Below are 230,686 nucleotides of genomic sequence, written 5' to 3'. Positions count from 1 at the left end.
AAGAATAGTCTGAATAACTGCAAAAGAGATGGGGAGGCAGCCGAATTGAATTCAGCCGCCTCCCCATCTCATTTCCAAGCGAACCCCATTCTAATACCCCGGGTTCTGCGTCAGCTTGCTATTCAGCAGGATTTCGACCTGCGGAATGGGAAACAGCTCTTTGTTGATGCTTGGAGCCATGGTGCCGTTGGCGGGGTCGAGGGTGGCGTACTTGGTTTTAAAGGCCAGCATAGTGCTGGTGGCCTTGCCCCAGCGGATGAGGTCGTGCCAGCGGTGGCCTTCGAAGCACAGTTCCACGCGGCGCTCCTGCTCGATGGCCAGCTGCGTATCGGCGGCGGTGAGGGTGAGGGGCTTGGCAGCCAGGCCGGCGCGGGTGCGCACGCGGTTAATTTGTGGGATGGCCAGGGCGGTTTTGCCGTTGTTGTTCAGCGCTTCGGCGTACATGAGCACCACGTCGGCCAGGCGCAGGACGGGCCAGTCGTTGTCACCCTCGTTCGCAGACAGCACGTTGTACACGAACTTCTTGGCGTAGTAGTCGGTGGCGTTGCCGGTGCCGGAGGCGATGAGAAAAGCCGGCTTGCGCAGGTCGCCGGCCTCGAAGGCGTCGTTCAAGTCCTTGGTGCCAAGGTTGGTGCTGCCGGCCACCACGGTGGTCACGTTGAACCCCGCCGGCGCGAAGTTGTAGGCGAACGAGTTGCCCTCGCCGTTGCCGGAGCTGAAGTACTGGCAGGCGAAGATGATTTCGGCGTTGTTGTCCTTGCCCACGCCGAACACGTTGTTCACGTCGGGCAGCAGTTGGTACTGCGTCAGCGCTACCACTTCGGCGAGCTTGGCTTCGGCCAGGGCCCACTTTTTCTCCTGCAGGTACACCTTGCCCAGCAGGGCCTTGGCGGCGCCGCTAGTGGCGCGGCCCACGTTGGCGCCGGTGTAGGAGAGGGGCAGGGCGGCTTCGGCGTCGCCCAGGTCTTTTTCAATTTGGGTGTATACGTCGGCCGCAGGCGTGCGCACCAGGGCCAGCGCTTCGGCCTGGCCTTTCAGCTCGGTGAGCACCAGCGGCACGTCGCCGAAGAAGCGCACCAGGTTGAAGTACATCAGGGCGCGCAGGAACTTGGCCTGGCCCACCAGCTGGGTTTTGGTCACCGGGTTGGCATAGCTCACCTCATCGGCGTGGCCCAGCGTCACGTTGGTGCCGGCAATGACGGTGTAGTGCTGGTTCCAGGCGCTGGAAATGTTGCCGTTGTTTACCAGCCAGGTCAGCTTGTCGAATTGCCCGTAGCCCACCTCGCTGGGGTTGATGGTGCGGGTGTTGTCGGAGGGCAGCTCGGTGAACTGGAAATAGCCGTTGTACACGCTGCGCATCGAGCCGTAGGCCCCGGTGAGGGCGCCCTGCAGGTCGGCTTCGGTCTTATAGAAGCCGGGCACCGGAATGATGTCCTGGGGCGTGAGGTTCACAAAATCTTTGCAGCCGTAGCTGCCCACCGTGAGGCCGGACAACAGCAAGGCACGGAGGATGAGGGTGGTTGGTTTCATGAAAGTCAAAAGTCAATAGATTAAAAACCAACCGTGAGGCCGCCCGTGAACACCCGGATGCCGGGGAAGGCGCTTTGGTCGAGGCCGGGCGTGGTGAGCGAGCCGCCGTTGATGCTCGTTTCGGGGTCGTAGCCGGGGTACTTCGTGAAGGTGAACAGGTTCTGGCCGGTCACGTACAGGCGCAGGGTCTGCAGCTTCACGCGCTTGAGCAGCGTAGCGGGCAGGGTGTAGCCGAAGGTCACGTTGCGCACCCGCAGAAACGAGGCGTCGTACACCTGCCGGTCGGTCAGCTGGGTGCCGGGGTTGTAGCCGCCAGCCGAGATGCGCGGCCAGGTCGTTTCCACCTCGGGCGCGTCGGGGCTCCAGGTATTTTTGTAGAAGTCGCGGGTGATGTTGGTGCCGTTGGCGGCCAGGGTGTAGAACTGGCGGATGTTGCCCATAATCACGTCGCGGCCCTGCACGCCCTGCAGGCTCAAGCTCAAATCAAACGCCTTGTAGGTGAAGGTCTGGTTCAGGCCGTAGAGGAAGTCGGGCACGCCCTTGCCGACTTTCACCCGGTCGCTTTCGTTGATGATGCCGTCGCCGTTCTCGTCCTTGATAATCCAGTTGCCGAGGCCCTTGGTAGCGGCGTAGGGGTAGGCGTCTAGGTCCGCCTGGTTCTTGTACACGCCGAGCACCTCAAAGCCGTACATGTTGCCCAGCGGCTGGCCCACAATCAGCTGGTAGGAGTTGTTCCAGCCAAATATCGACTGCTCGGGCGGCAGCGAGGTCACGCCGCCCAGGTCGAGCACCTTGGTGCGGTTGCCCGAAATGTTGCCGTTGATGGTCCAGCGCACCGGCCCCAGGTTGGTGCTCGTGCCGAGGGCCAGCTCCAGGCCACGGTTGCGCAGCCCGCCGATGTTGGTGCGGTAAGAGGTGGCAAAGCCAAACGCGCCGGGCAGGGTCTGGTTCAGCAGCATGCCGGTGGTTTCGCGGTTGTAGTAGTCCAGCGTCAGGGTCACTTTATCGCCAAAGAATCCGGCATCAATGCCCAAATCGGTCTGCTGGTTTTTTTCCCAGGTCAGGTTGGGGTTGCCCAGGCCGCGCTGGTTGTAGCCGTACGCCCGCGCCCCGCCGAAGCTGTAGTTGCTGTTGGCCTCGCTGTTTAAGTAGTTGAAGGAGCCGATGTTGGCATTGCCCGTCTGCCCGATGCTGGCCCGGAATTTCAGCTCGTTCATCACCGGCTTGATGCCCTGCCAGAACCCTTCCTCGCTCACGCGCCAGCCCAGCGAAGCCGACGGAAACACGGCGTAGCGGTTGTTGGGCCCGAAGCGCGACGAAGCATCCGTCCGCAACGCCGCCGAGAGCAAATACTTTTTGCGAAAATCGTAGGTCACGCGCCCGCCATAGCTTAGAAAGGCGTTTTGGTCGTAGGTCAGCTCGCCAATGCGGTCAGGTGAAGCCAGTGGATTATCGAGCAGGTTGGTGCTAATCGTGCCCGGCCGGGCCGTGGTGGCCGTATTGCGGGCCTGAAACTTCTGCAGCGAAAACAGCCCCAACAGCCCAAAATGGTGGTCGCCCACCTGCTTGTCGTAAGTAGCCGTGTTTTCCCATAGGAAATCAACCGCTTGGTTCGAGCTTTCGCGGGCGTACACCGAGCTTATCACCGGGGTGGAAATATTGGCACCCTGGGCCGATTCCGAGGCCATGGTGGCCGGAATGTAGGCCGACTGGTTGTCGGTGGTGAGGGTGCCGCCGCCGGCCGTTTTCAGCCGCAGCCCCGGCAGCGGCGACCATTCCAGGAACGTGTTGGCAAATACCCGGTAGCTGGTGAACGTGTTCTGATTCAGGTCCACCGTTTGGCGGGGGTTGAAGACGTTGGCCGTGTAGAAAGCGGTATTGTTGGCGCCGATGAGTTGGTTGACGGGCGTGCCGTAGTCGCCGTTGGCAATAAACACGGGCAGCGCGGGCGACTGAAACAGGGCCAGCGACGTGGCATTGGGCACGGCCCGCGTGCCGTTGTTGGCCGCCCCGCCCGATTGGTTGTAGGCCCCGTTGGCCGCCTGCCGGTCCTGAATGCCCAACGACGGTGCCACCGACACCCCAATTTTCAGCTTGGAGCTGAGGTTGGCGTCCAGGTTGAAGCGCATGTTGAACCGATTGTAAGACGAGCCCAGCAGCACGCCGTCCTGCTTGAAATATGCCCCGGAGACGTTGAAGCGGGCCTTCTCGGTGCCGCCCGAGGCCGAGAGCTGGACGTTGCGAATCACCGCATCGCGGTAAATCTCGTCCTGCCAGTCGGTATCGGGCAGGCTGCCGGGGTCGCTCAGGAACACGGGCGGCACCGGTTTCGCCGATGTGCCAAACTGGCCCGTGGTGGAGTTAAAGTTCTGCTGCCGCACCCGGTCTTTCTGCCAGTCGATGTATTCGTCCCGCTTCAGCACGTCCAGCTTTTTGGAGATGCGCTGAATGCCCGTGTAGCTCGACAGCGTAAACTGCGTCTGGCCCGATTTGCCACGCTTCGTCGTCACAATCACCACCCCATTAGCCGCCCGCGAGCCGTAGATGGCCGTCGAGGCGGCATCTTTCAACACCGAGATGTTGTCGATGTCGCTGGGGTTGATGAGGTTGAACTGCGCCGCATCCTGCAACGGGTAGCCGTCTACTACAAACAGCGGGTCGGAGGAAGTGCCCAGCGAGGTGCCGCCCCGAATAACGATGGTCGGCGGCGCGCCCGGCGCCCCGCCCTGGTCCGACTGCACCGCCACGCCCGGGGCCAGCGCCGCCAGGGCCTCGCCCGGCGTGGCCACCGTTTGCCGGCCAATGGCGTCGCCGTCAATCTGCGTCACGGACGAGGTCAGCGTTTTCTGCGACTGCTCGCCGTAGGCAATCACCACTATTTCGTTAAGCTTCTGCGCATCCTCACGCAGCGTCACGCTGATGTCGGAACGGCCGTCCACCGCCACGTCCTGCGCCGCGAAACCGATGTAGCTAATGCTCAGCACCGGGCTGGCCACCGTGCTGGGAATGGATAGCGCAAAGGCGCCGTCGGGCCCGGTGGAGGCCCCTATGGTGGTGCCCTTCACCACCACGGTCACGCCGGGCAGGCCACTGCCTTTGTCATCCACCACGCGGCCTTTCACGGTGATGTCGGCCAGCACGGCGGCGAGAGTGGGGCTGGCGGCGGCGGCTGGGCTGGCCGCCAGCGCTACGCCTGATACGGGCAATAGCGTCAGCGAAGCAGCGGCCCAGCGCAGGCGAGCAGAAGGTAAAAAACGAATCATATGGTAAATGGAAATGGGTGGGATTGCAAAAAAAAGACTGCAGAAATTGGTGCTAGCTCGACTAAAAAACCCAAGGTTTTTAGAACTGCTTCGGACTGCAAAAGCAGCTCTTGCAGAAGCTTGCTTTTTCATTTCCTCAACGGGCCTGATAGGGAGTTAGCGTGTCAAAGGTCCTTGTCGAAATCCCCATTCTCTTTCTCATTTTCAACAGATGTTGTTCATGTGAAAATTATTTACAAATACTCTGTCAATTAGCGATTTAAGTACCTTGGATTCGAAGCTGTGAGCGGCTGATTTTCATTTTTAGCACGCGTCTGTCACAATCCTTTTAGTGGGTGTGCCTACCCGTGGCATTGCTTATTCACCATCCAGGCGCAAGGAGGAGTGAGCAGAAAGCGACGCGATGCTGGAACTAGTGGCGGCAAAATCGGCAGAAAGGCATCACCCAAAAAGGCCCCGAAGCAGCGCTGCTCCGGAGCCTTCCACCTACTCAAAATGATGTTGGTCTACTCCTTCACGACCTGCTGGCACCTCTGTCCAGTGGGCTCGGTTGCGGTAAGTAGGTAGATATCTTTGGGCAGTCCTTGCAGGTTTAGTGCGGCTTAGAATTGGCCGCAAACGGAGCCGGCTAGTCAATGTTGGTCAGGGGGCGCGTCGGTTGCCTCAGCATCAAAACCGATGCTCCGAACATCCGCCGTGGGATTGGGGAACACGCTCAAGCCCTCATTGGTGGTTGATGTGCGCAACTGCTAACCAGGGTGGTGCGGAAGCGTGGCTTGTGGATACCTGGTTCGCTCCACATCAGCTTGTCCACAAACTTGCCGGTGGCATCGCACCGAAACAAGAAGGTGGTGTTGGCCGGCATGCTACCGGTGACGGTGTTATTGGCATGCCGACGAATGGCAAGAATCACCGCCAATGTTGTCGACATCTTATCCACACCATGAATTCACTTAAGCGACTTCAGCCTTCTTTCTAATTGGTCTAAATAAAGGGATTTTGGCAGCAGGTACTCGCCTTTGCCAATGCCTTCTTTGAAGTCTTCGGGAGCCGAATCGTAGTTGTATTCCTTTATCTTGCCAGCAGTTGGCGCGGTTTTAACATCGCTGGCTGGACCACTAGTGCCAATAATATATCCCCAACCGAACTGTTCTGAATCAATTACATAAGGAGATTTTGCCGGATAAGCCTCCCCTACCGTATTCCAATAAACGCTTTGCGTGGTTGGGTACCCATGCATTTCGGGCAATGTACCCCAAGGCCGGAATTTAGCTTCTAAAAAATCCTTGTTCAAGGTGGTATTATCAAACAAGTTAGCCATGCTCAGGTGCATGTGAAAATCACTGGCCAGCGTTGAGTTTTCTCCCCTGCATCGCAAAATAACATTTCCATTGCTCCTCATCGATTTAAAATCGTAATTGTGGCGGGCATGGGCTGCAAAGGAGTCTTTGATAAGACAATCATTTGAGGCTAAAATATACATGTACCCATTACCACCTTCCCCCAAATACTGGGTTCTCTGAAAAGAACAAGCCTCAACCGTTACAAATCTGGAATTCTGCAATAAAATACCACTGGAAACTAAATGAATATTGTCTTTATTTTCTTCTGGCTTGTAGGTGCTTACGTTTTTAATCCAGCAATTAATGGCACTGTTTATCATGATGATATTAGCGCTATGCACCTCATAAGCAGCAGTTCCTTTAACATTGAAATCCAAACCTCCTAAACCTGGCAACGTTGATTGTCGGTTTGCAATTGAAAGATGCTCGATTCCAACTTCGCTCAAGGCCGGCTTCACTTTATAAACCCTGGCATTGTCTCTCTTTTTAAGGAAATACCTGGTAGGTGCATCAATCTGCAGGGTATTTGCCTTTTTATCTATCGCAGTAATATATCGGTAAAATATAGTGCCCACCAGAGAGGTTTCCCACAGACCATCCATATCATGCTCTGTAATAAACCCTTTAGTAACATCGGTTCTTAATACGACCCAATCTCCCACCTTGAAATCTTGGACAGAGAAAACCGGAATTGTTTGAGTAGGCAGAAGCAAATCAGTTGTTATACTGACAGTTTTGCTTTCGGGGCTAAGCCAGTTTCCACCAGATGGTGGCTTTGCCTGGATAATGGAGACATTCCTCACATTGGCATTATCATTAAATATGAACGTTTTGCCAGTGCCCGCGCCCCTTAGCACCACATTGCTATAACTTATTCTTAGAGGGTTATCCTTAGTAGCAGAAACAGCTATCTTATATTTTCCTGCTGGCAAATAAACTACACCGCCTCCGCGTTGGCCTACATCATTTAACGCTTTCTGAATAGAGGCCGTCACATCCTCTTTTCCCGTATTATCCACTGCATAAGGTGCTTTGGTGACATCGAACACACTCTTTTTTATATCCGGAATTGCTTGCTCACCACGATGGTATCCGGCATATGAGAAATCTTGAAGAAATCTCCCAGCGCTATCCTGCATCCCTGGTTTCCAGTTTTGAGGATATAAGCTACTTCTCCATTCTTGGGAAAAAGCCGGAGAAGTAACAAGCAGTAAAACGGCTAGGAGAATGTGATTCTTGTTCATGAATTTTTGTTGTCTCAGAACTCATTTCATTTTTAAAAATTCGCTACCTGCTAGTAAAAATGCTCCTGTGCCATAGTTTTGCCAGCTTTCTGCAGTCGCAGGACGCGGGTCGAAGCCTATGTTTTGCACAAAGCCAACCATCCCGTCTGCTTTTTGCATTTTTAATAATGCCGGCCAGGCTTTAGCTACTACAGGCTTGAAATCGGAAGGATTCAGCAAGCCATTATTAATTCCCCATGCAATACCGAACGTAAAAAAACCACTTCCACTTGTTTCAGTATGGTCGTAAGACTCGGGGGAGAGTAGGCTAGTGGTCCACATACCGTCAGGTTGTTGCAGGCTTTTTACTTTGGTTGCCATCTCTTTAAAAAGCTGTTCAAAAAAAGAACGGTGAGCGTAGTTTTTTGGCATGTCTTCTAGGATTAAAGCCAGGCCGCCTAAAACCCATCCATTTCCTCTGGACCAGAATATCTTTTTGCCATTTTTTTCTTTTTTATCCGTACTAGTACCAGTCCATAAAAACCTGTCGTCTCTCGCAAAAAGGTGTTCCTCTTTATCATAGAGTAAGTCGTAGGTTTCTTTGTAATGTTTGTACATGTCGTCCAGCAAAGTGGAGTCATTATTTGTTTTGGCAAGTACGGTGAAAACCGGAGGTGCCATAAAAAGCGCATCGCACCACCACCATAAAGGCTTATTACGTTTTTGTTCCTGTTGATAAGCTAAATGCTTTTTTATGAAATCTTCGGTGGGTTTAAGATTCACATCTTTGTCGCCAATAGTTGCTAGATAGAGGTATGCGTAGCTAATTGCTACATCATCTGCACTATTTATACGGATATATGTTTGCCAATCATTCCTCTTTGCCATTCCTTGTAGGGCTTTCAAAAATTCAGCGTCGCTGGTGGCTTCATGAGCTTTGGCAACCCCGGTATAGTAGGCTCCATTAGTCCAGTCTTTGGGTGACTTTTCGACGATTGGATGCGCTTCCTGCCACTCCAACGCTTTAAGCATCGCCTTTTTCGTGCTGGAAGCAGCTCCGCTTCCGCTTGCTTTTTTAGCTGCAGTACATGCTTGCGTGAAAAATATTGCAGCGAACAAGGAACAGATTAAAAGAAATCTCATTTTGATTAGAATTGGCTTGTATGGACAAGTGTAGTTATTGATATTCTGCTAATTATTGCAGTTTGCCCGCAGCGTTTTCCAACACCACATTAGATAGTATGGCGGTATCTACTTTATCCGGGATATGTGAGCAAAAGCCGATGCCAACATAAAAAGGCTCTTTAAAAGTGAGTTTAATTGGGTCTCCTAATTGATGCATAGGTTCGCCATTTAGACTAATGAACATTAAACAGTTTTCGCCTCTTTTCTCTATCCCAATGCGCATCGCACTTTTCTCCGGGACTTTCATTTGAAGAATAGTTTTGTTCTTTTCTGGCCTCCAGGCTAAGTGCATCAGGCCAGCGCCGTGGCGCGCTACCATGGCTTCTTCCGCGTCATCATCAAGGCTTTGCCTAATAATTACCACTGCCTTTCTGTCAAAAAAGCCTTCTGCATTAGGGAATTTGACATCGGCAGCCAAGGATACATCATCAGACATCTTTTTCCACAGAAAGCGGAATTCATCTCTGGTGTACCAAATGTTATACCCTGCAGAATTAATGGTGTATTCTTTCGTAAGCGCTTCAAAGCTTGATGTGCCGGGCACAAGTGATGCTCCTATATCGCTTTGACCATCAAAAATGCCAATATGCTTGTTTGACGTTTTTGTGGCTCGATGGAAATCAATTGGCGGGGGGACTTGCTTATGGGTTGATGAGCCGGGTAATGCCCAATCTGGCACAATCGTTTTTGTTGATGCAGTTTGCGAATTACTGACCTTGCATGACGCAATACAGCACGTAGCCATCAAAGCCATGATGGCTAATGCAGTATTTCTATTGTCATAGAGATTTAAAGCACCATTGCTCTTTTCTCTCAGCACTTTTAACAGCTTTTCCATGCTATGTCTACTTTTATGTGCTGCTTTTATTAAATGTTGAATAACCCCGTTTGCTAAGGTGTATCATTCAATTATTTGAATAGCTAACGATGGGCATCGCCTGCCCAATTGCTATCGGCCGGGCGATGCTCGTCATTAGCTATTCGATAACCACGCGCTTGGTTAGCACTTGATTATCGGCCTGCAAGCGCAGGGTGTACACCCCCACGGCCAGGCCCGTGGTGTGAAATTCGGCGGTAGCCCCGGCCGCGTTCAGGCCGATGGTGCGGGTCTGCACTGCTTGCCCCAGGGCGTTCAACAAAGTGGCGCGCACCATATGCTGGCCCGCCAGTGGGGGCAGCAGCAGCGTGAATTGGGTGTGCGCCGGGTTGGGATAAAGGCTCACGGCTTCGGCGGTCAACTCCGCCCGCGTGGCCGTGACGGCTGCTGGCCGGAACACCACGCTGAAACGCCCGTTGCCGCCCGCCAGCGTGCCCAATGTAAACTGATAGCTACCGCCCGGCGCAAGCAGTAGCTGCGTTCCGGTCAGCGCATCGCGCAAATACACTTGTGCCGGGTTGAAACTGCTCAACTCCGCTACTGTGAAGGCAAACGTGCCGGTTTGCGGCACGCGCAGATTGAGCGGTACCACCACGTCGGTGGTGCCGAGCGGGGCCAGCGCGTTAATAGCGAGTGGCGTGGTGCCGGCCAGCGTGGCCAGGTCCAGGCCGGTGGCATTGGGCAGTTTGGTGGCGTCGAATTCGGCATCAACGCCAGCCGTGGCTCCTTGCTCGAAGTACACGTAGGCGTCGTCCTGCAAATTGATGCCGTTCAGCGCGAGGCGCAGCAGCGGCCGTGGGTCGTTAGTACCGCGCCCGAAAGCAGGCTGGGCGCCGAAGGTGGTGATGCGGTTAGCGTTAGTCAGGTTCACGGCACCGGGCGTGCCGGCGGTGCTCACGCGGGCAAAGTAGCCCGAGCCCGCCACAATCAGCGGAGACTCACCCACGCCGTTGGCATAGGTGCGGTAGGTGCCAGCATACTGGCCGGTGCTCTGGTACACATACATCGCGGCGTCCAGACCGGGGCGCTGGGCCTGTGCGACGGTGTTCCAATCCAAGGGGCTGGGGTAGGGGTTGCCCAGCAGCTGCCAGCCGGCGTCGGCATCGGTGCCCCGGTTCAGCGCGCCCGAGTTCTGGGTGGCGTTGTTGAAGGTGCCGGTGAAAGCCACGGGCGCGGCGGTGGCGGGCGCATTCACGGTGTAGCCGCGCGTGGGCTGCATGGTTTCGGTGGCGTCGGCGGGCGAAAACCAGCCTTTATCGAAAGCCGCGCTATTCGACGTTACCGTGGCAATTCGGCCTTCATCGTATCCAAACACTGTAGGAAACGGCCGGCTAGAGCCCGGCGTGGCGCTGGTGTTGTAGGCTGAATTGAGCGTTGGATTGAAGCCCGTCGTGGCCAAACTGCTGAACGTGGCCCCGGCCATCGGCGAACTGAAGTGGCGGTAGGCCGGCCCCGTCACGGCGCTGGTGATGGCGCGCTGCATGGTGCCGTTGCCGATGATAACGCCCCCGCTGTTGTCGACCAGCGCCGTGCCATCAACCGTGGAAAGTAGGGTGAACGCCTGGCCGCCGGTGGCCAGGTTGCCGCTTTGCAACCGGGCTACCTGGGCCACGCTCACGCCCTGGCTCAACGTGAGGCCGGCCGCGTTGTTCACCGTGAGGCTGCGCACCTGGGTGGGCAGGCCCGCGCCTGTGACTTGGGCGGCGGTGCCGTTGTAGATGTAGATGCCATCGGCCGAAAAGCTGCGCGTTCCCAGCAGTTGAATGGCCCCCGCGGCCCCGCTGGCCGCGATGCCGGCCGGGTCACAGATTTGCAACTCGGCCCCGGCTTGCAGCTCGAAGCTGCCCGCGCCGCCCATGACGGCGCAGTTGGTGACGAGCGTGCCACCCGTGAGCACCCGCACGGTGCTGGCCACGGCAGTATTGAGCTGCGGGATGAGGGTGCCGCCGCTCTGCACCGTGATGCTGTTGTAGGTGCCGCCGGCGGGCATGCGCTGGCCGTTAGTTACCACCAGGTCGGGGCCGGTGACGGCGTTGCGCAGGGACTGGATGTAGGTGATGTTGGGCGTGCCGAAGCCGTAGCCCCAGTTGGGGACCGGGCTCTGGGAAATGGCGGCTTTGCCGGCCCCGTTGTAGTCGGCCAGGGTCTGGGTGGGGTTCAGCGGGTAGTGAAACGAGCTGGGAGCGCCACCGGCTTCGGCATCGGGCGAGGTCATTTTGTAGCCCGGCACCGACTGGTAGAGCGGCGAGGTGCCCGCCGCCACCGAGCCGCCCAGCCCCAGGCGGGTGGCAAACGTGTGGATGGCCCCGACTACGCCCGCCGTGCCCGAACCGGCCTCTTTAATCATCACCATTTCGTACTGCGTGATGTTGAAGTTGGTGGAGGTGCTGGTAAGGTAGGTGGTGTTGCCGAGCAGCATATCCACGGTAAAATCTGAGGCGTCGTAGTCGGGCACGTAGCCGGCGGGGCCGGCCAGCTGGCGCAGCACCACGGTGGTGCCACTGCGCATATCGGCCCAAAACGGCGTGTTATTGAACAGGTACTTGCCGCCGGCGTCGGTGGTGCTGCTGGCGTCGAAGTCCTTCACAATCATGCCGCGCATATCGAGGTGGTCGCGCACCACCAGCAGCTCCACGGCGTCGTTGGTGCCCACCGCGTCGTTCGAGCCGTTATACACGCGGTTCACCACAATGGGCGGCGGCGGCATGGCCGCAAACGTTATTTTGGAGATGTTGAAGCTGCTCGTGACCAGGTCAAACTTCAGCGTCGCGTTCGGCGAAGCATCCAGGTACACGTTGTTGACGACGACGCTCTGGTAGGTGTTGTAGCTGCCCGTGGCGGGAATGGCTACCACGCCGGTTTTGTCCACATTGTCCACGCTCAGCCGCAGGGAGGCTGTCGAAGTAGCCGGCGTCGACACCCGAAACGCGATGCTGTAGTAGCCGCTGGTCTGGATGTTGACGGTGTATTTCAGCCATTCGCCGCTGGCTGAGTAGCCAATGTTGCCGTAGCCCCCGTCGCCGTTCTGGGTGTCGACGCCCTCGTTGGGCCGGGGGGCGGTGGGGTCGGCGGTGGCGCCGCGGTTTTCCGCTTCGTTGTCGTGGTAAGCCACGCCCTCGCCGCCGAAGTCGTATTCGATGGACTTCACCACGCCCGGAATCAGGGCCGGCGTGCCGTTGTAGGGCGTGCGCTGGCAGGGATTCACCTGCACGTAGGCCGGCTTGCTCACCACGATGGTCGTGTCGGGGTTCACCAGCGTCATGGTCACGTTTTTGGGGCCGGCCGAGGTGTAGGTGACGGCAAAGGGCCCCCGGCCGCTGGCCGTGGCCGGCGTGGCACCTGCCCCGAAAGCCCAAGTGAGCGAGGTGTAGCTGCCCACCACCGCGCCCGTGTACGTCACCGCATCGGGGGCTAAGCAGGTGACGGTTTTATCAGCCGAAAAATCCGCGAGCGTCAACGTTTGGCCTGGCCGAAGGTAGGTTGGGGGCAGCGCGCCCTGGGCGTGTTGCAGCGAGTACACAATCTTGCGGGTCAGCGCGCCCTGCGCATCAAACAGCAGCACTAGTGTCGACTGCGCGGGGATTCTGTCGTTGTAAGCGGCATTGATATTGGCGGGCACGTTGATTTTGAGCGACGCTACCCCTGGCACCGTGGCCGTGTTCAGCTGCAACGTGAAGTCGTAGTCCGTCACGTCACTCTCATTCAGTATCATCACCGCCGTGGTGCCGTTGTCGGTGCTGCAGAGCTCTTTCACCAGCGTCTGGTTGTCGGTGGCGTTGAGATTGGTGCCGTGCAGGTTTTCCGACACCAGCATCTCGTGCCAGTAGCAGGAGCGGGGCTTGATGGTGGCCACCGTGGCCCCGTCGAGGTAGCCCTTATCGCTCACGATGCGGGAGCCGTTGCTCTCGTGAATGCACCAGGGCTGCATCGATACGGCCTCGTACTTCATGCCCACGCCAAACACCTCGGCCCAAAACTGCCCGTTGATAAATGAGTGCGCGCCCAGCCCTTCCACTGTGTTCACGGCCGGGTTGGCGTAGTCCAGGTTGAATTCGGTGAGGGCCCAGCGCAGGGCGTTAGCACCGGTGCGGTTGTTTCGGGTGTTGGCCGCGGCCATCAGGCCCAGCAGGTTGGTCACGGTGTTGGCCACGTTTTGGCCGGCCGCGACCACCTGCGCCCGCGTCTGGTTGCCCGAGAAGGGGTAGGTGTGGAAGGAAATGATGTCGATGTAGTAGCGGCCGTTGGCATCTTGGCCGGTCACGTCGTTGGCACCCCCCAGCAGGGCGGGGTAGTAGGCGTTGTAGCCAGCGTTTTCGGGGCCCACAATCAGGATGGTTGGGTCCACGGCTTTCATGGCCGAGGCGAAGGCCTTGATGTACGTCTCCACGCCCGCGATGCTCACTGGGTTGGGCTGCGAGGCATTGTTCAAATCGGGCTCGTTGCCGATAATCCAGTACTTCACGTTGCGGCCCATCGTGATATTGACGTGCTGCACCACCTGCGCCGCCTGCGCGGCCGTGAACCGCCCGCGCCCTTCCGACACTTGCACCATGGGCTCGGCCCCGATGCGGCGAATCGAGTCAATCAGGGCAATGTATTGGGCGTTGGTTATCAGGTTGGTATTCGCCCCGTTGCCGCCGATGCGAATCATCTTCACCTTCGATTGCTTCACCACCGGCCACAGCCGGTCCAGCAAGCCGCCGTAGTTGGTCGTGCCCAGAGCTGTGGGCAGCCAGGCATTCTGGCCCGCGAGGTAGGGCGAAATGGCCTGGCCGTGTCCGGTACCGATAGCAAGCCAGCTCAACAGGAGAAGGGATAGTAGTCTTTTCATGCGTGGGAGTTTTGGGGTTGATTCGGAAGTGAAAAGCGGCGGCCGGGCGTTACTGGTAGAGTTGTGCCCGAACAGGACTGAGGGGTGTCGACATGCCGCCTCTGCGGAGTGACTTGTGTGCCGGGTTTGGGGTCGTCAGGGCTGCGGGTATTGGCGAAGGCCGTTGGCCAGTTGCTGCTGGCAACCCAGGGGCGGCGGCCAGCCTCGGAGCAGCCAACTGCTGCCGGCCTTCACAAATGTCTGCGGAGGCCTACTTATCCGCTTTCTCATTTCAAACCGGCGCTGTTCATTTTATAAAATACTATTTAACTCATTGTTATTCAAAATATTGAAAAAAATAAATAGGGATTACAATCAGCTGCTATTTCATTTTTAGCACGCGGTTGTCACAATAGTTTTAGTATAAAGCGCGGTGGACCTGGCCATCACCGCCACCGGTACAGCGGAGCCGGAAAGAGGCGAAAAGCCGAAAAGCCGACACCTGAAAACGGCGTGTATATTTCTGCCGCAACAGCAACATCTGTCCCACTGCGGGTCCGCAGGTGTGGTTGTGTAATCCTGCGGCCTAAGTAGCCGGCCCCCATTCTGCTGGTCGTTGCCCACGTCACGGTTTCGGCTGGATAACCCGCCAAGGGTGCGGGAATGCAGGATTTGCGCGGCTCGCCCGCCACAATCCACGAACGAAAACGCCCGACTGAGCCTGCGGTCGGAGCGTCTCCTCTTTTCACCGCATCACCAGCCCATCTTTAGTAATGGCCTACCACTCGCCACGTTTCACCAAAGCAATAGGGACTGCGCTGCTCCTGTCCCCGCTGGCACTGCACCCGGCGGGCGATAGCAGCGCCAAGCCCGCGCCCAAGCCCCTGACCGCGCTGGCTTTCACCGTCCGCAACCGGCTGGCGGTAGCCCGGCCTACCGAAACAATTAGCTTGCCGGTGGCCCGTCTATCGGGCGTTATAAAGGCCTATGGCACTGAAAACCTGCTGGTGCGCGATGCTGCCGGTACGGTGCTGGTAAGTCAGGCCCTCGACAACAACGCCGATGGCCAGGCCGATGAGTTGCTGTTCCAGACGGCGCTGGCCGCCAGTGAAACCCAGCGTTTCACCGTGTCTGGGGCCGCCGACGGGGCCGCCCAGCGCCCGAAAAGCCCCTACACTACCTTCTCGCGCTTCGTGCCCGAACGCATTGATGACTACGCCTGGGAAAACGAGCGGGTGGCCTTCCGCACTTACGGCCCCGTGGCCCAGCAAATGACCGAGGCCGGCCGCAAAGACGGCACCCTCACCAGCGGCATGGATTGCTGGCTCAAGCGGGTGTCATATCCTATCATCGACAAGTGGTATGCGGGCAACGTGCAAACCGCCGGCTACTACCACCACGACCGCGGCGAGGGCTACGACCCCTACCACGTGGGCGACAGTCGTGGCTGCGGCGGCACCGGCATCTGGGACGAGGGCCGGCTGTGGGTTTCCAAAAACTTCATCAGCTACAAAACGCTGGCTACCGGCCCCATTCGCACCGTGTTCGAGCTTGCGTATGCGCCCTGGCCGGCCAACGGCCGTCCCGTCACCGAGCGCAAGCGCATTTCCCTGGACCTGGGCAGCAACCTGAGCCGGTACGAAGACTACTGCAGCAGCCCGCAGGTACTGCCCAATTTCGTGGTCGGCATCACCCTGCACGAGAAGAAAGGCATGGTGCAGACCGACCGCAACGCCGGCTGGTTCCGGTACTGGGAGCCGGTGGACGATGCTGAAATTGGTACCGGCCTGGTGCTCGACCCCGCAGCCATAACGGAAGTGCGCGACCACCGCGTGGCGCAGCCCGACCAGAGCAACCTGCTGGTTTTCACCCGGCCGGCCCGTGGGCCACTCGTGTTCTACGCGGGCTTTGGCTGGACGAAGAGTGGCCAGTTCCGCACGGCGCAGGAATGGGATGCCTACCTGGCCCAATTTGCCCAGCGCCTGGCTTCACCGGTCGAAATAAGCTGGGCGAAAACCCCGTGAGCGCCGGCCGCAACATCAGTGGATTTTGCACACACCATTTTCTGAATCAACGCTATGCTTTTTGCTTCCCTACGCCTGGTGGCGCTTGTTGCATTCGTTACCTGCTGTTCCATTTCCAGCACTTGGGCCCAGCAGCCGGGGGCGCAGTCAGAGGCAGTAGACCTAGTGCGCAACCGGTGCGTGCGGCTCTTGCTTTCCGACACCGCTTACGCCAGCGAGCAGAGCTACCAGCTGAGCGGCGACATCCACTATGCCCAGGACGGCGCCGGCTACTACGCCTCCCTGACGCCGGAGGGCGTTTGGCCGGATATTGACTACCAATCGACGCTGAGCAATGCCTGGCCGCCCTCGTGGCACCTGTACCGCCTGCTGCTGGTGAGCCGGCAATACCACCGCAACCACGACCCGCAGTACCTGGCGGCGCTGCATCGCGGGCTGGCGTTTTGGATAAGCCACGATTTCCGCTGTCCGAACTGGTGGCAAAACCAAATCAACACGCCCTTTGCCTACGCCAGCTTGCTGCTGATGCTGGGTTCGGAGGCCACCGCCCCGGAGCGGGCGTTTCTCGATGACGTGCTGCGCCCGCGCATTGCACAGGCGCATCCCACCGGCCAGAACAAAATCTGGCAGCACGACATCGAGGCGCGCGTGGCGCTGCTGCACCACGATGCCGCCGGGCTGGCTCAGGCGCTGGCCAACATGGCCTCGGTCGTGGAAGTCACCACGGGCGAAGGCATTCAGCCAGATTATTCGTTTCAGCAGCACGGGGCCATGCTGCAGTTTGGTAATTACGGCCTGCACTTCGTCAACAGCCTGCTTTTTTGGCTGGCCGTCACGGAGGGCACAAGCTACGCCTTTACGCCGCAAAAGCAGCGCGTGCTGTTTGACTACTGCGCCAACGGCCTCCGCTGGACGGTGTTCCGAGGCGGGATGGACCTGACCACCATCGGCCGCCAATGGCGGAGCGGCGCCGCCGGCAAGCGGGGGCAGGTGCTCTACGACGATTTGCAGCTGGTGCGCGCCCTCAACCCGGCCCAGGCCTGCCGGTATTTTCTCGATGGCTTCGCCGGGCCGGCCGATGCCGCCTGCGAACTGCGGGGCAATCAAAGTTTCTGGCGCAGCGGCTACATGGTCCAGCTGGCCCGGAGCAAGTATTCCCTGAGCGTTAAAACGCACGGCCCCTTCGTGAAAAAACTGGAATCCATCAACGGGGAAAACCAGCTCGGGGCCTATTTGAACGACGGCGTCAGCTTGGTGCAGCGCACGGGCCGGGAATACCGCGACATCGGGGCCTACTGGAACTGGGCCATGCTGCCCGGCACCACCTGCGACACCACCCAGGCACCCGGCGACAAATTGGTGCTGCAATCCAGCAATGTAGCCGCCTTCGTGGGCCAGGTGTCGGACGGCCTCGCGGGCCTGAGCACTATGGCCTACGACCGGCTCGGCCTCCAGGCGCGCAAAAGCTATTTCCTGGTGGGCAATACGCTCGTGGCCCTGGGAGCGGGCATCGAGGCCAGTGAGGCCAAAAACGTGGTTACGACCGTCAACCAATGCTACTACAAGGCCCCGCTCGTGAGCGCTGAACCAACGCCGAACAGCCTGCGCTGGCTCTGGCACGACAGCATCGGCTATTTTTTCCTGGCCAACAGCAGCCAGCCGAAAACGTTGGTTCGCGCCAACAAAAGCGCCTGGCCGGCCGTTGATGTCGCCTCCCCGCCGGTGCCGGCCGGTGGGGTAGATGTGCGGAGTACCTGCACCATTTTGCTGCCCCACACCCAGACGTCGGATTACGCCTACGCCCTGCAAACCGGCCTGGGCCAGACCCAGGCCCGCGACGCGGCCCGCCATTTTCCGGTGCAAGTGCTGGCGAACACCCGTGCCGTGCAGGCCATTGCATTCAACGACCGGGTGTTGGCCGCTTTTTACCAACCTGAGAAGCTGCGTATGAGTGCCACCCTGAGCATCGCCGCCGACAGTCCGTGTCTGCTGATTTATAAGCGTACAACTCCCAAGCCTGAAGTATGGGTGGCTGACCCCACCCGTACGCTGCAATCCGTCCGGCTGAATATCAACGGCACCTACCGGACCATCGCCTTGCCCCAGGGCGACCTTTTGGGCAGCACGGTGAAAATGGGCCTCTGAACAGGGTGAAAACCGGCTGTTTTCTCATCGAAAAGCGCATTATGCGCCTTGCTGCTTATTCCTCATGGGCCTGCTGGAAAACCTGGTCAGCGACCGCTGCTTAGTGGAGCATTGCGCTCTGCGGCTGGATATCCTGCTATTTCTAGGCTACGGTGTGGACGAGGACTTGCCGTAGTATTCAACCGTGAGCCGGACCGGCAAAAGGCTGAACCCAAGTGGCTCCAAAAAAGCCGCTGCTATGTGATATGGGGTCGGTTTTTGATTTAAGCTCCCGCCGAAATCACTCTACCGGGTGCGGCTTGCCGGCGGGGAAGGATGCGTGATGCCGTGCCCGCGCCCGGTCCGGCCTGGGTTCACAAACGGAACTGACCCGCCAACAGGCGCTGCGGTGTCGCGCGCAGTCGCGCTATCAACCACCGGGGCCGGATGGTCGCCGGTAATGGGCTGGTTATTTGTGGAAATGGGTTGGTCGCAGGCACTGAGGGAACAGCCCGCGGCCAGCAGCAATGCAGCAAGATAAAGTTTCATGGCAGGGAACGGATTTATTGCTCGTTCAATGGGCCGGCAGGCTCAGCGTTGGAAACTGTGGGAAGGACAACTGGGAATCGGGCTGTGGGCGGCGCTTTTTGTGCGGCTTCTATCGGTTTGCAGTGTATCCAAAGCAGCTTCAGCGATGGCCGAGGCTCTGGAGATATACCGCTGTCTCATTGCCGGTCGGCACTTCATTGTGCTCACAGTGAATGCCAATGGCCGGATTCCCAGCCGCCTCATTGCCGGAGAAAGTGGCGCCCACAAAAAAGCCCTTCTGCTTTGCGGCAAAAGGGCTTTTGGTGGTTAGCAGTGGAATGCTTTAATTGAGCCACATGCGCTAATTGAGCCACATGCGCTCGAAAAACTCGAAGCGGTGCGGGGCAAAGGCGTTGAAGTAGGGCGCTTCGCCCTCGAAGCCCAATACATGCACCAGGTCCAGTCCTTCGGTGCGGCTCTCCACCACGCGCACGGCATAGGCCTGGCCTTGCACGGGCCAGTCGCCCACATGGTTGGCTGGCCGGTTGTCGGCATCTACGCAAATGGCATAATCCAGAAACGGAGCCGCCGAAGTAGCTTCGGCAAAAGTGTGGTTAGCTATTTCCATAAAATAAAGGTATAGAAAAACTCCAACCAAGCAGGCTTTGCTTTCGTGCAATTTCCCGGGCGTTTTCTGCCGATACCCTAGCATTTGGGCTGGGTTTCCCATCTTGGGATTACCTTAGCCGCGCTTATGGCCCTTGGTAAATTGCGCATCCACTTTCGAAACGGGGCTGGCCAACTGCTGGAACAGCCCACCGGCGAGTACGTCATTATCCGGTACACCACCGGTCCGCGCCGCTTTGCCGACCTGCAAACGCTGCTCGGCCACACCAAGCAGCTATTGACGCTCCGCCGCTGGCACAAAGTCATCGGGGACCACCGCCGCATGCTGCCCTTCACGCCCGAAGAGTCCACCTGGGTAAACGAGTACTGGCTAAGTATGCCCAGCACGCGGATGCACGATTTCTACGGGGCCGTGCTGTTGCCCGCCGAGGTGCTGGCCCGTCTCCCCCATGCCGAGGCCACCGGCGAAGCCACGGTCCGCGCCATGACCTACCGCCTGTTTGCGGAAGAAGCCGAAGCGGCGGTTTGGCTGGCTCAATTGGCGTAACAAGGCCACGCAACCACCATATTCATAGCCGCCTCGCCCGCTATATTCCCTCCATCACGGCGATGGCGCAGCCGCCGCCATGAGTGCCAGCCGCTGATTCAGCCAGTATCCTGGCATCATGGGGTTGCTCACCGCCAATGCGCCTGCCCGGCCACTTGTTCCCCAGCCTTCCCGCCATGATTGGCAGCCTTGGGTGAATCTGATAGCCAGCAAATTCCGCGTTGTTACGGGAGGGCCGAAGGAATTTAGTGTCGAAACAACTGGGTGACGAGCGGTTTATAGCCCGTTCGCATTATTGCGCGAACTAATACTAATTCAGATACAAATCAGGTATTACTACTTGGATTGTGGTCCCGGATGCTGTGTACGTTTGCAGGGTAATGTAGAAGGCTGCAAAACGCAGCCCAACCTAATCAGTTGCGGCCATCTTATATAAAACCAAGCGGCATGAATCTCTCCAGGCTTGATAAGCAAATTCCGGGCAGCGTTTTAGCGCAAATCCCAGCAGTTATTAAGCTTTTCAAAATAGATACACCGCTGAAACTGGCACATTTCTTAGCGCAGTGCGCCCATGAGAGCAACAATTTCACCGCAGTTGTCGAGAATCTGAATTACTCGTTTGATGCGCTTAAGCGCACATTCCCCAAGCATTTTCCTGCCACGAGCACCCTATGCGACTCCTATGCCCGCAAGCCCGAAGCCATTGCGTGCAGGGTTTATGCTTCCCGCATGGGCAACGGCGATGAGGTCTCAAAGGAAGGCTGGAAATACAGAGGTCGGGGCTACATTCAATTAACGGGAAGAGATAATTTCAAGGCCTTCAATAAGTTCGTTGAAGACGACGTGCTGGCCAACCCGGACCTTGTCGCCACCAAATATCCGTTGGTTTCGGCCGCTTGGTTCTTTTTCAGCCGAAAGGTGTTCTACCAAGGAAAATCTATATCGCTGATTGACTTGTGCAATCAGGGAGCAGAACCTCTGCTAACAATGGTAACCAAGGCCGTGAATGGAGGTGCCAATGGGCTGCTCGACCGTACTAAATATTTTAACCGCTTTTATCCCCTGCTGAAAGAGCCGCCGCCGGGATAAAAGAATAAATTAAACCTGAATTTAATCGCTCATTCCCTGAGTGCCCGATTTATCAGGCGCTCAGGGGGAATACTGATGCCCAATCCCAATCGTTGCCGCTTAGGAAAATCCGAAAGCAATATTTTAAACAACCATTTCAAACCCAAACACAATGGCCGACTCAACCAAAACAGTAGCCAAAACGACAACAAGCACGCTGGCTGTTACCAAGCTAGTGCCAACGACAACCACGGATTTTAACATTACCCTTCAACTCGGAGATAATGTCGAAAACGTGGTCACGCTTTATGCATCAGATTTAGCCAAAGTTGCTGAGCGGGGTATCACCTTTGAGCTTCCGGCTGGAACGTCAATCACCCTCGGCACTCTGAAGAGCTTGCTGGCGTGGTTCAATAACAAGATTGACCCGAATTCAGACACCATCCCAACCGAAGCCAGCGAATCATGGCCGGATGCAATCAAGGAGATATTTAATGGGGTTCTTAATGTTGAGACGGCAGTTACCCAGTTCCGGTTCCGGCAGGACCCCAAAGATGCTGCAGGCGTATATCCCGCCCCGGAGTTTAAGCTAGCTCTGACCGGAACGGCCATGGACCCCAAGAACCCGAAAGTGCGCAAGCCTATTCGTTTCGGTGAGATTTTCAGCGTCGTGGGTGGTGGTATCGGCATCGAACGCACAAATACCACGGTCGTAGTAGTGGAGTAATAAGGCTTGAAATTTGATTTCAAAAACCCACAGCATCTCCGGTCAAGGCACTACTAATGACGGGCGATACTGTGGGTTTTTTGTTTCTACACAACGAAAATTAATAGGATTACTAGTTGAATTGGGTATCATATCAGAATCAAAATTGAGTTTAAGAGAGTTGCGATGAATATTTGTGTTTTTTTGGTGCTTGCATATAATAATATAGGTTGATTATAAGTAAGATATAATAAGTGTGTCTGTTTCGAAATTGCTGATTGCCATTGTGTCATCGGTTGACTGGTATTCCATATATGGATATGCTTCATTGTACTTGGACTAAATATTTTCCTCATCCTGGATAGGATGGTGTGCCGGCCATCTTGCACCAATTCACATACGCTGCTTACCCTAATTCTTCGCCATGAATAAATCAGTAGTTATCCCTATGCATATCGATGGACTATATCTGTATGAGGAAAAGACTGTTGCCGAGCCAACGGCTGACTTTGCTGATTTGCCCTACAATAATGCTGCTACCGATTTTAATTACGAGAGACCTTACTTGAGTGAGAGCTTTATTTCCAGGCCTTTTCAAAATCAAAATTTACTGTTGCCCCCCGGAGTTCATTTGCATTGGGCACTTCCTTCTGCATTGGTAAATGGCATTTCAAATGAACCGGCTCCCAAAATTTTTACCTCCCAAAACGCTATTGGAGAGAACGGAGTAGTTTTTCCGGTAGTACCCGACCGGTGGTTAATTATCAGGAGAATTAAAGAAGATATTGATAAAGCTTGGGTAGTAGAAAGTGATTATATGCATACTGCTGGAAACCCCGATGATAACCCCTACAATGGCATTACTTACCCGCTTATTAATAGTGGTAATGAGCAGCCATATCGGTATATGGGAAGGCATTATTCCGTAGATAATCAAGGTAATGTAAAGCCGGAAGACCTGAAACAGCCTAAGGATAGTAGCTACTTTCAAAACCTGACTTCGGTAGGATACGGAAGTCCGGTTTTCTCAGCATTTTATCCCAACTGCCATAGCGTTTTTGGATTTTACGATGCCGATGTAAGCGCGGATATGCTTGCTGACCTTGAATATGATATTTGGGGATGGTATAGCGATGAATCAAAAGACCCGATTGGGTTATTGCATGCCTTTCAGAAAGAGAGTAAAGACTTATCGGCCAAAGGCTATGCCGAAATCATTTTGAACAAGCTTAACTGGAAAATTGCTGACCCAGATTTCGAGTGTGATGGCATGGTGTGCGGTGGAACGATAAATTATCGAGATTTCGTAGCAAGAAAGGATGAATTGAATGCCGAAGGACTGGCCGTAACAATAGGCAATACCGGCACAGAAGCCCTCTCGGCTTTATTGGGGAGTCGAATTAACCGGCAGTTCGGACTCGATAATCATCACACAATTATCGAAGACCAATTGGAAGCGTTGCAACTCTTCGCCAAAATGGCGGGTCAGGAATTAGACACCGATAAAAAAATGCTGCAGGCTATGCACGAACAAGGCTTTTCGCAAGTGGATGGGGGTATGTCCTGGAGTGTAAATATAGAAAATGCTTTGCCGGCTGATACAGGCCAACAGGCCGGTACTAGTTCCGCAATACAGCCAGACGGCGGGGTAGTATTTGACTTGCCAGCATTCATGGCAAGCAAAATTCAGGACCTTAATCGTATTCAGCAAAGTTATGACCGGGCGGGGGATGAGCTAGTTAGCCTGCAGCAACAACTATTCGCTGATTGGTATAAATATATGGTTGCCTGTTATCACGGGGACTTAATTGAGCATACCGCAGATGCTGACCGAATTAAATTCCTGATAGAAAACGACCATTTTAAATTAATTAACAACAAGAAACAAGAGTTGTCTGGCTATTCCATTCGCTTGTCAGAGGCAATGGTTGCTATCAATCAATATATAATCGACTTCGATGGTGGCGGGCAGGAATATGGCAATACACTGCTGTTTAGTGCCGCTACACTCGCTCCTTCTTTTACGCTTAGCCCAGAGCCCAGTCTTTCGGGGCAATACGTTGCGCTATTTCAAGGCCAAGATGGCGCAACATCAGCAGCAGCCGACTTTTTTAGTTACGTCATTGAGCCTGCTACAAAGGTGGCGGCATTGTCACTTCTTGTTAATATAAGTGCCAAGATACCGGCAACTGAGTCTTATCTGCTACGGATTGACAATGACCCGACCAGCACGGTGGGGCCGAGGGGGGCTGGCCTTTTGTGGACTTCCATTTTCGTAGATGGCGTAAAGCTGGACCCGTATAGACCCCGCCAATGGAGTGATATTCCGAAGGACCGATGGGTGCATATCTACCTCGTGGCCCGTGCCCCCATGGATGCCCGGGAAGTAACGCTATTTCAGGGGTTGAAGGGTAAAATGGCAGGCCTGAAAATCAGTGAAAGGCTGTTGAGTGAAGAAGAACTCTTCAATGACAGGAATATGCTGAAACTGAAAAGGGCACAGCTTAGAAGTGATAAAGCACCCCGTTTCTGGCTACCCAATGACCCTGTGGTACTAATTGCGGGTAGCGATGTAAAGGTTGGGAACAGGCACCTGATAAATCAGCAGCTCAATTGCGTATGCATCGATTTGAAGGGTGTTTTTGAGAGAAATCAATCGTTGTACTATAACCTGAAAAAAATTCCTGCGGTGAGCAAGCTCAACGGAATAACACAGAGCCTGGCAAATACGGAGGGCAACTGGAACCCTACGCTTTTACAGTGGGAAGTTATTGTAAAGGATAGTATTAAGTTGGACGGCCCTTACTCGAATGAGTTTGCCGAAGACTTTATCACGGCTAATTACAATATCAAAACTGGTGATTACGACCTTGCCGTTATAAATGCCAATGTTCTGCAGGGAGAAAGGATTAAATTTTATACTGGCTCAACCATATTGTCGGCCCATGCCAAAACAAAGCTGCAGAGCTTCATGAGTTCATATCTGCTGACTATGAATGCTGACGAATTAACGACAAGTTTAGGCCTTGAAAAGGACGATTTAGGATTGGTAATTTATTCTGGGTTAGTAAAAGAAATTGCGACACTTAAGGCGGCCGCTAAGAACCAGATTACGGAAGCAGAAACGTACAATTTTTATAATGCAGTTTTTGCAGCCTTTAATAACTTGCTGAAGGCCGTTACTTCACAAGAAGCCATCAGTCCCTTTTTGCGGCACGTAGTAGCGGCAGCAATGGAGCTGAGCACCAGCAACTATCTGTCGCAGTCGCTTGGGGGATTTAATGCGGCCTTACTGCAAATGCATGAAACAATGCAGCTGCCAGTGGATGACCCGGTTTCGTTCACGGAGTCGCAGGCAATTACTGCGCTGGCTGCTAAGCTGATAGGGCGTGAAAATAAGCGGGCACCCTTACCGCTCAATCAGTTTAATCCAATCAAAACGGGGACCATCCGAATTAATCAGCTGGGAGTTATAGATAATTTTGGGCAAGTGGTCAATATGCCGATACGAACTACCGATGTTCTGTTTTCCCATTCGTTTACGGCGGTTCCCCAGGGCAAGGAAGCCTTTCTGCCACCGCGCATCGTCCAACCAGCAAGACTGAATTTTCGATGGGTTTCGGCTGCTAACAGTGCTGCTAGCCAAGCCAATGCCGATGCCTGCCAGAATGCTGGCCCGGTGTGTGGATGGCTGGTGCCTAACAATTTGGATGTGAGCCTGCTGGTGTACGACGCTGATGGCTATATCCTTGGCCTCATTCGACAAAATAAGTTTGCCGGCGGCAGGCCGATGGCCGAGTGGGCATCGGCCCCAGGTAATCTAATCCTTGCTGATGCGAACCAGATACCCAATACCCATCTGCGAGTAATAGTCGGTAAGCTAATCGGTAAAAATAACTTTGCTGACTTTATCGAGCTGTTAGACAATACGCTGCAACAGATAGACCCCGAAAATTTTGCCCAGCATCTGGATTTGGCCATGCTGGTAGGCCGGCCAATCGCCGTCGTAAAGGCCTCGGTCAGCCTTGAGGTAAAAGGAATGCCGGCAATTAATCAGGGCTGGGACTATTTCAACGCTGATTTAGGCAGCAATAGCAGAGAAACCAATAGTTGGGAGAATGTTAAATTCCCGGTACTTATCGGCGAGCCGGGTATTTTGAATGACGGCGTTTTGGGATTTTGGGATGAAGATGAAAGTGCCAACGTATTTCAGTCGGTGTATCCTGAAAATATCAACAATGGCTATTTTGTGGCGCATCAGGATGGGGCCCACACGTTTTCACTCTCAATTACCGATAAGCCCAAAACCCTCACCCTACTAATGGACCCCCGGGGCGAGGCGCATGCCACCACCGGGATTTTGCCGGCCAAAAGCATATCTATCCCCGTTGGCCAGTTTAAGCCCGCCCTCGCCCGAATGAACGTGAGCTTTTTCACTAGGCCAATATTAATGGCCGCAGACGGCATCACTGTTTCGTTGCCTGAAGAGGCGGGCTATTCCTGGTCCTGGCTGGCAATGGAAGCCGGCAAGTGGACGGAAGTCTCCACCACTGGCATTGCCGATAAGGCATTGTTCTTAAAAGCTTTCGCTGCTAATGGGGAGGAGGTATGGCAGAGTATGCTGCAAGCCGGCTGGATAAAAGAAACAGCTGGCGGGAAGGCGCTTATTACTTCCAAAACGCAATGGGCTGCTCCTTCGCCGCTACTGTTATCGCATTTGCAGGACATTCAGTCATTGCTGGATGCCGGGCATATTGTATCCATGAATTCACAAGGTCATTTCTCCAAAGATATTCTCATTAGAGAGGGTTGGCTAAACTTAAGTGTAAACAAATAAATCACAAATTCTCCTTAATAACCGAATTTATGAGCTTCAGAACTAATTACCCGTTTGATTTTTGCCTGTTGAACAGCAAGGAAGAAGACGTTTTTTATCTTGAGGATAAGGTTGAAGGGGTGACCCTTAAAGTTACCAACCAATTAAAAGCGTCAATGCAGTTTAGTGCATCAGGAGAAAAAGCGGATGCGAATAATTATCATTTTGCCTTGAAATTCCGACCTGATGTGCTCAGCGATAGAAAAAAAGGAGAACAAGCGGTCGGAGAATGGAAAATTAGTGATGCCGTGCCTGATGCGCAGGGCTGCTCGGTGCTGTACATGCTATTTGCTGGGGCAGCACCGCTTATCTGCGAAAGCAAGAGCAGTATTGAAATCAAGTTTCTGGTCGATATAAACGGTAGCAAGGGCTCCAGAACTACTAATGTGGAGCTGTTGGGGAAAAATATTTCGGCAGGTGATATTCAGCTCGAGGATTCTAACCGGCAAATCAACTGGACCCTGATAAACCACCGGGGAAAATCGGGCTTGCCATTGCAGCTAAGCTTCAAAGATGCTGACACCATTTTGAATGATGGGGTGACGCGCAATAGCTTGAGCCTGAGAATCAGCAATACCAATAAATCAGATGCTGACGGGGATAAAGCCATCGAGTTTAATGAGAATTCCAGGATACTCTTTTTCTTTGACCCCAATCAGAATTCGACGGCCTCTGCGCTGGCGAATGCTGATGCCGTTCAGCGAATTGGCATTGAAGAAAAATCCCCTTCCGGCAGTGTTCATTTTAATGTAGTGCCCCCTTCTGGGCAGGAAGCACTGCCGGTGTGGCGCTTTATGGTGGCAGATAGCGCGGGCCTCAGGCTTTTGCCAATGATTAGTGGAGGTAGCGGTACAGGAGTGCTTACCCGGCCGATTCCTGCTCAAATAAAGGTCACTAACGCAAGGGCAGGTAAGTTGACTAGCAAGGCGGACAACTGTGTAAATGGCCGGCTGGTAACCGAAGGTGACTTGCTATTTACGGTTGACAACCAGAAAATATTTGTGCCTATAACCGGCAAGTTTATTCAGACAATTGATAAAGATAAATTTGCCGTTGATAAACTACTAGATGGGTATTGCCAGGTAGGCTATATTAAATCATTCTTGGGCGTTCAAAACGACAGAGCGGCGGATATGCCGGATAACATTACTTATGTTGACTTTTTGTTCACGAATATTATTACCAATTACATAACCGGTAAAACCAGGCTGAGCGTACGGCTGGAGAATATTCCCGGATATTGGGACGAAACGTTTGTGTTGCACATCGACAAGCAGCCGATGATTTTCCAAGACCAAAATGTGGGCATTGGAACCAATACACCCGCTCAGAAACTGCAGATAACCGTAAATAAAAGCGGATTAAACTTTCCCTTGCTGTTAAGTAATTTGAACGGTACGGAGGGCAACGGAAATGCCGTGGGCTTGGGTTTTATCAACGAGGCAAATGGCAATTGGGTCAAATCTGCGATTGTGCATGAACGGGTGGCTGGCTATGGGGTCGGCAGCCTGAAATTTTTGGTTAATAATGATGTTAATTCAAATTCAGTGACACTGGCTGATGCTCGCATGACGATTGCCAGCAACGGCAATGTTGGTGTGAATACTACATCGCCCCAAATTAATCTGGATGTAAAAGGTACACTAGGAGTTAAGAATGATGCGGCCTGGGACCACATGATGATACATCATGACGGTGCCACGGGGTATGTAGATGCTGGCGGTGCGGAAAACGGACTGGCTCTGAGGGTAGGAAACACCAATTCGGGAATTTATGGGCAGCAGCCATATCCTGAAATAATGCGCCTGCTGCCTAGTGGCAATGTTGGTATCGGCACAGCTAATCCTAGCCGTAAATTACAGGTGGAAGGCGACCTGCAAGCCAGCAACTTTTTTATCAAGGGCACTCACTTGGCGTACGACAGCCAGCACGCCGTTATTAACTGGGGCAGCCAAAGCACTGGGAATCTCTACTTCAGAACCCTGCGTAGTCAAGGCAATATTAATGATTATCGTGATTTGGCAGTCATAACCAGTGATGGCAGGATGGGGGTTAATACCAACTCTCCGCAGCAGACGTTGGATGTAATAGGTGGTATCGGCATTAGAAACGATGCGGCCTGGGACCATATGATGATGCATCATGACGGTGCCACAGGGTATATAGATGCTGGCGGCGCTGAAAACGGCTTAGCTTTTCGGGTAGGAGATACGAATTCGGGAAGCTATTGGCAGCAGGGTTATAACGAAGCCATGCGTCTCAAAGCAAACGGTCATGTCATAATCAATGGCAGACTGGGAATAGGGAATCCCAACCCGGAGTTTCCTATAGATGTCAACTCCTGGAACAACGTTACCATGCAAAAGGGGTTTTGGTTTCTAATGGATGGGGCTTGCCGGGATTCTCATAATACTTATTCAAATTCGGTTTCTATCAGGGCATCACAAGGAATGTATTGCAATGCATACTATTGCTTTAGCGATGAGCGAATTAAGGAAGAAATAGTAACAGTGGACAGTCAAGCTGCCTTGGAATTACTGAACAAACTTGTTGTTAAAAATTATTATTATAAAGATTATGTAGCCCAGGGCTCCGGCCTAAAGAGAGGATTTGTTGCGCAGGAAGTTGAAAAAAATATTCCTGAAGCGGTATCTATAACAAAAGACTTTACGCCCAATATTTATTCTCTGCCAGAAAAAGTAGTGCGGGTGAATGGCCTGCTGACCATATCCCTGAAAAAGGCGCACGAACTGAGCACCGGCGACCGGGTGAGAATTATTACGGAGGGGAATGGAGTCCAGGATGTACACGTAAATGTGGCGGATGAGTTGAATTTTACGGTCAACGACTGGACATTCTCCGAAGAGCGTCTGTTTATTTATGGGAAAGAGGTAGATGACTTCCGCACACTCGATTACGATTACATTTTTTGCACCGGCATCAGCGCTATTCAGGCGTTGAGCAAGCAGGTTGACACGCTCACTCAGCAGCTGCGGCAACAGGAAAACCGATTGGAACGGTTGGAGGCGCTGGTGGCGCGGCCGGATTAGTAAATGCAGTGTCATCATCGCCTTTCACTACACGCAGGCGATGAGGTCGGAAAGGATACCCGGGGCCAGGAGCCGAACGATAGTCAAACGTTCTGCCATCCTGCAGGCTAATCAGTCCTGTTTTTTGTGGGTGGAGACCAGCCTTCTGCGCGATAGTCTGCTTCTTAAATGCAACGCATATGTCTTATCACTTTCTTTCATTCGGCGCACCGCACGAATTTAGTCTGGTTGCCGCGTCGCAGGGCAGCTTCACCCTGATGACCGAGATTGTGTTGCAGCAGGCGGGCACTGGCGCAGCAGTTTTCGAAATGAACACGGTGGCTTTCGAATTTGGGAAGGACACGGTGGCGCTCAAGGGCAACATGACCATTGCGGGCGTTCAGGCCGAGCTTTCCTTGTCGGAAAGCAACACGCCGGGAGCCGGCTGGCTGATAGCGGGCGGCACGCAAGCCGGGCAGGTTGTGAGCGTAAGGTCCTTGATTGCCGATTTGAGCGAGAAGTTTGGGGTAACGGTGCCGGCCCCTTTCAAGACATTTGAGTTATCCGATATTGGCCTCAGCTACGAAACGGGCAGCGAAAGCTTTCATTTTTCGTGCCGGGGTGGTTTCAACGTTGCAGGCACGGCCGTGGCGGCGGTGGTTACCATCGGCATTGTTGCCAAAGCATCGGCGCTGGGCGAGATTCATTACGACTACGCTTTCGGCGGTACTATCACAATTGGCAGTTTGCAATTTGAGTTGGTTTTCGATGGTGAGCCCACATCCAATACGTTTATTGCCACCTATTCGCAACCAGATGGAGCCACTACCAGCATAAGGCTCAACAGCTTGATAAACACCATATCGGCTGATATGGCCCGGGAGGTGCCCGATGGCATCGAAATTGACCTGAAGGATGTCAAATTTGTGTACCATCAGGACAAGGGGGCGGGCAGCAAGCAATTTGCCTTGGCCATTGACCTGGGTACTGCCATTGACCTGGCCAACCTGCCAATGGTGGGCCAGCAGTTGCCGCCGGATTTGTCGTTGGGCCTCGACGACCTGCAAATTCTTTACAGTTCCGGCCCGTTCAGCGAAGCCCAACTGGTTGGTATTAATAATTTGATGCCCCAAAACGTCGCTGGTTTTGCAGCTTCGGGCCTTGAGAAAGGCCTGACCCTCTCCGGGCAACTCAACATTGCGGGGTATAGCCAGACGTTGACGGTGGGGAGTGGGGCAAGCACTGCTATGGTGCCCAAACCAACCCAAAAAGCACTGCCCAACTCTCCGAAAGCAGCCAATGCAATGGCAAGCCAACCGGCTATTCCGGCTGCCGCCAATACTTCGGTAAAGTGGTTCAACGTCGAAAAAACCATTGGCCCGGCTACCTTCAAACGCATCGGGATAGACTTTAAAAACAGCGAGCTGTGGTTGTACCTCGACGCCGGCATATCCGTGGGTGGGCTGTCCATTGCGCTCGATGAACTATCAGTCGGTTCTTCCATCAAACACTTCCGTCCGTCGTTTAATTTATCCGGCTTAAGTATCGATTTTAATAAAAACGGCTTAGAGATTGGAGCTGCTTTCTTGAGGCAGCAATTGGTAATCAATGGCCTAAGCACGGAGGTGTATAATGGGGCCGCTATTATAAGAACGACTGGCTTTGCCCTTTCCGCCATGGGGTCGTATTGTTATTACGATGGGCACCCCTCGCTATTTATTTATGCATATCTCGAAAAAGCGCTTGGCGGTCCCAGTTTTTTCTTTGTAGAGGGGTTGGCCGCAGGCTTTGGGTATAACAGGGCGTTGATAATGCCCGACATCAGCCAAGTGGCCAATTTTCCCCTGGTGGCCCAAGTGATGGGCGGGAGCTCGGTGCCGGCCGATGCGAATCCGGCGATGGCGCTCCAGGCCCAGCTAACCGCTTTGTCCGCTTATGTACCGCCATCGATAGGCGATATATTCCTGGCCGTAGGGGTAAAGTTCAGTTCATTCAAGCTGATAAATTCATTCGCCCTGCTCGTGGTTTCCTTTGGAAACCGGATGGAAATTGATTTGCTGGGGCAATCCAATATTGTAGTGCCACTGCAGGAATTGGGCAAAGAATTTACGCCGCTGGCCGAGGTTAAAATTCTGCTAATGGCCAAATACCTGCCCGACGAAGGGTTTCTGGCAGTGTTGGCGCAGTTGAGCAGTGATTCATACGTTTTTTCCAAGGATTGCCACCTAACTGGAGGGGCGGCGTTCTACAGCTGGTTTAAGGGGGAGCACGAGGGCGACTTTGTGGCCACGGTGGGCGGCTACCACCCGGCATTTAAAGTGCCGGCCCATTATCCGAGCGTTCCGCGCCTGGCGCTGAACTGGCAGGTAAGTGATAAGCTGAGTGTGAAGGGCGACATGTATTTTGCCTTGTGCGCCCACGCCTTTATGGCGGGCGGACACCTAGAGGCAGTGTATGAAGATGGGGATTTTAAGGCCTGGTTCAAGGCTGGGGCCGACTTTCTGGTTACCTGGCAGCCCTATCACTACGAGGCCCGCATTTATGTGAGCATGGGGGCCTCTTACACCATCCATTTTTTTGGCAGCCACACCATCTCGGTCGATTTGGGGGCCGACCTGGCGATATGGGGGCCGGAGTTTTCGGGCCGAGCTACGGTGCATATCTACGTGTGCGACATTACAATCCATTTTGGTGCGGATGACTCGACCGATTTGAAGCCGATTACCTGGGATGCTTTCAAAACAAAGTGCCTGCCCGATGCCAGCAAGGTGCTGGGAGCGGCTGTTACCAGCGGGCAGCACGATAAAGATGAATTTCAAAACCCCATCGTAAATCCCAAAGAGCTGGAATTAATAATTAATTCGGCTATTCCGGTCAAAAATATATCGGTTAATACAGAGGAGAAATATAATATAGCCAGTAGCCCGGACATCAGATTTGGGGTTTCGCCAATGGCGAAAAATAACGACGATGTTGAAAGCGCGCTAACGGTCGTTATCTCTCATAATCCAGATAAGCCGAATAATTCGCTGGACTATATGTTGATGGATTCGGACAGTTTGCGTAATCTTATTATTACGCCGCAGCAAAAAGCCGTTCCCTCCGCCATATGGGGAACAAGCTTTCAGCATGATTTAAATGCGGAAAACCGCACTGTAACAGTATCCAACGGCATTAAGGTACACACAGCAGAACCAATTGCGCTGCCTGCGGGCGGTGTGGCATTTCCGCAATTGACTGAACTTGTTTTCAAGGATGCGCCAATCATTCTTGCCCGGCAGCCAGCCAGCACACCACTGCCTTTCTCCGGGTACAATTCCACTTTTAACGTTTTGGGCAAGCAATTGGGTATTGCCGAATAAACGCACTGTCCCAACTACCCGAAAAACAGCATCATGGCCACTACTGACGAAAAGATATTGATTTATGATAGCCACCAGCCAGCCCTGACGGCGGGCTACTATAAGGTGGAGGCTACCCAGCGCTTTATGGTTGATAACCAGTTATTGGCATTACCTCCTGACACTTTACACTTTTCGGTGCAAGGCGAGCAGTTTACGTTGAATCCCAGTCAAATTGATTCGGTATTTCCTCCTATGTCCGCACTGGGTGATTTTTCGACTATTCTGCCCAACATTATTCTGAAAAGAAGCACTTTCCCCTGGGAAAGAAAAACCAACGAAAATGATGCAACTGTAAAGCCATGGCTGGCCTTGTTGCTGCTCACGGAAGACGAGGTGGCCGATACAAGCAAAGTCAGAAAAATAAATGCCGTAAAAGCCACTTGGGAAACTACTCCATTCGCCCCGGTTGAAAGCACGAATGAAACGGATATTGCCGTGCGGGGGCTATTGGTTGAGGCATCATTTCTGGCTAGCATTCTGCCTGGTTATGAGGAGTTGGGATATCTGGCCCACGTGCGGGGACAGGAGAAAGATGAAAAAGCGTCGGTGGTGGGGAGCCGGATGCCGGTAAAGGACAAAAAAAATATCGTTCATCTGGTGTCTCTTGAAGATATGTACAGCAAGAAGGGTGATTTTATTGGCAGGCTTAAAGACGGATTTCATGGCCTTGCTTCCTTATACAGTTGGGAGTTTTTTTGTAACGACCATTTTATCGTTACTCCCGAAGTGCTGGCTATTTACGTTTCGGCCGGCGGGGTCAGCACTGCGCTAGCGTCGGCACTATCTAAAATTGCCGGCCTTGAATTCTTTAATAAAGCAGATTTTTTAAAATTAATTGGCATTCCGGTCAGCGACGAGGAGCAGGCCAGCCTGTTTAAGGTATTTGAAATAGCGCATCTTACGTCGCTACTGAAGCATTTGAACCGTAGCCCGGCTAGTCTGCGCCTGCCGGATGCGGATGATTTGTCTTTAGAGGGCTATTCAAAACTCCCGTATGTATTGAAAACGGGCGACCGCATCAATGCCGTGTACCGGGGGCCGTTGGTGCCAAATCCGGTGGTCGGCACGGCGTCGGCGGCCGTGCAGGTTCCGGCATTGGGGGGCGATGAGCTGTTTCAGTTCCTGGCCTATGCTGGCGATAAGTGGGTGGACGCCTCTTATGCCTCCGCTTGGGAACTGGGCCGGATACTGGCCCTGAGCGATAAAAACTTCTCCACCGCTTTGTTTCGGTGGAAGCGGGAATGCTATCAATTCAAAAAAACATCCGTTGGCAACCGGCCCAATAGCCACCTCATTCTGAAATCATCGGCCAGCCAATGGCCTGAATTGCCGGTGTTTGTCAGGCTGTGGCTGACCGATTTGGTGTTGTTGAAGGGCGTTCCATTTAATTATTTAGTTCCCACGGAAGCATACCTGCCGTTTGAATCTTTGCGGTTCTTCAGCATCGATGATAAATGGATAAAATATCTGGTCGACGGGGCTTTTAGCATAGGGCGGATGTCTTCGGCCGATGCGGCCACTGATGCGGAGCTGTATAAAATGGGCGTAATTATTTCGGATGGTGATATTCCAAAATCGGGGGTTTTGCTTCGCTCCCGGGCGGTTGATGGCTGGCCGGACCTACTTATGCAAGCCGATGGGCGGGTGCGGCGGCGGGCCGAGTTGGCGGAGGACTTGTTGCTCTGTTTATATGATGAGCAAATTACTTCCCTGTCCATCAATCAAAAGCCGGAGTCTGTGCATTTTGGATTTATAGATAAGGACGGTGATTCAGCCCAATTGCAGGTAGAATATATGGATAAAAAAGGCAAGAATAAAGCAGCCGACGTAGAGTATAACCCTTTAAATAGAGTGGATATAGGAAAAATATATGCGAGCGTAGCGGCCGAAAATGTAGCGGGATTCACAAGGGCACTAATTCAAAAAATAGAGGAAGTAGTATTTGAAATTAACTAAGTAATTAAGAAACTGTGAATGAATGGGCGGGCTGCTACAGAATAAGACATTTGTTGCAGGCGTTCCCAGCGTACTTTCCAGGTTGGGGGAAAGCCGTCGTAGCCGGCGCACATGAGGGCTACGGCCGCGAGCAGGCCGGTTTCATGCGGGGGCTGCGAGCCGGCGTTGTGGATGCGCGTGAGGTACTGCAAACGCACGGTGCGGCGCGTCAGCTCGGCCCCAAGTTGCGCAGCCCCTGAATCTGCGTCCAGCGCATGTGCTTTTTCAGCATCAGAGCCATGAAAGTGGCGTGGCTCACCGCCGCATCATTAAAGGTGAGGCAGCTTATCCGGCACCGTGCGGCGCAGCAGAGTCATCAGCCAAGCCAGATGAAAGCTAGAAGGAAGTGCCACGGGCACTGGGTGGAAATACGTGAAAGATGCCGCAAGAACTTCGCGTTGTCGCGGCCAATCTTGCTGTACGCTTCGGTGGGGCGGTGTTGGAGTTGCCCTGCATTTTCCGAGCCCTGCAAGCGGCTCTTTCCGGGTAGAAAGAGCCGCTTGCAGGGCGCGGAAAATGCCGGAGAGCGAAAGCTATTCGATGCGCCGCAGTCCCAGCACCCCGATGATAATCAGGCTGGTATAAAACACACTCTGCCAGGAAAACGGCTGCTTGAGATACAGCACATCCACCAGTTTGATGCCAACCACGGCCAGCGCCATCCAAGCCGAATAGGCGGTGGCGGTGGGGATGGTTCGCATGGCCTGCGACAGGAACAGCACATTGGCCAGCCCGAAGGCTACGTAGGCCAGCAGTGGTAGCACCGGCATCAGCAGCGCCGGCTGCGTGAAAGTATGCAGCCAGGCTACTTCCTTAATGCGCTGCATGTTGAGCGCCTTGAGGCTATACGTCCAGCAAACCTCCATGAAGGAGGCCAAAAACAGCGAAAACCAGGGGTTAATCAACGGGACGAGGCAGCAGCGGTGGGTGTATGAGAAGGGGCGGCCGGGGCCGGCATTTCGCCAAAATTACCGCCCGGACGCTGCGCCGGAATGGTGCTGGTGTGCATTTCGGGCACGGGCCAGCCGTGGAGCGGGCGCAGGGCCGGCACCCGGTCGGTCAGCTTGGTCAGCAGCCGTCCCCGGATGCCGTGGTAGGCGCGGAAGAGCCGGGACCGTTTGGCCAGCTCTGCCTCATCGAAACGAGCCACGGAAAAGATGTGCTGGCTGAAATAGTCCTTCGGAAAAGCGTAGGGCAGGCCCCATTTCTCCGGCTTGCGGTCGGGGCGGTAGGCGGTGCCGAAAATCCAGTCCCAGAAGGCAAATTTGGTCGAAAAGTTGGCGTAGAATACTTCTTCGTGGTCGGCGTGGTGCCAGAGGTGCATCTCGGGGCCGTTGATGAAATATTGCAGCCGGCCCGAGCGCACGTCGATGTTGCAGTGAATCCAGATGCCCCACACCGCATCGATGCAGGCCTTGATAGGCACCACCATTGGGTCGGCTCCTAATAAAATAATAGGCGCAAACTCAATGGTTTGGTTAATGATGATTTCCAGGGCGTGCGAGCGGGAGCCGGCCAGCCAGTCTACCTGTTTGCCCGAGTGGTGCGCCTCGTGGGTGCGCCAGAACAGCGGGCTGCTGTGCTGAAACCGGTGAAACCAGTAGATGTAGAAGTCGTGGGTAATCACGAAAAACAGCACCTGCGCCCAAATGGGCCAGCCCGTCACAAAATGCAGCTTCGAAAATCCAAAATGCTGGTCGAGCGGCAGAATGATGTAGTCGAAGATGATGATTTTCAGGGCGAAACTCTGCACGAAGGTGTAGAGCACGAGGTCGGTCCAGAAGCCCTCGCGGAAAAACGGCAGCCCCTTGCGGTAAGGGATGATGCGCTCCAGCGTGATGACTACGGCCACCCAAATCAGCAAAATGGCCGTGGTGATGAGTTCGACGTTGTGCATAGTGTAGAGGCAGATGTTGGGATTAAAAGAACGTCATGCAGAGCGTAGCGAAGCATCTTTACCGTGCAACGCAATCAGTTTGATTACTGGTGGCGGGCAAGATGCTTCGCTGCGCTCTGCATGACGTTCTTTTTTTCGTTCAGCAGTTCAACCCAAACAGGCTACTCCTGGTTCGGCGTCAGCTCGCGGCGCAGGCGGGCGCGGGGCTCCAGCTCGGAGTCGTACACGCGCTTCACGCCATCGCCGAGGCCTTCCTCCACGTCGCGGATGTCGCGCACGAGCTTGGCCATGCCGCCGGGCTCCACCGAGGCGGCGTGGTCGGAGCCCCACATGGCGCGGTCCAGCGTGAAATGGCGCTCCACGAAGCTAGCCCCCAACGTCACGGCGGCCACGGTGGTGGCCAGGCCGGTTTCGTGGCCCGAGTAGCCGATGGGCGCAGTCGGGAACATGGCTTGCAGCACGGGCACCATGCGCAGGTTCAACTCAGCGGGCGGGCAGGGGTAGGAGGAGGTGGAATGCGCAATCATCAGCTTATCAAGGCCTACCCATTTCACGGCCTGGTTGATTTCGTCCACGGTACTCATGCCGGTGCTCAGCATCAGCGGGCGGCCGGTGGCGCGCACGCGGTCGAGCAAGGGCTTGTCGGTGAGCGAGGCGGAAGCCATCTTGTACATCACGGGCGCAAACTGCTCCATGAAATCCACCGACGGCTCGTCCCAGCACGAGGCAAACCAGTCGATGCCCAAGGCACGGCAGTAGTCGTCGATGGCCGTGTATTCGGCCTGGCCGAACTCGGTTTTGCGCTTGTAGTCGATGTAGCTCATGCGGCCCCAGGGGGTGTCGCGCTGCTTTTCCCACTGGTCTTTGGGCACGCACAGTTCGGGCGTGCGCTTCTGGAATTTCACGGCGTCGCAACCGGCCCTGACGGCTTCGGAAATGAGCTGCTTGGCCAGGTCGAGCGAGCCGTTGTGGTTGATGCCGATTTCGGCAATGATGTAGGCCGGGTGGCCCGCGCCAATGAATCGGTTTTTACGAATTTCAACAGCTTGCATGAGGCGAGGTTGAGAGGTGGGAATGTAGCACATGCTTTAGCTTGTGCCGGTTATCAAAAGCGCAAGCTGAAGCCTGCGCTACAAGAATCTAAATAGCCGTCCAGCCGCCGTCCACGACCAGGTTGGCCCCGGTCATGTAGGCCGACGCATCCGAAGCCAGAAAGACCACGGCCCCCTGGTAATCGGTCGCCGCAGCCATGCGGCCCAGCGGTGTTTTGGCGCTGTATTGCTTGATAAAAAACTCATCCTGGCTGTTTTCCACGCCGCCGGGCGAGAGCGTGTTTACCCGCACGCCGGCCGCGCCCCAGTAGGCCGCCAGGTAGCGCGTAAAATTCACCACCGCGCCCTTGGTCATGGGGTAGGAGGGTGATTTATAGAAGGTTTGCTCGCCGGCCTCGTTGCGGTAAATGCTCTGGTCGGGGCCGACGATGCCGTAGGTGCTGGCCACATTGATGATGCTGCCGTGGCCCTGCTGCGCCATGGGCGTGCCGAATACCTGCGCCGCCAGAAACACGCCCGTCACGTTCACTTCCAATACTTTCTGGAAGGTGGCGAGCGGGAAGTTCTCAAACTTGCTCAAATCGGCCGCCAGCGCAGGGTTCTCGAACATGTCGTTGATGGCAGCATTGTTCACCAGCACGTCGATGTGGCCAAAGCGGGCCAGAATCTGGTCGCGGGCGGCGGCCAGGGATTCCGGGCTTGTCACATCAACCGCCAACGCCAAATGCGGCCCACCACCCAGCCCGAAGGCTACGGCGGCGGCGGCTTCCGCATTGAGGTCGGCCACCACCACGTTGGCCCCGGCCTCGGCCAGTGCCGCGCAGTGCTTCTGGCCGATAAGCCCGCAGGCCCCGGTGACGATGGCGGTTTTATTGGTGAGATTGAAGAGGTTCAATTTGTCCACTAGGCGTTTAGCTAAATATTCAGAACGTTATACTGAGCGTAGCCGAAGTATCTCGCCTGCATCGTTGAACCGAAGGTCAGCGTAGCTAACGATTGAATCACTGCCACACGCGAGATGCTTCGGCCGCGCTCAGCATGACGTTCTTTTTGGTGTGGTTCTTATTTCGCCTTCACCGGCGCGGCATTGGTCACCTTGCGGAACACAGCTTCCACCGGCTCGCCCAGCAGGCGGGAGGCAATATCGCCGGCCTCAATGGCTTCCTTCAGCAGCGGCAGCACCTCGCGGTAGGCGGCCAGGGTATGGGCCACGTCGGCATCGGTGTGCGAGAAGCACATGTTGTGGAAACCGCCCCACATGATGCCGCGCTTGAACAGCTCCTGTTGCATGAAGGCTTTGATTTCCATGCCGTTGCCGGCCGAGGGGTCGAAGGTTACTATCGTGCGGCAATCGTAGCCGTAGCACTTCGTGTACTGTGTTAGGCCCAGCTCGGCGGCAATTTTGTTGTATCCATCCTTGAGCTTTTTGCCCTGCTCGGCAAGGCGGGCCGGCACGTTCTGCTCGCGCATTTCGGTGATGGTGGCCACGGCGGCGGCCAGGCTCAGCGCTTCGCCGCCGAAGGTGGTGAAGAAGAACACATCCTGCTCGAACAGCTCCATCACATCGCGCCGGCCAGTGAGCAGGGCGATGGGCATGCCGTTGGCAAACGCTTTGGAATACACCGCCAAATCGGGCGTGATGCCGAAATACTCCTGCGCGCCGCCCACGGCCACGCGGAAGCCGGTCCACATCTCATCGAAGATGAGCAGCGTGCCGTTTTCCTTGCACAGCCGGGCTACTTCATGCAGGAAATTGTCTTTGGGCGCGTCGAAAATAAACGGTTCCAGAATCACGCACGCCACGTTCTCATCCAGCAGCGCTTTCAGTGAATCAAGGTTATTATACTCAAACGAAGCGGTCAAGTCCTTGCTTTCCTGCGGAATACCTTTGTCGCGGCTGGTGGTGCCGATGTACCAGTCGTGCCAGCCGTGGTAGCCGCAGCACAGCACCTTGTCGCGTCCGGTGAAGGCGCGGGAAACCCGCACCGCCGCCGAGCACACATCCGCGCCGGTTTTGCTGATGCGGATGCTTTCGGCGTTGGGGATAATCTCGTGAATCAGTTCCGAAAGCTCCACTTCCAGCTCGTGCATCATCGAAAACGTAATGCCGTCTTCCAGTTGCTTTTTGATGGCTTCGTCAACCCGCTCGTAAGCGTAGCCCAACGAAATGGGGCCAATACCCATCTGAAAATCAAGGTATTCGTTGCCGTCCACGTCCCAGATGTGGGAGCCTTTGGCGCGCTTCACGTACTTCGGGCTCACGCCTTTGGTGTACTGGCCGGGGCCTTTGGCGAGCGTCTGCGTCACCGGTGTCATGATGCGCTGGGCGCGGGCGTACAGCTCGTCCGACTTCGTGATGTCGGGGTAATTCTCGTTGAAGGAAACGGTGTTGGGCATGGGGAAGGGATATTAGAACGTTTAGTTTAGAACGTCATGCAGAGCGCAGCGAAGCATCTTTACCTCGATACAAATTCTTTTTGATTGCATTGAGCGGTAAAGATGCTTCGCTGCGCTTTGTATGACGTTCGAAGAAAGTAGCCTACTCCGCAAACTGATTTTCGAGTACCGTCGGGCCGGCAGCGATGGCCGCGCCCGACTCGCCTAAGTGCTCCGCAATGCGCCGCGCAATGTGGTGGCCGGTGAATCCTTCGTACTCCAGCACGGCGCTCAGGCGGCCGGGGCGGTACCACCGCTCTTCCAGGGCCAGGGGCAACACGCGGGCGGTGAGCTGGTGGCGCAGCAGCACCTCGGCCAGAATGGAATAGAGGCCGCCGGTGATGAAATGGTCCTCCACCGTCACGATGAGGGAGCCGCGCCGCACCACGTCCAGCAACGCCGCTTCGTCAATCGGCTTGAGACTGCGCAGGTTGATGAGGCCCACGGATTTGCCCTGGGCTTGCAGCAGCTCGCGGGCCACCAGCGTCTGCTCGAAGAGCATGCCGTAGGTGAGGATGGTGATTTCGGTGCCTTCGGCCACGATTTCAGCCTTGCCCATCTCGAACGGGGCGTGCTCGTAAGTGGCGGGGCGGGTGTTAATGCGGACGTACGCCGGCGCGGGCGAGGCCCAGATGGCTGGTAGCATGGCCAGCATGTCCTGCTCATCGGCGGGCGCGAAAACGGTCATGCCGGGGATGCCGCGCATCAGGCTCACGTCCTCGATGGCTTGGTGGGTGGGGCCGTTTCCGTCGGATAGGAAGCCCGGTACGAAGCCGCTCAGCTTCACCGGCAGCTGGCCGATGCCCACGTCGGTGCGGATAAACTCAAACGCCCGCAACGTGAGGAAGGTAGCCAGCGCGTGTACCACCGGCACGCGCCCGCGCAGGGCCAGCCCAGCCGCCGCGCCGATGAGCGTTTGCTCCGTGATGCCGGTATCGATGAAGCGCGGGCCGAGTACGGCCGGCAGGTTGCGGATGAGAGCGCGGTTTTCGGCCGTCATCACCACAATGCGTTCATCGGCGAGGGCGGTTTCTTTGATAAGTTCTTCGTAGGTCATAAGATGTAGCGCGGACTTTGTAGTCTGCGGATGAATCGTTTACTCGCGGACTACAAAGTCCGCGCTACTGTTATCGTACCGTCAGCGTTTCACTGGTCAAGGTCGTAGCTACCTGGCTGTGCAGTTCGCGCAGCAATTCTTCCACTTCCTCCGCCGAGAAGTTGCAGAACCACCTATCGGCCCGGGCCTCGATGCTGGGCAGGCCGCGCCCGCGCACCGTGTCGCAGATAATGACTGAGGGCTTGGTTTCGGAGAAGGGCAGGGCTGAAAAGGCTTCTTCCAACTGCTTAAAATCGTGCCCGTCAATCCGGCGCACTTCGCAGCCGAAGGCTTCGAACTTAGGAGCCAGCGGCTCCAGCGGAATCAGGTCTTCGGTGGCCACGTTGGCTTGGAAGTGGTTGCGGTCGACCACCAGCGTGAGGTTGTTCACTTTGTGGGCACTGGCCACCAGCAGGCTCTCCCACACGGTGCCCTCGTTCAGCTCGCCGTCGCCGGTGATGACGATGACCTTGTTGTCCTGGCCGCGCATCCGGCAATCCATCGCCACGCCGAGGGCCACGCTGGGCAGGTGGCCGAGCGAGCCCGAATGAAATTCCACGCCCGGCACGTTCCGGTTGGGGTGCCAGTAAATGTGGTCGTCGGTGGTGAGGTGCTGGGCGAGGCGTTCCTTCGACATGAAGCCCAGTTCCACGAAAGTGCCGTAGAGAGCCGGCACGTCGTGGCCCTTGCTCAGGAACAGGTAGTCGCGGGTGGGGTCGGTGAGGTTGTCCGGCCGCACGTTCAGGAAATCGGCGTAGAGGTACACCAGCAGGTCGGCACAGCTCAGCGATGCGCCGGTGAAGCAGCCGCCGTCGGTGCTCAGGCGCACGATGTGTTCGCGTACGCGCAGGGCCAGGGCTTCGAGGTTTTGTTGTTTTTCGGGAGTCATGCAGTAGGGTGCGGGGTCCAACCCGGCAGGGCTTGCCCCCGCCCGTCGTTGAACGGAAAGCGGAAAGAGAAAAAGCGAATGGTGCGAGCGTCCGGGCGGGGACAAGCCTTGCCCTACATCGTTTTGGTTTGTGATGAATCGACTGTTTTTAACTCATCCAAATGGTTGCGATACCAGTTCACGCCCGCCAGGTGTGCGTTGAATTGGGCAATATCGGGCCGTTGCTTCAGCAGGTTAAGAATGTCATCCAGCCCAAAATCCGGCTTGGTCGGGTGCAGCGCGTCATAAACGGCGCTGATGAAATTATAGTCTTCGGGGTAGTCGATGGTCCAACGGTGGCTCATCGAAAAGTCCTGGCCAGCCTCCCATTCCACGTTGCCGAGGCGGAATTGGCCGGGATTTTCCCAGAAAAACGGCGTGGTGTGCTCGCGCTCCAACGGCCGCCGGGCTTCGCGCCAGGCCGTGGCCAGGGCTTCGATGGGCATTACTTCCACGTCGTTGCCATCGGGGAAGGTGGCGGGGTGCAGGTTGCTCACGAAGTCGTAGCGGTCGGCGAAGTGCAGGTAGAAACCCACCACTTCGTCAATCACGGCCGGGTCGATGAGCGGGCAGTCGGAGGGGATTTTCAGCACCACGTCGGCCCCATAGTGGCGGGCGGCCTGGTAGTGGCGGTCGAGCAAATCGAGGTCATCGCCCCGGAAACATTCCAGGCCGTGGGCGGCGCACAGCCCCGCGATGGCATCATCGGCGGCCTCGGTGGTGGTAGCCACTGCCACGGTGCCGGCCAGCTGCGCCCGCTGCACCCGCTGCACCATGCGCACCAGCAGGGGCTGGCCGGCCAGCGGCAGCAGCACCTTGCCCGGCAGGCGCGACGAGCCCATGCGGGCCTGCACAACGGTCAGAATCTTCGGGACGGGCATAAAGGAAGCAGTCGGTACCGCGTAGTCGGACGTGAAACGAAAATACGCTAAAATTTGCCGGGCAAAACGTTGGCTAATTGGTAAGCCGTTGGAAAATAAATGCTTAAAATAACTGTGCCGGCACCTAGCCCGCCACCGGAGAAGCTTTCGCCGGCGCTGCGGTGGCAAAAGCCTCGGTATCGAACTGGCGCAAAAATGTCGGCCCGCTGCCCGCAAACTGGCTAAATCCCCGGCAAATGGCCGCAATGCGCCGGGCCGAGGTGCCGTCGTTCTGCCAGGGCAACTTGCGGCGTAGGTCGTCCACGTCAAAATAGGAATGTACCGGCTTGCCCAGCGCCAGGCCCACATACACCACGGTCGAGTATTGGGTGATGAGCTCCACGCAGTTGGCAATCATGTGGTCGGTGTTGCCTTCGGTGAAAACCAGGGTACCGGGCGGGGCGTGCTCCCGGATTTCGTCCGTGGCGCGGGGCAGCGTCTCGTTGGGGTGCATCTTGAAAATGAGGGGCCGGCCGGCCGCGATGCGGGCGCACTCCCGGATGAATTTGGGCCGGTTTTCGGGGGTGTAGGTTTCGCGCAGGTCGGAGGTAGCCACCAGCACGTAGCCGTGGTGCGGGAAGTCATTATTCCGCACTTGCTCTATATTGTCGAAGTTGGGAATGCCCGTCACGATGAGCTTATCGCGGTCGACCCCCACGTAATTAAAGTGTTTGGCATAGCCTTCGGAGGCCACGCAGTAGATGTCGCAGCAGTTGGCCAAGCCGTTCAGGGCCGTGCCGATAGCCAGGATGGGCATCCAGTTGAGCTTGCGGACTAGGCGGCACCACCAGTTGAGCGGGTCGGTCATGCCTTCCTGCACGAAAATGGTTTTGGTGGTGCGCACCAGCGGCCAGGGCACGATGACATCGGAGCAGCACACGATGAGGTCGTACTGGTTGCCGAATTGCCGGGCCTCGAAGTCATTATGTAAGTGGTTTTCAGACAAATACTTATCGGCTTTCGCTTTTATTTTGCCCGTCACGATGGTGGGGTTCAGGCCGCCCGTCCGGAGCAGGAATTTGTAGAAGCCGCGCATCCAGCCATCGTAGTAGAGCTGGCTGAAATAGGGCTCAAACTCATCGGCCAGCAGCTGCGCAATCTGGTGCATCTGCGTGGTCTGGTTGGGCGAGCCGATAAGAAACAAAACCTTTTTTCGGGACATGCAGGAAGCGAAGTTGAAGCAACCGAACCGCCGGCGGGCTGCCCCACGGCAGGGCCGGCACGCTGCCAAGGTACAGTACGAGGGGCGAAATAACGCCCCCGCCCACGGCTCACGCTACCGCAACCATTACCAAATTGCGAAGGTTGGCCCCGGCCCGATTCGGAGTGATGCCCAGCGGCCAAAAATGCCGGCCCCACCGCCGGAAACGCAGCAGGCTCGCAGCTCCCGCCGAATCAGTCCCGATTGCTTTTTAATTGTTGACCTTCGCCGGTCCCGGACCGCAGGCTCGCCCCGGCCACAACGCATCAGGAACCCGAAAAAGCCGTATGCCGGTAAAACAAACCTGCATTCGGGGCATTTATTTTTGGGTTGGCTCACGAAACCTCCTATTGATTTCTACCATGATTCTTAGCTCCCTTCCCGATGCCGACGGCAGCCGCTGCACTCTTTCGCAGGAGCCCGGCGGCTGGCTGCGGGCCACCTGGCGCGGCTTCGTCGATATGCAGGAAGCCCTGCGCGGGGCCGATAATTACCTGCGCACCCTGCAAGAACTCCGCAGCCCCTGCCTGCTCAATGACAACGTGGAGCTGATGGGGCCGTGGTTCGACTCCATTGAGTGGCTGGAGCGCATCTGGGTGCCGGCCGCCACCGCCATGGGCCTGCGCTACGTAGCCCATGTGGTGCAGGCCGATTCCCTGTCCGATATCCTCACCGTGCATTTCAACCACGGGGCGGCCGGCGCGCTGGAGCTCCAGATTTTTCAGCAGGTGCCCGAGGCCGAAGCCTGGCTGCGTGCCTGCCAGCAGGAGTTGCAAGCCCGCGCCTAAGCCCGGTACCGGCAAGTCCCAAACGGATTGCTACTTGCGCAGCACCCGAATGCTGACGCGCCGGTTCAGGGCGCGGTTGGCGGGGGTGGTGTTGGGCCGCACGAAGTATTTGGGGCCGTAGCCCTTGGCTTGCAGGCGGTCGGCGCTCACGCCCATGCTGGCCAGCGTGAGCATGGCGGCGCGGGCGCGGTCCTCGCTGAGCTGGTAGTTCACCAGGGCCTCGCCGGTGCTGTCGGTGTAGCCCCCGATTTTCACCACGGACCGCGGAAACGTGTTGAGAATACTGGCAATGTTGCCCAATTGCAGCGCCGATTCGGGCGTGAGCTGGGCCTTGCCGGTTTCAAAGTTGATGCGGTCGAAATTAATCCAGCCCTTGGTCCGGTTCACCGAATCGACCTGGAAGGCGGGCGAAGACAGGAAGGTGTAAAGCCGGTTTTCGGTCGAATTGGCCCCTATTTTCTGGGTAGTGCCGTCGGCCAGGGTCAGCACGATGGGCTTACCGGTGTCGTAGATGTAGGTGTCCCGGTCCTGGTCGTAGCGGCCGTTGGGCTCGTTGCCGATGGCCACCGAGCGGGCCGGGACTGCGCGGGCGGCCCCGGAGGCCGGGGCGGCTGGGGTGCGGGCGGGCAGCACCTCTATGGGCCGGTTGGCAATGATTGGCGCGGGCCGGGCGGCGGGTACTGTCATCGCAGGGGCTGGCACGGCCGCCTCAGCCGGGACGGTTTCGGGGGCCACGTAGGCGGCCTTGGGCGCATTGGGTGGCGTGGCAGCCGGTGGCAGACTGGTTTCCTCCACCAGATTGGCTGTTGCGGGCTGGTCGTGGCTGGGCGTGCCGTGGCCGAAAAAATACCCCAGGCACACGGCCAGCAGCAGCAGCCCGCCCCATTGCCAGTACGGCGACAGCCCGCCGCCGCCGGCCTCCGGGGCTGGCTCGGCCCAGGCGGTGGCGGGCGTGGGAGCCAGCGCTGCCAGCTGCGGGGACTGGCGGCGCAGGCCCTGCTCGACGGGCGTGGGCGGGGCCGCCCCAAGGGCCGGAACCGGCAACATGGCCGCCGCAATGGCCTCTTTCTCGGCGTGCAGCCAATAAACGAAGTCGGTGGGGGAGAGGGATTTTTCGGTGGCGGCGTGGCCCAGCACGCCCAGCACGGCCGTGGCGGCCACTTGCAGCAGCGTATCGCCGGCCGAAGGCCGGATGGCCGCCCCGGCGGCAATGCGGCTCACGGTGCTGCGGTAGGAACCGTCCAGCAGGTCGAGGAGCAGGTTCACGCCCCGTTCGTAGCGGGCGGCCGGGTGCAGGTCGGCCAGCTGCTGGAGCACCTGCGCCGAGTCGGCTTCGCGCACCAGCTCAAGCAGGCCCTCGGGCGTGAGGCCGTGGCCCACCCGCTCCGATAACTCCGTCAGCACCAAGGGCACCGCCTGGCTGAGCGCATATTCAACGTTGGGCGCGGCTTCGTCCAGGCGGGTGCCGAGCCGGGCAATGGTTTCGCGGGTGAAGCAGTAGTTAACTGCTTCGGCTACAGAGTTTTTCATAATGCTATAATTATTCTGAAAGACTGATTAGACCACCTCATGCCCCGCCGTCGGGCCATTTTCCGCCGCGCCTTCCGGCACAGGCCGCAGAGTCTGGTGGTTGTTACTCCGATACAACTTCTTGCTCTAATACAACTTGTTCGCAGCTAAACAAAAATAACGAAATTTATTTATAATGAACATTATAAATATTAATTATAACAATGCATTTAATTTTTTGAGCTGCTGCGCGCCGGGAAGCTACTTTTGGGGTTGCCATGAACGACCCGGAAATCCGCGCCCTGCTCTATCCACTGCTGCTCGGCGGCGTCTGTATTGATGAGCTGCCCACCGGCACCACCCGGGCCGACGTGGTGCATATCACCGAGCACTTCATGCACGGCTACGAGGTGAAGGGTGACGGCGACACCCTGCAACGGGTGGCCAACCAACTGCGCTGCTACGGCGAGGTCTACGACTTTGTCACCTTCATCGTCACCGAAAAGCACTTGCCCAAGCTGCTGCCCCTGCTGCCCGAATGGGTAGGCGTATTGGTGGCCTCGGCCGAAGGGCTGCGCCCACACCGCGCCGCTGGCTACAACGCCACTGTGGAGCGCGCCCCGCTGGCCAAACTCCTGCTATTGGAGGAGGTGAAGCAGTTTTTGCTGGCGCGGGGCCTCACGGGCGTGAGCACGCTGCGGAGCCGCGAAGTGAGCAATTTCCTGCGCACCACGCAGCTGGTGCCACTGTCCAGCCTGGCGCAGTACGTGCGCGAGCGCCTCATTGCCCGCCTGCCCGAGCGCCTGCTGTGGCGGGCCGAGCGCAAAGCCGAGCGCGAGCGACTGCCACCCCGCCGCAAAAAGGCCCGGCCCAAGGCCAAAAAGAAGAAGCCCGCCGGGCGCAAAAAAGCCCGTGCCGCCTAGCCGCTGGGAGCGGCCGGGCGGCACGGGCGCAGTTATCGGAAAGGCGTTTATTTCTGCTTCAGCGCAGTAGCTACGGCTTGGTTGAGCAGAGGCTCCAGCACGCGGTAGCCGGTCAGGTTGGGATGTACGCCGTCTTCGCCATAGGCTTTTTTCAGGCCGTTCTGGTCGTCTTTCAGGGCGGTGTGCATGTCGTAGTACCCGAGGTGGCGCTGGGCGGCGTAGGTTTTTATTTGCTGGTTGAGGGCCAGGATTTTGGGGGCCGGCTCCAGGCCCTTGTGCCACCAGAAATCAGTACTTGGAGCCACCGCGCCCAGTACCACGCGGATGCCGTGGGCCTGGGCCAGCTCCGCCATCGTCATGATGTTGTTCAGCGTGGTTTGCGGGTTGTAGGGGCCGTTGTTTTCGGCCACATCGTTGGTGCCCACCAATATGACCACCACAGCCGGATGCAGGTCAATTACATCGGCCCGGAAGCGCACCACCGTCTGGCCCGTGGCCTGCCCGCTGATGCCCCGGCCCACGTAGTCGTAGGTTTTGCCCCGAAAAAAGGCCGAATCCTGCTTCACCCAACCCTCGGTGATGGAGTTGCCGATGATGACCACGCGGGGCCGGCCGGGCGTGGGGGCGGGCAGGCGCTGGTTGTCGGCGGCGTAGCGCTGGAGGTTGGGCCAGTCGTTGTGCAGCAGGTATTCCTGGCGCTGGTGGTAGGCCTCGTCGGCCGCTTTTTTGGCGGCGGCCGCGTCGGTGGGCTGCTGGGCGTGGGCGGCAGTGCTGGTGAGCAATGCGACGAGCAGCAGAAGGGATGCGAATTTCATTGCAGGAATTAATTGACCACCAGCGTCATAATGGAATGCGCAGCGGCCGTGGTTTTAGCGCCCTGGCCGCGCATCCAGAGCTGGAATTCCTCGGGCTTGTCGGTCTGGTTCATCACCACCACGGCCACGCTGCCGTCAGGGTTGCGGTAGGCGGTGGTTTGCAGGGCGTCGCGGTTGGCGGAGGCGCTGATGCGCTTCGCGCCGGGCCGGATGAACTTCGAGAAGTGGCCGATGTAGTAGTAAGCGCTGGTGTAAATAAGCTTCCCGGTGCGGGTATCGGCTATGACCGGGGCGAAGCAGAAGTTGCCGACGTGGTTGGGGCCGCCGGTTTCGTCGAGCAGCACGTTCCAGTCGGTCCAGCCCACGGTGCCGGCGTTGAAGTCGCCAATTATCGAGTTGCCGTATTTCTCGCCCAGCGCCCAGTCGTCGACTTTAGTTAGGTCGAATTTCTCCTTACAGCCTTCCGTGAAAATCAGGTTGGTGTTGGGGAAAGCCTCTTTCACGCGCTTCTCGTTCTCGAACAGCATGCTGCTGCCGGTCCAGGTTTCGTACCAGTGGTAGCCGATGCCCCAGACGTATTTAGCGGCCTCGGGGTCGTCGAGCACGGTGCTGGCGCGCTGGAACAGCAGGTCGCGGTTGTGGTCCCAGGCAATGAGTTTTTTCGAGCCCAAACCGCCTTTGGCCAGCGTGGGGCCGAGGTAGCCTTTGATAAAATCCCGCTCCTCTTCGCCCGAAAACACGCACGATTCCCACTTCTGGGTGGCCATGGGCTCGTTCTGCACCGTGAGGCCCCAGATGGGGATGCCCAGCTGCTCGTAGGTCTTGATGAACTTCACGTAGTAGTCGGCCCAGGCCTGGCGGTACTGGGGCAGCAGGTGACCGCCGTGCAGCATGTCGCCGTTGGTTTTCATCCAGCCGGGCGGGCTCCAGGGGCTCACGAAGAGGGTGAGCTTGCCGCCGGCCGTTGCCATTACCTGCTTGATGAAGGGAATGCGAAACTGCTCATCGTGCTGCACGCTGAAGGTTTTCAGCGCCTCGTCCTTGTCGGCCACATACGTATAGCTGCCACTCGAAAAGTCGGAGCTGTGGATGCTGGTGCGGCCCAGCGTGTAGCCGATGCCGCCCGTGGGGCTGTAGTAGGCCTTGAGAAACTCCTGCTGCTGCGGTTTCGGCAGCTTGGCGAAGGTTTCGGCCGAGGCATCAGTGAGCGCCCCGCCGATGCCGAGCATGGTCTGGAACGAGTGGCCGGGGTCGACAAACACGCAAACCTGGGTTTCCACGGGCTGCGCGGCGGGCGCGAATTTGAGGTCGCTGCCAGCGGCCAGGCGCTGACTGCTCCCTTGTACGGTAGCGAAAACGTGGGCCGTTTTGCCCGCCGCCGAGTAGGCGGCAGTTGCCGCTTTCTGCGCGGCGGCACTGCCAAGGCCCAGCGTGGAGAGGAATAAGAAGGACAGAAGTTGCTGGTTCATCATGATAGGGAGTGGTGAATTGTAGGGTGCGGGGCTTGCCCCCGCCCACCGTTGAACGGGGCAGTTGAAACGGTGCGAACGACGGGCGGGGACAAGCCCCGCACCCTACACATCAGATAGAAAGTTGTTCTAAAGGTGGTGGATATTTTAAAACCGCAGCTTGCCGTTAGCGAGCAATAACCACCCGCTGGCTCAGCGGGCCGGCGGCGGTATGCACTTTCAGCACGTACAAGCCCGCTGTGGCCGCGCCCGCATCAAGGCTGATGTGATTGAGCCCAGCCTTAGCCGCCACGGCGGGCGGGGCCAGGGCCACGCGGCCCAGCATGTCCACAAGCTGCACTTGCAGGATTTCAGCTTGTTCAGCGGTGTAGTCGAAGGTCAATTCCTTATTGATGGTGGTGGGGTACACTTGCAGGCGGGTGGGCGGGAAACCGGCGGCGGCGGCGAGGGCCGTGAGGGCGGCCGGGCCCTGGTCCGAGAACCACCAGCGCTGGTTATCGGCCCCGGTCCAGTCCCACTGCTGGGCGTTGGCCCCGTCGGCTTGCGACGCGCCGGCCACGTCAAGGGCCTTGTTGCTGTACTTGTTAATGAGGCGGTAGGTGCCGTCGCTCTGGTGCTGCACCAGCCAGGCCTGGCTGTCGGCGCTGCTCCAGTCCCACTGTTGGGCCAGGGCCCCGTTGGCGGCGCTGGGGCCGGGCACATCCAGCGACTTGTTGCTGAGGATGTTCACCAACCGCACGAAGCCGTTGCCAATGTCCACCGTTTTCCATTTCTGGTTGCTGCCGGTGGCCCAGGTGCGCTGCTGGGCCTGCCCGCCGTTGCTGGTCGAGGAGCCCACGATTTCGAGGGCCTTGCCGCTGTGCTTGGCGCTGATTTCATAGATGCGGTTCAGCGTGATGTCGCTGGTGCTCCACTTGTAGGTGGCCAGCGCGCCGGCTGGCAGCGTGTAGTTGAACGCCTGGCTATTCCAGCTCACCTTGAAGGTGTTGGAGGCATTGCTGTTGTTCAGGGCAATGAGGACTTTCGAGCCGTCGGGGTTGCGGAAGGCCACCGTTTCGATGCCGCCGGCCACCGAGTTGGAGCTCACGCGCACCGCGCCGGGGTCCACAAACTTGCTGGCGTGGGCCAGGGCGTAATATTCCACGTTGCGCGTCACGGCCCCGGTGCTGCTGTTGATGGTGACCACGCCCCGGCAGTTGGTGCAGCCGCCGTTGGTGGGACCGTTGTTCTGGTCGAGGGCCAGGTTCCATTCCAGGGCGCTTTTGGCCCAGTTGCGGGTGGTGCCGATGATGATATTGGAGGCGTGCCACTTCAAATCGCCGGCGAAACTGGAGCCCACCGAACCCGAAATCTCGGTGAACCAGATGTCCTTGGCCGGGTAGGCGTTGTGGGTGGTGCTCTGGCCGCTCACACTGCCCGCGTAGCCGTGAAAGGCCGAGCCGGCCGCGTACTGCGCCGCCGCGGCATCGGCAAAAATAGTGTTGGGGTAGCCGGGCTGGTCCCAGTTGTGGTCGTAGGCAATGAGCTTGGTGCTCAGGTTCGCCGCCTGAAACGCCGGCCCGATGTTGTTTTTCAAAAATGCCAGCTGGTTGCCCGCATCCATCCGCATCGACATGTAGGAAGCGGCAAAGAGCGGCTCGTTTTGCAGCGTCACGGCGTAAATGGGCACGCCCTGGGCGGCGTAGGCCTGCACGTACTTCACAAAATAATTGGCGTAGGCCTGGTAGTAAGCCGTGTTGAGGAAGTGGCCGTTGCGTAGCTCATTCACCCCGCCTGCGGTGGGCTCCTTCATCCAGGCGGGGGCGCTCCAGGGCGTGCCCAGGATTTTCAGACTGCTGTTTTTGGCCCGGGCGGCTTGCAGCATCGGCACCAAATCCACCAGGTCATTGGCAATGGAAAAGCTGCTCAGGCCCACATCGGTCTGGCCCTGTGGCCGGTCGTCGTAGGTGAAATCGCCTTGCGCCGAGAAGTCCGACCCGCCCATGGTATGCCGCAAAAAGCTCAGGTGAATACCGCCGGTACTGAACAAGTCGTTCAGCAGGGCGTCGCGCTGGGCGGTGCTCATTTTCTGGTTCAACAGGTAAGCCGATGCGCCGGTTAGCGAGGCCCCGAAACCGTCGATGGTCTGGTAGGTCTGGCTTTCATCCACGGTGATGGTGGTGCCGGTGGCGGGCGTGCTGGCGCTGAAGCTGATGCCGGCCTGGGCTTGTAGCAGCTTGGTCTGGTCGCCGGTGGTGAGCCACACGCTCACGGGCTCGGTGGCCTGCGTGTGGGCCGGCCGGAAGGCCATGATGGGCAGCAGCACACCGGCGGCTACGAGAGAGAGAACGGGTCGGTACAGCTTTTTCATGAATTGTGGGAGTTGAGAAGTGGAAAAAATTCAGGAGAAAAAAGCTGGCGGAAAGTGTCTGTTGCACGCGGCACGGGCCAGCCCGGAATCAAGCGGCTGGGCCGCATTAATCGTCTGCTCCGGTCCGACCACCTTAGGCGGTCGGAACGGTTGTCATGAGGGTGAAATCGGTGGTTCTTCAACCGGTCGGACCGCCTAGGGCGGTCGGACCGGCGCTAATGATTTTTTAATTATTTGAATATCAACTATTTGTATTTAATAAGAGATAAAAGAAACGGGCCTGGTCAAACTGCCCAGGCCCGCTCTTTAAGCTACCACACGTAGGTTCCCACGGAGCCGCCGGCCAGGGCCGAACTCACGACCTTGCCCTTGAACTGGATGTTGAATTGCTGCGGGTCGGTGCCGGAGTTCAGCACGACCAGCACTTTCTTGCCCGAAGGGGTTTTGTAGGCCACGTTGGGCAGATTGGCGGGCGCGTCGGTGTCGATGCGGACGGAGTTGGGGCGCACGAATTTGCTGGAGTGGGCCACGGCGTAGTAGGCCGGGTTGCGCGTCACGGTATTGCCCGAGATGGTGACGGCGCCCAGGCACTCGGAGCAGCCGCCGCTGGTGCGGGGGCCGTAGGTGGCGTCGTTAGCCAGGTTCCATTCTAGCACGTTTTTGGCCCAGTTGCGGGCGGCCCCGATTTCGAGGTCGCGGACGTGGCCGGGAAAATCGATGAGGAAATTGCCGGGTGCCTGGGTCCAAAACTCGGTGAAGTAGAGGCCCTTGGTCGGGTAGGCATTGTGCAGCTGCGTGAGCGCCGACGAAAGCGAACCGCCGTAATTGTGGAAGGCGGTACCCTCCACGTAGGGCCGGGCGGCCACGTCGTTCAGCACGGCCAGCGGGTAGTCGGGCCGGTCGGGGTTGTGGTCGTAGGCAATGATTTTGGTGGTGATGCCGGCGGCCGCGAAGGCCGGGCCGATGTTGTTCTTGATGAAGTTGGCCTGCTCGGTCGCGTCCATCAGCATGCTGGGCTCGTTGCCACCGTATAGGGGCTCGTTTTGCAGCGTAACGGCGTCGATGCGGATGCCCTCGGCGGCCATTTGCTGGATGTATTTCACGAAGTAGCGGGCGTAGGCATCGTAGTATTGCGGCTGCAGGTTGCCGCCCCGGCTCGCATTCACGGTCTTCATCCAGAGCGGGGCCGTCCAGGGCGAGCCCATGATTTTGATGCTGGGGTTGATGGCCAGAATCTGCTTGAGCACCGGAATCAGGTCGGGGCGGTCGGGGCCGAGGCTGAACTGCGCCAGGTTGACGTCGCCGGCCACGTCATCATAGGTGAAAACGTGGTCGCTAAGGTCAGATGCTCCGATGCTGACGCGCAGGTAGCTCACGCCCAGCCAGGTGCTGTCGGTGGCGAATAGCTCGCGCAGCAAATCGGCCCGGTTGGTGGTGCCCATCCGGTTGATAACCGTGGCGCTACCCCCGGTGAGGCTGTAGCCGAAGCCGTCCATGGTCTGGTAGGCTTTGGTGGTATCGACGGTAATTGTGGGATAGGAATTAGAGGACGCGGCGAAGTTCAGCACCGTTTTCTGGCGGGCAAACAGGGCCGTGCGGTTGGTATTGGTGAGCCAGAAGGCCACCTGCGACGGGCCGGTGGGCACGGTGGGCGGTACCACCACGGGCGGGGTAGGGTCGGGGGTATCTTCGGTTTTTTTGGTGCAGCCGGCTCCCGCCAGCAATAATGCCGATAAGCACACGCCTACTAATGGGGTACGATTCATAATGGGGGGGAGTAGCGGAGCGAAAAATAAAGCCGGTGGCACCTGCCGTTGCGGGCACCACCGGCGATAGGGAAAGCTATTCGACCACCACGCGGCGGCTGGTAAGCTGAGTGCCCACTTGCAGCTTTACGAGGTAGGAGCCGGCGGCTAGCTGCTGCAGCGGGGCCAGGGCAGTGGTGTGCGGCCCGGCGGCCTGGTCGGCGTTCAGCAGGCTGAGCACGCGCTGGCCGAGGGCGTTATACACTTCCACGCTCACGGGCTGGGTGCCGCTGGCCACGGTGTAGCTCAGGGCGCTGGCGCTGGTGAGGGGATTGGGGTAGGCGCTCAGGGCCAGGGCGTCGGCGGTGGCGGCGCGGCTGGCCAGCGGGCCGGCACCCACCTGGTAGCTGTAGAACTGGTTGCCGGGGATGGTGGCGAAGTTGGCGTCGAGGCCCAGTGCCGTAGTCCGGCCGGTAATCTGCGGCAACACGTCGGTCGTGAATTCGCCGCCGTCGAGTGCATAAACGGCCATCACCCGGATGATGCTATTGGTAGCGGCTCCGCCCAGCACCGACAAGGGGTATTCGAACTCCCAGCCGGTGGTGGTGTTGGTTGCCACGCTGCCTGTGGTGCTGCCTTTGAAGGAAACCTTGGCTCCCACTACGTTACTGACCGGGTCGGTTACGGTGAAAGAAGTGCCGGTTTTGTTGGTTGAGCCCAGGTAAATGTCAGACGCTTTGCCCGCCGAGTTGAGGGGTACTGTGAGGTCCAGCACGCTGTGGTAGGAGTTGAGGTCGGTGCCGTTCAATGGAGAAGCCGTGAGGCGGAAGCCGTAATCGGCGGGCATGTCCAACGTGGGCCGGGTCTTGCCGAACTGTGAAGACCCATCGGCACCGTAGGGCAGCTGCGTGTTGGCCGCCACACCGGTTTTATTGGGCATGTCGAGGTACAGCAGCACGGCGCTGTAGGCCGTCTGCTCGGGGGAGGCCACCACCATAAAGTTCACCGTAGTAGCCGTGGTGCCCATGTAAATGGCCTTCAGGCCGCGGTCGGTTACCGAGTGGGTATTGGTATAAGTGCCCAGCAGTTGGTATTTGCCGGCACCGGTGCCGATTTCGGTTGTCGACAGCGTGCCATCAACCGTGAACTGAGCCTGCGCGCTCAGGGAGCTAAGCGCGAGCGCGGCGAGAGCAGAAAGAGTAAAGTGCTTTTGCATGGGAATTTGGAAAAATGGGGAATGAAAAAAATGGGAAATGGGTAAAATGCTGGAAATCAAGAATATGAAAATCAGAAAAGCCTACCAGACGTAGGTGGCCACGGCCCCGGCGGGCAGCGTGGCCACCACCTGCCGCCCGCCCTGGCGGATGTTGAAGGCCTGGGCCGCCGCGCCGTCGTTCAGCACCACCAGCACACGCTGGCCGGTGGGCGTGCGGAAGGCCACGTTGGGCAGCTTATCGGGCAGGGTGGAAGCGATGCGGACCGAGCCGGGCCGGGCAAACTTGCTGGCGTGGGCCACGATGTAGTAGGCCGGGTTGCGGGTCACGGCATTGCCGGCCAGCGTGATGGCCCCCAGGCATTCGGTGCAGCCGCCGGGCGTGTGGGGGTTCTGCTGCGGGTCGGCGGCCAGGTTCCACTCCAGCACGGTACGGGCCCAGTTGCGCGTGCCCCCGATGATGAGCGTGCGGGTGTGCCAGGCCAGGTCGCCGGCAAACTTGCCGGGCGCGCCAATCCACTGCTCGGTGAAGTAGACGTTCTTCTCCGGGTGCGCGTCGTGTACCTTGCCCAGCGCCTCAATAGGGCCGGCGTAGAGGTGAAAGGCCGAGCCGTCCACATACTGCGCCGCCTCGGCATCGCCCAGGATGGTGAGCGGGTAGTCGGGCCGGTCGGCGTTGTGGTCGTATACGATGATTTTCGTGTCGAGCTTGGCTTCACGGAAGGTGGGGCCGAGGCTCTTTTTGACGAACTCGGCCTGTTGCTCGGCCAGCATCAGCAGGCTGGGGTTGTTGCCGGGGTGCAGCGGCTCGTTCTGAATCGTGATGGCATCAATGCGAATGCCCTGGGCCTTCATCCCGGCGATGTATTTCACGAAATACCGGGCGTAGGCGTCGTAAAACTCGGGCTTGAGGCTGCCGCCTTTCGAGGCGTCGTTGGTTTTCATCCACGTCGGCGGCGACCACGGCGAACCCAGGATTTTGATGCTGGGGTTGATGGCCAGAATTTCCTTCAGCACCGGGATGAGGTGCTTCTCATCGGGGGCAAGGCTAAATTTGGTTAGCTCCGGGTCGGTCTGACCGGCGGGCAGGTCGTCGTAGCTGAACACCTTCGCGTCGAGGTCCGACGCGCCGATGCTCACCCGCAGGTAGCTCACACCAATGTTGCTGCCTTCGGTGCCGAACAGCTCACGAAGCAGCCTGGCGCGCTCGGCCGGGCCCATTTGGTGCAGCAGCTCGGCGCTGCCGCCTGTGAGGCAGTAGCCAAAGCCGTCAATGGTCTGGTAGGTTTTGGCCTCGTCAACCTCGATGGTCGGGTTGGCATTCTTCGCCGTCGCAAACGTTAACGGGCCGGCCTGCGGCTGGAACAGCACCGACTTATCGGCGGTGGTGAGCCAGCTGGTTACGCCTGCGCTCGCGGCCGCGCCTTTGGGCTGGGGTGCGCGCTGGGCCTGCGCGCCTTGCGGCGCACCAGCAGCCAGTAGCGCCAGCAAGGCGACGGAGGCAACAAAAGGGTGGTGGGAATTGAGGAGCATGGAGTAGAGAAAGTTTGTATCAGCCAAGGCCTAAATGGCCCGGCGAACGTGGCCGCGCAGGCCGTACCACACGATGTAGGCGTAGCAGAGCACCGGCAGCGCCAGCGCTAGGCGCAGCGAGCTGGCATCGGCCACCAGCCCAAACAGCGGCGGAATGACCGCGCCGCCCACGATGGCCACGTTCAGCAGCCCGGAGGCTTCTTCGGTGTGGCGGCCCAGGCCGGCCACGGCCAGCGTGAAAATGGTGGCGAACATGATGGAGTTCATCAGGCCCACAGCCAGCAGGCTGTACATGGCGGTTTCGCCAGTGGTAGTGGCCGAAACCAAGACCAGCAGAATAGCGCCGACCGCCGCCACAGCCAGCAAATAGCCGGGCTTTATTTTATTCAGCAGGTAAGCGCCCAGAAAGCGGCCCACCATGGCTCCGCCCCAGTAGTACGACACCTTATAGCCCGCCAGCTTGGGGGCCATATTCAGCACGTCGGGCTGGCCGAGGTAGCTCACGATGTGCGAGCCAATGGCAACTTCGGCCCCCACGTAGGCGAAAATGCCCACCATGCCCAGCACGAGGTGCCGGTAGTGCCAGGGGCGGCGGCTGGCGTCGTCGCTGGGGTCGGGCGTGTGCGTGATGACGGGCAGCTTGAGGAAGCTCAGCAGCAGGCTGATGAAAATGAGCACGGACCCGATGCAGAGGTAGGGCACCTGCACGGCGCGCACGTCGATGGCATCGGCGGCGCGGGCGGCGTCGAGGTCAGGCAGGTGCGAGAGGATGAGGGCCGCGCCCAGCAGCGGGGCCACGTAGGTGCCCAGCGAGTTGAACGCCTGCGTGAGCGTGAGCCGGGCCGGAGCCGACTCGGCTGGCCCTAGCACGGCCACGTAGGGGTTGCCGGCCACTTGCAGGAGCACCACACCGGTGGCCAGCACAAACAGCGCCCCCAAAAACAGGCCGTAGGAATGGCTGTCGGCGGCGGGGTAAAACAGGAAGCAGCCCACGGCCGCCACCACGAAGCCCATCAGCATGCCGCCCTTGTAGCCGAGGCGGCTCACCACCTTGCCCGCCGGAATGCCCATCACGAAGTAGGCCCCGAAAAAGCACAGGTTAATCAGGTTGGCCTGGGCGTAGCTGAGCTGGAAAATGGCCTTCAGATAGGGAATCAGAATGTCATTGAGACAGGTGATGAAGCCGAACGAAAAAAACAGCACCGTGAGGGCCGACAGGGCCGGCGCATAGCGCGGCGCGGCGGTGCCGGCCGGCACGTCGGAGGAGGAAGCGGCAACTGGCGCGAAAACGGGGGCGGCCATTGGAGTTGTTTTAGAAAATTGAGCGTGGGGGCCGGTCTGACCGCCCTAGGTGGCCTGACCAGTTGTCGTTGTTTATCGAAACGTGCTTTCTTCAACCGGTCGGACCGCCTAGGGCGGTCGGACCGGCGGCCGATTCCTGGCAGCATTGCCAGTTAAAAAATGTCGTTCCAGGGCAGGTACTTATTATTCCCACCATTTTCCCTGCCCCGAAACGACGCTGGCACTACTAGTAGCCAGGGTTTTGTTGCAGCTGCGTGTTGGTGTTCAGCTCGGCCAGCGGGATGGGGAAGAGCAGGTAGTTGACATCGCGGGTGCCGCGCTTCTGTGCGATTATATCGAGGGCCGACACGGTGTGGCGGGCGCTGGCCGTGGCCTGCTCGTGGCGGGCGTAGCGGATGAGGTCGAACCACCGCTCGCCCTCGAAAGCCAGTTCCAGGCGGCGCTGCTTGTCGATTTCGGTGCGCAGGGTAGTCTGGCTGGCGGCCTCGGGACTGGCCGGCGTGAGGGCGGCCAGGCCGGCACGCAGCCGGATGGGGTTCAGGAAATCGAGCACGGCCTGGGCCGGGCTGGCGAGCTCGTTGCTGGCCTCGGCGGCGCTGAGGTACACTTCGGCCAGGCGCAGCACGTAGTAGTTATCACTCGAATTGAAGCCGCTGCCGTCGCTGCGCCATTTGTACACGAAGGGGCCGCGGTCGTCGGTCTTGGAGCCGCGCCCCTGCACGTAGCTGGCGTGGTTGCGGCCGGTATTCACGTTGCCCTGGTAGCTCCAGCGCTGGTCGTTGATAGTGTCTACCACCGAGGTCAGGTCGGTAGGCCGGGCCGCGCTGCCAGCCACGAACAGCGTGGGCAGGTTGAACTTGGCAAACGAATACGTGGCCGCCGGCAGGGGCAGCAGCAGGTCGGGCAGGGTGAAGGAGGTGCCCCCGTCGGCGCTGCCCGAAAACTGAATCTCAAAAATCGACTCGCCCTTGTTATCGGCCGGGAACAGGGAGTTGAAGCCTTGCAGCGAGTAGTTGCCCTTGCCGTTCAGCACCAGGTTGGCGGCGTCTTTGGCGGCGGCCCAGTTGCGTTGGGTGAGCTGCACGCGGGCCAGCAGGGCATTGGCCGCGCCCTTGGTGGCGCGGGCGGGGTTCACGTCGGCCATGAGGCCGGCGCCGGTGGTCAGGTCTTCCACGATGCGGGCGTACACCTGGTCGGTGGCCGCGCGGGGCAGGTTCAGCACGGCGGGGTCGCCGGTTTCGGTGGGCTCCAGGCGCAGGGGCACGGCCCCGTATAGGCGCACCAGGTTGAAGTAGGACAAGGCCCGCAGGAAGCGGGCTTCGCCCAGAATCTGGTCGCGGCGGGTGGCGTTCATGCCGGCCACACCGGGCACGTACTTTAGCACAGCGTTGGCCCGGTTGATGGTGCGGAAGTTGTCGCGATAGACATCGCCCACCTGGCCCGTGGCCGAGTTCCAGTTAATGTCGTCGAGCACCCGCACGTCGTTGTTGTTGCTGGTGCAGTCGTCGGAGGGCATGTTGCCCACCAGGTTCAGCACCTCGGCGTAGCAGCCCTTGCTTTGCAGGCCGTCGTAGGCCGCCGTGATGGAGGCTTCGGCATCGTTGGCCGATTTAAAAAAGTTGGAGGGCGCGATGGTCGTCAGCGGCTCCTTGTCCAGCACGTTGCAGCCGGACAGCAGCAGCATCGCAGAGGCAACAGGAATGAAATATTTTTTCATGGGAATATGAGGCTAGGCAAACAAGCGGCTTAAAACGAGGCGTTGAGACCCACGGTGTAGGTGCGCGTCTGGGGGTACACCCCGAAATCGCGGCCCTGGCCGGTGGTGGAGAAGGGGTCGGAGCTCACTTCCGGGTCGTAGCCCGAGTAGTGCGTCCAGGTTGCCAGGTTCTGGCCGGTCACGTACAGGCGCAGGTTGCTCAGGGCGGCGTGCTTGATGAGGCTCACCGGCAGGTTGTAGGCCAGGGTCAGGTTTTTGAGGCGCACGTAGGAGCCGTCCTCGATGAAACGGTCCGAGTAGCGGGCGTTGCCGTTGGGGTCTGCCGCAATGGCGCGGGGCACGTCAGTGTTGGTGTTGGTCGGCGTCCAGCGGTTGAGCACGCGGGTGGTCTGGTTGTTTGGGTTCGCCATGCTTTCCAGTGTTTCGCGGTTCTGGTTGTAGATGTCGTTGCCGAAGCTGCCCTGGAAGAAGATGCTCAGCTCCAGCCCTTTGAACGTGAAGGTGTTGGTCACGCCGGCAATCGATTTCGGATTGGGGTTGCCGATAATCGTGCGGTCCTTGTCGTTGATGATGCCGTCGTTGTTCAGGTCGCGGAAGCGGATGTCGCCGGGGGCTGTTTTGCCGGGGCTCTGCTTGGCGGCGGCGTCAACATCGGCCTGAGTCTGGAAGATGCCCTGCACCTGGTAGCCGTAGAATACGCCCAGCGGCTGGCCCGTGAGTACGAAGCCGTTGCCCGAACTCAGGCGGCGGTCGGCTATTTTTCCTTCGCTGTTCACGCTCTGGCCCAGGTCGAGCACCTTGTTGCGGTTCATCGTGAAGTTCAGGTTGGTGGTCCAGCCAAAGCCACTGATAGGCTGCACGTTGTTGGTTGTCAGGCCCAGTTCAATGCCTTGGTTCTGGATGCTGCCCACGTTCTGCAGAATCTGCGGGTTTTGGGCCCCGTTATTGATTTCGGCCCCGGTGCTGAGCGGAATATCGACCAGCAGGAGCAGGTCCTTGGTGTGCTTGCGGTACACGTCGGCCGTGAAGGTGAGGCGGTTATCCAGCAGGCCCAGGTCCAGGCCGCCGTTGTACTGGTAGGTGGTTTCCCACTTCAGGTCGTTGTTGCCGATGTCGCTCTGGGTGATGCCCGGGGCCACCGTTATGCCCGTACCGGGGTAGCCATAGGTCACGCCGTAGCGCGAGAAGCGCTGGTAGGTATAGAATTCCTGGTTGCCGTTGGCCCCGAAGCTGCCGCGCAGCTTCAGGTCCGACACCACTTTATTCTGGGGAAAGAAGGATTCCTTCGACACGCGCCAAGCGGCCGATGCCGCCGGGAAGTAGCCGTACTGCTTGCCGGGGCGGAAGCGGCTGCTGGCATCGGCCCGCAGGCTGATGGAGGCCAGGTAGCGCTGGTCGTAGTCGTAGGTGGCGCGGCCAAAGAAGCTGAGCAGGCCCCACTGGTCCTCGTAGCTGCTGGGCTTGTTGAACACCGACACGCCCGAGAGGTAAGGCACGGCGTTGGAGGCGTAGCCCTTGCCGCTGGCACCCGACGTGAAGCGGTCTGAGGCCTGCATCGACTCGCCGGCCAGCAGCGTCAGGTTGTGCTTGTCGCCCAGGCTGGGGCGGTAGGTCAGCGTGTTTTCCTGGAGCCAGATAACCTGCTGGTTGGTGCTGGTGCGCCCGGAGCCCTTGTTGGCTTCGGCCGTGCCGGGGGCCGAGGTGCCAGGGTAGTCGCGGGTGATGAACTCGTTCTCAATCTGCGAACGGAAGTCGATACCGGCCGTCGAGCGCAGGGTCAGGTTTTTCAGAATGTCCAGCTCCGCGTACACGTTGCCGATAACCTGATAAATCACGGCCTTATTGCTGGTTTCGAGCAAGTTGCCAATGGGGTTGTCGAAGTTGCGGGCGAAGGGGTTCACAGCATACGAACCGTCGGGGTTGCGCACCGGCATGGATGGAATCGAGGCCAGCGTGCCCAGCACCGTGCCCGAGCTGCCCGCGCCGTTCTCGCTGCGCGAGCTGTTGTTGTTATTCGTACGGCTCAGGTTGAGGCTGGTGCCGGCCCGGAAGCGGCTGCTCAGCTGCTGGTCGAGGTTGAGCTTGAAGGTGAAGCGGTCGAAGCCCGAGTTCAGGCTGATGCCGTCCTGCTTGAAGTAACCGCCGGCCAAGTAGTAGCGGGTTTTGTCGGTGCCGCCGCTCACGTTCAGCTGGTAGTTCTGAATGTTGGCCGGCCGGTACACCTCGTTCTGCCAGTCGGTATTGGTGCGCACCGTGTCCAGGTTGTAGGCCGGGGCAAAGCCGCCGTTCACCTGCTCGTCGTTATAGAGCGCGGCAAACTGCTTGCCGTTCAGCAGGTCCAGCTTTTTACGGATGACCTGGCGGCCGAAGTAAGTGCTGAAGCCCACCTGGGCCTTGCCCACCTTGCCGCGCTTGGTCGTAATCACCACCACGCCGTTGGAGGCGCGCAGGCCGTAGATGGCTGCCGCCGCGCCGTCTTTCAGCACGTCGATGCTCTCGATGTCGTTGGGGTTGATGGCGTTGAGCGGGTTGGGACGCTGGCCGCCTACGGTCAATTCCTGGTCGTAAGTAGGCAGCACCGGAATGCCGTCAATTACATACAGCGGTGAGGCGTTCAGGCCGATAGTCGCGTTGCCGCGAATCCGCACGGTGATGCCCGCGCCGGGCGCGCCGCTCGGGGCCGATACCTGCACGCCGGGCGCCTGGCCCTGCAGGGCCTGGTCGAAACCGGCCACCGGCTGGCGCTCAATGGCGGCCGAGTTCACCGAGGTGATGGCCGTGGTCAGCTCCTGGCGGCTCTGGGTGCCGTAGCCTACCACCACTACTTCGTTCAGGGCCTGCTGGTCGTCCTTCAGCACAATGGCCAGCGTGCTGGCCGCGCCGGTCACGGCCACTTCCTGCCGCCCGAAGCCCACCGAGCTGAACACCAGCGTGCTGCCCTCCGGCACGCTCAGCGAAAACGAGCCGTCGGTCCCCGTGGTAGTGCCAATGGTGGTGCCTTTCACCAGCACCGTCACGCCGGGCAGGCCTTCGCCGTTGGCCGAGGTCACGCGGCCCGATACGGGCACATCTGCGGCAGCTGCTCCGGCGACCATGGTGGTGCTGCCGGAGCTGGCCGCCACCTCGGGCTTGCTGACAATCAGGTAGTAGTCGTCGCGGATTTTCTTGAAGCGCAGGTCGGCCTGCGGCAGCACGGCGGCCAGCTTGTTGTCCAGCGTGGTCACGCCGGCCTGGGGCACCACGCGCTTGCTGCCCACCAGCGAGCTTTCGTAGAAAATGGTGACGTGGTGGTCCTTTTCCCACTGGTGGAGCAGGGTTTTCAGGGCCACGCTTTCACCCACCACCGGGGCAGGCATAGCGGGGGAGGTGGAAGCGGGTTGCTCCTGGTGAAAGGCCAGCAACTGGGCCGCCGCCGGCATAGCGGAGGCCTGAAACACCAGCATTCCCGCTGTCAGGCAAGCCGGCAATGCGTATTGCCGACGCAGATGCGTAATGGGTCGATTCATGGGTTTATGGGAATTTTGTGAAAAAGGTGGGATACAAAGAGGTTGGGGTAATCGGTTATTGGCCAGCGCTATTTCGCGGCGGCGTTATCGGAGAGCACAATGCGGCCCGCCTCGCGGGTGACCTTCAGGTGAAAGGTTTCCTGCAGGGCCTGGAGCAGCACTTCGAGGTCTCCCACGGGCACGGTGCCGGTCACGCGGCGCTCGCTGAGTTCGGGGCTGTTCACGACGACTTCCACGCCGTAGGTGTCCTGCAGGCGGGTGGCCAGCTCGGCAATGCTGGTTTCTTCCAGCACCAGCTTGGCGTCTTTCCAGGCGGCGTAGGGGGCGGTGCGCACCGCCTTATGCACGGCGGCCAGCGGCTGGGCATCGCGGGTTTCGAGCAGCTCGCCGGGCTTCAGAATCACGTCGGGCCGCTGCTGGTCGTCGAAGTCGACGCGCACCTTGCCCGAGAGCAGCACCACCCGCGCCTGGTCGCGGCGGCGGTACACGGTGAACTTGGTGCCCAGCACCTCCACCGCAAAGCCGGCCCGGGTATGCACCACAAAGCGCTGGTTGTTGGGCTGGTGCTTCACCGAGAAGTAGCCTTCGCCATCGAGCCACACCTCGCGCGGTTTGTTGGCGACCCACGCATTGGCGTAGCGCAGCGTGGAGTGGCCGTTCAGCGTAGCCTCCGAGCCGTCGGGCAGCTTGATGGTGTCGAGCTGGCCATAGGCCGTGGTCACTTCCAGGGGGGCGGGTACGCGCTGCGAATACAGCAGCCAGCCGCTACCGGCCACGGTGCCGGCTAGTGCGGCAGCGGCGGCCCAGCGCCGCCAGCGCGGCGCGGTCACGGTGGCCGGCACCGGCTCACCGAAGCCCAGTTTCAGGTGCAGGGAGTTCAGCAGGGCATCGTAGCTGGGCTCTTCGGCGGCTACGGGGATGCTGGCGGGCGCGGCGGCCAGGGCGTCCCAGTGCCGGCGCATCCAGGGCTCGGCCAGCGCTTGGTGGGCCGGCTCGGCCAGCCAGGCGGCTACGGCCTCGGTCTCGGCGGCCGTGGTGCGCCCGGCGAGGTATTGTTGAAAAAGTTCTTCGGTAACGAAAAGAGCCATGAGCTGCTGAGAAAGTCGGGGGTGCGAAATAGCTGGGAGGTAAAAGCCAGTATATCTGAGCGGTAGAGCGCCGGGTGAGTGTGGACTAACAAACGTTTGGGGCGTGGTTCCCCAATCGTTTGCAGTAATACACCGCTAGCGCCTATCACCCTTACTGGCTTCTGAAAAAAAATTAAGAATTGGCAATGGCCAGCCACAGCAGCAGGGCCACGATGCTTTCGCCGTGGGCCTGGAAGTAGCCGCGCAGGAACTTCAGCGCCTGCGTCATCTGGGCCTCCACGGTTTTTACCGACAGGTTGAGCTGCTGGGCAATCTCGGGGTAGGAGAGGCCCTGCTGCCGGCTCAGGATAAAAATCTCACGGCGCTTGGGCGGCAATTGCTCCAGCGCGGCTTGGTAGAGGGATTCAAGCTCCGTAAATTCCACCTCATTGCCCACCTGCCCGGGGGCCAGGCCGGCGCTGTAAGTCTGGAAGCGGGTGCGTTGCTGTTGCCGCCGCAGCTGGTTGAGGATGGCGTGGTGGGCCGTAGTGAAGAGGTAGGCCTTCAGGGGCACGTCGTCGCGCAATTGCTCGCGCTTTTCCCAGATTTTCAGAAAGCATTCCTGCACGATTTCCTCGGCGTCGGTCCGCGACTTGAGGTAGCCGTAGGCAAACCGGTACACCAGCGCGCTATAGTGCCGGAACAGGGCATCAAAGGCCCTTTCGTCGCCTTGGGTGAGGCGGCGTAGGTAGTCCAGTTCCGAAAATTCGCGCGCTATCTCCAAGCAGATTCAGGGTAAAGCAAAGCTAAAATTAACGATTAAGCAGTTAAGCAAAATCACCCGGCAATTGTCCTTCGGCGGCTAACCGGCGAGCAGCGCGGTCGCCCCAGAATCAACACTGCCAGCAGGACGTGGCGGCGGCGGCGGGAGCCGGCAGCCCGCTAATATTCCGCAAGATGCAAACCCGTCGGGCTTCGCCGGTCAATTAGCATTACCGGATGATGGGCCATTCCTCACAGAAACAGAAAAGCGGAGCTTCACTTGCCGCGCCCTTGTGCCGCAGTGGCAATGGCGGCATGAGGTCAAAAAAAGAGCGACTACTCAAACGCCAGCAGCCGCGGGCCGCAAGCGTTTGGGGAATTACGCCGAACCAGCCAAGTACCCCAATCAGCCCCCGCAATAATTTTAGCAAATCCCCTTCTGCGATGCGCCGCTGCCGTTAATTTATTTGGCTTCTTTTCGCTGCAACTACCTCGCCGGGTGTCCGGTGTGCCGCTCTGGCAACAGCTATATCAGCAGTTTATACACACTGGTAAAACCCTTGAACGCAAAAAATCCCGGCCGCTGCTGCGACCAGGATTCTAGCTGTAGAGAGAGGACTCGAACCTCTAATTTTACTAGCGAGATAGGCTAGCGCGTCTGCCAGTTCCGCCACCCCACAAGGTTTGATAAGTCAAAAGTACGTAAAAGAATTATTAATAAAAATATAATTTTTAAGATTATTTTATTGTTAAATTCTGATGCTGACGCAATTTCATGCGCTATGAATAATATTTCTGGAATCCTAAACCCGCCCTACACGCTGGAAACAAAGGTTCCGTTCGCTGCAGCCGTCCTTTTATCTTTGCCGGAATAAAAAGCAAAAATAGTGACTGCCAGCTCCATTCGCAAAATCATTCATTTGGATATGGATGCATTTTATGCTTCGGTGGAGCAGCGCGACCACCCGGAGTTGCGCGGCCGGCCCGTGGCGGTGGGCGGCGCACGGGAGCGCGGGGTGGTGGCGGCGGCCAGCTACGAGGCCCGGCAGTTTGGGGTGCGCTCGGCCATGCCGAGTGCCACGGCGCTGCGCAAATGCCCGGAGCTGGTGTTCGTGCCGCCGCGTTTTGTGGTGTACAAGGAGGTGTCGCGGCAGATTCGGGCCATCTTCGCCGAGTACACGCCGCTGATTGAGCCGGTATCGCTCGACGAGGCTTACCTCGATGTGACGCACAACCTCAAACAGCTGGAATCGGCCACCCAGATTGCGCGGGAAATCCGGGCCAAAATCCTGGCCGAAACCGGGCTCACGGCCTCGGCGGGCATTTCGTATAATAAGTTTCTGGCCAAGCTGGCTTCCGATTATCGCAAGCCCAACGGGCAGTTTGTGGTGCGGCCCGGGCAGGGGCTGGCCTTCGTGGAAGGGCTGGCGGTGGGCCAGTTCCACGGCGTGGGGCCGGTGACGGCGGCCCGCATGAACGAGCTGGGCATCTTCACTGGGGCCGATTTGCGGGCGCAGGCGGTGGAGTTTCTGCACCAGCATTTTGGTAAGGTGGGGCGCTACTACTTCGCCATTGCGCGGGGCGAGGACGAGCGGCCCGTGGTGGCCGACCGCCTGCGCAAGTCCATGGGCTCGGAAACCACCTTCGCGCAGGATTTGCGCGAGTTTGCCGACTTGGTGGAAGCCTTGCAGCCGCTGCTGGAAGACGTGTGGGAATACTGCCAGCGCAGCGGCATCCGGGGCCGGACGGTGACCCTGAAGGTAAAATTCGGCGACTTCCAACAAATCACGCGGAGCCGCAGCGGCGTGGGCCTGGTGCCGGGGCCGGAGGTGCTGGCCCGCATTTGCCGGGAACTGGTGGAAGGGCTGTTTCCGCTGGAAAAGGGTGTGCGGCTGCTGGGCGTCACGCTTTCCAATCTGAGCAACGAACAAGAAAGTGCGGGCCGACAGCTCACCCTGAGCTTTTGAGGACAGAATTCCGCAACCTTTGGCGGTTCTTTTTCGACTTTGGGAGCAATTACTGGTGCGATTCTGGTTATGGAAGCAGCATCTTTACCCTTTGGCCCGTCAGGGCGCGGGTGCCGGCCCCGGATGCCGCCATTTTCCTTGCTTCACTAGACCTCTCCGCATGCAATTCCCCCGCTTTAAATTGGGATTATATTCCACCTCCGTGCTGGCCCTGCTGGGGCTGGCTTCCTACTCCGTGTACCAGGGCACGCCGCCGCGCGACCAGGTGATGCTTGGGGTGATGATGCAGGGACTGAACCAGCTCCACTACCAGCCCGAGAAGATTGACGACCAGTTTTCGCAGCGCGTGTACGACCTGTACATCAAGCGCATTGATGTGAACAAGCAGCTGCTGCTGGCCCCGGAAGTGGCCCAGCTCAGTCCCTTCAAGACCCAGATTGACGACCAGATGCGCGGCGGCAGCCACGAGTTTCTGGACGCTACCAGCGCGCTGCTGGCCAAGCGCATGCCCGAAATCCAGGCCCTCTACCGCCAGATTCTGGCCAAGCCCTTCGACTTCTCGGTGCAGGAAAGCTGGGAAACCGACCCTGCCAAAGCCACCTACGCCGCCAATGCCGCCGAGCAGCGCGACCAGTGGCGCAAGATGCTGAAGTACCAGACCCTGGCCCGCCTTTCGGAAATGATGGACGACGAGGCCAAGAAGAAGGACAAGCCCCTGGCCGCCACCAAAGTCGGGGCCTCGCCGGCCACCACTTCCGACAAAATCCGCACGCCGGTTGAGATGGAGGCGGAAGCCCGCAAGCGCGTGCTGAAATATTACGACGACGTATTCGTCGACCAGCTGCAAACCGATGGCAACGACCGCTTGGCCGCCTTTGCCGAGGCCATTGCCAACAGCTACGACCCGCACACGGACTATTTCGCTCCCATTGCCCGCGAAAATTTCGACATCACCATGAGCGGCCGCCTGGAGGGTACGGGCGCGCAGTTGCAGGAAGACGGCGGCAAGCTGAAAGTAGTCGACATCGTGGCCGGCTCGGCCTCGTCGCGACAGGGCGAATTGAAGGTGGGCGACCTCATTCTGCGCGTGGCCCAAGGCGCTGCCGAGCCCGTGAGCGTGGAAGGCATGCGGTTTGACAAAGCCGTGAAGCTCATTCGCGGGCCGAAGGGCACGGAGGTGCGCCTCACGGTGCGCAAGCCCGACGGGGCCACGCAGGTCATTCCCATCATCCGCGACGTGGTGGTGATTGAGGATACGTACGCGCAGTCGGCCCTCATCAAGCAGGGTGGGCGCACGTATGGCTACCTCAACCTGCCCGGCTTCTACGCCGATTTCAGCGGCAAGGGTGGGCGTAGCAGCGCGGCCGATGTGAAGGCCGAGCTGGCCAAACTCAGCAAGGAAAACGTGGCCGGCGTGGTGCTCGACCTGCGCTACAACGGCGGCGGCTCGCTCCGCGACGCCGTGGACATGGGCGGCCTCTTTGTGCCCACCGGCCCCATGGTGCAGGTGAAAACCAGCCGTGGCCCGGCCCAGCCCGTGGCCGATACCGACCCCGCCGTGCAGTACAGTGGCCCGCTGGTGGTGCTGGTGAACAAGTACAGCGCTTCGGCTTCCGAGATTCTGGCCGCTGCCATGCAGGACTACCACCGCGCCATCATCATGGGCAGCACGACTTATGGCAAGGGCACCGTGCAGCAGGTGTTCGACCTGGACAACGCCGTGAACGCGCAGGCCAACGCCCTCAAGCCGCTGGGCTCGCTTAAGCTTACCATCCAGAAGTTTTACCGCGTGAGCGGGGGCTCGACCCAGTTTAAGGGCGTGACGCCGGACATTATGGTGCCCGATGCCTTGGCGGCCTATGCCAAGGGCGAGCAGGAATCGGAATACCCGCTGCCTTGGGATGAGATTGCGCCCGCCGCGTTTCAGCCCGCTAACACACTGCCGGCCCTGGCCCCGCTGAAGGCCAGCAGCGCTGCCCGCGTGGCTGCCAGCCCCGGCTTTAAGCTCATCACCGAAGCCTCGCAGCGCGCCACCGAGCGCCAGAAGCAAACCGTGCTGTCGCTGAACCTGGCCGCCTACCGCACCCAGCAGGTGGAGGCCCGCGCCATCAACAAGCAGCAAACCGCCGCCCAGAATGCCCTGGCCGTGCTCGACGTGGCCGCCCTCGCGGCTGACGCCCGCCCGGCGTCCGACTCCACGGCGGCCAAGCGCCTGGCCCGCTTCCTCAAGCCGTTGCGCAAAGACCCTGCTCTGGCCGAAGCCGTGGCCGTGATTGGCGACGAGCTGAAGTAAGTCGGAAAGTAAATTCCACCAAAAAGCCCCCGTTGCTGAGAAGCAGCGGGGGCTTTTTGTTTCAGGATAAGCCAGTGCCGGGCCGGGGTTTATTGCCCGAGCAGGCCGTATTTGAGGATGCAGTAGATGGCACGGAAGCCGTCGCGCCAGCCAATTTTCTTGCCCTCGGCGTAGGTGCGGCCGTAGTAGCTGATGCCTACTTCGTAGATGCGCACGTCCTTGACGCGGGCCACTTTGGCGGTTACTTCGGGCTCGAAGCCGAAGCGGTTCTCTTCCAGCCGCAGGCCCTGCACGATGTCGCGCCGGAAGAGCTTGTAGCAGGTTTCCATGTCGGTTAGGTTCAAATCGGTCACCATGTTCGAGAGGAAGGTGAGCACGTTGTTGCCGATGCTGTGCCAGAAAAACAGGATGCGGTGCGGGTTGCCACCCAAGAAGCGCGAGCCGAACACCACGTCGGCAAAGCCTTTCAGGATGGGCTTTATCATGAGGTTATACTCTTCGGGGTCGTACTCCAGGTCGGCATCCTGAATGATGACGTAGTCGCCGGTGGCCTCGCGGATGCCGGTGTGCAGGGCCGCGCCCTTGCCCTGGTTCACGGCGTGCTCCAGTAGGCGCAGGCCCATTTCGGGGTAGCGGGCGGCGTAGGCCCGGATGGTGTCGGCCGAGGAATCGGTGGAGCAGTCGTTGACGAGGATAATCTCCTTGCCGATGTTGTTCACCAGCTTCAGCTCGCGCAGCAAATCCAGAATCTGGTGGATGGTGCGGGCCTCGTTGTAGACGGGGATGATAATGGAAAGGGTGTCGAACTTTATCACGGGAAAAATACTGAGCGAGGCCGGCGGCCGGCCTCGGATACTAAATGACAGCTACCGGCCCGGGGCCGCGCCGGGAACCGCTGCCGGCCCCGCAAAATCGACCAGCAACACGTAGCCCCGCTCAAAATTGAAGCGGTCCAGGATGCGCCCCTGGGCGGCGGCAAGCGTGCTGATGGACTCATCGGCGCGGTCGTAGAGCAGCCACACCCGGCCCCGGCCCTGCCGGTGCATCTGCCCAATGGCGTCCTCAAAAATATCGGTCGGGCTGGGGCGGGGCGCTTGCAGCACCACCGAAGCCAGTTGCATGGGCGGGGTGTGCTGGTTGAGGTAATAATAGGCCACCGGCGACACGTTGTAGTTCATGAAGGCAATTTCGCCGGGGCGCTGGTGCCGGGCAATGTACTCCATTCCGGTCCGTACTTCGGCATAGTCGCTGTAGAAGGGCTTGAACAAGTGGCGCAACCGCTGCTGGTTGCCCAGCACCACCAGCGCCAGCGCCACCAGCACCCCAAACGCCACCCGCCGGGTAGCGAGCGTGGCCAGCCCCAGGAACACCACCACGATAACCAGCGGCAGAAAGAATAGCGTGAGGCGGTGAATGAGCGAGTAGTAGTGTAGCGCCGAGGCCGTGAGGCAGGCCAGCACCGGCACTAGCACCAGCCAGAACAGCTCGTCGCGCCGGCGTAGCAGCTGCCAGGTGCCCACCGCCGCGCCCACCGCCGCCAGCACCATGGCCAGCACCGTTTTGCCAATGGCCCGGTCGGCGATGCCCGCCAGTTGGCCGCTCAGCAGCTGCAAGTCCTCCCGCGAGCGGGGCGGGAAGGCCAGGAAATATTCGTGGTGAAACCGTTGCAGGTAGGTCGATTCCGCGTTGGCTTTCAGCAGCAGAATGAAGTAGGTGAGGAAGCTGACCCCCCAGGCGGCTCCCACCAGCCCTAGTCGCACAGCGGTGCGGTAGTCGCGGGCCCCCAGGCTGCGCGTGAGCCACCACAGCCCAATGCCCGCCAGCACAAACACGGCCGTCATCGAGAGCCACACGGCGGCCGCGCCCAGCGCCGCCAGGCCCAGTGCCAGGCGCGGCGTGAGCAGCCGGCGGCCCGCCCAGTGGGCCACTTCCAGCAGGCCCAGGGCCACCAGTCCTTCGGTGGCGTACTGCTTGCACTCGGTGGCGTAGTCGATAAAAAGGCCACCGAAGGCGACCGAGGCCAGCGCCAGACAGGCAAATGTGGGCGGCAGCCAGCGCTGCGTCAGCCGCCGAAACAGCACCAGCGTGGCCCCGCTGCACAGCAGCGGAAACAGCCGCACCGACAGCTCGTTGTTGCCAAACAGGCCGATGCAGGCCTTCACCACCACCGAAAACAGCGGCGGCGCGTACTGCGCGTAGTCCAGGTTCTGGAACAGCTGGCCGTAGCTCCGCTCCACGTAGTTGCGGATGAGGTTGGCCTCGTCCAGGGCAATGGAGCGCTGCTGCCACCACACCACTACCCGCAGCAGCAGTCCCAGGCCCACAATCAGGGCCGCGACCCTGGCCCACCACCGGCTGGCAGGGGCAGTGGTGCCGAAAGGGGGCGAAGCGGGGACGGCTAGCGAAACGGGCATAGGGCAGATAGCCGCCCCGCCACCAGGCCCTCGGGGTGGTTGCGGGGCATGGCCACGGTCGGTAAAAGGAATGAATGCGGCTTCAAAGTAAGCGCATGGCTGCACAAAAAAGCCCCGGCTGCTGGCGGCCGGGGCTTTGCGATGGCCGGGGAGGTGGGGGCTGGCCCGCCGGCTAGTAGCTAAGGGAGCGTTGTGCTCTTAAGGGCAAGACTTTAGTTGCTACTCAGCTATTAATGGCTGGTAGCTTTACTGAATGAAGCAGGGCTTAGGCCATCACTCGATTTATAAGCGGGATATCCAACTGATGTGGAGCACGAAGTACCGCAACCAAGTGCTGGTAGGCGAGGTGCAACTGCGCTGCCGGGACTTACTGCGGCAGTTCTGCAACGCCCTCGATGTGCAAATACTAAAAGGATTGGTGAGCAAAGACCCTATGCATTTGCACGTACTGTATCCGCCTTCGTTGGGCATAAGCGAGTTGGTGCGGCGGCTGAAAGGCCGTAGCGCCAAATTGTTGTTGCAGGAATTTCCCGAGTTCAAGCGTCGCTATTGGGGCGGCCATTTCTGGGGTATCGGCTACGAGGCATGGAGTGTGGCCAATGTCACAGACGACATCTTGCAAGCGTATTCGAATCATCACAAAGACCGGCCGAACGGGAAGAGAATTTCATTTTGGAGTAGCCCACTTGAGTGGCAGCCTTTCAGTCGGCTTTAGCTGAAACCGCCGAATTCTATTCGCCCTCAAACCTATGGAGTTACAGTCCACAGTCGTTTAGTGCAAAGAACCCCGGCTGCGCATCGTGGCCGGGGTGCTTTGCGGTAGGGCCAGGCGATAGGCGAGCCGTTACTCCGCCAGCCCGTCGTAGTCTTTGGGGTACACCAGTTGCACCTCGTCAAACTCGCGCCAGCCACTGCCCGGGGTGGTGGCTTCGGTGTGGGCTACCCCAAGTAGCACGGCATTAAAATAGGGCTGGCGCACCCGCTGCGACTCGTAGGCCGGAATATCGAGCCGGGCATAGTAGGGGGTGTAGCCAAAGCTGCGGCCCTTGCACATGGCCAGTTGCCCGCGCAGATGCACAGTGCTGTTGCCCTCTCTAATCAGGAAGCTAGCCAGGTCTGGCAGGACAAAATCAACGTCGCCCGGGTTGTAGCTCACGTCGTAGTTAAAGCTTCCCTTCTCGTTGTTATAGGGCCGCCAGCACAGGACACCGATAACGCTGGTGCCGGCCCCGGATGGCTGCCGGCTTACTTGCCGCCGGTACTGCTCCAGGAAGTCGTCCAGTAGCTGCTGGTGGTTCAGGTTGTCGGTGAGCATGGCCTGCTCGGCTACCCTGATTTTGGTGATGGTAGCCATCGGCCTGGCTAGGGTACCGGCCAGTTCCATCGCCTCGGGAATGCGCCCGACAAACGCCAGGGCGGTGGCCAAATCCGAGAGTACTACCTTCCAAGGCTCCTGGCTAAAAGCCGGCTGGTTGGGCAGGTTCTTTATAAACGAGCGCAGGGCCGGCGTGAGGGTGAATCGTTGCAGACGGATGGGGCTTTGCAGCGTGGCGGCCAGCGTCAGCAGCAGGGCGTTGCGCTGGCGGCGGGCGGGCGGGCCGGGCACCGTGTTCAGGGCCCCAATCCAAGTCAGGTTGGGCTGGTCCTGACGCAGACGCGACAGGGCCGCGGTGCGTAGCGAGTGATAGCGGGTGCTGGAGCAGCGGTCAGGAAAAGCGGCCTCGACGAAGGATACGCTATCGAGCAGCTGCACCACGCGCTGGTCGGGCACGGGCTGGGCGGCCTCGCGCCGCAGCTGGTACAGAAAAAACGAGTTGAAGGAGCAGGTATGATAGGTTTCAAACAGCAGCGTTTTGGGGCGGGTAGGCTCGCGCAGAAAGCGCCCGGCATCCTGCTCGTCACGGCTGGCATCGGTCAGGTTGATGGTCTCCGGCAGCCCCAGACTCCACTGCGAGGGCTTGAGCTGGCTGGTCCCAAGTGGCCCTGCCTGCTCAAGGGCTTGCAGGCCGGCGCTGAAGCGGGCAAACGCCTGAGCGGCCTCGGCGGGCCGGTGCTTCAGCTCGTGCAGGTATACACCGTGCATCTTGGCCAGAAACGCTTGCAGAAACAAGCCGTTGCGCCGACGCCGGGCGGCGGCAGCCGGCCCGGAGAAAGGCTGCCCTCCTTGCTCGGCAAACAGGGGCTCGGCGGCGGCTACCTGCGGGGCGGCCTGCCACAGGGCCTGCCAGGTGTGGTCGCGCACGGCTACGGGCACCGAGAAGCTTACCCGGTCGGAGTTGAGGTAGTCGGGGTTGACGGCTCCGGTGCGGCCCTCGTCCTGCGCAGGCTTGCGGCCGTAGGAGGGGCCCACGTCGTACACCGAGTTGGCCGGGCTCTCGCTGAGCAGGCAGCACACGGCCGCCGCGTAGGTCCGGTTAAACGAAAACTCCCCCACCCGGCTGCAGCGGCGCAGCAAGTCCAACGTGTTTTCGGGCGTGAACAGGCTGTACTTCACCAAGTATGGCAGCAGAGCGATGCCGCCGTCGCGGTAGTTGAGCTGGCTTACCTGCGTGCGCAGCGAGTCGAGGCACCGGGCTACCTGCGCCGGTTGCCGGCGGGCCGCAAACACGATGGCCCCGCTCAGGTAGCCGCCGCTGTGAGCGGTGCTGCCCCCAGCGGCGTAGAGCCTGAGCTCGGGCGGAAACAACCGCCGGAACTGTCGGCGCGACGCGGGCATACCAAACGGATTCAGGCTTTCCAAAAAAGCCAGCTCGGCCGGCTGAAAATTGCCCTGTCCCAGCAGCACCCGCAGGCAAAAGCCGAACTCGTTGGCGCTGGGGGCCGCGCCGGTAGTGTCCTGCACTTCTTGGCGCACGTAGTTGTATAGGCGGTGCAGCATCCGCTGCTTGTTGGCTTCGAGGCGGCGGTTGGCGGCTTGCTGCGCCGCCAGCGGCTCGGGAAGGGCCACCCGGTGCCGGCCGGCGTACAGCAGGTGGTAGGTGTGGGCCATTGCTGCTAGGGCGGAGTACACCGCCGTGGCTCGTTGGCGGGCAGTTACAGGCTGCCCTGGCACCAAGGGCGTGCGCTGGGCTGCCGCATCCAGACGGCGGCTTAGGTCGAAGAGCAGTTGCCGGGCGTAGGGGTTTTCGCGCTCCACCGAGTCGTAGTCCATGTTGTTGGCCCAGGCGTACATACTCAGCTCGATGCCCAAGGCCAGACTGTCGCTACCTAGTGCGTCGAGCATACGCGGGAAAGCGTAGGCCCCGGCCGGCTGCCCGTCCGGCCGGTACATCATGTTCTTCAGCCGGTCGGTGTGCAGCAGAAACAGGGCCTTGTCGTCCACCACCACGTAGGGCGATTTAAGGTAGGGCGTGCGCTCCTTTACGATGGTATAGGCGATGTAGTCGCTCTGTTGCTGACGGCCATACCACATCAGCCGGCCCAGCCCGAGCAGCAACAGCGGCACCAGCACGGCGGCCGCCAGCCGGCCGGCTCCAAAGCGAGCCACCAGCAGCGGCACCGTCAGGCGGCGGCGGCTGGCCGCCAGGAAGCGCGTGAGCACTGAGGCCGGGGCATTGGCCGGGACCGGAAACGAGGTGGGGGAGCGGGGCCGCCCTGCCCCGTTCCCGCTACTAACAGCCGCCCCATTCCCCGCTTCGGCCGAAGCTCCAGGGCGGCCGCCGGTGGTGTAGTGCGCCAGCCAAGCGGGCATATTGGGCTTGCGCTGGCTCCACTGCGCGAAGTAGCTGTAGGAACCGATGGGCAATAGGAAGTCGCGGCTCTTGCCGTTTTCCTGCCAGCGGCTGGCCTGCTGCATAAAGTCCTCGGCCACGCGCACGTCTTCGGCTTCCTGCACGGCCCATTGTGCCAGGTGGTCCCAGTTCCGAATCAGGCTCTCGTGGGTGAGGTCGAGCACGGCATCGAGCGGGAGCACTGCTTGGTCGTCCTCGTCTTCGTTCAGAAACGGCGAAAGAAACGTGGTGCCCGGCTGGCGAAACGGCCGCAGAATGCGGCACACCACCGGCCAGGGCAGGGCCGCATCGTTGATAATGGCTGTGATTTCGGCCCCTGTCAGGCGGTTGCGCACCACGCGCTGGCCGTCGGTGCGGGTGAGCACCCGGAAGGCCTGCTCGATGACTCGCTCGGCGGTGCCCGGCAGCAGGGGCGGGGCGAAGGTCTGGTTGTAGCGGTCGGTGGCCCCGTGGTACAGCTGGTTGGCGTGGGCATCGAGCACGTTGCGCAGCGACGCATCGGCCAGCAAAAACTCCCGCTGCTGGGCCGGCAGCGTGGCCTGCCACCGCACGAAGCGCGGCTGGTCGGCGGCCGGCAGCTCGTCGCTCAGCCCGCCCACCATGGCGTAGTGGAGCAGGTCCATTTCCTCGCGGCCTTGGTCGGCGGCCAGCCAAATGCGGCGCAACGCGTGCTGGAGCACCGGCAGTTGGTCCTGGCCCTGGCGGATGTCGTAGAGTAGGCGCTGCACCAGCCGCTCGCTGATGCGGTTGCCGCTGAGCAGGGCCGGCTCCCTGATGACTTCCACAAATTCGTGGCGCAGCAGTCGGGGTACGAAGTACTGGCTGGCTCCTACCTGCTCAATCAGCCCCCGAAATTCGGCGCACTGGCCCACGAAGTCGGAGCGCATAGTGCATGCGATGTAGATGGGCAGGCCCTCAGCTTGCGCTAACTGGGTAGTTTCCAGCAGCAGGTTCACCACGGTTTGGGCGGCGGCGTTGGGGCCGTCCCGGGTGTAGTTTTCTGGGTTGGTGAAGAACTCCTCGAACTGGTCGACGACAATCAGCAGGTTGCTGGCTTTGAGTTGGTAGCGGCGCTGCTCGGCGGGCGTGAGGCCGGCGGGTAGCTCAGCCGGCGGGCATAGAGGCGAGGTTTGGTAGAGTTGAACCAGGGCTGAAAAGCCTTGTTCCAACTCGGTTTCGATGGCGGCGGCGCTGCTTTCCAACTGCAGGGCCGTGGCCAAGGACTGAGCCAGGTTGCGCAGGGGGCTGCGCTCGGGCCGGAAGGTGGCCACGGCCCAACTGCTGTAGCGCGCCCGCAGAAAGCCCGCCCGCACCTCGGGCAGCAGCCCCGCAAACACCAGCGACGACTTGCCGTCGCCCGACGCGCCGGTTATCATCACAAAGCGCCGCTCGGCCAGCAGGTCCAGGCATTTGCCTACGTGGCTTTCGCGGCCCCGGAAGTAAATGGCCTCGTCTTCGGTGAAGGTGCGCAGCCCGGTGTAAGGACAAATCGGTTCTTCGGCCCCAAAAAGGGAGGGGAGGGAGTTGTAGAAATCGGCCATCTACGCGCGGGCGTTGATTTGCTGAAGCACGCGGCGCACTTCCTCGCTCACGCCCAGGTGCGGCTGAATGCAGGAAATAACGCGCGGCGCCTTGAAACCCCGCATGCGGTTTTGCACCGGGTCGTCTTCGCCCACAAACAGGATGGGCGTGTTGGAGCCCGCCCCGCCCACCAGCCGCCACACCTGCTTCACGAAGGGCAAGGCCCAGTCGGCGCTGTGCTTGAAATACACCACCGCCAGCTTGCTTTTGGGAATGTTGCGCACCGTTATTTCCTTGTACAAATCTTCGCTGTCGGGCTCAATGGTCAGCATTTCCAGCGGGAACTCCTCGCTCAGGCGGTCGGTAATCTGGTTGGCTTCTTCGCTGTCCAATTCATTGAAAACGAAGAAAATATCGGTTTCCTTCTCCACCTCGCCCGAGGGCGCTTCCACCCGCCCCAGCGTGTTGCGCACGTCTTCAACCAGCTGCATGGCGCTGGGGGCGTTGGTGAAGGTGCATCGGTCCGTGAGCTCGTTGCGGATGGTGTTCACGAATTCCTTTTGGGCGGGCTTCACGGCCAGGGCCTCATCGGGGCAGTACCACACAAACTGCCGGAACGTGGGCTGGTCGGCGGCCGCCCGGCGGGCTTCCTGGTAGGCAAACACGGGAAAGGAGCATTCCTCGTCGTCCTCGAAGCGGCGGCCAAACTCATTGCCCAGCAGGTGCAGCGCGCAGGTGGCAGCGGCCAGGGCCTCGCGGGTGCGGGTCCGGAATTCGTCCTCATCCAAGGGGCAGTCGGTGGTGGGCACCACTTGCAGGCCGGCTTTGGTACACATCAGGGCCAGTTCTTCGCGCCGGGCGGCCAGCTCTTTCGAGGCCCAGGCCAGGAATACCACCGGGCTGCTGCCCGCCGGCCCCACCGTGGCCGGAGCCAGCAGGGGCGCGGGCGCGGGATGCCGGCCGGCCAGCGGTTCCGCCGAGGCCGGCTGCTGCCTGCGGGCCGCCACCAGCTCCTTGACGGCATTGGCTACTTTATTAATTTGGTTGCGGTAGAGCAGGCCATCAGTGGGGCGGGGCAGCTCGTCGTCTTTGGGCCGCAGCGGGCGGTTCACGCCCAGGTCCTGGTACACGAAATCGATGGTGCGCAGCTGCCCGTTCAGGGTGCGTTCCAGCAGCTGCACGTCGGTGGCATCGAGGTTGTGGATGCGAACCGGCAGCACGCGGCACCCCACGTTGCCGCTGGGAAGGCGCAGCGACAGGCCCAGGCGGTCGGCGCTGGCTTGCTGAAGAAACGGCAGAAACTCGTGCTGCCACGAAAACCGCTCGGTGTCGCAGTAGGTCTGCGAAATGAGCGGAATCAGGATGAAGGAGCGCAGGCGGTGGGCCAGGCTGGGGCCTACCTGGTGCGTGTCGCCCAGGCCGTCGGCGCGGTCTTTGTCGAAATAGATGCTCAGCCGCTCCTTGATAGTGGCCGCCAGCTCCTCCTGCAGGCGGGCCACAAACTCGGTCACCCAACCATCGAACAGGTTGTCGTTGTGCCGGTAGCTGATGAAAATATCGTACTCAAATTCGGATGCGGGGGTAGACATGGCGAGGGCTCGAAGCCGGCGGTTTTTTAGGGCAAGCCGCCTCGTTCAAATATACAAGTGTTTCCGGCGGGTATGCTATTTGTGCCAGATTTTAGCGTAGTAATACCTGCCTGGTGCGGGCTGGGTAAGCCGCCGGGCTCGCGGGCCAGTGGGCTTTTCGGAGGGGGCGGGGCAACGGCGGCCGCCTCGAGGCAGAGCGCGAAGTGAGCGCGGGCACCTCGTTCCGGGTGTATTTGTAGGGTCAGGCAAGCAGAAGGAGAGCCCCTGCGAGCGTTGGTCCTGCCGAGCGCAATAGAGGCATCTCGCGTGCTATAACTAATTGAACCGTTGGATAAAAGGTTTGCTGCCCCGCGCGAGATGCCTCGGCTGCGCTCGGCATGACGTTCTTTGCGGCGCTCAAAAAACCCCGCTAATCTCCCATGAAAGCCTTTATCTTCGACCTTAACGGCACCATGGTGCATGACATGGAATACCACACCCGCGCCTGGCAGCAGCTCTTCAACGAGGACCTGGGCGGCAGTTTCGGTTGGGACGAGGTGAAGCCCCAGATGTACGGCAAAAACCGCGAGGTGCTGGTGCGCGTGTTTGGCCCCGACCGCTTCACGGACGAGGAAATGGACCGTGTTTCGCTCGAAAAAGAGCGGCGCTACCAGCGCGAGTTTTTGCCGCATCTGGCCCTGCTGCCGGGCTTGCCGGAACTGCTGGAGCAGGCCCACCAGCGGGGCATTCCTATGGCCATCGGTTCGGCCGCCATCCCGTTCAATATCGATTTCGTGCTCGATAACCTCCACATCCGGCACTACTTCCAGGCCATCGTGAGCGCCGATGACGTGACGGTGAGCAAGCCTAACCCCGAAGTTTTCCTGCGCTGCGCCGAGTTGCTGGGGGTGCCGCCCGCCGATTGCCTCGTGTTCGAGGACGTGCCCAAAGGGGCCGAAGCCGCCCGCAATGCCGGCATGCCGGCCGTGGTGCTCACCACCACTCACGCCGAGGCTGAGTTCGCGCACCTGCCCAACGTGCAGCACTTTGCCCCGGACTACACCGACGCCTTCATGCGCGGGCTGGTGGCGTAAGAACAAATAAAAAGGAACGTCATGCTGAGCGCAGCCGAAGCATCTCTACCGCCATACTAAATCCTATTGATTGGATTGGTTGAACAATAAAGATGCTTCGGCTGCGCTCAGCATGACGTTCCTTTTAACCCACCAGCTCCCTACGGCAGCACCGAAACCCGCACGGTCGACGGATGCCCGGCATCGTGGTACAGCCGGATGGTGGCTTTCTGAAAGTCCCTGGCATCGGCCGTGGCAATGGGCACGAAGGTTTGCGGGTTCCTGTCCACCAACGGGAACCAGGTGCTTTGCACCTGTACCGTCATCCGGTGGCCTTTGGCGAAGGTGTGGAGCACGTCGGGCAGCTCGTATTTCACCTCGGTGGGCTGGTTAGCCTTGAAGGCCTCTGGCTTGCTGAAGCTGTTGCGGAAACGGCCGCGCATCACCTCGGCGCGCACGAGGCGCTGGGTGCCGTCGGGCTGCTCGTCGATGACTTTCACGATGAAGTCGGCATCGGTGCCGGAGGTGCTCACCCATAGGTCGGCGGTGAGGGGGCCGGCCAGGGTGAGGGCATCGGGCAGGGTTTCGGTGCGAAAGGTGAGCACATCGGGGCGCTTGGCGGCGAAGCGTTGGTCCTCAATCATGTATTCGTTGTTGCGCTCGCCGTGAATGCCGTCGGTGTACGGCACGGGGTTGGCCGGGTCGCTGAGGTATTGATATGGAATATTGACAGAGTTATCTCCGCCAACTCTGCGGACATAAGGAGGAGTGGACTTAAGTCCCATCGAACCTTCCTTTTTAGATTGTGTGTCAACTATGTCCAGTCGATTAGACTCCTGAAAATATATAGTGCGGCTTTCCGTAGCGGCCGGCGGCCACGCCGGGTAGGTTTTCCACTCATTAGTGCCGGTGTTGAACACCGTAGCTTCGGCTGGGTTAAAGGTTCCTTTGTCTTTTAGGTAGAAGTTAAAAAACGGCGTTTCCAGCGTCTCACGGTATGTTTCGGCGGTGTTTGAGCCGAAGCTGAGAGGGCCGAATTTGCTCCAATCCGGCCGCGCCCAGGCCCCGTGGGTCCAGGGGCCCATCACGAGGCGGTTGGGGATGCCGGGGTTCTGCTTTTCGATGGCCTTGTAGGTGTTCAGCGCCCCGTACAGGTCCTCGGCATCGAACCAGCCGCCCACCACCAGCACAGCCGGTTTCACGCCCGTGAGAGCCGGGCGGATGTTGCGGGTTTGCCAGTAGGCATCGTAGGTTTCGTGCTGCTGGTACTCGTTCCAGATGCGGGCGCGGTTGTTGAAATACTTTGGGCCGTTGGCGTTTTTGATGGGGCCGAGGTCGAGGAAGAACTTGTAGGCATCCTTCGTCTCAAACTTGAACAGCGGCTCATAATCGGCCACCGGCTGGGGGCGCGGTACGTCGAAATAGTTGGTGAATTCGAAGTTGTCGAGCAGGTAAAACGCGCCCTTGTGCCGGGCATCATCGCCGATAAACTCATCCGTGACCGGCGCCTGGGGCGATACCGCTTTCAGGGCCGGGTGGGCGTTGGGCAGCGCCGCCGAGGCGTAGAAGCCGGGGTAGCTGATGCCCATCATGCCCACGCGGCCGTTGTTGCCGGGCACGTTTTTCAGCAGCCACTCAATGGTGTCATAGGTGTCGGTGCTTTCGTCGTGGGGCGCGGGGTTGTTGCCGCTGGCTTTCGTGCCCGGCGGCAGGGCCGGGGTCATTTCCTCAAACTGGCCCTCGCTCATATACCGCCCGCGCACGTCCTGATACACGAAAATATACTTCTCCTGCGACAGCTCCCGGCTGGGGCCGGGGCCGCGCGTGCGGTACTTCTGCTCGCCATACGGCCCGGCCGAATAAGGCGTGCGCGTCATCAAAAACGGGTAGGGCGTGGCCGGGGAAGTACCTTTCGGTACGTAGATAGTGGTGTAGAGCTTCACGCCGTCGCGCATGGTAATCCGGCGGTCGAGCTTGGTGTAGTTTGCTTTGACGAAAGCCGAATCCGGGGCGCGGGGCGGGGTTTGGGCCTGGGCGGCGGGCGCGGCGGCCAGGAGCAGGAAGGCGAGGAGCAGGCGGGGCATAAGGGGAAGCGTGAGGAGTTGAACGCGGAACAAAGAACGTTATGCAGAACGCAGCATCTTGCGCTCAATAAGTTCTGGTCCGACCGCCCTAAGCGGTCTGACCGGTTGAAGAAAGCACGTTTCGGCAAACAACGACAACCGGTCGGACCGCCTAGGGCGGTCCGACCGGCTTCTTAGCGCAGCATCCGCACCGTGGTGTCGAGGCGCTGGGTGCGCAGGTAGCCGCGGTACTGCTCCTGGAGGCGGGCCATCGCGTCGCGGTGCTCGTCGCGCTGAAACAGGCGGACCTTGTATTTCTCGCCGGGGGCCGTGCGGCGCAGGTTCACGTAGGTGAGCTTGCCGGTCGATTTGCTCACCGTGGCCCCGTTCTGGATGCGCTCGACGCGCTTGCCGTTGTTGCCGAACAGGGCTTGCAGGGGCTTGAGGCCGATGTAGAGGTTGGTGGCCCCGTCCAGCCCGTAGTGCCCGCTGATTTCCAGGTTGCTCAAATTACTGTTCAGGTGCAGGCCAGGGATGATGACCTGGCCCTGCGCCAGCACGAACTCGGCCCGCACGGGCTCGAAATACAAATGGCTGGTGCGCTCGGACTTCATGAATTTCAGCGCCTCCATCAGGGCTTCCACATTGATGAGCTCCAGGTCGCGGACATCGGTTTTGAGGTAGCCAGCGGTTTGGGCCAGGCCGGGCAGGAAGGCGGGGCCGAGGTCGGTGCGAATGTCGGCCACGCCCCGCAGGCTACCCCGAATGTTGTCGCCCCCGAGCACGCTCAGGCCCATGCTGGTGGCGGCGGCAAACAGGCCCGGTAGCTGAATATCTTCCAGGCGCACCTGCAGCTGCGTGGGGTGATGGGCGCGGTTGGCGGTGCTGCGCATGTAGCCGCTCAGGCTCAGGCGGCCCTGCAAGGCATCAAAAGAGCAGTTATCGAGCCGGGCCTCGCCATCGAGCAGGTGCGATACCAGCCGGAACCGGCTGCCGCGTAGCACACCATAATGCACCTCATCGGCCTCCACGCGCAGCACGGCGCTCAAAACGCCGTTGGAAAACAGGGAAGGGTTGCCGGGCAGGCGCAGCCGTTGGGCGCGGCGCTCGGCTCGGCGCTCGGCCCGGGCCAGGGTGCGGGCGGTGGGCACCGTGTCGGGGTGCGCGGTGAGGCTGGCGATGAGGCCGAGCAGGCGCTGCACGTCGAGGGTGGCGTAGCGCAGGGTCAGGTCGGCATCGGCGGCCGTCAGGTGCAGGCCCTCCACCTGGGCCGTGCCGGAGGCTTCGCCGTGGCCCCCCTCCGGCGTGAGGAAGCGCAGGTATGGCATCCGCAGGGTGGGGCCGCTTTTTTCAAGCTGCAAACTCACGCGGCGCATGGTTTCGTCCTCGGGCAGGTCCACGCGGTCGATTTCGAGGGTGAGCTGGCCGTTGGCCGACAGCAGCAGGTCGCGCAGGGCCGGGCTGGCCCCGCCAGCCTTTGGGCGGCGAGCGCGGGCGGTCCGGGTCGCCTCGGGGGCGGGGCGGTTCAGGCGGGCCAGAAATTCCAGGTAGTTGATGGAGGCGAAGTGTACGCCCACCCGGTACTGCACGGGGGCCACGCGGTTGTCGGGGTCGGTGGGCCATTCCACGTCGCCGCGCACGTCGCCGCCCCACACGCGGCCGGCCAGGTCCTGGAGCCGCACCCGCTGGCCATCATGCCGGATGGTTACGGCCAGGTTGCTCAGCGTGTCGGTGGACAGCAGCAGTCGCTGGCAGCGCAGGCTCACATCCAGCAGCAGGCCCGGCGGAATGAGGGCGCTGCCCAGGGTGGCGGCCAGCTGGGCCTTGTCGCGGGGGGCACGGTTGGGTTTGGGCAGGCTGGTGGGCGCAAAGCCTGCACCGGCGGTGCGGGGCACGGGCTGCATGAGCGCCCGCAGTTGGGGCACCCGCAGCTCGTCCACCGCAAACCGGCCGCTGATGCTGGCCGTGGGCTGCTGCCCGTTGAGGTAGCCCAGCAGGTTGACGGTGGTGGCCGAGGCCTGAAACCGCATCTCATTGAGCACCCCCGAAGCGTTGGCCAGGTGCCAGAGGCTGTCGCGCAGGCCCACCTGCACGTCTAAGTCCGAAATGTCGGCCCCGCGCGCCGGCAGCACCAGCGAGGCCCGGTGCAGCGTGATGCTGCCGCGTAACGACAGGGGCCGCTGGGGCTTTGGGGGGGCGGGGCGGTCGGGGCGGGGCGGGAGCAGGCCGCGCAGGCGCACATCGAGGTCGGCGGTGCCGCCGCGGGCCTGCCAGCGGTCGGAGGCAATGAGCGCACCCAGCTCGGTCAGCTCGGTGCGGCCCCGGAAATGGCCATCCAGAAAGGGGCGGCGGAAGTTGCGCAGGGTGAGGGCTACGTCGAGCTGGCCGGCAGCCGAATACACCCGGCAGTGGCGCAGCGTGAGCATCGTGGAGCGGATGTTGTGCTGCGGCCCGCTGTCGTAGCTGCCCTGCAAATCCCAGCGCCGGATATGGCGGGCGGGCTCGGGCCATTGCAGGCTGGCCCCGCGCAGGCCGAAGGTGAGCACGTTGCGCGGCGACACCGTCGGCCCGCTCAGGCCCGTGATGGTATAGTGAATGTGGGCCTTGCTGGGGCTGGTGGTGCCGGTCAGGTAGGGCTCCAGGCGGGGCGGCAGGGCGGCGTGCAGCACATCTACGAGGGGCTGGTTGCCCACGAAGCGCAGCGCCATCATGGTGCCGGCGGGCTGGTCGGCGGCCACGGTGTGGGTGCCGCTCACCCGAATGGTGTCGCCGTTGAGGGTGGCGCGGGTGCGATAAATCAGGCCCTGACGCTTCTCAAACGTGTATTTATAGTTCACCCAAGCCGTCACGGGCTCGCGCTCGAACAGGGTGCCGGCACGGGTGCGCAGGTAGCTCAGCTCGCCATCCAGGGTGCCGGCCACACGCAGCACGCCGCCTCGCAGCCGCGCCTTGAGCTGCGCCTGGCGCACCAGTACCCCGAAGGCCCCACGCGAGTACCCGTTGTGCGAGCTGAAGCGGAAGTTGTTCACCACCAGTTCGTCCAGCTTCAGGTTGAGCATGGGGGCTTTGCCGGTGCCCTTGCGGCGCTTGCCGCGCAGGCCCCAGGCGCGGCCCAAGGAATCGACCCGCTCCTGAAAATCCACGTCGCTGATTTCGACCCGCGCCACATCAACCCGGCCGCGCAGCAGGCTCAGCAGCTCCACCCGCAAATCGACGCGGCCAATACGGAGCACCGGCACTGACTTTTGAAACGAGGTATCCGTGAGGGCCAGGTGCTGGATGGAGGCCGTGAGGTGCGGAAAGTCGCGCCAGGGCGACATTTCGACCCGAAACGGAGCCAGCACCAGCTCGGAGTTTTGCGTCAGGCCCTGCCGCACTTTTTGGGCCACCAAGCGGCGGCCGTAGTCACTGCCCAACTGCCAGATTGCCACCCCCGCGCCCAGCACGGCCAGCAGCAGCACCAGTGCCAATACTCGTCGCAGGGTGGAAAATCTCATAAAATGCCGGGTGCGCGGCGGGGCCGCCGCGTGCTAAGGAGCCAATGTAGGCCAGCATACGCGAAAGTTGCTTGCGCGTATGCTGGCCCGGCCCAAAAGGAGAGGGGGCTTATTCTTCGGCCGGTACCATGGCGTCGGCGTGGGTAGCGGCTTCGTAGGTGTCGGCGTATTTGAAATCTTCCAGCCAGTAGGCCGAGCTCACCACATCGAAGGTGATGGAATCAGCCGTCTGTTCCTTCGTGGTCAGCTGCCACAGCATCGACTTGGCTTCCTCGAATTTGTCGCCTTCCACCTGCGACGAAAACAGGCGGTTAATCAGCGCATTATCGGGCAGGCCGGGCGCGAGCAGGCGCACCAGCGGCGCGGCCGGCGCATCGGCAAACACGGCTAAATCGGCGGGGTTTTCGGCCGTTACTTTCACCTGAAACTCCACGCCCTTGGTGGCCGGGAAAGTGCCGTTGTAGGCATCGTGCAGCAATTGGGTGGCTTGGTAGAAGCCCTTGTGCAGCGGCAGCTCAGGGTTTTCTTCCCAGAGCTTTTCGGTGAGCATCTGGTGGGACAGGTTTTCAATCTGGCCGGCATTCAACTCTTCGGGGTACAAATAGCCCAGCACCACCTCGGCCGCCTCGCGCGGCTCCAAATCGGTGAACGACATCAGGCACATTTCCTTCAATTCGGCTTCGCTGATGGCGTCCGGATTGTCGTAATTCATCTTGATCAATAAGGCCTTATAATCAGAGTTTTGCCAGGTGTTTGGCAGCTCCGTGAGCGTGGTAAAGGTGAGGCGCTCAACGGTGAATTTGGGGGCGGGGGTCAGCATGTTTTTAAAAGAAAAAGGCAGCGCGCGGCCGCTGGTACGGTTGGGTTTACGCACGGCGGCGGCAAACAACCGGAAATGCCGCCGCGCCCCTCAGCCCGCCACCGGCAGCGTAAACAGAAACCGGCTGCCCGCCGCCGGCTGGCTTTCTACCCACAGCTGCCCGCCCTGCGCCCCAATAAACTCGCGCGAAATGCTGAGTCCCAGCCCCGAGCTGCCGTGCCCGCCCTGGCCCGGCACCCCCGCGAAACGCTGAAAAATGCGCTTGTGAAACTCGGCCGGAATGCCGGGGCCGCAGTCTTCCACGCTCACGCGCACCATTTCGCCCCAGGGCAGCGCCCGAATAATGAGCGGGCACCCCGCCGGCGAGTACCGGATGGCGTTGGAAAGCAGGTTGATGAGCACCCAGGTGGTTTTTTCCACGTCGCCGTGTACTTCGGGCAGGGCTTCGGGCAGCTGGAGGTCGAGCTGGATTTGCTTGTCGTGCAGCTGCGGATGCACCGTCTGGGTGGCGTAGCGGATGACGTCGGCCAGGTGCATGGGCTGCACGTTGAGCTTGATGCCCGCGCCCGCGTCGAGGCGCGACACTTCGATGAGCTGGCCCACCATGTTGAGCAGGCGCTGGGTTTCCTCGCCAATGCCGGTGGCCAGGGTCTGCCGCTCGGCATCGGTGGTGCGCGGGTTCTGCAACAGCATCAGGCTGAGCTTGATGCTGGCCAATGGGGTCTTGAGCTCGTGCGAGATGGTGGCCAGGAAGGTGGACTTCACCTCGTCGAGCTTCTTAAAATCGGACACGTTGCGCAGGCAGAAAATATGGCCGCCGGACACGGCTTTGCCGCCCGGCCCGGCCACCAGTTCAATGGGGCTGATGCTGAGCTGGTAGTGCGGCGCGTCGCCCTTGTGCGGGAACGTGAACACGGGGTCGGGCACGGCGTCGCCGGCCAGGTTGGCCTCGGCCAGGGGGATGAGCAGGTCGCGCAGTAGCTCGCTGGTGGCGGCCACGGCGGCGGCGGGCTGGCCCAACAGCTGGGTTTGGGACAGGCCCAGCAGGTCGCAGGCCACGGGGTTGGCCAGCACAATGGTGCCGTGCTCATCGAGCAGCAGCAGGCCCTCGTCCAAACTTCTCACTAAGCTTTCCATGCGGTTGCGCTCCGTGAACAGCTCGGCCAGGGTGGCGCGGCGCTCGTCCTGGGCCTGGCTCAGCACCAGGTTCACGGTGGCGGCCACGGTGCCCACTTCGTCGCGCTTGCCCACGGCCACGCGGGTGGCGGGGCCGGGGCCGGCCACCCGCTCCATGTCGGCGGTGAGGCGGTGCAGCGGGCGCACCACAATGCGCGGCAGCCGCACCATCATGGTGATGCCCACCGCCGTGCCGGCCGCCAGAAACGCCAGCACCGCCACGCGCGCCGTGTTGAAATCGGCCTGCTCGATGCCGTGTGCGCCATTTTCGAGGTAGCGGATGGTGAGGAAGGCGTAGCCGCCCAGCCCCAGCAGGAGCACCAGCAGCAGGAAGACGCTAAGGCGGATTTTAAGTTTGAGGGACATTGCAGCGCAAATGAAGCGGTTTGGGGCTATAAAGCGGCTGTCAGCCTGAGCATTTCGCTTGATGCGCGAAATGCTCAGGCTGACAAACGATTAAAAACCGAATGGACGTGGCCCCGGCCGGGCGGGAATTGGGCAGCGGGCCTTGTTTGGCGAAAGCCCAGCCGTATCTTGGGATGCCGCCCCCGGAGCCGCTGCTACCGTTGGCGGCTCTGGCCTCATGCTACCTTTCCCCGTCCGGCCATGCCCGCTGCTCCCCGTTCCGATACTGATTGGGCCGCACTAGTGGCCACCGAACGCGCCCGCCGCGAACAGGCCGAAGCCGCTTTGGCGGCCGCCCAAGCCCAGGCCGCCACCCTCGAAGGGCAGCTGGCCAGCGCCGCAGTGAACGCCCAGCGCTATTATACCCAGCTCACGGCCCTGGTGCAGCACCTGCCGGCCGGCCTGATTTTGGTTGACCACGAAGGCCGGATTCAGTTCGTGAATCAGCGTTTCTGGGACCTGTTTGGCCTGCAGCCAGTGGCCGGGCCGTTGGAAGGCGGGCCACCGATTCCGCACGCGGCCGTTTTCATTGGGGATGCATTTGCCGACCCCGCTGCCTTCCGGCAGCGGGCACTGGCCCTGAACGCGGCGGCCCAAACCGCGTTGCAGGAGGAATTCCGGCTGGCCGACGGGCGGGTGGTGGAGCTTGATTACCTGGTGCTGGATACCGTGCGCGCCGGCCGCCTGATTTGCTACCGCGACGTGACTGAGCGCCACCAGCGCGACGCCGAGATTCGGATGCTGTCCTTTATTCCCCGGCAAAACCCCAACCCCATCCTGCGCCTGACGGCCACGGGCGCAGTGATTTATGCCAACCCCGCCGCCCACCTGCTGCTGCAAGCCCTGGCCGCCGACACGCCAGGACATTTCCAGCAGGAGCTGCACGCCCTGGTGCAGGCCGCGCGGCGCACCGCCGTGCTACAGCAGGCCCTGGCCGTGGCCGGGCAGCACTATTTATGCACGGCAGTGGCCGCGCCGGACCAGCAAACGGTTACCCTGTACCTCACCGATATTACGGCGCGGCAGCTGGCTGAGGAGCAGCTGGCCGAGCAGCGCGCCTTCTACGAAAGCATTCTGGAGCAGGTGCCCACGGCCGTGGCCGTGTTCGATGCCCAGCACCGCTACCTGTTTCTCAACCCAGTGGTGGAGCCCGACCCCGCCACCCGCGCCTGGATGCTGGGCCAGACCAGCGCGGCGGCCAGTGAGCACCGGGGGCATCCGGCCGCCATCATCGCGGTGCGTACGGCGGCCTTTGCCGAGGCCCTGCGTACCTGGGCCGAGGTGACCTGGGAAGAAGCCCACCCCGGGCCGCAGTACTCGCAGCAGAGCTACCGGCCCGTGCGGGGGCACGACGGCATGCCGCTGGTAATCGGCTCGGGCACCGACATCACGGCCAGCAAGGTGGCCGAGTTGGCAATAGCCCGCCAGCAGGAGTTCTACGAATCCATTCTGAACCTGCTGCCCGTGGATGTGGCCGTGTTCGATGCTGGCCACCGCTTCCTGTTCGTCAATCCGTCGTCGGTGGCGGACCCGGTGGTGCGCCAGCAAATCATCGGCCTCAGCAGCGACGAGTATTTCGCGCTCCGCTCCCAGCAGCACCCCACCGGCCTGGACCAGCAGCGCAACCAGTACTTCGACCTGGCCGTGCGCACCGGCCAGGACGTGACCTGGGAGGAAATGCGTACCGGCCGCAACCAGCGCCCGCAGCTGGTGCTGCGCCACCTGCGGCCCGTGTTCGGAGCCGATGGGGGCCTGCGCCTGGTGGTGGGCTCGGGCATCGACATTACGGCCCGCTACCAGGCCGAAAAGCTGCAGCACGAGGTGCAGGCCATGTTGCAGCAGCAGCAGGATTTCATCCGGCAGATTCTGGATGCCCTGCCCAACGTGGTGTACGTGGTGGAGCCCGATGGCCGCGTTTCCTTCTCCAATAATGCCTACACGGCCATGATTGCGCACAGCCGGCACTGGCAGCAAGTAGGCGCGAGCGCGGCCGTGCAGGAGGAGATGCGCCAGGTGCAGCAGCTAAATGAGCTGGTACTCGCTTCCCCGCAGGCGCTTACGCGGGAGCTGCCCTTCACGCTGATATCCGGCGAAACACTGTATTTCCAAGTGCATAAGCGGCCCTTGCTGCAAGCCAACGGGCAGGTGGGCATCCTCACGGTGAGCACCGACATCACGGCCGTGAAGCAGGCCCGCTCCGAGCTGGAGCGCCGCGAAAAGCAGTACCACGACCTAGTGTACTACTCGCAGGCCCTGATTTGCACCCACGACCTGGCGGGTAAGCTCCTCTCAGTGAACCCGGCCATTGAGCAGCTCATGGGCGTGCCGGCCGCGCAGCTGGTGGGCCGCGACCTGCGCGAAGTGCTGCCGCCCGAACACCGCGCCACCCTGCAGGCGTATCTGGGTGGCGACGAAGCCAGCTTGCCCCAGCCCCGCGTAATTAGCGTCCGTACCCGGGCCGGCGAGCTCCGCTACCTCAACTATTACACTTATAAAGTGACGGAGGAGGGCTACCCCGGCTACGTGGTGGCCTCGGGCTATGACGTGACGCCCGGCGTGCTGGCCCAGCGCGCGCTGCAGCACGCCAAGCAGGAAGCCGAAGAGAATGCCCGCGCCAAGGAAGCCTTCCTGGCCCGCATGAGCCACGAAATCCGCACGCCCCTCAACGGCATTCTGGGCATGGCTGCCCTGCTGGGCAAAACCGCCCTCACCGCGCCGCAGCTCGACTACCTGGGCACCATGCAGGAGGCCGGCCAGCACCTGCTGGCCCTCGTGAACGACGTGCTCGACATGGCCAAAATCACTACCCGCCACCTGGAGCTCAACCACGGCCCCTTCGATGTGGCCGTGGCCCTGCAAGGGGCCGGCCAGATGGTGGCCACCCTGGCCGCGCAAAAAGGCCTGACCCTGCACGTTGAGACACCGCGCCCGGCCGTGCCCCGCGTGGTGGGCGATGGCTACCGCCTGCACCAGGTGCTGCTCAACCTGCTGTCGAACGCCATCAAATTCACCGAGCGGGGCCACGTCCGGCTGGGGGCCGAGGTGCGCCGCGACACGCCGCAGGAGCTGGTGTTCCAGTTTTGGGTGGAGGACACCGGCATCGGCATTGCCCCCGAGGAACAGGCCCACATCTTCGACGCCTTCAGCCAGGCCAGCGCCGAAACCAGCCTGCGCTTTGGCGGCACGGGCCTGGGCCTGGCCATCAGCCAGCAGCTGGTGGAGCAGATGGGCGGCACCCTGCGCGTGGCCAGCGCGCCCGGCGCGGGCACCACGTTCGCGTTTCAGCTGGTGCTGCCCCGCGCCCCGGAGCCGGCCGTGCTGCTGGCCCCCGCGCCGCCCGATGCTTCCTATGAAGCCTTGCGCGGCTTGCGGGTGCTGCTGGCCGAAGACAACTTGGTGAGCCAGCGCATCGCCGTGGCCGTGCTCGAATACTGGGGCGTGCAGGTGCAGGCCGTCGACAACGGCCTCGACGCCCTGACCCAGCTGCAAACGCACCCGTTCGACGCGGCCCTGCTCGATATCCGGATGCCGGGCCTGAGCGGGGTCGAAGTCACCCAGGCCATCCGCCGTCACCCCGACGCGGCCCGCGCCAACCTGCCCATCATCGCCCTCACCGCCAATGCCTTCGCCGCCGACCGCGCCGCCTACCTGGCTGCCGGCATGAATGCCTGCCTCACTAAGCCCTACGAGGAAGCCGCCCTCTGCCAACTTCTGCTGGACCTGACCGATACAGGAGCCACCGGTCCGACCGCCCTAGGCGGTCCGACCGGTTGAAGCACTTCCGATTCCGTTCTGACGACAACCGGTCGGACCGCCTAGGGCGGTCGGACCGGAACCCGCCCATTCGCCCGGTAAAGGGCTGTTTTTACCCCAGTCCGTATTCTTCCAGCTTGCGGTATAGCGTAGTTAGCCCGATGCCCAGTCGCTTGGCTACTTCGGGCTTATTTCCTTCCAGCTCGCCCATTAATTTCCCAATGTGCCGCGCTTCCAGCGCCCGCAGGCTTTCATCGGCCGCATCCGCGCCGGGCTTCACCGGCCGGCCCAAGGCATGAAACTCATCGGGCAAATAATCGGCCGCCAACATTTCCCCGGCGGGGGCCAGAATGGCGGCGCGTTCCAGCACGTTTTTCAGCTCGCGCACATTGCCGGGCCAGGGGTAACGCTCCAGCAGGGCCAGCGCCTCCGCCGAGAGGCCGGGCAGGCGCTTGCTGAGGCGGGCGGCAAAGTGCTGGAGGAAGTAATTGGCCAGTGGTGGCACGTCGGTGGGCCGGTCTTTGAGGCTGGGGACGAGGATAGTGAAGACCGAGAGGCGGTAATAGAGGTCGGGGCGGAAGCGGCCTTCGGCGGCTTCCTGCTTGAGGTTGCGGTTGGTGGCGGCCACCAGGCGCACGTTCACGCTGGTGGGCTTGGTGTCGCCGAGCTTGGTGAAGCTCTGGCTTTCGAGCACGCGCAGGAACTTGGCCTGCACGTTGAGCTCCAGCTCACCGATTTCGTCCAGAAACAGGGTGCCGCCGTTGGCCTCTTCCAGCAGGCCCTTCTTGTCCGTGAGTGCGCCGGTGAATGCCCCTTTCTTATAGCCAAACAGCTCAGACTCCAGCAAATCCTTCGGGAAGGCGCTGCAATTGACGGCCACGAAAGCCTTGCCCTTGCGCCCGCTGGCCTGGTGGATGGCCTGGGCAAATAGCTCCTTGCCGCTGCCGGTGGGTCCTTCGAGCAGCACGGTGCTGTCGGTGGGGGCCACCTGGCGGGCCAGCTGCTGCACGCGCCGCAGCTCCATGGAGTCGCCAATCATGGACTCGAAGCGGTACTGCTGGCCCACGCGGCGCTCCAGCTCCGTCACGCGCTGGCGGAGGCGGGCTTTTTCGGCGGCGCGGTCAACCACCACCACCAGCTGCTGCTCAAAATCGCCCTTGGTGAGGTAGTCGAACGCGCCGAGCTTCATGGCCTTCACGCCGTCGGGGATGGTGCCGAAAGCGGTGAGCAGCACCACTTCGGCATCGGGGGCGGCGGCTTTGAAGCGGGGTAGCAAGTCGACGCCGTTGGCATCGGGCAGCTTCACATCGGAGAGCACGAGCAGGATGTCGGCCGCGTGTTGCTGGAGCAGCTCCAGGCCGCGGTGGGCGTCGGGGGCTTGCAGCACGGTGTAGCCTTCCAGCTCCAGCACCTGGGCCAGCAGCTGGCGCAAGCGCGCTTCGTCGTCGATGATGAGCAGGGTACCGGTGGGCATTTATCAGGAATTTAGATTCAATATGCTTTGAAGAATTTACGCTAATGAATTTCTTAGTTTCACTAGCTGCTCACGCCACGTTCTATAAATAGTGTTGTTAATTTCCTCTTCTATCCACTGGCGAGCTTCTTCCTGATATCCGCAAATGAATAGCGTTCGAATAGCTTTTTCTTCATTCGGTGTATGCTCACGAATAATCTGTTTTAAAATATCATCACGAGACTGAATCTTTTCTAGATACGGAAGAATGAATTGCGAAAAATCCTGACTGATTCTGCCTTCTAAATCATTAGGAGGCGCTTTTTCGTTCAAATCATACCAAAGGTCTTTTTGCAATCCATTCAATTTTCCAATGCGTTTTCGAACAAGACAATCTGGCTCTAGAAACTTTTCGCCTCTTGGAATTTCAAATATTGTATCCGCTTCTGGCAGGTATAGACCAGTATTAATGGTAAAGCTGATATTGTTTTTGTCACCGAATGCACTTTTCTGAATATTTACAATCTTTCCCCAACCATCAATATTGTAGAAGCGGAAATTATTTCCCGTTTTTCTATATCCTTTAGCTTTAAATTGAGGCCATATAATATTCGAAACTAAATTGTCGAACCTCTCTTGAATAAGTGTTTTAGGCATGGCAGAGCTACTATTTGAACAAGCAATAGTAATCCCAAACGGCCCTAACTCCCGCGAATCTCCTGCTTGATGTGTTCGACGAACTGGGCGAATTCGGGTTCGGCTTCGACGTTTTCGTGCCAGGCGAGGCCCATTTCGGCCAGGTTGTATTGGTGCTGGGGGCTGATGGGGACGCCCGGCACGAGGGCCCCGGCCGCGTCGTGCTCGTAGCCGAGCAGCCAGAGGCGGTGTGAAGTAATGATAGCACCGAGGAAAAGAAGCTGGGCCGTACTGTCGCCCAATATTCAGTGGTGGTACTGATGCGCCAAGGCTGCAGGCGATTTTACCTTTGCCGGGCTTGGGAGAAGCTTGAAAATGAGGGCCATGCCATCGCGCATGAGGCCAGGGGCGTGCGTTTATTCGGATTGTGGTGTCGCGGGGGCTTCCTCGGCAAGGGAGGGTGATTACCCCAATGAATGGGAGAGCTGCATCGAGGTTTTTGCAACGTAGAGCGGCCCTGGCCGTGCCGGGCGCAGCTACTCCAAAAACGACCAAGTCATGCCACCGTCTGCGCGCCGCGCAGCGACAGGCCCTGCGCGCGGGCACGCCAGAAAGTGCATTGGCCTGCGGAAATAAGCGGAAGTAAATCATTCACTTAAACCAACCCAGCCCATGCCAGTAGCCCAGTTTTTAGCAAATTTTCCCGTCGACCCCGCCGACCCCATCCTCAGCGACATGCAGGGGAACATCCTCAAAGGCCACGGCCGCCAGTTCACTTTCAATCTGTTCCTGAGCTTCAAAGCCGGTAAGAAGAAAGAAGTGGGCAACTGGATAGCCAGTTTCAGCAGCGTGTTCGTGACCACGGCCCGCAAGCAGCTGGACGAGACCCAGCTGTTTCACGACGAGCGCATTCCCGGTAGTGTTTTCGCTTCGTTTTTCCTCACCGCCGAAGGCTATAACTACCTTGGCGTGGCACCGGCCAAAAAGCCCACGGACGCCAAATTCGGCAGCGGTATGAAGGCCTCGAACGCGGCCCTCAAGGACCCCAACCCCTCCACCTGGAGCCCGGGCCTGAACGGGTCCGAGGGCGTCATTCACGCCATGGTGCTCGTGGCCGACGCCGACATTCACCAGGCGCGCTCGCTGACGCGGGCCATCAAGCTGTCATTGGCCACTAAGGCCACCGTGGTGGCCGCGGAGCGGGGCGTGGTGCTGCGCAACGCCGAGGGCGAAGGCATTGAGCACAACAACTACGTGGACGGCATCAGCCAGCCCGTGTTTTTTGCCGATGAGCTTCCGGCGCACACCGACAAATGGGACCCGCGGGCCACGCCCGGCCTGATGCTCGTGGCCGACCCCGGCGGCAAGGACGGCAACAGCATGGGCAGCTATTTCGTGTTTCGCAAGCTGGAACAGAACGTGCGGGGCTTCAAAACCCAGGAGAAAGAAACCGCCAAAACCGTGTTTAACCTGCCCGCCAACGAGGCCAGCTGGACGCCCGCCCAAGCGGCGCAAGCCGAACTGATTGGGGCCTGGGCCGTGGGCCGGTTCGAGGACGGCACGCCGGTAATGCTGCACGGCGCGGAGCAGCACCCCACCCTGGGCCACCAGGAAAACAACTTCAACTTCGCGGATGCCGGCAGTGCCTCCAAATGCCCGTTTCACGCCCACATCCGCAAATCCGGGCCGCGCACCGACCTGGCCGGCGCGGATTTCAACAAAACTAAACGACTGGTGCGCCGGGGCATTCCCTACGAGGACAAGCCCCGGATTCGGGACGCCGAGGGTAACCTGTCCGACAAGCCCGAGGACTTGCCCACGGGCGGCGTGGGGCTGTTGTTTATGTGCTACGTGGCCAATATCACCACCCAGTTCGAGTTTGTGCAGCAGTCGTGGGTGAATAACCCTGATTTCTCGCAGCCGGGTACCGGAAAGGACCCGCTCATTGGCCAGCCCACCGACCTCACCAACGCCCACCCCACCCAGTACCACTGGCCCACCGACTACGGGGCCGCCGGCCGGAAAGACGCCCGGTTTGGGGACTTCATCAACATGCGGGGCGGTGAATATTTCTTCGCCCCCAGCCTGAGCATGCTCAAGAGCCTGCGGACGAACACGCCGACGCTCACCAGGGTGCAGAAAACGCCTTCGCTGAGCACCGTGCCCAAACTAGGCGACCCGGTCAGTATTTTGCATGACCCGTCCTTGTTCCACTTCGACCCGAACCTGGTAAGCGGGGTAACCGTGCTCGACCCGTTGCTGCAACTCTTCGTGCCCGACAAAGCCGACGTAGGCGCGGGCGTGGTGAACACAGTGCATACCGAACACACCGTGAACGTCTGACCCTGACCCGGGCCAGGGCCCGGCCGTGGCGGCCCGTTTGCCGCGGCCGGGCTAACTCCCGCGAATCTCCTGCTTGATGTGTTCGACGAACTGGGCGAATTCGGGTTCGGCTTCGACGTTTTCGTGCCAGGCGAGGCCCATTTCGGCTAGGTTGTATTGGTGTTGGGGGCTGATGGTGGCGCCCGGCACGAGGGCCCCGGCCGCGTCGTGCTCGTAGCCGAGCAGCCAGAGGCGGTCGGCCAGGGCGGTGGTGGTCACGATGTCGTGCGAGACGATGATGACGGTGTTCAGCTCGTCCATGGTGGTGACTTCGACGATGATTTTCTTCACTTCGTCAATCATGGCCACGTCGAGGCCGGAGAAGGGCTCATCGAGCAGAATGAGGTGGTCGGAGCAGAGCAGCTGCTGGGCGATGGCCGCCCGCTGGCGCTGCCCGCCCGAGAGCAGGGCCGGGTACTTCCGCCGGTGCGGAGCCAGGCCGAAGCGTTCGAGGTAGGCGTCGACGTGCTGGCGGGCCTCGGCGGGGCCGTGCTTGCGCTGGGCGGCCACCAGCAGGTTGTCGTGCAGGGTGCGGTGGTCGAAGAGGGGGTAGCGCTGCTGCACGAAGCCCACGAGGCCGGGCGTCACGGGCTGCTGGGCCGCGCCCACTTCCACGGTGCCGGTGCCGGGAGCCATGAGGCCCGCCATGATGCGGCAAAGGACTGACTTGCCGATGCCGGAGCGGCCGTAGAAGCCCACGACCTGCCCCTGGCGCATATTGGGGCGCGTCACGTCGAGGACCTGGGCGTTGATGTCGCGCAGGATGGGCTCACCGTTGAAGGCGATGGAAACGCCGCTCAGGGTGAGGATGGGGTCGCGGTAGGCGTAGGTGTGGGCGGTCATGGGCTGTACCGTGGACTCTGCGAGTCCGCGCGTTGAGAGATTAAGGAAATTGATTTATTCGCGGACTCACAGAGTCCACGGTACTTGGTACATTGCGGCTGTGTCGAACCTGATTTATTATGAGCGGAACTTGCCGCATCGGCTGCCGCCAGGTGAGGCGGTGTTCATTACGTTTCGGCTGGCGGGCAGCCTGCCCCGTCAGGTAGTCGCCCAGCTCCAAGCCGACACAGAATTGGCGCTGAACCGCCTGGAACTCGACCCCGCTCATGCTTATGCCGAGCAGAAAAAGTATTTTGGGCGCTTCGATGCGCAGTTGGCGCGGGGTAAGTTTGGGCCGACGTGGCTGAGGCAACCCGAAATAGCGGCGTTGGTGGCGCAGTCACTGCATTATTTTCACGGCAAAAGCTTCGACCTGCTCTGCTACTGCCTCATGCCCAACCATGTGCATTTGGTGTTAGTGGTGCCCGATGAAGCCCCGCCGTTGCAGAAAACCCTGCAACGGCTGAAGAGCTACACCGCCACCCAGGCCAACAAGCTGCTGGGGCTAACCGGGGCTTTCTGGCAAGCCGAGAGCTACGACCATGTGGTTCGGAATGGTGAATTGGAACGGGTTATCAGCTATGTATTAGAGAATCCAGTGAAGGCGGGGTTGGTGGAGGATTGGGAGCAGTGGCCCTATACGTATCTGGCTCTGTGAATTGTACCGTGGACTCTGCGAGTCCGCAAATGAACGATGAGTAGCAACCGGCCCACTCACTCGCGGACTCGCAGAGTCCACGGTACATCAGGCGGCACCCAAACTTGAATAAGGGAAAAACACCCGCCGCAGCAGCACAAATACATAATCCTGCGCCGCCCCCGTCGCCAGAATTACCAACTGAATGGCTAGCACCCCATCCAGATGCAGGTACCGGTTCTGCTTATACAGCAGCAGCCCGATACCACCTTCGGACTGGTAAAGCGTTTCCACCAGCGTAATCATTGTCCAGATGATGGCGAAATTCTGGCGCACTACTTCGAGCATCTCATCGAGCTTACCCAGCACCACTACTTCGTAGAAGCTGCGCCACTCGCTCATGCCCAGGGTGCGGGCGTGGTCCATTTCCTCTTGGGTGGTGGTCAGAATCACGCTCGTCATGCCCGTGACCAGGTACACGGTGGCCCCGAAAATGAGGACCGAGAGCTTGACCTGGTGGCCGGAGCTTACCATCAGGGCCATGAAGAAGGTGAGGCCGGTGAGGGTGAGGTAGCGCATCTTGGAGGCCGCGTAGGCGATGGGCCGGAAGAAGGGCAGCGCCGTAAGGTAAGAAATCAGCAGCGCCAAAACCGTAGCCACCGCCAGGGCCTCAATGGCCGTGGTCATGCTGGCCCACAGCTCCTGAATCAGGCCCTGCGTGGTAACTAAGTCGCCGAGCGAGCGCACGACTTCGCCCAGGCTGGGGAAGAGCTGCATGGGGTAAAATAGCCACAGCAGCAGCAGCAGGGCCACTTGCGCTACCACCATCGTGGTGAACACGAGGCGGGCGGGCTGGGCGTTGGGAGCGAATAAGATTTTCATGTAGCGTGGACTCTGCGAGTCCGCGTCACGAGCGTAGCGAGTATCGTCGGCTGCGCTCGTGATTTGGGGAAATGTTGTGAAAAAATCCTAGCGACGATACTCGCTGCGCTCGTGACGCGGACTCACAGAGTCCACGCTACGTTGTTAATTTCCCAGCACTACCTCTACTCGGCGGTTTTTGGCTTTGCCATCGGGGGTGGCATTGCTGGCCAGCGGCTCGGTAGCACCGTGGGCGTACACCTGCACGCGGCCGTTGGGGAAGGCGCTGTGGCTTTTAGCTTCGAGCCAGTGCTCCACGGCCATGGCGCGGTCCTCGCTGAGCTGCTGGTTGCGGCTGGGGTCGCCGGCGTTGTCGGTGTGGCCGTGGACGGCTACTTTGAGGCGGCCGGCCACCACCAGGTCGTTGAAGAGCTGGTTTAAGTCGTGCTCAGCGGCGGGGGTGAAACTGCTCTGGCCGCTGTTGAATTCGATGTTCCAGGCGCGCTTGCTCACGCTCTGGCGAATTTCATCGCCGGTGGCAAACTGCTGGGTTTCGGCCGGGGCCACGGCTTTGCCTTTGTACTGCTGCTGCAGTTTCTTCAGCGGCGTCAGGTCCAGCATTTCATTCAGCGGCACGTAGCTGGGCAATTCTTTGGGGTAGAGCTTGGTCTGCACATCGCCGAAGGTTTTGTACACCGCCGCGTAGATGTTGGTGCCGCCTTCATCGAGGCCGAACAGATTCAGGTTGTCGCTGAAATTGAAGGCTTTGCTGCCGCCCAGCTCCACCACGTCGCCGTTGCGGTCGGCCTCGCTCACGCCTTTGTAATACTTCAGCCAGTACGCGCCGGGCTTGTCCTGGTCGCCGTACACGGTGGCCGAAATATCGGCGGCGCGGGTCAGGGCTTCGGGGTGGCTTTTCACCTGGTCGCCGGCCACGGCGAAGGCCGTCATCAGGCCCAGTACTTCCTTGGGGTGGGCGTCGTACCAGCGCTTGGTAGTCACCATGATGTTGGGCATTTGGTTGGAGTAGTCTTTGGTGCTCACGATGTTGACGAGGCCGCCGCGCTGCTTGGCGATGTTCACGTCGCCGGGCGTCCAGGTGGCCACGGCGTCGGCCACCACGTCGATTTTCACGCCGGTGTTCTTGCCATTCACCACTTTGGTGCGGGCTTCCGGCTTGCCGAGGATGTATTTCTCGGCAGCCACCAGAAAGTCGCTGGCGGCCATGAAGTTCACGGCTTCGGGGTCGTAGGTGGTTTCGTCGGCGTTCACTTTTAGGCCGTTGTCGGCGCACCATTTCAGGGCAATGTTCTGGTCGCCGTCGCGCAGGTAGCAGGCCACGGTTTTACCCAAGGCAGTTTTGGGGTTATCCAGCCATTCTTTCGGGCCCATCAGCTTGTCTTCGCCGAAGGATTTACCCACCGAATACGGGATAATTTGCAGCTGGGTGCCGGCCTTCTTCAACTCCGCCTGCATAGCCGAGAATCCGGGCAGGCCATCGCCCATGATGCTCACAATCAAGCCCGGCGTTTCGGGCTTGCTTTGCAGGTCGAGGGCGTTTTTCACCAGGTCAGCCTGCATCTTGCTCACGTCGTCCTGGCGCACAATCTGCATATCCAGGCCGTTGGCGGCGGCCGCCGAGCCCATCGTGGAGCGGGGCCCGCCGTTGGCCAGCATGCCGGCCATCTGGCTGTTCCAGGCCATTACTTCCCAGGTAATGGGTGTGCCTTTATCCGCCGGGGCGGTGCCGGGCAGCTGGGCCAGCGGCACCACGATGTTCGCCCGGCTGCCGCCGGTGGCCGTGGGCAGCTCAATCGAATTCAAAAGCACCGATTGCGTGTCGGCCTTTTTAAAGACGGCACCGCTGGAAACCAGCTTATTGATGCCGAAGTACAGGAGGCCGAAGAGGAGCAGGCCAACGATAAATTTACCGCGTGTGGTCATGTGAGTAGTGATGTAGCGCGGACTTTGTAGTCCGCGAATGATGGTAATGGGGAAGGTGGTTTTGGACGACGGCAGCTACCTGGCGGTGCGACACGCGGACTACAAAGTCCGCGCTACTAAGGCAGGCCCAGGCTAGCAAAAAGCTAATCAAGCAGGCTAGAATAGGCATCATCGGAGGCTTTTTTGGTGGTGAGGATGTTCTGGGGAGCTTGCGGCTTTTCGTTGAGCACGGCGTTGAATTCGCCTTTCTGGTACTGGTCGAGCAGGCGCTGGCCTTTCTCGCTCATCACCCCGTTCTGAATGTCCATCTCCTTCACGAACTCCTGCGAATAGCGCATGGCCTGCTTAATCTGACCCAACTGCTGGGCCATGTCCTCGGCCACGCGGTCGGTGGCCAGGTCGAAGAAGTACTTCTTGTCGGGGTCGCCGCGCAGGATGTTCATGGCGGCGCGCATGCCGGAGCTGGTGCGTTTCACCAGCGCGTATTCGTCCTTCAGCAGGTTGACTTTGAACTTGCTGCCGTCAATCTGGCGCAGGGCGGCCTTCAGAATCTGGCGCATTACCACCGTCACGTTGGCCGTGGTGGTGGCCATGGGCTGGAGGCGCTGGTTGTAGTCCTGCACCTGGGCGGCGCGCATGGCATACGATTCGGCGGCGTCCTTTTCGCCCTGGCGGGTGGCGGAGTCGGCCAGGGCCAGATATTCCTTAATCTGGGCGGAGTTGGCGGCCAGCTTGCGCTTCACCAGCTCGTGCGCGCCCTCGATGTTGGTGACTTCGGCGTCCATCTTGCGGGCCTCCTTCTCGGTGTTCGAGATGTAGGCTTCCATGATGCCGATGGGGTCGGTGTTGACGAAAATGCCCGCCATCGAGCGGAGAATGCGCTGTCCGGCGTACCACAGCCCGGCGTGAATCCGCTTGTTGGTGGCCAGCAGAAACAGCACGAACAGCGTGCCGAGCCCGATGCCCAACTTCACGGTGTCGAACACCATGTCGACGAGGAAGGGCAAAATCGAGCCCCAGAAGTATACCGCCGTGCCCACCAGCCCGAGGAGGACCACGCGGCCGGCGACTTTTTCCGGCTGCTGCCACTTGGGCAGGCCGGGGGCGGAATCGAAAGAGGGAAGTGCGTTCATGGCGTTGGTATTGGGGTGGAGGTGGTGGCCGGTGCGGCCGTTAGTTGGTTACCTCCACCATATGCCAATACCAATGCCGGATTGGTGATTCGGCGGGCGGGATTTGATTAACTATTGGTTTTTAGTGGGATAATAAAAAATCCCCGCCGGGCACGGGGCCCAACGGGGATGAATTTTTTCAAAATGGAAAGCGGATTTTTCCAAAGTAGCAAGCGGGAGGGGGCGGTTGCACCCTTCACGCTTGTCATGCTGAACGCAGTGAAGCACCTTATCACGCCTGAATAGTTCGTTCGAACGTGATAAGGTGTTTCACTGCGTTCAGCATGACAAGCGCGTTGCAGAAACGCCAAGCTTCCGCCTGTTCCTCAGCGCACCAGAATCAGGGCTGAATTCCCCGGCACCTGCACGCCGCTGGTTACTTCGAGCACGTCGAGGCCTTCTTCCTGGATTTGGTTGCCGCGCAGCACCACTTTGTAGGTTTCGCGGGGCAGGGGCACGCTCCAGGCCCCGCGGTTGCCGTTGAAAATAACGGTGATGGTGTTCCAGACGTCGCCGCCGGCGTGGTCTTTCAGCTGGTAGGCGATGATGCCGGGGGCCATGTTGGGCAGGAATTCGAGGTGCTGCTGGATGAGCTCGGTGGTGGGCAGGCGGAAGGCGGGGTGGTTGCGGCGCAGGGCCAGCAGCTTGCGATAGAACTCGTACACGCCCACGTACTTGGCCTTGCGGCCCCAGTCAATCTGGTTCACGCTGTCGGGCTGGTTGTAGGAATTGGAGGAGCCGCCCTTGGTGCGCAAAAACTCATCGCCGACCGGCAAAAACGGCACGCCCTGCGAGGTGAATACGATGGTGTTGCTCAGTAAATCCATCTTGATGAGCGTGTCTTCCGACGTGTTCGGGTTCGACACCCGGAGTTTGTCCCAGAGCACCCGGTCGTCGTGGCAGGCCACGTAGTTGATGGCCTGGGAGGGCGAGCCGGCCCAGGGGGCTTTCGAGTAATTGACCTTGGCATAGTCAATCTGCGGGTGTTGGGTGGCGGCCACTATGCCGAATTTCACGCTTTCCTCCAGGCCGGGCTGGCCGCTGGCGAAGCCGGGCTCGGTTTGGTGGGCGTAGTGGCCCTTCACGCCGTCGCGCAGCTCGTCGCCGAAGGCCGCGATGCGGTCCAGCTTCAGCATGTTGCCTTTGAGGGCGCGCCTGGCGTCGGGTAGGGGCGAGGGGCCGGCGGTCCAGCCCTCGCCGTAGATGAAAATGCTGTGGTCCTGCTGGTCCAGGGCCACGCGCACGGCGCGCATGGTTTCGATATCAAGCACGCCCATGAGGTCGAAGCGGAAGCCGTCGACGTGGTACTGCTGCGCCCAGTAGGCCACCGATTCCACGATGAGCTTGCGCACCATCGGGCGCTCGGATGCTACTTCGTTGCCGCAGGCGGTGGCGTTGCTCAGGGTGCCGTCGGGGTTGTGGCGGTAGTAGTAGCCGGGCACCAGCTGCTCGAAATTGCTGCGGCGGGCATCGGCGGTGTGGTTGTACACCACGTCGAGCACCACGCGCAGGCCGGCCCCGTGCAGGTTTTCGACCAGCTGCTTGAACTCGCGGATGCGGGCGGCCGGGTTAGTGGCGTCGGTGGAGTAGGTGCCTTCGGGCACGGTGTAGTTGAGCGGGTCGTAGCCCCAGTTGTAGCGATTGGCGCTGGCGGGCGCGGCTTCGTCGATGCTGGCGAAATCGTTGGTGGGCAGCAGGTGGACGTGGGTCAGGCCCAGCTCTACTAGGTGGTCGAGGCCGGTGCTCACGCCGTCCGGCCCCCGGGTGCCGGTTTGGGCCGCGCCCAGAAACTTGCCCTTGTGCCGCACGCCCGACTGCGGGTGCATGGTGAGGTCGCGGACGTGGACTTCGCCAATTACTATGTCGGTGGCTTGTTTCAGGGCGGGGCGCAGGTCGTCTTTCCAGCCCGGCGGCTGGGCAATGATGGGGTTGAACACGGCCCCGCGCAGGCCGTTCACGCCCACGGCGTGGGCGTAGGGGTCGGCTACTTCGGCCAGGGTTTTGCCGGCGATGGTGGCCTGCACCGTGTAGAAACCGGTGGTGCCGGCGGGCAGCATATAGGTCCAGGTGCCGCCTTCGGCCTTGGTCATCACAAAGTCGGCCTTGGCCGGACCGCCGCTGCCGGCGGCGTATAGGCGCAGGTGCAGGGCCGAGGCGGTGGGTGCCCACACGCGCAGGGTGGCCTGAAGGCCGCGCCAGGTCAGCCCCAGATCGGGGCCGAGGTAGGTGGGGTAGGTGGCATAGTCGGGGAGCGGCGGGGCCGAAATAGCGGGGGCAGGGGATAGCAGCACAAGCAGCAGCAGAAGCGGGCGAATCATGGGGCAAAGGTCGGGACTGGGGGCGGAAATGCAGTCGGCATTTCTCCCTGATAAGATGGTACCGGCAGGTGGGTCGGGGCTGGTAATAAGTGGTATACAAGGGCTGCCAGGTGGTGCGGCACCGGTCGGGGGTGGTGCGGCACCGGTCCAAGGTGGTGCGGCACCGGTTGGGTGGTGGTGTGGCACCGGTCCGAGGTGGTGCGGCGCCGGTCAGGAGTGGTGCGGACCCGGTCGTAAGTGGTGCGAAAATACCCCCACCCGTTCAACGCCCACAACCACCCCCGTCCGAGCCTTTGGCTCGAACATCCCCTCCTTGGTAAGGAGGGGAGTCTGGCTCCGACCTCCTTTCCCCGCCAAACCCCGCCTGCCCCAACGGTGAAACGCGGCCCGCCGTCGATACAATCGAGGGTACGGTCGGTTTGGCCCGGCTTTGGGATAGGGAGTCAGCTATGTTTGTTTCGATTTCTCCCTCGTCTATGGCCGTCCTCACGCCCCGTCGCTACCTCACGCCGCTCATTCATGTACTGGTGTGGGGGCTGTTCGGGCTCACGTTCTTGTTGTTTCAGCCGCTCACCGGGCGGCTCACCATGCCGCCGGAATTCTGGCTGAAGCAGGGGCTGATGTTTGCCGCCTGGATTGCCACGTTCTACCTTACGTCCAAGGTTACGGTGCCGCGCCTGCTGCTGCACGGGCGCACGGAGTGGTTTATTCTGGCCCTGGTGGTTACCACGGTGGTGGTGCTCAGTTTCAGCAAGTTTCTGGAGTTGTCGCTAAACCTGCCGGCCCTTATGGACAAGGCCTTTGAGGCGGCGGCCGGCCGGCCCCGGCTAAACCGGGGCGGCCCGCGCATCGATACCATGGGCCTGCTCACCACCATGTTTGTGCTGGGCATCAGCACGAGCATCACGGTGGTGCAGAAGTGGCAGAACGATGCCCGGATTCGGCAGACGCTTGAGCAGCAGCGCGTGACTTCCGAGCTCTCGGTGCTCAAGGCCCAGATTAACCCGCACTTCTTCTTTAATACGCTCAATAACATCTACGCCCTCACGCTGCTCGATGGCGAGCAGGCCCGCGTGGCCATTCACCGGCTCTCGCGCATGATGCGCTACGTGCTGTATGACACCGCCGGCGGCCTCACGCTGCTGAGCCAGGAAATCGCCTTCGTGCAGGACTATATCACCCTGATGCAACTGCGCCTCGATGAGCGCGTGACCGTCACCTTCGACCGCCCCGAGCCCGTGCGCGACGTGCCCGTGGCCCCTATGCTGCTGCTGCCCTTCCTCGAAAACGCCTTCAAGCATGGCGTGGCGGCCACTCAAAGCAGCCGCATTTTCATCGGCCTCACCCAGCCCTCGCCCAACGTGCTGGAGCTGGAAGTGCGCAACACCCTGCTCGCGCTGCCCAGCACCGACCTGGCCGGCAGCAATGGCATCGGCCTAGCCAACACCCGCCGTCGCCTCGACCTCCTGTACCCCGGCCGGTTCAACCTGCTGGTGGATGACCACACGCCCGCCAACGAATTCCGGGTTCACCTCACGTTGCAGGTTGGAAATGAGAAAAGTCTGTCATCCTGAGCATTCTCGTTCCCCATTCCCCTTCTTTCCTCCCATGACAACTGCCCTCCCGCCCCTCAAATCCATTGCCGTAGATGACGAGCCCCTGGCTCTGGGCCTGGTCGCGTCCTTCGTGCAGAAAACGCCGTTTCTGGAGCTGGTGGGCAAGTTCGGCAGCGCCGTGGAGGCCCTCAAGTACCTGCACGAGCACCCCGGCACCGTCGATTTGGCCTTCCTGGATATCCAGATGCAGGAGCTCAATGGCCTGGAACTGGCCCGCGTGCTGGGCCCCACCGGCCCGCGCGTCATCTTCACCACCGCCTTCAGTCAGTACGCCCTGGATGGCTACCGCGTCGATGCGCTGGATTACCTGGTGAAGCCCTTCAACTACGAGGAGTTTCTGCGCGCCGCCGGCAAAGCCCGCGCCTACGCCGAACTCACCTCGCAGCATACCACCGCTCCGGTTGCCACCGGCCCCGAGGAAGAAGAATACCTCTTTCTGAAAGCCGAGTACCAGTTGGTGCGCGTGGCCCTTAGCGACATTTTATATGTAGAAGGCCTGAAGGACTACGTGAAGGTCCACCTCAAAAGTACGCCCCGCGCCCTGCTGAGCCTCATGAGCCTCAAGGCGATGGAGGAAAAGTTGCCCGCCCGGCGCTTCATGCGCATCCACCGCTCGTTCATCGTGGCACTCGATAAGATTGAGGCCGTGCGCCGCCTCACCGTCCAGATTGGGGCCGTCACCATCCCCGTGGGCGACCAGTACAAAGAACAGTTTCTGCAGTTCCTCAGCCGCTGGAGCTGAGGAGATAGAACGTCATGCTCATCTGACGTTCGCGTTTCCGTTTTCCTCGCGCTAAACCTCTCCGCCTTCTACCGCTCCAATGCCCTGCACACTCCCTGTCTTTCTGAGCTATGAACCCATTCACCTTTTCCGGGAGCCCCATTCCCGGCCCGGCCCCCCGTGAGCGGGAGGCTGCCCTACCTGGTACGACCCCGCAGTTGGCCGTGCTCTGCCTCTCAAGTAGCCTCGGCGGGCTGGAGCTGAACAGCCTCAAATTCGCGGGCTGGATGCAGGAGCGCGGGTGGCGCGTCACGTTCTTTGCGCCACCCGCCACGCCGCTGGCCATGTGGGCCGAAGACTGGTTTGTGCCCCTCGAAACGCTGGCCGTGCGCCGGGGCCTGGCCATGCCCTTCATGGCCTGGTCCCTGAAAGAGCAGCTCGAACGCCTGAACATCGACGTGCTGGTGGTGACGCAGAACAAGGACCTGCCCGTGGCCACGCTGGCCAAAACCCTGCTCGGTGGCCGCCTGCGCATCATCTACCAGCAGCACATGCAGCTGGGGCGGCCCAAGCGCAGCCCCGTACACACCCTGCGCTTCGGCCTCGTTGATGCCTGGCTCACGCCGTTGCCTGGCCTGGCCCGCGAGGTGGCCCACCTCACCCGGTTCGACATGGCCAAACTGCACCTCGTGCCCCTGGGCCTGCCGCTGGAGCAGTTTGCACCGCCCACCCACACGCCCTTCGAGGCCCGCCGGGAGCTGGGCCTGCCCCAGGAGGTGCGCCTGCTGGGTATCCTGGGCCGGCTGGATGCCGGCAAGGGGCAGGATTTTGTCATTAATGCCCTGCACCACCTGCGCCAGCAGTACGGCTACGATGCCCACCTCGTCATTATGGGCGAGCCCACCCGTAACGAAGGCGACGAATACCTGCGCCAGATTCAGCGGCAGGTGGCCCGGCTGGGCCTGCAAAACCAGGTGCACTTCCGAGCTTTCCGGGCCAATCCGGCCGTGTTCTACCACGCCATCGATGTCTTTACGATGGCTTCCGAAAACGAAACCTACGGCATGGTAACCCTGGAAGCCCTGGCCTCGGGCGTGCCCGTGGTGGGCGCGGCCACCGGCGGCACCGCCGAGCTGGTAGAGCACAACCAGACCGGCCTGCTCTACCTGCCCGGCGACGTGACCGCCTGCGCCCGGGCCATCCGCCGCACCTTTGCCGAGCCCGCCGCCACCAACGCCCGGGTGGAACGCGCCCGCCTAGCCCGCTGGCACTACTCGCACCACCGCCAGTGCGCCCTCACCGAAGACGTGATTCGGGCGGTAGTGGCCGCGCCGGTGGTCCTGCCCCGGGCAGCCCGGCAGCCGCGCCTGTCCGTGAATGCGGCCTTTGCCCACGCCGTGGCCCGGTAGTGCGCAGCCCCGAAAAACCTCATCCGGTCGATGCCGTGCCGGATTTGGCCGATGACAGGGCTGGCCAGCTGCCCCGCACCGGTAGTTTCAGGTCATCAATTCAAATGGCCCCCGGCCCTGCCGGGTGGTTTATTCCTTCAGAATTATGAGCTCCGTCGTCAGGCTTCGTTTTTTGAGTGGGCTGCTGCTGAAACTGGCCGTGCCAGCCGCTGTGCTGGGTCAGCACGACTGCCCGGCCTTCAGCGCCCCGCGGCCCATGCCACGTACCGCGCGGCCCACGCCGGCTCCGGCCGGCCCGGCCGCGCTATCCCATAAGTCCTGTCATTCCTAAGCGGCCCGGCGAGCTGCGCGTGGCCACCCATTCGGCGGATTTGCCCCCGCCGGCAGCAGCGCCCAGCAAATGCCCCCGTCCCGGAATGGCAGGCACCACTAGCAACCGGCCGATAGCTGCGCCGCCGTGTGCGCCGCCCCTATCCGCGCCCGTTGCCCAATGCCTCAAAAAGCCCTTGCGTCCGCGAGGGCTTTTTTTGTGCTTTACGGGGTAGGGGCGGGCCGAGGGCCTTATGCTCCTCCGGTAGCTGGCAAAGCGGCTTTACCATCAGCTAATTGCCCCGGGCCCCGTCCGGGGCCAGCTGCCCGGGACGGGCTCGGCAAAATAAAAATGCTGATTGGATGCTGTTGGTCAGGTTAAAGAAGTAATATAAAGATTTGATAATGGAAGCATGCCTAAAATCCAAGTTCACGCAAATATCTTTACACTCAACGTGTCCACCCCATGGTAATTTGGTAAACCCCTTAATAACCCGTTTTTATGAGAAAACCATTACCCCGTTTTTCCGTCGGAATCGCCCGCAGCCTCGCGCTGCTCATGATGCTAATGTTACCACTGCTTGGGCGGGGGCAGACGACGATTGCAACCCAGGACTTTGAGACTACTCCAGCGACGCCTACCGCTACAGTTAATTTAGTGGGGGGAGGATATGAAACTCGTAGCTCGGGATTGTTTCCAGCAAGTACCCCACTGTATGCCTCGGGAGTAAGGGCTTACAGCTTATCGAATGGCACTGCTACAATCACGTCGGCAGCCAACATTGACGTTAGTAGTTACTCTAACGTATCAGTTGAATTCAAGCTGGCATCATTTGCAACTACCAGTGGCAACGGTGCTGATTCTCCGGATAACGTAATCTTATCACTGAGTACCGATGGTGGGGCGACATACGTTGACCAAGTCAAAGTCGTAGGCGGTGCTGCTACGGGCTCGAATAGCCGGTGGTCTTTTACAGGTGCCGCAGTCGCTACTCGTGCTTATAGTACTGGTGCAGCAACTGCCTTCACTGGAGGAGGCGGAGCAAGCACACCTAATTATGGGACGGTTAGTGTCACCGCTATAGGTGCCACATCACAGTTAAGGTTTAAAATCACCTTGCTGAATGATAATAGTGCTGAGATATGGGTCATAGATGACATCGTGGTAAAGGGGACACTTTCTGCCGCCGATACCACGCCGCCCACTTTCGGTACTACCCCGGCCTCGCCTTCGGCTTCGACTATCACGGCCACTAGCTTTCTGCTATCGTCTAACATTAATGAAGTAGGCAAAACCTATTATGTGGTCCTGCCCAGCGGTGCCACTGCCCCCACGGCTGCGCAGGTGAAAGCGGGCAAAAATGCTGCTGGCACGGTCGTTACGCTGTCCGGCAACTTCGCCAACCCAACCGCCAACACCGCTGCCACCTCGACGGTGAGCAGCCTCACGGCCAGCACTGACTACGATGTATATGTAGTGGCTGAAGATGCCGTGCCCAACCTGCAGGCCAGCCCCGTGCTGGTCACGGTGACCACGCCCGCCCCCGCGCCCACCATCACCACGGGCGGCATTGCGCCCGCCACCGTGCTGGCCGGCAACGACGTGACGGTATCCTACACTACCACCGGCACCTTCGACCCCGCCAACGTGTTCACGGCCGTGCTCTCCAACTCGTTGGGCACCTTTGGCAGCGGTACCACCGTCCTCACCACCACCGGCTCCACGGCCACCTCGCTCACGGTTACCATTCCGGGGGCCACCACGGCCAGCTCGGCCTACCTTATTCGCGTAGTGGCCAGCAACCCCGTCACCACGGGCTCAAACTCGACCAACACCCTCACCGTGAACGCGCCCTTGGTAGCGCCCAGCGTGAGCACCACGGCCGCGTCGGCCATCACGGGCACCACCGCCACCAGCGGCGGCAACGTGACCTCGAACGGCGGCGCTGCCATCACGGCGCGCGGCGTGGTATACGGCACCAGCCCCAACCCGCGGATTAGCGGCAGCGGCGTGACGCAGGTCGCCGATGGAACGCCCAGCACGGGCACTTTCACGAGCAGCCTCACGGCCCTCACGCCCAGTACTGCTTACTACGTAGCCGCCTATGCCACCAACAGCGTGGGTACCACCTACGCCACCGATATTACCTTCACTACGCTGTCGCCGCCCACGGCTACTACGGCCGCCACCACGGCCATCACGCCCACTACGGCTACCAGCGGCGGCACCGTGGCCGGCCCCGGTATCACGGTGCGCGGGGTCGTTTTCAGCCTCACGCCGACGCCCCGTCTGGGAGGCTCCGGCGTGACCACGGTAGCCGGCGCATCGGGCGCGGGCACCTACAGCAGCAGCCTCACGGGCCTCACGCCCAGCACTAACTACTACGTGGCCGCTTATGCCACCAACAGCGCCGGCACCGGCTACGGGGCCGATGTAATGTTTACCACCCCGGCCCCAACCCTCACGGCCACCCCGGGCAGCCTGAGCGGCTTTTCGAACTACGCCGGTACGGCCTCGGCCGAGCAGACCTACGTGCTTGCCGGCAATGGCCTCTCGGTTCCGATTACCGTCACGGCTCCTTCGGGGGTTGAGGTTTCGCTGACTACGGGCAGCGGCTTCGGTGGTACCGTATCAGTGCCCGCTGCCGGCGGCACGGTGTATGTGCGCGTTGCGGCTGCTACGCCGGTGGGTCCGGTTAGTGGCACCATCACCAACGTATCGGGTGCGACTTCGCAGGATGTGATGGTGAGCGGCACGGTGCTTTCGCCGCCGCTGCTGGCTTACTCCTTCCCGGCCACCAGCTCCACTTCGCCCACCACCCAGGCTGCCAACGTCACGGGCAGCGTCTTTTCGCGGGCCACGGGCCTGACCGGTACTTCTGATACCCCGGACTTCCGGTCTACGGGCTTCTCCACTTCCACGGCTTCGCCGGCCGCAGGTGCTACTACCGGCTATTATCAGTTCACGTTCACGGCCGCTGCCGGCAACACCGCCAACCTGACCACGCTCATTGTTTCGGACCGCAGCTCCGGCACCGGCCCCACCAAGTGGGAGGTCCGTACCAGCCTCGATGGCTATACCGCTACCGTGGGTGCCGTGCAAACCAACCCCACCACCACCTTCACGCCCCGCCCCGTGAGCCTGACCGGCACGGCCGCCTTGTCGACCGTGACGGGCGCGGTAACCTTCCGTATTTATGCTTATGGCGGCTCCAACAGCGGCAGCGGCACCTTTGCCGTGGATGACGTGAACCTGTTTGGCTCGCTCACGGCCGGCACCCCGCCCGCTACCGAGCCTACCGTGCAGCCCACCGTCACGGCTTCGGGGGCTACCACCACCACCGTGCTGCTCAGCCTGAGCGGCGGCGATGGCACCAAGCGCCTCGTGGTGGTGCGGCCCACCGCCGCCGCGGCAGTAGCCCCCGTTGATGGCACTACCTACACCGCCAATACCACCTACGGCACCACCACCGGCACCAACCCCACCACGGGCACCAGTAATTTCGTGGTGATTGCCGATGGCAGCACTACCAACCTCACTGTAACCGGGCTGGCCTCTGGCACGGCCTATAGCGTAGAGGCCTATGCTTACAACGATAACGCCACGGCTGGCCTCGAAAACTACCTGACCGCTACGCCCGGCACGGCTACCTTCACCACGCTCACGCCCCCGGCCATCACCTACACTTGGAACGGCACCGGCACCAGCTACAGCGCGGCTGCCAGCTGGACGCCCGCGCGGGCGGTGACTGCCGCCAGCGACGTCCTGTTGTTCGATGGCACGGTGACCGCCACGGCCAACGTTACCCTCGATTTCACCACCTCCGAAACCATTGCGGCCCTCAAACTGCAGGGCGGCGTTATCACCACGCTCAGCACCGATGCCAACCGCACCCTCACCCTAAGCGGCGCGGCCACCCCGGCCAACCTCGTAGTGGGTACTGCCGACTCCTTGCGCCTTTACAACACGGTAGCCAACGTGGGCCTCACCATCCAGCTCGCTACGGGAGCCACGGCCAGCATCGACGGCGGCATCGCGGCCGATGGCTCGGCCTTCAGCTCCGGCACTACGCACAAGATTCTGGGCACCACCGCTACCCCCAACGCCGTGGTGTTTCACACGGGCAGCGCCATCACGGCCACGGCCAACTTTGGCGGCAACCTGTTTGGCAGCGCCGTCGGCTTTGCCGGGACGGTGCTGTTTGAAGCCGGGGCAAGCTACTTCCAACAGGGAGGCGCTTCGCCGTTCGGCGCGGCCGGTACCAGTGCCTCGGTCACATTCCAAAGCGGTAGCTACTACCGTTTCGTACCCGCCATTCTGGCTACGCCTTCGTTTTCGGGCCGCACCTACGGCACCTTTGTTTATAACCCCGGCTTCACCACGGCACCCACCATTTCGGGGGGCAACCCGCTGGTGATTCAGAACGACCTGCGGGTGCTCACCGGCAACCTGCCTCTCAACCTCACCGGCAGCATTTCCATCAAGGGCGACATCAAGGTGGACGGTAGTGCCGTGCTGTCCTTCCTGCCGACTTCTGCGCCCACGGCACCCCTGCAGTTGAACGGCACCGCTGTGCAAACCATCGGGGGGACCAACACCAGCGCGGCCGGCTTGGCCCTGAATGCCAACGTAACGCTGCAAATCAACAACGCCCAGGGCGTATTGCTCCAGCGTCCGCTCGCGGTGCCGGGCACCTTGCAGCTCACCAGCGGCAACATCACCACCTCGGCCACCAACCTGCTCACCCTGTCTAACAACGCTACGGGTGGCAGCGCCAGCAGCTTCGTGAACGGCCCGCTGGCCCGCGTCACGGATGTGGGCGCGGCTGCCACGGTGTTCCCGGTTGGCAAAGGCAAGTTCTACCGCCCCATTACACTCACCAGCACGGCCCAGGCCGCTGCTTCGACCTACACCGCCGAGCAGTTTGAGGGCAACTCCAGCCGTTCCCTGGCCCCAGGCAATGGCCTGGGTACCGCGCCCCTGGCCCGGGTTTCCTCGAAGCGCTTCTACACCGTCACGTCGTCCAACACGGCTCCCGGCAATTTCACTGGCACCATCACCCTGACCTTTGGGGCCGAAGACTACGTGAACGTACCAAGCAGCACCGATTTCGTGATTGCCAAGCGCGACGCCACCGGCCCATTCGCCAACCAGTGGACCAACCTGGGCCGCACCACCAACACGGGTCCCGATTCCGGAGCTGGTGGGGCCTCGGTGGCAGGCACGCTCACCTCCGCTTCGTTCCAGGATTTCTCCGACTTCGTGCTCGGGGCTCAGAACGACCTGTCCACCACCAACGTGCTGGAAGCCATCAATCCGCTGCCCGTTCAGCTCACCGCCTTCAGCGCCCAGCGCCAGGCCGATAAAACGGTTGCGGTGAAATGGGCCACGGCCACCGAGAAAAACAGCGCCCGCTTCGAGGTGCAGCGCAGCTTCGATGGCCGTGAGTTCGCCACAGTAGCCACCGTAGCGGCCCAAGGCAACAGCATGAGCCCCACCACCTACGCCACTCTCGACAAAGCTGCCCCGGCCGCCAAGCTCTACTACCGCCTGGGTCAGGTTGACCTAGACGGCACCACCGCCTTCTCGCCCGTGGTCACGGTGGCTGGCTCCGGCGAAGCTGCCAAGGTGAAGCTCTACCCTAACCCGGCCCACAGCCGCATCAGCTTCATCGCCGAGGCGGCCATGCCTTACCGCGTGCTCAACCAGTTGGGCCAGGCCCTGCTGCGCGGCACCACCGAAGCTGGCACCACCAGCATCGGCCTCGAAAATCTGCCCACCGGCCTCTACTTCCTGGAGTTGCAAACGGCCGCCGGCCGCACCGTGCAGAAGTTTGAGAAGGACTAATATCTGAACCGCAGATTGTGCGGCTTTAGCGGATTGCGCAGATTCTAATGCTGTCCGTTTTACGCAACAAAAAGGCCACCCAATCGGGTGGCCTTTTTTATTATCCGTTGCTTTCTATAATAATCAAAATAATCAAATGCTAATCCAATCCTGCAGAAGCCAACAGGGGCAGCATTAGAATCTGCGCAATCCGTTAAATCCGCACAATCTGCGGTTCAGACCGAAAAGCTCTCGCCGCAGCCGCACTCGCGCGAGGCGTTGGGGTTGTTGAACTGGAAGCCCTTGCCATTGAGGCCATCGGAGAAATCCAGCTCGGTGCCGGCCAAGTAAAGGAAGCTTTTCATGTCGACCACCACGCGCACACCCTTGTCCTCAAACTCCTGGTCCATGGGCCGCACTTCGTTATCGAAGTCCAGCTTGTAGCTCAGGCCCGAGCAGCCGCCACCCGCCACCGAGGCGCGCAGGCGGTAGGTGTCGTCAAGGTGCGCGTCCTCAATCAGGCGCGCTACTTTTTCTTTGGCTTTATCCGATACGGTAATCATGGCAGTAGGAGCGGGGCCACCGGGGCTCAGAAGCAAGCCGAATGGATTCGCAATTTAGACACATTATAAACAAGCCGGCGAATTTCTTTGTTCGCTCGTCCGCCAACTATTTCATTCCGGCCCTTATGAGCTCGGATTCAGCACCACGCTGAACACGGTAATCGTGTTCAAATCGCGGTCAAAATAAAGCTTGTCCAGCGCCTCGTATACGTTGTGGGCGCGGAAGTAGGACGTTTGCAACTCCCGGTCGCCCCGGGCGCGCCATTGCAGCGTGTAGGAGCTTTCGGTGTCGCGGTAGCTGCGCACGTAGGCCAGCATCTTTTCCAGACAATCCACTTGGTCGCGGCCGGTTTCATAGCGAAACAGAAAGCTCTGCTGGTGGCGCGGGTTCACCGTAATCAGGTCCAGCCGCGTCTGGCCTTCCAACTCCCGAAACTCGAATTGGAGCTGCGCGGGCTCCAGGCCCAGGTACTGCCGAATCTCGCGCTCCAGGCGGGCAATGTCAAATTCGTCCATTGGTCGAGTCAAGCGTTAAAAGTGAAGAGTTAAGCGTTGGGAATTTTCGGACCCATAAGGACCAAAAATTCCCAACGCTTAACTCTTCACTTTTAACTCAGATAATTAGTGGTGCGACAGCTCCAGCGCGGGCAGGCCGTTTTTCACGCGGTAGTCCGAGATGGCCGACTTAATGGCATCTTCGGCCAGCACTGAGCAGTGAATTTTCACGGGCGGCAGGGCCAGCTCTTCCACAATCTCCATATTGTCGATGGCCAGGGCCTCGTCGATGGATTTGCCTTTCAGCCACTCCGTTGCAAGCGACGACGAGGCAATGGCCGAGCCGCAGCCGAACGTCTTGAATTTGGCGTCGATGATGGTATTGGTGGTTTCGTCTACCTCGATTTGCAGGCGCATTACGTCGCCGCACTCGGGAGCGCCCACGAGGCCGGTGCCTACGTTTTTCTTGCTTTTATCCAGCGTGCCCACGTTGCGGGGGTTGCTGTAGTGGTCGATTACCTTATCGGAGTAAGCCATGTCGCGTTGCTTAAATTATGAATTAAAAATTATGAATTATGAATCGAAACGTAGAATCAGAACGCGCTATGGGCAGCAATTCATGATTCGTAATTTTTAATTCATAATTGGCGCTTCGCGCCTAGTGTTCCGCCCACTCGATTTTGCTCAAATCGATGCCTTCCTGGAACATCTCCCACAGAGGCGACATTTCGCGGAGCTTGGTGACAGCCTCTTTTACGTGGCCGATGGCATAGTCGATTTGCTCGTCGGTGGTGAAGCGGCTCAGGCCGAAGCGCAGGCTACTGTGGGCCAGGTCGTCGCTCAGGCCCAGGGCTTTGAGGACATAGCTGGGTTCCAGCGAAGCCGAGGTGCAGGCCGAACCAGACGATACCGCCAGGTCCTTCACGCCCATCATCAGGCCTTCGCCTTCCACGTACTTGAAGCTGATGTTGGTAACGTGCGGGAGGCGGTGTTCCACCGAGCCATTGGTGTAGGTTTCCTCCATCGTCATCAACTCTTTTTCGAGGCGGTCGCGCATCACGCTCAAACGGGCGGTATCGGCGTCCATTTCGAGGCGGGCCAACTCGCATGCCTTGCCCAGGCCCACAATGCCGGGCACGTTGAGCGTGCCCGAGCGCATGCCGCGCTCGTGGCCGCCGCCGTCCATCTGGGCGGTCACCTTCACTCGGGGGTTCTTGCGACGCACATAGAGGGCACCCACGCCCTTGGGACCGTACATTTTGTGGGCCGTGAAGGCCATGATATCGATGCCATCGGCGATGACATCAACCGGGATTTTACCCACGGCCTGGGTACCGTCCGTCATGAACAGGGCCCCGTGGCTGTGGGCAATTTTGGCGATTTCGCGGATGGGATTGATGGTGCCCGTCTCGTTGTTGCCGTACATGATGGTCACGAGAATGGTCTCGGGGGTCATAGCGGCTTCGAGGTCGGCGAGGCTGATGAGGCCTTTCTCATCGACGGGCAGGTAGGTTACCTTGCCGCCCAGCTTCTCGATGTGCTTACACGTATCAAGCACGGCTTTGTGCTCGGTGGTGGCGGTGATGACGTGGTTGCCTTTCTGGCTATACATCTCGAACACGCCCTTGATGCCCAAGTTGTCCGACTCGGTAGCGCCCGAGGTGAAGATGATTTCCTTCGAGTCGCAGTTAATGAGCTTCGAAATCTGCTCGCGGGCGTAGTCCACGCCTTCCTCAGCGGCCCAGCCGAAGGGGTGGTTGCGGGAGGCCGCGTTGCCGAATACGTCGGTCAGATAGGGCATCATGGCCTCCAGCACGCGCGGGTCGAGCGGCGTGGTGGCGTTGTTGTCGAGGTAAATAGGGAGCTTCAGCATTGCGCGCAACGGTATAGCAAAAAGATAAACCAATGGATGACTGGTCGGCCCTTAGAACACGGTTCGGGGGCAATCAGTTTTCTTTGGTCTCACAAAAGTAGACACAATCTAAATAAGGAAATGCACCGACTTCCGGCAACGGTCTAAAATGCGCGGTCAAACCCGCTTTTTCGCCCGGTCAGCGGCATTTCTCTCTGAAATCCTCCTCCATGATTACCAACCTCGAACACCTCGGCCTGGCCGTACACGACCTGGAAGCCGCCACTGCGCTTTACACCACGCTGCTTGGTGCGGCACCCTATAAGAAGGAGCACGTAGCCAGCGAGGCGGTCGATACCGTTTTTTTTCAAGTCGGCGGCTCCAAGATTGAGCTGTTGGCCGGCACCTCGCCGGATAGCGCCATTACGAAATTTCTAGCCAAAAAGGCGGAGGGGATTCACCACGTCGCGTTCGAAGTGAATGATATTCGGGCCGAGATGGCGCGGCTAAAAGGGGAGGGCTTCGTACTGTTAAATGAGGAGCCCAAGCGCGGGGCCGATAACAAGCTGGTGTGCTTCGTGCATCCCAAAAGTGCAGCCGGCGTATTGGTGGAGCTCTGCCAGACCATCAGGTAGCGCGGTCGTACCCGGTAGGGAATTTTATTCCGCGAGCCTTATGCGGAGGCCGCATAAGCCATGTTTTTTTAACTGATAACTGCTTACTCGCGGACTAGAAAGTCTGCGCTACTACCATGAATCGTTTTCAACAAGAAGTAGACAACGCGGTGGATGCCCTGTTGCTTCAGCAGGTTATTCTGTACCCGACTGATACCGTGTGGGGCCTGGGCTGCGATGCCGAAGCGCCGCCCGCCGTGCAGGCACTGTATAAGCTGAAGGGCCGCGAGGCCGGCAAGCCCAGCATCGTGCTGGTGGCCGATTTGGCAATGCTGAAACGCTACGCCGCCGAAGTGCCGGCTGAGCTGGAAGCTCTGCTGGCCGCCGATACCCGGCCCACCACCTATATCCTGCCCGCCAGCCGGGCCGTGGCGAAGGAACTAGTGGCTCCCGACGGCACTGTGGGCCTGCGCGTGACGAAGGACGAATTATGCTTTAAAGTGGTGCGGCGGCTGGGCCACGGGCTGGTATCGACTTCGGCCAATAAGGCCGGTGAGCCCACGCCAGCAGTGTATTCGGAGGTGGATGAGGCTATTGTGCGCGGGGCCGACCATGTGGTGAACTGGCGGCAGGACGATGCCACGCGGACCGCGCCTTCGCGGGTGCTGCGGCTGGGCGCGGACGGGAATCTGGAAGTGGTGCGGGAGTAGGCGGAGTACCGTGGACTCTGCGAGTCCGCGCGTGGATTGGGTTGCTAACGTGCGCCCGCGCGGACTCGCAGAGTCCACGGTACAGCAGCGGGCGTACTTTTGCACCCATGAATACGCCTCGTCTGCCCGAATTGCCCATTTTTCACACCATTGCCGAAGCGGCGGCTGAGCTGAAACAGCCCGCCTACGTCATTGGCGGCTACGTGCGGGATTTAGCGCTGGGCCGCGAGAGCAAGGACATTGACGTGGTAACCGTGGGCGACGGCATTGCGCTGGCGCAGGCCGTGGGCACCAAGCTGAAAGGGCGCGGCCGCGTGCAGGTGTTCAAGAACTTCGGCACGGCCATGCTGCCGACCAAGGAGGCCGGCGACATTGAGTTTGTGGGAGCTCGCAAGGAAAGCTACCGCGCCGAAAGCCGCAAGCCCGAGGTGCAGGCCGGCACGCTGGAAGAGGATTTGGCCCGCCGCGACTTCACCATCAATGCCCTCGGCCTGAGCCTGAACCCGGAAAATTTCGGGGAGCTAGTCGACCGCTACGAGGGCATGAAGGACCTGGCCAGCAAGACCATCCGCACGCCGCTGGGGCCGGATGTGACGTTTTCGGACGACCCGTTGCGGATGATGCGCGCCGTGCGCTTTGCCGCGCAGTTGAACTTTGATATCGAGCCCGATACGTTCGACGCCATTATTCGGAATAAAGACCGGATTAAGATTGTGTCGCAGGAGCGGATTACGGTGGAGCTGAACAAGATTATCGAGTCGCCCACACCGAGCTACGGGTTTAAGCTGCTGTTTCAGACGGGGCTGCTGCAACTCATCTTCCCGAAGATGGCGCTGCTGCACGGCGTGGAAAAAGTGGGCACGCATGCCCATAAGGATAATTTTTACCACACCCTGCAAGTGCTGGACAATGTGGCCGCCGCCGGGGGCGACCTGTGGCTGCGCTGGGCCGCCGTGCTGCACGACATCGCCAAGCCCGCCACCAAGCGCTACTTCCCCAAAGTGGGCTGGACCTTTCACGGCCACGAGGACAAGGGCGCACGCTGGGTGCCGGGCATCTTTACGGACCTGAAATTGCCGCTGGGCGAGGAGATGCGCATGGTGCAGAAGCTGGTGAAGCTGCACCTGCGCCCCATCGCGCTGGTGAAGGAAACCGTGACCGACTCGGCCGTGCGCCGCCTGCTGTTCGAGGCCGGCGACGATATTGACCGGCTGATGCTGCTGTGCCGGGCCGACATTACGAGCAAGGACCACACCCGCAAGGAGCGGTATTTGCGCAACTTCGCGGAGGTGGAGGAAAAGCTGAAGGAAGTGGAGGAAAAGGACCACCTGCGCAGCTTCCGCCCGGTCATCACCGGCGAAATCATCATGGAAACCTTCGGGTTGAAGCCTTCGCGGGCTGTAGGCGAGTTGAAGGAAGCCGTGATGGAAGCTATTCTCGACGGCATCATTAAAAACGAAATGGAGCCAGCCCTGGCCTTCCTGTTGCAGCAGGGGGCGGCCAAAGGACTGGCTCCGGAAGGAGGCCTCGTTCACTCACCAAACTAAGCCTGGCTTCTTTTTTTGTGGTTTCGGGGGGATAGATGCACCTATACGGCGAAGGTTGCCTATAGAGTTATTTAGTAACAAAGAAATTTGGGCATTTACAAGTGCTTGATGCTGGACGCCCCCACAACGTCGACTTTCACCGTGCCGGGCTGGCCGCTGTAGGCAATTACGCTGGCCCCTACGGCATCGCCCTTTAGGCTTTCGGTCACGTTGAGGCGGGCTTTGCAGGCACCCACGAGCGATACTTTGGCCATCCGCGTTTTCAGGTTGGCCGCGGCCAGCTCGCAGGCTAAAGCGCCATCGAGGACGAGGTTGTCGGCTTGGCCGGTGGCCGTGGTGCGGCAGTTGCCGGCCTGCTCCAGGCGCAAGGTGCCGTAGCTGCCGTTCAGGCGCAGGTGGCTGGCCCCGGCCTGCGCGATGCGCAGGCTTTCCTGGCGGTCGAAGCCGCCGAGGTCGCCCAGCACGGCCCCGGCCATTTCGAGGCGCTCAATGGCCGGCATCTCAATGCGAACGAGGACTTTGCGGTTGTTGCGGTTCCAGTCACCGCCCAGCAGCTTGCCGTTGGCGCGGGGCTTCACAATCAGCTCATCGCCGTCCCGCTCCACACTCAGGTTGTCGAGCGCATCACCGTCGCCGCCGGCCTCCACTTTGAAGCTGCTGGCCTGGCGCACCACCACATGGTAGCCGCCGGCCACCGTCACATGGTTGAAGCCGGTTTCCTCAAAGCTGCGGCGGGCGCTGCCGTAGCTGTTCAGGTCGGTGTTGAAGCTGGGCGCGCCGCCGTAGCTGAGCGAGAGGCCGCTGTTGGAGCTTTCATCGTCGCCGCTGTCGCCGCTGTCGCCGCTGTCGCCGTCGTCGCCGTCGTCGTTGCTATCGGCCTCGTCGTTGCTGTCGTCGCTGTCCATCCGAACGTGGACATCATTGCCGTTGATGTTGCCATTGATGTGCAGGCCGTCTTCGTTGCCGTCGCCGTTCTCTTCACGGCCCAGCTGCTCGTCGGTGCAGCCGATGCACTCCAGCTTGTTGCCGCGCAGGCGGTAGCGATGCTGTTCGGGGTCCTGGGGGCGGCGGTTGCCCACGAAGTCGTCGTCATCGAGCAGGTCGTAGGCGAAGCTGCGGCTGATGCGGAAGGTGCGGTCGCGGGGCAGGCGCAGGGTGAGGGCCAGCTCCTGCTTGCGAAAGGCCGAGTTAGGCAGGAAGGAGAAATGGTCGTCGAATACCAATGAGGAGTCGCCGCTGGGCCGCACCGTGTAGTCGATGGTGGTGAGGGCCGTGCGGCGGGCCACTTCTTCGCTGGGGCCTTTCGCGCCCAGGGTGCGCAGTACTTCCACGGCCTTGCCGCTGTCGGCGGCCACTAGGCGCAGGTCGACGTGCTGCTCCCACTGGCGGTCAACCCGCCGGGCGTCAAACATGAGCACGGGGGCTGTGAGCTTAGGAAACTGCTCCAACTGCTCCACTTCGGCATCGTACTGATACTGGCGACTCTGCTGGGCCACGCCGGCCGTTACGCCCACTATGCTCAGCAGCCACAAACCCAGCAGCGAGAGGCCCACGGTCCGCGTGAGAATGGTATGGCGGAACAGCAGGTTCAGCCCGCCCAGCAGCAGCCACAGGGCCGGAATGCCCGCCGCCAGGAAACCGGCCAACAGGGCCCAGCCGGGAATTCCCTGGAGCATAACGTGGGCCGGCGCGTCGCCCATTACAATGTTTTGCGAAGCCGGCAGCAGGCCAATGCCGGCTCCGGTGCATATCACCACCGCCAGCAGCAGGCCGAATCCCATGATGGTAAGCAGCACGCCCGCCACTACGCGAATGGCCGAGCCGGCAAAATTCACGGCTGGGCGCAGGGTGCGAGCGGCATCTTCCACGAAAGCGCCCACGGGGCGGTTGGTGGTAGCCGGGCCGTCGGCAAAGGCATTATTGCGGGCGCTGCTGTCGAAGCTTTCCAGCGTCATCGCGTCGCCGCGCATACGGAGCTTGTCCGAGACCGTTTTGGCCTCGGGCAATACTATCCAGAGAATGATGTAGAGCAGGAAGGTGAAGCCCCCGGCAAACAGGCCGGCCAGCATAATCACCCGCACCAGCGTCACATCAATGTTGAAGTAGGCGGCCAGGCCGGCCGATACCCCGGCTACTTTGCCCGTGCCGGTATCCCGAAACAAGCGGCGGCCGGCCAGCGGCCCCGAGTTCAGCAGGGCCTCTGGGTGGGCGGGGGCATCGTAGCGCTTGGGCAGCAAAATCCAGAGGATGATGTAGGTGAAAAAGGCAAGGCCAGCCAAGCCGTTGCCGGGCCGGATATGCACGCTGTCGAACGTGACCGCCCGAATGGTGGGATTCAGAAGCAGGCCGGCCAGGAAGGCCAAGCGAATCCAGAGCGGGTTGATGGCGAAATACTGGGCGATGCCGGCGGCTACACCCGCAATCTTGCGGTTGGCCATGTCGCGATACAGGCGCTTGGGTTCGTCGGTAGCAGCGGCAGCAGCGGTTGCCGAAGCGGTGGCGTAAGGGTCGGCGGCGCGGCCAAAGCCGGCCGCAGCCGAAGCCGCGGTTTCATCGGCGGCTACCTCGTCATCCTCGTCGGCCTCGGGGGCGAAGTCGCTTACGCGGCCCATTTTAGCCGTCATGGCGTTCACATCATCCAGGCTAATGACCTGCTGCATGGGCGAGAGGCGGGCCGAAAACAGCTCGGCGATGCGGCCCTCGATGTCGGCCACAATGTCCTCGTGGCCCCGGTAGTTAGCAAAGTGGGCTTTCACCTCGGCCAAGTAGCGGCTCAGGACTTCGAAACCGTCTTCCTCGATGTGGAAGATGATGCCTTGCAAGTTGATACTGATGTTCTTTTTCATGTGAAAGAAGGCCGAACGGGCCAATTGAATGCTGGTGAGTGAAGCAGAAAAAAGGGGTAGGATTAGCGGCTGTCGCCGGGCGGCCGGCTGTGGCGGATGATGCCCACCGAAGCGGCCATTTCCTCCCAGGTGTCACGCAGCTCCTCCAGGAATTTCCGGCCGTCATCGGTGAGGGTGTAGTACTTGCGGGGCGGGCCGCTGGTGCTTTCCTTCCAGACGTAGTCGAGCAGGGCGGCATTCTTGAGGCGGGTGAGCAGGGGGTAGAGCGTGCCCTCCACCACTATCATGCGGGCCGAAGTCAGCTCCTCCAGCATGTCGGAGGCGTAGGCTTCGCCGCGGGCGATGATTTCCAGGATGCAGAACTCAAGGATTCCCTTGCGCATCTGAACCTGGGTGTTCTCGAGTTTCATGGGCGAGTAGGTTGACTAGTGGGTGACGAACAGTACAAATGTATGGTAGGTACTTTGTAACGCAAGGTACTGGATAAATAATTCACCTGAATCTATCAAAATACTTTATTACCCATTGATTATCAGGGATAAAATTTTTGTTAGCTCCGACGGATTTCTGTCAATTGACCCGCTTTCAGTCTCTGAACTGAAAGCCAGCCTGCTGGGGTGGAAGCCCATATCCGGCGGTCGAACCCCGGATACGGGCCGCCAAAAGCGAGCCGCTGCCGCTACTGTCGCCGGAGTGGCCGCCCGCATCCGGGGTTCTGGCCCGAAATTCGCGGGGCCGGACGCACTATAATGGAGTAACTTGCGTTCCGACCGCGCAAACTTTACCAGTCACTTTTCTATGTCCCAACTTTCCTCTATCGCCCGTGGGCTGGCCCTTGTGGGAGCCACGGCCGCGCTGGCCCTGCCGGCCGCCGCGCAGTCTACCAAAACGCCCAAGTACAGCAATGAATTTCTGAATATCGGCGTGGGTGCCCGGGCCCTGGGCATGGGCAAAGTGCAGGTGAGCCTGGCCAATGACGCCACCGCCGGCTACTGGAACCCCGCCGGCCTCACCAACCAAACCCACAAATACGACGGCGTGCTGATGCATTCCGAACTGTTCTCGGGCGTGGTGAAAAACGACTACGCCGCCTTCTCCATGCCGCTCGATGACAAGAGTGCCTTGGGCGTGAGCGTGTTGCGCCTCGGCGTCGACAACATTGCCGATACCCGCGCCCTGGTGAACGAGTACGGCTACGTCGATTACAGCAAGATTGAATACTTCTCGGTAGCCGACTACGCCCTGTTGCTCTCTTACGCCCGTAAGCTGGGCGTGGAAGGCCTGAGCGTGGGCGGCAGCGGCAAAATAATCTACCGCAACATCGGCAAGTTCGCCCACGGCTACGGCTTCGGCATTGATGCCGGGTTGCAGTACAACCACAAGGGCTGGAACTTGGCCCTGATGGCCCGCGACATCACCACCACGTTCAATTCCTGGAACATCAACTCGGCCGAGTACGTGAAAGGGCTGAACAGCAACGTGGCCATCAAGTCGGATTCCATTCCGAAAAACAGCACCGAAATTACCCTGCCGCGCTTCGTGCTGGGCGTGGGCCGCCGCTTCGATTTGCCCAAGCAGTTTTCTGCCCTCGTCGCCGTCGACTTGGAAGCCACCACTGACGGCCAGCGCAATACGCTGGTTTCCAGCAAAATCGTGAGCGTGGACCCGCGTCTGGGCGTGGAGCTGGGCTACAAAAACCTCGTGTTCCTGCGCGGCGGGGCCGGCAACTTTCAGAAAATCAGCAGCGTGGTGGACCAGTCCTTGCAGTGGAAGGGCCAGTACAGCCTCGGGGCCGGCGTAGCCGTGAGCGGCCTGCGCATCGACCTGGCGCTCTCGCGCCTGGCCGTGGAAAAGCTGGGCAGCGCCTCCCAGACCAACTCGCTGATTGTGTCACTGGGCTATGGCTTCAAATAGCCGCCCGGGGTATTTTCTGGCGTTAGCAAGCTGATTGGCAACCGTCTGCGTAGATGCGTAATAGTAGTAAATAGGTGAATTTTCGAAATAGAATGAATAAAAATTACACACATTCGGGAAAGAGGTGGGTAGTGCTGTTGCTGTGGCTGGGGATGTGGCTGACCAGTACCACTGCCCAGGCCCAATCCGGGCCGGTGGGCAATGAATGGATTGTGCCCGGCCAGACGTACTATAAAATGAAAATAGTGCGGGATGGATTATATAAAATTGATTATCAGTACCTCACCCAGGCCGGTATAACCGGCGTGGTGCCCAACGAGCTCCAAATCTGGCGGCGCGGCCGGGAAATTGCCACCTACGTGGGCGGCAGCCGCACCACGCTGGATGCCACGTCGTTCATCGAGTTCTACGCCGTGCATAACGATGGCCGGCTCGATGCGGAACTGTATAAATACCCCGCCGACCAGCCGCATCAATATTTCAGCCTGTATACCGATACGGCCAGCTATTTCCTGACCTGGCGCGCCGGCACTGCCGGTCGCCACATGCAGCAGCCGGTGGCCGCCGGCGGGGCCGTACACGCCAACCGGATGCTGAATACCCTGGATTTGAAGGCGACATATTACGTGGACCTTCCCCATGAGCAGTATACTTATCTGCCGTGGTTCGAGGCGGGCGAAGGCTTCGTAATGGGGTATTACCACGACGAGGCCATCGATTCCATCGCGGCCTCGGTGAGCCCGGTGGTGAGCACGACTGCGCCCCGGGTGGAAGTATCATTGTTTGGTGCTTTTGAAAACGCAATTCGTTCGGGGGGCGTGGGCGTGCAGCACAATACGCAGGTGTACGTGGTGCCCCCAAGCGGAACCCCGCGCCTGTTGGGCACCATGAGCTACAACGGTCTGGTGCGTAGCCGGCGAATATTTCAAATACAGGCTTCTGATATTAGCAGCCGGGGCAAGATTACCATTAAGCTGAAAGCGCAGCTGCCGTTGGATGCGAGGGATTTCTTTTTTCTGAACTACATCCGCACGGTGGTGCCGCAGGCCAATACCTGGCCGACCGGCGGGCGCAATCTTGCATTTGAGAACGACTCGCTGCTGGCCGGCCCGGCCACCTACGAGCTGCCCGGCGTGCCGGCCTCGGTGGCCGGTTTCGATATTCAGGATTTGTATAATGTGCAGCGCGTGACCAGCACCACGGGGGCCAGCGCCGGCCTCAGCCGCTTTGTTTTTCCGGGGGCCACTGCCTCGGCCACGCACCAGTTGCTGCTGAGTGACGAGGCCAACCTGCTGGTGCCGTCCGCTGCCCGCCGTGTAAGGTTCCGGGCTATCGACCCGGCAGTGGCCAACTTTATCATCATCACCCACCCGCAACTGATGCGGCCGGCCGGCACGGTGCCCAACGCGGCCCTGGAGTACGCCAAATACCGCGCCTCGACCGCTGGCGGCCACTACGATACGCTGATGGTAACCAGCCAGCAGCTCTACGACCAGTTTTTCTATGGAGAAAAAAACTGGCTGGCCCTGCGCCACTTTTCGCGGTGGATGGCCGCCGCCAGCCCGGCCGGCAGCAACCGGTTTTTGCTGCTGCTGGGCAAAGGAATTGTGCCCAGCGAATCCGTGGGCGGCACTGGCGTGCTAAACTACGTGGCGCGCAGCGGAGAATTTGGGCTGGACCTGGTGCCCACCAGCTCGCGCTCCGTATCGGACAACCTGCTGACGGCGGACTATGCCAACAGCGACTACGTGGCCAAGCTGCATACCGGCCGCCTCACCGCCACCACGCCGCAGCAGGTGATGAACTATCTGAACAAGCTGATTGACCAGGACCTGCTGAACCGCGAACCGCTGGGCTCGCAGCCCTGGCGCAAAAACGTGCTGCACCTGATTGGGGCCAAGGATGCCGGTGAAGCCGATATCTACCGAGGCTACATGGATACGGCCAAGGTGCGCGTTGAACGGCCATTATTTGGTGGAAAAGTGGAAACCCTGGTGCGGAATAGCCCCCTGACCACAAGCGTCGATATCTCGGCGCAGCTCAATAGTGGCCTGTCGCTGATTACGTATTTTGGCCACGCGGCCCCCACGGCCTTCACCCTCGATTTTGGGAAGCCGTCTACCATGCCAAGCTTTGCGAACACTCGGCGCTATCCTTTCCTGTTTCTGAGTGGCTGCGCGGCCAATGGCACCTTCACCAGTGCGCCCACGGTGGTGGAAGACTGGCTCTTCGCCGACCGCAAAGGAGCCCTGGGCTCGTTGGCGGAATCAGGCTATAGTTTTCCAATCGCGTTGAGTATCGCGCAGAACACGCTGTACAAGCTGCTGTTCAACGACCCCGCCTGGTACGGCAAGCCCATTACGGTGGTGCATGATGAAGCTGTGCGCCGTTTGCAGAGCAGATTTGCCTCCGATGCCGACATCGAGCAGTTGCTATGCACCGGCTGGCAGGGCGACCCGACCCTGTCGCTCTACGCCCCGCCGCTGCCCGATTTCATTGCCAGCTCGGCTACGCTTTCCATCACCCCCACGGTGGGCCAGCCCGCCGTGCGGGCCGATTCCAAGGATTTTGTGCTGAACGTGGGCGTTGCCAATCCCGGCAAAATCACCAACGACCAGGTTGAGATTCGGGTGACGCGCCAGTTTCCGCCCAGCCTCGGCCGCGCCGACTCGGTGTACACCTTCACCCGGCGGCAGGCCTGGGGCCCCGATACCACCTACGCCCTGCCCATGCGCAACAGCGTGGGCGTAGGGGGCAGCAGCACCTTCCTGGTAGTGCTGGACCCCAATAACCGCGTGGCCGAAGCCAGCGAAACCAACAACTCGGCCTCCATTAACTTCACCTTCCTCAGTGGCGGGGTGAGCATTCTGAACCCCACCGAGTTTGCTATTTCGACCACCAACCAGCCCCGGCTGGTAGTGCAGAGCAACAACCCGCTGGGCCTGCAGCGCGACTACGATTTCGAAATTGATACCGTGGCTACCTTCAACGGCGCGGTGCAACGGGCTACCATCAACGCCGGACTGGTGGCGCAGTGGACCCCCACGCTGCCCCTCACCATCGGCGATAGCCTGGTATGGTACTGGCGTGCCCGCTTCCACGCCCCGGCTGCTGGCGAAAGCGGCGAATGGACTACTTCATCGCTGCGTGTTATTCCGCGCAGTCCTGGGGGCTGGTCGCAGAGCCACTACACGCAGTTCAGGCAAACCACCCGCACGGGGGTAGAAGTGAGCGTGCCCACCGGGCGCTGGGAGTTTGCCGCGACGCAGGTGCCCATCACGCTCCGCACCCGGGGCGGCGGCGTGCCCCGCAGTGCGGCCAACTTCTATAACCTGACCGGAGCGGGCATCTACATTCGGACGGCCAGTGGCCTGCCCTCGGTGGTGGCCTGCGGGGCCCGTTCGCCCAACCTGCTCATCGCCGTGTATAACGGGTCTTCGTTGCAGCCGGTGGCCATGCCGGCTACCTTCCAGCAGTGCGGGCAGTCGCCCGATAATTTCTACTACTTCTCGGTATCGGACCCGGCCAACAACAATACGCCGATTGCCGATACGCTAGATAATCTAAACTACAGCGCCAACCGCCAGCAGCAGCTCAACGATTTCCTGACGGCCATTCCGGCGGGCTCCTACGTAGCCGTGGTATCGGCCAACCGCCTTCGCTACTCCCTGCTGCCCACGGCGCTCAAAGCCCGCCTGCAAACGCTGCTGGGCTCGCAACTCATCACCCGGCTGGCCGATGGCGAGCCCCTGGCGCTGCTTGGCCAGAAGCTGACGGCCACCACCGGCCGCCTCGTGCATGAGCTGGGGCCGGATACCAACAGCACCGTGCCCCGCTACAGCCAAACAGTAGAGCTGAACGATAACCTGCAAAAGCCCAGCACTTCGGGTCGCATCGTTTCGACGCGCATAGGCCCGGCCAAGCAGTGGCTGAACCTGTACAGCACCATCCGCACCCTCACGCCCAACGGCCAGCACACGCTGAGCGTGGTGGGCATCGACTCGCTGGGCCGCGAAACCGTGGTGCTGCCCAACGTGACGGACGCCTCGCAACCCCTGACGGCATTGGTTTCGGCCAAATCCTACCCGTACCTGCGCCTGGAGCTGGCCTTGTCCGATAACGTGACGCGCGTTCCGCCGCAGCTGGAGCAGTGGCTCGTGACCTCGCAGGGCATGCCCGAGGGCGTGGTGCGGCGCGACCTGGCGGCGGCCACCGATTACGACCCGGCCAAGCTGGCCCAGCAGGCCACTGAAACCGGCTACATCGACTTCCCGGTGAAGTTCCAGAACGTATCGGACGAACCCTTCGTCGCACCGCTAATCACCCGCGTGAGCCTGCGCGACACCAGCCGTCCCGGCCAGCCGGTGGTAGCCACGACCGATGTGCCGTCGCCCACCGCCCTGCTCCCGGGCCAGACCCTGACGCTGCCGGTCCACTTCAACGTGCTGGGCAAGTTTAGTAGTGCCTTCGTGACGGAAGTAGTGGTGAACCCGCGCCTCCAGCGCGAGCAGAACTACGCCAACAACGAGTTGGCGCTGCCGTCCTTCTCGGTGATAGACCGCAACGTGCCCCCGACCCTCGACGTGGCCTTCGATGGCCGTCACATCCTCAACGGCGAACTGGTGTCGGCAATGCCCGTTATCAATATTCAGCTCAACGATGAGGACAAGCTGCGCCACATCACCGATGCTTCGTTCTTCACTGTGCTGCTGCAACGCCCCGGCCAAGCGGTGCCCACTGTGATGGATGTCAACAGCAACAGCTTCCATTTCAGCGTCGACCAGACCAATGGCAGCGTGGCCAAGCTCACCTATGAGCCCGGCAAAACCGGACCCCTACCCGATGGCATGTACACCTTGGAAGTGCAGGGCCGCGACCCCAGCAACACCAGCGCCGGGGCGCAGAACTTCCAGGTGAAATTCGAAGTGGTGAATGAATCGCAAATCTCCAATGTGTACCCGTACCCCAACCCGGTGGTGAGCAAGGCCCGTTTCGTGTTCACCCTGACGGGCCAGGAACTGCCCCGCAACATGAAAATCCAGATTATCACGCTTACGGGCAAGGTGGTGCGCGAGATTTTCATGAACGAGCTCGGCCCGCTGCACATCGGCAATAATATCACCGATTTTGCCTGGGACGGCACCGACACCTACGGCGACCGCCTCGCCAACGGCACCTACCTCTACCGCGTGGCCCTCGATGACCCCGGGGCCCAGTTCGGCCACCGCGCCACGGGCGGCGACAAAGCCTTCAAGAATGACTGGGGCAAACTGGTACTCATGCGCTAATAGGCCCAGAATAACAAAAAAAGGCAGCCAATCGGCTGCCTTTTTTTGTTGGGAAAACAAGTAAAACCTACCGTCGCCGCAGCGTCACGAAGCTGAAGGCGTAGGCGTGGCGCTCGTCGGCTTCGTGGCGCTCGCGGGTTTCCTCGCGCCACTCGCTGGGGCTGAGGGCGGGGAAAAAGGCGTCGCCCTCGAAGCTGTGGTGTACTTCGGTGAGGTAAATGATGTCGGCGGCGGGCAGGGCTTCGCGGTAGATTTCGCCCCCGCCGATTACGCACACATCCTCATCCAACTCGTGGGCGCGGGCCAGGGCGGCGGGCACCGAGCCGGCGGTTTCGCAGCCGGGGGCGGCCCAGCCGGGCTGCCGCGTGATTACGATATTGGGGCGCTTGGGCAGGGCCCGGCCGAGGCTGTCGTAGGTACGGCGGCCCATCACCACGGGGTGGCCCAGGGTGAGGCGCTTAAAGTGTTGCAAATCATCGGGCAGGTGGCCCCAGGGCAGCACGCCATCTTTCCCGATGGCATTGTTTTCGGCTACGGCTACGACGAAGGAAACCATTGGTTTGGGGTAGGGGTGTAGTTAGAATTGAACGGTGTAGGAGCGGAGCGGTGCTCCGCCCGTCGTTGAAGAGAATCGTTGAGATTGAGCAGACGGCGGGGCAGAGCACCGCTCAGCCCCTACATACCTACGCCGGTAGCTTGAAGCCGCGCAGCAGCTCCTGCACCGGCATCCGCTTCTTGCCTTCCAGCTGCACATCCAACAAATCGAGCCAGGCATCGGCAGCGGCTACGCGCAGGTATTTTTTTCCATCCGAAACCCAGGTGCCGGCCGGGGCTGCGGGGGTTTCGGCCTCAAAAGGCAGGGCGGCAGCGCGGAAAATCTTGATAACGCGCCCATCGGGCAGGGCAGCAAAGGCGGTGGGAATGGGGGAGAGGCCGCGCACCCAGTTCACGAGCTCGGCGGCGGGGCGACTGAAATCGAGGCGGCCGGTTTCCTTCTGGAGCTTGGGAGCGGGGCGCAGGTCGGCGCTGAAAACCTGTGGGGTGCTGGGCGCGGTGCCGGCCGCAATGGCCTCGACTGAGCGGCGGGCCAGGGCCGCGCCCACCAGTTTCAGCCGGTCGTACACGCTGCCAAAATCGTCGTCCGGCGCGATGGCTATTTTATCCTGAAAAATAAGGTCGCCGGTATCAATCTCGTGCCGCAGGAAGAAGGACGTAACGCCCGTTTCCGAGTCGCCGTGCATCAGGGCCCAGTTGATGGGGGCCGCGCCCCGGTACTGCGGCAGCAGCGAGCCGTGGATGTTGATGGAGCCCAGCCGGGGCATGTTCCACACGGCTTCGGGCAGCATCCGGAAGGCAACAACCACCTGCAAATCGGCGGCGCAGCTTTTAAGTTCGGCCTGAAAATCGGGCGATTTTAGGTTGGTGGGCTGGAGCACGGGCAGGCCGTGGGCTTCGGCGGCCTGCTTCACGGCCGAGGCCTGGAGCTGCCGCCCGCGCCCGGCCGGCCGGTCCGGGGCCGTGACGACGGCCACCACCTGCCCGCCGGGCCAGGCCAGCAGGCTTTCGAGGGTGGGCACGGCAAAATCGGGGGTGCCCATGAAAACCAGGCGCAGGGGAGTGTTCATGGGGCAAAGAAAACGCCGGACCCGCCAACCCGACCCCGAAACGCCAAAAAACTCCCGCGACCCTGGTTTTCGAAAATCAAGCCTCTGGGAAACTCCCCCAGCCCCGAAAAGTGAAAATCAGGGTCGCGGGAGTCTCCCGCAGCCTCGGAATCTGAAAATCAAGGCTCCGGGAGTTTCCCGCTGCCCCGGAATCCGGATTCCGAGCCTCCGGGAGTTTCTAGCGCTCCGGGTAGAGTAGGTATTTCTTGCGCAGGGCCTTGAATTTGTTCAGGCCCGGTGCCCAGGAGGCGCGGATTTCGGCCTCCGACTTGCCGGCGATAATCTGTTCGCGCAGGCTATTCGTGCCGGACAACTCCTCGAAATACTTCCCAAAAAAATGCGCCTTATCGGTGCTCTGCTGATAAAAATCGAGCAGGTAGCTCAGCACCAGGCCACCGGCGGCAGCGCGGGTGGGCGCGCCGGCCAGGTTGAGGCCGTGGCAGGCCTGGCCCTTCAGGGGCGGGGTGGGCGAGCCGGCATTGGGGGCGGGCGTGAAGGTGTAGGGCCGCGTGGCCGGCTGCGCGGGGCTGCCGATTACCTCAAACGGCGTGGCCGTGCCGCGCCCCACGCTCACGTTGGTGCCCTCAAACAGGCAGATGCTGGGGTAGAGGGCCACGGCGTGGACGGTGGGCAGGTTGGGCGAGGGGGCAATGGGCAGGGCATAGACCGTAGCGTGGTTGTAGCCGGCCGCCAGCGGCACCACCGTGAGGGCGCATTGGCGGCTCCCGGCCAGCCATTTTTCGCTGTTAATCATGGTGGCCAGCTCGCCGACGGTGAGGCCGTGGGCAATGGGCAGCGGGTCGAGGCCGACGAAGGATTTGTGGGCCGGCTCCAGGATGGGGCCGTCTACGAGGTCGCCGTTGGGGTTGGGGCGGTCGAGGACGATGACGGTTTTGCCCTGCTCGGCGGCGGCCTCCATCACGTAGTGCAGCGTGCTGATAAATGTGTAGAAGCGCGCCCCCACGTCCTGAATATCGAAGATGAGCACGTCCACGTCGGCCAGCATTTCAGGGGTGGGCTTCTTGGTTTTGCCGTACACGGAGCGCACGGGCACGCTGCTGCGGGCATCGCGGCCGTCGGTGATGGTGGCCCCATCGGCTTCCTCGCCCCGGAAGCCGTGCTCGGGCGCGAAGATGGCCGTCACGGTCACGCCCCGGCTGCGCAGCGTGTCCACGAGATAAGCCCGGCCCACCCGCGAAGTCTGGTTGATGACCAGGCCCACGCGCTTGCCCTGCAATTGCGGGAGGTATTTATCCAGCCGTTCGGCTCCCACAACCACTTGGGCAACGCGGGGCGGGGTTCCCAACGTATGCGGCGCGGCCGGGGCCGCCGGGCGGGTGCTGCCGCAGGCCGGAAGGGCCAGCAGCAGCGATAAGGTGATTTTAACGGATAAACCAACCATAGACAGTGAGAAAAAAGGCGGAAAAAGGGACCCGGTTTGAGCTTCGACTGAACCGCGAGGGCGGGAGCGTGGCCGGTACCGGTTCAAAACGTAGCTTTACGGCCGAACAATGAATGTCTCCCGCTACATTTCGCAGAAGATTGACGGGGGAGCCGATTCCGGCTCCTTCACCGCGTCGGTCACAAAAATAGCCATCATCAGCATTGCCATGGGGTTGGCGGTGATGGTGGTGTCGTTTGCCATCCTGCAAGGGTTTCGCAATGAGATTCAGAATAAAATCTTCTCCTTCGGCGCGCACCTCCAGATTTCGCGCTACGATACCAACAACTCGCTCGAAGTAGCTCCGATAGCTGGCCCCAAGCTGGTGGCGCAGCTTCACGCGTTTCCCGAAGTAAAATTCACGCAGCCCTACGCCGTGAAAACGGCCATCATCAAAACCAAGGACGAAGTGCTGGGCGTGGTGCTCAAAGGCATTGCCGAGCCCGACGGCCCTTCGCCCATGCGGGCCAATCTGGTGGCCGGCAAGTTCATCAATTTCGCCGATTCTGCCGCCAGCGACGACGTGCTCATTTCGCGCAAAGTGGCCGACAAGCTGCGCCTCGCCGTGGGCGAAAAAGCGTTGTTCTACTTCATCCAGAACCCGCCGCGTATCCGGCAGTTTCGCGTGTGCGGCATTTATTCCACGGGCCTCGATGAGTTTGATGAGGTGTACGTCATCGGCGACATTCGCCAGATTCGGGAGTTGAACTCCCCGGCCTGGCCCGACTCGCTGGTGGGCGGCATGGAGGTGGTGCTCAAGGACTTCAAAACCCTCGATAAAACCGCCGACAACTTCTACGAGCGCCTGCCTTACGACCTCAAAATCGACAAAATCACGGAGCAGTACGCCCAGCTTTTCGATTGGCTGCAGCTGCTCAACCGCAACGTTATCATCTTCCTGCTGCTAATCATTTTCGTGGCCACGTTCAACATGGTGGCCACCATCTTCATCATGATTCTGGAGCGCACCAACATGATTGGCATCCTCAAAGCGCTGGGGGCGACGGACAACCAGATTCGGCGGATGTTCTTCTTCCGGGGCCTCTCGCTCACGATACGCGGCATGCTCATCGGCAACCTCGTGGCCGTGGGTTTCTGCGCCATTCAGTATTATTTCCACGTCATTCCCCTCGACCCCGAGAACTATTACATGGACCGCGTCCCAATTTCCTGGGACCCCAAAATGCTGCTCCTGCTGAACGTGGCCACCTTCGCCGCTTCGCTGCTGGCGGTGCTGATTCCGACCTATCTGATTTCGCGGATTAAGCCGGTGGTGGCCATCAAGTTCGACTAATTATCTGAACCGCAGATTGTAATGGATTCGACGGATAAGAACGAATTCGGTACCGCACTTTGACAGGGAAGCAGAAACTAAGAAGACGGACAAATGAAGCTGATTGAATCCGTTCTTATCCGTCAAATCCGTTACAATCTGCGGTTCAGAATAAGGTTCGGGTCGGGGCACAGGGCCGCCCACGCTTCCCGCTCACTGGGCCGGGCCACGCCGGGGAAGTCGCCCACCCGGCCCTGCATATCGGCCATGAGTTGAAAATGCAGGTGCGCCGGCCAGTCGCCATTCTCCGGAAAAGGCCCAACGGTGGCGAATGCCTCGCCTTGTTGCAGCGCCTGGCCCACCCGCAGCGCCTGCCATTCGCGGCGGCTGAGGTGGCCGTAAAGGCTGTAGAAAACGGTGCCCTCCAACTCGTGCTGCAGGATGACGGTAGGGCCATAGTCGCCGAAATTATCGTTGTCGGCCAGGCTGTGGACCGTGGCGGGCAGGGGGGCCAACACCGGGGTGCCGGCCGGCAGCCACACATCCACGCCCAGGTGCAGGGAGCGCGGCTCCTCGGCCGCGCCGGGGCCAAAATGGGCGCTCCGGCGGTAGATAACCCGGTTTTCGAGGTAGCCACCGATGCCGATGGTGGCGTTTTTTTCGGCGAGCATGGTATTAACTAGCTCATCGAAGGCGGCGGTGTCGCGCAGGTCGGCGCTGGTTATGCGGGGGTTGTTGGCCGTGAAATCGAGGCGGGCGACGGTGGGGCCATTGAGGTCGACGGGGAGCACGGGGCCGAAGCTGGCCTGGTGGCGTTGGAGCAGGGTGGAGAGCAAGCGCGGAATGAATAAAAGCGTGAGGCCACAAAGGAAAACGGCTTGGCCGCAAACCCGAAATGTGGCTGGCAAGTTACCTTTGCCGGCGGGCCGGTGGGAATATTTTCACCATCCGGTCCGCTTTTTTGTTACGGCTTTACCGCGAATGAGCGCGCCGCTCCGGCGGCTCATTCCCCCATTCGCATACCCTGCTCAATGTACCATACCCTCACCGTCGTTGCCATCACCCAGGAAACCGCCGATTCTGTTACTATTCACCTGGAGCGGCCCGACCGGGCTCCCATCGCAGCCCGCCCCGGCCAGTTTCTGACGCTCATCGTGCCCTGCGGGCCGGGCGGCAAAAAGGAGCGCCGCGCCTACTCGCTCAGCAGCACGCCCGCCGAGGCCCCGCGCCTGTCCGTGACGGTGAAGCGCGTGCCGGGCGGCCTGGTGAGTAATTATTTGCTCGATACCGTGCAGGTGGGCCAGGAAATGGAGGTGATGGAGCCGCTCGGCAACTTCACCCTCAGCCCCAGCCCCAAGGCGGCCCGCTCACTGGTGCTCATCGGGGCCGGCTCGGGCATTACGCCGCTCATGGCCATGCTCAAAGCCGTGGTGGCGGCTGAGCCCCAGAGCTACGTGCTGCTGATTTACGGCAACCGCAACGAGGAATCCGTCATTTTTCAGCAGCAGCTCGCTGACCTCGAAGCCTGCTCCAACGGCCATTTACAGGTGGAGCACGTCTACAGCCAGCCGCTGAAACCGATGGCCCCGCACCGCCACACCGGCCGCGTGAACCGCACCATGTTGCTGCGTATTCTGGAGCAGCGCCACCAATTCCCGGCCGAGCAGGCCGAATATTTCATGTGCGGCCCCGAGGGCCTGATGGCCGAAGCCCAGGCCGCCCTCAGCCTGCTAAACGTGCCCGAGGCCCGCATTCGACGCGAAAGCTTCGTGGCCACGGCCGATAACGCCGAGCTGGCCGCCGCCCAGCCCAGCGGCCACGGCGACGTATCGGCCAGTGCCGATGATAAGGTGAAGAACACCCGCACCGTCACCATTCAGTACGAAGGCAGTGAGTACCTTATCGAAGTGCCCGCCGGCAAAACCATTCTCGAAGTCGCTCTCGACCAAGACATCGACCTGCCTTACTCCTGCCAGGCCGGCCTTTGCACCGCCTGCCGTGGCAAGTGCCTGAGCGGCAAAGTGCATCTCGACGAGCGCGAAGGCCTCTCCGATTCGGAGTTGAAACAGGGATATGTGCTCACCTGCGTAGGCCACCCGATGACCGACGATGTAGTGATTGAAATAGGGTAGACGTTTGTTATCCTGAGCTTGCGAAGGACCTTATCGACTGATGAACGGTTTGAAGCAATCAACTGGCAAAGGCGTCATAAAGTCCTTCGCAAGCTCAGGATGACAAACGTTGGCTAATTCTAAAGAAATAGTCCGGCCCGGCGTTTGTTCCCGTAAGAGTAAGGTAGATTAAGCCTGTCCTCGATTCCGTTCGATTATACTTGTACTATGATGCTTCTTGCTGAACCTACCGCCGAGTCGGCCACCGATACGAGCCGTCCGCCCCGCCATTATTTACCCGAAGACTTTCTCGTGACCGACTGGGCCGCGATTGAGCCCTTCTTTCAGGAATTGCAGGCCCGGCCGATAACTACGCCCGCCGAGCTGGAGCGCTGGCTGCTCGACCGCTCCGAGCTGGAATCGGTGCTTAGCGAAGACCTCGCCTGGCGCTACATCCACATGACCTGCGACACACAGGACCCGGCGCGCTCCGAGGCTTTCCAGTACTTTGTGAACGAAGTGGAGCCGCTGGTGGCTCCCTACGACCACGGCCTAAATGAAAAGATGCTGGCCTCGCCGCACCTGCACGGGCTCGATGAACGCCGCTATGGCGTGTTCCTGCGCTCGGTGCGCCGCGCTTCGGAAATTTACCGGGCTGAGAACATTCCGCTAAAAACTGACATCAGCACCAAGCAGCAGCAGTATGCCGCCACGGTGGGGGCCATGAACGTGACCCTCGACGGCCAGGACCTGACCCTGCCCCAGGCTGCCGACCGCCTCAAGAACCCCGACCGGGCCGTGCGCGAAACTGCCTGGCGCGCCATCCAGGCGCGTCGCCTGCAAGATTCCAAGCCGCTCGACCAGCTCTTTACCGAGCTGGTGGGCCTGCGCCACCAAGTGGCGCTCAATGCCGGCTTCGCCAACTTCCGCGACTACATGTTTGCCGCCCTAGGTCGGTTCGACTACACGCCGCAGGACTGCTTCAACTTCCACGCGGCCATCCGCGAAACGGTGGTGCCGCTGATTGACGACTTCGACTTGGAGCGCCGCCAGGACCTGCGCCTGCCCGCCCTGCGCCCCTGGGACCTCGACGTGGACCCCAGCGGCCAGCCGCCGCTACGCCCCTTCGGCACCGGCGAAGAGCTGCTGGAAAAGACCATCACCGTCTTCGAAACGCTGGACAGCTACCTCGGCAACTGCCTGCGCACCATGCGCCAGATGGGCCACCTCGACCTGGAAAGCCGCAAGGGCAAAGCCCCCGGCGGCTACAACTACCCGCTGGACGAAACCGGTGTGCCCTTCATCTTCATGAACGCCACGAGTAGCCTGCGCGACGTGGTGACCATGCTGCACGAAGGCGGCCACGCCGTGCATAGCTTCCTCACGCGCGGCCTGCCGCTGGGGGCCGACAAGCACCCGCCGTCCGAAGTGGCCGAACTGGCCTCGATGAGCATGGAGCTGATGAGCATAGACCAGTGGCACGTCTTCTTCCCCAACCCCGAAGACCTGCGCCGCGCCAAGAAAACCCACCTCGAAAGCGTCCTCGAAACCTTCCCGTGGGTGGCCACCATCGACAAATTTCAGCACTGGGTGTACGAGCATCCTACGCACACCGAAACCGAGCGTCACCAGCGCTGGGTCGAGATTTTTGACGAGTTCAACCAGCGCACCGTGGACTGGGCCGGCCTCGACAACTTCAAGCCCTACCTCTGGCAGAAGCAGTTGCACCTCTACGAAGTGCCGTTTTACTACATCGAGTACGCTATGGCGCAGCTCGGGGCCATTGCCGTGTGGCGCAACTACCGCCAGAACCCCACCGAAGGGCTGGCTGCCTACAAGCGCGCTCTGGCGCTGGGCTACACCGCGCCCATCGGCCAGATTTACGCGGCGGCCGGCATTCGCTTCGATTTCAGCACCGAGTACCTGCGCACCCTGGCCGACTTTGTGCGCGAAGAAATGGCCGCGCTCTAATTGACCTTTAAGCAAAGGCGAAACGGCCACGGCCGCGCTGGCTAGCCTTCGGGCCGGCCGGCGCGGCCGTTGGCATTAGCCCAGGCCGCCAGAATTGAGGTCGATGGTTGGCACTGAATTGCTTGCAGGCTGTGATTGCAAATGGCTAACCTGGCTCGGCGACAGGACGCGTAGCCGCTCCTGCTCATACTGGCCCTGTAGCTCCTGAAGCTTGGCGCGTTTCACTTCCGGGGTGCCCACGTATTGCGCATTGATGCCGTCAAGCGAAGCCAGAAGGATTTGGTGCAAGGCCCGCAGGCGAATATATTCGCCCTCGTTGAGGTTGAGCTGGCCAATCAGTACCCGGGTCATTGCCGTAGCCCGCTGGCCCAATTGCAGGTCCATCAGGATGGTTGCCGGCAGTTCGGCCACTTTAGGTACACCACTTGCAAATGATTTGAAGGGTATGGCAAATAATGCCAAAATTATATATTTTGTCATAAATTAAAAAAGAAAAATTATGTGTTCTTCTGATGCAAAAGTAACTTCCCTTTTTTATTAATTGCATTTATTTATCAAATAATTTTATTTAATTATGTTTAGGCACGATACGAGAGCCTGTTTTGATTTAAAAATATAATATTTTATATATTAATTAATATTCTGGAAGAGCGCGCTTCTTTGAAATGCAGGCCATAAAAAAGGAGCCGGCTAATTAGCCGGCTCCTTTTTTATGGCCTGATACCAGACTCTATGAATGACCGCCGGGCGTGGTACCGGAAGTGGCAGTAGGAGTCTTGGAGCCGCATTTGCCTTTGGGGCGCGGGTCGTGGTCTTTGCAGCGCTCGCACGAGGCCAAGGCGAGGCTGGTGAGGAGCAGGGCCGGCAGCAGCCGGCGGAAAAAAGTAGCAGTGTGCATGTGCGCGGAGAGTTTGGTGAATGACATTGAATAGCTAAGGCTTAAAGATAAGCAATTGCTACTTCACTGCGATGCGGCCTCGCGTAAAATGCCATGCCCCCGGCTTACTTGTCCCCAATCGTGAAAAACGACAGCGGCTGGAGGCTGGCGTACTTGCCACCCAGGGACTCCAGCTCGGCGCGGTGCAGCTTGAGGTAGTCGTTGTACTGATGCACGGCGCGGTCGTACTGCACCCTGAAGGCCACCACGCCGGCATCGAGCTGCTGGATGCCCTCCACGAAGTTGCGGGCGTTTTCGGTGGGTGCGTTGCCGTTGGGCGCGGCCACGGGGTACACCGCTTTCAGCAGTGAGTCCTGAGCGGTATCGTACTGGTCAATCAAGTCCGAGCTGGCCATGGTTTGCTGGGTGTAGCGGCGGGCCTTGAGGTGGGTGTTGGCGCGGTCCAGGTCCTGCAGCTGGGTGGCACTGATGCCGGGCTGGCCCTTCAGCTCGCGCAGCAGCAGGCGGGTGATGCCGATTTTCTGGTCGTCGCTTTCCGTCATGTTGCGCCATTTGATGTCGACGGAATCGCGCAGCACGTCGAACTGGGCCTTGGCCGCTGCGGCCGAAGCCGGGTCGGAGGCGGCCGTTTTGGCACCATCGCGCTTGCAGGAGGCCGCGCAGCCCGCAAAAATCAGCAGCGAAAGCACGGCGGTTTTGACCGGAGAAGAAAAGAAAGTCCGCATAAATAGAAGGTAACCGGCAGGAAAAAGCCCCGGCGTAGCAAAGCTACGGGGCCAGGTGAAAAAAAATGTGCGGGCGAACTGCGCAGGAGTAGCCCCGGCTCGGGTTGGGCCTGGCGTTGCAACGCCCGAAGGCGGCCATTCGATATGTCCGCTACGCCCGCCAGCTGGTCGAGGAGGCTTATCTATGGAAAATAGGATTTATGTGTACTCATAAGCGTAATGAACCCAGCCACAAAAAGCGTGTATCTTTGCCATTGCACTGACATTACACATTCCAAAAATTATGAAAAAGAACTACTTGATGCTCTCGGCTGCCCTGCTGCTGGCCGGAGCCGCTCATGCTCAAGGCACGGAGCTGTTTTTCTCGGAATACAACGAAGGAGCCCACCAGTCGGGCCAGCCCTACGGCGGCGTGACTAACTCGACCGGCAACGAGCGCGCCCTGGAGATTTTCAACCCGACCAACAACACCGTCAACCTGAACCCGTACTCGGTGCGGCGCTACTCCAACGGCGATACCTTCATCTTTCAGGAGGAGAAGGTGTTCCGCAGCGATGCCGCGCACGTAGCCACGGCCGCAAACACGCTCGGCCCCCACCTGACTTTCGTAATTGCCTGCGGCGAGGCCACACTGCCAGACATTGTGAGCAAGGCTAACCAGTTTTGCTCCCCGTATGCTACGCCGCCGGCTACTTCCAACCCCGTTATCATCGGCGGTGGCCCCATCTATTTCAGCGGCGACGATGCCATGGCGCTGGTGCGCTACCCCAGCGGCACGGCCGGTGTGGGCAACGGCGTAATTGTGGACCTGATTGGCGTGATTGGCGAGCGCCCCCTGTTGCAGTCCTGCGCCACGGGCGGCAACTGGAGCGGCACCAACCCCCTCGACGGCACTGGTACCAGCGCGGTTTTCGTAGCTTCGGCCAACCAGTCCATCATCCGTCGGGCGTCGGTTTCGCACGGTGTTACGATGAACCCAGCGGCGCAGAACGTGCCCGCCTCGTGCCCGCCCACCCGCGCCGCCGGGGGCTACAATATCTCCAACGAGTGGTACATGTACTCCACGGCGTTCAACGGCCCGGGTGGGGTCTCAAACCCTGCTGGCCAGCTCTATGACCAACTAGGCAACCACAACGACTACGTGGGTCCTTACGGCGCCTACCAGGCTGTGCTGGGCACCATAAGCAAGTTCGATAGCAACATCAGCGTATATCCGAACCCGGCCCACGGCACGGCCACGGTTGAAATCAAAGATGCCAAAGTGGGCAGCGTTACCGTTCTGAACAGCTTGGGCCAGCGCATCAGCGCCGAAGCCAAAGGCCAGGGCCAGGAAAAGCTGCAGCTCAACATCTCGGCCCTGAAGCCCGGCCTGTACTTCGTACAGATTCTGAGCGCGGACGGCCAGACCAAAATATACAAAGAGCTGGTGGTTGAATAAGCAGTCGGCTAATTGCAAGCGAAAAGGAGGGAAGCAATTCCCTCCTTTTTTTGTGGGCGTACTTTTGCGATTTCGTTGTCAGTTGCTCGTTGTCAGTTGTCCGGCTGTTCAGCGAATAACCAGATTGATACTAACCGCTGACAACGAGCAACTGACAACTGAAAAATTATGTCCGATAAACTCACGCCCCTCTCCGCCATTGGCGAATTTGCCCTTATTCGCCGCTTGCAGGCCAACATCACTGCCCGCCAGACCGGCACCGTGCTCGGCATTGGCGACGACGCGGCCATCATCCGGCCCACCGCTGGCACCGATACCGTGATGACCACCGATTTGCTGGTCGAGGGCATTCACTTCGACCTGTCGTTTTGTCCCTTGCGGCACCTGGGCTACAAGGCGGTGGCCGTGAACGTGTCGGACGTGGCCGCCATGAACGCCCTGCCCACGCAGCTGGTGGTAGCGCTCTCGGCCGGCCCGCGCTTCACGGTGGAGGCCATTGAGGAACTGTATGCCGGGATGCGCCTGGCCTGTGAGGCCTACAACGTGGACCTGGTGGGTGGCGACACCACCGCCAGCCGGGGCGGCCTCACGCTGGCCATCACGGTGCTGGGCGAAGTGGCCGCCGGCGAGGCCGTGCGCCGCAGCGGTGGCCAGCCCACCGACCTGCTCTGCGTGACCGGCGACCTGGGCGGCGCATTCCTGGGCCTGCAGGTGCTGGAACGCGAAAAGCAAGCCTACTTGGCCGACCCCGAGACTCAGCCCGAGCTGGCTGACTACGAGTACATCGTGCAGCGCCAGCTGCGCCCCGAGGCCCGCCTCGATATCGTGCATGAGCTGCGCGAACGCGGCATCCGGCCCACCAGCATGATTGATGTTTCCGATGGGCTGGCCTCCGAAGTGCTGCACCTGTGCGCGGCCAGTGGCACGGGCGCGCGGGTCTTCACCGAATTTATTCCCCTGGCTAACCCCACGCTGGAAGCGGCGGCCGAGTTCAACCTCGACCCGCTCACCTGCGCCCTGAATGGTGGCGAGGACTACGAGCTGCTGTTCACGGTGCCGGTTACGGACCACGAGAAAATAAAGAACCACCCCGATATCACCATCATCGGCCACCTCACGGCCCAGGCCGACGGGGCCAACCTGGTGACCAAGGCCGGCCAGGCCGTACCGCTCCAGGCGCAGGGCTGGACGAGTTTCTAGCCCGTTTTCCGGGTTTTATATATAGGATTCCAACCTTCTGTAAGCGCTACCGTTAGGGAACGGGAAACCGACCGGTGCCGGAATGGCACGCTAATTGTCTTTCCATCTTTATCCGGGCGGATTTCTTGTCCCATTTAATTGTTAAGCCATGAAAAAGCTTCCTTATATCTTCGCTTTGCTGATGCTCCTGAGCTCGGCTTTTGGCACCCGTTCGGCCCAGGCCCAAATCCTCAAAAACTGGAGTCCGCAGGCCAAGGGTACCGCCATTGGCGGCCTGGGCGGTGCCGCAGCCGGTGCCCTCATCAACAAGCGCAACCGAGTAGTAGGCGGCGTGGTAGGCGGCGTAGCCGGTGGAGCCATCGGCTACGGCGTGGGCAAGCACATTGACAACAAGAACAAGCAGCGCGCCGCCGCTGCGGCCCAGCAGCGCGCCGTAGCTGCCCGCGACGCCGAATATCGCCGCGAGCTGGCTTTGGCCCGCAACCACCAGACCACGACCACCCGCACCACGCAAACGGCCTTGGTGCCGGCCAATAGCCTGACGGCCTCCAGCGCCATGGCTGGTGGCATGCAGCCCGCTACGATGCCGGCTGCCTCGAATGCCGCTTACCTGCCCAACGACACGTACGGCGACGCTTCGAAGCCGTATTCGGTGGAGCAGGTTCGTCGCAAGAGCTGGTAGTTGCCCGTTTTAGTTCTGAACCGAACCCCGGGCCGTTGGCCTGGGGTTTGGTTGTTTTAGCCGGTTTTGCAGCGGCGGGGGAGGCTGCCCGTCCCGTTTTTCTCTTCACCAACCTTCTGGATTTATGAAATCCCTTTTTTGCAGTTTACTCGTGACCGTGACGCTTTCCGCTTGTTCGAAAGCCGCCGAGGCCGTAAACGTTCAGACCCTGGACCAGGACTTTATCAATGCCTGGAACAGCCGCGACTCGGGTAAAATCACCGGCATGATGGCCGACGACGTGGCCTTTGTGCAAGGCAATGCCCACTGGAAGGGCAAGGACGAAGTAGGCCAGAAATGGGTGAGCGCCACGCTGCCCACCATCGCCAACCTCAAAACCAGCGTGAGCAGCACGGGCTCCGATGCCAACACGGCATACGAAGCCGGCACGTTTTCGGTGGATGTGCAGCCGGCCGGCCCCGGCCAGCCCGCTGGCTTTGGCGAAGGCAATTACATTTTCCTCTGGAAAAAAGCGGCGGATAATACCTGGAAGCTGAGCTACGCGCAATTGGAAGATTTGCCGGTGCAGCGCCGGAATTAAAACGCATTGTGGCGGCAAGACCCGGCCGCCGCTACCCACAAGGTGAAGCCCCAGCGGGGTGCCCCAGCGCGTTTGCAAACGCCAAGGGGTACCCGCTGGGGCTTTACCTGTTTGGCCGGAGGAGGTAAAAAAATCAATTGGACTTCGAAGAAGTTATGCATACCAGCCACGGCGGTGCCCACTTAGCTGCCTCTCGTAGCGCGCCGACCGGATTGGTGGCTTTTCCTCTATTCTTCCTCCATGACAACTGATTCATTTGCTCCTTTGGCCTTTTCCGTGCTGGATTTGGCCCCCATTAACACCGGTAGCACACCGGCCGAAACTTTTCGCCACAGCCTAGACCTGGCGCAGCAGGTTGAGAAGCTGGGGTATACCCGCTTCTGGCTTTCTGAGCACCACAACATGGCGAGCGTGGCCAGCTCGGCCCCGGTGGTGCTGATTGGCTACATCGCGGGCGGCACCAGCACGTTGCGGGTGGGCTCGGGCGGCATTATGCTGCCCAACCACGCCCCGCTGGTGGTAGCCGAGCAGCTGGGTACGCTGGCGACGCTGTACCCCGGCCGCATCGATTTGGGGCTGGGCCGTGCGCCCGGCTCCGACCAGCTGACGGCCCAGGCCATTCGGGGCAGCCGTTTCGGCGGGGCGCAGGATTTCCCCCGCGATATTCAGCAGCTGCAGGCCTACTTCTCGGCCGCCAACAGCACGGCTGCGGTGCGCGCCATTCCGGGCGAGGGGCTGGAGGTGCCGATTTACGTGCTGGGCTCCAGCACCGATAGCGCCTACCTGGCGGCGGCGCTGGGCCTGCCGTATGCGTTTGCCAGCCACTTTGCGCCGGGACAGCTGTTTCCCGCGCTGGAGATTTATCGCCAGAATTTCCGGCCGTCGGCCGCGCTGGCGGCCCCCTACGCCATTGCCTGCGTGAACGTGGTGGCGGCCGATACCGATGCCGAGGCGCAGTGCCTGGCTACTTCGCTCAAGCAGTTTATGCTGGGCGTCATCAAGGGCCGGCCCGCGCCGTTGCAACCGCCGGTTGAGTCGATGGCCGGGCTGTGGGAGCCGGCGCAGCAGTACGCCGTGGAGCAGATGCTGGCCTGTGCCTTCATCGGCAGCAAGGCGACCATTGCGCAGGATTTGCAGGCGTTTGTGGACGAGACGCAGGTGAATGAAATCATGGCCGTTTCCAATATCTTCAGCCACGAGGCGCGCGTGTATTCCTACCAGCTACTGGCGGAGGTGCTGCGCGGGATTCCGCAGCCGCAGGCGGAGTTGGTGGGATAGGACGGCCGGCAAGGCCGCGGATGCGACCAAATAGATACGTCCGTCATGCTTCGCTCCGCTCTGCATGACGGACGTTTTTTTGCTAGAATCCCGGCTTTAATCCTCCGGGTAGGGCACGAACACGAAATTCGTGAACGTTTCATCGAGCACGAAGAGGCAGCAGAATTCGTCGGCATCCTTATAGGTGGCCTGGAAGGATTCGACGCCATCGACATCAATAATGCCTTGCTGCACGAAGAGCTCAAGGTAGCTGGCGAAGACGTGCCACTCCAGGTTCAACTCATCGGCGTTGACGAGGAGGCCGCCGAGGGGCACCTCCTGCTTGGCAAAGACGAAAATGGGGTATTGGCTGAAGTCGCCCTTGCGAATTTGGGAAGAGGCTTCGAGCAGGGTGTCGGACACGACGACGAAATCCTTGGTGATGGTGCCGAGGTATTTGCCGTTGAGTTCGGGGTCGTTGAAGTAATCCATTTTATTTATTTCGTTTCTTCTTCAAGCGCACCAAAGTAAGTATGGCGTATTCCTCCTTGCTGCCAATCTCAAATCCTTTGGAATAAATAACCTTGAAACGGTCTGATTTACCCTTGAAATTTGTAAGATTTAAGTAGGTGATTCCGCGAATTTCTTCAATGCTAAATCGATACTTATTGCTTCCATCAAAAGCTACTGATTGTTCGGGTGGCTCATGGCAGTAATCATTAATTGATTGCCGCAAGGAGTCTTTAGAAAGAATATTCCAGGCAATCAACGTGCAGCCTTGCGTTAGATAGTTGTAATTAACAGTATTATGAAATACAAGGGAATCTCTGGTGTTAAAAGTTTTATCATCTCGACAAATCCAAGTATTGTGTATGGACGCAAGACTGCTTCTGCTCGCAGTAAAAAAATCAGCCAGCTTTGCCTTTGTTAAAGACTGAGAGAGTCCATGACGAGCGCATAAAATCAATAAAAAAGAAATACTTTGCGCATACAATTAATTTAAAAACTACTTCAACTCCAGCGCCACCACATTCTCCACATGGTGCGTGTGCGGGAACATATCCACCGGCTGCACGCGCGTCACCCGATACGCGGCATCCAGTAGCTCTAAGTCGCGGGCCTGGGTGGCGGGGTTGCAGCTGATGTAGACGATGCGGGGGGCGCGCAGCTCCAGGAGGCGGGCCACCACATCGGGGTGCATGCCGGCGCGGGGCGGGTCGGTGATGAGAACGTCGGGGCGGCCGTGGCGGGCGGTGAATTCTGCCGTGAGGATGTCCTTCATGTCGCCGGCGTAGAACTCGGTGTTGGTGATGTTGTTGATTTCGGCGTTGACGTGGGCGTCGGTCACGGCCTGCTCCACGTACTCGACGCCGATGACTTTGCGGGCCTGGTGGGCCACGAAGCTGGCGATGGTGCCGGCCCCCGTGTAGAGGTCGTACACGAGTTCATCGCCTTTGAGGTCGGCGAAGTCGCGGGCCACTTTGTAGAGCTGGTGGGCGCCTTCGGAGTTGGTTTGGTAGAAGGACTTGGGGCCGATGCGGAAGCGCAGGCCTTCCATTTCTTCCTCGATGTAGGGCTTGCCTTGGTAGGTGATGACGTCGAGGTCGTGGAAGGTTTCGTTGCCCTTGCTGTTGAGGACGTAGTTGAGGGAGGTGATGCCGGGGAATTTGGCGTAGAGGGCGTCGAGCAGGGGCTCGATGCTCTCGTGGGGGCGGTAGCACTGCAGAATCACCATGATTTCGCCGGTGCTCTGGGCGGTGCGGATGATGAGGTTGCGCAGGTTGCCGGTTTGGCGCACCATGTTGCCGAACTCGAGGCCGTGCTCGCGGCCGTAGTCGCGGATGAAGAGGCGGATTTCGTTGCTGGGCTCGGCCTGGAGGTGGCAGTGCTGCACGTCGATAATCTTATCGAAGCGGGCGGGGGTGTGGAAGCCCAGCACGTTGCGGTCGAAGGTTTGGGTGTCGTCGTTGATTTGCTCGGTGGTGAGCCAGCCGTTGTCCGAGAAGGTGTATTCGAGCTTGTTGCGGTAGTAGGTGCGCTGGGGCGAGGGGAGGATGAACGGAATCTCGGGTAGGGCCACTTTGCCGATGCGCGCGAGCTGGTCGACCACCTGCTGCTGCTTGAAATGCAGCTGGGTATCGTAGCCAATGTGCTGCCACTTGCAGCCGCCGCAGGTGCCGAAGTGCTGGCAAAACGGCGTCACGCGCAGCTCGGAATACTGGTGAAACTTCACCGGCACGGCTTCCAGAAAGCTCTTCTTGGCTTTGGTGATGTACAAATCCACGACATCGCCGGGAGCGACTTGCGACACGAAAATGACGAGGTTCTCGACGCGGACGAGGCATTTGCCTTCGGCGACCATGTCCTGGATGGTGACGTTGCGGAGTAACTCGGCGGGTATTTTTTTTGCTCGGCTCATAAGAAGACAAAACTACTGCCCGAACCACGGATTGGCTACGCCGCCCTTCGGTTCACTCGGATTTATCGGATTTTGTTGAATGAGTGATTCGGCACCGGTCGCAAGTGGTAGCGCACCACCGTGGAGTGGTGTCGCACCACTTGGGACCGGTGTCGCACCACTCGCGACCGGTTTGGCACCACTCCAAGGTGGTGCGCCACCACTTGCGACCGGTGCCGAACCGTTCATTCAACAAAAAAGGCCTCCCGAAACCGGAAGGCCTTTTCTCAATAAAGCAAGTGGTCTACTTAATCACCTCGAACCAGTTCTTCGTGCTGGTGCCGTTGGGCAGAGTGAGGATGTAGAAGTAGTTGCCGGCGGGCGTGTTCTCATCGCTGCCCCAGTTGTTCTGGTAGTTGGTGGTTTTGTACACCTCGCGGCCCCAGCGGTTGAAGATGGTGAAGGTGTTGCCGGGGTAGAGGCCGATGTTGTCGATGACGAGCACGTCGTTCAGGCCGTCGCGGTTCGGGGTGATGACGTTGTAGGTCTGCACGGCGTTGGCGAAGCTCACGCTGGTTTCGTTCGAGTTCGAGAGCAGCGGGGTGGCGTCGGTGCTGGCGGCCACCACCCGGAAGTTCTGGCTGAAGCCCAGACCGGTGGCGGTGGTGTTCGGGTCGTTGTTGGTGGCCGTGTATTGCAGCGTGCTTGCGCTCACCGTGGCAATGAGCACCGGCGCGCCGGCATCGGAGCGGCGGTAGATGCGGTACTCCTTCACCGTGAAGCCCACGAAGGCATTCCAGGTGAGGGCCGTGCGGCCTTGGTCGCGCCCGCCGGCCGTGGCCGTAGCCGTGGCTTGCAGGCGGATGGTCTGGGCCACGCCGGTGGTGTTGGCCGTGCCGCAGCCGTTGGTGAGGCTGAGCTGGTACTCGTAGGAGTTGGCGTTGGCATCCACCGCGCTGTTGTCGGTGAAGGTGGTAGCCGAAGCCGCTACGGTGCCCACCACGGCAAAGCTGCCCGAGCCGGCCACGCGGCGCAGCACCTGCACCGGGTTGGGGGTGTTGCCGCTGTTGGGCACGCTCAGGCTGAGGATGACGCGGTTGTTGCTGGCGGCATCCACCGAGGCGTTGGTCAGGACCACCGTCGGGCTATCGAACAGGATGGTGCGGGTGGTGGCCGGGCCGGTGCAAGAAGCGGGCGCGGCGCTGATTTCAGCGGCGCTCACCGTGTAGGGGCCGGTGGGGTTGAAGCGCACCGTAATCTGGCTGCTGGTGCCGCCGGCCGTGATGGTGCCGCCTACGACGGTCCACTGGTAGCTCGCGCCGGCCGTGGGGTTGGCAATGGCGTACTGCTGGGGCTGGGCCACATTACACACGAAGCCCGAGCCCGAAATGGTCGGAGCCGTGGGCGTAGGGGCTACCGTGAACGGCGTGGTGTAGAGCGGGCCAACGCAGCCGGCCACCGTGGTTTCCTGCACCGTGAGGGTGTAGGTGTCGGGGGCGGGCAGGGTGTTCAGCACGCGGGTGTTGCCGGTGCCGGCCAGCGTGGTGCTGCCCAACTGGAACACGTAGGTGGAGCCGGTGAAGCCGCCGGGCAGGCCGAAGGTCACGGGGCCGTTGGTCTGGCACACGCGCACCGGGGCGGTGATGGCCAGGGTGGGGCGGGGCGAGGGGTTAATGAGCACCTTCAGCGTATCGGAGGTCCCCAGGCAGCGCACGCCGCTGGCGGGGTTGCTGGTTTCCGTCACCACAATCTGGCCGATGGTGGGCACCGTCACGGGCGCCCAGTTCACGGTCACCGTATTCTGGAAAGTGCTCGTCTGCGTGCCGCCGATGATGGTCCAGGAATAGCTGGAGCCGTTGGCATAAGCGCCGCTCACGTAGCGGTAAGGGCCGTCGGCCTGGCACACGGCGCGTGGTAGCGGGGCCACGGCCAGCACGTCGCCGGGGCCGGTGGGCCGCACCGTTTGCAGGCGCGGGTTGATGGTGATGGGCAGGGTAGTGGTATCGGAAGAGCAACCCTGGGCATTCAGGCTGAATACCTTGAGGTAGCCGCCGGTGCTGGCCACGCCCCAGTCCACGGTGATGGCTGGGGTGCCGTTGCCGGCCGTGATGGTGCCGCCGCGAATCAGCCAGGTAAAGGCCGTACCCACGGGGCTGGCCACCGAATACGCAATGCCCGTTACTGTGGGACACACCGAGGCCGGCCCCACAATGGTCGAAGCCACCGGGCGCGGGTTGATGGTGACCACCACGGCATCGGTGCTCAGGCAGCCGTTGGCGGTGGTGGCCGTTACGGTGTAGGTGCGGGTGATGGGCAGGGCCGTAGTGTTCGCGGCCGTGAGCACGGGCTGGGCGGCGGTGGCGCTGCTCAGGCCCGTGGCCGGAGCCCAGCTATAGGTGTAGCCGGCGCGGGCCGGGGTGCCCAAGGTGAGGGTTTTGAGGTCGCAGACCGCCGCGTCGGGGCCGGCATCGGCCACGGCGGCGGGGTTCACTGTCACAGTCACGGTGCTGGTAGCCACGCAGCCGTTGGCAGTGGTGGCAGTCAGGGTGAAAGTGATGGGGTTCGGGGTGGTCGTGGTGTTAGTCAGCGTGAACGTGGGGTTGGCTACGGTGGCGCTGCTCAGGCCGGTGGCCGGGCTCCAGCTATAGGTGTAGCCCACGACCGGAGCCGCGCCCAGCGTGATGGTCGAGCCCGAGCACACGGCCTGGCTGGTTCCCGCCACGGCCACGGCGGCCGGGTTGATGGTGACCACCACGGTGTCGCGCTGGAAGCAGCCGTTGGCCGTCGTCGCCAGCAGAATGTATTGCTGAGTAATATTGGCACCAGTCATGTTGGGCAGGGCCACGGTCGGGTTCAGCACCGAAGCGCTGCTCAGGCCGGTGGCGGGGCTCCAAGCATAGGTGGTGCCGGCCACGGCCGTACCCGCGCCAATGGTGGTGCCCACGTTCGAGCAAGTGGCTTTGTCGGGGCCGGCCAAGGCCACGGCGGCGGGGTTGATGGTCACGGCCACAGTCGCCGAGGCGGTGCAGCCGTTGGCCGTGGTGGCCGTCAGGGTGTAGGTTACCACGATGGGCGCGGCCGTCAGGTTGGGCAGCGTCAGGGTGGGGGTGAGGGCGGTGGCGCTGCTCAGGCCCGTGGTGGGCGTCCAGGCGTAGGTGGTGCCGGCCACGGCCGTGCCGGTACCGATAACCACGCCCACGTTGGAGCAAGTGGCCTTGGCCGGCCCGGCCTGGGCCACGGCGGCCTGGTTAACGGTCACGGCCACGGTGCTGCTGGCGGTGCAGCCGTAGGCGGTGGTGGCGGTCAGGGTGTAAGTCGTGGTAATGGGCGCGCCGGTGGTGTTGGTCAGCGTCACCGTCGGCTGGGCCACAGTGGTACTGCTTAGGCCGGCGGCCGGGCTCCAGCTATAGGTGTAGCCGGCCAGCGCCGGGGTGCCAATGGCCGCCGAAGCCACCCCCGAGCAGGTGTTGCGGGCCGGGCCGGCATCGGCCACGGCGGCGGGGCTCACCGTCACCACCACCGAGTCGCGGCTCAGGCAGTTGGGTCCGGAGGATACGGTGAGCGTGTAGGTGCGGGAAATGGGGCTGCCCGTAGTGTTGGGCAGCGTTACGGTGGGCTGGGCCACGCTGGTGCTGCTCAGGCCCAGGGCCGGCGTCCAGGCATAGGTGAAGCCGGTTATGGCAGCCACCCCCAGCGGTGTGGAAGCCACGTTGGGGCACACGGTAAGGTCGGGGCCGGCGTTAGCGACGGGCGGGGCCGTTACGGTCACGGTCACGGTGGCCGTAATGGAGCAGGTGCCGTCGGTGCCGGTCACGGTGTAGGTGGTGGTAGCGCTGGGCGATACCGTGACGGTGGTGCTGGTCGAGTTGATACCGCCACCGGTCCAGACGTAAGTCAGGCCCGCCAGGCCGGTTACCGTCAGCGTAGTCGCAGTGCCCTGGCAGATGCTGGGCGCGGCGGCCGCAACGGTGAGGGCCGGCAGGGGCCGGATGTCCACGGTTTTAACCACCGAGTCAGAAAGGCAGCCGTAGGTCGAAACGCCCTTGAGCGACAGCGTGCCGGTGGTGTTGGCGCTGGCCCAGGTCACCTGCACCGTGTTGGTGCCCTGGCCGCTGCTGATGGTGCCGCCCGTGATGCGCCAGCGGTAGGAGGCCGGCACGGGGCCGGCGGCCGTGTAGCTGCGCACCGTAGCCGGGTCGCACACCGTAGCCGGGCCGGTAATGGCGTTGGGGCCGGCGGCTTTGGTTACGGTAACGCGGAAAATATCCGAAGCCAGCTTGCCGCCACAGCCGTTGTCTTTCACGGTCACGCCCAGGTCGTAGGGCGTGGTGCGGGCCTGGCCGCAACTCGAATTATAAATGAACGTGCCCGATACCGAGCCGGTGCCGGAGGCCGTGGCCGTGCCGGTCAGGTTGCCGGCCTGCACCACGCCCGTGCTGCCGTTGAAGGTGGTGTTGAACGGTCCGCTGCCATCGAGCAGGGCACTGTTCACGGTGAGCACCAGCGGGTGATTACTGCTGGCCTGGGTGGCCGTTATCGGAATGCTTAGCGACTGGCCTTCTTCGATGGTGTAGTTGCGGGGGGTGAGCGTAGGAGCCGGCAGCACCGGCGGCGTGGTGGGCGGACAGGTTGAAACCACCAGCTGCAAGTCTCGTCGGGTAGTGCCAATCAGCACTTCCACGCCATTTATGGAGCGGTATTCCGCCACGTCCACCGCCACCACGAACAGGCCGTTGGTGCGGGCCCCGTACTTGGCAATGCCCGTACTGGCATTAATCGTAGCAAAGTTGCCCGCGCCCGTTCCGAATGGGTTGGCCGCGCTGTAGGCCGGGTAGTAAGGCACCGGCTGGGGCAGGGGCGGAAAAGTGGCGGCGTTGGTCAGGAAGCCGTAGGGCGTGCCGAAGGAATACACCAGGCGGTCGCCGTCGGGGTCGAAGGCATTGTTGAGGGTGATGGTGGTATCGTTCTGACACACGATGGCCACGGCCGTATCCGAAAACACGGGCGAACGGTTGTAAATCAGCGGCGGGGCCATGCTCACGTACAGCGTCAGCGGCACGTTGCCGCCGGTGCCCCCGCTGGGATTGTTGATGTTGGTGAGGGTGTTGTTGCGGGCGCTCACCGAGTACACGGCGTAGTAGCCATCGAAGGAAACCGGCAGGTTCACCACTTGCACGTATTTGCACAGGTAGAACGGCTGGCTGGGGCCGCTCACCGCGCAGCCCAAGGGCACGGGCGGCGAAATGGGCGGCGGCAGGTTGACATTGGTGGGCGTGGGGGCCGTGCGGTTGAAGGTGTAGCCGGCAATGCGCGCCCCGGTGGTGCGGTTGTAGATATCAATCGGCGCGTTGGTGGGCGGGGCCGCGATGCCGTTGGGGTTGGCGTTGGTGTACAGGCCGTTGCTGTACACCGTCAGGGTTATTTCGTAGCGGAAAGGCGTGGCCGCCGGCCCGGTCGCGTCGAGGTAGCGGTAGCTCATCTCGCCACCCAAAAGGTGCGAGGCCTGCGCCGGACGCGTGCCCAATACCAGCAGTACCAGTAGCAGCAGCGGCCCAAAAAAACGCCGTAGTAAGGTTGTAGACATACAATAAAATGAAGGGTAGGAAATCTGAAAAACTGCCCCGGCCACCAGAAGGCAGCCGGGGCGGTTAGAAGCGGAGTTCGGAACTTGTAGCGGCCCGAAGAAATAGTGTTGCTACTCGCGCACTAGGCGGCGCAGGGCGGTCTGGCCCTTGGCATCGCGCAGGCGCAGCACGTACACGCCGGCCGGCAGGGCGCTCAGGTCCAGCTGGGCATCGGCGGCCGGCCCCAGGCGCAGGGCCGTGCGCAGCACCGTAGCGCCCAACACGTTCTGCACCTCGGCGGTGTAGAGGCCGGCGGCACCGGCATCGGGCAGGCGCAGGCTCACTTGCCCATCCAGGGTGGGGTTGGGGAAGAGGCTGAGCATGGGCAGGGCCTGGGCATCGCGGGTGGCCAGGGGCAGGATGCGCAGCTGGTAGTCTTCCACCTCGGCGTTGAGGAGGTTGGTGGCGCAGGGGTTGGGCGTGCCGCCGGTGGCGTTGGCCACCACCATGACCCGCATCCGGGGGTTGATGCCGGCCGTGCCGGCGGGCACCGTGAAGGGGGCCGTGAACGTGTTGGCAACAGCCACGCCATTCACCACCAGCTCGGAGGTTTCAAACGTGCCATTCATGTTCCAGTCCACCCACGCCGAGGTGCGGTGCTGCGCGCCCAGGTTGGTGGCCACGGTCAGGCTGAGCGAGTTGCCCACGCTGGCCGACAGGGCCAGGCTCGTGTAGTTGGCGTAGCCACCCGTAGCCACGCTGGTGCTGTTGGTGAAAGCCGGCGTGGCATTGGCAATGGCCACGGTGCTGATGTAGAACGGGCTGGGCAGCTGCTGCCCGGTGGGGCCGGTGCCGCCCGTGCCATACGAGGCGCAGAACGTGAGGCACGGTACCTGAATGGTCACCGCGTTCAGGCGCGTCACGCTGGCCTGGCCGTTGGTGTTCGTGGCCGCGAGCGTGATGTTGTAGGTGCCCGAGGCGGTATAGGTGTGCGAGGGGTTTTGCAGCGTGCTGGTGGTGCCATCGCCGAAGCTCCACAGCCAGGAAGTGGGTAGGTTGGTGGTGAGGTCGGTGAACTGGATGGGATTCACGCAGCCACCGGCCACATAGTTGGAGCTGAAGTTGATGATGGGCGGCAGCGTGTTGGGCCGGGCGACGACGGTGTAATCTTCTACCTGGCCGCTCACGGGGCTCACGCAGGGGCCGGCCGTGTTGCCAATGGCATCGGCAATGATGCGCAGGCGCAGGGGCTGGTTGAGCGTGGTGCCGGTTGGCAGGGTGAGGGTGGTGGTGGCGCCGGGGCTGGCCGTGTTCAGGCCCGTGTACACTAGTTCGGAGGTGGCAAAAACGCCGTTGTTGTTCAGGTCCAGATACACCCGGATGTCGTGCGGGTTCACGCCGCCCGTGGTAATAATCATCTGGTTGCTCACGCCTGCAATCAGCTCGGTGCGCTGGGGGCAGGTGAAGTCCTGGTAGCCGGCGCTGCCGTCGGCCGAGGTGTTATCGATGGTGCCCAGCCGAAAGCGGATGATGCCGTAGTTGGCAAAGTAGTTGGTGGTCTGGGGCGAGCAGCTGGCCGCCAGCGGCACCGTGGGGTTGTAGGTAATGGCGGCGGCGGCGCTGGTGCTGTTGCCCACCGCGTTGGTGGCGCGCAGCGTCACGGCGTAGGTGCCGGCCGTGGAGTAGGTGTGCGAGGGGTTTTGCAGGGTGCTGGTAGTGCCGTCGCCAAAGGTCCAGAGCCAGGACGTGGGCAGGTTCTGGCTGGCATCGGTGAACTGCACGGTGCCGGAGCAGGTGGTGGTGCCGCTGGTGGTGAAGGCTGCTACCGGCGCGCTCACGTTCGACGATAGCCGTACGCTGTAGTCCTCTACCTGCGAGTACTGGGGCGTGGAGCACGACGTGGGCACGACGCCCAGCGCGTAGTCCGACGACACCCGCATGCGCAGGTTGGTGCTGAGCACGGCCGTGGCCGGCGGCGCAAACGTGCCCGTGTGCAGAATGCTGTTCGGCCCATCAAACACCAGCTCGCTGTTGCCGGTGAAGGCCCCGTCGTTGTTGTAGTCAATCCAGACCTTCACGTTCTCGTTCACGTTCGGGCCGGTACGCACGCTGATGGTATAGGTCTGGCCCACGGTCAGGGCCGCGTTGAAGGTGCAGCCGTAGTCACGGTAGCCATCGATGTAATTGCCCGTGGTGTTGTTAATGAGGTTATTCCCAACGTTAACGTTGAGAATGCCCATGCCATAAAGGTTGGCCTGGCCGCTGGTGGCATTGCCCGGCGTACACACGGCCGCAATGGGACAAGTGGTTTGGGCGGCGGCCTCTGAACTCACGCCCAGCGCCAGTAAAACAGCCATAAAACCCGGCGCGAACCGGGACCAGGAACGTAAGTGTGGATGCATACGGTACTTTGAAAGAAAGCAATTGAATTCAACGGATAAATGTAAGCAGAAAGCAGGGATGGTCCCTTTACAATCGGCCATTGCCTGTTCTGAATCGGCCACCCGATGCACTGGTTCGCCTGATGCATTCCAGAATCCGGCCAGCAACTGGCTGACCCGAACCCACGAAGGAGGGTTAATTATCCGGCGCAAAAATCGCACCAGCCGGCCGTAAGTTTGCCGGTAGTATTCGCCCATCTTTCTCCCTGGCCCGGCTGGGGCATTATTTTAGTTTATGGCAATTCCCACTGTTCTCATCACCGGCGGCACATCGGGCATTGGCCGGGCCTGCGCGCTGGCCTTCGGCCGGGCCGGCTACCGGGTGGCCATCACCGGGCGCGACGAAATTAAGCTGGCTGATACCGCCGCCGCGCTGGCCGCCGCTGGCGTGGCCCACCTCGCCATCCAGGCCGATGTGGGCGACGAGGCTGCCGCCGAGCGAGCCGTGGCCGAAACTGTGGCCCGCTTCGGCGGCCTCGACGTGCTGCTCAACAACGCCGGCATCAGCATGCGCGCCCGCTTTCAGGATGCGGACTTGGAAGTCATCAAGCGGCTGATGCAGACCAACTTCTTCGGTACCGTGTTCACCACCAAGTTTGCCCTGCCGCCTTTGCTGGCCAGCAAAGGCACCATCGTGGGCATCAGCAGCATCGCGGGCTACCGGGGCCTGCCGGGGCGCACCGGCTACTCGGCCTCCAAGTTCGCCATGAATGGCTTCCTCGAAGCCCTGCGCACGGAACTGCTCGACCAAGGCGTGAACGTGCTCACGGCCGCGCCCGGCTTCACGGCCTCCAACATCCGCAACACGGCCTTAGCGGCCGATGGCTCCTCGCAGGGCGAGTCCCCGCGCGACGAAGGGGCCATGATGAGCAGCGAGGTCGTAGCCGACGAAATCCTCAAAGCCGTGCAGCAGCGCAAGCGTACGCTCGTGCTCACGGGCCAAGGCAAGCTGGTGGTTTTCCTTAACAAATGGCTGCCGGGTTTGAGCGATAAGCTCGTGCTGAACCACTTTCGAAAAGAGGAAAAGGGCGTGGATGTGGGGTAAGCTCGGTGCAAGCCGGGAAAAAAAAACGTCATGCTGAGCGAAGCCGAAGCATCTCTACCGCGATAGTAATTGATTTACTCTTGCGGTAGAGATGCTTCGGCTTCGCTCAGCATGACGTTCTACTTTATGGGCATAATCTAGTGCCTCATTTACAGCGACGCCTTCTGCGCCAGCTTCACCGCCTCGTACATATCCACCACGCCGCCGGTTACGGATAGGGTCGAGAAATCGACCTGCTTATCGGTGCCAGGCGTCTGGACTTTGGTGTGATGCACCTGGGCCGACTGCATGATGATGCGCTTCAAATCCGTAGCCGTGAGCTTGGGGAAGTACGATTTCAGCACCGCCGCCACGCCGGCCGTGACGGGCGAGGCCATGCTGGTGCCGCTTTCGTTGCCGTAGGTGCTGCCGGGCAGCGTGCTGAAGATGCCCACGCCGGGCGCAAATACATCCACGCCTTTCTTGCTGTAGTTCGAGAAATCGGCGGTCAGGTTCACGTTGTCCTTCGGGCCGGACGCGCCCACGGTGAGCAGGTTGGGGATGGCGGTGTTGTTGAGGTAGAACGAGGCGGGGTAGTTGTCGGCCACGTCGAGGTTGTGGTTTTCGTTGCCGGCGGCGTGTACTAGGAGCACGCCTTTCTGGGCGGCGTACTTGTAGGCGGCTTCCACGGCGGGGCGCTGGGGCGAGAATTCCTTGCCGAAGCTCATGTTGATAATCTGCGCGCCGTTGTCCACGGCGTAGCGGATGGCATTGGCGATGTCCTTGTCGCGCTCGTCGCCGTCGGGCACGGCCCGCACCATCATGATGCGCACCGGGTCGGGCGCGAGGCCCTGGATGCCGAGGTTATTGGTGCGCACCGCCGCGATGATGCCCGAGACGTGGGTGCCGTGCAGGGGGTCGGGGCCGTGGAGGTCGTTGTTGCCGTAGAAGCGCTGGCTCACGTCCTCCGGGTTGTCTTTGATGATGTCGGCGCGGGGATTGAAGTCCAGGTTCAGCGAATTGTCCAGCATGCTGCGCTCCTGCTTCACGCCTTCGTTCAGCTCTTTCAGCAAAGCATCGGCATCGGCGGCACCGGTCTGGCGCATCATGTCGAGCATGCCGGCCACGGCGCGTTTCAGGTTGGGGTCGCTGGTGTTGGCGTTTTTGAGGGCGGTGGTGTCGAGCTTGTCGGTGCCCAGGGCCTGCTTCATGTTGGTCACCATCTGGGTCAGCGGGCCGCTCATGTCTTCCACCTGCTTGCTGCGCTCGGTTTCCTCCTTGAGGCGGCCCGAATAAGCTTTCTCCGCCTTCTGATACAGCGCATAGGCCGCCTTATCGGCCGGCTTCACGGTTTTGGCGGTGATGCCCTTGAAGCGCTTGCGGCCGGCGGCCACGATGCGCGTCATTTCCAGGGTTTCGGCGTTCACGTTGCGGCCGTCGGGCGCGCCGAGGAAGTTCCAGCCGTGTACGTCATCAATGTAGCCGTTCTTATCGTCGTCGATGCCGTTGCCGGGGATTTCGCCCCGGTTCACCCACAGCACGGGCTTGAGGTCGACGTGCGCCGTATCAATCCCGGAGTCAATCACGGCCACGATAACGGGGGTCGGAACCAGGTTTTTGAGGATTTCCGAGTAGGCGCGGTTGGCTCCCACGCCGGGCACGTTGTCGAGCTGCGGGTCTTTGAGGTACCACTGGGCGGCGCTTTGGTCGCCGGCCGGGGTGGTGGGAGCGGTGGCGGGGGCATTCACCGCCTGGGCCTGGGCCAGAACCGGCAGCGCCAGCAGGGCCAGCGAAAGCGACCAGCGGCGGAAGGGAAGAATTGTCATAAATAGAGCAAGGGGGCCGCTGGGGCGGCCGGTGTGGGTGGTAAACCGATTTTTACACAAATGAAGTTCAGCCAGGGCAAAGACGTGCCCGCCCCGCCCAATGTTGCGCGCCGCCCGCCGGTCTGACCGCCCTAGGCGGTCTGACTGGTTGAAGGGGAGGGCGTCATCGTTAGGGTAATGTCGGTGTTCTATTAAAACGTGCATACTTCAACCGGTCAGACCGCCTAGGGCGGTCAGACCAATGGGCGACTGCTAACGGCCGTGCATCCGCGCCGGGTCAATCAGCATGGCTGATTCTCGTGCGAATTCCATTGGGGTGATAGGCAATGCCAGTAGCAAATGCCCCAACTCGCGCTGGCAGAGCGTGCCGCTATGCAAACCCGCGTAGTCGCGGTAAGACGAATACGGCCAGTCCGCCAACGAATCGGCGAGGCCGGCGCGCACCGGATTCTGATGCAGGTAATGAAAGCAAACGGCCGGGTAGTCGGCTTCGCAAAATGGCCCATCAAGCAGCTTGCCCTTGGTTTTAGGCTGAAACACGCCGCCCTGCCGGCCCAATTCCTGATTCAGGCCCTGCCCGTAGGTGCTGAGCAGCCGGGCGATGCCACGCGACAGCGGCTGCGTAGTGGTGCTGGCCGAGCCGGGCGTGGGCAGCGTGCCGGCCAGCGTGGGTTGCAGCAGCAGGTGAAAGTGATTTGGCATCAGGCAATAGGCCAACAAGTTTGCCTGCGGGGCAATATGCTGCCGCACCAGCCGCAGGAAATGATGGTAGTGCTCGGCCTGAAAAATAGTTGCTGCCCATTGTTGCCCCGATTGTAAACGTGGTAGAGCGAATCGGCCTCGTAGTGCATGGATTGGTAGAAGTAAGGTGTCGTCCTCCGGTCAGACCGCCCTAGGCAGTCTGACCGGTTGTCGTCAGGAAACATACCACGAAATATAGCAAGCCCGCGCATTCCCAATCGTTCTCGCTTCAACCGGTCAGACCGCCTAGGGCGGTCTGACCGGCGGGCGGCGCGGGCGACGACCATTCGGCGGGTAACTTCACGGCCTCAAACCCGGTTTCCCGCGCATGATTCGTTCCCTCCGCCCGCTGCTCGCGGCGCTGCTGCTGCCCCTGGTGGCCCTGGCCCAAACCCCCAAAACCTACACTTCCTCCGAAATCCTGCTGGGCCTCAAGAAGCTCAACGTCCTCGGCTCGGTGATGTACATCGCTGCCCACCCCGACGACGAAAACACTCGCCTCATTGCCTACATGGCCAACGAGCGCCTGCTCGAAACCAGCTACCTGAGCTGCACCCGCGGCGACGGCGGCCAGAACCTCATCGGCCCCGAGCTGCGCGAAGGCCTCGGCGTGATTCGCACCCAGGAGCTGCTGGCGGCCCGGCGGCTCGACGGCGGCCGGCAGTTCTTCACCCGCGCCAACGACTTCGGCTTCTCGAAAACCTCCGACGAAACCTTTCGCATCTGGGACAAGGAGCAGGTGCTCGCCGACATGGTGTGGGTCATTCGCCAGCGCCGGCCCGACGTGCTCATCACCCGCTTCCCGCCCGATGCCCGCGCCGGCCACGGCCACCACCAGGCCAGCGCCATCCTCGCCGCCGAAGCCTTCGACGCCGCCGGCGACCCCAAGCGCTTCCCCGAACAGCTCCAGTACGTGCAAGCCTGGCAGCCCAAGCGGCTATTCTGGAACACCGGCAGCTTCTTCGTGAAGCCCGGCGAAAACATGGACGGCTACCTCAAGCTCGACGCGGGCGGCTACAACCCCCTGCTGGGCCAGAGCTACGGCGAAATCGCGGCCCGCAGCCGCAGCAACCACCGCAGCCAGGGCTTCGGCTCGGCCGCCCAGCGGGGCGAGGCGCTGGAGTATTTCCAGCCCGTGAAAGGCGACAAAGCCACCAAAGACCTGTTCGAAGGCGTGGACCAGACCTGGAACCGGGTGCCTGGCGGCGCGGCCGTGGGCAAACTCATCGAGGAGGTGATTCGCAAGTATGACGCGAGCAACCCCAGCGCCAGCGTGGCGGGGCTGCTAGGGGTGCGGGAGGTTTTTACAACTGCGCGAGACATTCAAGGCCCCAGCAGATTCAGCTTTTATCACAAGGAAAAGCTGGCTGAAATAAACGACCTAATTAAAGCGTGCCTTGGGCTTTACATTGAAGCAAATGCTTCTGCTGCCATTGTTGCTTCGGGACAGAAACTTCCTGTGACATTAACTATGGTGAACCGCTCACCAATAGCTATTCAAGTTCAGAGCTTAAATATCTACGGTTTCAAACTCGATACCTTAATAAATAAAACGCTTGCTGCTGGTCAGTTGCTTTCGCTGCCAGTGTCGATTAATGTGTCAAATACGGTCCAGAACTCGCAGCCTTATTGGCTCCGGGAGGTGCCAAGTGTGGGCATGTATAAGTTGCCCAAGCAAATTCCGAATGGGAGTTCGCCGTCAACGGTATATGCATTTGGGCGACACGGCTTCGAGCAAATTCCTGGGTCAGGCGAAAATATCGAGCAGCAGCAATTGGTAGGTCTACCTGAAAACCCGCCTTTGCCAAGCGTTTATGTAAGCGCTAAAATTCAGGAAGGGTTAATTGAATTCATGGTCCCCGTTCAATACAAGCACACCGACCCCGTGCTGGGCGAACTCTACCAGCCGCTGGCCGTGGTGCCGCCCGTGCTGGTGAACCTGCCGCCCGCCCGTTCCTACGTCTTCGCCGATGCCCAGCCCAAGACCGTGCCCGTCACGCTGCGGGCCGGGCGCGCCGGGGTGAGCGGCAGCCTGGCCCTGGCCCTGCCCGCCGGCTGGAAGTGCGAGCCCGCCACCGTCCCCTTCGCCCTCGCTGCCAAAGACGAGGAGCTGACCGTGAACTTCCAGGTGCAGCCCCTGGCCGGCGCCGCGCCCGGCCGCGCCGAGCTGCGCGCCACCGCCACCGTGGCCGGCCAGGCCTACGCCCGCGGCATCCAGAAGATTGAGTACCCGCACATCCCCACGCAGTTCCTCTTCCCCGAAGCCGTGGCCCCGCTGGTGAAGCTCGACCTGAAGCGGCGCGGCCAGAACGTGGCCTACCTCATGGGCGCCGGCGACGAAGTGCCCGACGCCCTGCGCCAAATCGGCTACTCGGTAACGCTGGTGAAACCCGAGGACCTCACCGCCGCCCGCCTCAAGAGTTTCGATGCCCTCGTGGTCGGCATCCGCGCCTACAACACCGTCGACGCCCTGAAAACCAAGCAGGCCGAAATCCTCAAATACATCGAAGCCGGCGGCAACGTGGTGGTGCAGTACGTGGTGAACCGCGGTACCGTGCTACCCGAAATCGGTCCCTACCCGATGACGCTTTCCTCCGACCGGGTGACCGTGGAAGACGCCCCCGTCACGCTCTCGAAGCACCCGCTGCTGGCCGCCCCGAACAAGATTACGGCCGATGATTTCAAAGGCTGGGTGCAGGAGCAGGGCCTCTACTACCCCTCGAAATGGGACCCGAAATACCAGACCGTCATTTCGAGCAGCGACCCCGGCGAGCCGGCCAAGGAAAGCGCCATTCTGGTGACGGACTATGGCAAGGGGCACTACATCTACACCGGTTTGTCGCTGTTTCGGGAGCTGCCGGCGGGCGTACCGGGCGCGTACCGGATTATCACGAACATGATTTCCTACGGGAAGGAGCCGGTGCAATAGCTTACGTTTCGCCCCATCTTTCCGAACCATCAAACGTATTTTTACGGTATGTCTGCACCCATCACCTCCCTCGACCAGCTCGACCCGAACGGCTCCTATTCCTACGCCGATTACCTCAGCTGGCAGTTCACCGAGCTGGTAGAGTTGCTGCGTGGCAAAATCATGCGCCGCATGAGCGCGCCCACCGATGCCCATCAGGCTTTAGTGGGCGAGCTTTATCGTCGGCTGGCAAACCACCTATATAGGCAGCCCTGCCAGGTGCGCGTGGCCCCCTACGATGTGCGCCTGCCCAAAGCCGGCACCACCGCCGATGCGGCCATCTACACCGTGGTGCAGCCCGACCTCTGCGTTATCTGTGACCCGGCCAAGATAGAATCGCGCGGCTGCCTCGGCGCGCCCGATTTGATAATTGAAGTGGTATCGCCCCGCACCGCGGCCCGCGACTGGAAAGACAAATTCGACCTCTACGAAGAGGCCGGCGTGGGCGAATACTGGATAGTGCTGCCGCAGGAAAACGACATTTCCGTTTTTGTGCTCGACGAAGTCACCGCCCGCTACCGCTTGGTGGGCGAATATGCCAGTCCGGGTTCCATTCCGTGCCGCACTCTGCCGGGGTTGGAGCTGGATTGGGCCGACATCTTCGCGGAAACCCCGCCTCACGGCAAGTAGCACACTACTTTTGCCGCTTCCCTATTTTTCATTATCGTGCTCACAGTAGAAAAAATCGGCGGCACCTCGATGACCGCCTTCGCCGATGTGCTCGACAACATCATCTTCCACGGCCGCGAGGGCCAGAAGCTGTACAACCGCATTTTTGTGGTGTCGGCCTATGCCAACGTCACCAACTGGCTGCTGGAGAATAAGAAAACCGGCGCACCCGGCGTGTACCACCACATCACCCAGGGCCAGGAATTCAGCCAGCCGCTGCAAGACGTAGCCGCCCAGCTCAAGGAGCTGAACCAGCAGTACGAGCCGCTGGGCCTGGATTTGGCCGTGGCCGATGCCTTCATTCAGCAGCGCATCGACCAGGCCCAGACCTACCTCGAAAGCCTCGTGAACGTGCTGGCCTCCGGCTATGTCAACAGCGTGAACATCCTGCAAGCCGCCCGCGAAATCCTGGCCTCCATCGGGGAGGCCCACTCGGCCTTCAACTCCGTGAATATCCTGCAAAACCGGGGCGTACACGCCACCCTGGTCGACCTCAGCGGCTTCGACGACGCCCAGCCGCTAACCATTGACGAGCGCATCCGGCAGGCGTTTACGGACATTGACTTCCTGCGCACCATCTGCATTGCCACCGGCTACACCAAAGGTACCGAGGGCATTATGCGGGAGTTTGATAGGGGCTATTCGGAAGTCACCTTCAGCAAGATTGCCGTGGCCGTGCGGCCCCAGGAGGCCATTATTCACAAAGAATACCACCTCAGCTCGGCCGACCCTAATCTGGTGGGCGTGGACCAGTGCCACCCCATCGGCTTCACCAACTACGACGTGGCCGACCAGCTCGCCGACGTGGGCATGGAGGCCATCCACCCCAAAGCCTCGAAGCCGCTGGAGATAAACGCCATCGACCTGCGCATCAAAAACACTTTCGAGCCCGAGCATCCCGGCACGCTCATCACCCGCGACTACATCTCGCCCACCAAGCGCATCGAAGTCATCACCGGCACCGATAAAGTCGTCATCATCGACATTCACGACCCGCTGATGGTGGGCGCGGCCGGTTTCGACCTGACGCTGATGCAGGTGTTTTTCGACCTCGGCGTGAGCTACATCTTCAAGGCCACCAGCGCCAACAGCATCTCGCTGCTCATCTGGGAAAAGGACCTCCGGCCGCAGCTCGTAGCCGCCCTCGAAGCCAAATACGAGAACGTGACCGTGCAGCTGGCCGCCCTGGTCTGCCTCATCGGCTCCAACATCGACGAGCCCGGCCTGCTGGCCCGCGCCGCCGGGTCCTTGGCCGATGCTGGAATTAATATCCGCAGCGCGGGCTTTGCGCTGCGCAAGGTGAACATCCAGTTCATCGTGGGCCGCGAGGATTACAAAACGGCCATCATCGCCCTGAACCAGGCGCTGGGATAGAAATGTAGCGCGGACTTTGTAGTCCGCGAGTAATGGGAAAGGAAAACTTGTTTTGGCCCGCGCCGTTTGGACTCGCGGACTACAACGTCCGCGCTACAATTCATGACGCTTCGCCAGTTCCTGCTTTTCACGGCCCTCACGCTGCCCGCCTGCGCCTTGCTGATACTATTCGGCGACCAGCCGCTGGCGCGGTTCATCCACGGGCACTTCGGCGGGGCGGTCCCGTTCTTCGCCGCCCTCACTGCCACCGCCGACCGCATTCACGATGCGCTCATGACGCACGTAGTGGGCCTGCCCATCATCTTTCTGGCGCTGGGACTGGCCTTTGCCATCGGTCGCTACGCCCTGAAACGGCGCGGTGCTACCATCTTCCTCATCCTGCTGCTCACCCACGAGTTCAGTATGGTGCTGGCCAACGTGCTAAAAGGCACGGTACACCGCCTGCGGCCCGAAGTGCTGTTTGGGGCCGGCTACGAGGGCACGGGCCTGTGGGCCACCGGCCCGCACAACGACTCGTTTCCGTCCACGCACACGGCTACTTATTTCAGCTTGTGCTGGCCGCTGGCGGTGGCTTTCCCGAAGTATCGGGGGCCGCTGCTGGTGCTGCCGGGGCTCATCGCGCTGGGCCGGCTGGTGCTGGGCGCGCATTATTTGAGCGACGTGTGGTTTTCCATCTGGCTGGTGGTGGCGCTCACGTTTTTGTTCGGGCTACTGGATAGACCACGCAGGATGCAGGCGGTGTAGAAACGCAATATTTTGCGTCTCGTCGTTGAACGTCTCCTTTGAACGGCGCGCACGTAGAGACGCAAAATATTGCGTCTCTACAACCCCCATTGCCTATTCCCGTTCAGGCCCCAACCGGCGCGTGCCGGCTTTCGCTTTTGCATGAGAAAATACCGCTTACTCCCCGCCGTTGCGCTGGCTTTTTATCTGTTAACAACGCTGGCGGCCTGCACCGCCACCAAGCCCGTAGCCAACCCGAAGCTGGTGGTGCTGGGCCACGCGGGCTCCGGCTTTTTTACACCCATCAGCCCGTTCAACTACCGGCCGCCCAGCAGCTGGCGCGGCATCCGGCGGGCGCTGCTACGCGGGGCCGACGGCGTGGAAATCGACCTGCAAATGAGCCGCGACAGCGTGGTGATGCTCTACCACGACCAGCATTTGCAGGACGGCAGCACCGGCACCGGCTGCGTGAGTGAGCGTACCGCCGCCGAAATCACCCGGCTGCGCTACCAGGGTGGCTTCCCCTACGACCTCATCCAGAAGGAGCGGCCCATCACCTTCGATACCCTGCTGGCCCGCCTCAACCGCTGGCCCAGCTTCCCCTTCATCCACCTCGATTTGCACGAGGACGACCAGTGCCTGCCCACCGGCCACCAGCAAGACCGCACCCCGCTACTGGTGCGCCAGATTGCCCGCACCCTGGTTCGGAACCACGCGCCGCTCGATAAGGTGCTGTTCATCACCCAGGAAGGGGCCACCGTGCGGCTGGCCCGCGCCGCCATGCCGGGCGTGCGGGTCGGCCTCGAAATTGCCTCCGATGAATTCGCCGTCGGCCTGAAAACGGCCCAAGCGGAGAAGGTGCATACCGTGGTGCTCGATGCCGACCGCGTAACACCTGAGCAGAGCGCCCAGGCCCACGCCGCCGGTTTCAAGGTAGTGGTGTTCGGTGGCCGCTCGCCCAAGGACCTGCGCCGCGTGCTCAGAACCCAGCCCGATGAAATTGAGGTAGATAACGTGAAGCGCCTGCTCCAGATGCAGGGGCGGGGCTCCCGGTAGGGCCAAAAAAAGGGGCCGGGCCTGGGGTGCGCGTAACGGGCCGGTAGTGCGGTTACGCGGCCGGCGCGACTGGTTCCCTTGTCCTGAGGGAGTGCGGGGAAGGCCGTAACGTTTGCCGGATAAGCGGGTATTGGATGCGGCCGGCCGATGAATACGCGGCGAGTCGCTACTTTGGGCGTTCGTTATCCTCACCCATTCCCCTTTTGTCTGTGAAAATCTCCTTGCTGATTAGTGGCCTGCTGGCCGTGGGCCTGGCGGCCCCCGCCCGGGCGCAGTCGCTGACGCTGCCGCCCGACACCCAGCGCGTGAGCGACGCGCAGTTTCGGGCCAGCTTCTTCGCCGATACGCTCTACGCCCGCCAGCACTACACCAAGCAGGAGCTGCGAATCCCGATGCGCGACGGGGTAAAACTCTACACCGTGGTGTACGCGCCCACCGATGCCGACCGGGTGCGCTACCCCCTCATGCTGAACCGCACGCCCTACTCGGCGGGGCCGTACGGGCCGGCCAAATACCGCCTGCGCATCGCGCAGAATGGGTTTATGCTGCGCGAAGGCTACATTTTTGTCATTCAGGACGTGCGCGGGCGCTACCTCTCGGAGGGCGTGTTTGAGGACGTGCGGCCCGCCACTGAGCGACACGCCACCAGTAAGGATATTGACGAAGGCACCGATACCTTCGATACCATCGAGTTTCTGACCAGGAAAGGTCCCAGAAACAATGGCCGCGTGGGCCAGTGGGGCATCTCATACCCCGGTTTCTACACCACCGCCGGCCTGCTGAGCCGTCACCCGGCCCTGAAAGCAGCCAGCCCCCAGGCCCCGGTCACGGACTGGTTCTGGGACGATGACCACCACAATGGCGCGTTTTTTCTCACGGGCGTGATGAGCTTCTGGGCCAATTTTGGCCAGCCCCGTCCGCAGCCGCTGGCCCACTACCCCGACGGTCCCCAGATGGGCACCCCCGACGGCTACGCCTTTTACCAGCAGCTGGGCCCGCTGAAAAACGTGGATGCAACCCAGTTCCACGGCCAGTACAAGCATTGGAACGACCTGGTGCAGCACCCCAACTACGACGCGTTCTGGCAGGCCCGCGACCCGCGCCCGCACCTGCACGACCTCAAGGCGGCGGTGCTCACGGTGGGCGGCTTCAACGACGCGGAAGACCTGTTTGGCACCCTGCACACCTATGCCGCCATCGAAAAGCAGAACCCCGGCCTCAGCAACCGCTTCGTGTGGGGGCCGTGGGTGCATGGTGGCTGGGCCGGCACCACCGGCGAGCAGGTGGGCAACGTGGCCTACGGCCCTTCGCCTTCGCTGTGGTACCAGCAGCACATCGAAGCCCCGTTCTTTAAATCCTACCTCAAAGATGCCAACCCTGGCGCGGCCATTGCGAACCTGCCCGAAGCCACCGTGTTCGAGGGGGGCACCAACCAGTGGCGCACCTTCGACGCCTGGCCGCCCAAACAGACGCGGGACCGTACGCTCTACTTTCAGCCGGGCGGTAAAATCAGCTTTGAGCCCGCCGCTGCCGGCTCCGATTTTGACCAGTTTCTGAGCGACCCGGCCCACCCCGTGCCCTTTACCGAAACCACCGCCACGGGCATGACCCGCGAGTACATGACCGACGACCAGCGCTTCGCCAGCCGCCGCCCCGACGTGCTCACCTACCAGACCGACGTGCTCACCGCCCCGCTCACCCTGGCCGGCCCCATCCAGGCGCTGCTGCAAGTGGCCACCACCGGCTCCGATGCCGACTGGGTCGTGAAAATCATCGACGTGTACCCCGACAACACCCCCGACAACCCGCGCAACCTGCCCAACGTGCATCTCGGCGGCTACCAGCAGCTGGTGCGCTCTGAGGTGATGCGCGGCCGCTTCCGCAACAGCTTCAGCAAGCCGGAGCCCTTCACGCCCGGCCAGGTCACCGCCGTGCCCTTCACCGTCCAGGACCTGATGCACACCTTCCGGCCCGGCCACCGCCTCATGGTGCAGGTGCAAAGCACCTGGTTCCCGCTCGTCGACCGCAACCCGCAGAAGTACGTCGACAACATCTACAACGCCGCCGAGGCCGATTTCCAGGCCGCCACGCACCGGCTGTACCATTCGCCCGCCCACGCCTCGCAGCTCGTGCTGAAGGTGTTGCCTTAATTGAGTTAAGAATTAAAAGTTAAAATGCCCGCCTGACGATTCAGGCGGGCATTTTAACTTTTAATTCTTAACTTTTAACTGAAAATTATTTGCCCATCTTCTTGGCTTCTGTCATCAGCTCCTCGTTCATCTTCACGTACTCGCCGTTCGGCGGCGTGGCGGCCAAAGCAGCTTTTTTAGAAGCTTCGGCCGCCTTCGTAGCGCCGGCGTAGTCCTTCATTTTGAGGCGGATTTTGGCTTCTGTGTTCAGGTTCCAGAACTTGGTGGGCTCGGCGGCGTTGGCTTTCTCCATCCAGGCCAAAGCCTGCTTCAGGTCCTTGTTGTTGTCGAGGTAGTACACGGCGGCCGAGGCCAGGTCGGCGGGGGCGGGGGTGGCGGCTTTGGTGATTTTCTCGTCAATCTGGGCCATTACCTTGGTGTCCACGTCGGCGGTTACCTTGAATTTAGCGCCGGTCATTTCCCACTCCATGGCCACGTTGGCGGTGGCGGGGGTAATGTCGGTGAAGTTGATGGTGAAGGTTTCGACCTTGCTGGCCACCTTGTAGGGCTTGATGGTGAAGCGGGCCACGTCCTGGTCGTCCTTGAAACCGTCCACGTCTGCGCCCTGCTTGAGGCTTTTGTTAAGCACCACCAGCCACTCCGTCTTGTTCGGGATGGTGTAGAGGCCATACTCGCCGGCAGCCACTTTCTTGCCCTCAATCATTACATCATCCGAGAACTTGATGCTGGTGGTGGCATTGGCACCCGTGCGCCAGCGCTTGCCAAACGGCACCACCGTGCCGAAAATGTTGCGGGCCTTAACGCCCGGCCGCGAGTACACGATGGTGATATCCGTAAGGCCCACGCGCTGCGTGACGGTACTTTTGGGGCTGGGCTGGGGCGTGGCAATCTGGGCATGGGCGGCCGGAGCAGCCAGCAGGGTAGCGGCCGCTGCAACAGCGACGGAGAAAGATGCGAAGTGCTTGCTCATCAGAGAAGGAGAGGGTGAATGATATTGTTGTGGGGGTAAAAATACGAAACCCGCGCTTGGGGCGCGGGTTTTGGGGGTGACTGAAGTCAATAGCCTCGGATTTGTATTTCATCTTTTTGCCAAGGCTCAACTTGCGTATTCAAATGAAATCGATGAATATTCTGCGTTGCCAATAAATCAGTCAACGAAAAAGCATGAGACATATTGGTTTCAGAATCAATCTTAATGCCGATGTAATAAGATTGGTGGTGCTCTTTCATCACTTGCCTAGCTGCGACTATGCATTCCGATAACTGCGTTTTGCTAAGAGTGCCGAATTTGCCCATCCGAGTCAGCTTCTCGCGTTGTAAATCAGGCAAAGCAAGAAATTTGGGAAGTTGTTGAACATCTGTAGCCAAGAAAGGCAGGTCCTCTAAACTAGTGATTTGTGCGGGTGTGAATCGTATTTCATGCAAGGCAGCCACTCGGGCAATTACAGTTCCTTGAAATTCTTTAGGGCTCTCAGGCATCGAAAAGGAAAGCCTGTTTTCGTGGCTAAGCCCGATAACAGAGCCAAATGCTTCCCTGTCGTAGCAACATTTCCAGTGAGTAAAGGGCAATTGTTCATCGGAAACAACAGCCGTCGCTGGCATTCTCAGTCGACCCGAAAGGATGAATGGGGTTATGAGTAAAAAAATAACGCAGGCAATGGGAGCCAAGTTTGGCAAAACAATGCACCATTTTTGTTGGCACCTAGCATATGTAGTTGCTTTCATGAGTCCAACTGCTGAAATAATTACAGCCCTTACTTCGTCGAATCTAACGAAGCAAGGGCTGTAATCGTGTGTCTCTAAATCAAAACCTTACGTCAGCTCAAACTGCAGCCGCAGCAGGTTCGCATACAGCCCACCTTCGCGCTCGCTCAACTCCTCGTGGGTGCCGGCTTCCACGATGCGGCCACCGTCAATCACCAGGATTTTATCGACTTTGCGGATGGTGCTCAGGCGGTGGGCGATAATGAGGCTAGTGCGGTGCTCCATCAGCTCATCTAGCGCGCCCTGCACCAGTTTTTCGCTTTCGCTGTCGAGCGAGGACGTGGCTTCGTCCAGAATCAGGATGGCGGGGTTTTTCAGGATGGCGCGGGCAATGGCCACGCGCTGGCGCTGCCCGCCCGAGAGCTTGATGCCCCGGTCGCCCACCACCGTATCGAGCGCCTCGGGGAAGGCCTGGATGAACTGCCAGGCATTGGCCCGCTGGGCCGATTCAATGATTTCGGCATCACTCGCGCCGGGCTTGCCGTAGGCGATGTTCTCGCGGATGGTGCCGCCGAAGAGCAGGGTTTCCTGTGGCACGATGCCGATGTGGTGGCGCAGGGCCGTGAGGTCGTAGTCCTGCACGTCGTGGCCGTCCACGATGATGCGGCCGCCGCTCAGCGGATAAAACTGCATCAGCAGGCCGGCAATGGTGCTTTTGCCCGCACCGCTGGGGCCGACGAGGGCAATTTTCTCGCCCGCTGCGATGTGGAAATTGATGTCCTTGAGCACCGCGATATCGGGCCGAGTGGGGTAGCGGAAGGCCACATGCTCGTAGCGAATGTCACCCTGAATCCGGGCCGGCGTGAGCCCCACGGCCGGCTCGATGTGGGTGGGCTCGGGCGTCTCGTCCAGAATTTCGAGGATGCGCTCCGACGCGCCGAGCGTGCTCTGCACCTTGCCATACATCTCGCCGAGGCCGGCGACGGACGCCCCGATAAAGGCCGTGTAGAGCAGGAACGTGAGCAGCTGGCTCACTTCGAGGTGGTCGGGGCCGGGCGAGTACACCAGCGTGGCGGCGCGCCACAGAATGAGGATGATACCGCCGGTGAGGCCAATGATGACGAACGACACGAAGCCGCCCCGAAACAGATTGCTGCGCAGGGCGGCCGCCACCACGCGGTCGAGCGCCGAGCCGTAGCGCTGGGCCTCGAACTGCTCGTTGGTGAAGGCTTTCACCGAGTTGATGGCTTGCAGGGTTTCCTCCACAATGGTGTTGGTGGTGGCCAGCTCCTGCTGCGTAGTGCGGGCCAGGGTGCGGATTTTGCGCCCGAACAGCCCCGCCGCCAGGATGATGGGCGGAAACGTGAGCAGCATAAACAGCGAGAGCTTCACCGACACCACCATGATGGCCGTGATGCCGATAACGAGCGTAAATACCTGCCGGAAGAGCTCGGCCAGCGTCAGCGAAAACGTGTCCTGAATCTGACCCACGTCGGAGGTAATGCGTGAGGTGATGGCCCCCACGCGGTTTTGCTCGAAGAAGGGGATGGGCAGCTGCACGAATTTGGCGTAGAGCGCCTTGCGGATATCGCGCACCGTGAACTCGCTCACCTGCGTGAAAAACCAGATGCGCCCGAACGAGAAAAAGCCCTGAAATACGATGATGGTGAACAACAGGATGGCAATGCGGTCGATGCCCAGCTCGATGCCGTTGGGCAGGATGACGGGCTTGTGGTTGGCCGCGTCGATAAGCTTGCCGGCCAGAAACGGAAACGCCATAAACGTGCTGCTGCTGAGCAGCAGCATCATCAGGCCCACCGCAAACAGGCCCTTGTAAGGCAGCACGTAGCGGAAAATCCGCAGGCTGCGCTTGAGGGATTCCTTGTTTACTTTCGGTTTGGGCAGGTCGGCGGTTGCGTCGCTGCCGCTGGTATTCATTCCACTACGGGCCATCGGGTCTTATCTAATTCTGCTAATTATAACGCGGCAATTTCGGCCGCCGGGCATGAGGCGCGGGTGAAGCGTAGAGCCGCCTATTTGCGTCTGTCGTTGAACGGTACCAGCCATGCGGTGCGGACGCCAAAACGCAAGTAGGCGGCTCTACTGGCGTTTCCCATGCACCGGCTGGCGTTTCACCTGCTCTACGTGCATCACGCCGGCCGCTCCGAAGGGCACGGGCAGCTGCACGAGCACCGGCAACGGACGGCCGCGTCGCATAGCCGGCTGCCAGCCCGAAAGCATCCCCACCACGCGCAGCGCCTCGGCGTCGCACTCGGGCGAGAGCGACTCGGCCACTACCGGGTTGCTGGTGCTGCCGTCCTCGTTCACGGTGGCATTCACCAGCACCTTGCCAGTGGTACCAGCGGCCTTGGCAGCGGCGGGGTAGTTGATGTGCTCAAGGAAGAACAGGCCCATGGCCTGCTCGCCGCCGGGATACACGGGGGCCCGGTCGGGGCGGTTGGCGGCGGGGTTGCGCTGCACCTGCATCTGGCCGGGCTTCAGGATGATGGTCTGGCCGGTGGCCGGGGCAGGCGTTTGGGCGTGGGCGGCAAAGCCGGCCAGCAGCGCGAGGGGAACGAATAAAATCTTCATAAGCGACGAAATGCAAAGACGGGGCCGGATGCGCGCAGGCGCGGCCTGTCGGTGGAGCGGTAGACGAATCGGGCCCCGAAATACCTCAACCCCGGACTACGCCGCCAGGTTCGCCGGGGCTACGGCCGCATCGGCGGGGCGCGAGATGAGCAGTAGGCCCAGGTACACCAAAGCCCCGTTCAGCAGCAGGATTTCGAAGCCGAACTTGTAGCCGTTCAGCCACTCCACGGAGTGCGACACGATGAGCAGCGTGAGGCTGACGGCCGCCACGCAGGTGGGCAGAACCAGCCGGTCGCGCAGCTGGCGCTGGGTTAGAATGCCGAAGGCAAACAGTCCCAAAAGTGGCCCGTAGGTGAATCCTGCCGCCTTGTACACGGCATCAATCAAACTCTGCTCGTTGAGGACGCGGAAGATGAGGATGATGACGATGAGCACCACCGACCAGCCCAGGTGCGTGAGTTGCCGCACCCGCGTCTGCTGCGCCTCGGAATATTGTTTGATATCGAGAAAGTCGATGCAAAACGAGGTGGTGAGCGAAGTCAGGGCCGAATCGGCCGAAGCATACGTCACGGCGATGATGCCTAGGATGAAGATGATGCCGGCCGTGAGCGAGAACTGCGTGGTGGCCAGGAAAGGGAAAACCTTGTCGGTGTCGAGGGTGCCTTTGAGGTTGAGCAGCTGGGGTAGCTCGGTGAGCTTGAGGCCCCGGGCGGCGGCGTACTGGTACATGAGCACGCCCAGCGTGAGGAACAGGATGTTGACGCAGACGATGACGGGCGTGAACCAGAACAGGTTCTTCTGGGCCTCGCCGAGGCTGCGGCAGCTCAGGTTTTTCTGCATCAGGTCCTGGTCAAGGCCGGTCATTACGATGGTGATGAACATGCCCGAGGCAAATTGCTTCCAGAAGAATTTATCGTCCCGGAAATCGGAGAAATACACCTGTGACATCGGGCTCTCGCGCACCGAATGGACAAGTTGCTTGAAGGAATAATTCAGCGCATCCGACATGAAGTAGATGCTCAGGGCCACGCAGCTGAGCATGGCCAGGGTCTGGAAGGTATCGGTCCAGAGAATGGTTTTCAAGCCGCCCTTGAAGGTGTAGAGGTAGATGAACAGGATGCTGACCACCACCGTGACGGCAAATGGCACGCCCATCGCATCGAACACCGCCAATTGCAGCACGCCCGCCACCAGGTACAGCCGCAGGGCCGAGCCCAAAGACCTGGAAATCAAAAAGAACAAGGCCCCGGTTTTGTAACTCCAATAGCCAAAGCGCTGCTCCAGATACGAGTAAATACTCACCAGCCGCAGCCGGTAGTAGAGTGGCAGCAGCACGGTGCCGATGACCACGTAACCCGCCACGAAGCCCAGCGCCACGGCCAGGTAGCTCCAGCTTTTGCCGTACACGTTGCCCGGCACCGAGATGAAGGTGACGCCCGACAGCGAGGTGCCAATCATGGCAAACGCCACCATGTACCAGGGTGCGTTGCGGTTGGCCACGAAGAAGCTTTCGCTGGTTGCGCCCCGCGACGTGAGCATGGCAATAATGATGAGGACGACGAAGTAGCCCGCAACCAGGCTCAGAACTAAAGTTGGCGACATGTATGCTGGGGAAGGAGGGTATGTGGGTAGGAGGGTAAGAAGTTGGGAAAGTAGATTGGGGGCAAAGGTCGTTAGAATAACTCATGCCCTCTTACCCACCTACCCTGAAAACCTATTCCCAGTCCTGCCAGCGTAGCACCTCGCCCACGGCGGGGGCATGCAACTCGCCGCGCAACATGCCGCCGGCCGCCACTTCCCTGATTTGGCGCAGGGGCTCGGAGGCGGGCTCGTCGGCCAGGGCGAAGGTGCCGTAGTGCATGGGCACGACGTGGCCGGCGCGCAGCACGTTGGCGGCTTTGGCGGCTTCGTGGGGGTTGACGTGGCTTTTGGCCATCATGTAGGCCGGCTTGTAGGCCCCGATGGGCATCAGGGCGATATCAATGGGGCCAAAGCGAGTCTCGATGGCCTCGAAATGCTCGGCGTAGGCCGTATCGCCGGCGAAATAAATCAGCTTGTCCTGCACCCGAATCATGAAGCTTCCCCAGAGCACCTGGTTCAGGTCGGCCAGGCCGCGGCGGTGCCAGTGGGCAGCGGGCAGGTAGGTGATTTCGAGGGGCGAAGCGGGGCCGAGGTCGTACTGCTGCCACCAGCCGGCTTCCTGCACCGGCAGGCCGGGCACCATGCCGCGCAGCAGCGGGGCCATGCGTAACGACGACAGCACCCGCATCTGCGGGTTCTGGGCTGCCAATAATTTGATGGATTTCTCGTCGAGATGGTCGCGGTGGCCGTGCGAGAGCAGTAGGTAGTCGATGCTGCGGATGGCTTCGGGCGGGCAGGGCAGGGGGTGGCGGTGCCGCAGGCCAAGCGACGAAAACAGCACGGGGTCGAAGAGCAGCGACACGCCCGCCACCCGCAGCAGAAAGCAGGAGTGGCCCAGCCACACCAACATGTCATCGGTGGAGGAAAACGCGGCCGCGCAGTCCATCACTTCCGGAGCCCAGGTGTCGCGCTTCTTCTCTTCCTTCTGCGGGTTGGTGGCGAGCTGCCACTTCAGTACCGTGGCAAAACTGGGCTCGAATAGCTCCTCGCCGTTAGCGAATTCGCGCCCGAACAGCTTGTTGCCGGGGTAGCCGGGCCGCACGGTAGGCAGGGCCTCGTTGCGGAGGTAAGAAATGCGTTGGGCCATTTTTGGGGTCTAGGATGCTTGCGGAGACAAAGAAACGAGTGGGAGGCCCAAGTGTTTTGGTAGGAGCGGGGTCGTACCCGGTAGGGCTTACCCCAGTCCCTACACGCAAAACGCCCCACCGATGACCGATGGAGCGCTTTCAAATTGATGAACTGCGCTATTACTTCGGCAGCGTCAGCAGGTAGCCGATGGTGAAGTTGGCATCCCAGTCAAACACGAACTGCTGGCAGCCGGTAGCATCGGCGATGGATTTGTAGATGTTCAGGCCAGCTTTCGACTTGGCGTTGTCGAGTTGGTAGGCGCTGGGCGCGTCGAGCACGGTGTAGCGCTCCTTGCCCTTGCGAACCTTCTTGGCCATCTCAAACGGCACGCCGCCGATGATGAAGCAGGTGGCCCGCAAATCGGCTGGCACCTGGGTGGCTTTCTGCTTTACTTCGGCCGCCACGGCGGCATCGGCGGTGCCTTTCTCGAAGTATTTGGCCCCGAAGGTTTCCACCGATTTAGGCTGGTTGCCATCAAGCCACGAAATCTTGGTGTTGCCCGAGCCAATATCGGCCACGAAGGCGCGGTCGGCGAACGAGGACGGCAGCACCGAGCGCAGGCCCAGCACGCCTTCCTTCTCGGGCGTCACGGTGTTAACCACGTAATGCAGGTCCTTCAGCACTTTCACGATTTTGCCCGTGCCCTCGGCCTTCAGCGCCCCCGAGCTCACCACGAAATGGATGTCGCGCCCGTTCACGCCAAAGTCCAGCATTTGGCCAATATACGTTTTCAGGCCTCGCCGAATATCGTCGTCGGTGGCCATATTCTCCATCACCAGGCTGTTGCCGAAATCCGCTTTTTCGAGCTTCCAGGTGCGGTTTTGGTCGATGCGCACGATGAAGGAGTTGAAGCCGCTGGCTCCCAGCTCCACCACGCCCTTCAGCTTGCCGTTGACGGGCGCGGGCGCGTCGTAGGAGAAGGCCGGCCGGGTACCAGCAGCCGTTGCGGGTGTTTCGGAGCCGTTATTATGAACGATGGTATCGACTGGCACCGGCGTGCCGGGCGTGGCCTGGCCCACACGGGCCAACTCCGGATTGGTGGCCGTGAAGCGGCGGATACCGAAGTATAGGCCGATGAGGATGATGGCCGCGATAATGGCCTTGCTGGCGAAGGTGAGCCGCATGGTGGTTGCAGTTAAGGTGGGTGAGAGAGGGGTTTTGCCGGAGCAATGTTACGCGCCGCGAGTTTGGCATGTCGGAGCGACAGATACTAGTCGAGCAGCTTGCCGTAGGCGTCGTTAGTGGCCTGGCGGGTGGTGGCGGCCGTCATTGGCACGGGCGACTCGTTGTTCATAATGGCGTTGAATTCGCCTTTCTGGTACTGGTCAAGCAAGTGTTGGCCCTTTTCGCTCATCACCCCGTTCTGAATGTCCATCTCCTTCACGAACTCCTGCGAGTAGCGCATGGCCTGCTTAATCTGGCCCAGCTGCTGGGCCATGTCCTCCGCTACGCGGTCGGTGGCCAGGTCGAAGAAATACTTTTTGTCGGGGTCGCCACGCAGGATGTTCATGGCGGCGCGCATGCCCGAACTGGTACGTTTCACCAGCGCGTATTCGTCCTTCAACAGGTTGACTTTGAACTTGCTGTTATCAATCTGGCGCAGGGCGGCTTTCAGAATCTGGCGCATCACCAGGCTCACGTTGGCCGTGGTAGTGGCCATGGGTTGCAGGCGGCGGTTGTAGTCTTCGAGCTGGGCGGCGCGGCTGGCGTAGCTGTCGGCGCTGTCCTTTTCGCCCTGGCGGGTAGCCGAGGCGGCCAGGGCCAGGTACTCTTTCATCTGGGCCGTGTTGGCTTCCATCTTGCGCTTCACCAGCTCATTCGCGCCTTCGATGTGGCCTACTTCGGCGTCCATATTGCGGGCTTCCTTCTCGGTGTTCGAAATATAGTCCTCCATAATTCCTATGGGGTCTGTATTGACAAAAATGCTGGCGGCCGTGCGGAAAATGCGCTGCCCCAGGTACCACAGCCCGGTCTGAATCCGCTTATTCGTCGCCAGCAGAAACAGCACGAACAGTACTCCCAGCCCCACGCCCAGCTTCACGGTATTAAAAACGATATCGACGAGAAAGGGCAGGATTTTGCCCCAGTAATACACACCCAGCCCAGCCAGCCCGGCCACAAAGACCCAGGCGGCACCTTTCTCGGGTTTTTGCCAGGACGGCAGGCCGTCGGCGGGCGAGGGCGGGCCAAGTAACGGAGTATTCATTTTGCAGAAAAATTAAAGAGTGGAAAGTGTAGCATACCCTTCATCTGGTGCTTGCAAAGGAATAGGCACAAGCGTAGCCACGAGCTTATTTAGCCGCGTTCAGAAACGTTTCGGCGGCTTTGTGATGGGTTTGCAGGTCGGCCATCGCGGCGGCATTGGCCAGCTCATAAGAGGCCAGCGCGGTCTGGGTTTTCTGGCGTTCCTCGCCCAGCTGCTGCTGGGTTTGCTGGAGCTGCTGTTGCTTGGCCTGTAGCTGGCGGGTGAGGTCGGCGAGGTCGGCAGCCAGCTTTTTTTCCTGCACCATCAGCAGCGCCACCGGGCCGGGCGCGGCCCCGGGAGCCGCGCCTTCGCCCATTTTCTCGCGGTGGCGGGCCAGCACTTTTGCGCGGTCGTCGGCCAGCGTTTGTTCAAACTGCGTGGCCGAGGCCAGCAGGGCCGGCACGGTGCCGCCATTCACGGCCGCGAAGGCGTTGAAGGCGGTTTGGTAGAGCATGGGGCCGCTCAGGCCGGCGGCGGCCATGCTTTTCACCATCTTCACGTAGGCCGCGAAGTCCTTGCCATCGCCTGCCAGCAGGCCCGCAATGTGGTCAAGGTGGCGTTGCTCGGCCTGGCCGGGAGCCGGGGCGGCGGCCGGTGTTGCAGTAGAGGCAATGGGCGCGGCTACTGGCTGGGCGGCGGCCCCGTACTGCGCGGTAGGCGGGGTGGTGGGAGCGGCTGCCCCCTCCTCAGGCTCAATGAAAAAGTCCTTGGCAGCGTTGGCGAGCTTATCGAAAATTGCCATGGCGAAACAGAAAGTAAGCGTGAGGGAAAGGATATGGCTGGCATGCGGGAGCTGCTTGAACGGCGTAGAAACTGTCACCAACCGTTCAAAGGTAAAGATATTAGCCAATCAACTGGCCCCAACCACCGCGCAGCAAAAAGCCCCGGCGGGCCGGGCCGCTCCACGCGACGCCGGCCCGCCGGGGCCATGCTGTAATAGACGTTGCCTAGTTGGACGCCTGGCTGGCCAGCCACGCCTCACGCAGCACTTTTTGAGCGGGCGAGAGCACCATTTTCTCCACCGATTCCACGGGTTTCACCTGCACGTTGGGGTCTTCGGCGAGGATGAGCTGGGTGGTGCGCTCCACGCCGCCCCGGGTTTTCACTTTCACAAATACCACGTCGCTGGGCGAGTGCTTGTGTAGCACGCCGTCGAGGTCGCCGGAGCTTTTGATAGTCTGGCCGTCAAGCACAACCAGCTGGTCGCCCCGGTCGATGCCGGCCTTGTACAGGCCCGAGCCAATCTGGGTGTTATAGGCCACCAGGCAGCGGCCCTCCTCGTCAAAGTCTACCTGGCTGGGCAGGGCCGCGCCCAGGGCGCGGGTCGGAATCACGGCCAGGCCAGCCACCAGCAGGTTTTCGCTGAAGCGCGGCTGCTCGCGGCCATACACGTACTGCCGGAAGAAGCGGTCGGCAAATACAGTGTCCTTGCTCACCTCGCCCAGCACCCGCTGCAGGTCGCGGGTAGTGTAAGGGTTGGTGGGGGCGTAGCCGCTCTGCTTTTTGCCGTACTGCTGCCACATGGCCTGCATAAACTTGTCGAGCGAAGAGCGGTGGTGCTGGCGCAGCTGCAAGTCGAGTACCAGCGCGATGCCCGCGCCCTGGTCGTAGTACGATAAGTTGGTGTTTACCAGGTTCATCGGCGCGCTGCCGCCCGCCCCGTCGGTGTAGGCGGCCTGGCGGCTCATATCAATGGCCGAGGCGTAGCGTGCGCCGGGGCTGTTCTGGCGCAGATTTACCCAGCGGCTGATGTCGTCGTAAAACTCCTCGTCCTCAATCAGCTTGGCGCGGCGCAGGGCCAAGCGGCCGTAATACTGCGTGAAGCCTTCGGCAAACCAGAGGTTGTCACTCATGTTGACGCGCTGGAAATCAAAGGGTTCCAAGTCTTTCGGACGCAGGCGCTCCACGTTCCAGGCGTGAAAAAACTCGTGGGCCACGGTGCCCAGGTTCTTGGTCGCGTCCTCGTCTTTCAGCGTGCGCGGGCTGGTCACGGAAGTGGAGTTGCGGTGCTCCATGCCGTCGCCTTTGGCCTGGGTCAGGTAGTCGGCCACGAAGGTGTAGCGGGAGAAATCGAAGGTGGGTAATTCGCCAAAAATGGCTTTCTCCTCCTTCACCACCTTCTGGATTTTCTTGGCGTAGGCGTCAATTTCCGATGTCGGACCCATGTACAGTGTGGCCAGTTCGATGGTTTGGTCGCCTTCCTGCCACGACAGCACCTGCTGCGCGCCCAGCGATACCGGGCTATCCATCAGGTACTGCATGTTGGGAGCCGTGTACACCGCCTTATCAGCGCCCTGGCGCAGCTGTGAGGCCACTTTCCAGGTGGCGGGCAGGTCGAACTTGATTTCGGCGGCGCGGCCTTCCAGCCCGCTGGCGTAGCACAGGGCGGCCGGCAGGTTGAGGTGGGCATGCTGCTGGTCGATGCCCACGTTGGTGCCATCCGTCTGGTCGCCGTACAGCGTGTAGCTGAAAATGACGGTGCCATCGGCGGCGGGCATCACGTCCCAGCCGTAGGGGTCGGGCCGGTTCAGGGCCAGGGGGTGGTTGGCCCCGTCCGTGGCCACCACGTAGTACACATTCCGGGCAAAATCATGGATGGCGTAGCGGCCAGGCGAGCTGCGCGCCATGCGTACGTGCAGTGGCCCGCCACCGGTCAGCCCCGCAAACGTGGCCGTCACCTTGGCCTCGTGGTGTACCGCGTTGGGAAACGACATGGTGTAGCGCACCGCCGGGCCGGTATCTGCCTTGGCCTGCACTGGCACCGGGGCCGGCACCGCGACTGGTGCCGGGGCCGGCGCTACGGGCGCGGCACTGACCGGGGCCGGCTTGGCCGGTACTGGTTTAGCAAGAGCCGGTTTGGCCACGGCGGGCCTGGCCGCCATTGGCACGGCCTTGGCCGGCAGGGGTTTGCCCGGGGCGGGTTTTACCTGCGCCTGCACCTGAAAAGCGCCCAGTCCCAAAGAAAATAAGATAGCAGTAGCGACGGTGTGTTTCATGGGCAGAAATAATAAGGAAACAAGTAATGCAATAGAAAGTGGCGAAAGATTTGGAATACAAAGTTGCAGAAAATTTACAATAAAATAAGGGTAATCACTGAGAGAAAGGGTCCCGGTAATGATAAAATCATGTTTCAACTACGCGAAACAGTGTTAGCAAATATCAAGGTTGGGCCGTAGCCGGGTTTTCCGTAAAAATCAGGGCTTCCATCGCTCCGCCAAAAAAAAGCTGCGGGTGCCCGGCCGCCAGTCCCAGCCGGCCCAAGGCTGTGCGCAGGTCGGGCATCTGCCGGGCGCGGAGCCCGGTAGTGAAGCGGAAAAACAGATACATAAGCTGGAGCAGCCAGTACCGCCAGCCGCGTCGCGCCGGCCAAAAATCAGCCACCAGCCACGGTGCCCCATGGCATTGGGCCGCGCGCAGTTGCGCCAAAGCTGCCCCGAGGTCGGCTGAGGGAATGCAGTCCAGCACGAAAAAAGTAATGATGGCCCCGAACTGCTCACTTGGTTGCAGGGCCGCCTGGGTGCCGTGCCGGAACTCAACCTGCTCTGCCGCCTGCGGAAACTCGTGCGCCAGCCGGGCGCGGGCGCGGGCCAGCATCCTGGGCGATGCCTCCAGGTACAGCACCGTGGCCGCCGGCACCCGCCGCAACACTTCGCCCAGCACCCAGCCCGTGCCCCCGCCCAGGATGAGGACGTGCGGGGCACCGCCCGGCAGGCCGCCCAGCGCCTCCCGCTGGGCGGCCTGCTGCGACGACCCGAACACCAAGCCCGCCAGCGCATCGTAAAACCAGGCAGCCCGGTCAAAGCCAACCAGCTTTTCGGCGGCGGCGGGGGCAGAATAAGGAGCCGTTGGGGGTGAGGCCATCAGAAAATAACGATTGCGGGAAAAAAAATTAGGCTGGCAAGTAACTGAAAAACAATTGCCGGTGCCGTTTGACTCCTCGGCTCAACTGAAAAAAACGGCCTATGTGTTGCGTAGCGGTAAACTAGCGCTGTATCTTTGCAGCACCAAAAAGCCATTCCTCCTTCGGGAAGAGTGGTTTTTTAGCCCAGCTTGCGCTTGTGGCGAAATTGGTAGACGCGCTGTCTTCAGGCGGCAGTTCCGCAAGGTGTGGGAGTTCGAGTCTCCCCGAGCGCACGTTTTAAAAGCCAGCCCCACCGGGCTGGCTTTTTTTATTTATCGTACTGAAAGCAGTTGCCGGCCATTCCATTCACCGGCCTTTTGCCCGCTATGAACCGGTTTACCTCCCGCTTGCTGGCCTTGGCCGGCCTGCTCACCGTCGAAATGCTGTTCGGGCTGGCGCTGTTCATCGTGGCATTTGCGGTGTTTTTTTATCTGACGCGGGTAGTGTTCGTGCATCATTCGGTGGCGCTCGACAGCTGGGCCTCGGGCATTGTGGATGGCTGGCGGCTGGCGCACCCGGGCCTGACCGGGCCGGTGCGGGTGGTCACGTTTTTCGCGGCGCTGCCGTTTCTGCTGCCGGCCAGCATCATCGCGCCGTGGCTGATACGCCGGGCCGGCCACCCGCGCGGGGCCTGGGAAATGCTGCTGGCCATGGCCGGCAGCGTGCTGCTCAACCAGTTGCTCAAGCTGTATTTCAACCGCCCCCGGCCCGCCGATGCCCTGCTCCACACGTTTGGGCTGAGCTTCCCCAGCGGCCACGCCATGCTGGGCTTCACGTTTTACGGGTGCTTGGCGTGGCTGTTGGCGCGGCATTTCAAGCGGCCCGGCTGGGTAGTGCCGCTGCTGCTGTGGGCGGGGCTGATTGGCCTTACGCGGGTGTATCTGCATGCGCACTACGCCACCGACGTGCTGGCGGGCTTCGCCGGCGGCGCGGCGTGGCTGGTAGTTTTCCGGGCCGGTCTGAAGTTGTTCTGGCGCGAAGAAGAAGCCGTGATGCAGGAAGAAAGTGCGTCGGCCTGACGCGCCTTCTTCCTGCCTAAAAAGGCGTTCTACAAGCGTTATTCGGCCAGCCGCACCCGCACCCGCAGGGCCAGCAAGCCTTTTACGCCCTGCAATTCTTCCAACTCCAACTCTTCCACCCCGGGCTCCAGCAAGCCCCGGTCCTGGAGGTAGTCGATGTACTCGTAGTATTCCACGGCCTCCCGGGTTTGGGCGTACACCAGGGCCAGGATGCCGGGCTGAGTCAGGCGCTCGCCCGTGCCCAGCACGGTGGCTTTGTCAATCCGCTTCTTGATGATTTCGTAGCGAATGTTGTAGGCCCCGTCCACGTCGAACTGCCGCTCATCCTGCCGAAACCGAATGCTAAGCGGCTGGCCATGAATGAGAATAAGCTGCGTCGTGTCCAGCGGTACGGGCAGGGTGGCCTTCAGCGCATGGGTGCGGCGCGTGATTTCCACCATCGTGAGCAACTGCCAGAGACGCAGGTTTTTGAGGAAAACCAAGTCAAACGGCTTGTCCTGCACCAGCGTGCTACCCACGTAGATGTTGAACTCCACGCCATCGGTTTTGTACCGCTGGAAGTAATGCGGGAACATCAGCTGTGCCTTCTCTTCCTCCTCGTCGAGGTAGTCGCTCACGGCGTCGTTGAGCGTAGTCACGCTGATTTCAAAGTCCTGGCGGCGCTTGTAGAGGATGCCGAGTTTGGGGTCGATATTGCTCCAGTAGCTGGTGATAACGGGGCGCAGCTCGGGCGTGTGCGTGGCCAAATATTCAAATAGCGGCTCCACCTCGCGCTTCAGCGAGTCGTAAATATTGGCCTCGTCGCCAGAAAGCAAGCCGTCGCGCAACCGCTTCAAGTTCTTGGTGACGTAGAATTTCAGCTCGTCCAGAATGGGTAGCTGCTGGCATTCGGAGGCCTTTTTCAGGACTTTATTGGCCAGGGTAAGATGCTCGATGAGGTCGCCCTGAATGGCCTCGTTGCGCACCGTGCTGCTACCCCGGATATCGCAGGAGCCGTGCAGCGGGTACACGTCCTCAAATACGATGGCCTCCATCTCGGCCGTGCGATTGCCGGCATCGAGCTGGGTGAGCAGGTTGCGGGCCGCGTCGGCAAAGCGCCATTCCATGGTGGGGTGAATGGCCGTGAATTTCTCCTGAATCACGGCCTGAATACGGGATTGCAGGTCCTCGGCGTTGCGCTTCACCGCCACCGCAAACAGGGGCACGAACTGCGCCACCTTGTCCATGTCGAACTCATCGAGGCCGTTCACGTCGGGCGTGCCCAGTTCCAGCAGGCCCACCGTGTCGTTGCCATAGGGCAGCAGCGCCAGAATGGCCGACTTAATGCCCAGCGTAATAATCTGATGGCGCAAGTCGTGCGGAATATCGGCGGTGGCTACATCTTTGAGCACCAATGGTTCCCGCTCCCGCAGCAGCCGCTCATAAATCTGCCGGAAGCTGCCATCGGCCGACTGGTGCTGCACCTGCTTGGTGAGGAAGCTGTGGTTGATTTTGCGCCCAAAATCCACGAAAGCCCGCTTTTTCTCGTCATAAGCCGCAATGCCCAGCTGCAAAGCCGGTTGCGCAAACAGCACCCGCAGCTTCTCCTGAATCTGCTCGAAACGGGCCGGGGTTTGCAGTACGTCGCGCTCCAGCAGGTCGTATTTCAGCTCCGACAGAATTTCCTGGTCGGTAATATCCACCAGCTGCAACAGGTTGAATCCTTCCAGCTCGAAGTGTTCGGGCGGCAATAACTCGTGCCAGTATTCCGGCCGGTGGCGATTATGAATCAGAAATTCAATCTGTTCGGGCAGCAGCACGGGCAGTTCGCCCACCACTTTCACCGTCACAAAATCGGAGTTAAAATCGACCCCGTAATGCCGGTACAGCCCGATTTTGTAGTCGGGCACGGTGAACACGATGGTGCCCAGGCTCGGCATTTCGGCCCCGTACAGGCGGTGCAGTATCAGGTGGTAGGCCATGAGCCCCATCTGCCGCTCCATGGCCGCCATGTCGATGTTGAGCGGCTGCTTCACCGTGCGGTCCTTGTTCAGCATTATATCCTCAAACAGGCGCGTGGAGTAGAAGCTGCGCCGCTGAAACGGCGCGACCACGCCGCTGATGTCGGTGCCGAACGAGGCCGGCGGGAACACGGCCAGCATTAGCGTTTCCACGAGGTCGCAGTTGCATTCCAGCACCGAATAATCGGTGAGAAGGCCCCGGCTCCACCCCGCCTCGGCCACCTGCTCGCCAATAGCCTTTGCCAGCAGGGCCACCCCGGCATTGCTGGCGCTTTCGCGCTCGTGCCAGTAGGCAATCAACGGCTCCAGGCTGAGCGTCGACCGAAACGGGAAAACAGCGGGCGCGGTGGCCGGACGGGGTGCAGCGGGCACCGCCGGAGCCGCCGTAAGAGTAGGTTCAGCAGCCATAGGGACTAAAACAGGAATGCCCCGCCAAACGTTGCAGCGCGGCGGTGGCTATACGTAAGCAAGGGCCCGGCGGGCTTATTTGTGGATGATAAAGGCGGGCACCTCCTTGAGATTGGCAGTCAGAACCGTGGTGGCCGTGCTGTCCTTGCGCGTAGTGATGCCCTTCTGCGTATTGGTGTAGCAGGTGCAGCAGCCGTTGCCATCCAGGTTTCCCTGGAGGGCTACTTTATCAATAACCAACGCAAACGCCGGGCTCTTCCGGCGCGGGGCCGGGAGCGCCGGATAGTAGCGCACATAATACTGGTATTGGTCGAGCTTACCCGTGCTCACTTGGGGGAATGGCGTGCTGTTGTTGATGAAAATCGTGTCGTAGGCCTGGGCCGCTGAGCGAATCAGCGTCACGGTTTCGGGCTTGGTGCCCGGATTGGTGCCGCTGGCCGGGATGATTACCAACGGATAACGCTGAAGCACAATGGTGTCGAGGTCAGCCATATCGGCGGTAGTAGCAAAGTCTTTCTCCGAAAAAACCAGCTTAATGGTATCCTGCTGGGCTTCGCCGGGGCAGTCGCACACGTTGTTGGCGCAGCAGCCGGGCAGCAGCAGCCCGAGGCCCAAAAGCAGGATGGCAGAAAACCGGGAGGACAGGAAGTAAGTCATGGCGAGCCCAAAGATAAGGCCCGTAGCGCCCCCATTGCCCGGAACCGGGAGGTGGGGCACTACGGGCCGTCAGTGTTAGTCAGAGCGAAAAAACGCGGGTCAGTACCGGCTTAGCGGCTACCCGTTACCACCGACGAGGCTGGCAGCGTGGGATTTTCCACGGTGCCGCCGGCCATCAGCAGGGGGCGCAGGCGGGTGGTGGCGGTGTCGAGCTGGGGCCGAATCTGGGCCATGGCGCTGCGCAGGGCAATCACATCGGCCAGGCGGGGGGCCGTCGTCTGCGAGTAGCCGTGGTACATAGCCACCTTCACTTCGGAAGTGCCCGTGCCGAGGTACGAGCCCAGCAGGTTGCCGGCGGCGTCGCTCACCTGCACTTCAGCCTGCAGCGTGGTCTTGTACCATTCCAGCGGCACGCCCACCACGGCGGGAATCATGAACGTGAGCACCTGAAGGCCCTGCACGGCGCGGCCGGTGCGCAGGGTCCGCACCTTCTTCACTATCAGCTTGGCGTAGCCATACGTGGCCGAGTCGGTGGGCTCGGTGAGGTTCACGCGGCACTCCTGTTGAAATAATTTCAGCGGGTCCTCGGGCAGCGCACCATCGTTCATCGCCAGCGGGCCTTGGTCGGCCAGAATTTCCAGTGGGGGCAGGCGTTTGGAAATGGCCGCCGACGGCGTGCCTTTCATCATGGACTTGACCGATACGCAAGCCGGAGCCAGCAGCAGCATCGGCGAAAGGGCCAGTAATGCGAGAGGACGAACGATTTTCATAGGATTAAGGTAGAAGTTTATATCGTAAAAACCAAATATTAAAACGAAAAAATACCTTTGTAAAACCAGTAGCAATTGCATGCAAAAGGATGACGTAAAATTAGATGATTTACATCAACCAATTGGCATCCGTTCGGTAAAAGGCTCAAAATAACCATTAAAAGGCGTAAATTAACCGGTAAAGCTGACTATTCAACTTGGCTATTATTGAAAAAGTTCTATTATGAAATTGCGGCCGGGTCGGGTCCCTGGTAACCGTCCACAAATTCCCCTTCCCAACGGGCTACGACGGCCGACGCCAGGCAGTTGCCGAGCACGTTTACGGCCGTGCGGGCCATATCCATCAGCGCATCAATGCCCAGGATTATGAACACCGGCCAGGCCGGCAGGTTGAACGAGGCCACCGTGGCCAGCAGAATGACCAGCGAGGCGCGGGGCACGCCGGCCACGCCCTTGCTGGTAAGCATCAGGGTGAACACCATGAGCAGCTGCTGGCCGAAGGTGAGGGGTACGCCCGCAGCCTGAGCCACAAATACCGCCGCCAAGGAAAGATACAGCGTAGTACCGTCGAGGTTAAAGGAATAGCCCGTGGGCATTACGAATGCCACAATGCGGCGCGGCACCCCAATGCTTTCCATGGCTTCCATGGCCCGGGGCAGGGCCGCTTCGCTCGACGTGGTGGCGAAGGCGATGCTGACCGGCTCGGCCACGGCGGCCACGAAGCGGCGGATTGGCAGGCGGGCTATCAGGGCCACCGGCAGCAGCACCAGCAGCACGAAGGCGATGAGCGCGCCGTAGAGCGTGAGCAGCAGCTGTAAGGCATTGAGCAGCGGGGCGAAACCCATTTTGCCCACCGTGTAGGCCAGGGCCCCACCCACGCCCAGCGGCGCGAAATACATCACCACATTGGTGAACTTGAACATGACTTCCGACAGGCTTTCGCAGAACTCCAGCATCACGCGGCGCGGGCGCTCCGGCGTGAGGGCCAGGCCGATAGCGAAGATGATGGCGAAAATAACCACCTGTAGCACCTGCCCTTCGGCCACGGATTTGGCAATGTTCTCGGGGAAGATGTGCAGGATGATGTCGGCGGCCGTCTGGGGCGCGGCGGCGGTGAGGGCTTCTTCCTTTACCCCGACCTGGCTGATGCCCACACCGGCTTTGGTTAAATTGATGGCGGCCAAGCCGATGAAGAGGGCAAACGTGGTGACGACTTCAAAGTAAACCAGCGCTTTGAGGCCCATGCGGCCCACTTGCTTGAGGTCGGCGTGGCCAGCAATGCCCACCACCAGCGTAGCGAAAACCAGCGGCGCGATGATGGTTTTTACCAAGCGTAAGAAAGCGTCGCTCAGTACTTTGAGGTTCATGGCTACGCCGGGCGCATCGTGGCCCAACTCGATGCCGACCAGCATGCTAAAGACAATCCAGAGGGTGAGGGAGCGGCGGGGAGCCACGGCGGCGGCCGTGAGCAGGAGCGCCAGCCACCGGGCGGCTACCGCCGTTTCGGGGGGCAGCGCTACCAGATTTTTGGCAACCAGAAAGGTGAGGAGGCCGGCAATCAGCCAAAAAACCAGGGCAGCGAGGGGTAAACGAGATTTAATCATGCAACTTGAATAAGCCGGTGGGGCCGAATGAGGCCATAAAGAACGGCATTATCCGGCCAGCGACACCAATTACTGGTAACCGGGAGGCAGGCGGTTGCGTGCGTTTTTCGTTTGCTTTCGCGGGTAAATTATGGTTCTCATCAACTTATTAATCAGTTGCGAAGCAGTGCGGCCTGGCCTGCACTGTTGAAAAGTAAAGGTGTGCCTGCCACAGGCATGAGCCAAAGGCCACCCATGAAATTGCAATAATTAAATAATATCAAGGTAAGAATTAAGTAATATTACAGAAATATCCCCTAGATTTGCCAAATTATAATACTGGGAAAAAGTTATTCATTTTCTTTTTACAGTCATGTTTTCACTGCTATCCAACGCACAAGGATTATTGCCCGATGGCCTTGGCATGGACTGCCGCACAGTGGCAGTCAATAGCGTCAACGAGCTTGCAATATGCTGGTTAATAATGTATTGATTTTTCAAACTGCTTAAAGGTTGCCTGTTGTTTCTGCTTCCGACTAGTCATTCCACAGTATTCATTTAATCTACCCCACTTTGCCAACAATTACTTTTAGCAAAACTGTCGAATCAACGGATTGTGGCCCGGCTTGTCTGCGAATGATTGCCAAGTTCTATGGCCGCTCGTACAGCTTGCAGGCGTTGCGGGCCAAGGGCCACACCGGCCGCAGCACCGGGTCGCTGCTCGATATCAGCCACACGGCGGAACGCATTGGCTTTCAGGCTTCGGGGGTGCGCCTAAGTTTCGCGCAGCTCTCGACGGAGGCCACCCTGCCCTGCGTAGTAACCTGGGACGATGGGCACCTGGTAGTGGTACACGGCTTTCAGAAGCGTCGGTTTTTTCGGGGCACGCGGCACGCCCGGCCTTCGGTGAAAGTGGCCGTGCCTACTAAGGGCCTGCTCACTTACAGCTACGAAGAGTTTGCCGCTGGCTGGCTCGGAGCCAACCCCGAGGCCCCCGACCGGGGGGCGGTGCTGCTGCTGGAACCTACGCCCGAGTTCTACCTCGACCGCACCGATGCTGAGCCGGGCCAGCAGGCTGGCTTGCGGGAAGCTTTCGCCTACTTGCTCAAATACAAGCGCTTGCTGGTGCAACTGCTGCTGGGCTTGGTGGTGGGCAGCGGCTTACAGCTGTTTTTGCCCTTCCTGGCTCAGTCGGTAGTCGATATCGGGGTGAATACGCACAACCTGAATTTCGTGTACCTGATTCTTATTGCCCAGGTCACGTTGTTTACCAGTCAAAACATCGTTGATTTCATTCGGGGCTGGATTTTGCTGCACATCAGCTCCCGGGTCAACGTCCTGATTCTGTCGGGCTTTTTGTCCAAGCTGCTGCGCCTACCCATTTCGTACTTCGACACGACCCCGTTCGGCGACATCATGCAGCGGTTCAAGGACCACGAGCGGATTGAGCTATTTCTAACCAGTACGTCGCTGCAAGCCGTTTTTTCGACGATAAACATCATCATTTTCGGGCTCGTACTGTGCCTGTATGACACCACTATATTCTATGTGTTTGCCGTTGGCACGGTGGCCTACGTGTTCTGGGTGCTGCTTTTTCGGCACACCCGGCGGCGCATCAACGTGCAGCGCTTCAGGGCCGAGTCGCGCAACCAAGGGGCTATTGTGCAACTTATTCAGGGCGTGCAGGATGTGAAGCTTTCCAATTCGGAGCGGCAACGGCGCTGGGATTGGGAGCAAATTCAAGTATCTCTTTTCAAGCTGAACTACCAGGGCCTGGCGGTGAAGCAATACCAGAAGGCCGGGGCCGTATTTCTGAACGAAGGGAAGAACATTCTCATTACGTTTTTGGCCGCTAAAGCCGTGATTGACGGGCACCTGACGCTGGGCTCGATGATTACCGTGCAGTATATTCTGGGGCAGCTAAATAAGCCCATGGACCAGATTATTCTGTTCTTGGAAACGTGGCAGGACGCGCAGTTCAGTCTGGAGCGCCTGAATCAGATTCAGCAGCTTGACGACGAGGAATTAGCCTCCGACCTGAGCACGCCCACCCTGCCGGCCAACCATGCCCTCACCCTCACCAATGTGAGCTTTGCCTATCCGGGTGAGGCGGCGACGCCCGTGCTGCACGATATTACACTGCACATTCCGGCCGGCAAAACTACGGCGGTGGTAGGGGCCAGCGGCAGCGGCAAAACTACGCTGCTCAAGTTGTTGCTCCGGTTTTACCCCCCTACGAGTGGGCGCATTCAGGTGGGCCACGCCGCGCTGGACCGCGTGAGCCAGCACGCTTGGCGCGGTGCCTGCGGCGTGGTGATGCAGGATGGCTTTATCTTCTCGGATACCATTGCCCGCAACATTGCCTTAGGCGATGAGCACCCGGACGTAGAGCGGCTGCTGCACGCGCTGCATGTGGCCAGCATTGCCGATTTCGTGGAGGCCCTGCCCCTGGGCCTGAACACCAAAATTGGCATGGATGGCAACGGCATGAGCCAGGGGCAGCGGCAGCGCCTGCTCATTGCGCGGGCCGTGTACAAAGACCCCGCCTTCCTGTTTCTCGACGAGGCCACCAATGCCCTCGATACCACCAACGAAAGCGCCATTCTGCGCAATATGGACGAGTTTTTGGCCGAGCGCACAGTGGTGGTGGTGGCCCACCGCCTGAGTACCGTGCGGCATGCCGACAACATTGTGGTGATGCAGCAGGGCCGCATCGTGGAGCAAGGCACGCACGAGGACCTGGTGGCGCTGCAAGGCCAATACTTTGCCCTCGTGAAAAACCAGCTGGAACTGGATGCCTAGGCTATGGCCTAGCTCAGCGCCCACCAGTCGCCCCGCCATTACCCACTGCCTTTCCCACTTTTTTTTATGGCCGCTCCCATTATCTCGCATTCCGAAGAGCTTGACGACATTATCACCGCGCAGCCCCATTGGTTTGTACGCCTGGGTACGGGCCTGTTTCTGCTGCTGCTGGCGATGCTGCTGCTGCTGAGCTGGCTGGTGAAATACCCCACCGTGGTACGCTGCCGCCTGGCCCTGAACGCGGTGAATGCCCCCAAGCCGGTACTGGCTCGCGCTACCAGCCGCCTCACGGCCGTGCTGGTGCAGGACCAAACCCCCGTGCGCAAGGGCCAGATGCTGGCCCTGCTGGAAAACCCAGCCGATAACGCGCAAGTGCTGCACTTGGGCACTTACCTCGATTCGCTGGCGCGAACCGGTGCCGTGGCCAGCCGCACCCAACACCTGCGTCGCCCCACCTATTTCCCCGCCAAACTTGGCGAGCTGCAGGCCAAGTACCAAGTATTTGCCCAAGCCCACGCGCAGCTGTACAACTTGCGGGCTGGCGGGTTTTTCGCCAAGAAAGAACGGCTCCTGCGCGCCGAGCTGGCCACGCTGGGCCTGGGGCAACAAAACCTGGCGCAGCAAAACGGGCTGTATGAGCGCGACTGGCAGTTGGCCCACCAGGAAATGCTGGTGCAGCAAAAGTTGGCGGGCAAGGGCGTAATCGCGGCATCGGACTTCCGGCGCGAGCAGAGCCGCGAGTTGGCCAAGCAATTGCCGCTGAAGCAGGGCGAGGCCATTCGGCTCGACAACCTGACGCACCAGCGGGCCAAGGAGCAGGAGCTGCTGGACCTGGCCAAAACCGAGCAGGAGCAGGCTGATACCTACGTGCAGAGCCTCAATACCCTGCGTAGTGCCGTAGACGAGTGGAAGGCCCGCTACGTGCTGGTAGCGCCCGAAACCGGCCGCGTGAATTTCTCGGGCGTGCTGGAGGCCAGTCAGTTGGTGCGCGCCGACCAAGAAGTGTTTTTCATCAGCCGGCCGTCAGTGTCGTACTACGGCGAGATGCAGGTGCCGCAACAAAACCTGGGCAAAGTGAAAGTGGGCCAGGCCGTGCTCATAAAGCTCGATGGCTACCCCTTCAACGAGTTTGGGTTGGTGGAAGGCCGCGTGGCTTATTTGTCGGAAATTCCCACGGCCCGCAACGGCTTCTTCGCCAAGGTGGCACTGCCCCGTGGCCTGCTGACTACCTACGGCAAAAAAATTGTGTTCCGCAACCGCATCAGCGCCCAGGCCGACATTCTCACCGAAGATACCCGGCTTTTGGAGCGTATTCTTTACCAAATCCGACTCAGTCTGAACAGTTTGAAATAGCAGCCAACCAGCCGTGGGTTCCTATCAGCAACTGCCAAGCTGAAACAGGACGAGCTGAGCACTTTCCCTGTCGGCTAGTCAGCACAGGGCTTACATTTGGTGGCCGCTGATGAGGGTCAGCGGCTACCTTGCCTTTTCGCTCATGCCCATCTGGTCCATCCAGCCGCTCCAGTTGCTGTTGCGCTACACCTGGAAAATCTCGCGCAACGCCTCCACCACCAAAACCAACCTGCTGGTGCGCGTAGCCGGCCTCGGCCAGCAGGGCACCGGCGAGGCCGCGCCTAATGTGCGTTACGGCGAGTCGCCCGAGTTGCTCCAACAACAATTTGCCAACCTGCTGGGCACTGGCTTGGCCGAAGTCCATTCCCTTTCTGAGCTTGATGTGTTGCTGGCCGCTCAGCCCGTGGCGCACGCCCTGAGCTTTGCCCTCGAATCCGCATTGGTGCAGTGGCTGGCCGCCTGCGCCGGGCAGCCGGTGTGGCAGTGGCTGGGCGTGCCGCCGCCCGCTGCCGCCGTGCCCACGGCCTTTTCTTTGCCCATTATGGAGCCGGGAGCTGTGGCTGGCTTTCTGCAAGAGCAGGATGCGGCCCGCTTTAAGTTGTTGAAAATCAAAGTAAACCAGGCCGAAGGCCTTGATTTGCTGCGCGAAGTAGCCCGCGCCCTGCCCGGCCACGCCCTGCTGGTAGACGGCAACGAAACCTGGCCCGATGCCGACAGCGTACTGCGCTTTCTGGAAGCAGCCGTCGCCGTGCCCGGCCTGCACCTGAAGCTGCTGGAGCAGCCCCTGCCCGCCGCCCTGGCCGACGACTACCGCCACCTGCGCCCCCGCAGCAGCGTACCGCTCATTGCCGACGAGTCGGTGACCGACGCGGCCGACTTTGCCGACATCTCCCAGCAATTTCACGGCGTGAACGTGAAGCTGATGAAGGCCGGCGGCTTCCGGCGTGGCATCGACCTGCTGCGCCGCACCCGCGCCCACGGCCTGCTGCCCATGCTCGGCTGTATGGTAGAAACCAGCGTGGGCATCGCGGCGGCCCTCCAAATCAGTGCCCTGGCCGACGTGCTGGACCTCGATGGTTTTTTGATTATCAAGGATGAGCCGTTTGGTCTGGTGCAGGAACAGGCCGGGTTGCTGCGACCCGCGTAGCCCCCGGCCCCTTCTGTGCTACTTATTTAGGACCATTCAACTGGGCATCGAGTTGCGTGAGCTGGTCATCGATGGCTTTGGTGCTGGGCGTGGTGGGCTGGCCTTGGCTGAGCACCTGGATTTTCTGGTTTAGCAGCTCAATCTTTTTATTGAGCAACGACACCTGCATGGCGGGGTCGGAGAAGCCGGGGCCGTGCTGCACGTAGGGTTCGTACTTGGTGCCGGGCGGCGTGGCGGGCGGCGTGCCCTCGCCCCGGGCGGCGGCGGCGCTGGCGGGGGTGGCGAAAACAATGCCGCCATCGGGCTTCACGTAATCGCCTTCGTGCAGGGTTATTTTCTTGCCCTGGGGGCTAATCTTATCGGCGGGCATTTCCACGATGCCGTTTTTGTAGTTGATTTTCACCCCGCCGGCCAGCTTCACGTTCTGGGTGAGGGGCAGGGTCTGGGTTCCTTCGCGGCGCACCACTTCGCCATTGGTCATCACAAACTGGGTGCGGCTGGTGGTTTGCACCGGGAAGCCACCGGCCTGAGCAGCGGCCAGGCGTGGAGCGGTGGCCAGGCAGCCGGCAGCGAAAAGAAGCAGGAAGAAACGATTCATGGCAATAGAGGGAATGGTGAATGTGCGGGGATACGGATTTTAAGCCCCGGCGGTAGGGCGGGAGGGGAGGGGGACAAAAATTTTTGAAAAAAAGAAGAACGATGTTGTGACATTAAATGTATGTACATTATATTTGCATCCGATTCCACTGCCTACCATGCGCATCGAAGACGAAATCAAACAGCCCATTTTCCGCGACGAGTACCAGAAGGCGTTTATCAACCTGATATTCACGTCCGGCTGGTTGCAGCTGCGGCAGGCGGCGGCGTTTAAGCCGTTTGGCCTCACCTCGCCGCAGTTCAATATTCTGCGCATTCTGCGTGGGCAGCACCCGTTGCCGGCCACGGTGGCCCTGCTCATCGACCGCATGCTGGACAAAACCAGCAACGCCTCGCGCATCGTGGACCGCCTCGAAGAAAAAAAACTAGTAACCCGCACCGTGTGCCCGGCCAACCGCCGCGCCGTCGACATCCGAATCACCAAAGCCGGGCTGGACTTGCTCGACCAGATTGAGGAAACCGGCATCCTGAATTCCCGTGCAAACATGGCCCTGAACGAGGACGAGATGCGCCAGCTAAACGTCCTGCTCGATAAAATGCGCACGGTGGAATAAGCCGTTTTTCAACAATGCAATTCGCCGGGATTCCGGCATGCTTTTTCGTTGCGGCCCGGCCGTAGCACTTGCTCCAAATTACACTTCTTACCTTTTTTCAAATCCTTTTTTCAGATGAAAAAATTCCTCTTGCCCGCCCTGTTTGCCGTTGCCACCATTGGCGCAACTTCCGCTGCTTCGGCTCCTAAAGTAGCCACAGTAGCTCCTGCCCCCGCTTACAAGCTGCAGCCGCAGCTGAGCACCCTGGGCTGGGAAGGCAAAGCCGTAACCCACGGCCACGTAGGCACCATGCAGTTTTCCGAAGGTGAGTTGCTCGTGAAGGGCACTTCCATAGTGGGCGGCACCGTGACCGTAAACATGAAAACCATGGTGGCCACTGACATCAAAGATGCCGAAAGCCAGGGCAAATTTGTGGGCCACATGAGCAGCGACGACTTCTTCGGCGTGGCTACCTACCCCACCTCGACCTTCAAAATTGCCAGCGTAACGCCTATCAAAGGTGCCGCCGCCAATGCCGATAACGTGACCATCGCCGGCGACCTGACCATCAAGGGCGTGACGCAGCGCATCAGCTTCCCGGCCAAAGCCGGTGTGAAAGACGGCGTGGCCGCCGCCAGCGGCAAGGTAACCATCGACCGCACCAAGTTCGGCCTGAAATACGGCTCGAAGTCGTTCTTCGAAAGCATCGGCGACAAAGCCATCTACGACACGTTCGATTTGACCTTCAACGTAATCGCCAAGAAAGCCTAATTGTGGTTTTCACAGCGAATAAAAAAAGCCCGCCGGATTCGGCGGGCTTTTTTTATTTACTCGGGAATCTCAAACTTTCGGGGCAGCTCAAATTTCAGGTTGTGGCTTTTTTTGCGGCCGTGCAGTTCACGCAGCACTTTGTCCAACTCTGACTGGTATTCGACCCACAGGTCTTCGTGCAGGCTTTTGAGAATGAGGGCGGGCAGGCGGGCAGCCAGGCGGGCAGTGGCGTTGTAAAAGCCGTCCCACACGCTGTCGAACTGGCCGGAGTAGTTATCGATGCACTGGCGCAGGATGTAGAGCAGCAGGTCGATTTCGAGCTGCTTGCTTTTGGTGATGCGGCGGGCGCGGGCGGCCTCCTGCACGCCGGCGCGCACGGCCTTCACGAGGCTGCGGTTGAGCAGGCGGCCAGTTACGGCTACGGCAAATAGCTCGTGGATGCGGTCGGCGGTTTCCTCCTGAATCTGGCCCAGGGACACATCGGCCAGCAGCTCGAAGCGGAAGGTTTCGTAGAGCTCGGCGTCGCGGCGCACGGCCCGGAGCAGGAGGGCTTCCTTTTCGGGCTCGGAGAGGCGCTTGAGGGCTTTTTTGAAGTCGGCGGAGGGAACGGGCATAAGAACAGGGAACTGACGCAAAGGTGGGGCCGTAGCGCGAACTTTTGGTTCGTGTCCCCGCTTCGGGTGGCGGTCGTTCGGATTTCTGACGGGGACGCGAACTGAAAGTTCGCGCTACGATAAAACGGCCCGGTCTGGCGAAACGAAATGGCCAGGTTTGGGGTTATGAACGGCTGCCTCACGCGGGCTTTTCTGCGTAAATTTGCCTTATGAATACCCGTCCGCAAACTGATTACGATGAAGAGGTTCTGTTGCTCGAAGAAGAAGTCGAGCTGCGCAACCTGGTGGTGTACAACGACGAAATCAACACCTTCGACCACGTCATTAAAACCCTGATGGACGTGTGCGGCCACCAGCCTGAGCAGGCCGAGCAATGCACCCTGCTCATCCACTACAAGGGCAAGTGCGCCGTCAAAATCGGCACCTACGAGGAGTTGGAGCCCCTCTGCACTGCCATTCACGACCGTGGCATTGCCGCCGACGTCGTTTAGCCATCCATCCTACTTAACTGAATGGAGTTCCCTTCAAAACTGATTGAAAACGCCGTCGGCGAGCTGTCGCGCCTGCCCGGCATCGGCCGCAAAACGGCCCTGCGCCTGGCCCTGCACCTGCTGAAAGCCGAAATGGACACCACGGCCACCTTGGCCGAGGCCCTGGCCAAGATGCGCTTCGAAATCACTTACTGCAAAACCTGCCACAGCATCTCCGATGCCGAGGAATGCGGCATCTGCGCCAACAAGTTGCGCGACCACAGCCTGGTCTGCGTGGTGTCGGACGTGCGCGATGTTATCGCCATCGAAAATACCGGCCAATACAAGGGCGTGTACCATGTGCTGGGCGGCGTAATTTCGCCCATCGAAGGCATCGGGCCTTCCGATTTGCACATCGATTCGTTGGTAGAGCGGGCCTCGGTTGAGGATTCGGAAGTGCGGGAGGTCATTCTCGCCATCTCGCCCACGATGGAGGGCGACACCACGGCTTTCTACCTCTCGCGCCGCCTGCGCGATTTGCCCAACGTCCACATCAGCACCATTGCCCGGGGCATTCCGATGGGGGGCGAGCTGGAATACGCCGATGAAATCACCCTCGGCCGCAGTATTGTCGACCGCCTGCGCCAGGCTAGGTAGGGCAGTAGCGCGAACTTTTAGTTCGTGTCCCCGCGCCGCGCCAACGACTCGTTCCGGGACGCGAACTAAAAGTTCGCGCCACTGCAAAAGCCCCGGCGCTTCCCAGCACTGGGGCTTTTTGTTGCCAATATTGCACTCAGTTGCCCAAAAATGTTCCTTTTTCCTGTTCGGTCGAGTCCGTACCAATTAAAGGAGTTCCCTTTAGCACCCTGGTCAAGTCTGGACCCCTCAAAGGAGCTCCTTTAAGCACTCCGGCGAAGGCCCGACCGTTAAAAGGAGTTCCCGCAAGTCCTCCGGCCGGAGCGGTAAAAGGAGCTCCCGTAGCCGCTGGCCGGGCGGCGTGGCTTAATTTTGCGCTTCGTGGTCAAACTCTCTGTCGTCATTGTTAATTATAACGTCTGCTATTTCCTGGAGCAGGCGCTGCTCTCGGTACGGCGGGCGGTGGAGAAACTGGGGCAGCCGGTGGAGGTGTTCGTGGTCGACAACAACTCGGCCGACGGCTCGGTGGCGATGGTACGGGCACGGTTTCCGGAGGTGATTCTCATTGCCAACCGCGACAACCCGGGCTTCAGCAAAGGCAACAACCAGGCCCTGCGCCGCGCCACCGGCCAGTACCAGCTGCTGCTGAACCCCGATACCGTGGTGGAGGAAGACACCTTCCGCGCCTGCTGTGATTTCATGGACGCGCACCCCAACTGCGGCGGCCTGGGCATCAAAATGCTGGATGGCCAGGGAAAATTTCTGCCCGAAAGCAAGCGCGCTCTGCCCACGCCGGCCGTGGCGTTTTATAAGATGTTCGGGCTGGCGGGCGTGTTCCCGAAGTCGCGCACCTTCGGGCGCTACCACCTGGGCTTTCTGGATAAAGATGAAACCCACGAGATTGAGGTGCTGAGTGGGGCCTTCATGCTGCTGCGCAAGGCCGCGCTGGACCAGGTGGGGCTGCTCGACGAGGACTATTTCATGTACGGCGAGGACATCGACCTCTCGTACCGCCTCACCCAGGGCGGCTGGAAAAACTATTATTTCCCCGACACCCGCATCATCCACTACAAGGGCGAAAGCACGAAGCGCACCAGCGTAAACTACGTATTCGTGTTTTACCGGGCGATGGTAATTTTTGCCCAGAAGCACTTCGCGCCGGGCCGGGCGGGCCTGTTTTCGCTGCTCATCAACGCGGCCATCTGGCTGCGGGCCGGTGCGGCCGTGGCCGAGCGCCTGGCCGTGCGCGCCGCCCCGCTGCTGCTTGATGCCGGCCTGATTTGGGGCGGCATGTACTTCCTGAAAACTTACTGGGAGCATAACCATAAGTTTGTGCCGGGCGCGTATCCGCCGCAGTACATGGCGGCGGCCGTGCCGGCCTACATCGCGGTCTGGCTCACGTCGGCCTACCTCAGCGGGGGCTACGACCAGCCGGTGCGGACCTCGCGGGTAGTGCGCGGCATCTTCATCGGCACGCTGCTTATTTCGGCGGCTTCGAATTTTCTGGATGCCTGGCGGTTTTCCAAGGCGCTGATAATTCTGGGCGGGGCCTGGGCGGTGGCGGCGCTAGTGGGCCGGCAGCTGGTAACGCACTTCATCAAGTATAAAAACCTGCACCTAAGCGAGCGGCGGCAGAAAAACATTGCTATCGTGGGCTCCGGCCCCGAAAGCCGCCGCGTGCGTCAGCTGCTGGACGCCGCCCAGGTATCGGCCCGCGTGATTGGCTACGTGAGCGTGGGGGAGGAGGAAGCCGCCGCCGTCCCGGGCTCCGGTGCCGACCATTCACTCAGCCATTCGCTCACGCAGTCGCTCATCGAGCCGCTGGGCGAATTGCGCCAGCTGGACGACATTATCCGGCTCTATGCGCTGAATGAGCTGATATTTTGCGGGAAGGACCTGCCCGCCAGCCAGATTATCGCCCTGATGCTGGGCCTGCCCGCCGAGCCGCCCGTAGCCTATAAAATTCTGCCCGAAGACAGCCAGTACATCATCGGCAGCAGCAGCAAAGACTCGCCCGGCGACTACTACACCCTCGACATTGCCCTCAACCTTTACCAGCCCCAGCAGGCCCGCGCCAAGCGCCTGCTCGACCTGCTCACCAGCGCCGGCTTGCTGGCGCTAAGCCCGGTACTGGTCTGGTTCCAGCCGAAAAAAGCCGGGTTCCTGCGCAACTGCGGGGCCGTGCTGCTGGGCCGCCGCACCTGGGTGGGACTGCGCCACCTCGACGGCCCGGCCCGCGCCGTGCCCGCCGTGCTCTCGCCCGCCGATGCCGCCCACGCCGTGGCTCCGCTCACCGAAACCACGCTCCGGCGGCTGGAGCTGCTCTACGCCAAAGACTACGAGCCGGGCACCGACCTGAGCGTGCTCTGGCGCTGCTGGCGGCGCCTGGGACAGTAACGCCGTAGCGTGGACTCTGCGAGTCCGCGCATTGCACGGTTCAAGCGCGGACTCGCAGAGTCCACGCTACAGCGTTACGCTGCCACTTCCGTAGCTTTACGCTTCCAATTACCGTTGCTTATCATGCCCAATACCGCCACGCTCGCGCCCGTTTCGCCGCTCTCGCACCGCCTGCTGGCGATGAACGAATCGGCCACCATCGCCATGGTCAAGAAAGCCCGCGAGCTGATGGCCAAAGGCATCGACGTCATCAACCTGAGCTTCGGCGAGCCCGATTTCCAGACCCCGCAGTACATCAAGGACGCCGCCAAGCAGGCGCTGGACGACGGCTACACGTTCTACACGCCGGTGCCCGGCATCCCGGAATTGCGGCAGGCCATCTGCGACAAATTCAAGCGTGACAACCAGCTCGATTTCCAGCCCAACCAGATTGTGGTGAGCACCGGGGCCAAGCAGGCCCTGGCCAACGCCGTACTCAGCCTGGTCAATCCGGGTGAGGAAGTCATCGTATTCGCGCCCTATTGGGTGAGCTACGAGGAGATGGTGAAGCTGGCCGAGGGCGTGCCCGTAACGCTGGTGGGCACCCTCGAAAACGAGTACAAGGTGACGGCCGCGCAACTCGAAGCCGCCATCACGCCGCGCACCAAGCTCATCATGTATTCCTCGCCCTGCAACCCCACGGGGGCAGTTTTCAGCCGCGAGGAGCTGGGCGAAATTGCCGCTGTGCTGGCCCGCCACCCGCACGTCTACGCCCTAGCCGACGAGATTTACGAGTACATCAATTTCGTGGGTGAGCACGCCAGCCTGGCCCATTTCGATGAGATAAAAGAACGGGTTATTACCGTCAACGGCTTCTCGAAAGGCTACGCCATGACGGGCTGGCGGCTGGGCTACCTCGCCGCCCGGCAGGACATTGCCGCCGCCTGCGAGAAGATGCAGAGCCAGATTACGTCCGGCACCTGCTCCATTGCCCAGCGGGCAGGGCTGGCGGCCCTGCGCGGCGGCCGGTCTTCGGCCGATGAAATGGTGGCTGCCTACCGCCGCCGCCGCGATTTGGTGCTGGATATCGTGAAGGACATTCCCGGCTTCAACACGCCCACGCCCAGCGGCGCGTTTTACATTTTCCCCGAAGTCTCGGCCTATTTCGGCCGTCTCGCGCCCGATGGTCACACCATTGCCACCTCCATGGACCTGGCGCTGTACCTGCTGAACGACGCGCACGTTTCGGCCGTGTCCGGCGATGCTTTTGGCGCACCGGAGTGCATGCGCTTCAGCACCGCCGCCGCCGATGACAAGCTGGTGGAAGCCTTTCGGCGCATCAAAGCCAGCCTGGCGAAGCTTGTTTAATTATTCCGAAAAAGGACGTCATGCAGAGCGCAGCGAAGCATCTTTACTGCGATGGTAAATCAAATTACTACTGCGGTAAAGTTGCTTCGCTGCGCTCTGCATGACGTTCTAACCTGATATGACCTTGCCTACGACTTCCCTCACCGACCTCTTCAACGACTTCAATAACCTGCGCGTCCTCATCATCGGCGACGTGATGGTGGATGCCTACGTGTGGGGCCGCGCCACCCGCCTCTCGCCCGAAGCTCCCGTGCCCGTGGTACACGTAGCCCGCACCGAAAACCGCCTCGGCGGGGCCGCCAACGTGGCCTTGAACGTGCAGGCCCTTGGGGCCACGCCGCTGCTGTGCGCCGTGATAGGGGATGATGCGGGCGGCGACCAGCTCCTGGAACTGCTGTACGCCCACGACCTGCCCGCCGATGGCCTCATCCGAAGCGCCCACCGGCCCACCACCGTGAAGCAGCGCATCCTGGCCCACGGCCAGCAGCTGCTGCGCATCGACTCGGAAATTGAAACCGACCTCAACGCCAAGGAAGCCGAGCAACTCCTGGCCGCCTACGACGACCTGCTGACCCGCGCCGACGTGGTGATTTTTGAGGACTACGACAAAGGCGTGCTCAGCGAGGCCATTATAACGGAGTGCATTGCCCGCGCCCGCCAGCGAAACATTCCCACGGTGGTGGACCCCAAGAAGAAAAATTTCCTGGCCTACCGCCACTGCACCCTCTTCAAACCCAACCTAAAAGAGCTGCGCGAGGGCCTGAAGCTGGAATTCGGCGAGCCCAACGCTGACCGCGCCGGTTTCGAAGCCGCCGTGGCCCGGCTGCGCGAGGTTCTGATGCCCGAAATCGTGCTGGTAACGCTCTCCGAATACGGCGTATTCGCCCAGCAGGAAGCGGAGAAAACTTACCTGTCGGCCCACCTGCGCACCATTTCCGACGTGTCGGGTGCAGGCGATACCGTCATCAGCATTGCGGCGCTGTGCGTGGCGCTGGGCCAGCCGGCGGCCTTCACGGCGGCGCTGGCCAACCTAGGCGGCGGGCTGGTGTGCGAGCAGGTAGGCGTGGTTCCCGTGGAGAAGCAGCGGCTGCTGGAAGAAGCTGTGGAGGCAAGGTTGTGATAGACGATGCGAGCCATGCTTCATCTTGGCAACACTTACAAAAAAGACCACCAACATGCTGTTAATGGTCTTTTTATGGCTTATAAACAAACGTGCTAAAAAGTTATTAACCGTGCCATCTTTCTTTCGGCCCATCTATCGGCCCCATGAGAAGGGAATATAACCAGAAGTACCTGACGCTGCCGGATATGAACGCGCGAACGTAATGCTGTTGTCGTTAGGAAAGCCGCTGGGAAAAGGCGCAATGCAGGAATCTGCCTTGGGGTTATCGCTCATAACCATCATCGTAGAGGACTGTCGGACATTTTTGGCTGTAAGGGTTGCAAACGAAATGGTATCTGAAAAGCCCGATGACATGTTATTGCGGTATAATTTGGAATACCTAAAATAACGCAGGTCTGTTCCACCATCGTAGCCAACTGGAATGTCTAGGAAGACCCGGTGATATTGGGATGGGGTAATGGTTGGAGTCATCAAATTACGAACGCCATTGATGATGAAGCGCTGATTTGCTTTGTCACTACGATAAGTGACTGTGTAGGAGGTATAGAAAGGTTGCTGTCCGAGGTGTATTGTTGCAGGTAGTGCATAGACCGGCGCAGCAGTTGATATCTCGTCGGTATAATAGGTACCGTAGATAACGGTCACGGGCGTGGCCTTTACATAGTTTTCAAACTGTAAGCGGTGAGGGCCCGCCGCCACATTAGCCAAGGAAAAAGTGCCGTCAGCAGCCGTGATGGTGCTGGTGCCGGGGGCATCGTAGAGTTTGACTACGGTACCACTGTGGTCCGTAAGCAGGGCTCCTGTCAGGTCGTGAAGCACTACTTTGCCGGTAAACGTAGATGTGGGAGCCTCTTTCTGCTTGCTGCAACTAGCGAGGGCTGCGAATAAGGCTATAATGGCGCATGAAGCCGCGATGCGGGAGGGTAGCTTAGGAAACATAAAAACTGGCTGGAATGGGAAAGGAGGAATTTCTGTGGCCTAAAGTAAGCCGCAGAAATTCCTCCTTCTTTTTGCCGGTTGTATTTGAGTACTAGGCCTTCTTCAAAAACTCGGTTTTGAGCACCATGGTGCTGCCGCCGGCGCGGCCTTCGATTTCGGCGGCGCTGTTAGTGAGGCGGATGTTTTTGACCACCGTGCCGCGCTTGAGCGTGAGCGACGAGCCCTTCACTTTGAGGTCTTTGATGAGGGTGACAGAGTCACCCTCGGCAAGCAGGGTGCCGTTGCTGTCTTTAACGTCCATTTCAGATGTGTTGGGCAAGAATTAAAGTCAGGAATTCGGTGGCCAGAAGTGACTGTTATAAGCTGGCCAAGCCTGATGAATTGCATCTATTAGGCGCTTGCTGCCTGCCGTTACGGAGTCCTCGTGCGAGAAATAAAGGAGAAATTGAAATGACGTATTGGTGTACATGTGTTCGAGCCCATTATAGCCGAATACGCACTTTCCCAATTTAATGAAGGCTACCGCACCTCCTTCTACAATTTCATAGGCAGCAGATATGCCAAATGCTTCAGAAAGAAGCCGTCCGATGGCATCATCGTCAAACCATTCAATGAAAGCATCCAAGTCATAGATTTCTAATTCCTCTGAATTATCAGCAGGGCCGGTGATTGGGACCCAACCAAAAGGCAGGTCACAATTCCAGCGTGCGTTTAATTCAAGAAGGACTAAATCTTCAGATATGAATAATTCCGCGTTTCGCATAACCCAAAATTACCCCCGCCACGCCTTCACCGTTTCCACGAAAACCCGCACGTTGTCCGGATTCGTGTCCGGATACACGCCGTGGCCGAGGTTGGCGATGTGGGGGCCGCCGGCGAACTGGCGGAGCATGGCTTCGGTGGCGGCTTTCACTTGCTCGGGGGTGCCGTAGAGGGCGCAGGGGTCGAGGTTGCCTTGCAGGGTTTTGCCGGGGGCTTGCTGGCGCACCTGGGCGGGGTTCTGGTTCCAGTCGAGCCCGATGGTGCGGCAGGGCATGGCGGCGAACTCAGGCACGGCCCACCACGCGCCTTTGGCAAACACGGTGACGGGCACGAGCGGGGCCAGGGCTTCGCAAATCCGGGCAATGTAGCGGGCCGAAAACTCGGTGTACTGCGCGGGCGGCAGAATGCCGGCCCAGGAGTCGAACACCTGCACGACCTGCGCGCCGGCCGCCACCTGGGCTTGCAGGTAGGCAATGGTGGTGAGAGTGATTTTCTCCAGCAGGCGGTGGGCCAACACCGGTTCTTTATACAAAAAGCCGCGCGCTTTGCTGAAGGTTTTCGAGCCGTGGCCTTCAATCATGTAGGCCAGGATGGTAAAGGGCGCGCCGGCAAAGCCGATGAGCGGGACGCGGCCATTGAGGGCTTTTTTGGTGATGCGCAGGGCTTCGAGCACGTAGCCGAGGCCGTCTTCGGGGTCGGGGACGCGGAGCTTGTCGATGTCGGCCGCCGTCTTGATGGTGGTGGGGAAGAGGGGGCCGCGGGCTTCCACCATTTCGTAGGGCAGGCCCATGGCATCGGGCACCACCAGGATGTCGGAGAAGATGATGGCGGCATCCACGTCGAGCGCGTCGATGGGCTGGATGGTGACTTCGGCGGCCAGCGCGGGGGTTTCGACCAGCTCTTTGAAGCCGGAGAGGCGGGCGCGCAGGGCGCGGTATTCGGGCAGGATGCGGCCGGCCTGGCGCATGAGCCAGACGGGGGTGCGCTCGGTGGCTTCGCCCCGGGCGGCACGCAGGAAAAGGTCGTTTTTCAGCATAAGGATGCGCAAAGGTACGCCCGGCGGGCGGCGCTTACCGCGTGAGACCGGGGAACAGGATGCCAATGGCCGAGGCCAGGAAATTGACCCCGATGGCCAGCGTGATGAAGCCGATGATGCGCGCCATGGCGGCCATGCCGGGCTTGCCCAGCAGCCGGGTAAGCCGCAGGGAGAACAGCAAAATCAGAAATGCCGCCAGCGCTACCAGCGCAAAGCCGGCAATGGTCATGGCCTTATCAACGTAAGTGGGCCGAATCAGGCCGATACAGATGGCCATCGAGCCCGGCCCGGAGAGCATGGGCATGGCCAGCGGCGTGAAGCTGATGTCGTCCTTCTGTTTGCTTTCTTCGAGGGCGGCGGGACCCACGCGGTCGCGGTTGGCACCGGGAGTGAGCAACTCAAACGCCGAGCGCATGAGCAGGATGCCGCCCGCGATGCGCAGGTGCTGGATGTTGATGCCGAAAAAATTCAGAATATACTGCCCGCCAAAGAAGGCCACGCTCAAAATGCACACCATGTAAACGCAGGCGCGCAGGGCCGTGCGGGCGCGTTCGGAGGCGCGGTCATCAGCCGTGAGGGTGAGGAAAACCGGCATCGCCCCAAACGGATTGACGATGGAAAAGAGGGTGGTGAAGGTGGCGAGCAGAATTTCCATAAGGCAACAAAGGTAGGAGAAGGCCCGGACCGGACAGAAAAGCCCTATTTTGCCGCTCCAACGGTGGCTCCATCTTCGCCGTATGCCGGGGGCGGCCGGGTTTCCGCCCTTTTTGTCCTCTCTCTCTGAATGAATTCTGACGCTTCTGCCGCCGCTCCGGGCGGTGCCGACGACCGGCCCCTAACCGAAAACCCCGTGGTGGGCATCATCATGGGCTCGAAATCGGACCTGAAAATTATGTCGGCCGCCGCCGATATTCTCCGCCAGTTCGGCGTGCCCTACGAAATCACGCTCGTGTCGCCGCACCGCACGCCGCACCGCATGGTGGATTACGCCGAGAGCGCCCGCAAGCGTGGCCTGCGCGTGCTCATTGCCGGGGGCGGCGGGGCGGCCCACCTGCCGGGCATGGTGGCCGCCTTCACCATCCTGCCCGTGATTGGGGTGCCCATCAACAGCACGCTTTCCATTCAGGGGCTCGATTCGATTCTGAGCATGATTCAGATGCCGGCCGGCACGCCCGTGGCCACCGTGGGCCTCGACAATGCCGCCAATGCCGCCGTACTGGCCACCCAGATGCTGGCCATTGGCAACGCCCGCCTGGCCGATGCGCTGGAAAAATACCGCACCACCCTCAAAGACCGGGTGATGCGTACGATTGAGGAGCTGCGCAAAGGCGGCTTTCAGGATGACTAAGCCCGAATATCGTCATTCCGACACCGCCGGAATCGGGAACGTCATGAAATGATATTTCCCGGGTTCCTCTCTCCACTTGATGCGTGGAATGTCGGAATGCCAGCGTTACCCGTTCTGCCGCCAGCCCGCTGCCCTGCTCCTAAAACCCCACCCCATCGCTTGTAATGCTGCTTTTGATTTCTGAACTACTGCTGGCGGCGCGCTGGCTCACTTGGGGCATTGGCGGCATTGCGCTGGTGGTCACGCTGCTTCCCCTGCTGCGCCACACCGCGTGGTGGATTCGGGTGTGCGACTTCCCGCGCTTGCAGATTGTGCTGGGCATCGTGCTCACGCTGGCTGCCGGGCTGGCACTGGGCGGGGCCAGCGCCGGCCCCTGGCAGCAGGGGTTTCTGGTGGTGCTGGCCGGCGCGGGCGTGTATCAACTGGCGCGCATAGTGCCCTACACCCCGCTGGTGCGCAAAGACGTGGCCGACAGTACCCGCACCCACGACCCCACCACGGAGCTCAGCCTCGCGGTGATGAACGTACTGCAATACAACCGCCAGGGCGCGCTGGCCTTGGCCACCGTGCGCGCCGCCGACCCCGACGTGATAATGGCCGTGGAAACCGACGACTGGTGGCACGACCAACTGCGCCCGCTCGAAGAAACCCACCCCTATACCTGCCACGAGCCCCTCGATAATACCTACGGCCTGCTCTTTTTCTCGCGCCTGCCCCTGAAATCCTGCCAGATTAAGTACCTGCTCGACGACGACATTCCCTCCCTGCACACCCATGTGCAGCTGCCCGATGGCAAAACCTGGGTGCGCCTCTACGGTCTGCACCCCAAGCCGCCAGCCCCGCAGGAGTCGAAAACCAGCACCAAGCGCGATGCCGAGCTGCTGCTGGTGGGCAAGGAAGTGGACCGCCGCGACGAGCCCACCATCGTATTCGGCGACATGAACGACGTGGCCTGGTCGCACACGTCCGAGCTGTTCCGGCGCGTGTCGGGCCTGCTCGACCCGCGCGTGGGCCGGGGCCTGATGCCTACTTTCCACGCCGACTACTCGCTGCTGCGCTGGCCGCTCGACCATGTTTTCGTGTCGCCCCACTTCCAAGTGGTCGACATGCGCCGCCTGCCGCACGTCGGCTCCGACCACTTTCCCATCTTCGTACGCCTCAGCTTCGAGCCCCGGCACAAAGCCGCGCAGGCCGAAAACGCCGAGCAAGCCGATGCCTCCGACCGCGCCGAAGCCGATGAGAAAATTGCCGAAGGCTTCGCCGAGGAGCAGGAGGAAGAGGCCGAAACCGTGGAGGCCCGGTAATGCCGTGGCACGAACGTCGGCACTCGCGCCACGGCATTCGCCTAAACTAAAAAGGAGCCACCCATTGCCGGGCGGCTCCTTTTTTTGGTGATACGCAGACGTGTTACTTCGTCGAAACGGCCTTTTTGGCCGTCACCAGCTGCACGGTTTCAAAGTCGCTGGCGGGCACCTGGCGGCCGGAAGCGCCCAGGTACATGGGGCGAATCTGCACGGTGAGGCGGCGGTTGGCGGCGGTGAAATCCGTGAAGCCGGCGGCGAAGGCGGCGGGTGTGCTGCCGTTCAGCTGCGTGGGCTTCACGTTCATATCAATGTTGATGGGCAACGTTTCAATGGCGCTGGCTTCAAGCTGGGTATTCGCGCCAGTGGTGCCGGTAGTCAGCTCCTTGCCATCGAGTAGCAATTTGTAATCAAGCTGCTTGAGCTGCACATTGGTGGCGCTAGGGTTGCGGGCATATACCCGCATTTTGAGGTGCAGGGGCAGGTTGCCGGCCGCCAGCGCCGTTTGGAGCTGCGCCTGCTGGGCCGAAGCAATATCAGCCGCCTGGCGCACGAACAGGATGTCCTGGCCGCCGAGCTTGGCCTCATCCACGAAATTGAGGCGGTACTGCATCAACGTGTACGCCTCGTTTTCGAGGGCTTCGGCCGATACGTTTTTGCCGGTGGGCTTGTCTTTTACTTGTTCGCTCACGCTGCACGAAGCAGCGGCAATCAAGAGGGTGCCCAAAGCAAGGACGCGGGTGGGAAACAGGCGGGAAGAAATTTTCATAAACAGTAATTCAATAAAATCGATAGCGAAGCCCAAAAAGGCATTTCGTGACGGTGGGCGTGCTTACGCGAACGAATAATACACGGATGCAAATCCCGGCCGATTCCAAGAAAACGATGGTAAAGCACCGTCGTATTATTCCCGGGCCGGCAGCAAAGACAAAAATAAGCCTCTTTCAGGGTTATTCCGGCATTGCCTGCCGCCCACGGCTACCCAACAAGCTTAACCCGCACGACGAAGGCCACCAGCGCCACCACAAAACCCAGCACGATGATGCGAAACCCGTGGGCCCGGTCGGCTTCGGAATAGGCCGGGCCTTGGGTGCCATCAAGCAGCTTCTTCTTGGCGTACAGCAGGTTGAGGCCGATGATGATGCCGACGATTCCTCCGAGTAAGGCCAGCGCGTAGCCGGCCATGATGGTGCCCTTCTGGCTGGCCTCGGGCTGGGTGAGCTCCACGGCGCGGTACTGGCGCAGCAGGCGCACGGTGTCGGGCGTCACGTCGCGGCCCCGCTGCCGCAGAATCCGGCCCGCCAGCGCCACGTCGAAGCTGCTCCATTCGTCGCGCTTCATCACCACTTCCAGCAACTCCTCATCGGTGAAGCCGAAGAGGTAGTGGTCCGGGTCGGCATCGGCTACCAGCGCCTCACTGGCTTCGTCTTCCAGCGTGCGGGCCGCTTCAAAATCAGTAGGTTTCAGCCGCACCACGAACCGGTTTTCGGTTTCGTTGAAGGCCATTTTGGGGTCGTAGCTCGGCTTGTCGTACCCGGTTTCAAACAACATGCCGTGCTTAAAAAGCAACTCAATCAGCGGCTGGGCCGCATCGGCCGATATAAAGGACTGGTATTGTCGAAAGGCAGTCATAAGGGGGTGGAAAGATGTAAATGGGTGGAAGGATAAAGGACGCCGGTTGGTAGTTTTTCTCGGTAATTGACGGACGCAATAACGCAAAAAGGCCGGAAGCATGCGCTTCCGGCCTTTTCAATGCAGGCAATTAAATCAGGAATTACTTGCCATCTACTTCTTCGTAGTCCACATCGGTGACGTGGTCGCCGGCCGGCTGGCCCTGGCCCTGGCCGTCCTGGCCCTGACCATCGCCGCCGGGGAAACCACCCGCGCCGGGCTGGCCGCCTTCGGCCCCGCCAGCGGCGTACATCTCCTGCGAGGCAGCCTGCCAAGCGGTGTTGATGGCCTCCATGGCGGTGTCGATGCGGGCGAGGTCTTTGGCTTCGTGGGCCGATTTGAGGTCGGCCAGTGCGCCTTCGATGGCGGTTTTGTTGCCACCGCTCAGCTTCTCACCGTACTCTTTCAACTGCTTCTCGGTCTGGAAAATCATCGAGTCGGCCGAGTTCATCTTGCTGATGCGCTCGGTTTCGGCTTTGTCCGACTCGGCGTTGGCGGCGGCTTCGTCGCGCATGCGCTTGATGTCGTCGTCGGTCAGGCCCGAGCTGGCTTCGATGCGGATTTTCTGCTCCTTGCCGGTGCCCTTGTCCTTGGCGGTCACGTTCAGGATGCCGTTGGCGTCGATGTCGAAGATTACTTCAATCTGCGGCACGCCACGGGGCGACGGCGGAATGCTGTCGAGGTGGAACTTGCCGATGGTGCGGTTCTGGCTGGCCAGCGGCCGCTCGCCCTGCAATACGTGAATTTCCACCGAAGGCTGGTTGTCCGAGGCCGTCGAGAAAGTTTCCGATTTCTTGGTCGGAATGGTCGTGTTCGACTCGATGAGCTTGGTCATCACGCCGCCCATCGTCTCAATGCCCAGCGAAAGCGGGGTCACGTCGAGCAGCAGCACGTCCTTTACTTCGCCGGTAAGCACACCACCTTGAATAGCAGCACCGATGGCCACTACTTCGTCGGGGTTCACGCCTTTTGAAGGCTTCTTGCCGAAGAACTTCTCCACTTCCTCCTGGATGCGGGGAATGCGGGTCGAGCCACCCACAAGGATAACCTCGTCGATATCCGAAGTGCTTAGGCCGGCATCCGAGAGGGCTTTTTTCACCGGGTCCATCGAGCGGCGCACGAGGTCGTCGGCGAGCTGCTCAAATTTGGCGCGGCTCAGTTTCACCACCAGGTGCTTGGGGCCCGAGGCTGTGGCGGTGATGTAGGGCAGGTTGATTTCGGTTTCGGTCGAGCTGGAGAGCTCTACCTTGGCTTTCTCGGCGGCTTCCTTGAGACGCTGGAGTGCCATGGGGTCGGAGCGCAGGTCGAGTCCTTCGTTGTCCGACTTGAACTGGTCGGCTAGGAAGTTGATGATAACCTGGTCAAAGTCGTCGCCGCCGAGGTGGGTGTCGCCGTTGGTGCTCAGTACTTCAAATACGCCGTCGCCCAGCTCCAGGATGGAGATGTCGAAGGTGCCACCGCCGAGGTCGTACACGGCGATTTTCTGGTCTTTGTGCTTCTTATCCAGGCCGTAAGCCAAGGCGGCCGCGGTGGGCTCGTTGATGATGCGCTTCACGTCGAGGCCGGCGATGGCCCCGGCTTCTTTGGTGGCTTGGCGCTGGGCATCGTTGAAGTAAGCGGGCACCGTGATAACGGCTTCGGTGACGGGCTGGCCGAGGTAATCCTCAGCGGTTTGCTTCATTTTCTGGAGCACCATGGCCGAGATTTCCTGCGGCGTGTAGTTGCGGTCGCCGATTTTCACGGCTACGGTGTTGTTGGCACCGGCCACTACCTGGTAGGAAACGTGCTTCTGCTCGGCGGTCACTTCGTTGAAGTGGCGGCCCATGAAGCGTTTGATGCTGGAGATGGTGTTCTGGGGGTTGGTCACGGCCTGGCGCTTGGCCGGGTCGCCCACTTTGCGCTCGCCCTTGCCCCCATCGAGGAACGCGACGATGCTGGGGGTGGTGCGGCGGCCTTCGCTGTTGGGAATTACAACGGGTTCGTTGCCTTCCATCACGGCCACGCACGAGTTGGTGGTGCCGAGGTCAATGCCGATTATTTTGCCCATGTTGGGGTGTGTGTTGGTTTTAGGGAAGAGGAATTGTCAGGTCGAAGCAGCGTTGCCGCCGCTACCGGGGGATTACAAGCAACGTACCAGCGTCGTTTTGGTGACAGATTGTCACCGATTGCCGGTTTGGGGCGAAGGTGTGCGACGCGGTGGCCGGGTTTGGTGCGGGCAGGTGTGGTTTCCCTGACAAGGGGGCGGAAGGATGACTGGAAGCATTTTGCTGGGTTAACAATAAACCCTGTCCAGATTGGTTGTATAGCTTTGCTGTAATCTATGGGCTACTTGCTACTCATCTTGCTAACCTTCTTAATTGCACCATCCTTTATTGTTGGCGCATGCACTCTGCCTTGGCTCACCGGTACGGTATCTATGAAGTGGATTAAAGCGATGCTTACCGGTTTTCTAGCTACCGTTGCAACATATCTGCTTGGTTATTTTGTAGCTGCTGCGTCAACGCTCATATGAAGCCGAATCAGAAATTAATCAAAGCATCTGCAGCTATAGTAGCTGGGTTGATACTGTCGCTGGTATTTATGTTAGGCACCTGTTCACTGGTCGAAACTGTGAATCCGTTTGACCCCTATGCCGATACTGAATTTGCTAAGTTTTATTCGCCTAAAAAATTCAAGGCTGTAAAAGCCGGAATGAGTAAGGGTCAAGTAAAAAAAATCATTGGTAAACCATTGTATCAGTATAGGGATACTCTCGCTAACCATGCGGTGACGATGGTATATGAGTATACCAGAGATGGGTATCTGAGAAAAAGAACAGATAAGAAATATGCATTAGTCGGAGATTTGGCTTGGTACAAGTCAAGAGTGATTTTCAATGCGGACAACGTTGTAACGAGTCTTGATTCTGGCTGGGCCTATTATTGAAATAGCCGCCGATAAAATCTTTAGCGATACAGAAACGCCCGCGTCTGCTGCTCCCAGTCCATAGAATAGCGCTTCCAATACGGCTCGTGGCCCACGCCGGGGAAATCGTGGCGGGCTTTGGGGCCGGCGAGGTGGGCGAAGATGGCATCGGTTTCGGCGCGGGTGACGCGCGGGTCGGCGGTGCCCCAGAGCAGGAGGGTGGGCGTGTGGATTTGGCTGGCGTAGTGCTCAGCGTTGAGGCCGAAGGCCCAGAAACCGTTTTGCACGCCGCCCCAGAACACCAGCAAATCGGCCATTGGGAAACCGGGGACGTGCATGGATTCGAAGCGGTTGTAGGCCGTTTGGCGCATGTTGCCGTAGGGGCATTCGAGGATGTTGGCGGTGGGGCGGATGCCCAGTTCGGCCTCGGCCCGCAGGATGGCCACGGCACCCATACTGATGCCGTAGAGGATGAGTGAATCGGCGGGGTGCCGGGTGCGGAGGTAGCGCACGGTGGCGGCCACGTCATCGGCTTCGCGGTAACCCACGGTGGTGCGGAAACCGGCTGAATTGCCGTTGCCGGCCTGGTCCACGAGTAGCACGTTGTAGCCCAGGCGGCGGAAGTAGCCGGCCTCGTGGGTGAGGTGCGACTTGCTGCTGGTGTAGCCGTGAAACAGCGCCACCGTGCCGTGCGCCTGGCTGCTGTCGGGCCGGGCGTACCAGGCTTCGAGCGGGCCGTTGGGGCTGGCGATGATTATGGTTTCGACCGGGAAACTGGGTTTGGGGCCGTTGAAAGGCTTGGGGTTGCGGATGCCGGTGAGCAACAGCCAGATTTTCTGGCCGGGACCGAGCTGCTCGGGGTTGGGCGAGTGCAGGCCGGGGTCGTTGGAAAAATGCGTGAAGCGCCAGGCGTGGAAGAAGGCCACGGCATTCATGGCTCCGAAGGCGGCGAGGAACAGCAGCAGGAGCCAGCGGCGGCGACGGTGGCGGCGTGGGTGAGGTTGGTTCATCAGCGGGAGAAAGCGTCTAGTAACGGCGTACTGCTCCCGATATTTTGCGCAGTTCCGTCACTTCTGCCGCCGTTAGCTCGCGCCACTGGCCGGGTTGCAGGTTGCCCAGCCCCAGCGGGCCGATGGCGGCGCGCACCAGGCGCAGGCAGGGCAGGCCCACGGCGGCGCACATTTTGCGCACCTGGCGGTTCATGCCCTGCGAAATCCGGATTTCGAGCCAGCTGGTGGGGATGCTGGCCCGGTAGCGGATTGGCGGGGTGCGCGGCCAGAGGTGGGCGGGTTCGGGCAGCTCGGTGGCTTCGCCGGGGGCGGTGAGGCCTTCTTTTATCTGCACGCCGCGCCGCAGCTGCGCCAAAGCTTCTGCCGAAACCAGGCCTTCGACCTGCGCCCAGTAGGTTTTCGGGACTTTGAACTTGGGGTCGCTGAGACGGTGCTGGAGCTGCTTGTCGTCGGTGAGCAGGAGCAGGCCCTCGCTGTCGAAATCCAGGCGGCCGACGGGGTACACATCGGGCACGGGCACGAAATCCTTGAGCGTGGCGCGGCCGTGCTCGTCGGTGAACTGGGTGAGGACTTCGTAGGGCTTGTTGAGGAGGATATAACGCATAGTAGCGCGAACTTTTAGTTCGCGTCCCGAAACGATAATCGTTGTGACGGCGCGGGGACGCGAACTACAAAGTTCGCGCTACTTCTCCCACCACCGCTCTTTCGGCAGCGCGGTGCCCAACGTTACCGGTTCGCCCAGATGCGGCGTGGTGATGACCTGGCCCAGGCGGGCCGCCTCGGCGGTAGCGCGGGTCACGGGCTCGTTCCAAGCGTGGAGGGATTCGGTGAACGCGCCCCAATGCACGGGCAGCATTACGGCGGCGCGCACGTCGCGGGCGGCCTGCACGCTTTGCTCGGGCTTCATGTGGATTTCGGCCCAGCTCTCATTGTACTGCCCGCATTCGACCAGCGCCAAATCGAACGGCCCGTACTGCCGGCCGATGGCGGCAAAGTGCGGCCCATAGCCGCCATCGCCGGTGTAGAACACGCGCTTGGCAGCGGCCTGCACCACCCACGAGCACCACAGCGTGGAATTGCGGTTGGTAAGGCCACGCCCCGAAAAGTGGCGGCTGGGCGTGCAGCGCAGCGTGAGGCCCGGGATGCTGGCACTGTCGCCCCAGTTCATTTCGGTGATGCGCGCCGGGGCCACGCCCCAGGCCCGCAGGTGCGGGCCGATGCCGAGTGGCACGTAGAAATGGCCCACTTTGTCCTTTATTTTCCGGATGGTTTCGTAGTCAAGGTGGTCGTAGTGGTCGTGCGAGATGAGGACGGCGGCGATGGGCGGCAGCTTTTCGGGCGTGATGGCCAGGCGGCGGTTGTAGCGCTTGGGCGTGGCCCAGCTTACGGGGCCCATTTTCACGCTCAGCATGGGGTCGAGCAGGATGTTCTGGCCCGCGATTTCGAGCAGGCTGGCCGAGTGGCCAAACCACGTCACGCGCACCATTTCGGGCGTTTTCCGGGTGATGGCCAGCGAATCGAGCGGCTGCTGGGGCAGCGGCCCGGGCGGGGCGGCCCGCGGCGATTTATGAAACAGGAATTCCCACATCACCGCCGGCATGCTGCCGCCCGTCATTTCCCGGGTCGGAATCAGGTTCACAAATTTGCCTTCCTGCGCATTGTAATGGCCTGATTTGGCATAAACTTCCTTGTCGGCTTTGGTGGGGGTGCCGCCCAGTTGCGGGCTGAGACCCGTGAAAGCCACTACCGCAATAAGCAAGGTGCTGAGGATGCCGCCGGTTGCCATGAGGAAGGTTTTAAAGGGTTTTCTCATGCCTTTAAGAGCGCGGCGCGGCATTGCTGTGCGCCAGCGCCACGATGTCGCGCACTTCGAGCACGGGCTTGGAGTAGCCGAAATCGGCGGCGTTAATCATGGCCCGGCCCACTTCCTGCATGGTGCTCACGAAGTTGGGGGCCAGTTTGCGGGCCACCGGGTAGAGCCAGGCAATGGCCCCGTACCACTTCAGCGCGTTGCGCTGGCCGGGCGTGATTTTCATGAAGCCCGGCCGGAACATGTAGGCCGCCTGGAAGGGCAGGCGCAGCAGGTCATTTTCGGTGCGGCCCTTCACGCGGGCCCAGTGCTGACGGCTGGTTTCGCTGCTGTCGGTGCTCGCCCCGGAGACGTAAATGAACGTGAGTTCCGGGTTGAGGCGCAGCAGGGCCTGGCCCACGGCCAGCGTCATGTCGTGGGTGATGCGCTCGTACTCTTCCTTCGAAATGCCCACCGACGACACCCCCGCGCAGAAAAAACAGGCGTTGTAGCCCGTCAGCTGGCTTTCCACGGCGCTCAGGTTGGCTAGGTCGAGCACCAGCAGCTCGCGCATTTTGGCGTGGCTGCGGCCGGTGGGCTTGCGCGTGAGCACCAATACGTGCGCCACGGCGGGATTTTGCAGGCATTCGAGCAGGACGCCCTCGCCCACCATGCCAGTGGCCCCGGTCAGGATGACTCGTAGATTCATATCAGTTCGGTAAAGTAGGAGGGAGGACGCAACGGCGGCGGTTTTGCTTTACGACGGAACCAACAGAACAGTGTAGAGACGCATAATTGCGTCTCATGGCGCCCGTCGTTCTCACGTCATCGTTCAATAATGAGACGCAATTACGCGTCTCTACACGCTGCCCGAATACTTCCGCACGGCCCATTCCACCGTCAAAAAGCCTAAAATCACGAAGAAAATCCACTTCAGATTGATGAGGTCCTTCAGGTCTTCCTCGGCCGTAATCACCGGCTTGTAGTTGGCCTTGATGATGTTTTGGGCCAGCTTGTCGATTTGGGCGGGGTAGTACAGCCGTGCGCCACTGCGGCGCGAGAGCTGCGCCAGCAGGTTGTGGTCGGCCTTCGATTCCAGGGCTTCGAGCGGCTGCGCCTGCACCAATAGCTCGCCGGCGTCTTGCTGGGCCTGGCCGCCCAGCGTGGCCCGGGCCTGGAAGCGGTAGAGGCCGGCCGGCAGCGGCCCCAGGTGCAGGGGCGAGCCGTCCTCCGGGTTGGCGAAGGAGAAGCGGCGGGCCTGCTTCTTTTCGTCGGTTAAAATTAGGTCAATTTGCTGGTTGTAGAGGCGCTCGAAAACGGCGTTGTAGGTTTCGGCTCCCAGGGTCACGTCGTCCTGCGTGCCGAACACGTCCTGCGTGGGGTACACGTCGAGGTGCTTTTTGTTGGCGTTTTGGGTGAGGAGCTGGAGCGTGCGAATGATGAGGCGGTCGTAGGCTTCGGGCTTGTCGTCGTGGGCCACGGCTTCGCTCAGGCGCCATTGCCAGCTGCCCTCGGTGAGCAGCGTGGCCTGGCGGCGGTCGGTGGGGCCACCAAAAACCAGCAGCGGCTTTTGGGTGGGCACGCGGCCCACGCGCTGCCACAGCGCCGCCTCGGCCCCCGCGCCCAGCCGCAACTCGCCGAACGGCACCGGCGTGGGTGGATACTGCGCAAAGCGGCGGGCCGATTCCTCATCCGTGGCAAACCGGGCGAAGCCGGGGTTGGGCAGCGGCGTCACCTCATCCGTCTGCGCCCCGCGCGGCTGGATGGTGAGGCCCGCGCCGAGTTGGTTGTAAGCGCCCAAATCGGACTGCGCCCCAATAATGTAGAGTGCCGGCGTGCGCCGGGCCTTCACCTGGGCCAGAATCTCACTGCCCAGCCCGTCCTGGGCCGGTAGTTGGTGCAGGATGGCCACGTCGAAGTCGGCCCCCGCTTTCAACGGGGTCACGCCGGGCAGGGCCAGGGTGAGGTCGAAGTTGTCGTTGGCCAGAATGGCGGCGCGGAGGGCTTTCAAATCCGGGTGCGGGGCCGCGCCGGCCAGCAGCACGCGCAGCTTGCCCTTCACAATCTCGATGAAGGCCGTGCGGGCGTTGTTCAGCGCCGTAAACTCGCCGGGCTGGGGCACGATTCGGACTTCGTAGTGCCGCTTGCCCGGCGCGGGCGCGGTCAGCTGAAACGTGGCGCGCACCCGCCGCCGGCCGGCGGGCAGGGCCACGCGGCGGGAGTCGAGCACACGGTTGCCCTCGCGCAGCTCCACGGTGGCCGCGCCGCCGGCGTAGCCTTCAAAGCCCAGCTCGGCTTCGATGGGGAATTTATTGCCGCTGAAGGCCACGCGGTTGTAGGTGAGGTCGGTCAGGCGCAGGTCGCGCTTGGGGATGGTGTCGCCCACGGCCACGGTGTAAATCGGGAAGCTGAATTCGGAAGAGGCAGGGCTGCGGCCCTGGTTCACAAGGCCGTCGCTGAGGAGCACCACACCGGCCAGGTTGCGGCCGTCGTAGGCCTCGCGGGTGCCGGCCAGTAGCTGGTCGAGGTCGGAGGTAGCGGCCGAGAAGCGCAATGAATCGAGCCGGGCCGGGTGAGCGGGCGGGGCGTTCAGGGTGCGGGTTTCGACGGTGAAGCCCTTGCCGCGCAACGTTTCGGCCAGCCGGGCGAGGCCGGTGGTGGCTTGGTCAAGCACGTTTTTGGGCGTGAACAGCTCTACCGACTGTGAATTATCGACGGCTAGCACCAGCGTGGGCGCTTCGGTGCGCGTGGTGGTGGTGCGGATGAACGGGGCCAGCAGCAGGTAGCACAAAAAGCTTACAACCGCGAAGCGCAGGCCCGCCAGCGCGTAGTTGCGCTGCTTGCTCCAGGGCGCTTTGGCCGAGTATTGCAGCGCCGCGTAGCCTGCGCCCACGGCCAGGCAGAGCAGGATGAACCAGGAGGAATATTGAGTGGTCAGCAAACGGAAATCGGATTGAATCAGCGCTAAAGGTCGGCTCGCGCCGCTAAAGTTGCAGCCGGCCGCTGCTTCAACGGCTGCGCACCGCCGGCCGTTCGCCGCCGGGTACCCGGCTTGCCCACAAAGTTATGCCCCCGGCCGGCGCGTGAGGGGGCAAGGCCCGGTGGCCGGTAAGCCGAAGCGCGGCCGGCCGGATTTCCCTTTTCGGGCGTTCCATTTTTCAGAATCAGGGTGCGTCGGCGTGGTTCTTACGGCCCAGAATGACCGCAAACTTAGATTAAATAAGAAAATACGTGATTAAAAATATTAATATTTAGATAAATTATTTATAATATTATAAAATGCTTGCCGCTGTAAAAGGGGAGCGTTTGGACTTTATAACTGAATGAAAACCAACAAATATTCTGAAAAAGACGGTTTTGCCCGGTGGTTCTAGGGTTCTCGAACCAAACGCTGCCAAGGGCTGAAGGCCTCCTAATCGCCGACTTCGGGGCGGGCGAAGTCGCATAAGCCCATGAAAATGGCCGAGATATTACCCGTTACCTGTCAGCCCTCTGCACCGCCTGCGCGCAAGCGCCGCTGAGCCCCTGCGTCGCTGCCCCCTTTTACTACCGCCAGCCAGCCGCTAATACATGCTTTAGGGCCTGGCAGCGCATGACTTGGATTCTAAAACATAGTAACATATACTTTATAAATCATTTTACCTAATGCGCCATGTCAATTCCGTACACTCCCTTTCGTGATTTGAAATTGCTACTTGCTGTTTTTTGCACTGGCCTGGCTATGCTGGCAGGCCCCGGCACGTTGCTGGCCCAATCCCGCATTCTGTTTGTGGGCAACAGCTTCACGCACGGCTACGTCGCGCCGGCGCTGAACTACAACAGTGCCGCCATTACGGACGAAAACTACGGCCAGCCCACCACCTCTCCCCGGCACGAAAGCGACGACTCAGGGCCTTGGGGTGGTGTGCCGGGCATTTTCAAGAAATTCACCGACGAGGCTGGGCTGGCTTATGAAGTGCATATCGAAGCCATCAACGGGGTGGACCTGACGTATCACTACACCAACGCGCTCTCCGTTATTCGGCAGGCTGGCTGGGACAAAGTGGTGCTCCAGGAGCTGAGCACGGCCCCGTTGCCAGTGAACAAAGGCGGCAACCAGGCCGATTTTTTCAACTACACCACGCAGCTGGAACAGGCAATTCATTCGGTGAACGCGGCGGCAAAAGTCTACCTCTACGAAACCTGGGCGCGCGCCGACCTGACCTATCCGGCCGGCCAGCCGTACTCGGGCCAGCCCATTACCGCCATGGGAACGGACCTGCACAATGGCTACAATCAGGCTTTTACGCAGAACGGGCATTTTGAAGCGGTGGCTCCCGTGGGCGATGCCTGGCAGCTGGCCATGCAAACGGGGGTGGCCCTGACGAATCCCTACAACCCCACGGCCGGGAAGCTCGACCTGTGGTCCAATTATTTTCACGCCAGCAAATGGGGTTCGTACCTGAGTGCCTGCGTGTTGCTGTACCAAATTGCGGGGGTTGACCCGCGCACCCTTGGGGCCGGGGAAACTGCCGCCGCCGACCTGGGCATTGCGCCGGCCGATGCCGTGGCCTTGCAGCAGGTGGCTTACAACCAAGTGAATACTGGGGCTAGTCCCTCCAATTATTCCCTGACGGTGACGGCCGCCGGCAGCGGCACGGTGGCCAAAAGCCCGGACCAACCCAGCTACGCCAGTGGCACGAGCGTGAGCCTGACGGCCACCCCGGCAGCGGGCTTCACCTTCACGGGCTGGAGCGGCGATGCGATGGGCACGGCCAGTCCTTTATTGGTGACGGTGACGGCCAATAAGACCATTACGGCCACGTTTACGGCTATTCCTCCCACGACTTACACGCTGACCACCAACGTCGTGGGCACGGGCACGGTGGCCAAAAACCCCAGCCAGGCCAGCTACGCCAGTGGGGCGAGCGTGAGCCTGACGGCTACGCCCGGCACGGGTTACACCTTCACGGGCTGGAGCGGCGATGCGACGGGCACGGCCAACCCGCTCACCGTCACCATGACGGCCAATAAGGCCATTACGGCCACTTTCACGCCTAATGGCCAAAGCGTTGTGAGCTATACGCTGGTGAATACTGATACCAACGTGGATATTCAGATAGTCTCAACGGGCGCAGTGCTCAACCTGGCCACCTTGCCCACTACCCACCTGAACGTCCGGGCCAATACCAACCCGTCCCCGGTGGGCAGCGTCGTCTTCGCCCTGCGCGGCACGCAAACCCAGAACCAGACCGAAACATCGGCCCCTTATGCATTATTTGGCGACAATGGAGCCGGCAAATACAATTCCTGGACGCCGGCAGTCGGCAGCTACACGCTCACGGCTACGCCGTACAGCGCGGGCGGCGGTGGGGGCACGGCCGGCACGCCCCTCAGTATCAGCTTCAGCGTATCAAACCAGGCGACCACGGCTAGTTATGCCCTCACCGTCAGCACCGTTGGCAGTGGCACGGTTACCAAAAGTCCGGACCAGGCCAGCTATGCCAGCGGCACAAACTTGAGCCTGACGGCCACGCCCGCCACCGGCTACCAGTTCAGCGGCTGGAGCGGCGACGCCACGGGGGCCACCAACCCGCTTAGCGTGACCATGACGTCCAATAAGACCATTACGGCCACGTTTACGGCTATTCCTCCCATGACTTATACGCTGACCACCAACGCAGTGGGCACGGGCACGGTGGCCAAAAGCCCCAGCCAGACCAGCTACGCCAGCGGGGCGAGCGTAGCCCTGACGGCTACGCCTGGCACAGGTTACACCTTCACGGGGTGGAGCGGCGATGCGACGGGCACGACCAACCCGCTGACCGTGACGATGACGGCCAACAAGGTCATCACGGCCACGTTCACGGCCGCTAGCGGTACTGGACTGACTTTTTACCGTGCCCTGAACATCAATGGCAATGCGCTGGTGCTTGATGGCCAAAACTGGGAAGCCGCCACGGGGGCGGCCAACTTCACCGTCACGGGCACGCGGTTTGCAAATCAAAACGTTACCCTGAACCCGGCCACCGATGCCCTGCGGGCCGGCATGATTCGCTCGTCGGTATACGGCCCCAGCATCGATGCGACGCTACGCAACGTGCCGGCGGGCACCTACGCCGTGTATGCGTACGTGTGGGAGGACAACAGCCCGGAAACCTTTAGTGTGCGCGTGCAGGGCCAAATAGTGCTGGCCAGCTACAACAGCGGGGCGGTGGGGCGCTGGAGCCGGCTGGGGCCGTACACCGCCCCCGTCACCAGCAGCGGCACACTGGTGCTGAGTACCGCCGGCGGCTATGCCAACTTGTCGGGGGTGGAAGTGTGGCGGCAGAGCACTGCCGGCGCGGCCAGAACTGCCCTGTTGACTGATTTCAGCGGCGACGGACCTCAGCCGGCGCCGTCAGCCAGCAGCCCCGTCGCAGCCCGGTTGGGCAGCACCACCGGCATCGCCACGCCCCAGGTGTTCCCCAACCCGACCAGCGACGGCCGGTTGTGGATACTGCTGCCCGATGAATTTCAGGGGCCGGTAGCGTATTCGCTGGTGTCGGTAGTCGGGGCGAAGCTGGCGAGCGGTCAGTTAACCGGGGCAACGCAGCGGCTTGACTTTTCCCGCGAGCTAACCGCTTCCGGCCTGTATTACCTGCTGCTGAAAGGGTGGAATCAGCGCGCCCAAATCAAGCTGGTGCGGCCTTAGCGAGCCAGCACCGTTACCAGTTCAGGGCTAGTGAAGATGCTGACCGGCGAAATAACTGTTTCATCCAACGGCAGCTTATCGCCATATCGTTCACGCAGCCTGGCTTGCACCAGCGGGTTGCTCAGGTCGAAATCGCGCAGGTGCTGGAGCTGCCCCAGCTGCCGGCCCAGCCCGCGCTCGTACACTTTCCAGATAAGCTCGGAGCAATAAATCCGGTCGTCGGACCAACCGAAATACAGGTCGTACTTATGCCCCAGCATGGGCTGCCCGGCCGCTTTGAGGCGGGCCAGCGCGGCGGGCGTGAGGGCGGTGGCCGCGTCGCGCAGCCGCTTGGTCACGAAGTGGCCGCCCTGGCCCCGCGCCACCCAATCGACCAGCGGCGTAAGTTTCACCGGCTGCACGGCCTCAAACACCTGCCAGTTTCCGGCCTCTTTATACACGATGCCGCAGTGGCTCCAGGCCGAGTGCGTGGCCAGCTGAATGGCTTGGCTTTGGGCCGATTGGGAGGTGTGGAAAATCAGGTCGCCGTCGTGGAGCTGGGGCGTGATTTGGGCGGTGGTGGCTTCAGCGGCGCGGTGGCTTTGGTAGCGGAGCAGCCGGCGGTGCAGGCGCGGGTAGGCGGCGAGTGCGAGGGTGGTGAGGAGCAGGAAGGGGAGGAGGAGCCAGCGTTTCATTGGAAGCATTTGGTACTTGTGTCTCACCTTTGCTAAGCTAAATGCAATAGAGAAATGGCTCCAAAAGAATTGGTGAATCAGCTTGTCAAAAATAAAATCAGGCCTGCTTTTAAAGCAGCAGGCTTTACCATTGAGGGCAATACATTCTGGAAGGGAGAGGTTGGTTTTGCGAAAATATTCAACATCCAAAACAGCCATTTTAACAGTGCCCTTTCAGCGTCATTCGATATAAATATTGGGTTGTTTTTCCCGTTGACGTATGGATGGCGGCTTGCATGGCCACTTCCTAAAAAGCCAAAGATTGAACATTGTCAGTTTGGGTTTCGAGCATCGGCTTTAACTGGGCGGCATCAACCCTATGCCGTCAGTGGTGAAACAGCGATAAAGCAGCTTGAGGAAATAGTCGAAACTGAAGTGACTGATATCATCCAGTGGTTCGCTTCAATTGTGGAATTGGAAGACTGTTTGACTGCCCAAAAACAAGTTTATCCACCCGGCCAAACCTGCGCTTATGATGTTGCGCTTACTTATGCCGAGTTAGGAGACTTAGCCAAAGCAAAAGATGTTTTCAAAGCATTTGTAACTCAACCAATCGGTAATCCTACTGAGCGAGTGAAGATGAATGCGGAGGCGAAAAGGCGTGGGCTTGAGGTCTGACTTCAAATTAAAAGGACACCGGGCAGAAATAGCGCGGTGTCCTTTTAATTTGAAGCCACTTATTCCCTGCTACGTCAGCATCCCGCCATCCACTTGCAGCACTTGGCCGGTGATGTAGGCCGAATCATCCGAGGCCAGAAATGCGGTGGCCTTCGCCACGTCCTCCGGCCGGCCGCCTCTTTTCAACGGAATGGCTTTGCGCCACTCATCTACCTGCTTGGGGTCGAGGGCGTCGGTCATTTCGGTTTCGATGAAGCCGGGGGCCACGGCATTGCAACGGATGTTGCGCGAGCCCAGCTCCAGGGCCACCGATTTGGTGAAGCCGATGATGCCGGCTTTGCTGGCGGCGTAGTTGGCCTGCCCGGCGTTGCCCTTGATGCCCACCACGCTGGTCATGTTGATGATGGAGCCGGCCTTGGCGCGCATCATGGGCTTGGTGGCGGCTTTGGTGAGGTTGAAGACGGACTTGAGATTGACGGTGAGCACGTTGTCCCACTGCTGCTCGCTCATGCGCATGAGCAGGCCGTCCTGTGTGATGCCGGCGTTGTTGACGAGGATGTCGAGCTTGCCAAAATCGGCCACCACGTCTTCAATCAGCTTTTCGGCCTGGGCGTAGTCGGAGGCGTCGGAGCGGTAGCCTTTTACCTTGGTGCCGGCGGCCGAAAGCTCAGCCTCCAGCGCCTGGCCCTTTTCCACCGACGACAAATACGTGAAGGCGACATCGGCGCCGAGCTGGGCAAAATGCGCCGCGATGGCGCGGCCAATTCCTTTGGAAGCGCCCGTCACGAGGGCCACTTTTCCGGTGAGTGTGTTGGTCATGGGGCGAAGGTAAGTAGCGCGAACGTAGCGCGAACTTTCCAGTTCGCGTCCCCGGACGACTCGCATAGGGCTTTAATGGCGCGGGGCCGCGAACTGGAAAGTTCGCGCTACGGGCAGCTACATCGGGCTAACTTCGCCCCAGATTATGCTTCACCACGACATCTGCATCCTGGGCGCGGGCCCCGGCGGGGCCACCGCCGCCCTGCACCTCGCCAACGCTGGCCAGCGCTGCCTGCTGCTGGACCGCGCCGCCTTCCCGCGCGACAAAATCTGCGGCGATGCCCTCAGCGGTAAGGTTATCAATGAGTTGAAGCGCATTGAGCCCGGCCTGCACGCCAAGCTGGCCGCCTCGCCCATCCAGGTTCCCAGCTGGGGCATCGACTTTATCGCGCCCAACGGCCGCAAGCTCGCCATCCCCTTCAAGCCCAAGTTCGATAAAGCCACCGACCACACCGCCGGCCACGTCGCCAAGCGCATCGACTTCGATAATTTCCTGGTCGACGAAGTGCGGCAGCGGCCCGAAATAGACTTCCGCGAAAACGTGGACGTGGCCCGCACCGAGCGCACGCCCACCGGCTGGCAATTATTTGATAAAGCCGGCCACGAAGTCGCCACCTGCCGCTTGCTGCTGGTGGCCAACGGTGCCCAATCGGATTTCGCCCGCAAAGTGGCTGGCCACGCCCTGGAGCCCGACCACCATTGCGCCGGCCTGCGCACTTATTATGACGGCGTGAGCGGCCTCAGTCCCGATAATTTCATCGAGCTGCACTTCATCAAGGACTTCTTGCCCGGCTACCTCTGGGTGTTCCCGCTGCCCAACGGCCAGGCCAACGTAGGCGTGGGCATGCTCTCAAAAGCCGTGGCCGATAAAAAGGTGAACCTGCGCCAGCGCCTTGATGAGATTCTGGCCACGCACCCCACACTGGCCCCGCGCTTCGCTGGAGCCACGCGGCTGGGGGCCGTCAAAGGCTTTGGCCTGCCGCTGGGCTCGAAGCGGCGGGCGCTGTCGGGGGGCGGGTATTTCCTGCTCGGCGATGCCGGCTCGCTCATCGACCCGTTTTCGGGCGAGGGCATTTCGCACGCTATGGTGAGCGGCCGGCACGCCGCCATCTGGGCGGTGGAGGCGGTGAAAAAAGCCGATTTCAGCCCCGAGTTCCTTAAAAACTACGACAAAGCCGTGTACAACCGCCTCGGCCAGGAGCTGCGCCTGAGCCGCGTGATGCAGCGGCTGCTCAACTTCCCCAGCCTCTTCAACATCATCGCCAACCGCGCCGTGAACAACCCCACGCTGGCCGAAACCTTGTCCATGATGTTCATGGATTTGGACCTGCGCGAGCGGCTCCGCAAGCCGAGCTTTTACTTCAAGTTGTTTTTCGGCGGCAAGTAGCTTGGAATCTGCGAGTCCGGGTTGTGAGCGTAGCGAGCATGCCGCGTCTGCTCAGGTTCGGGCTTTTGCCTTGCGATTAGCTCGGCAGTTCTTAACGCGGGATGCTCGTTGCGCTCGCACTCGGACTCGCAGAGGCCAAGCTACTGCTTAATGCTGGCCGGGCTTGGGGTGGTAGCCCGTGCCTGGGCGCGCCACCGGGGCCGGTTTGATGGGCGCTTTGCCTTCCTCGTTGCCCACGTAGCGACGCAGGCTTTTGGCGGCTTCTGGGTTCAGCTTGGCCGCTTTTTCGAGGTCGCGGCGGGCTTCGGAGAGCTTATCAAACGAGGAATAGCTGATGCCGCGGTATTCCCAGGCATCGGCGTAGGTCGAATCGAGCTGGATGGCCTTAGTGAAATCGACCACGGCGGGCTTGTACTGGTACATCTGCATCTTGGCCACGCCCCGGCCGAAGTACGATTCCTTGTCATCGGGCCGGTACTTAATGGCCCCCGAAAAGTCCGTAGCCGCCGACTTGTACTGCTTCATCATCAGGCGGTTCACGCCGCGGTTGTAGTAGGCATCGGGGTTGTTGCGCTGGTATTTGATGGCCGTGGCGTAGTCGGGCAGTGCCTCCGCATAGTTCTTGAGGTAGCTTTTGGCCTTGGCCCGCTGCAGGTAAGCCAACGAGCTCTTGGGCTCTACTTTGATGATGGCATCGGCGTTGGCCAGCATGTTGCGGTAGTCGAGGGGCGTCATTTTTTTCTCCTTTTCGCGCTCAGCTGAGGCCGCCGTGGCCGACAGCGCATTCGGGTCGGGCCGGTCGGCGGCCAGCGCGGCAGCCGAGGCCGCATCCGAAGCCACGGCGGTACCGGGCGTAGCGGCAATACCATTGGCTACGCCGGTGGTGCGGGCATCCGCCGCCGAAGTGGCCGCGCCGGTCGAGTCGGGCTGGCGGGCGTCGGTTACGGGCGGCATGGTCATGAGCTGGCTGGTGTTGCCCGGCTTCTCCTTTTCGGTGACGGTGGTAGCGCAGTTGGTAAGGAAAGCCAGCAGCCCAAGGGCTGCCACAGGAGCGCGAAAATGTGATTTCATGGAATGCAGAATGTGTAGCGACGGCAAGCTGTGCCGTAGCCGGGCCTTGTACGGGAAAATCAGAAAATTGGCTGCTGGCACAGACCGCGCCAAAATCTTGTTGGCAAGATAACCCACCGGCGACTACAATCCCGACGCGGCGCGGCGGCTATCTTTACGGCTCGAAATGGGTGGGTCCCCCAGCCGGACCCGTATTCTTTTTTCTTTCGCAGTATTCTATGGCATTGCAATTTGATTTGGTCGTGGTCGGCAGCGGCCCCGGCGGGTACGTAGCCGCCATTCGGGCGTCGCAACTGGGTTTGAAAGTGGGCGTTATCGAGCGCGAGTCGCTGGGTGGCATTTGCCTCAACTGGGGCTGTATCCCCACCAAGGCCCTGCTCAAGTCGGCGCAGGTGTTCGAGTATCTCAACCACGCCGCCGACTATGGCCTGAAGGCCGAAGGCGTGGGCTACGACTTCGGGGCTGTCATCGGCCGCAGCCGGGGCGTGGCCGACGGCATGAGCAAGGGCATTAACTTCCTGTTCAAAAAGAATAAAATCGAAACCGTGATGGGCACCGGCAAAGTGCTGGCCCCTGGCAAAGTGGAGGTGACTAAGGCCGACGGCAGCAAGGAAATGGTGGAAGCTAAATCCATCATCCTGGCCACCGGAGCCCGCTCGCGCGAGCTGCCGACGATGCCGGTTGACAACAAAAAAATCATCGGCTACCGCAAGGCTATGACAATGGAGCAGCTGCCCAAACGCCTCGTGGTAGTGGGCTCCGGTGCTATCGGCGTCGAGTTTGCCTACTTCTACCGCACCATGGGCTCGGAGGTGACGGTGGTGGAGTTCCTGCCCCGCATCGTGCCCGTGGAGGATGAGGAAGTATCGCGCCAGATGGAGAAGTCGTTCCGCAAAATCGGCGTGAACGTGCTCACCAGCGCCGAAGTAACCAAGGTGGACACCAGCGGCGTCGGCTGCCATGTGACCGTGAAAACCGCCAAGGGTGAGCAGGTAATTGAGTGCGACGTGGTGCTGAGCGCCGTGGGCGTGACCACCAACCTCGAAAACATCGGCCTCGAAGAGCTGGGCATTAAAGTAGAGCGCGGCCGCGTGATTGTGGACGACTTCTACCAGACCAACGTGCCGGGCATCTACGCCATCGGCGACATCGTGCCCGGCCCCGCGCTGGCCCACGTAGCCTCGGCCGAAGGCATCATCTGCGTGGAGAAAATCGCCGGCCACCACCCCGAGCCGCTCAACTACCAGAACATCCCCGGCTGCACCTACGCCTCGCCCGAAATCGCCAGCGTGGGCTACACCGAAGCCGAAGCCAAAGCCAAAGGCTACGACGTGCTGGTGGGCAAGTTCCCCTTCTCAGCCTCGGGCAAAGCCAGCGCCGCTGGCGTGAAAGATGGCTTCGTAAAAGTCATTTTCGACAAGAAATACGGCGAATGGCTCGGTGCCCACATGATTGGCGCGAACGTGACCGAAATGATTGCCGAAGTAGTGGTGGCCCGTAAGCTGGAAACCACCGGTATGGAAATCATCAAGGCCGTCCACCCGCACCCCACCATGTCGGAAGCCATTATGGAAGCGGCGGCCGCCGCGTATGGCGAGGTGATTCACCTGTAGTATTTTAGCTTGCCAGGAAGCAATGAGGCCCGGCTAAATCAGCCGGGCCTCATTGCTTTTATCTTAATTACCAGGAACTGTCAAGTATTTGACAGCTTTAATCGACGGTGGATTTTCTCTGCCCAATTTCAGCTGTCAACTATTTTTTGACAACTCGAACCCTGAAAACAGGCGTGCATTTTTTGCATATTACTCTGCACCGAAGGATTGTTGGCCCTCGCGCTGCTCATCGGCTGCTCATCGTCGAAAGCAAGCCGGAGGACAAGCCCACGATGGTGACGCGGGTGGTGAATCTAATTAATCAGGCTAATTGCTGCCCTGCTACTGCGGCACCGCAACCACGGCCTGCGTGAAGTCCAGAATCTTAAACAAGGGGCTCAACTGCGCGTCAAGAATAGCCTTTTCGTTGCGAAACACCGGCGCATTCTCGGCCTCTAGATTCCAGGTGCCAAGGTAGTGGAGCTGGCCAGGGGCCACGGTGAACAGGTAGCGGGTTTCGTGCAAAGCTGCAGGAACGGCGGCGGGCCCGGCGCAGGTTTTCCTCGTGCATTTCGGCCCCGTACCACTTGCTGGCACTGTATAGGTAATGGTAGAGGGCGTAGTGGCCCGGCGGCAGGGCGTAGCAGAACGTGTTTTGCTTGCGGCTGCGCATGGGCGGCTTCACTTCGAGCGTGACGGGTTTGCCGGTGCTCAGGTTAACCAGCCGCACGTACTGGCCCAACCCTCCGCTCTCGAAGCCCAGGCGTTGGATGCAACTGCCGTACACTACCCCCTGGTCGGCCGGAAGGGTGCGCCGGTCAGTTCCCCAGGTTCGGAGCGGCAGTGCGCCCTTGCGGGAGGCAGGGCCATCCAGCGAGTCCGGCGGGGCCGCTTGGGCTATTAGGTTGAGGTTGAAACTAATGGGCAGCGTGAAAGAAACGCTGACCGGCCGGCCATTTTGTGTGCCGGGCTGCCACTGAATCGGGTCGAGCCGGTGGGCATTGCGGAGCACCTCGGCGTCGGCATCTGCGCGCAGTTTTTGCACCAGCTTGATGTTCTCGGTGCGGCCCAGCGCATTGACGGTAAACGAGAACGATACCCGGCCCGCCACGCCGTCGCGGGCCAGGGCGGGCAACACCCGCAGGCTGTCCTGCACAAACCGGACGAACCGTGCCCGGGCGTCCGCGCCGGTTTCGCCCGGCTTCCCGCCCGGAAAAACGGGCATCGTCTCTACGTAAGTGTACTTGTGAATGGTGGCCGAATCGGCGGGTAGCTTCGGTGTTTGCCCGTGGCCGGGATGAGCCAATAGCCCCAGCAAACTGGTAAAGAAGAAAAGGAAAGGACGCATAGTAAGCGTAAAATTAGGCGCTGGTTCCGTCTGATAAGCGTCAATCTACCGCCGTCTCCACTGCTTCTTCTGGTACTGCTGTGGCTTTCGATTTCTGACTCATCAGCCGAATAATCAGAGGCATAGTTGTAAATTGTGATTCATTAGGTAAATTGGTCAAAGCATCAAGTCAGGGAAATCCCAAATTCCGGGGGAACTTTGAGGAACCGCTCAAAACGTTTTTTATCGCTTTGCGGGTTACTCAGCTTCTCCACTGTCTTCTATCCCATGCGCGTTCTTCACACCGCCGACTGGCACCTCGGCCAACGCTTCCAGCACGGCCACGAGCGGCTGGCCGAACACCGCTGCTTCCTCGACTGGCTGCTGGCCACCATTGAGGAGGAGTGCGTGGAGGTGCTGGTGGTGGCCGGCGATGTGTTCGACACGGGCAACCCGCCGGCGGCGGCCCGCCGCTTGTACTACCAGTTTCTGGCGCGGCTTCGCGACTCAGCCACCTGCCACGACGTGGTGATTGTGGGCGGCAACCACGACTCGGCCGATACGCTCAATGCCTCGGCCACGCTGCTCAAAGCGTTGCGGGTGCATGTGGTGGGTGGGGTGCCCGCGCAGTTCGACGACCAGTGCCTGTTGCTGCCGCACGGCGCGGCCACGCCCCGGCTGGCGGTGGCAGCAGTGCCGTTTCTGCGCGACGCCGACGTGCGCTACCTCGTGCCCGGCGAGAGCGCCGAGGAGCGCGAAACCCGCCTGCGTGATGGCATTGCGGCCCATTACCACCGCGTGGCCGACCTGCTGAGTGACTACCGCACCCAAGGCGTGCCGGTGCTGGCCACAGGCCACCTGTTTGCGGCGGGCTGCGGCGACAACGATGCCAGCACCGAGCGCCCGCTGAGCATCGGCTCACTGGGCCAGATTACCGCCGATGCCTTTCCTGCCGATTTCGACTACGTGGCGCTGGGGCACCTGCACCGGCCGCAAGTGGTGGGCCAGCGGGCGCACATCCGCTACTCGGGCTCGCCCATTCCGCTGTCGTTTTCCGAAACTGACCACCCACAGCAGGTACTGCTGCTGACCTTCGACGGGCCGGGCTGTCCGCAGATTCAGGCACTGGATGTGCCCTGCGAGCGGCGGCTGGTGCGTTTTAAGGGTTCGCTGGATGAGGTTATTGAGCAGCTTCAGCAATACGATAATGCCAGCTTCCAACACGAGGCCTGGGCCGACGTAGCCGTGCTGCCCGGCCTGCCGTGGTCGGAAGTGCAGGACCGCATCCGCGAAGCCTGGCAGGCCACCGAAGGCCGCGTGCGCGTGGTAGCTGGCCCCCGGCCCTTACGCCCGTTGGAAAATGAAATGCCGGAGAATGCTCTCGAAGAAGCGCCCGAAGGCCCGCATTTGGAGGAACTATCGCCGCGGCTGGTGTTTGAGCAACTGCTCGATACGCAGGCCCTAGAACCCGAGGCCCGCCAACAACTGCTGGATACGTTTGGCCAGCTGCTCGCCTTGCCGAAGGCCGATGCCGTGGCGTAACTTGAGGCTGCCAATCTGTTTAATCAACCGTCGGGTTAGTCAATCGGCTGCGGCCTGATTAATTTGACGTTCTACCGAATTATGAAAATCATTTCCGTTGCTTGCCAGAATCTCAACTCTTTGCGGGGCAAGCAGGTGCATCGGCTCGATTTTGAAACTGCACCGCTGGAAAACTGCGGCCTGTTTGCCATCACGGGGCCAACTGGCGCGGGCAAAACCACGCTGCTCGACGCCATTACGCTGGCCCTGTACGGCCGCACGCCGCGCCAGGGCAACGGCCGTTCCCTCATCAGCCACGGCGCAACGGAGAGCTGGGCCGAAGTGGTATATGAAGTTGCCGCCGGGCGCTTTCTGGCCAAATGGAGCATTCAGCGGGCGCGCAAAAAAGTGGGCGGCGCCTTGCAGGATGCCTACATGGAAGTATGCTCGTGGCCCGATGGCAAGCTCCTGACCCAGAAAACGGAGAAGAGCATCGCCCAGAACGAAGTTCTGACAGGCATGAAATACACGCAGTTCACCCGCTCGGTGCTACTGGCGCAGGGCGGCTTCGATGAGTTTCTGAAAGCTAAAGACGACGAGCGGGAAAAACTGCTGGAGCGCATCACGGGCATTGAGATTTACACCACGCTGTCGGGACAGGCGCACGAGCGGTTTCGGGCTGAGGAGTTGAAGGAGCGGGACCTTTCTGCCCGCATTGGGGCGGTGCAGTGGTTTTCGGCCGATGAGCTGGCGGCCAAAACCACGGAAGACGAGCAGCTGACCGACGCCGTTGCCACGGCCGCCGCCGCCGCCGATGCCCTGCGCCAGCACCACGACTGGCACCAGAAACTAGCCGAGCTCACCACCA

At 60.6% G+C, this 230,686-nt stretch carries 160 protein-coding genes and 2 tRNA genes (1 of these 162 cut by a window edge); 63 read left to right on the top strand and 99 right to left on the bottom strand.

Features of this window, described 5'->3' with window-relative positions; genetic code table 11:
- Positions 1-90: 90 nt before the first annotated feature.
- From ACVWYF_RS17895 to ACVWYF_RS17870, 6 genes are all read right to left on the bottom strand, one after another.
- Positions 91-1,530, bottom strand: a complete 1,440-nt coding sequence (locus ACVWYF_RS17895) for a RagB/SusD family nutrient uptake outer membrane protein (protein WP_457070514.1) — start codon at positions 1,528-1,530, stop codon at positions 91-93.
- Positions 1,531-1,550: 20 nt separating this feature from the next.
- A complete protein-coding gene (locus ACVWYF_RS17890) occupies positions 1,551-4,793 on the bottom strand; it encodes a SusC/RagA family TonB-linked outer membrane protein (RefSeq protein ID WP_457070513.1) in 3,243 nt (1,080 codons plus the stop codon).
- A 949-nt stretch (positions 4,794-5,742) separates the two neighbouring features.
- Positions 5,743-7,380: a glycosyl hydrolase family 28-related protein gene (locus ACVWYF_RS17885; RefSeq protein WP_457070511.1), complete on the bottom strand. Its 1,638-nt coding sequence runs from the start codon at positions 7,378-7,380 to the stop codon at positions 5,743-5,745.
- A gap of 21 nt (positions 7,381-7,401) precedes the next feature.
- Positions 7,402-8,478, bottom strand: a complete 1,077-nt coding sequence (locus tag ACVWYF_RS17880; RefSeq protein WP_457070509.1) for a glycoside hydrolase family 88/105 protein — start codon at positions 8,476-8,478, stop codon at positions 7,402-7,404.
- Between the two features lie 76 nt (positions 8,479-8,554).
- Positions 8,555-9,382: a hypothetical protein gene (locus ACVWYF_RS17875; RefSeq protein ID WP_457070507.1), complete on the bottom strand. Its 828-nt coding sequence runs from the start codon at positions 9,380-9,382 to the stop codon at positions 8,555-8,557.
- Between the two features lie 139 nt (positions 9,383-9,521).
- Positions 9,522-14,225, bottom strand: a complete 4,704-nt coding sequence (locus tag ACVWYF_RS17870; RefSeq protein WP_457070505.1) for a carbohydrate-binding protein — start codon at positions 14,223-14,225, stop codon at positions 9,522-9,524.
- A gap of 779 nt (positions 14,226-15,004) precedes the next feature.
- Between ACVWYF_RS17870 and ACVWYF_RS17865 the strand changes: the two genes are divergently transcribed.
- Both ACVWYF_RS17865 and ACVWYF_RS17860 read left to right on the top strand, forming a co-directional pair.
- Positions 15,005-16,255: a DUF4861 domain-containing protein gene (locus ACVWYF_RS17865; protein ID WP_457070503.1), complete on the top strand. Its 1,251-nt coding sequence runs from the start codon at positions 15,005-15,007 to the stop codon at positions 16,253-16,255.
- Between the two features lie 54 nt (positions 16,256-16,309).
- Positions 16,310-18,400, top strand: coding sequence for a polysaccharide lyase family 8 super-sandwich domain-containing protein (locus ACVWYF_RS17860; RefSeq protein ID WP_457070501.1), 2,091 nt, complete (start codon positions 16,310-16,312; stop codon positions 18,398-18,400).
- A gap of 868 nt (positions 18,401-19,268) precedes the next feature.
- Here ACVWYF_RS17860 and ACVWYF_RS17855 read toward each other — a convergent pair.
- Positions 19,269-19,535, bottom strand: a complete 267-nt coding sequence (locus ACVWYF_RS17855; protein ID WP_457070499.1) for a hypothetical protein — start codon at positions 19,533-19,535, stop codon at positions 19,269-19,271.
- Between the two features lie 126 nt (positions 19,536-19,661).
- On the opposite strand from ACVWYF_RS17855, the gene ACVWYF_RS17850 reads away from it, so the two are divergent.
- From ACVWYF_RS17850 to ACVWYF_RS17820, 7 genes are all read left to right on the top strand, one after another.
- Complete coding sequence (locus tag ACVWYF_RS17850; RefSeq protein WP_457070497.1) at positions 19,662-20,081, top strand: hypothetical protein; 420 nt, start codon at positions 19,662-19,664, stop codon at positions 20,079-20,081.
- Positions 20,082-20,528: 447 nt separating this feature from the next.
- Entirely contained in the window at positions 20,529-21,170 is a 642-nt protein-coding gene (locus tag ACVWYF_RS17845) for a glycoside hydrolase family 19 protein (protein ID WP_457070495.1), read from the top strand.
- Between the two features lie 151 nt (positions 21,171-21,321).
- The gene (locus ACVWYF_RS17840) at positions 21,322-21,876 is read left to right on the top strand and encodes a hypothetical protein (RefSeq protein ID WP_457070493.1); all 555 of its coding nucleotides are present in this window, start codon (positions 21,322-21,324) and stop codon (positions 21,874-21,876) included.
- A gap of 403 nt (positions 21,877-22,279) precedes the next feature.
- Positions 22,280-26,692, top strand: a complete 4,413-nt coding sequence (locus ACVWYF_RS17835) for a hypothetical protein (RefSeq protein ID WP_457070491.1) — start codon at positions 22,280-22,282, stop codon at positions 26,690-26,692.
- A 29-nt stretch (positions 26,693-26,721) separates the two neighbouring features.
- A complete protein-coding gene (locus ACVWYF_RS17830) occupies positions 26,722-29,781 on the top strand; it encodes a tail fiber domain-containing protein (protein WP_457070489.1) in 3,060 nt (1,019 codons plus the stop codon).
- Positions 29,782-29,960: 179 nt separating this feature from the next.
- Positions 29,961-33,122 carry a DUF6603 domain-containing protein gene (locus ACVWYF_RS17825; RefSeq protein ID WP_457070487.1) on the top strand — a complete coding sequence of 1,054 codons (3,162 nt, stop codon included), beginning with the start codon at positions 29,961-29,963 and terminating at the stop codon, positions 33,120-33,122.
- A gap of 33 nt (positions 33,123-33,155) precedes the next feature.
- Positions 33,156-35,120: a hypothetical protein gene (locus ACVWYF_RS17820; protein WP_457070485.1), complete on the top strand. Its 1,965-nt coding sequence runs from the start codon at positions 33,156-33,158 to the stop codon at positions 35,118-35,120.
- Positions 35,121-35,692: 572 nt separating this feature from the next.
- Here ACVWYF_RS17820 and ACVWYF_RS17815 read toward each other — a convergent pair.
- The 9 genes from ACVWYF_RS17815 to ACVWYF_RS17775 all read right to left on the bottom strand — a co-directional run bounded on the left by ACVWYF_RS17815 (position 35,693) and on the right by ACVWYF_RS17775 (position 44,650).
- The gene (locus tag ACVWYF_RS17815; RefSeq protein WP_457070483.1) at positions 35,693-36,064 is read right to left on the bottom strand and encodes a DMT family transporter; all 372 of its coding nucleotides are present in this window, start codon (positions 36,062-36,064) and stop codon (positions 35,693-35,695) included.
- A complete protein-coding gene (locus tag ACVWYF_RS17810; protein ID WP_457070481.1) occupies positions 36,061-37,056 on the bottom strand; it encodes a sterol desaturase family protein in 996 nt (331 codons plus the stop codon). The genes ACVWYF_RS17815 and ACVWYF_RS17810 overlap by 4 nt, the downstream gene beginning before the upstream one ends.
- A 161-nt stretch (positions 37,057-37,217) precedes the next feature.
- A complete protein-coding gene (locus tag ACVWYF_RS17805; protein ID WP_457070479.1) occupies positions 37,218-38,108 on the bottom strand; it encodes an N-acetylneuraminate synthase family protein in 891 nt (296 codons plus the stop codon).
- Positions 38,109-38,196: 88 nt separating this feature from the next.
- Entirely contained in the window at positions 38,197-39,012 is an 816-nt protein-coding gene (locus ACVWYF_RS17800) for an SDR family oxidoreductase (RefSeq protein WP_457070477.1), read from the bottom strand.
- Positions 39,013-39,170: 158 nt separating this feature from the next.
- A complete protein-coding gene (locus tag ACVWYF_RS17795; protein WP_457070475.1) occupies positions 39,171-40,505 on the bottom strand; it encodes an aminotransferase class III-fold pyridoxal phosphate-dependent enzyme in 1,335 nt (444 codons plus the stop codon).
- Positions 40,506-40,647: 142 nt separating this feature from the next.
- A complete protein-coding gene (locus ACVWYF_RS17790; RefSeq protein WP_457070473.1) occupies positions 40,648-41,601 on the bottom strand; it encodes a transketolase family protein in 954 nt (317 codons plus the stop codon).
- Between the two features lie 70 nt (positions 41,602-41,671).
- Positions 41,672-42,529: a transketolase gene (locus ACVWYF_RS17785; protein WP_457070471.1), complete on the bottom strand. Its 858-nt coding sequence runs from the start codon at positions 42,527-42,529 to the stop codon at positions 41,672-41,674.
- Between the two features lie 113 nt (positions 42,530-42,642).
- Positions 42,643-43,449 (bottom strand): cytidylyltransferase domain-containing protein, encoded by an 807-nt coding sequence (locus ACVWYF_RS17780; RefSeq protein WP_457070469.1) that lies wholly within the window; start codon positions 43,447-43,449, stop codon positions 42,643-42,645.
- A 124-nt stretch (positions 43,450-43,573) separates the two neighbouring features.
- Positions 43,574-44,650: a hypothetical protein gene (locus ACVWYF_RS17775; RefSeq protein WP_457070467.1), complete on the bottom strand. Its 1,077-nt coding sequence runs from the start codon at positions 44,648-44,650 to the stop codon at positions 43,574-43,576.
- Between the two features lie 401 nt (positions 44,651-45,051).
- Between ACVWYF_RS17775 and ACVWYF_RS17770 the strand changes: the two genes are divergently transcribed.
- Positions 45,052-45,477, top strand: a complete 426-nt coding sequence (locus tag ACVWYF_RS17770; RefSeq protein ID WP_457070465.1) for a hypothetical protein — start codon at positions 45,052-45,054, stop codon at positions 45,475-45,477.
- 30 nt (positions 45,478-45,507) lie between these two features.
- On the opposite strand, the gene ACVWYF_RS17765 is transcribed toward ACVWYF_RS17770, so the two are convergent.
- Entirely contained in the window at positions 45,508-47,007 is a 1,500-nt protein-coding gene (locus ACVWYF_RS17765; protein WP_457070463.1) for an OmpA family protein, read from the bottom strand.
- 257 nt (positions 47,008-47,264) lie between these two features.
- Here ACVWYF_RS17765 and ACVWYF_RS17760 point away from each other — a divergent pair, with 257 nt between their 5' ends.
- Complete coding sequence (locus tag ACVWYF_RS17760) at positions 47,265-47,909, top strand: sce7726 family protein (protein ID WP_457070461.1); 645 nt, start codon at positions 47,265-47,267, stop codon at positions 47,907-47,909.
- A gap of 47 nt (positions 47,910-47,956) precedes the next feature.
- On the opposite strand, the gene ACVWYF_RS17755 is transcribed toward ACVWYF_RS17760, so the two are convergent.
- The 12 genes from ACVWYF_RS17755 to ACVWYF_RS17700 all read right to left on the bottom strand — a co-directional run bounded on the left by ACVWYF_RS17755 (position 47,957) and on the right by ACVWYF_RS17700 (position 66,068).
- Positions 47,957-48,724, bottom strand: coding sequence for a GDSL-type esterase/lipase family protein (locus ACVWYF_RS17755; RefSeq protein ID WP_457070459.1), 768 nt, complete (start codon positions 48,722-48,724; stop codon positions 47,957-47,959).
- 8 nt (positions 48,725-48,732) lie between these two features.
- On the bottom strand, positions 48,733-50,193 hold the full coding sequence (locus tag ACVWYF_RS17750) for a glycoside hydrolase family 30 protein (protein WP_457070457.1): 1,461 nt from the start codon (positions 50,191-50,193) through the stop codon (positions 48,733-48,735).
- 166 nt (positions 50,194-50,359) lie between these two features.
- Positions 50,360-52,543 (bottom strand): RICIN domain-containing protein, encoded by a 2,184-nt coding sequence (locus tag ACVWYF_RS17745; RefSeq protein WP_457070455.1) that lies wholly within the window; start codon positions 52,541-52,543, stop codon positions 50,360-50,362.
- A 311-nt stretch (positions 52,544-52,854) separates the two neighbouring features.
- Entirely contained in the window at positions 52,855-54,309 is a 1,455-nt protein-coding gene (locus ACVWYF_RS17740) for a glycoside hydrolase family 30 protein (RefSeq protein WP_457070453.1), read from the bottom strand.
- A gap of 76 nt (positions 54,310-54,385) precedes the next feature.
- Positions 54,386-55,504 carry a T9SS type A sorting domain-containing protein gene (locus ACVWYF_RS17735; RefSeq protein WP_457070451.1) on the bottom strand — a complete coding sequence of 373 codons (1,119 nt, stop codon included), beginning with the start codon at positions 55,502-55,504 and terminating at the stop codon, positions 54,386-54,388.
- Between the two features lie 81 nt (positions 55,505-55,585).
- Complete coding sequence (locus ACVWYF_RS17730) at positions 55,586-57,034, bottom strand: glycoside hydrolase family 30 protein (protein WP_457070449.1); 1,449 nt, start codon at positions 57,032-57,034, stop codon at positions 55,586-55,588.
- 30 nt (positions 57,035-57,064) lie between these two features.
- On the bottom strand, positions 57,065-58,336 hold the full coding sequence (locus ACVWYF_RS17725; protein ID WP_457070447.1) for a sugar MFS transporter: 1,272 nt from the start codon (positions 58,334-58,336) through the stop codon (positions 57,065-57,067).
- Between the two features lie 226 nt (positions 58,337-58,562).
- Positions 58,563-60,053, bottom strand: a complete 1,491-nt coding sequence (locus ACVWYF_RS17720; RefSeq protein WP_457070445.1) for a RagB/SusD family nutrient uptake outer membrane protein — start codon at positions 60,051-60,053, stop codon at positions 58,563-58,565.
- A 29-nt stretch (positions 60,054-60,082) separates the two neighbouring features.
- Entirely contained in the window at positions 60,083-63,559 is a 3,477-nt protein-coding gene (locus ACVWYF_RS17715) for a SusC/RagA family TonB-linked outer membrane protein (RefSeq protein ID WP_457070443.1), read from the bottom strand.
- Between the two features lie 68 nt (positions 63,560-63,627).
- A complete protein-coding gene (locus ACVWYF_RS17710) occupies positions 63,628-64,647 on the bottom strand; it encodes a FecR family protein (protein ID WP_457070441.1) in 1,020 nt (339 codons plus the stop codon).
- A 172-nt stretch (positions 64,648-64,819) separates the two neighbouring features.
- Positions 64,820-65,410, bottom strand: a complete 591-nt coding sequence (locus ACVWYF_RS17705; protein ID WP_457070439.1) for an RNA polymerase sigma-70 factor — start codon at positions 65,408-65,410, stop codon at positions 64,820-64,822.
- 582 nt (positions 65,411-65,992) lie between these two features.
- Positions 65,993-66,068: transfer RNA gene (locus ACVWYF_RS17700), tRNA-Asp, on the bottom strand.
- Between the two features lie 246 nt (positions 66,069-66,314).
- Between ACVWYF_RS17700 and dinB the strand changes: the two genes are divergently transcribed.
- Both dinB and ACVWYF_RS17690 read left to right on the top strand, forming a co-directional pair.
- Complete coding sequence (gene dinB / locus ACVWYF_RS17695; RefSeq protein WP_457070437.1) at positions 66,315-67,355, top strand: DNA polymerase IV; 1,041 nt, start codon at positions 66,315-66,317, stop codon at positions 67,353-67,355.
- A 181-nt stretch (positions 67,356-67,536) separates the two neighbouring features.
- The gene (locus ACVWYF_RS17690) at positions 67,537-69,648 is read left to right on the top strand and encodes a carboxy terminal-processing peptidase (protein ID WP_457070436.1); all 2,112 of its coding nucleotides are present in this window, start codon (positions 67,537-67,539) and stop codon (positions 69,646-69,648) included.
- 89 nt (positions 69,649-69,737) lie between these two features.
- Here the strand turns inward: ACVWYF_RS17690 and ACVWYF_RS17685 are convergent, their stop codons facing one another.
- A complete protein-coding gene (locus tag ACVWYF_RS17685) occupies positions 69,738-70,463 on the bottom strand; it encodes a glycosyltransferase family 2 protein (protein ID WP_457070434.1) in 726 nt (241 codons plus the stop codon).
- Positions 70,464-70,514: 51 nt separating this feature from the next.
- A complete protein-coding gene (locus ACVWYF_RS17680) occupies positions 70,515-72,062 on the bottom strand; it encodes a hypothetical protein (RefSeq protein WP_457070432.1) in 1,548 nt (515 codons plus the stop codon).
- A gap of 253 nt (positions 72,063-72,315) precedes the next feature.
- Between ACVWYF_RS17680 and tnpA the strand changes: the two genes are divergently transcribed.
- A complete protein-coding gene (gene tnpA, locus ACVWYF_RS17675) occupies positions 72,316-72,777 on the top strand; it encodes an IS200/IS605 family transposase (RefSeq protein ID WP_457070430.1) in 462 nt (153 codons plus the stop codon).
- Positions 72,778-72,906: 129 nt separating this feature from the next.
- Here tnpA and ACVWYF_RS17670 read toward each other — a convergent pair whose 3' ends face one another.
- Positions 72,907-77,334, bottom strand: coding sequence for an nSTAND1 domain-containing NTPase (locus ACVWYF_RS17670; RefSeq protein WP_457070428.1), 4,428 nt, complete (start codon positions 77,332-77,334; stop codon positions 72,907-72,909).
- Positions 77,335-78,903: a hypothetical protein gene (locus ACVWYF_RS17665; RefSeq protein WP_457070426.1), complete on the bottom strand. Its 1,569-nt coding sequence runs from the start codon at positions 78,901-78,903 to the stop codon at positions 77,335-77,337.
- A gap of 419 nt (positions 78,904-79,322) precedes the next feature.
- Here ACVWYF_RS17665 and ACVWYF_RS17660 point away from each other — a divergent pair, with 419 nt between their 5' ends.
- Positions 79,323-79,976 carry an HAD family hydrolase gene (locus tag ACVWYF_RS17660; protein ID WP_457070424.1) on the top strand — a complete coding sequence of 218 codons (654 nt, stop codon included), beginning with the start codon at positions 79,323-79,325 and terminating at the stop codon, positions 79,974-79,976.
- A 140-nt stretch (positions 79,977-80,116) separates the two neighbouring features.
- Here the strand turns inward: ACVWYF_RS17660 and ACVWYF_RS17655 are convergent, their stop codons facing one another.
- The 4 genes from ACVWYF_RS17655 to ACVWYF_RS17640 form a co-directional block, all read right to left on the bottom strand.
- Positions 80,117-82,039: a CocE/NonD family hydrolase gene (locus tag ACVWYF_RS17655; RefSeq protein ID WP_457070422.1), complete on the bottom strand. Its 1,923-nt coding sequence runs from the start codon at positions 82,037-82,039 to the stop codon at positions 80,117-80,119.
- Between the two features lie 173 nt (positions 82,040-82,212).
- Entirely contained in the window at positions 82,213-85,515 is a 3,303-nt protein-coding gene (locus tag ACVWYF_RS17650; RefSeq protein WP_457070420.1) for a hypothetical protein, read from the bottom strand.
- A gap of 109 nt (positions 85,516-85,624) precedes the next feature.
- Positions 85,625-86,335, bottom strand: coding sequence for a hypothetical protein (locus ACVWYF_RS17645; protein ID WP_457070418.1), 711 nt, complete (start codon positions 86,333-86,335; stop codon positions 85,625-85,627).
- 90 nt (positions 86,336-86,425) lie between these two features.
- Positions 86,426-87,877, bottom strand: a complete 1,452-nt coding sequence (locus ACVWYF_RS17640; RefSeq protein ID WP_457070416.1) for an ATP-binding protein — start codon at positions 87,875-87,877, stop codon at positions 86,426-86,428.
- Positions 87,878-88,117: 240 nt separating this feature from the next.
- Between ACVWYF_RS17640 and ACVWYF_RS17635 the strand changes: the two genes are divergently transcribed.
- A complete protein-coding gene (locus tag ACVWYF_RS17635) occupies positions 88,118-91,690 on the top strand; it encodes a PAS domain-containing protein (RefSeq protein WP_457070414.1) in 3,573 nt (1,190 codons plus the stop codon).
- A gap of 91 nt (positions 91,691-91,781) precedes the next feature.
- Here the strand turns inward: ACVWYF_RS17635 and ACVWYF_RS17630 are convergent, their stop codons facing one another.
- From ACVWYF_RS17630 to ACVWYF_RS17620, 3 genes are read right to left on the bottom strand one after another with little or no spacing between them, the layout of a single operon-like run.
- Positions 91,782-93,143 (bottom strand): sigma-54-dependent transcriptional regulator, encoded by a 1,362-nt coding sequence (locus ACVWYF_RS17630; protein ID WP_457070412.1) that lies wholly within the window; start codon positions 93,141-93,143, stop codon positions 91,782-91,784.
- A gap of 36 nt (positions 93,144-93,179) precedes the next feature.
- Positions 93,180-93,779 carry a DUF4304 domain-containing protein gene (locus ACVWYF_RS17625; protein ID WP_457070410.1) on the bottom strand — a complete coding sequence of 200 codons (600 nt, stop codon included), beginning with the start codon at positions 93,777-93,779 and terminating at the stop codon, positions 93,180-93,182.
- A 44-nt stretch (positions 93,780-93,823) separates the two neighbouring features.
- Positions 93,824-94,060: a hypothetical protein gene (locus ACVWYF_RS17620; protein WP_457070408.1), complete on the bottom strand. Its 237-nt coding sequence runs from the start codon at positions 94,058-94,060 to the stop codon at positions 93,824-93,826.
- Between the two features lie 370 nt (positions 94,061-94,430).
- Between ACVWYF_RS17620 and ACVWYF_RS17615 the strand changes: the two genes are divergently transcribed.
- Positions 94,431-96,101 (top strand): Dyp-type peroxidase, encoded by a 1,671-nt coding sequence (locus ACVWYF_RS17615; RefSeq protein ID WP_457070406.1) that lies wholly within the window; start codon positions 94,431-94,433, stop codon positions 96,099-96,101.
- 51 nt (positions 96,102-96,152) lie between these two features.
- Here ACVWYF_RS17615 and ACVWYF_RS17610 read toward each other — a convergent pair whose 3' ends face one another.
- The gene (locus ACVWYF_RS17610) at positions 96,153-96,983 is read right to left on the bottom strand and encodes an ATP-binding cassette domain-containing protein (RefSeq protein ID WP_457070404.1); all 831 of its coding nucleotides are present in this window, start codon (positions 96,981-96,983) and stop codon (positions 96,153-96,155) included.
- Between the two features lie 100 nt (positions 96,984-97,083).
- On the opposite strand from ACVWYF_RS17610, the gene ACVWYF_RS17605 reads away from it, so the two are divergent.
- Positions 97,084-97,680 carry a transposase gene (locus ACVWYF_RS17605; protein ID WP_457070402.1) on the top strand — a complete coding sequence of 199 codons (597 nt, stop codon included), beginning with the start codon at positions 97,084-97,086 and terminating at the stop codon, positions 97,678-97,680.
- Positions 97,681-97,767: 87 nt separating this feature from the next.
- Here ACVWYF_RS17605 and ACVWYF_RS17600 read toward each other — a convergent pair whose 3' ends face one another.
- The 4 genes from ACVWYF_RS17600 to pulA form a co-directional block, all read right to left on the bottom strand.
- Positions 97,768-98,541 (bottom strand): ABC transporter permease, encoded by a 774-nt coding sequence (locus tag ACVWYF_RS17600; protein ID WP_457070400.1) that lies wholly within the window; start codon positions 98,539-98,541, stop codon positions 97,768-97,770.
- A 144-nt stretch (positions 98,542-98,685) separates the two neighbouring features.
- Positions 98,686-100,464 carry an OmpA family protein gene (locus tag ACVWYF_RS17595; protein WP_457070398.1) on the bottom strand — a complete coding sequence of 593 codons (1,779 nt, stop codon included), beginning with the start codon at positions 100,462-100,464 and terminating at the stop codon, positions 98,686-98,688.
- Positions 100,465-100,607: 143 nt separating this feature from the next.
- A complete protein-coding gene (locus tag ACVWYF_RS17590) occupies positions 100,608-101,597 on the bottom strand; it encodes a hypothetical protein (RefSeq protein WP_457070396.1) in 990 nt (329 codons plus the stop codon).
- A gap of 365 nt (positions 101,598-101,962) precedes the next feature.
- Positions 101,963-103,954: a type I pullulanase gene (gene pulA / locus ACVWYF_RS17585; protein WP_457070394.1), complete on the bottom strand. Its 1,992-nt coding sequence runs from the start codon at positions 103,952-103,954 to the stop codon at positions 101,963-101,965.
- 476 nt (positions 103,955-104,430) lie between these two features.
- On the opposite strand from pulA, the gene ACVWYF_RS17580 reads away from it, so the two are divergent.
- From ACVWYF_RS17580 to ACVWYF_RS17565, 4 genes are all read left to right on the top strand, one after another.
- Positions 104,431-105,528, top strand: a complete 1,098-nt coding sequence (locus tag ACVWYF_RS17580; protein WP_457070392.1) for a sensor histidine kinase — start codon at positions 104,431-104,433, stop codon at positions 105,526-105,528.
- 34 nt (positions 105,529-105,562) lie between these two features.
- Positions 105,563-106,312, top strand: coding sequence for a LytR/AlgR family response regulator transcription factor (locus tag ACVWYF_RS17575; RefSeq protein WP_457070390.1), 750 nt, complete (start codon positions 105,563-105,565; stop codon positions 106,310-106,312).
- 110 nt (positions 106,313-106,422) lie between these two features.
- Positions 106,423-107,700, top strand: coding sequence for a glycosyltransferase family 4 protein (locus ACVWYF_RS17570; RefSeq protein ID WP_457070388.1), 1,278 nt, complete (start codon positions 106,423-106,425; stop codon positions 107,698-107,700).
- A 1,426-nt stretch (positions 107,701-109,126) separates the two neighbouring features.
- Positions 109,127-113,857, top strand: coding sequence for a T9SS type A sorting domain-containing protein (locus tag ACVWYF_RS17565; RefSeq protein ID WP_457070386.1), 4,731 nt, complete (start codon positions 109,127-109,129; stop codon positions 113,855-113,857).
- Positions 113,858-114,072: 215 nt separating this feature from the next.
- Here the strand turns inward: ACVWYF_RS17565 and ACVWYF_RS17560 are convergent, their stop codons facing one another.
- The 4 genes from ACVWYF_RS17560 to ACVWYF_RS17545 form a co-directional block, all read right to left on the bottom strand.
- A complete protein-coding gene (locus ACVWYF_RS17560) occupies positions 114,073-114,399 on the bottom strand; it encodes a HesB/IscA family protein (RefSeq protein ID WP_070728920.1) in 327 nt (108 codons plus the stop codon).
- A 123-nt stretch (positions 114,400-114,522) separates the two neighbouring features.
- Positions 114,523-114,915: a hypothetical protein gene (locus ACVWYF_RS17555; protein ID WP_457070384.1), complete on the bottom strand. Its 393-nt coding sequence runs from the start codon at positions 114,913-114,915 to the stop codon at positions 114,523-114,525.
- 105 nt (positions 114,916-115,020) lie between these two features.
- A complete protein-coding gene (gene iscU, locus ACVWYF_RS17550; RefSeq protein ID WP_457070382.1) occupies positions 115,021-115,431 on the bottom strand; it encodes a Fe-S cluster assembly scaffold IscU in 411 nt (136 codons plus the stop codon).
- Between the two features lie 121 nt (positions 115,432-115,552).
- Positions 115,553-116,767, bottom strand: coding sequence for an IscS subfamily cysteine desulfurase (locus tag ACVWYF_RS17545; RefSeq protein WP_457070380.1), 1,215 nt, complete (start codon positions 116,765-116,767; stop codon positions 115,553-115,555).
- A 209-nt stretch (positions 116,768-116,976) separates the two neighbouring features.
- Between ACVWYF_RS17545 and mce the strand changes: the two genes are divergently transcribed.
- The 3 genes from mce to ACVWYF_RS17530 all read left to right on the top strand — a co-directional run bounded on the left by mce (position 116,977) and on the right by ACVWYF_RS17530 (position 119,617).
- On the top strand, positions 116,977-117,381 hold the full coding sequence (mce, locus tag ACVWYF_RS17540; protein ID WP_457070378.1) for a methylmalonyl-CoA epimerase: 405 nt from the start codon (positions 116,977-116,979) through the stop codon (positions 117,379-117,381).
- 116 nt (positions 117,382-117,497) lie between these two features.
- On the top strand, positions 117,498-118,070 hold the full coding sequence (locus ACVWYF_RS17535) for an L-threonylcarbamoyladenylate synthase (protein ID WP_457070376.1): 573 nt from the start codon (positions 117,498-117,500) through the stop codon (positions 118,068-118,070).
- A gap of 107 nt (positions 118,071-118,177) precedes the next feature.
- Entirely contained in the window at positions 118,178-119,617 is a 1,440-nt protein-coding gene (locus ACVWYF_RS17530; RefSeq protein WP_457070374.1) for a CCA tRNA nucleotidyltransferase, read from the top strand.
- Between the two features lie 95 nt (positions 119,618-119,712).
- Here ACVWYF_RS17530 and ACVWYF_RS17525 read toward each other — a convergent pair whose 3' ends face one another.
- Positions 119,713-122,463, bottom strand: a complete 2,751-nt coding sequence (locus ACVWYF_RS17525; RefSeq protein WP_457070372.1) for a PspC domain-containing protein — start codon at positions 122,461-122,463, stop codon at positions 119,713-119,715.
- Between the two features lie 62 nt (positions 122,464-122,525).
- Complete coding sequence (locus ACVWYF_RS17520) at positions 122,526-122,873, bottom strand: PadR family transcriptional regulator (protein ID WP_345058866.1); 348 nt, start codon at positions 122,871-122,873, stop codon at positions 122,526-122,528.
- A 388-nt stretch (positions 122,874-123,261) separates the two neighbouring features.
- Between ACVWYF_RS17520 and ACVWYF_RS17515 the strand changes: the two genes are divergently transcribed.
- Positions 123,262-124,377 carry a putative type IX sorting system protein PorV2 gene (locus ACVWYF_RS17515; RefSeq protein WP_457070369.1) on the top strand — a complete coding sequence of 372 codons (1,116 nt, stop codon included), beginning with the start codon at positions 123,262-123,264 and terminating at the stop codon, positions 124,375-124,377.
- Between the two features lie 92 nt (positions 124,378-124,469).
- The gene (porU2, locus tag ACVWYF_RS17510; protein ID WP_457070367.1) at positions 124,470-129,665 is read left to right on the top strand and encodes a putative type IX secretion system sortase PorU2; all 5,196 of its coding nucleotides are present in this window, start codon (positions 124,470-124,472) and stop codon (positions 129,663-129,665) included.
- Between the two features lie 67 nt (positions 129,666-129,732).
- Here porU2 and ACVWYF_RS17505 read toward each other — a convergent pair whose 3' ends face one another.
- The 3 genes from ACVWYF_RS17505 to ACVWYF_RS17495 all read right to left on the bottom strand — a co-directional run bounded on the left by ACVWYF_RS17505 (position 129,733) and on the right by ACVWYF_RS17495 (position 132,731).
- On the bottom strand, positions 129,733-130,221 hold the full coding sequence (locus ACVWYF_RS17505) for a dihydrofolate reductase (protein WP_457070365.1): 489 nt from the start codon (positions 130,219-130,221) through the stop codon (positions 129,733-129,735).
- 127 nt (positions 130,222-130,348) lie between these two features.
- A complete protein-coding gene (fmt, locus tag ACVWYF_RS17500; RefSeq protein ID WP_457070363.1) occupies positions 130,349-131,290 on the bottom strand; it encodes a methionyl-tRNA formyltransferase in 942 nt (313 codons plus the stop codon).
- 217 nt (positions 131,291-131,507) lie between these two features.
- A complete protein-coding gene (locus ACVWYF_RS17495; protein ID WP_457070361.1) occupies positions 131,508-132,731 on the bottom strand; it encodes an exo-beta-N-acetylmuramidase NamZ family protein in 1,224 nt (407 codons plus the stop codon).
- 109 nt (positions 132,732-132,840) lie between these two features.
- Here ACVWYF_RS17495 and ACVWYF_RS17490 point away from each other — a divergent pair, with 109 nt between their 5' ends.
- Positions 132,841-134,064: an ABC transporter permease gene (locus ACVWYF_RS17490; RefSeq protein ID WP_457070359.1), complete on the top strand. Its 1,224-nt coding sequence runs from the start codon at positions 132,841-132,843 to the stop codon at positions 134,062-134,064.
- Between the two features lie 131 nt (positions 134,065-134,195).
- On the opposite strand, the gene ACVWYF_RS17485 is transcribed toward ACVWYF_RS17490, so the two are convergent.
- Complete coding sequence (locus tag ACVWYF_RS17485) at positions 134,196-134,879, bottom strand: peptidoglycan DD-metalloendopeptidase family protein (protein WP_457070357.1); 684 nt, start codon at positions 134,877-134,879, stop codon at positions 134,196-134,198.
- Between the two features lie 195 nt (positions 134,880-135,074).
- Between ACVWYF_RS17485 and ACVWYF_RS17480 the strand changes: the two genes are divergently transcribed.
- Both ACVWYF_RS17480 and ACVWYF_RS17475 read left to right on the top strand, forming a co-directional pair.
- On the top strand, positions 135,075-136,175 hold the full coding sequence (locus ACVWYF_RS17480) for a 2Fe-2S iron-sulfur cluster-binding protein (protein WP_457070355.1): 1,101 nt from the start codon (positions 135,075-135,077) through the stop codon (positions 136,173-136,175).
- A 207-nt stretch (positions 136,176-136,382) separates the two neighbouring features.
- Complete coding sequence (locus ACVWYF_RS17475; protein ID WP_457070353.1) at positions 136,383-138,125, top strand: M3 family oligoendopeptidase; 1,743 nt, start codon at positions 136,383-136,385, stop codon at positions 138,123-138,125.
- A 75-nt stretch (positions 138,126-138,200) separates the two neighbouring features.
- On the opposite strand, the gene ACVWYF_RS17470 is transcribed toward ACVWYF_RS17475, so the two are convergent.
- The 3 genes from ACVWYF_RS17470 to ACVWYF_RS17460 form a co-directional block, all read right to left on the bottom strand.
- Positions 138,201-138,605, bottom strand: coding sequence for a hypothetical protein (locus ACVWYF_RS17470; RefSeq protein ID WP_457070351.1), 405 nt, complete (start codon positions 138,603-138,605; stop codon positions 138,201-138,203).
- A gap of 250 nt (positions 138,606-138,855) precedes the next feature.
- Positions 138,856-139,023, bottom strand: a complete 168-nt coding sequence (locus ACVWYF_RS17465) for a hypothetical protein (protein WP_457070349.1) — start codon at positions 139,021-139,023, stop codon at positions 138,856-138,858.
- A 104-nt stretch (positions 139,024-139,127) separates the two neighbouring features.
- On the bottom strand, positions 139,128-139,748 hold the full coding sequence (locus ACVWYF_RS17460; RefSeq protein WP_457070347.1) for a hypothetical protein: 621 nt from the start codon (positions 139,746-139,748) through the stop codon (positions 139,128-139,130).
- Between the two features lie 283 nt (positions 139,749-140,031).
- Between ACVWYF_RS17460 and ACVWYF_RS17455 the strand changes: the two genes are divergently transcribed.
- From ACVWYF_RS17455 to ACVWYF_RS17435, 5 genes are all read left to right on the top strand, one after another.
- The gene (locus tag ACVWYF_RS17455) at positions 140,032-141,186 is read left to right on the top strand and encodes a T9SS type A sorting domain-containing protein (protein WP_457070345.1); all 1,155 of its coding nucleotides are present in this window, start codon (positions 140,032-140,034) and stop codon (positions 141,184-141,186) included.
- A gap of 168 nt (positions 141,187-141,354) precedes the next feature.
- The gene (gene thiL / locus ACVWYF_RS17450) at positions 141,355-142,386 is read left to right on the top strand and encodes a thiamine-phosphate kinase (protein ID WP_457070343.1); all 1,032 of its coding nucleotides are present in this window, start codon (positions 141,355-141,357) and stop codon (positions 142,384-142,386) included.
- A gap of 148 nt (positions 142,387-142,534) precedes the next feature.
- Positions 142,535-143,068, top strand: coding sequence for a hypothetical protein (locus ACVWYF_RS17445; RefSeq protein ID WP_457070341.1), 534 nt, complete (start codon positions 142,535-142,537; stop codon positions 143,066-143,068).
- Positions 143,069-143,192: 124 nt separating this feature from the next.
- On the top strand, positions 143,193-143,648 hold the full coding sequence (locus tag ACVWYF_RS17440) for a YybH family protein (protein WP_457070339.1): 456 nt from the start codon (positions 143,193-143,195) through the stop codon (positions 143,646-143,648).
- 240 nt (positions 143,649-143,888) lie between these two features.
- Complete coding sequence (locus tag ACVWYF_RS17435; protein ID WP_457070337.1) at positions 143,889-144,926, top strand: LLM class flavin-dependent oxidoreductase; 1,038 nt, start codon at positions 143,889-143,891, stop codon at positions 144,924-144,926.
- 96 nt (positions 144,927-145,022) lie between these two features.
- Here ACVWYF_RS17435 and ACVWYF_RS17430 read toward each other — a convergent pair whose 3' ends face one another.
- From ACVWYF_RS17430 to ACVWYF_RS17410, 5 genes are all read right to left on the bottom strand, one after another.
- Positions 145,023-145,397, bottom strand: coding sequence for a hypothetical protein (locus ACVWYF_RS17430; protein ID WP_457070335.1), 375 nt, complete (start codon positions 145,395-145,397; stop codon positions 145,023-145,025).
- Position 145,398: 1 nt separating this feature from the next.
- The gene (locus ACVWYF_RS17425; protein WP_457070333.1) at positions 145,399-145,872 is read right to left on the bottom strand and encodes a hypothetical protein; all 474 of its coding nucleotides are present in this window, start codon (positions 145,870-145,872) and stop codon (positions 145,399-145,401) included.
- Between the two features lie 39 nt (positions 145,873-145,911).
- Positions 145,912-147,324, bottom strand: a complete 1,413-nt coding sequence (rlmD, locus tag ACVWYF_RS17420; RefSeq protein ID WP_457070331.1) for a 23S rRNA (uracil(1939)-C(5))-methyltransferase RlmD — start codon at positions 147,322-147,324, stop codon at positions 145,912-145,914.
- Positions 147,325-147,607: 283 nt separating this feature from the next.
- A complete protein-coding gene (locus ACVWYF_RS17415; RefSeq protein ID WP_457070329.1) occupies positions 147,608-152,887 on the bottom strand; it encodes a T9SS type B sorting domain-containing protein in 5,280 nt (1,759 codons plus the stop codon).
- Positions 152,888-152,998: 111 nt separating this feature from the next.
- Positions 152,999-155,224 (bottom strand): GEVED domain-containing protein, encoded by a 2,226-nt coding sequence (locus ACVWYF_RS17410; protein WP_457070327.1) that lies wholly within the window; start codon positions 155,222-155,224, stop codon positions 152,999-153,001.
- Between the two features lie 319 nt (positions 155,225-155,543).
- Here ACVWYF_RS17410 and ACVWYF_RS17405 point away from each other — a divergent pair, with 319 nt between their 5' ends.
- A complete protein-coding gene (locus ACVWYF_RS17405; protein ID WP_457070325.1) occupies positions 155,544-156,353 on the top strand; it encodes an SDR family oxidoreductase in 810 nt (269 codons plus the stop codon).
- Between the two features lie 149 nt (positions 156,354-156,502).
- On the opposite strand, the gene ACVWYF_RS17400 is transcribed toward ACVWYF_RS17405, so the two are convergent.
- On the bottom strand, positions 156,503-158,158 hold the full coding sequence (locus ACVWYF_RS17400; protein ID WP_457070323.1) for a S8 family peptidase: 1,656 nt from the start codon (positions 158,156-158,158) through the stop codon (positions 156,503-156,505).
- Positions 158,159-158,410: 252 nt separating this feature from the next.
- Entirely contained in the window at positions 158,411-158,860 is a 450-nt protein-coding gene (locus ACVWYF_RS17395) for a transposase (protein ID WP_457070321.1), read from the bottom strand.
- A 367-nt stretch (positions 158,861-159,227) separates the two neighbouring features.
- Between ACVWYF_RS17395 and ACVWYF_RS17390 the strand changes: the two genes are divergently transcribed.
- From ACVWYF_RS17390 to ACVWYF_RS17365, 6 genes are all read left to right on the top strand, one after another.
- Positions 159,228-161,828: a PIG-L family deacetylase gene (locus ACVWYF_RS17390; RefSeq protein WP_457070319.1), complete on the top strand. Its 2,601-nt coding sequence runs from the start codon at positions 159,228-159,230 to the stop codon at positions 161,826-161,828.
- A gap of 48 nt (positions 161,829-161,876) precedes the next feature.
- A complete protein-coding gene (locus ACVWYF_RS17385; protein ID WP_457070317.1) occupies positions 161,877-162,497 on the top strand; it encodes a Uma2 family endonuclease in 621 nt (206 codons plus the stop codon).
- Positions 162,498-162,533: 36 nt separating this feature from the next.
- Complete coding sequence (locus ACVWYF_RS17380; protein WP_457070315.1) at positions 162,534-163,910, top strand: aspartate kinase; 1,377 nt, start codon at positions 162,534-162,536, stop codon at positions 163,908-163,910.
- Positions 163,911-164,012: 102 nt separating this feature from the next.
- The gene (locus tag ACVWYF_RS17375; RefSeq protein ID WP_457070313.1) at positions 164,013-164,654 is read left to right on the top strand and encodes a phosphatase PAP2 family protein; all 642 of its coding nucleotides are present in this window, start codon (positions 164,013-164,015) and stop codon (positions 164,652-164,654) included.
- Positions 164,655-164,795: 141 nt separating this feature from the next.
- Entirely contained in the window at positions 164,796-165,689 is an 894-nt protein-coding gene (locus ACVWYF_RS17370) for a glycerophosphodiester phosphodiesterase (protein ID WP_457070311.1), read from the top strand.
- A gap of 209 nt (positions 165,690-165,898) precedes the next feature.
- A complete protein-coding gene (locus ACVWYF_RS17365) occupies positions 165,899-167,839 on the top strand; it encodes a CocE/NonD family hydrolase (protein WP_457070309.1) in 1,941 nt (646 codons plus the stop codon).
- A gap of 85 nt (positions 167,840-167,924) precedes the next feature.
- On the opposite strand, the gene ACVWYF_RS17360 is transcribed toward ACVWYF_RS17365, so the two are convergent.
- The 11 genes from ACVWYF_RS17360 to ACVWYF_RS17310 all read right to left on the bottom strand — a co-directional run bounded on the left by ACVWYF_RS17360 (position 167,925) and on the right by ACVWYF_RS17310 (position 181,010).
- Positions 167,925-168,809 (bottom strand): DUF2911 domain-containing protein, encoded by an 885-nt coding sequence (locus ACVWYF_RS17360; RefSeq protein ID WP_457070307.1) that lies wholly within the window; start codon positions 168,807-168,809, stop codon positions 167,925-167,927.
- An 86-nt stretch (positions 168,810-168,895) separates the two neighbouring features.
- A complete protein-coding gene (locus ACVWYF_RS17355; protein ID WP_457070305.1) occupies positions 168,896-169,564 on the bottom strand; it encodes a hypothetical protein in 669 nt (222 codons plus the stop codon).
- Between the two features lie 87 nt (positions 169,565-169,651).
- On the bottom strand, positions 169,652-171,496 hold the full coding sequence (locus ACVWYF_RS17350) for an ABC transporter ATP-binding protein (RefSeq protein WP_457070303.1): 1,845 nt from the start codon (positions 171,494-171,496) through the stop codon (positions 169,652-169,654).
- A gap of 147 nt (positions 171,497-171,643) precedes the next feature.
- A complete protein-coding gene (locus tag ACVWYF_RS17345; RefSeq protein ID WP_457070301.1) occupies positions 171,644-172,135 on the bottom strand; it encodes an energy transducer TonB in 492 nt (163 codons plus the stop codon).
- A gap of 96 nt (positions 172,136-172,231) precedes the next feature.
- Entirely contained in the window at positions 172,232-173,737 is a 1,506-nt protein-coding gene (locus tag ACVWYF_RS17340; RefSeq protein ID WP_457070299.1) for a sodium:solute symporter, read from the bottom strand.
- A 112-nt stretch (positions 173,738-173,849) separates the two neighbouring features.
- Entirely contained in the window at positions 173,850-174,863 is a 1,014-nt protein-coding gene (locus tag ACVWYF_RS17335; RefSeq protein WP_457070297.1) for an MBL fold metallo-hydrolase, read from the bottom strand.
- A 160-nt stretch (positions 174,864-175,023) separates the two neighbouring features.
- The gene (locus tag ACVWYF_RS17330) at positions 175,024-176,028 is read right to left on the bottom strand and encodes a hypothetical protein (RefSeq protein WP_457070295.1); all 1,005 of its coding nucleotides are present in this window, start codon (positions 176,026-176,028) and stop codon (positions 175,024-175,026) included.
- A gap of 86 nt (positions 176,029-176,114) precedes the next feature.
- Positions 176,115-177,110 (bottom strand): hypothetical protein, encoded by a 996-nt coding sequence (locus ACVWYF_RS17325; protein ID WP_457070293.1) that lies wholly within the window; start codon positions 177,108-177,110, stop codon positions 176,115-176,117.
- An 85-nt stretch (positions 177,111-177,195) separates the two neighbouring features.
- On the bottom strand, positions 177,196-177,891 hold the full coding sequence (locus tag ACVWYF_RS17320) for a hypothetical protein (protein WP_457070291.1): 696 nt from the start codon (positions 177,889-177,891) through the stop codon (positions 177,196-177,198).
- 205 nt (positions 177,892-178,096) lie between these two features.
- On the bottom strand, positions 178,097-180,145 hold the full coding sequence (locus tag ACVWYF_RS17315) for a M61 family metallopeptidase (RefSeq protein ID WP_457070289.1): 2,049 nt from the start codon (positions 180,143-180,145) through the stop codon (positions 178,097-178,099).
- Between the two features lie 163 nt (positions 180,146-180,308).
- On the bottom strand, positions 180,309-181,010 hold the full coding sequence (locus ACVWYF_RS17310; protein ID WP_457070287.1) for a class I SAM-dependent methyltransferase: 702 nt from the start codon (positions 181,008-181,010) through the stop codon (positions 180,309-180,311).
- Positions 181,011-181,201: 191 nt separating this feature from the next.
- Here ACVWYF_RS17310 and ACVWYF_RS17305 point away from each other — a divergent pair.
- Positions 181,202-181,283, top strand: a tRNA-Leu gene (locus ACVWYF_RS17305).
- A 93-nt stretch (positions 181,284-181,376) separates the two neighbouring features.
- Positions 181,377-182,069: a phosphatase PAP2 family protein gene (locus tag ACVWYF_RS17300; RefSeq protein ID WP_457070285.1), complete on the top strand. Its 693-nt coding sequence runs from the start codon at positions 181,377-181,379 to the stop codon at positions 182,067-182,069.
- A 38-nt stretch (positions 182,070-182,107) separates the two neighbouring features.
- On the opposite strand, the gene ACVWYF_RS17295 is transcribed toward ACVWYF_RS17300, so the two are convergent.
- The 4 genes from ACVWYF_RS17295 to ACVWYF_RS17280 form a co-directional block, all read right to left on the bottom strand.
- Positions 182,108-184,477, bottom strand: a complete 2,370-nt coding sequence (locus tag ACVWYF_RS17295; RefSeq protein WP_457070283.1) for a GAF domain-containing protein — start codon at positions 184,475-184,477, stop codon at positions 182,108-182,110.
- Between the two features lie 75 nt (positions 184,478-184,552).
- Positions 184,553-185,134, bottom strand: coding sequence for a hypothetical protein (locus ACVWYF_RS17290; protein WP_457070281.1), 582 nt, complete (start codon positions 185,132-185,134; stop codon positions 184,553-184,555).
- A 110-nt stretch (positions 185,135-185,244) separates the two neighbouring features.
- The gene (locus tag ACVWYF_RS17285) at positions 185,245-185,904 is read right to left on the bottom strand and encodes a hypothetical protein (protein ID WP_457070279.1); all 660 of its coding nucleotides are present in this window, start codon (positions 185,902-185,904) and stop codon (positions 185,245-185,247) included.
- 221 nt (positions 185,905-186,125) lie between these two features.
- Complete coding sequence (locus ACVWYF_RS17280; RefSeq protein ID WP_457070277.1) at positions 186,126-187,508, bottom strand: dicarboxylate/amino acid:cation symporter; 1,383 nt, start codon at positions 187,506-187,508, stop codon at positions 186,126-186,128.
- A 552-nt stretch (positions 187,509-188,060) separates the two neighbouring features.
- Between ACVWYF_RS17280 and ACVWYF_RS17275 the strand changes: the two genes are divergently transcribed.
- The 3 genes from ACVWYF_RS17275 to ACVWYF_RS17265 all read left to right on the top strand — a co-directional run bounded on the left by ACVWYF_RS17275 (position 188,061) and on the right by ACVWYF_RS17265 (position 192,789).
- A complete protein-coding gene (locus tag ACVWYF_RS17275; protein WP_457070275.1) occupies positions 188,061-190,289 on the top strand; it encodes a peptidase domain-containing ABC transporter in 2,229 nt (742 codons plus the stop codon).
- Between the two features lie 66 nt (positions 190,290-190,355).
- Positions 190,356-191,642, top strand: a complete 1,287-nt coding sequence (locus tag ACVWYF_RS17270) for a hypothetical protein (RefSeq protein ID WP_457070273.1) — start codon at positions 190,356-190,358, stop codon at positions 191,640-191,642.
- Between the two features lie 142 nt (positions 191,643-191,784).
- Complete coding sequence (locus ACVWYF_RS17265; protein ID WP_457070271.1) at positions 191,785-192,789, top strand: enolase C-terminal domain-like protein; 1,005 nt, start codon at positions 191,785-191,787, stop codon at positions 192,787-192,789.
- A 22-nt stretch (positions 192,790-192,811) separates the two neighbouring features.
- Here ACVWYF_RS17265 and ACVWYF_RS17260 read toward each other — a convergent pair whose 3' ends face one another.
- On the bottom strand, positions 192,812-193,387 hold the full coding sequence (locus tag ACVWYF_RS17260; protein ID WP_457070269.1) for a DUF6799 domain-containing protein: 576 nt from the start codon (positions 193,385-193,387) through the stop codon (positions 192,812-192,814).
- Positions 193,388-193,544: 157 nt separating this feature from the next.
- On the opposite strand from ACVWYF_RS17260, the gene ACVWYF_RS17255 reads away from it, so the two are divergent.
- Positions 193,545-194,000 carry a MarR family winged helix-turn-helix transcriptional regulator gene (locus ACVWYF_RS17255; RefSeq protein WP_457070267.1) on the top strand — a complete coding sequence of 152 codons (456 nt, stop codon included), beginning with the start codon at positions 193,545-193,547 and terminating at the stop codon, positions 193,998-194,000.
- A gap of 114 nt (positions 194,001-194,114) precedes the next feature.
- On the top strand, positions 194,115-194,750 hold the full coding sequence (locus ACVWYF_RS17250) for a YceI family protein (RefSeq protein WP_457070265.1): 636 nt from the start codon (positions 194,115-194,117) through the stop codon (positions 194,748-194,750).
- Between the two features lie 56 nt (positions 194,751-194,806).
- Here the strand turns inward: ACVWYF_RS17250 and ACVWYF_RS17245 are convergent, their stop codons facing one another.
- Positions 194,807-195,364 carry a hypothetical protein gene (locus tag ACVWYF_RS17245; protein WP_457070263.1) on the bottom strand — a complete coding sequence of 186 codons (558 nt, stop codon included), beginning with the start codon at positions 195,362-195,364 and terminating at the stop codon, positions 194,807-194,809.
- A gap of 209 nt (positions 195,365-195,573) precedes the next feature.
- Between ACVWYF_RS17245 and ACVWYF_RS17240 the strand changes: the two genes are divergently transcribed.
- The 5 genes from ACVWYF_RS17240 (at position 195,574) to ACVWYF_RS17220 (ending at position 201,334) form a co-directional block, all read left to right on the top strand.
- The gene (locus tag ACVWYF_RS17240) at positions 195,574-195,855 is read left to right on the top strand and encodes an ATP-dependent Clp protease adaptor ClpS (RefSeq protein ID WP_457070261.1); all 282 of its coding nucleotides are present in this window, start codon (positions 195,574-195,576) and stop codon (positions 195,853-195,855) included.
- A 21-nt stretch (positions 195,856-195,876) separates the two neighbouring features.
- Positions 195,877-196,491 carry a recombination mediator RecR gene (gene recR, locus ACVWYF_RS17235; protein ID WP_457070259.1) on the top strand — a complete coding sequence of 205 codons (615 nt, stop codon included), beginning with the start codon at positions 195,877-195,879 and terminating at the stop codon, positions 196,489-196,491.
- Positions 196,492-196,851: 360 nt separating this feature from the next.
- Entirely contained in the window at positions 196,852-198,867 is a 2,016-nt protein-coding gene (locus ACVWYF_RS17230; protein ID WP_457070257.1) for a glycosyltransferase family 2 protein, read from the top strand.
- 123 nt (positions 198,868-198,990) lie between these two features.
- Complete coding sequence (locus ACVWYF_RS17225) at positions 198,991-200,214, top strand: pyridoxal phosphate-dependent aminotransferase (protein ID WP_457070255.1); 1,224 nt, start codon at positions 198,991-198,993, stop codon at positions 200,212-200,214.
- Between the two features lie 118 nt (positions 200,215-200,332).
- Positions 200,333-201,334: a bifunctional heptose 7-phosphate kinase/heptose 1-phosphate adenyltransferase gene (locus ACVWYF_RS17220; RefSeq protein ID WP_457070253.1), complete on the top strand. Its 1,002-nt coding sequence runs from the start codon at positions 200,333-200,335 to the stop codon at positions 201,332-201,334.
- 135 nt (positions 201,335-201,469) lie between these two features.
- On the opposite strand, the gene ACVWYF_RS17215 is transcribed toward ACVWYF_RS17220, so the two are convergent.
- From ACVWYF_RS17215 to ACVWYF_RS17195, 5 genes are all read right to left on the bottom strand, one after another.
- Positions 201,470-202,156, bottom strand: coding sequence for a hypothetical protein (locus ACVWYF_RS17215; protein ID WP_457070251.1), 687 nt, complete (start codon positions 202,154-202,156; stop codon positions 201,470-201,472).
- 211 nt (positions 202,157-202,367) lie between these two features.
- Entirely contained in the window at positions 202,368-202,577 is a 210-nt protein-coding gene (locus ACVWYF_RS17210) for a zinc ribbon domain-containing protein YjdM (RefSeq protein WP_035567109.1), read from the bottom strand.
- A 27-nt stretch (positions 202,578-202,604) separates the two neighbouring features.
- Complete coding sequence (locus tag ACVWYF_RS17205) at positions 202,605-203,039, bottom strand: hypothetical protein (protein ID WP_457070249.1); 435 nt, start codon at positions 203,037-203,039, stop codon at positions 202,605-202,607.
- Between the two features lie 9 nt (positions 203,040-203,048).
- A complete protein-coding gene (gene hemE, locus ACVWYF_RS17200) occupies positions 203,049-204,074 on the bottom strand; it encodes a uroporphyrinogen decarboxylase (protein WP_457070247.1) in 1,026 nt (341 codons plus the stop codon).
- A 34-nt stretch (positions 204,075-204,108) separates the two neighbouring features.
- Complete coding sequence (locus ACVWYF_RS17195) at positions 204,109-204,729, bottom strand: MarC family protein (protein WP_457070245.1); 621 nt, start codon at positions 204,727-204,729, stop codon at positions 204,109-204,111.
- Between the two features lie 210 nt (positions 204,730-204,939).
- Here ACVWYF_RS17195 and purE point away from each other — a divergent pair, with 210 nt between their 5' ends.
- Both purE and ACVWYF_RS17185 read left to right on the top strand, forming a co-directional pair.
- Positions 204,940-205,422 carry a 5-(carboxyamino)imidazole ribonucleotide mutase gene (purE, locus tag ACVWYF_RS17190; RefSeq protein ID WP_457070594.1) on the top strand — a complete coding sequence of 161 codons (483 nt, stop codon included), beginning with the start codon at positions 204,940-204,942 and terminating at the stop codon, positions 205,420-205,422.
- A 173-nt stretch (positions 205,423-205,595) separates the two neighbouring features.
- On the top strand, positions 205,596-206,726 hold the full coding sequence (locus tag ACVWYF_RS17185) for an endonuclease/exonuclease/phosphatase family protein (protein ID WP_457070243.1): 1,131 nt from the start codon (positions 205,596-205,598) through the stop codon (positions 206,724-206,726).
- Between the two features lie 103 nt (positions 206,727-206,829).
- Here ACVWYF_RS17185 and ACVWYF_RS17180 read toward each other — a convergent pair whose 3' ends face one another.
- The 3 genes from ACVWYF_RS17180 to dnaK form a co-directional block, all read right to left on the bottom strand.
- The gene (locus ACVWYF_RS17180) at positions 206,830-207,492 is read right to left on the bottom strand and encodes a hypothetical protein (RefSeq protein ID WP_457070241.1); all 663 of its coding nucleotides are present in this window, start codon (positions 207,490-207,492) and stop codon (positions 206,830-206,832) included.
- Positions 207,493-207,701: 209 nt separating this feature from the next.
- Positions 207,702-208,355, bottom strand: a complete 654-nt coding sequence (locus ACVWYF_RS17175) for a hypothetical protein (protein WP_457070239.1) — start codon at positions 208,353-208,355, stop codon at positions 207,702-207,704.
- 142 nt (positions 208,356-208,497) lie between these two features.
- Entirely contained in the window at positions 208,498-210,441 is a 1,944-nt protein-coding gene (dnaK, locus tag ACVWYF_RS17170; protein WP_457070237.1) for a molecular chaperone DnaK, read from the bottom strand.
- Positions 210,442-210,902: 461 nt separating this feature from the next.
- Here dnaK and bamE point away from each other — a divergent pair, with 461 nt between their 5' ends.
- Positions 210,903-211,319: an outer membrane protein assembly factor BamE domain-containing protein gene (gene bamE / locus ACVWYF_RS17165; protein WP_457070235.1), complete on the top strand. Its 417-nt coding sequence runs from the start codon at positions 210,903-210,905 to the stop codon at positions 211,317-211,319.
- A 20-nt stretch (positions 211,320-211,339) separates the two neighbouring features.
- Here the strand turns inward: bamE and ACVWYF_RS17160 are convergent, their stop codons facing one another.
- The 5 genes from ACVWYF_RS17160 to ACVWYF_RS17140 all read right to left on the bottom strand — a co-directional run bounded on the left by ACVWYF_RS17160 (position 211,340) and on the right by ACVWYF_RS17140 (position 217,038).
- Positions 211,340-212,308 (bottom strand): alpha/beta hydrolase, encoded by a 969-nt coding sequence (locus ACVWYF_RS17160; protein WP_457070233.1) that lies wholly within the window; start codon positions 212,306-212,308, stop codon positions 211,340-211,342.
- Positions 212,309-212,324: 16 nt separating this feature from the next.
- Positions 212,325-212,912, bottom strand: a complete 588-nt coding sequence (locus ACVWYF_RS17155; RefSeq protein WP_457070231.1) for a pseudouridine synthase — start codon at positions 212,910-212,912, stop codon at positions 212,325-212,327.
- Positions 212,913-212,990: 78 nt separating this feature from the next.
- On the bottom strand, positions 212,991-214,121 hold the full coding sequence (locus tag ACVWYF_RS17150; protein ID WP_457070229.1) for an MBL fold metallo-hydrolase: 1,131 nt from the start codon (positions 214,119-214,121) through the stop codon (positions 212,991-212,993).
- 4 nt (positions 214,122-214,125) lie between these two features.
- Positions 214,126-214,806: an NAD-dependent epimerase/dehydratase family protein gene (locus tag ACVWYF_RS17145; RefSeq protein WP_457070227.1), complete on the bottom strand. Its 681-nt coding sequence runs from the start codon at positions 214,804-214,806 to the stop codon at positions 214,126-214,128.
- A gap of 150 nt (positions 214,807-214,956) precedes the next feature.
- Positions 214,957-217,038: a VWA domain-containing protein gene (locus ACVWYF_RS17140; protein WP_457070225.1), complete on the bottom strand. Its 2,082-nt coding sequence runs from the start codon at positions 217,036-217,038 to the stop codon at positions 214,957-214,959.
- Positions 217,039-217,779: 741 nt separating this feature from the next.
- Between ACVWYF_RS17140 and ACVWYF_RS17135 the strand changes: the two genes are divergently transcribed.
- A complete protein-coding gene (locus tag ACVWYF_RS17135; protein WP_457070223.1) occupies positions 217,780-220,770 on the top strand; it encodes an InlB B-repeat-containing protein in 2,991 nt (996 codons plus the stop codon).
- Here the strand turns inward: ACVWYF_RS17135 and ACVWYF_RS17130 are convergent.
- Positions 220,767-221,444 (bottom strand): YiiX family permuted papain-like enzyme, encoded by a 678-nt coding sequence (locus ACVWYF_RS17130; protein ID WP_457070221.1) that lies wholly within the window; start codon positions 221,442-221,444, stop codon positions 220,767-220,769. The genes ACVWYF_RS17135 and ACVWYF_RS17130 overlap by 4 nt on opposite strands.
- A gap of 54 nt (positions 221,445-221,498) precedes the next feature.
- Here ACVWYF_RS17130 and ACVWYF_RS17125 point away from each other — a divergent pair, with 54 nt between their 5' ends.
- The gene (locus tag ACVWYF_RS17125; protein WP_457070219.1) at positions 221,499-222,101 is read left to right on the top strand and encodes a DUF4304 domain-containing protein; all 603 of its coding nucleotides are present in this window, start codon (positions 221,499-221,501) and stop codon (positions 222,099-222,101) included.
- Positions 222,102-222,170: 69 nt separating this feature from the next.
- Here ACVWYF_RS17125 and fabG read toward each other — a convergent pair whose 3' ends face one another.
- The gene (gene fabG / locus ACVWYF_RS17120) at positions 222,171-222,920 is read right to left on the bottom strand and encodes a 3-oxoacyl-[acyl-carrier-protein] reductase (protein ID WP_457070217.1); all 750 of its coding nucleotides are present in this window, start codon (positions 222,918-222,920) and stop codon (positions 222,171-222,173) included.
- A gap of 145 nt (positions 222,921-223,065) precedes the next feature.
- On the opposite strand from fabG, the gene ACVWYF_RS17115 reads away from it, so the two are divergent.
- Positions 223,066-224,307 (top strand): NAD(P)/FAD-dependent oxidoreductase, encoded by a 1,242-nt coding sequence (locus ACVWYF_RS17115; protein ID WP_457070215.1) that lies wholly within the window; start codon positions 223,066-223,068, stop codon positions 224,305-224,307.
- 147 nt (positions 224,308-224,454) lie between these two features.
- Here ACVWYF_RS17115 and ACVWYF_RS17110 read toward each other — a convergent pair whose 3' ends face one another.
- Positions 224,455-225,378, bottom strand: a complete 924-nt coding sequence (locus ACVWYF_RS17110; RefSeq protein ID WP_457070213.1) for a tetratricopeptide repeat protein — start codon at positions 225,376-225,378, stop codon at positions 224,455-224,457.
- A 218-nt stretch (positions 225,379-225,596) separates the two neighbouring features.
- Here ACVWYF_RS17110 and lpdA point away from each other — a divergent pair, with 218 nt between their 5' ends.
- Complete coding sequence (gene lpdA, locus ACVWYF_RS17105) at positions 225,597-226,991, top strand: dihydrolipoyl dehydrogenase (protein ID WP_457070211.1); 1,395 nt, start codon at positions 225,597-225,599, stop codon at positions 226,989-226,991.
- A gap of 388 nt (positions 226,992-227,379) precedes the next feature.
- Here the strand turns inward: lpdA and ACVWYF_RS17100 are convergent, their stop codons facing one another.
- A complete protein-coding gene (locus ACVWYF_RS17100; RefSeq protein WP_457070209.1) occupies positions 227,380-228,318 on the bottom strand; it encodes an energy transducer TonB in 939 nt (312 codons plus the stop codon).
- A 267-nt stretch (positions 228,319-228,585) separates the two neighbouring features.
- On the opposite strand from ACVWYF_RS17100, the gene ACVWYF_RS17095 reads away from it, so the two are divergent.
- Both ACVWYF_RS17095 and ACVWYF_RS17090 read left to right on the top strand, forming a co-directional pair.
- Complete coding sequence (locus ACVWYF_RS17095) at positions 228,586-229,839, top strand: exonuclease SbcCD subunit D C-terminal domain-containing protein (protein WP_457070207.1); 1,254 nt, start codon at positions 228,586-228,588, stop codon at positions 229,837-229,839.
- Between the two features lie 81 nt (positions 229,840-229,920).
- A protein-coding gene (locus tag ACVWYF_RS17090; RefSeq protein WP_457070205.1) for an AAA family ATPase crosses the window boundary here: on the top strand, positions 229,921-230,686 show its beginning. Its footprint extends 2,636 nt past the window's final position; only the first 766 of its 3,402 coding nucleotides appear in the window; its start codon is at positions 229,921-229,923; the stop codon falls past the right edge of the window.

It is taken from the genome of Hymenobacter sp. UYAg731, from assembly GCF_054061335.1.
This window is presented reverse-complemented; position numbering and strand designations above follow the sequence as displayed.

Excerpts from the sequence above, each read along its gene's own strand:
- ACVWYF_RS17895 (WP_457070514.1), bottom strand. The coding sequence starts at position 1,530 with ATGAAACCAACCACCCTCATCCTCCGTGCCTTGCTGTTGTCCGGCCTC.
- ACVWYF_RS17890 (WP_457070513.1), bottom strand. The coding sequence starts at position 4,793 with ATGATTCGTTTTTTACCTTCTGCTCGCCTGCGCTGGGCCGCTGCTTCG.
- ACVWYF_RS17885 (WP_457070511.1), bottom strand. The coding sequence starts at position 7,380 with ATGAACAAGAATCACATTCTCCTAGCCGTTTTACTGCTTGTTACTTCT.
- ACVWYF_RS17875 (WP_457070507.1), bottom strand. The coding sequence starts at position 9,382 with ATGGAAAAGCTGTTAAAAGTGCTGAGAGAAAAGAGCAATGGTGCTTTA.
- ACVWYF_RS17865 (WP_457070503.1), top strand. The coding sequence starts at position 15,005 with ATGGCCTACCACTCGCCACGTTTCACCAAAGCAATAGGGACTGCGCTG.
- ACVWYF_RS17860 (WP_457070501.1), top strand. The coding sequence starts at position 16,310 with ATGCTTTTTGCTTCCCTACGCCTGGTGGCGCTTGTTGCATTCGTTACC.
- ACVWYF_RS17855 (WP_457070499.1), bottom strand. The coding sequence starts at position 19,535 with ATGGAAATAGCTAACCACACTTTTGCCGAAGCTACTTCGGCGGCTCCG.
- ACVWYF_RS17850 (WP_457070497.1), top strand. The coding sequence starts at position 19,662 with ATGGCCCTTGGTAAATTGCGCATCCACTTTCGAAACGGGGCTGGCCAA.
- ACVWYF_RS17845 (WP_457070495.1), top strand. The coding sequence starts at position 20,529 with ATGAATCTCTCCAGGCTTGATAAGCAAATTCCGGGCAGCGTTTTAGCG.
- ACVWYF_RS17840 (WP_457070493.1), top strand. The coding sequence starts at position 21,322 with ATGGCCGACTCAACCAAAACAGTAGCCAAAACGACAACAAGCACGCTG.
- ACVWYF_RS17835 (WP_457070491.1), top strand. The coding sequence starts at position 22,280 with ATGAATAAATCAGTAGTTATCCCTATGCATATCGATGGACTATATCTG.
- ACVWYF_RS17830 (WP_457070489.1), top strand. The coding sequence starts at position 26,722 with ATGAGCTTCAGAACTAATTACCCGTTTGATTTTTGCCTGTTGAACAGC.
- ACVWYF_RS17825 (WP_457070487.1), top strand. The coding sequence starts at position 29,961 with ATGTCTTATCACTTTCTTTCATTCGGCGCACCGCACGAATTTAGTCTG.
- ACVWYF_RS17820 (WP_457070485.1), top strand. The coding sequence starts at position 33,156 with ATGGCCACTACTGACGAAAAGATATTGATTTATGATAGCCACCAGCCA.
- ACVWYF_RS17810 (WP_457070481.1), bottom strand. The coding sequence starts at position 37,056 with ATGCACAACGTCGAACTCATCACCACGGCCATTTTGCTGATTTGGGTG.
- ACVWYF_RS17805 (WP_457070479.1), bottom strand. The coding sequence starts at position 38,108 with ATGCAAGCTGTTGAAATTCGTAAAAACCGATTCATTGGCGCGGGCCAC.
- ACVWYF_RS17795 (WP_457070475.1), bottom strand. The coding sequence starts at position 40,505 with ATGCCCAACACCGTTTCCTTCAACGAGAATTACCCCGACATCACGAAG.
- ACVWYF_RS17790 (WP_457070473.1), bottom strand. The coding sequence starts at position 41,601 with ATGACCTACGAAGAACTTATCAAAGAAACCGCCCTCGCCGATGAACGC.
- ACVWYF_RS17785 (WP_457070471.1), bottom strand. The coding sequence starts at position 42,529 with ATGACTCCCGAAAAACAACAAAACCTCGAAGCCCTGGCCCTGCGCGTA.
- ACVWYF_RS17780 (WP_457070469.1), bottom strand. The coding sequence starts at position 43,449 with ATGCCCGTCCCGAAGATTCTGACCGTTGTGCAGGCCCGCATGGGCTCG.
- ACVWYF_RS17775 (WP_457070467.1), bottom strand. The coding sequence starts at position 44,650 with ATGTCCCGAAAAAAGGTTTTGTTTCTTATCGGCTCGCCCAACCAGACC.
- ACVWYF_RS17770 (WP_457070465.1), top strand. The coding sequence starts at position 45,052 with ATGATTCTTAGCTCCCTTCCCGATGCCGACGGCAGCCGCTGCACTCTT.
- ACVWYF_RS17765 (WP_457070463.1), bottom strand. The coding sequence starts at position 47,007 with ATGAAAAACTCTGTAGCCGAAGCAGTTAACTACTGCTTCACCCGCGAA.
- ACVWYF_RS17760 (WP_457070461.1), top strand. The coding sequence starts at position 47,265 with ATGAACGACCCGGAAATCCGCGCCCTGCTCTATCCACTGCTGCTCGGC.
- ACVWYF_RS17755 (WP_457070459.1), bottom strand. The coding sequence starts at position 48,724 with ATGAAATTCGCATCCCTTCTGCTGCTCGTCGCATTGCTCACCAGCACT.
- ACVWYF_RS17750 (WP_457070457.1), bottom strand. The coding sequence starts at position 50,193 with ATGAACCAGCAACTTCTGTCCTTCTTATTCCTCTCCACGCTGGGCCTT.
- ACVWYF_RS17745 (WP_457070455.1), bottom strand. The coding sequence starts at position 52,543 with ATGAAAAAGCTGTACCGACCCGTTCTCTCTCTCGTAGCCGCCGGTGTG.
- ACVWYF_RS17740 (WP_457070453.1), bottom strand. The coding sequence starts at position 54,309 with ATGAATCGTACCCCATTAGTAGGCGTGTGCTTATCGGCATTATTGCTG.
- ACVWYF_RS17735 (WP_457070451.1), bottom strand. The coding sequence starts at position 55,504 with ATGCAAAAGCACTTTACTCTTTCTGCTCTCGCCGCGCTCGCGCTTAGC.
- ACVWYF_RS17730 (WP_457070449.1), bottom strand. The coding sequence starts at position 57,034 with ATGCTCCTCAATTCCCACCACCCTTTTGTTGCCTCCGTCGCCTTGCTG.
- ACVWYF_RS17725 (WP_457070447.1), bottom strand. The coding sequence starts at position 58,336 with ATGGCCGCCCCCGTTTTCGCGCCAGTTGCCGCTTCCTCCTCCGACGTG.
- ACVWYF_RS17720 (WP_457070445.1), bottom strand. The coding sequence starts at position 60,053 with ATGAAAAAATATTTCATTCCTGTTGCCTCTGCGATGCTGCTGCTGTCC.
- ACVWYF_RS17715 (WP_457070443.1), bottom strand. The coding sequence starts at position 63,559 with ATGAATCGACCCATTACGCATCTGCGTCGGCAATACGCATTGCCGGCT.
- ACVWYF_RS17710 (WP_457070441.1), bottom strand. The coding sequence starts at position 64,647 with ATGGCTCTTTTCGTTACCGAAGAACTTTTTCAACAATACCTCGCCGGG.
- dinB (WP_457070437.1), top strand. The coding sequence starts at position 66,315 with ATGGATGCATTTTATGCTTCGGTGGAGCAGCGCGACCACCCGGAGTTG.
- ACVWYF_RS17680 (WP_457070432.1), bottom strand. The coding sequence starts at position 72,062 with ATGCCCGTTTCGCTAGCCGTCCCCGCTTCGCCCCCTTTCGGCACCACT.
- tnpA (WP_457070430.1), top strand. The coding sequence starts at position 72,316 with ATGAAGCAGGGCTTAGGCCATCACTCGATTTATAAGCGGGATATCCAA.
- ACVWYF_RS17670 (WP_457070428.1), bottom strand. The coding sequence starts at position 77,334 with ATGGCCGATTTCTACAACTCCCTCCCCTCCCTTTTTGGGGCCGAAGAA.
- ACVWYF_RS17665 (WP_457070426.1), bottom strand. The coding sequence starts at position 78,903 with ATGTCTACCCCCGCATCCGAATTTGAGTACGATATTTTCATCAGCTAC.
- ACVWYF_RS17660 (WP_457070424.1), top strand. The coding sequence starts at position 79,323 with ATGAAAGCCTTTATCTTCGACCTTAACGGCACCATGGTGCATGACATG.
- ACVWYF_RS17655 (WP_457070422.1), bottom strand. The coding sequence starts at position 82,039 with ATGCCCCGCCTGCTCCTCGCCTTCCTGCTCCTGGCCGCCGCGCCCGCC.
- ACVWYF_RS17650 (WP_457070420.1), bottom strand. The coding sequence starts at position 85,515 with ATGAGATTTTCCACCCTGCGACGAGTATTGGCACTGGTGCTGCTGCTG.
- ACVWYF_RS17645 (WP_457070418.1), bottom strand. The coding sequence starts at position 86,335 with ATGCTGACCCCCGCCCCCAAATTCACCGTTGAGCGCCTCACCTTTACC.
- ACVWYF_RS17640 (WP_457070416.1), bottom strand. The coding sequence starts at position 87,877 with ATGTCCCTCAAACTTAAAATCCGCCTTAGCGTCTTCCTGCTGCTGGTG.
- ACVWYF_RS17635 (WP_457070414.1), top strand. The coding sequence starts at position 88,118 with ATGCCCGCTGCTCCCCGTTCCGATACTGATTGGGCCGCACTAGTGGCC.
- ACVWYF_RS17630 (WP_457070412.1), bottom strand. The coding sequence starts at position 93,143 with ATGCCCACCGGTACCCTGCTCATCATCGACGACGAAGCGCGCTTGCGC.
- ACVWYF_RS17625 (WP_457070410.1), bottom strand. The coding sequence starts at position 93,779 with ATGCCTAAAACACTTATTCAAGAGAGGTTCGACAATTTAGTTTCGAAT.
- ACVWYF_RS17615 (WP_457070406.1), top strand. The coding sequence starts at position 94,431 with ATGCCAGTAGCCCAGTTTTTAGCAAATTTTCCCGTCGACCCCGCCGAC.
- ACVWYF_RS17610 (WP_457070404.1), bottom strand. The coding sequence starts at position 96,983 with ATGACCGCCCACACCTACGCCTACCGCGACCCCATCCTCACCCTGAGC.
- ACVWYF_RS17600 (WP_457070400.1), bottom strand. The coding sequence starts at position 98,541 with ATGAAAATCTTATTCGCTCCCAACGCCCAGCCCGCCCGCCTCGTGTTC.
- ACVWYF_RS17595 (WP_457070398.1), bottom strand. The coding sequence starts at position 100,464 with ATGACCACACGCGGTAAATTTATCGTTGGCCTGCTCCTCTTCGGCCTC.
- ACVWYF_RS17590 (WP_457070396.1), bottom strand. The coding sequence starts at position 101,597 with ATGAACGCACTTCCCTCTTTCGATTCCGCCCCCGGCCTGCCCAAGTGG.
- pulA (WP_457070394.1), bottom strand. The coding sequence starts at position 103,954 with ATGATTCGCCCGCTTCTGCTGCTGCTTGTGCTGCTATCCCCTGCCCCC.
- ACVWYF_RS17580 (WP_457070392.1), top strand. The coding sequence starts at position 104,431 with ATGGCCGTCCTCACGCCCCGTCGCTACCTCACGCCGCTCATTCATGTA.
- ACVWYF_RS17575 (WP_457070390.1), top strand. The coding sequence starts at position 105,563 with ATGACAACTGCCCTCCCGCCCCTCAAATCCATTGCCGTAGATGACGAG.
- ACVWYF_RS17570 (WP_457070388.1), top strand. The coding sequence starts at position 106,423 with ATGAACCCATTCACCTTTTCCGGGAGCCCCATTCCCGGCCCGGCCCCC.
- ACVWYF_RS17560 (WP_070728920.1), bottom strand. The coding sequence starts at position 114,399 with ATGATTACCGTATCGGATAAAGCCAAAGAAAAAGTAGCGCGCCTGATT.
- ACVWYF_RS17555 (WP_457070384.1), bottom strand. The coding sequence starts at position 114,915 with ATGGACGAATTTGACATTGCCCGCCTGGAGCGCGAGATTCGGCAGTAC.
- iscU (WP_457070382.1), bottom strand. The coding sequence starts at position 115,431 with ATGGCTTACTCCGATAAGGTAATCGACCACTACAGCAACCCCCGCAAC.
- ACVWYF_RS17545 (WP_457070380.1), bottom strand. The coding sequence starts at position 116,767 with ATGCTGAAGCTCCCTATTTACCTCGACAACAACGCCACCACGCCGCTC.
- mce (WP_457070378.1), top strand. The coding sequence starts at position 116,977 with ATGATTACCAACCTCGAACACCTCGGCCTGGCCGTACACGACCTGGAA.
- ACVWYF_RS17535 (WP_457070376.1), top strand. The coding sequence starts at position 117,498 with ATGAATCGTTTTCAACAAGAAGTAGACAACGCGGTGGATGCCCTGTTG.
- ACVWYF_RS17530 (WP_457070374.1), top strand. The coding sequence starts at position 118,178 with ATGAATACGCCTCGTCTGCCCGAATTGCCCATTTTTCACACCATTGCC.
- ACVWYF_RS17525 (WP_457070372.1), bottom strand. The coding sequence starts at position 122,463 with ATGAAAAAGAACATCAGTATCAACTTGCAAGGCATCATCTTCCACATC.
- ACVWYF_RS17520 (WP_345058866.1), bottom strand. The coding sequence starts at position 122,873 with ATGAAACTCGAGAACACCCAGGTTCAGATGCGCAAGGGAATCCTTGAG.
- ACVWYF_RS17515 (WP_457070369.1), top strand. The coding sequence starts at position 123,262 with ATGTCCCAACTTTCCTCTATCGCCCGTGGGCTGGCCCTTGTGGGAGCC.
- porU2 (WP_457070367.1), top strand. The coding sequence starts at position 124,470 with ATGAATAAAAATTACACACATTCGGGAAAGAGGTGGGTAGTGCTGTTG.
- ACVWYF_RS17505 (WP_457070365.1), bottom strand. The coding sequence starts at position 130,221 with ATGGTTTCCTTCGTCGTAGCCGTAGCCGAAAACAATGCCATCGGGAAA.
- fmt (WP_457070363.1), bottom strand. The coding sequence starts at position 131,290 with ATGAACACTCCCCTGCGCCTGGTTTTCATGGGCACCCCCGATTTTGCC.
- ACVWYF_RS17495 (WP_457070361.1), bottom strand. The coding sequence starts at position 132,731 with ATGGTTGGTTTATCCGTTAAAATCACCTTATCGCTGCTGCTGGCCCTT.
- ACVWYF_RS17490 (WP_457070359.1), top strand. The coding sequence starts at position 132,841 with ATGAATGTCTCCCGCTACATTTCGCAGAAGATTGACGGGGGAGCCGAT.
- ACVWYF_RS17480 (WP_457070355.1), top strand. The coding sequence starts at position 135,075 with ATGTACCATACCCTCACCGTCGTTGCCATCACCCAGGAAACCGCCGAT.
- ACVWYF_RS17475 (WP_457070353.1), top strand. The coding sequence starts at position 136,383 with ATGATGCTTCTTGCTGAACCTACCGCCGAGTCGGCCACCGATACGAGC.
- ACVWYF_RS17470 (WP_457070351.1), bottom strand. The coding sequence starts at position 138,605 with ATGACAAAATATATAATTTTGGCATTATTTGCCATACCCTTCAAATCA.
- ACVWYF_RS17465 (WP_457070349.1), bottom strand. The coding sequence starts at position 139,023 with ATGCACACTGCTACTTTTTTCCGCCGGCTGCTGCCGGCCCTGCTCCTC.
- ACVWYF_RS17460 (WP_457070347.1), bottom strand. The coding sequence starts at position 139,748 with ATGCGGACTTTCTTTTCTTCTCCGGTCAAAACCGCCGTGCTTTCGCTG.
- ACVWYF_RS17455 (WP_457070345.1), top strand. The coding sequence starts at position 140,032 with ATGAAAAAGAACTACTTGATGCTCTCGGCTGCCCTGCTGCTGGCCGGA.
- thiL (WP_457070343.1), top strand. The coding sequence starts at position 141,355 with ATGTCCGATAAACTCACGCCCCTCTCCGCCATTGGCGAATTTGCCCTT.
- ACVWYF_RS17445 (WP_457070341.1), top strand. The coding sequence starts at position 142,535 with ATGAAAAAGCTTCCTTATATCTTCGCTTTGCTGATGCTCCTGAGCTCG.
- ACVWYF_RS17440 (WP_457070339.1), top strand. The coding sequence starts at position 143,193 with ATGAAATCCCTTTTTTGCAGTTTACTCGTGACCGTGACGCTTTCCGCT.
- ACVWYF_RS17435 (WP_457070337.1), top strand. The coding sequence starts at position 143,889 with ATGACAACTGATTCATTTGCTCCTTTGGCCTTTTCCGTGCTGGATTTG.
- ACVWYF_RS17430 (WP_457070335.1), bottom strand. The coding sequence starts at position 145,397 with ATGGATTACTTCAACGACCCCGAACTCAACGGCAAATACCTCGGCACC.
- rlmD (WP_457070331.1), bottom strand. The coding sequence starts at position 147,324 with ATGAGCCGAGCAAAAAAAATACCCGCCGAGTTACTCCGCAACGTCACC.
- ACVWYF_RS17415 (WP_457070329.1), bottom strand. The coding sequence starts at position 152,887 with ATGTCTACAACCTTACTACGGCGTTTTTTTGGGCCGCTGCTGCTACTG.
- ACVWYF_RS17410 (WP_457070327.1), bottom strand. The coding sequence starts at position 155,224 with ATGGCTGTTTTACTGGCGCTGGGCGTGAGTTCAGAGGCCGCCGCCCAA.
- ACVWYF_RS17405 (WP_457070325.1), top strand. The coding sequence starts at position 155,544 with ATGGCAATTCCCACTGTTCTCATCACCGGCGGCACATCGGGCATTGGC.
- ACVWYF_RS17400 (WP_457070323.1), bottom strand. The coding sequence starts at position 158,158 with ATGACAATTCTTCCCTTCCGCCGCTGGTCGCTTTCGCTGGCCCTGCTG.
- ACVWYF_RS17395 (WP_457070321.1), bottom strand. The coding sequence starts at position 158,860 with ATGCCAAATCACTTTCACCTGCTGCTGCAACCCACGCTGGCCGGCACG.
- ACVWYF_RS17390 (WP_457070319.1), top strand. The coding sequence starts at position 159,228 with ATGATTCGTTCCCTCCGCCCGCTGCTCGCGGCGCTGCTGCTGCCCCTG.
- ACVWYF_RS17385 (WP_457070317.1), top strand. The coding sequence starts at position 161,877 with ATGTCTGCACCCATCACCTCCCTCGACCAGCTCGACCCGAACGGCTCC.
- ACVWYF_RS17375 (WP_457070313.1), top strand. The coding sequence starts at position 164,013 with ATGACGCTTCGCCAGTTCCTGCTTTTCACGGCCCTCACGCTGCCCGCC.
- ACVWYF_RS17370 (WP_457070311.1), top strand. The coding sequence starts at position 164,796 with ATGAGAAAATACCGCTTACTCCCCGCCGTTGCGCTGGCTTTTTATCTG.
- ACVWYF_RS17360 (WP_457070307.1), bottom strand. The coding sequence starts at position 168,809 with ATGAGCAAGCACTTCGCATCTTTCTCCGTCGCTGTTGCAGCGGCCGCT.
- ACVWYF_RS17355 (WP_457070305.1), bottom strand. The coding sequence starts at position 169,564 with ATGAAAGCAACTACATATGCTAGGTGCCAACAAAAATGGTGCATTGTT.
- ACVWYF_RS17350 (WP_457070303.1), bottom strand. The coding sequence starts at position 171,496 with ATGGCCCGTAGTGGAATGAATACCAGCGGCAGCGACGCAACCGCCGAC.
- ACVWYF_RS17345 (WP_457070301.1), bottom strand. The coding sequence starts at position 172,135 with ATGAAGATTTTATTCGTTCCCCTCGCGCTGCTGGCCGGCTTTGCCGCC.
- ACVWYF_RS17340 (WP_457070299.1), bottom strand. The coding sequence starts at position 173,737 with ATGTCGCCAACTTTAGTTCTGAGCCTGGTTGCGGGCTACTTCGTCGTC.
- ACVWYF_RS17335 (WP_457070297.1), bottom strand. The coding sequence starts at position 174,863 with ATGGCCCAACGCATTTCTTACCTCCGCAACGAGGCCCTGCCTACCGTG.
- ACVWYF_RS17330 (WP_457070295.1), bottom strand. The coding sequence starts at position 176,028 with ATGCGGCTCACCTTCGCCAGCAAGGCCATTATCGCGGCCATCATCCTC.
- ACVWYF_RS17325 (WP_457070293.1), bottom strand. The coding sequence starts at position 177,110 with ATGAATACTCCGTTACTTGGCCCGCCCTCGCCCGCCGACGGCCTGCCG.
- ACVWYF_RS17320 (WP_457070291.1), bottom strand. The coding sequence starts at position 177,891 with ATGGCAATTTTCGATAAGCTCGCCAACGCTGCCAAGGACTTTTTCATT.
- ACVWYF_RS17315 (WP_457070289.1), bottom strand. The coding sequence starts at position 180,145 with ATGAAACACACCGTCGCTACTGCTATCTTATTTTCTTTGGGACTGGGC.
- ACVWYF_RS17310 (WP_457070287.1), bottom strand. The coding sequence starts at position 181,010 with ATGGCCTCACCCCCAACGGCTCCTTATTCTGCCCCCGCCGCCGCCGAA.
- ACVWYF_RS17300 (WP_457070285.1), top strand. The coding sequence starts at position 181,377 with ATGAACCGGTTTACCTCCCGCTTGCTGGCCTTGGCCGGCCTGCTCACC.
- ACVWYF_RS17295 (WP_457070283.1), bottom strand. The coding sequence starts at position 184,477 with ATGGCTGCTGAACCTACTCTTACGGCGGCTCCGGCGGTGCCCGCTGCA.
- ACVWYF_RS17290 (WP_457070281.1), bottom strand. The coding sequence starts at position 185,134 with ATGACTTACTTCCTGTCCTCCCGGTTTTCTGCCATCCTGCTTTTGGGC.
- ACVWYF_RS17285 (WP_457070279.1), bottom strand. The coding sequence starts at position 185,904 with ATGAAAATCGTTCGTCCTCTCGCATTACTGGCCCTTTCGCCGATGCTG.
- ACVWYF_RS17280 (WP_457070277.1), bottom strand. The coding sequence starts at position 187,508 with ATGATTAAATCTCGTTTACCCCTCGCTGCCCTGGTTTTTTGGCTGATT.
- ACVWYF_RS17270 (WP_457070273.1), top strand. The coding sequence starts at position 190,356 with ATGGCCGCTCCCATTATCTCGCATTCCGAAGAGCTTGACGACATTATC.
- ACVWYF_RS17265 (WP_457070271.1), top strand. The coding sequence starts at position 191,785 with ATGCCCATCTGGTCCATCCAGCCGCTCCAGTTGCTGTTGCGCTACACC.
- ACVWYF_RS17260 (WP_457070269.1), bottom strand. The coding sequence starts at position 193,387 with ATGAATCGTTTCTTCCTGCTTCTTTTCGCTGCCGGCTGCCTGGCCACC.
- ACVWYF_RS17255 (WP_457070267.1), top strand. The coding sequence starts at position 193,545 with ATGCGCATCGAAGACGAAATCAAACAGCCCATTTTCCGCGACGAGTAC.
- ACVWYF_RS17250 (WP_457070265.1), top strand. The coding sequence starts at position 194,115 with ATGAAAAAATTCCTCTTGCCCGCCCTGTTTGCCGTTGCCACCATTGGC.
- ACVWYF_RS17245 (WP_457070263.1), bottom strand. The coding sequence starts at position 195,364 with ATGCCCGTTCCCTCCGCCGACTTCAAAAAAGCCCTCAAGCGCCTCTCC.
- ACVWYF_RS17240 (WP_457070261.1), top strand. The coding sequence starts at position 195,574 with ATGAATACCCGTCCGCAAACTGATTACGATGAAGAGGTTCTGTTGCTC.
- recR (WP_457070259.1), top strand. The coding sequence starts at position 195,877 with ATGGAGTTCCCTTCAAAACTGATTGAAAACGCCGTCGGCGAGCTGTCG.
- ACVWYF_RS17225 (WP_457070255.1), top strand. The coding sequence starts at position 198,991 with ATGCCCAATACCGCCACGCTCGCGCCCGTTTCGCCGCTCTCGCACCGC.
- ACVWYF_RS17220 (WP_457070253.1), top strand. The coding sequence starts at position 200,333 with ATGACCTTGCCTACGACTTCCCTCACCGACCTCTTCAACGACTTCAAT.
- ACVWYF_RS17210 (WP_035567109.1), bottom strand. The coding sequence starts at position 202,577 with ATGGACGTTAAAGACAGCAACGGCACCCTGCTTGCCGAGGGTGACTCT.
- ACVWYF_RS17205 (WP_457070249.1), bottom strand. The coding sequence starts at position 203,039 with ATGCGAAACGCGGAATTATTCATATCTGAAGATTTAGTCCTTCTTGAA.
- hemE (WP_457070247.1), bottom strand. The coding sequence starts at position 204,074 with ATGCTGAAAAACGACCTTTTCCTGCGTGCCGCCCGGGGCGAAGCCACC.
- ACVWYF_RS17195 (WP_457070245.1), bottom strand. The coding sequence starts at position 204,729 with ATGGAAATTCTGCTCGCCACCTTCACCACCCTCTTTTCCATCGTCAAT.
- purE (WP_457070594.1), top strand. The coding sequence starts at position 204,940 with ATGGGCTCGAAATCGGACCTGAAAATTATGTCGGCCGCCGCCGATATT.
- ACVWYF_RS17180 (WP_457070241.1), bottom strand. The coding sequence starts at position 207,492 with ATGAAAATTTCTTCCCGCCTGTTTCCCACCCGCGTCCTTGCTTTGGGC.
- ACVWYF_RS17175 (WP_457070239.1), bottom strand. The coding sequence starts at position 208,355 with ATGACTGCCTTTCGACAATACCAGTCCTTTATATCGGCCGATGCGGCC.
- dnaK (WP_457070237.1), bottom strand. The coding sequence starts at position 210,441 with ATGGGCAAAATAATCGGCATTGACCTCGGCACCACCAACTCGTGCGTG.
- bamE (WP_457070235.1), top strand. The coding sequence starts at position 210,903 with ATGAAGCCGAATCAGAAATTAATCAAAGCATCTGCAGCTATAGTAGCT.
- ACVWYF_RS17160 (WP_457070233.1), bottom strand. The coding sequence starts at position 212,308 with ATGAACCAACCTCACCCACGCCGCCACCGTCGCCGCCGCTGGCTCCTG.
- ACVWYF_RS17155 (WP_457070231.1), bottom strand. The coding sequence starts at position 212,912 with ATGCGTTATATCCTCCTCAACAAGCCCTACGAAGTCCTCACCCAGTTC.
- ACVWYF_RS17150 (WP_457070229.1), bottom strand. The coding sequence starts at position 214,121 with ATGAGAAAACCCTTTAAAACCTTCCTCATGGCAACCGGCGGCATCCTC.
- ACVWYF_RS17145 (WP_457070227.1), bottom strand. The coding sequence starts at position 214,806 with ATGAATCTACGAGTCATCCTGACCGGGGCCACTGGCATGGTGGGCGAG.
- ACVWYF_RS17130 (WP_457070221.1), bottom strand. The coding sequence starts at position 221,444 with ATGAAACGCTGGCTCCTCCTCCCCTTCCTGCTCCTCACCACCCTCGCA.
- ACVWYF_RS17125 (WP_457070219.1), top strand. The coding sequence starts at position 221,499 with ATGGCTCCAAAAGAATTGGTGAATCAGCTTGTCAAAAATAAAATCAGG.
- fabG (WP_457070217.1), bottom strand. The coding sequence starts at position 222,920 with ATGACCAACACACTCACCGGAAAAGTGGCCCTCGTGACGGGCGCTTCC.
- ACVWYF_RS17115 (WP_457070215.1), top strand. The coding sequence starts at position 223,066 with ATGCTTCACCACGACATCTGCATCCTGGGCGCGGGCCCCGGCGGGGCC.
- ACVWYF_RS17110 (WP_457070213.1), bottom strand. The coding sequence starts at position 225,378 with ATGAAATCACATTTTCGCGCTCCTGTGGCAGCCCTTGGGCTGCTGGCT.
- lpdA (WP_457070211.1), top strand. The coding sequence starts at position 225,597 with ATGGCATTGCAATTTGATTTGGTCGTGGTCGGCAGCGGCCCCGGCGGG.
- ACVWYF_RS17100 (WP_457070209.1), bottom strand. The coding sequence starts at position 228,318 with ATGCGTCCTTTCCTTTTCTTCTTTACCAGTTTGCTGGGGCTATTGGCT.
- ACVWYF_RS17095 (WP_457070207.1), top strand. The coding sequence starts at position 228,586 with ATGCGCGTTCTTCACACCGCCGACTGGCACCTCGGCCAACGCTTCCAG.